The organism is bacterium Scap17, from assembly GCA_013376735.1.
Lineage (GTDB): Bacteria > Pseudomonadota > Gammaproteobacteria > Pseudomonadales > Halomonadaceae > Cobetia.
The window spans coordinates 113,631-344,316 of record VINJ01000001.1; the positions used below are offsets into that span (position 1 = coordinate 113,631).

Here is a 230,686-nt window from a genome sequence, read left to right on the forward strand (position 1 = left end):
GCACACGGTGGGGACTCAAGGCGCTTTTCGAATGTTCGGTCGTCAGCTCGACAGCTCGACAGGAGCTCAGGTCGACAGGAGCTCAGGTCGCCAGCCACAGGGGCAGGGTCAGCATCGCCAGCAGCGTCTGGGCGGTGATCAAGGCCGCCATCAGCTCGGCATTGCCGCCCAGCTGGCGGGCCAGAATATAGGCGGAGGTCGCGGTGGGCAGCGCCGCGAACAGAATCGCCACATCGCGCGCCACCCCCTCGAGGCCGAACCATCGGCAGAGCACGACCACCAGTGCCGGCATCGCCAGCAGCTTCAGCAGGCTTGCCAGCCACGCCACGCTGCCACTGCTGACCAGCACACGCGGGCGCAGCGCCACGCCCACCGCGACCAGGCCGAGCGGCAAGGCGGCGCGCCCCAGCAGGCTGATGGCGTCGCCACTCCAGCCCGGCAAGCCGATGCCGCTCAGGTTGAGGGCCGTGCCGGCCAGACACGCCAGTACCAGCGGGTTGCGGGTCAGCGCCTTGAGCGAGCGCAGCAGGCCGCCTTCGCCCAGGGTGCCAGCCCCGATGAAGGCCATCACGCACAGCAGGTTGGCGGCAGGCACCATCATCGCCAGCGCCACGGCCGCGACGGTCGCCCCGGCGCTGTCATGCAGCGCTGCTGCCCCGGCCACACCGACGTAGCTGTTGAAGCGGATGCTGCCCTGGAAGAGCGAGGTAAAGGAGGCGGCGTCGCCCATATGGCGGCTCAGCCAGTCTGGCGCGTGACGCCAGCTCAGCCATAGCGCGGCGGCGAACAGCAGCATCGCGCCCAGCATCACGCTGGCCAGCGCCACGACCGGCACGCTGGCCATGTCGGCACGTGCCAACGTGGACACCAGCATGGCAGGGAACAGCACGTAATAGATCAGGCGTTCCAGTTCGCTCCAGAAGCCTTCGCCGGGGAAGCGCTTCCACCCGAGCAGCGCCCCGGCGAGGATCAACAGGAAGAGGGGGCCGAGCGCCTGCTGTACACTTGCCATGCTGACTCCTTGTCGGGGCTGAGTGCGAATGCCTTGAGAGCGACGTGGTGTGCGCGTGACATGATGTCTCGCCTACTGCCGCGGTGAGGCGGGCTGGTAAGCTTGTCATGACTCGCTCAGCGCTGCACTTGGACTCAGGTCTTGTTCGCCGGCCACGCGTTGCCGTCATGCCGTGTCTGAGCGCAGACCATTCCCATCACGTCACTTTCTTTCCCATTCGGGGCGCCTTGCCTGTCGATGCGCTGCCGGACCGTTGCCGGAACTGCCATGTATCGCGTAGAAGAAGACAATGCCCGCCCGCGGCTGCTCAATCTGCTGATCATCGTCACGCTGATCACCATCGTGGTCTCGCTGTATTACCTGCTCGACTATTACCTGGTACGCGATGGCAGCAACGGCAAGGTGACCTGGTTTGCGCCCAATCAGTCCTGCGAGCTCAATCATGCCCCCTGTACTGCCGAACTGGGCCGCTTCGGGCGTATTACCCTGGCGCTGGACGGTGATATCAGTCCGCTGACACCGCTGGGCATTCGCGTGATGACGGAGGGCGTCTCACCGGAGGGGGTCGAGGTGGATTTCATCGGCCGCCATATGGACATGGGCGTGAAGCGCAGCGTGCTGAGCACCACCGATGCCCAGAGCCTCGAACGCCAGCATTGGCAGGGGGAAGGGCAGCTGGGGTTCTGCAGCAGCGCGACCATGGCGTGGCGTGCGCAGGTGATCGTGACCACCGAGCTTGGCCGACTGGGCAGCTGGTTCGATTTCGATAGCCATCCCCGGGCCACCACGGCGGAGCAGCTAGAAAGCTCGGTCGATCAATTGTTTCGCCGTGATACCCGCCCGACGCATCAGGGCAGCTAGCCGTTGGCGTTGAGCCCGGCCGGCAGGGACGTCGTTTCAGGCATGAAGGCACCGGGAGGCAGGGATGGGCGCAGAGCGAAAGTCACAGGACGGGCAGGCAGGCACTCGCCGACAAGAGAGCCATCAGCTCGACAAGGGCGTCGCCAGACGCTGGTGGCTGCTGGGCGCCATCGGCCTGGCGGCCGTGATCGGAGCCGGTGTCGCCTGGCAGCAGGCGCAGCAGGACCTGGCGCCGGTCGCGGGGATGCAGGCCTGGGCCAGTCTGGGCGGTCCCATCCAGCTCGAATCGCAGCAGGGTGACTTCACACTCGCGGAGGTCACGATGGGCGAGGCCGCAGATGCGCAGGCCACGCCGGTCGTCGCACTCTACTTCGGCTATACCCAGTGCCCGGATGTCTGCCCGATGACGCTGGCGGCGCTGCGTCAGGTGATGTCTGAACTGCCACCCCAGGCGGCGGCGCGCGTGGTGCCGGTGATGGTGTCGCTGGACCCCGAGCGCGACACGCCTGCCCGGCTGGCCGAGTACACCGGGCACTTCGGGCCACGCTTTCAGGGCATCACCGGCAGTCAGGCGGCACTCGCCGATGTGGCGCGGCGTTATGGCGTCAGCTATCGACGTGTCGAGGCACAGGACTCCGCGCTGGGTTACACCATCGATCATGGTGCCGCGCTCTATCTCGTCTCTGCCCAGGGGCGCATCTACGATCGTATTCCGTTCACGCCGGGGCCGGCCGGTGTTCGCGCTGGCGTGACGCGCGTCCTGAGCGCGACCGCTGATTGAGCCCTGCGTGGCACCCGCTGAATGCGCCGCGTCTTGAGGCCTTTCTCAGAGGTGAAATACACATTGTCCACAAGTTGGCAAGCGCTCGAGGAAAATTTTGTGGATAATCATGACGCCTCGAACATGCAACGCAGTGTCGTCAAGTGCTGATTTATAAAGGCTATTAAAAACAAACTGTTACGTGATATCGACTAAAAATATCAAGTCAGTGGTTGCTTTGCGTTCAACCAGCATCACTGCCGCGACAGGCACCGGAAAGGCCGGTTGTCAACCTGTGGTCAATAGCTTCCCCACAGATTTATCCACAGGCTGGCGGCGTCCGTACAGGGATTTCTGGAGTGGAGAACCAGCGGACATCCGCCATTGCCAGAAACGCAAAGAGCCGCCCGATGGGCGGCTCTTTCGTTGCTACCGGCAGCAGTGCTTGCCGGTTACCAGCAGGGGGAGGCTTACGCCGCCATTACTGCTTTGCGTCGGCCTTGGTCACGTCGAGCAGCTCGACCTTGAAGGTCAGCGTCTCGTTCGGGCCGATCGGGCCGCCGGTGCCAGCCTTGCCGTAGGCAAGCTCGGCCGGGACATAGAGCATCCAGGTATCGCCGACGCTCATTTCCTGCAGTGCTTCCTGCCAACCCTTGATGACCTGGTTGACCTTGAAGCTGACCGGCTCGCCACGCTGGTAGGAGCTGTCGAAGACGGTGCCGTCCAGCAGCTTGCCTTCATAGTTCACCTTGACGGTATCTTCAGCGGACGGGGTCGCGCCGTCTCCGGATTCCAGCACCTTGTACTGCAGGCCGGAATCCAGGGTCTTCACGCCGTCCTTCTTGGCGTTGTCGGCGAGGAACTTGTCACCCTCTGCCTTGTTGTCGGTCGCTTCCTGCTCGACCATCTTCTTCTGCTCTTCCATCTTCTTCTGCTGGAAGCGGGAAAGCGAATCCGCGATTTCCTGGTCGCTCATCTTCATGTCGCCTTTGGCGTAGACATCACGCACGGCTTGAGTGAAGGCGTCGAGATCCAGATCGGTGATGTCCTGGGAGAGGCTCTTGCCCAGAGTTGCGCCGATGCCATAGCTGAGCTGTGCCTGCTCGTCTGCGAGGCTGTCATCGGCGGCAAAGCTGAACGGGGTGACCAGGAGGGCGCCGAGCGCGACGGCACTGACCAGCTGTTTCATGAAAACTCCTTCAGGATGGAATGGGCCTGAGACGGGCCCGAAACACGCAATTGACACCGAGGCGGCATGGCCTGCCTCGGGCACTAGTGTTACTCCGACTCTACCAGCCGCGTACAAGTTCCGCATCTCGCTGGCGTTGTCAGGCGCTGACGGGCACGCGGGCCAGTGCCAGTCTGCGCAGGGCGCGTGCCGTCGGGTGATCCCCCACGGCGAGCGTCGTCTTGCCGCTCAACAGAGCCAGTGATTGTTGAAAGGCCTGCAGCGGGTCCGCGACATGCGCGAAGGGCGCCCGCAGGCCGGTCGCACCTTCGGCTGACGACAGTGCAGGACTCAGCTCTTCCAGCTGGGCGAGGGTCTCCTGCTCGGCGGACAGCTCGCAGGCCTTGAGCTGCTGATAGAGGCGTTCCAGGCGTTGCACCGCGGCCGGGTCCTGGGTCGCGGGCAGTGTCGTCAGCTCCTGTTTCAGCTGGCGGCGGCGCTCGCGCAGCATGGCGGTCATCCAGCCCTGCCAGTCGCGCACGTCTTCCAGCAGGCGAGTGGGCGAGGCGGCCAGGGCGATGCCGTGGGCGGACAGCCAGTGAATCCACAGCAGCTCGCAGACATCGAGTCCCGCCTCGTTCTGCAGCAGCAGGCAGGTACTCATCATGTCCGGCGTCGGCTGAGAGTTGCCCGCAGAGCCGACCTCGCCGGGCAGGGCATACAGAGACAGCGCGTAGTCCCACAATCCGATAGAATATGCGCCCATCAAGTCGGCCTCTTCGTGTGTCACGGATGATGTCTCTTCATGTGTCACGGATGATGTCTCTTCACGTGCCACCGATGATGTCTCTTCACGAGTCGCGCCCAGCAGCTTGCTGAGTCGTAGCGCTCGTGTCGGTGGCGGTGAACGGGAGCCCGACGTCCCCCGTATTTTCTGATCGAGGTTGTCATGATTGCACTGCGCCAGCTCGCCCTGCAACGCGGCGGAGCACCGCTGATCGACGAAGCGGACCTGACGCTGCATGCCGGTCACAAGGCCGGTATCGTCGGCCCCAACGGCGCCGGCAAGTCGAGCCTGTTCGGCCTGATCCTCGGCGAGCTGACGCCCGACAGCGGCACGGTATCGCTGGCCGGTGGCGTGCGTGTCGCGCACATGGCGCAGGAAATCGATGCACTGGAGCGTCCGATCGTCGACTACGTCATGGACGGGGACCACGCGCTGCGCGAGACCGAGCGCGCCCTGGCGGCCGCCGAAGAGAGCGGCGAGCACCAGCGTCAGGCCGAGCTGCACGCCCATTTCGACACCCTCGATGGCTATACCGCACGGGCACGTGCCGAGCAGCTGCTGGTCGGCCTTGGCTTCAGCCAGGCGCAGCTCAGTCAGCCGCTGGCGGCCTTCTCGGGTGGCTGGCGCATGCGGGCCAATCTGGCGCGTACCCTGTTCACGCCATCCGACCTGCTGCTGCTGGATGAGCCGACCAACCACCTGGATCTCGATGCGTTGCTGTGGCTGGAGCAATGGCTGGCGCGTTATCCCGGCGCGCTGCTGCTGATCTCCCACGACCGCGACTTCCTCGATGCGGTGTGTGATCACATCATCCACTTCGATCGTCGCAAGCTGGTGGTCTACAAGGGCAATTACAGCCGCTTCGAGCGCACGCGTTCCGAGCGTCTGGTGCGTGAGCAGGTCGAGCACGAGAAGACCATGGCGCGGCGTGCCGAGATCGAGGATTTCGTGCGTCGCTTCAAGGCCAAGGCCACCAAGGCACGTCAGGCCCAGAGCCGCATGAAGATGCTGGAGCGCATGGAGGAAACGGCGGCCGTGAAGGCCGATTCCCCGTTCCACTTCACCATCCCGTGCTCCGACAAGATCTCGCATCCGCTGCTGGGGCTGGACCGAGCGGTGATCGGCTATCCCGGTCAGCCGCCGCAGCTCTCCGGGGTACGCTTCTCACTGCTGCCGGGACAGCGCATCGGTCTGCTCGGCCCCAACGGCGCCGGCAAGTCGACGCTGATCAAGGCGCTCACCGGCGAGCTTGCGCTGGTCGAGGGCCAGCGGACCGCCGGCGAGCATCTGGCCATCGGCTACTTCGCCCAGCACCAGGTGGACGGGCTCGACCTGTCCTCGACGCCCTTCAATCATGTGCTGCGCCTGTCACCGTCGGCGGGTGAGCTGGAGATCCGCACCTTCCTCGGCAGCTTCGGCTTCCACGGTGATGAGGTCTACGCCACGGTGGAATCGTTCTCCGGTGGCGAGAAGGCGCGTCTGGCGCTGTCGCTGATCGCCTGGCAGAAGCCCAATCTGCTGTTGCTGGATGAGCCGACCAACCACCTGGACCTCGACATGCGCGAGGCGCTCACCGATGCACTGGCGACCTTCGAGGGCACCGTGATTCTGGTCTCCCACGACCGCCACCTGCTGCGTGCCTGCGTCGATGAATTCTGGTGCATCGCCGATGGTCGCGTGACGCCCTTCGATGGTGACCTGGATGATTACCGTGCCTGGCTCAAGGCGCGGGTCGAGGGCGAGCGGCGGGAAGCGCGAGCCCAGAAGGATGCCGATGCTGGGACTGACAGTACACGCACGCCGGACCGCAAGGAGGCGCGCCGTCAGGCGGCTGAACTGCGCGAGAAGCTGCGTCCGCTCAAGAAGGTCAGCGACAAGGCCGAGCAGAAGATGAGCAAGGCGCAGGGCGAGCTGGACAAGATCGAGGAAGCGCTGGGCGATGCCACGCTCTACGAAGCGGACCGCAAGGCGGAGCTGACCAAGCTGCTGGCCAGCCAGGGCGAGATCAAGAGTCGCCTCGATGAGGCCGAAGCCGAATGGTTCGAGGCTCAGGAAGCGCTGGAAGAGATGGAAGCCCAGCTCAAGGCGGCGGACTAGGCCATGCGGCTGGACCGCTGGCTGACACGTCAGCCACAGCTCAACCGTCGTCATGCGCTCTCGGCGCTGGCGGCGGGGCGTGTGCGGGTCAACGGCGCGACGATCAGCGACCCGCTGCATGAGGTCGGCCCCTTCGATGACATCCACCTGTCAGCGCCTGACGCGACCGTCTGCCTGCAGGTAGCGCGGCGTCCGCGTCATATCCTGCTCAACAAGCCCGCCGGGGTCGTGACGGCCTGTCATGACCCCGAACATCCCACCGTGATCGATGTGCTGCGTGACACGCTGAATGCACGCGGCGAGGACAGCGGCTGGCTGGCCGAGATCCACCATGTCGGCCGCCTCGACCGTGCGACGACCGGCGCCCTGCTGCTGACCAACGACGGCGATGTCTCGGCGCGCATCAGCGATGCCGGGCTCGAGGGGCCCGCCAAGCGCTATCGCATGGGGCTGGAGCGGCCTCTGACGGAGGCCGAACAGGAAAGCGCCATCGCACAGGTTCGCCAGGGGGTGCTGCTCGAACATGATCCGCGCCCGACACTGCCGGCCCAGCTTGCGTTTCTCACCGCGGACCAGGCACGCCTGACGCTGCACGAGGGCCGCCATCACCACGTCAAGCGACTGTGGCGTAGCCTGGGCAATCGCGTGGTGTGGCTGCACCGTGAGTCGGTGGCGGGCTTGAGTCTCGAGGGGCTGGCGCCGGGGGAGTGGCGCGAGCTTACCCGCGAGGAGTGTTCACGGCTGGGGGCCGCGCAGCCTCGCGGGTGAGGCCACCCGGCGGGTGGCGTCTTGCCGACACCGGGTTATCCACACCCACCTGGTGCGCCGCCAGCGCGTGACGGCTGCGATGGGGTGTGGATAGATCGTTCTGAATCGTCGTCAGCGCTGCTCAGCTGCCGGTCGCCTGGCTGGGCAGGTCCTCTGCCGTGATGCTCGCCTCGTCATCGTCGCTGGAGCTTGCCTCCGGCGTCGACAGGCTGACCAGCTCGCCCTCGGCGTTGCGCGTGAAGTTGCGCACGATGACCCCGATATCCTCCGGCAGCGGCGCAAACTGGCTGCAGCGGCTCAGCACTTCCTGCATGTCCTGATAGCCACTGTCGCGACGCGAGTCGATGGTCGCGCGCGAGAAGTCGATATCCTTCAGTGAGGTCTCGCCCGGGCGCGCCGAGGCCAGCAGACGCACCACGTTGATCGAGGGCTGCTGGGTCATGGCGAGGATGCGCTGGATCTTCGGCGACTGGCGCAGCTCCTCCGGCAGATGGTCGGCGAGATTCTCGATCCCCATGCGCAGCGCCTGATTCTCCTCCAGCAGATTGAGGTGCTCGCCGGCACGGCTGGAATACTGGATGTCCTTCTCGCGCAGCTGCGCCTCCTGCAGGGTCTCCGGCACCTTGCCATCGGCACTCCACAGGTCGATCACGTAGCAGTTGACCACTGTCTCGCCATGCGGACGCTCCGACAGCACCCAGCTGACGGGCGTATTGGAGTACAGGCCACCATCCCAATAGGCTTCGCCATCGACCCACACCGGCGGGAAGGCCGGTGGCAGGGCGCCGCTGGCCAGAATATGGCGGTGATCCAGCGCTTCATGCGAGGAGTCGAAGTAGCGCAGCGCGCCGCTGCCGATATTCACCGCCCCCACCGACAGGCGAACGTTCTCCGGGTGGCGGGCATCCAGGCGCTCGAAGTCCACCAGCCGATTGAGCGTGTCGCCCAGCGGCTCGGTGTCGTAGAGGCTGGGCGGCTCGCCGAAGAAGCTCTGCCAGATCGGTACCGTCCACAGCGGGCGCGGGCGGAAGAAGCCCGGAATGCCCCACAGCATGGCGGAGGTACGCGCGACACTGCGCTCCCACGGATGAAAGGCGGGGCCCATGCTGGCAGCGGGTTGGGCGATGCCATACCAGAATGACTCGAGGGCCTTGAGGCGCTCGCCCTCCGGATTGCCGGCGATCAGGGCACCATTGATGGCGCCGACCGAGGTGCCGACCACCCAGTCGGGCTGGATACCGGCTTCGGCCAGCGCCTCGAAGATGCCGACCTGGTAGGCGCCGAGCGCACCACCGCCTTGCAGCACCAGAATATTGAGCGCATCGGCGCAGAAGTCGCAGGATGTATCACGCATGAAACCTTCTCCTCTCTAGCAGTGCAGCACTCCGCCGGGGAATGCCCGAGGTCAGGGGGACCGTCGCGAGCGAGACGCCATGTGATGGGGGGGGGCGTGGGCTCGTGGAGGCGGCGAAAGGGTGACGAGGTGCATATCAAGGGCAGCGGAGCACCTGATCAAGGCAATGAGGCACTGGTGAAAAGCAATCGAAGTGCTTTTATTGTGCAGTGCAGCATGGCGCTTGTCAGCATAGCACGCATCCTCGCCTTGCGTGTCTGCGATCTCATTCAAGCGACTGACTGAGGTGGCAGAGACAAAGACGAGGGTGAGGTCAGGAACAGGAACAGGAGCAGGAGCAGGAGCAGGAGCAGGAGCAGGAGCAGGAGCAGGAGCCGTGCGGCGGTCATTGGCACCAGGGCGTCAGCCACAGGTCGGCTGCCAGCAGCAGCAATGCATAGCGTCCGCCCTTGGCGATCACGATCAGGACGATGCTTTTCCACCACGCCAGCCGGAAGACGCCCGCCAGCACCGTCAGCGGGTCGCCGATCAGCGGGGCCCAGCTCAGCAGCAGGCTCCAGGCGCCGAAGCGGCGATACCACAGGGTGCCGCGCGCCAATGCGCGTCGCGAGACCGGAAACCAGCGCCGTGTGCGCAGACGGCGGGCGCCACGCCCCAGGGCGACGTTGATCAGGCTGCCGAGCGTGTTGCCCAGCGTCGCCGCGACCCACAGCGCCCAGGGCGCGTGCCCCTGGCACCACAGCCCCGCGAAGGCCGCCTCCGATCCGCCGGGCAGCAGGGTGGCGCTGGCCAGCGAGATCACGGCGAGCGAGGTCAATGCCGGCAATGACAGTAGGGCCACTTCATTCATATCACTTTCTTCTGTTTTTCACGGTGGCAGGGCGCTGGGGGTGGCTTTCTTCCCTCCTCAGCTCGGGTATGCTGTTGGCACGTCAAAGCCATATTTCGGGAGCTTCCTGCATGCATATTCCGTGCGTCCTGACGATAGCGGGCTCAGACCCCTCCGGGGGAGCCGGCATTCAGGCGGACCTCAAGACATTCTCTGCGCTGGGCGCCTACGGGGCCAGCGTGATCACGGCGCTGACGGCGCAGAATACCTGCGGTGTGCGCAGCGTGGAGGCGGTCTCGCGGGAATTCATCGCCGCACAGCTGGACGCCGTGCTGGATGATCTCGATATCCGCGCCGCCAAGATCGGCATGGTGGCCGATCCGCTGGTGGTGGAAATGCTTGCCGACCGCCTTCAGCAGCGTCGCCCGCGCTGGGTCGTGCTCGACCCGGTGCTGGTCGCCAAGAGTGGCGATGCGCTGGTCAATGATGCTGCCATCCAATCGGTGGCCGAGCACCTGGTGCCGCTGGCCGACATCATCACGCCCAACCTGCATGAAGCCGCGGTGCTGCTGGGTGAGCGGCGCCTGATCGGGCGCTCCGACATGCCTGAGGTCGCCCGCGAGCTGCGTGCCAGAGGCGCGAAGGCGGTGTTGATCAAGGGTGGGGCGCTCGAGGGGCAGGCCTGCGATGACCTGCTGGTCAGTGATGCCGGCGGGCAATGGCTGTGCGCGCCACGTATCGAGACCGACAACCTGCACGGCACCGGCTGCTCGATGTCTTCTGCCATCGCGGCGCGACTGGCGAACGGTCTGCCGTTGTCGCAGGCGGTGGTCGAGGCACGCGAATGGCTGTTGGGCGCGCTGCGTGCCTCCGATCAGCTCAATGTCGGCAAGGGTCGGGGGCCGGTGCACCATTTCCACGCCCTGTGGTAAGTCAGCCAGAGCCAGGCCCATGAGAGCAAGCCACTGATAGCCGATTCCACAAGGGCGGTGACCCTGCAGGAGCGATGACCTGCAGGAGAAAGGCCCCGTGAGTTCCCCTGGATCCCTGCCAGCCAACGAGTAGATGCCATGCCTATATCGCTGTACCGCTTGCCCGTATCAGCTATCCGCGGCGCCGTTTGCTGCCTGAACGCCGCCTGGCGTGTCGTCAGTCCGCCGGTGGCGAGTATGCCGCGCTGGCTGGCCGCGGGCGTGATGGGGGCGCTGATTGCCACCACCAGCCCGGCTGCGCTCGCCGTCGAGATCAAGGGGGTGACCTTCGCGGATCAGGTGACCACGCAGTCCGGCCAGCCGCTGACGCTGATCGGCAGTGGGCTCTTCACCTACCTGCTGTGGGACGCCTATGTCGGCGCCTATTATCAGGATGCGCGTCGCCCGCGCCCGGCGCCGCTCAAGGATGTCTCGCGTCGCCTGGTGCTGGAGTACTTCCATGCCATCGATGCCGAGGACTTCGCCAATGCGACCACCAAGGGCGTGCGCAAGAACCTCTCAGCAGCGGATTTTGCGGCGATCGAGCCTGAATTGACGCGCTTCAATCGTGCCTATCAGGACGTCGTGCCGGGGGATCGCTATGCGCTGCAATGGCTGTCCGCCGGTGGCGGCAGAGGCACGCTGTCGCTGGTGCTGAACGGGCAGGTCATCTTCGAAAGCGATTCGCTGGCGCTGGCCAATGGCCTGTTCGCGATCTGGCTGGGGGATTCGCCGGCTCAGGAGGATTTCCGCACCGATTTGCTGGGTCAGTAACCCCCGATCCGCAAAAAGCCCCTGCCGGTTTCCCGGCAGGGGCTTTTTCATGCCTTGGTGATGCTCGAAGTTGACTGACAGCCCTGGCGTGAGGCCAGAGCTGTCAGCGCTCAGGAGATCACTTGCCTTCGGCAGCCTTGATGTCGGCCTGCAGGGTGTCGAGGATCTTGCTGCCACGCTCACCGGATTGCTCACGATAGACTTCCCAGCCCTTCTCGCCGACCGGGCGGAAGGCTTCGCGCTGCTCATCGGTCAGCGTGATGATCTTGATGTCGCTGTCTTCCTTGATCTTCTCCAGACGGTCGGCGTTGTACTCCTCCTGCTTCTCGAAGATGTACGGGCGCATCTCGTTGGTAACCTTGTCGAGCATCTGCTGCTGCTCGTCATCCAGACCGGAATAGAAGTCACTGGAGGCCACCAGCGTGGTGATGAACTGCGCCTGCTTGGCCTGGATCATGTAGTCCTGAACTTCGTAGAAGCTCATTTCCTGGATGGCGAACACCGGGTTCACCTGGCCGTCGATCTGGCCCAGCTGCAGGCCGGAGTAGACCTCGGAATAGGGCATCGGCGTCGGGTTGGCACCGTAGCCGCGATAGCTCTCGACCAGAATCGGCGAGGTCATGGTGCGGATCTTGAAGCCTTCCATGTCCTCGGGTGTCTTGATGTCACGGTTGCCGGTCCACACCATCCAGCCTTCCGGAATCACGCCCAGCAGCTGGAGATTCTGCTCGGTGTAGGCCTCGGACAGCATGTCGATGGCCTGGGAGTTGCCGAGTACCTCTTCATTGACGGCATTGTCGTCGGAGAACAGGAAGTGCAGCGTGAAGACGCCCGACTCCGGAATCACCGAGGCCAGGTGACCCGGTGAGGCAAAGGTCAGCTGGATGGCATCGCTCTGCACCAGTTCGGTGAGCTGTGAGGAGGTGCCCAGTGCGCCGTAGGGGTAGATCTCGACATCGATGTCACCGCCGGAGGCCTCTTCGATGCGCTTCTTGAATTCCTGGGCGTAGGCATCCTGCACACTGCCGGAGACTTCCTCCAGCGCGAAGCGCCAGGTGTCCGCCTGCACACCCGCAGAGGCCAGCGCCGCCATGCCCAGGCCGGCCGTCAGGGCGCCTCCCTTGAGGAACGCGGCAAGACGAGAAAGGGGAACAGGAGTCCTGGACGTCTCGCGATTCTGCTCGGGTGACGGGTTCCATTGCATCGTCATCTTGTTCTCCTTGTGTGATTTCCATCAGCGTCGGGCGGCTCTGGGCATACCCGGCGTGCAACTTGCATCATCCAGATAATATTGCCATTCTTAATATAATAAAAAAAACACCAAATTGGATAGTGTGATTAGAATTTATTATGAATAAGCTGAGCTTGTGCGCATGAGTCTCTGGTACTCGAGGCTCTGCTCATTGCTCACCAGGCTTCACAATCGGCCCCCGGCGCCAGAGCGACATGCCGTGCGTCGGCTGCATACTGATTTCAAGCGCCGCTAATAAAGCTAGAACAAGAGTAACCAAAGTGAAAATCACGACGGCGCCGAGGAAAATTTCAATGGATCGTCCTGACAAATGCTGGCCGTCTGGTGCAAACCACTGCGCGCATGACGTCTGGTAGAAAGCCTATCTGGCAGGATGCCGCATCAACAGGAAACCGCTTCATGAACTCGCCCCCCTCCAAGTCTCCCTCCGCTGATGAGACCCGCCCCAGCCCGGCCGAGACGAATGGCGGTCAGGACCCCCTCGCACATCTGCCTGCGCCGCTGCGCCGTCTGGCCGCCTGGTTCGAACGTGGTGACCAGGGACTGGCGCACGTCGAGCGCTGGTTGATCGCCCTGTGCGTGCTGGGCATGGCAACGGCCAGCATCGCCAACGTCATCGGGCGCAACGTCTTCAACTACAGCCTGCCGTTTACTGAAGAGCTGATGCAGATCCTGCAGCTGTGGCTGACCTTCCTCGGTATCAGTTACGGCGCGCGCGCCGGGCGCCATATCCGCGTGACGGCGCTGCTGGACTTCATGCCGCCGTGGTTGCGCAAGGTGATGCTGATCGCCGGACAGGTCATCACCTGTGCCTTGTTGGCCTACCTCGCCTGGCTGGCGGTGGATTATCTGCAGAGCCTGGCCAAGTCCGGGCGTGTCACGCCGTCGCTGCGCTGGTCGCTGGCGGCGCTCTATGCCGTGGTCCCGCTGGGACTGGCGCTCGGGGCGCTCCAGTACCTGATGGCGATTCTGCGCAATCTGCTGGCGCAGGGCGCCTGGTTGTCATGGCGTACGGCGGAGATGGATGAAAACGAGGAAGTCGACGGCAGCGGCGCGCTCTAGTCACTGCGTCGGGAATGTCTTCTCGATGTCTCGATAGACGATTGATCACACTTCATTGACCCAGGGACGGAAGCTGCGATGTGGATTCTGCTCGTGATGGTGGGGCTGCTGTTGCTTGGGGTACCCATGATGGTGCCATTGAGCGTCGGCACCTTTTTCTTGTTGTTCAGCGATTTTCCCTTCCTCAAGCCGGAGCTGGTGATCCAGCAGATGATCGGTGGCCTGCAGCCGGTGGTGCTGACGGCGGTGCCGATGTTCATTCTGGCGGCCGATATCATGCTCAAGGGCTCCACTGCCCAGCGCCTGCTGGATCTGGTCGAGCGCTTCGTCGGCCACTGGCGCGGCGGCCTGCCGGTGACCACCGCGCTGGGCTGCACTCTGTTCGGCGCGGTGTCCGGCTCCACCCAGGCCACGGTGGTGGCGATGGGGCGCCCGCTGCGCCCGCGGCTGCTGGAAGCCGGTTACAGTGACAAGTTCACCATCGCATTGATCATCAATGCCTCCGATATCGCGCTGCTGATTCCGCCCTCCATCGGCATGATCATCTACGGCGTCGCGACCGGTACCTCGGTGGGTGACCTGTTCATCGCCGGTATCGGCCCGGGGCTGATGATCCTGGTGCTGTTCTCGCTCTACTGCATGTGGAAGTCGTGGAAGCTGGGCATCGCTCCACAGCCCAAGGCGGACTGGCCCGCACGCCTCAAGGCCTTGAAGCGCGCCAGCCTGCCGGCGGGCTTCCCGGTGATCATCATCGGCGGCATCTACTCGGGCATGTTCTCGCCGACGGAGGCCGCCACGGTCTCGGTGATCTATGCGCTGATTCTCGAGATGCTGATCTATCGCGGCGTGACCCTGAAGGACCTGCCCGGTGTGGCCTTTTCCACGGGGCTGATCACCGCGGTGGTGTTCATCCTGGTGGCAGCGGGCGCGGGCTTCTCGTGGATGATCTCCTTCGCCAAGATTCCGGATGCCATCCTCGGCGGCTACATCCCCTACCTGTCGGAGCATGCGCTGGCGCTCTTGGCGGTGATCGCGGCGGCCTACTTCGTCGGCTGCATGTTCGTGGACCCCATCGTGGTGATCCTGATTCTGGCGCCGGTGTTTGCGCCGGCAGTCGATGCCGCCGGGCTGGACCCGGTGCTGGTCGGCACCCTGGTCACCCTGCAGGCGGCGATAGGTTCGGCGACTCCGCCCTTTGGCTGCGACATCTTCACTGCGGTGGCGGTATTTAGAAAACCGTACATGGAGGTCATCCGAGGGACGCCGCCCTTCATTGCCCTGCTGTTGCTGGCGACGGTGCTGTTGATGCTGTTCCCGCAGATCGCGCTGTTCCTGCCCAGCCTCGCCAACTAGCAGCGCCTCCCATCCTCTCAAGTAACACCTGTCGCGCCCCGCAGGCTCAGTCTGCGGGGCGTTCGCGTCTGGTATGCTCCGAGCACGAAATGTCATGAATCAACATCCATCTCTTGAAGGAGCAAGCGGCATGCGAGCATTGATCCAGCGCGTCACACGGGCAGAAGTCGTGGTCGAGGGCGAGAGCGTCGGCGCCATCGAAGGCGGTCTGCTGGTACTGGTAGGCGTCGAGAAGGGCGATGACGAGGCGCGTGCCGACAAGTTGCTGCACAAGCTGCTGCATTATCGGGTCTTCGGTGACGAGAACGACAAGATGAACCTCAACGTCCAGCAGGCGGGCGGCAGTCTGCTGCTGGTCTCGCAGTTCACGCTGGCGGCGGACACCGGCAGCGGCATGCGTCCCAGCTTCTCCTCGGCGGCGCCACCGGCGGAGGGCGAGCGGCTGTTCACCTATCTGGTCGACAAGGCGCGTGAGCGCGGGAGAGAGCTCGGGGTGGGAATCGAGACCGGACGCTTCGGCGCCAACATGCAGGTCTCGTTACTCAATGACGGGCCGGTGACCTTCCTGCTCGAAAGCTGATCGCGCAGACCCAAAAAAGCCGCCCCCGAGGGGGCGGCTGCAAGCATTGGATGACGGGACTGCGCCGCCTCGCGGGAGCGCGGCGCAGGTAACGCGGTCTTACTGCACGCCTTCCGGATTACGTGCGTTCAGGTAGGCCTGTTCAGAGACCTCATGCCACTTCTCGACCTTGCCTTCGAAGGTGGTATAGGACTCGTAGATGCGGCCGGCCAGATCGTTGGACTCGCCGAGTTTCTTGACCACGTCGCCGGACAGTTCACGTGCCTTGTCGAGCACGTCCTGCGGGTAACGGCGCAGCTCGACCTTGTGCTCGTTGAGCAGTGTCTCGAGGGCGTCGTTGTTGCGCGCGGTGTACTCGTCGAGCATGTCCTGGTTCACGTCACGTACCGCGGAACGCAGGATGGCCTGCAGGTCCTTGGGGAGCTCGGCCATGGCGTCGTCGTTGACGATGGCCTCGAAGGTGACGGTCGGCTCGTGCCAGCCCGGATAGTAGTAGTACTTGGCGGCCTGATAGAGACCGAAGGCCAGGTCGTTGTACGGGCCGATCCACTCGGTGGCATCGATGGCACCGGACTGCAGCGAGGTGAAGATCTCGCCGCCCGGCATGCTGACCGTCGCCACGCCCATCTGCTGCATGACATCGCCACCCAGACCCGGGATACGCATCTTCAGGCCATCGAGGTCGGCGACCGAGTTGATCTCCTTGTTGAACCAGCCGCCCATCTGCACGCCCGAGGCGCCACCGGCCATGACTTCGACGCCGAACTTGTCGTAGACCTCGTTCCACAGCTCCAGGCCGCCGCCGTAATGCAGCCAGGCGTTCATTTCCTGCGCGGTCATGCCGAAGGGGACGGCGGCGAAGAACTGGGCTTCCGGCGCCTTGCCTTTCCAGTAGTAGGAAGCCGAGTGACCGATCTGCGCGGTACCGGAAGAGACGGTATCGAGTACCTCGAAGCCCGGCACCAGCTGGCCTGCGCCATAGACCTTGATCTTGAGGCGGCCGTCGGACATTTCGTCGACCAGACGTGCGAGGCGTTCCGGCCCCTGGCCCACCCCCGGGAAGTTCTTCGGCCACGAGGTGACCATCTTCCAGGTGAAGGTATCGGCGGCGTTGGCAACGGCCGGCAGGGTGCCCATGGCGGTCATGGTGCCGACGGCGATACCGAAGGCGAGTTTGTTGAGTTGCATGGCATGCTCCTTGAAGTGCCCGATTGTTGTTGTGCACCGGTCAGTGACCGGTGCTGGGCAAGAGGTGGGCCGCGAACGGCTCCCGTGCATCTGCATGAGCCGACTGGCGGCTCTCCCATCAGCTGACGGGGCAGGCCCCGCCAATTCAGTTGCTGCTCTGTCCTTGTACTGTCTCGTCAGTCGTGGCTTAGAACTGGGCCGGCAGCCAGGTGGCCAGGCCCGGGAAGGCGGCCAGCGCACCCAGCATGCACAGCTGGATCAGGATGAACGGAATGACACCCTTGTAGATCTGCTTGGTGCTGACTTCCTTGGGGGCCACGCCGCGCAGGTAGAACAGCGCGAACCCGAAGGGGGGCGTGAGGAAGGAGGTCTGCAGGTTGATGGCGATCATGATGCCCAGCCAGATCGGGTCGAGGCCCATGGCCAGCAGCACCGGACCGACGATCGGTACCACCACGAAGGTGATCTCGATGAAGTCGAGGATGAAGCCGAGGAGGAAGATCACCAGCATCACCACCAGGGTGGCACCGATGACGCCGCCGGGCATGTTCTCGAAGATCTCGGTGACGACCTCTTCGCCGCCGAAGCCGCGGAATACCAGCGAGAACAGCGCGGCACCGATCAGGATCAGGAACACCATCGAGGTGACGTTGGTGGTGGAGCGCACCACTTCCGTCAGGGTCTTCAGGCTCAGCTTGCGGTTGGCGAGGGCCAGCATCAGTGCACCGAAGGCGCCCACGGCAGAGGCTTCTGTCGGGGTCGCGAGACCGCCGAGAATCGAGCCGAGCACACAGACGATCAACACGATCGGCGGCACCAGCCCCTTCATCATCAGCCAGAAGATGCTGCCGGTATGCCCCAGCTCTTCCATCAGCGAATCACGGTCGACGGCCGGCGCCTTTTCCGGTTTCAGCCAGGCGACCATGGCGATGTAGACGATATAGGCGAGCACCAGGATCAGGCCCGGAATCAGCGCGCCGATGAACAGGTCACCCACCGAGACGGTCTTCGGACTCCAGATGCCCATCGACAGCTGGGCCTGCTGATAGGCGGAAGACAGCACATCGCCCAAAAGGACCAGCGCGATGGACGGCGGGATGATCTGCCCCAGGGTGCCGGTGGCACAGATGGCGCCGGTGGCCAGTGACGGGTCATAACCGCGCTTGAGCATGGTCGGCAGTGACAGCAGGCCCATGGTGACGACGGTCGCGCCGACGATACCGGTGGAGGCGGCCAGCAGCATGCCGACGATGGTCACGGAAATCCCCAGTCCGCCACGCAGCGAGCCGAACATCAGCGCCATGGCGTCGAGCAGCGTTTCGGCGACCTTGGACTTCTCCAGCAGCACGCCCATCAACACGAACAATGGCACGGCCAGCAGGGTCTGGTTGGTCATGGTGCCGTAGAGGCGATTGGGCATCGCGGACAGGAAGCTGGCATCGAATACGCCCTGGGTAATGCCGAGGGCGTCCAGCCCCATGCCGAGTCCGGCGAAGGCAAGCGCGGTACCGGCCAGTGACAGCGCCACCGGATAGCCCAGCATCAGGACGATACAGATACACACGAACAGCAGCAGTGGCATGATCTCGAGCATTACACCAGCTCCTCATCGTGGTCAGGGGTGTCATCGCTCGCATGCGGGGAGGGCAGGCGGCCCATCAGGAACAGCAGGTGTCGGCCGGCTTCCGCCACGCCTTGCAGCATCATCAGGATGGCGATGGCTGGAATCAGGGTCTTGAGCAGGTAGACGCCCGGAAGGCCGCCGGATTCGGGGGAGGCTTCCTTGATGTCCCAGGAATCGCCCACGTAACCGAGGCTGGAGAGCAGGATGAATGTCATCACCGGGAACAGCAGGAACAGGGTGCCGCCGAGATCGACCCACGACTTTCCGCGGTGCGACATGCGCTGATAGAAGATATCCACCCGCACATGGCCGTCGTGCTTGAGCGTGTAGCTGGCGGCGAGCAGGAAGACGGCCGCGTGCATGTACATCACGGATTCCTGCATGGGGATGCTGTTGATATTGAAGACGTAGCGCAGCATCACGATGATGAATTCGACCAGCATCATGATGACGACCAGCCAGGATACGCAGCGTCCCAGCCCCTCGGTCATGCGGTCGAGCCCTGTGAGCCAGCCGGGGGTAGAGGCATTGGCAGACATGGAGTCCCCTTGGCCTGCGGGTAGCAGGTGATGATTGTTGGTGTTGTTGTTGCTTTGCCGACAGCGTTTGCTGTGTCTTTGCCAAGCGCTTGTGTTGCAAGCGATTGCTGGCAAGGTCGCCAATTCAGATGTTGCTCATGTTGTGGTCAGTCGCGGTGTGCAGCAAGCCGTGATGGCATTGCTTTGAACAACGCTATTCCACGCTTCATCCCTGTAAGTGACGTCGCTCGGATGCGGCATGTCATCAGTCATCGCTAAGTCAACGATTAATCCACGTCATTGGCAGACAAAGAGTAGCGAGCGGCGCCACAACAACAAATGGATCATTGGTCTGACAGGCGGCTTTTGCCTTTGCTTGCAGTGAGATAGGCGAGGCAATGCCGGCAGTGATGCATGGGAGCGCTCGAGGAAGGACGCGGGTGGGTCGCGTTATGCGTATCAAACCGAAGCCGGCGGGAGCTTGAGTCGTGAAAGCTAGACGGGTGAGCCACGCGGTAAAAGGGATGACATTCGGGGAGCGGTATCAGAGTGTCAGGCGTCAGAGATGCATGGCTGAGAGAGGCGCCGGAAAGTCAGGCGAGCCCGATTGCCTTGCGGCATGCGGCTGGCAGATGGACTTCTACCGCAAGCGGCAGATGGTCGGAGAACAGGTGTGACAGCGTGGTCGGGTGGCTCAAGCGCAGCGTCGAGGAGACCAGGATATGGTCGAGTCCACGGCGTGGTTGCCAGGCCGGGTAGCTGTTGATGGCCTTGCTGGGGCGGGAATCGAGTGCCTCGTTGAACGCCTTGTGCTGACGAAGCTGGGCCAGCGTGCAATTGAGGTCGCCCATCACGATGACATGCTTGAGGGGCGCGATCAGCTCGCCAAGGTACTGCAGTTGACGATGCTGGATACGGGCACCGAGTGCCAGGTGAGTCACGAAGACATGCAGAGCGTGTTCGCCCTCCCCGAAGCGGGCATGGATGGCCCCGCGTCCCGGTAGGGTGCCGGGCAGGCTGTGCTCTTCGAGATGGCTGATCGGCAGGCGCGACAGCAGGCCGTTGCTGTGCTGAGCCAGGCGGCCCAGATTGCGGTTGAGCTGCTGATAGCGATGCGGGAATTCGGCCGTCTCGGCTAGTGAATCGACCTGATTGACGTTGCCGGAGCGGAAACTGCCCCCATCCACCTCCTGCAGTCCGACGATGTCGTAGGGCGTGATGGCGGCGGCGATCAGCTCCAGACGCTTGCGGCGCATCGGGTGGGGCAGCACATGCTGCCAACCGCGGGTGACATAGTGATGCCACGCCGCGGTATGGATACCGACCTGCATGTTGAAGGTCAGCAGACGCAGGGGAGGTGCCGTCTCGTCGAGTCCGGCACCTTCCGTGGCGCTGGCGGCCACTGAGTCAGCAGCCGCTGCCATCAAGCGGCGTCCTTGCTGCCGGCTTTCTCTTCACGCACCTGCTCGACCAGCTCGTCGGTGATCTTGAGCATGTTCTGCAGTGAACCAGCCGTGCTCGGCGAGATGACATAGCGGCCATCGACGATCAGTGCCGGTACGCCCATGATCTTGTAGGCACGCATCTGGGCGTGGGCCTGATTGACCTGGCTCTTCACGCCGAAGGAGGTCAGCGACTTCTTGGCGTTTTCTTCGCTGACGCCGTAGTCGCTGTAGAACTTGGCGATATCATCCGGATCGGTCAGGCGCTGGTGGTCCTGATGGATGGCATCGAAGAAGGCCTTGTGGGTCTCGTCGAGGATGCCCAGGTCCTTGGCGGCATAGAAGGCATAGGCGTGCTTGACCCAGTCCTGCCCCATGGTGGCCGGCAGGCGGTTGAAGGTCACGTCGCTCGGCAACTCATCGACCCACGGCTCGAGGCTGGATTCCAGCGCGTAGCAATGCGGGCAGCCATACCAGAATGCCTCGACCACTTCGACGTTGCCTGCCGGCGCATCGGTCTTCACCGGCTCGTCGAGCACCTGGTAGTCCTTGCCAGCTTCAGCGGCGAAAACGCTTGCTGACAGGCCAAGGCCCGCCACCAGAGTCAGTAGGGGTTTCCACTTCATGGAACATCTCCATCGGATTGAGGCATGCCCGGTGATGATACCCGGCAACATTAGTGATGCATCGAGTATGCGTGTCAGCCACCACCGCTGTCGAGACTGCCGGGCGGGACACGGCGGATCACTGTCGGGCCAGCCTAGCGCGACAAGGTTGACCGCTGGATGAACGCCGTTCGAGCAAGCCCCGTACAAGGCGTCGCTTGACCACGCCCCTTGAAAGGCGTGCTGGTGCTGGTCGTCATCAAGTCAGTCATACGCGACACCCGGCTGAACGGATGCCTCAGCGCAGGCCGTGGAGATATTCGGCCACCTGCTGCATATCGCTGTCACTCATGCGCGCGGCGATGCTGCTCATGATGGCGTTCGGGTCGTTGTCGCGGCTGCCGTCGCGGAAGGCCTTGAGTGCTGAGACGGTATAGGCGGGGAATTGCCCGGCCAGCGCCGGATAACCTGCCGAGTCGATGCCTTCACCGCGCGGACCATGACAGGCTGTGCAGGCCGCGATGCCACGCTCGAGCGAGCCGGCCCGATACAGCACCTCGCCTGCACGGGCCGCCTCTGGCTCGGCCTGACCACGATTGGCGGGCTGCGCGGCGTAATGGGCCGCGATATCGGCGATGTCCTGATCGCTCAGGTTGTCGGCGATACCGGCCATCTGCGGCACCGAGCGGCGACCATCCCGGATGTCGGCCGTCTGCTTGCGCAGGTAGTGGGCCTGCTGGCCAGCAAGATGGGGGAAGGCCGGCGTCGGCGAGATGCCCTGGGCGCCATGACAGGCAGCACAGACGGCAGCCTTGGCCTTGCCTGCCGCGGCATCGCCGACCAGCGACTCGGCGGCGGCCCCCGTCGGCAAGGTGGCGGCCAATGTCGTGGCAGCAAGTGCCAGCAGCAGGCGCAAGGGGCGCTCGGGGATCTGCCTTGGTCTCATCAGCTCATCCATTTCACTGGTCCCTGTTTCACGAAGAGGCCCGTTCGGGGCTTGTATCATCCGGCGTGGATGGTGGCCTCTGTCATTTCCCCGGTGCCCGCGCCGTGCTGCGCGCGGTGAGAAGTGCCCCCCGCTCTCGCAGCCCGTGAGAGCAGGGTGGTACACTAGGCCTCATGATCGCCATGCTGACCTTGCAGGCAGTATAGCGAATCCCCTCAGGGCGCGTGAGCGTGCCTGTCGTCAGTCGTGTCATCGCAGTTATCCAGTGCATCTTCCCGCTGTCGTCGGCAAGTTGCAGCGCCGATGGCAGGGCAGGCGGCACTCTTTTCGTTACACCGGTCGTTTCTTCTGCTCTCTCGTGATGTCGCGCGGGCGAGACGTCCGCCTTCAACAGGTATTCAGAACTCCCATGGCCGAATCAGCTCCTTCGACCCCCAAGCTCCATTATCGTCAGGCGCGCTTCCTGATCAGTGCCGCGACTCTGGCCCAGTGCCCGACGGACGTGGGTGCCGAAGTGGCCTTCGCGGGTCGCTCCAATGCCGGCAAGTCCAGCGCCATCAATGCGCTGACCTCGCAGAAGGCGTTGGCCCGTACCTCCAAGACTCCCGGCCGCACCCAGCTGATCAACTATTTCACCATCGGTGAAACGGGCCGCCATCTGGTCGACCTGCCCGGCTATGGCTATGCCAAGGTGCCGGACAAGGTGAAGCGCGAGTGGCAGTCACATCTGTCCAACTACCTGCGCAACCGCCAGTCGCTGCGGGGCCTGGTGCTGCTGATGGATGTACGCCATCCGCTGTCCGAATTCGACCAGATGATGCTGGGCTGGGCCGATGAGGCCAGGATGCCGGTGCATATCCTGCTGACCAAGGCGGACAAGCTGAAGCGCGGGCCGGCGGCGGCAAGCCTGCAGAAGGTGCGTCACGCGCTCAAGGAATGGGAAGACCTGGTCACCGTGCAGCTGTTCTCGTCGCTGAAGTATTCCGGTGTGGAGCAGGTGCATGCCAAGCTTGACGAGTGGCTGGCGGACCCGTCGGTGGTGGACGGCGTGGAAGAGGTGGCGGGCGACGAGGCACCGCAGGACCCCTTCGACGACTGAAGGTGCAAGACGATCTGGGGCGAAGCCTCGAACTACGCCACCTTGCATGACGAAACGGCCACCCCTCGGGGTGGCCGTTTGCGTTACGACAGGCACGCTGTCACTCACCTCTGCACTTTTGCGCTTCCCCCGGGGCCCATTACATGAACAGGCTGCGCGGTGCGCTGGGAATGGGGTCAAGGCGGGTCAGAGAGCTCGTCTCCCTGGGCGCCGAGAGAATATGCGGGGCCTTCACCACAGGCTCGACGACTTCCGGCATCGTCACGGCCTCGCTGGGGGCGAGCAGGCTGCGCATGGCCTCCTGTGGTGAGGCTGCCGGCACCTCTTGCGTGCTGGATTGCAACGTCGCGAGGCTGACACGTCCACTGTAGACCGCCACGATGACCAGCAATGCGGATACCAGTACGATGGCCACCCCTTTCAGCAGGTGCGGCTTCTGGGGAGAGAAAGGTGACACGCGGTAGCGCGGAAGTGAGTGATTGCTCATGCTGGCCTCTCCTGTTGACGTCGAGGTGGCAGGCATCTCCCAGCGCAGTCTCAGGAATCTCAGACAGGATTCAACATCGACGACGCCGGGAAACTTGTACATGAAATATGGTTGAAGCGTCATTTTTGTACAAGTTTTAATTCACTCAGTCATTCCGCTACTTGCTCTGCCACTCAGTCATTCCCTCACTCAGTCATTCAGGCGCGCAATCAGCGCCGGCAGTTCGCGAACGTGCGAGATGACATGTACACCTGTCGGGACGGGGCCCGGGGCACCCTGACCCTTGACGTCGATCCAGGCAGCCTGCATACCCAGGCGCGCGGCAGGCAATGCATCCTCTTTCCATGAGTCACCGACATGCAGGGTGGTGGAGGGGCGGCTGCCCAGGCGTGCCATGGCGGCGAGGAAGGGGCGTGCATCCGGCTTGGGCGCCAGCCATTCGCCGGCGGCGATGCTGAACTCGAAGTGATGGTCCAGCGCGAGGCGAGCCAGGTCGACATTGCCATTGGTGATGGCACCAAGGCGGTAATCGCGGGCGAGTGAGTCGAGCAGCTCGCTGGCTTCCGGGAAGGGCGTCAATTCGTGGCGCAGCGCCAGGAAGCGCTCGATGGCGGCGCGTGACCAGTGGCCCGCCTGCTCATCATCATGCCCGGCATCGCGCAGCATGGCGTGCATGGCCTCGCGGCGCAGCCAGGTGAAATCACCGCGGCGTAGCGGGTGCTCCAGACCCAGCGCCATGCGGCGGCGGGTGTATTCCTCGAGGGGGAAGTCGTTGGCATGTCCGATTTCGCCATCCAGCCAGGCGTAATGCTCGGCCTCGGCGCGCTCCATCACCGCGCGATTTGCCCAAAGGGTGTCATCGAGATCGAAGGTCAAGGCCGTCAGGCGAGGTGCGTTGGCAGGCGTCACAGGGTGTCATCCTTGAGCGGGGCATCAATTGGGGAGGTGGCGTCGGTGTCTGATGTTGCCGTCGCTGATCCGCGCTGGCGGCGGGCGCGAGGGTGGGCCTGATCATAGGCGCTGGCCAGTTGCTGCCAGTCGAGGCGCGTGTAGACCTGGGTGGTCGAGAGGTGGACGTGTCCCAGCAGTTCCTGCACGGCGCGCAGGTCGCCGCTGGATTCGAGCAGATGGCTGGCGAAGGAGTGGCGCAGGCGATGCGGGTGCAGATGCTCGGGCAGGCCGCGTTCTTTGGCCTGCGCCACCAGCCGGAGCTGAACCCCACGCTGACCGAGGCGGCTCCCCTGCTGGCCGACGAACACTGCCGGCTCGTCCTGGGCGGCGAGCTGGCCGCGCACCATCAGCCAGGCATCCAGCGCCTGGCGGGCGCGTGAGCCGATCGGCAGCTGGCGGGGCTTGTCGCCCTTGCCGCGCACGCGCAGGCGGCGGGTTTCCAGCATGTCGAGGTCGAGGCTGACCAGCTCCGAGAGACGCAAGCCCGCGCCGTAGAGCAGTTCCAGCATTGCCTGATCGCGGATCGCCAGCGGCGTGCCGTCATGCGGGCAGTCGAGAAAGCGCGCGAGGCTGTCGATATCCACCGGGCGTGGCAGGTGGTCCGGCAGGCGCGGGGTCTGCACCAGCCCCGCCGGGTTGTGTGGCAGCACATCCTGCTCGACCAGCCAGCCACAGAAGCGGCTAATCGCTGCGCGCCGCCGCGCCAATGAGCGTGGCGCGAGGCCACGACTGCGCTCGGCCCCCAGAAAACGCCTGAGTGTCGGGACGTCCAGCGCCTGCCAATCCTGCGGCAGGGGCGCCGCGTCCTTTTCACCAGCGGCGCTGCTGTCCGCTGCGGGGCGCAGCATGAAGGCGGTCAACGCCTGCAGATCACGCGCGTAGGCGCTGACGGTCGCGTGGCTGCTGTCGAGGGCAAGCTCTGCCAGAAATTCCCGACAGGTAGCGGACAGCGTCTGCTCGGCGGCAAGGGGATCGGCGTTGCTCGCTGAGGCGCCTTCGGTGGAGGTATCGGCGGCTGAGGCGCCGTGGACCGAGTCGAGGCGGCTCATCGGCTGGCCTGGTCGTCACGGCTCGAGGTGCGCAGAGGCGGCTGGCCCGGGGCATCGCGGCCCAGGCAGCGGGCCAGCACGTCGCCGAGGTACTCGGGAAACAGGGTGTCGAGACCGGCACGGAACTGCTCGGCGTCGGCACTCGCCACCACCAGATAGCCCAGACACTCACCACGGGTCAGGCGCACGATGACGGCGGAGCCGCGCGTGGCATCGGTCTGGCTTGCATCGACGAGGTCTGCACAGTCGGCGCCGAGTGGCCACTGATGATCGGGCAGCAGGGCCTCCCAGCGCGTGCGTGGCATGGCCAGGCAGCGGCTGGCACGACCCTCGAGCAGCCGCTCGAACTGCTCGCCGCGCGCATCCTCAAGCGCCCGACGCGGCGGCTGTGCCGAAGCATCGGCATCGCGCTGCCACAGGCAGACGGCTGCGATGTCGAACAGCTCGCTGAGGCGTGTAGACAGCGTTTCGGCCAGCGCATCATCGGACTCGGCATCGAGCAGATCCAGCACCAGCTGACGCAGGCGCTGATAGCGACTCTCGTTGTCGCGCGCGGCGGTCAACAGCTCCTCGAGGCGCTCTTCTGCCTGATCGGTCCGCCCGCGCAGGTCATGTACCAGCCGCTCCAGCAACGAGATGCTGCCGCCGCGCGCTTCCGGGTGTGGCACCCGCATGCGTTGCAGCAACCCTTCACGCCCCTCGAAGAAGTCGGGGTGCGTGGCCAGCCATTCGGCGACTCGATCCGGGTCCAGCGTGCGCGGGCGACGTGACACGGGTGACTCGGCCATGTGGGGCTCCTTGCGGACGGTTTGGTAGCGAGACGCTGTCGGTCATGTTTCCGGCAGCGTCCCTCGGCTGGGGCAGGCGATCTACAGAATGATGCGGCCTTCGAAGACGGTCTCGGCGGGACCGGTCATGAATACCGGCTGGCCGTCACCAGCCCATTCGATGCTCAGGGTGCCGCCGGGCAGCGTGACGTTGACCGGGCTTGCCAGCAGGCCACGGCGAATGCCGGAGGCGACCGCCGCACAGGCGCCGGTGCCACAGGCCAGCGTCTCGCCGACGCCGCGCTCGAAGACACGCAGGCGCGCCTCATGCGGCGTGACGACCTCGAGGAAACCGGCATTGACGCGCTTGGCGAAGCGCGGATGCGCCTCGATCCGCGGACCCAGCGTCAGTACCGGGGCCTGTTCGACACTGTCGACCAGCAGCACCGCGTGGGGGTTGCCCATCGAAACGACGCCGATTTCCAGCGTCTCACCGTCGACCTCCAGGGTGTGCACCGGCAGGTCGGCCTCGACCTCGAAGGGCAGCGCGGCGGGGGCGAAGCGCGGCGCGCCCATGTCGACGCGCACACGACCATCCTCGGCCACGACCAGGGTCAGCGGGCCGCCGGCCGTCTCGACGCGAATCTCGCGCTTGGTGGTCAGGCGCTGTTCACGCACGAAGCGCGCGAAGCAGCGCGCCCCGTTGCCGCAGTTCTCGACTTCACTGCCATCGGCATTGTAGATGCGATAGCGGAAGTCCATGTCCGGGTCGCGGGGCGGCTCGACCACCAGCAGCTGGTCGAAGCCGATGCCGAAGTTGCGATCCGCCAGACGGCGGATATCGGCATCGCGCAGGCGACTGCGCTGCGAGATCAGGTCAATGACCATGAAGTCATTGCCCAGTCCGTGCATCTTGGTGAAGTTCACCAGCATCAGGCATCACCTTCCGGCAGCAATTGCTCGCCGGTCCACAGTTCTTCGAGGCGCTCACGACGACGCACCAGGTGCATCTCGGGGCCATCGACCATCACCTCGGCAGGGCGACAGCGGCTGTTGTAGTTCGAGGCCATCACGAAGGCGTAGGCACCGGAAGAGCGCACGGCGAGCAGGTCGCCCGGCGCGATGGCCAGTTCGCGGTCCTTGCCGAGGAAGTCACCGGTCTCGCAGACCGGGCCGACCACATCGTAGATGGCGGTCTTGCGCGCCTCGCGCGTGTCGACGGTGACGATGTTCTGCCACGCCTGATATAGCGACGGGCGGATCAGGTCATTCATGCCGGCATCGATGATGGCGAAGTTCTTTTCTTCTCCGGGCTTGAGGTACTCGACGCGGGTCAGCAGCACGCCGGCGTTGGCGGCGATGGAGCGACCCGGTTCGAACAGCAGGGTCATCTCGCTGCCATGCTCATAGCGGGCCAGACGCTCCAGCAGGGCGCTGGCGTAGGCGAAGGGCTCCGGCGGGGTCTCGCTCTGGTAGGGCACGCCGAGGCCGCCGCCGAGGTCGAGGTGCTCGATGACGATGCCACGCTCGCGCAGGCGATCCAGCAGAACCAGCAGGCGTTCGAGGGAATCGAGGAAGGGCGCCAGCTCGGTCAACTGGGAGCCGATATGGCAGTCGGCACCGACTACCTGCACGTGCTCCATGGCGTTGGCGATCTCATAGACCTCCAGCGCCTGCTCGACCGGAATGCCGAACTTGTTGGCCTTGAGGCCAGTGGAGATGTACGGGTGGGTGCCGGCATCGACGTCGGGATTGATGCGCAGTGATACAGGCGCGACGCGTCCGAGACGGCCCGCGACGGCGTTGAGGCGCTCAAGCTCCGGCAGCGATTCGACATTGAAGCACTTGATGTTCAGCTCCAGCGCACGCTCCATCTCGCCTGCCTGCTTGGCAACGCCGGAGAACACCACCTTGGCGGGGTCGCCGCCGGCCTTGATGACGCGCTCCAGCTCTCCGGCGGAGACGATGTCGAAGCCGGCGCCCAGACGTGCCAGCACATTGAGCACCGCCAGGTTGGAATTGGCCTTCACGGCATAGCAGATGAGATGCGGGTGGTCGCCCAGCGCATCCTGATAGGCCTTGAAGTGGCGCTCGAGCGTGGCACGGCTGTAGACGTAGCACGGCGTGCCGAACTGCTCGGCCAGCGTGGCGAGCGAGACGTCTTCGGCGTGCAGCACGCCATCCTGATAAACGAAGTGATTCATGATCCGGCCTGCAAGATGTCGCGCCGGCGGGCATCACCCGCCGGAGGTGAATGAGGGGCTCAGGCGTCGCTGCCGGAAGTCCCGGCGGCTGCGGTGCTCTCTGTCTCGGAGGCGTCAGGTGCCGTGGCGGGGGCCTCGGCACGCTGGCCGCCGGCATCGGCGTCCGCCGGCAGGTAGAGCGGGCCTTTCTGGCCGCAGCCGGCCAGCAGGCCGGCACCCAGCAGCAGTGCCGCGAGGGTGCGAAGGGTATGACGGGCGGACTGGCTCATCAGATGACGCATCGGGCGGCCTCCTGGCAGCAAGCGATAGAGCGATGCGGACCCGGTCACCAGCGGTGGCGACCAGGCCCGAAAGAGGATGATCAGGCGCGCGAGGCCAGGGCGTCACGCGCACGCTGCACGGCAGCGCGGACCTGGTTCGGCGCGGTGCCACCGATGTGGTTGCGCGCCGCGACGGAGCCTTCCAGCGTCAGCACGTCGAAGACGTCCTGCTCGATGGTGTCGGAGAACTGCTGGAGCTCTGCCAGGGTCATCTGGGACAGGTCGCGCTGCTGTTCGATGCCAAAGGCGACGGACTTGCCGACGATCTCGTGGGCATCACGGAAGGCGACGCCCTTGCGCACCAGATAGTCCGCCAGGTCGGTCGCGGTGGCGAAGCCCTTGCTGGCCGAGGCGTACATGTTCTCGGACTTGGCGCGGATCGCCGGGATCATGTCGGCGAAGGCACGCAAGCTGCCGCGCACGGTATCGATGGTATCGAACAGCGGCTCCTTGTCTTCCTGATTGTCCTTGTTGTACGCCAGCGGCTGGGACTTCATCAGGGTCAGCAGGCTCATCAGGTGGCCATAGACACGGCCGGTCTTGCCGCGTACCAGCTCCGGCACGTCCGGGTTCTTCTTCTGCGGCATGATGGAGGAGCCGGTACAGAAGCGGTCCGGCAGGTCGATGAAGTCGAACTGGGCGCTTGTCCACAGCACCAGCTCTTCGCTCATGCGTGACAGGTGCATCATCAGCAGACTGGCGAAGCTGGTGAACTCGATGGCGAAGTCACGGTCGCTGACCGAATCGAGGCTGTTCTCGGTCGGTCGGTCGAAGCCGAGCAGCTCGCTGGTGACGTGACGGTCGATGGGGAAGGTGGTGCCGGCCAGCGCCGCAGCGCCCAGCGGCAGCACGTTCATGCGTGTGCGGCAGTCACGCAGGCGGTCCTGGTCGCGGGCGACCATTTCCTGCCAGGCCAGCAGGTGGTGACCGAAGGTGACCGGCTGGGCGCTCTGCAGGTGCGTGAAGCCCGGCATGATGGTGTCGGCTTCCCGCTCGGCCAGCCCCAGCATGCCTTCGCGCAGGCGAGTCAGCTCGGCGTCGATGGCGTCGATCTCGTCACGCAGATAGAGGCGGATGTCGGTGGCGACCTGGTCGTTGCGGGAGCGGCCGGTGTGCAGCTTCTTGCCGGTGATGCCGATCTTGGCGGTCAGGCGTGCCTCGATGTTCATGTGCACGTCTTCCAGTGCCACGGACCACTCGAATCCGCCGCGTGCGATCTCCTCGCTGATTTCCTTCAATCCCGCGATGATGGCGTCGCGTTCTTCTTCGCTCAGCACGCCGACACCCGCCAGCATGGTGGCGTGGGCGATGGAACCCTGGATGTCTTGCTGCGCCATGCGCTGATCAAAATCGACGGAGGCGGTGAAACGTGCCACGAAGGCATCGGTCGGCTCGCTGAAGCGGCCGCCCCAGGACTGATTGGTAGATTCGCTCATCGGGATCTCGAATTGTGGTGACGTGTCCAGAGTTCGGCGTCCGGTGCACGGTCGCGCAGCCGGTATCGTTGACCTTGGAGTGTACCAGACTCCTGCGCGTGGGCGAGGGGCCGCGGCCAGTCCGGCGGATCGCAGGAAAGCGTGCCACGGATTTTCCCCCTGAGGTGACTGGCTTTATGATAAGTGTCATCAGAGGGCGTCGCTGTCCGTCAGTCAGGTTCGCTCAACCACTTCGCATCAGATGGCGTGGATTTCGCGCCAGCAAGGAGAACGCCGTGCCCCGCCGTGAGATTCTGCGTATCGCGACCCGCAAGAGCCTGCTCGCCCTGTGGCAGGCCGAACACGTCAAGGCGCGACTCGAGGCCCTGCATCCTGGCTTGAGCGTCGAGCTGGTGCCGATGTCGACGCGTGGTGACAAGATTCTCGATACCCCGCTGGCCAAGATCGGCGGCAAGGGGCTGTTCGTGAAGGAGCTGGAAGAGGCGATGCTCGACGGTCGCGCCGATATCGCCGTGCACTCCATGAAGGACGTGCCGATGCACTTCCCGGAGTCGCTGGGACTGGCGGTGATTCTCGAGCGTCACGCCCCGACCGACGCCTTCGTGTCCAACACCTGTGCCAACTTCGATGCCCTGCCGCAGGGCGCGCGCCTGGGCACCTCCAGCCTGCGTCGTGGTCTGCAGGCCAAGGCGGCACGCCCGGACCTGGAAGTATTGAGCCTGCGCGGCAATGTCCAGACGCGTCTCGGCAAGCTGGATGCCGGCGAGTTCGACGCCATCATCCTGGCCACTTCCGGCCTGCAGCGCCTCGAGCTGGAGGCGCGCATCACCGCCGAGATGGACGCCGAGACCTGCCTGCCGGCCTGTGGTCAGGGCGCGCTCGGCATCGAGTGCAACCTGCAGGACGAGGAGATTCTTGCGCTGCTCGAGCCGCTGGCCCATGAAGGCTCCAGCCGTTGCGTGCTGGCCGAGCGCGCCATGAACACGCATCTGGAAGGTGGCTGTCAGGTGCCGATCGGCGGCTATGCCGTGCTCGAGGAAGGTGGCAGTCAGCTGTGGCTGCGTGCGCTGGTCGGCAACCCCGACGGAACGGTCATCCTGCGCGCTGAAGCGCGTGGTCCGTCCGACGCGCCTGAAGCGCTGGGCGTCGCCGTCGCCGAAGACCTGCTCTCCCAGGGCGCCGGCGAGATTCTGGCGGCGGTCTACGGCGACGCTCGTGGCTGAGGTGCCAGCGATGGCGAAGGCGTCGCGTCTTGAGGTGTTGACGACGCGGCCGGGCTCGCGCGGAGCGGTTCTCGATGCGATGCTGAGCGAGGCCGGCTGCGAGGTGGAGTGCCTCAAGCTGATGGCGCTCGAGGCCTTGCCACTGGAACCCGCCGCGCGCCAGGCGATCATCGATGTCGATCTGTATCGCGGCGTGATCGTGATCTCGCCCCAGGCCGCCGGTTATCTGGCCGATTGGCTGGAGGAGTGGTGGCCGCAGCTGCCCGAAGGCATCAGCTTCTATGCCGTCGGTGCGGCCACGGCCGAAGTGCTGCATTCGCGGCTGGGCGTGCCGGTGCGTGTTCCGCCGCGCGCCACGCGCGGTGAGCATGCCGAGCGCGATGCGCCGGTCGGTACCACCAGCGAAGCCTTGCTGTCGCTGCCGTCGCTCAGGACGCTTGCGGGGCAGCGCTGGTTGCTGGTGGCCGGTGAAGGCGGGCGTCCGCTGCTGGAAGAGACGCTGGTGGCACGGGGCGCTCAGGTCACGCGTCTGGCACTTTATCGACGCCTTCCGTTGGCTTTGTCGCCGCAACAGGCTGGCCGTCTGGCGGCGGGCGCGTATGATGCAATGGTGGTGACCAGCAATGAACTGCTCGAGACGGTGATGGCGTCGGTGACGCCGCAGGCCTTGCACCAACCGCTAATCGTGTCGAGCCACCGTTTGGCTACACTGGCACACGCTCATGGTTTCGAGCGCGTGACGGTCGCCGAGGACGCTTCACCCGGGGCCCTGACGCAGGCAGTACTTCGCGCCTGCGCCCCCATCAGCAAGACTCGCCATGCAGTGACCGGCGCCACTGCGCCTGGTCCGCGTGAGGCCATCGATTCCCAAGAATCCGGAAAAGGGCAAGCGTAGATGAGCAACCGAGAACACGATCAGGAAGATAACGGCTCTGCCGGCATGACGCCCGGCAAGTCGGGCGACAAGGATGCTGCCGCTCGCGCATCAGATGCTTCTTCCGCTTCCGGCGTTTCCGCCGATGACACTGCCTCTGGCCGCCCTGGCGCCGAGGCCTCCCGTTCGTCCTCTTCCTCGTCATCCGACACGGCTGATGCCCCGCGCGAGCGTCGCTCGCGAGGTGGGCGCAATCGTCGTGGGCGTGGCAAGGGACAGGGCAGCTCCTCCTCTTCAACCTCATCCTCCACTGCCAGTGAGTCCACGCCCGTGAGCCAGACTTCAGACGACAACGCACCGACGCCTTCCGGCGCAAAATCGCCGCTTCCGGAGCGTAGCGAACCCGCCAAGGAGGCGTCTGCCGCCAAGCCGAGTGCTGGCAAGGCCTCTTCCAGCAAGGCCTCTTCCAGCAAGGCGTCTCCCGGCAAGCCCTCCACACCGGCTGGCAAGACGGCCAGCGCCGGTGGTGCAGGCCTGGGTGGCACGGCGGCGCCCGGCGCGGCGGCGCCCGGCGAGCCGCAGGGCAAGAAGAGCAAGGCCGGCAGCATCGCGCTGGTTCTCGTCATCCTGCTGGCCATCGTGGTCGCGGTGCTGGCGTGGTTCGGCTGGCAGCGTCTGAATGCGCTGCCGGATGCCCAGGGCCTCGACAAGCAGGTCAGCGAGAGCGTGACCCAGCAGGTCGGCCAGGTCTCCAGCAAGGTCGAGGGGCTGTCGAGCACGCTCGAGAAGAACGAATCCCGCGTCAGCGAGCTCGACAAGCGTCTGTCCAGCGAAAGCCAGGACACCGAGCAGGCTCTCAACAAGGTGCTCGAGGAGCTCAGCAAGTCCCAGCAGACCGACGCGCGTGACTGGCACTATGCGGAAGCCGAGTACCTGCTGCGCCTCGCCAACCAGCGTTTGCAGCTGGAGCGTGACGTGAACGGTGCCGATGCGCTGCTCGAGAACGCCGATGCGCGCATCGCGGCGGCCAACAATCCGGCGCTGCTGCCGGTGCGCAAGGCCATCCAGTCCGAACTGGCCAGCCTGGACAGCGTGCCGCGCGTTGATCGCAGTGGTATCTATCTGGCGCTGCTCGCCGAGCAGGAACAGCTGGCGCGTCTGCCGCTCAAGCAGGACGTGGCCGAGATCGCCGCCAAGGTCGAGAATGACGCAGCGCCGACAGGCGGTTGGCAGCAGCAGCTGGCCCGCTTCGGCAACGAACTGAAGGACCTGGTCACGGTGCGTCGTCATGACGAGGCACTGGAAGCCCTGATCACGCCGGAGCAGGAATCCTACCTGCGTCAGAACGTGCGTCTGGTGCTGGAGCAGGCGCAGCTGGCGCTGCTCAAGGAAGAGCCGCAGCTCTATCAGGCCGCCATCGACAAGGCCATCACGCTGGTCGATGGCTACTACGACACCAAGACCGATGGCGTGCAGAATGCCGTCGCCAAGCTGGAAGAGCTCAAGAGCAAGACCATCCGTCCGGAGCTGCCTGACATCTCCGCCTCTCTGAGCAAGCTGCGTGAGCTGATTGAGCGTCGCGCCCAGCAAGGGGGTGGCAACGCATGAGAGTCCTGATACTGCTGATCATCATCGGGCTGGCCATCGGTGCACTGTTCGGGCAACTGATGCAGGCCTTCCCGGGCTACTGGCTGATTCGCGTCGGCGATACCTCGGTCCAGACCTCCTTCTGGTTCGGCTTGATCCTGCTGTTCGCGGGCTTCGTGGTGCTGCACTTCGGTCTGCGCCTGCTGTCGCGCTTCGCGCATCCGTTCTCCCGTCTCAAGGTGTGGAACAGCCGTACCCGTCACCGCAATGCCACGCGCAAGACCGTACGGGGGCTGGTGGCGCTGGCCGAAGGCCGCTGGAAGCGGGCCGAGAAGTCACTGACCCACTCGGCGGAAGATTCCAGTACGCCGCTGGTCAACTACCTCTCCGCTGCCCTGGCCGCGCACTATCAGGGACGTTTCGAGCAGGCGGATACACTGCTCAAGCGGGCGCATGAGTCCACCCAGGGCTCCGAGAGTGCCGTGGGTCTGGTGCAGGCACAGCTGATGCTGGACCGCCAGCAGCATGAACAGGCGCTGGCGACCCTTACGCGTCTCGACAAGCAGCTGGGCGAGCACCCGCAGGTGCTCAAGCTGCTCAAGCAGGCCTATCTGGCGGTCAATGACTGGGATGGTCTGCGTCGCCTGATGCCGCGTCTCGACAAGCAGGACCTCATCTCCCCCGAGGAGAAGAAGGAGCTGGAACAGCGTGCCTATGTGGCGCTGATCCAGCAGGCCGCGCGCAATCCGGAGGACATCGAGCGCGTGCGCAACCTGTGGGCCGACATGCCGGACCACCTGCGCACCGACGTGAATCTGGTCGCGCTCTACGCCGAGGCGCTGATCGCCGGTGGTCAGGAAGGTCTGGCCGAGCGTCTGCTGCGTCACTCCCTCAAGGAGTGCTGGGATTCGCGTCTGGTGCTGCGTTACGGCCTGCTGGACGTGGATGCACCGCGTCAGCTGGTGTATGCCGAGAAGTGGCTGCAGGAGCGTCCGAATGATCCGGATCTGCTGCTGTCGCTGGGCCGACTGGCCCTGCGCAACGCCAGCTGGGGCAAGGCTCAGGAGTACTTCGAGGCTAGCCAGCGCCAGCGTCCGAGCGGTACGGTGTGTGCTGAACTCGCGCGTCTGTTCGCCAACCTGGGCGAGCACAACAAGAGTCAGCTCTACTACCGTCAGAGCGTCGAGCTGCTGGATCGCTCACTGCCGGCCCTGCCGCAGCCGAGCAAGGACAACGTCTGAAGAGCGGCCGCCTGGTGCCAACCAAGACATGACAGGCGTCATGCAGGCTGGCGGCCAAGACACTCGGCGGCTTGCACGATGTTTCCTTGTTTGATGAAAGCTATTGCCCAATTGCACCGGCCGCGCTGTCGGCCGGTGATGCAGGTTTCTCTCCGGGGTATCCACGTTCACACGCTGTGTGACGGGATGCCCTTCTTTTTGCCCGCATGATGGGCGCTGTGGGCATTCTCGCCCAGGCTTTCGTCCTGTCAGCGCGTCGCCGTGAGGTGTCGGCGGGTGCATGTTCGCGTGGGCATAGTCGGTGCCGGATTTCTCGTTGCTGATCCGGCAACGATGTGTCCGGGCCTGCACGGCCAGAGCGTGAACGTGTGGCGCTGGCTGGAAGCGATTCCGCCGTGCGATGATTCTGCGTGTCGGATGCGCCCATGCACGTGGCGCATCTACGGGCCGGGTCCGGTCCGTTTCCCCAAGCGATGATGGAGTCTGCATGTTGCATAAGTCCCTGGCCCTGATGGGCGCCTCTGTACTGGCCGTGTCACTGGCCGGTTGTGCCGCTACCGGTAACAGCTCTTCCAGCAACACCGCCAGCTCTTCCAGCTCCTCGAGCTCCATGATGAGCCTCGCCAGCAGCATGCTGAGCAGCCAGACCGGCCAATCCCTGCCGGCGGCCGACCTGATGTCCAGCCTGACCTCCCAGCTGGGTGTGTCCTCCACTCAGGCGCTGGGTGGCTCTGCTGCCATGCTGGCTCTGGCCCAGTCCCAGCTTGGTACCAGCGCGACCTCCGAGCTGTCCACTGAGGTGCCGCAGCTGTCCAGCTTGACCAGCAGCAGCTCGCTGTCCACGCTCTCCAGCCTGGCGAGCCTGAGCGGCAACGACAATGCCACGGCATTGGCCAGCACCGTCGGCAATGTCGATGACAGCGCGTCTCTGGACAGCGCCTTCTCCGCGCTGGGCATGGATAGCAGCATGGTCTCCCAGTTCGCGCCGGTGCTGCTCAGCTACATGGGCGGCGAAGGCGTCAGCTCGACGCTGCTGAGCTCGCTGTCCAGCATGTGGGGCACCGGCTCCTGAGCCAGCCTCGCGCATGAGGTGTGAGGCAGCGTTTTATGTCCGCACATGAAAACGCCCCCGAGCCACTGGCTCGGGGGCGTTTTCGTTTCAGGACGGCTGCCTTCACAGGCAGCCGTGTCGGAATACCGCTTATGCTTGATCAGTCGCCGTCGGCATCCGGTTGGGTGGTCTGACGGATGCGCTGTTCCTCGGCATCCACGACTTCGCCGTCTTCGGTGGCATGACGCGTCAGCGGATTCTCCTCGCGACGCTTGGCAACCTTGGCGGCTGCCTCGCGCTGCTCGGGGGGCTTGGGCTGGCCGGCGGCCGAGCCATCGATCACGAATGGCGCCTGCATGGTGCGCACGTTGGCCGGCGGCGCACCACCGTCCTTGTCCTGACCGAAGTACATGGTCATGTGCGGGAACGGGATCTCGATGCCAGCGGCATCGAAGTGCTGCTTCACGAGCTTGTTGTACTCGCGGCCGATGGCCCACTGGTTGCCCGGGCTGGTCTTGATCATCACGCGGATGTTGACCGAGCTGTCGGCGAGGGCCGAGACACCCGCGATGGTGACCGGCTCGAGGATCTCCGGACCATAGCTGCTTGCCTCTAGCTCATCGAAGGCCGCACGCAGGTGCACGATGGCGTGGTCGACATTCTCGCGATAGGAGATGCCGTATTCGCCGACATGGTAGGCGAAGTCACGCATGTAGTTGGAGACGGTATCCACCGACGAGAACGGCACGATATGGAAGGTGCCGGACAGGTCGCGGATGCCCACCGAGCGGATGGTCAGGCGTTCCGCGGTGCCGGTCACGCCACCGGCGGTGACCACGTCACCGGTATTGATGGCATTCTCGAGCTGGATGAAGACCCCGGTGATGATGTCCTGCACCATCTTCTGGGCGCCGAAGCCGATCGCCAGACCCAGTACCCCGGCACCGGCCAGCAGCGGCGCGATGTCGATGCCGATCTCGGACAGCACGATCATCGCGGTGAAGACGATCATCGCGATGGCGATGGCATTGCGGAACAGCGCCAGCAGGGTCTCCACCCGCGAGGACGGCTTGCCCTTGCCGGTGTCCGGATTGAGCTTGTGCTCGATCAGGCTGGCGATGCCGACCCAGAGGGCGATAGCGAAGACAAGGATGAACAGTACATGGAAGATGCGTGACAGCAACAGGGCGCCGGCATCCGTCGCCAGCCACTCGCCCAGCGCCACGATGTGCCAGGCATTCAGCACCATGCCGACCACCACGATCAGGATGATGGCACGCATGATGCGCAACGCCGTCGGGATGTAGGAGTTGAGGCGCTTCTCGAGCAGCGGCAGCTGACCACGCAGCTTGTCGGAGACCTGGATGCGCTTGCCGATCAGCTGGGTGAGCACCTGGGACAGCAGATAGCCGCCACCGATGGCGCACAGGGTCTTGAGGGTCGCTCCCATCATGAAGGGCAGCGCGGTTTCCGGCGTGGTCTGCGAGATCACGAACAGCGTGATGAAGTAGGCCAGTGCGAAGAGGTGCCAGGTGCTGGCCAGGATGCGCAGCGCTATCGCGACCAGGCTGTTGCGGGTTTCCTTGGCCTGATTCAGCAGACGGTCACGCAGGATGATGCGATTGCGCGTGATGACGACGATGGCCCAGACAAGGGAGACGCCCATGATGAGCAGACCGACGAAGCTGCCCACCGCCGGTGCCAGATTGTTGTTGACCATCGGCACCACGACGAGAATGCCATAGCCGATGAAGCCGGCCAGCATGGCCAGCGAGCGATTCCAGTAACGGGCGACCTCATCGCGCATCGGGAACAGGCGCAGGCCCTTGAAGCCTGAAGAGAACAGCATGCGCATCAAGGCCTTGAACAGCTCGATCACCAGATAGGCATTGAGGAACATCGATTCGCGCTGGCCGATCACGCCCTGTTCACCGTAGGCGAAGATGGCCAGAAGATAGCCGCCGAGGAAGGCGAGACCGATCACGGCAACGTCGACGACCGCCGCGATGATCACCGCCATCATGGTACGCAGCAGCGGACTGCGATGCTGGCCGTCCAGTGACCATTGGCTGACGCGGCCGAACAGCGGGCGAGCCAGGCGGCGCAGGATCAGGAACAGGCCGATGGTCGAGATGACCACCAGTCCCAGACTGACGGCTTCGGACGTGAAGTGCTCCCAGTCAATCTTGCTGGCATCCTCGTTGCCGATGCCGTTGAGCGTGCCCAGCACCCTGTCCAGCGTGGTGGAAAGGTCCGCGACCAGATCCTGGCTGACCTCGGCAAGCTGGCGGGACAGCGATGGCGAATCCTCGCTCAGGGTGACGTCTTCACCCGCGACCTCGACGGCCTTCTCGCTTGCCTGGCTGTCCAGCTGGCGCAGGCCTTCGATCAATGCCTCGCGCTGACTGGGGTCTTCCAGCAGCGTGGCCAGGCTCTCATAGGAGGATGTCGCGCCATCGCCGCTGCCGTCTTCGGATGGGGCGGCAAGGGACAGGCTGCTGAATCCGAGGCTCAGCACCATCAACAGCATCATCAGGCCGTACATCAGCCAGGCAGGTCGCCATGAGTCCGGTTGGCGCGAGGCAGCAAGGGCGGGAGGGGAGTGCGGGGGTGTCGGAATCGCCACAGATGGCTTCTCCATGTCGGTGAGTGTGTGAGGCATCGGGGCAAGAGTGAGAGCAGGCTCCGGAGGTGCATCAGAGGCTCGCAAGCATCCCATCGATAACGCGAGGATCTGTCAGATAGATGTTGAAGGGGCGTTTCGCACGTCCTGCGCGCACGCCGAGCGAGAGTCCACCCCTCAGTTATCGGGGCACTTGGTGCTATCCCAACCCCTGTGGGGACTCCGCCAGAGACATTCTTGCGCACAGCCTGCGGCAGGCGCCGCCATCCTTCAAGGTCTTCAGGCACTCCTCGGAGGAGAGGCGTGACCTGCTGCCATGCAGGATGTTGCAATGTCGCGTTGCATGAACTGGTGTGGTGAGTCGCAGGGCGAGCCGGTATTTTTGCGATTGATTATTATTCGTTGTTCAGGTGTGATCGTCATGCGCACAGAGGGCCTTGCGGTATCGTCCTGCGCAGGATCGCGCCTGCCTTCGCTTGAGTGCGAGATCATTTCCTTCATTTCGGAGTACTGCATGACCGTCTCGTCGACTGCTTTTACTGCTCGTGGCATGACCCGGCCTGCATGGTTCAAACAGGGCCTGATGGCGACCTTGGCGGTAGCGCTGATGGGGGCTTCCCTGTCTGCCGAGGCACGCAGTGTCGAGACGGCCTACGGTGAGCTGGATATCGTGGGCGCGCCGCAGCGTGTCGTCACCCTGTACGAAGGCGCGCTGGATGTGGCCGTCGCCAGTCAGGTGACGCCGCTGGGCGCCGTGACCACGCGCGGCGGTGATGGCGTGGCGAGCTATATCCAGCCGCAGGTGCCGGACATCAAGATCGTCGGCACGCCGCGTGAATTCAATCTCGAGGCGATCGTGGCGCTCAAGCCGGACCTGATCCTGGCACCGCCGGGCCTCGACAAGACCCAGTACCAGCTGATGTCGCGTCTGGCGCCGACCATCGTGCCGAGCGCTTCGGCGCTGAGCCAGCAGGGCTGGAAGGAGCAGAGTCGCGTCTATGCCGAGGCGCTGGGCGAGACGGCCGAAGCGGAACTCGAGACACGTCTGGCCGCCATCGACGCGCACACCGCGCGTCTGAAGGCCGAGATGACCACCCCGGAAACCGCCAGTCTGGTGCGTCGCATGCCGGGTGGCCTGATGGCGATGTCCGATCAGCTGTTCGCGACCGGCCTGATGGCGGCCAGCGGCTATGAGCTGGTCGGCGGTGATCTGGTCAAGCCGGGTCGTCCGCATTCCGATCCGCTCAGTGACGAGAACATGGCACGCATCGATGCGCAGACCATCTTCCTCGCCACCCTGGACGACTCCTCTGATGCCGCGGTCGACGCCCTGGCGGCACAACCGGCCTTCCAGCGCCTCGAGACAGCGGACCGCGACAGCCTGGTCGGCGTGAATGGCCAGCTGTGGACCAGCGCCAGCGGCCCGTTGGCCGCGGAAGCGTTGCTGAAGGATATCGACCGGGCGCGCGATGATGGCTAGTCGCAGTCATGTCGGTGCACGACGTTTGACCCCTGCGCAGGCAGGGGACCACCCGCAATCGCGACGCGGGAGGGGGTATGCAGGCTGAAGAGACCTCTCCACAGGCCCGTAGGCCACGCGCACATGCCGCCCGGATGACCCACAAGGTCTCCGGGCGTCTTGCGTTGCGTCAGGTGATGCCGCTGGCCTGCCTGAGTGCCCTGCTGACCTGTCTGGCCAGCCTGCTGTGGGGGGCTGGCGATATCGGCCCCTGGCAGGCGCTGCAGGTGCTGGCCGGACAGGGCAGTGATCAGGCGCGCTTCGTGGTGCTCGAACTGCGCGCGCCGCGTACCCTGATCGGCATGGTGGTCGGCATGATGCTCGCCTGTGGCGGCGCCCTGATGCAGGTGGTAGCACGCAACCCGCTGGCGGAGCCGGGCTTGCTGGGCGTGAGTGCCGGGGCCTCCTTTGCCGTGGCCGTGGCGTTGCTGCTGGGGATGGAAGCGGCCGGCATGCACGTGATGGTGGCGCAGAGTGGTGCGCTGATGGGGTGTCTGTTCGTGATGAGCACCGTGAGAATGAGCGGCGCACGTCAGGACCCGGTACGACTGGTGCTGGCCGGCGCGGCGTTGTCGAGCCTGCTGGTGGCGCTGACGTCTCTGGCCTTGCTGATCGATCAGCGCGCGGCCGATGAGATCCGCTTCTGGGTGATCGGCAGTCTGGCCGGACGCTCGCTGGAGGCGCTTTACAGCAGCCTGCCCAGTATCCTGATCGCGCTGCTGTTGACGCTGTGGCTGGCGCGGCCGCTCTCCGCTATGGTGCTGGGTGAGCAGGTCGCCAGTGGCCTGGGCCATCATCCCAAGCGCGTGCGCAAGGTCGCGATCCTGGTGGTGGCGCTGCTGGTCGGTGCCGCGACGGCACTGGCCGGGCCGGTAGCCTTCGTCGGCCTCGCCGTGCCCTATGTGGCGCGTGCGCTGTGCGGCGCCGATGTCCGGCGTACGCTGTGGCTGTGCCTGCCGCTGGGCGTGACCATGCTGCTGAGCGCCGATGTGGTCTCGCGACTGGTCGTGCCGCCTTCGGAACTGCCGCTGGGGGTACTGACGACCCTGATGGGCGCCCCCGTGCTGATCGCCGTGGTGCGTGCCCGTCGTCTACCCACCCTGTAGCGACGGGTGCCTCTGGCGCTTGCGGCGTGAACGATGATGGAGGCCAGGCTGGCGCGCATGCCGGCACCATCGCCTCATTGCTTGAATCGACCGGCCCTGTCAGGTGTTGCCCTGGCAGGGCCTTGTTTGGAATCGATGATGTCTAGACCTTCACCGCTTGACTCCCTCCGCTCGGCCCCCACCGGCACGCTCTGGTGGCGCCATGGCAGGCTGTCCCTGCTGCTGTTGCGTGCGCCGTTGCTGGCGGCCGGAATGCTGCTGTTGGCGCTGCTGATGGCCAGTGTTGCCTCGCTGATGCTGGGCAGTGCCGGCCTTGGGCCGTGGGATGCCTTCAAGGCGGCCTTCGGGCACGGCGAGTTCGCTACCGTCTTCGTGGTGCAGGAACTGCGTCTGCCGCGCCTGCTGGCCGGTATCGCCACGGGTGCGGCCTTCTCACTGGCGGGCTGTCTGATGCAGACCCTGGCCGGCAATCGTCTGGCGACGCCGGGCATCATCGGCATCGACAATGGCGCGACCGCCTTCGCGGTGGCCTCCGTGGTAGGGATGGGCATCTCGCTGGCGCCGCCGGTGATGGCGCTGAGCGGTGCCGTGATCGCCACTGCGCTGGCCTTCGGGCTCTCCGGCGGCATCGGCACGCGCGGTTATCGCTTCCTGGTCGCCGGTATCGGGGTCGGGGCGCTGTTCGGTGCCGGCACGCAGCTGATGCTGGCAAGAGTCTCCATCGATGTCGCCAACAACGCCTACCCGTGGACGGTCGGCAGCCTCAATGCACGTGACGCCGATTCGCTCACCTGGCTGGGACTGGCCCTGCTGATCGGCGTGCCGATCGCGCTCTGGCTGGGGCGCGGGCTGAATACGCTGCGCTTCACCGACCGCGTGGCGATCGGGCTGGGACAGCCGGTGTCGCGTGTTCGCCTGATCACGCTGTGGCTGTCGGTCGTGCTGACGGCGGCGGCCGTCGCGGTGGCCGGGCCGGTAGGCATGGTGGCGCTGGTGGGCCCCGAGATCGCACGCTACCTGTCGCGTCACAAGGGCGTGCCGCTGCTGGCCTCGGCGCTGGCCGGCGCGCTGGTGATGGTGCTGGCAGACCTCGCCGGTCGTACCCTGCTGTCGCCACTGGAAATCCCGGTCGGTATCGTGATGGCCGTGGTCGGCAGCCCTTATCTGCTGTGGATACTGCTGCGCAGCCCGCGCTAGCCGTTGCCCCTATTTTTCTGCTGAGCGGCCCAGGGCCAGCCCTTGTCGCTCAGCGTCGCACGACATGTTTCAGCGGCTGATGATGTTACAGCGGCCGATGATGTTTCAGGAGAGTGCGCCATGAGCGCTGAGACGATGCTTGATCCGCGAGCGATGAATTCCCCGGCCGATGGCCACGCCGCGGCTACCACCGACACCCTGCGAGCGAACGAGCTGTCGCTGGGCTACGGCGCGCGCCAGCGCCATGTCACCGTGATCGATGCGCTGACCCTGGGGCTGCCCGACGGCAAGGTGACGGCGATCGTCGGGCCCAATGGCTGTGGCAAGTCAACACTGCTGGCAGGGCTGGCTCGCCTTCAGTTGCCTGAATCAGGCGCGGTGCTGCTGGAAGGTAAGGACATTCACGCCTACAAGCGGCGCGAAGTGGCCCAGCGCATCGCGCTGCTGCCCCAGGAGACGCATTCGCCCGAGGGGGTGACGGTGCATGAGCTGGTGCGTTTCGGTCGCCAGCCCTATCAGGGTGCGCTGAGTCAGTGGTCAGAGGAGGATCAGCGTCTGGTGGCCGAGGCAATGGCTGCCGCCGATATCGAAAACCTGGCGGACCGTGAGCTGGCCTCGATGTCCGGTGGGCAGCGTCAGCGCGCCTGGATCGCCATGGCACTAGCGCAGCAGACACCCTTGCTGCTGCTGGATGAGCCGACCTCGGCGCTGGATCTCGGTCACCAGATCGAAGTCTTCGAGCTGATCCAGCGTCTGGCCCATGAAGAGGGCAAGACCATCGTGATGGTGGTGCATGATCTGGCCAGCGCCTGCCGTTACGCCGACCACATCGTGGCCATGCACGCAGGCCGCGTGATCGCTGAGGGCGCGCCCGCCGAGGTGGTGACGCCGGAGCTGGTGCGCAAGCTCTATGGGGTCGAGTGTCGCCTGATCCCCGATCCCGACACCGGCACGCCGCTGCTGATTGGCGTACGCCGCACCAGCGAGCGCCTGAGCGGCAGCGCGACCTGAGGTCGGGGCAATGGCCATGACGGGCGCTGTGGCGCCTGTGTAGCCGCTGCCGGGCCTTGCGCAGGCCTGAAAGAGGGGCTTGGGAAAGTCTGGGAGGGTGACTTGAGAGGGGGGCTTGATAGGGCGACTTGAGAGAGCGGTCTGCCTCTGACAGGAAAGCCCCAGCCAGAACTGATCGCCCACAAACAGAAAGGCCTCCCCGAAGGGAGGCCTTTCTGTCACGGATATGGTGGAGGCGACGGGAGTCGAACCCGTGTCCGCCGGCACTCCGCCTTCGGCTCTACATGCTTAGTTTCATTTTTTGATTTAACACCACTGCCGCCAATGAACAGGCTACAGCGATGCGATTCTCTGAGTTTTAATCTCGACCTTAGAGACGTCGGCCAAGACGATCCTGTTTATACGGGCTCGTTCTCCATCCACCTTGAACAGGCGCAACGGTTTCAGGAGCAGCTTATGCAGCTAGAGCGTAGTTGTCGTCGTTTGCGACTATATATTTGCAACGTTTTATTTACGAGATACGTTACGATCTCGGCATGCACCTCAGGGTTTGCCACCAGCGTCGAATGCCAGAACGCCCCCATAACAGTGTTACTACTTTGCTGCGTTGCTACGTCTTCATCATAACAGGTGGGGACTGTGCTACGCCAGTTCAAGCGTTCAGGAAAATTTCTGGCCTGACAGTAGCTTGCTGGCGTGAGCTCCCTCACGCTGCCCTCAGCGGTCGCGCAGGATACGGGCTTTCTGACGGTTCCAGTCGCGGTCCTTCTCGGTGGCGCGCTTGTCGTGCAGCTTCTTGCCTTCCACCAGCGCGATCTCGCACTTCACGATCGCATTCTTCCAGTACAGCTTGATCGGCACACAGGTGTGGCCCTTGTCCTGGGTGCGCGAGAAGATGCGTGCAATCTGCTTCTTGTGCAATAGCAGCTTGCGCGTGCGCTGCGGGTCCGCCACCGCGTGGGTATTGGCGGTTTCCAGCGGATGGATGTGGCAGCCCAGCAGCCAGGCTTCGGCATTCTTGATCACGATATAGGTATCGGTCAGCTGGCCCTTGCCTGCGCGCAGCGCCTTCACTTCCCAGCCTGCCAGTACCAGACCCGCTTCGAAGGTTTCCTCGATGTGGTACTCGTGGCGTGCCTTCTTGTTCTGGGCGATCAGATTGCCGCCTTGTTCGGGTTTCTTTTTCTTGCCCATGTTGCCTCATTTGTCGTGTGCGCCTGCCGTCATCCAGTGTGGATATGGCACATCCTTCTGGATGGGGGGAGGCGTGTTACCATTCAAGGCCAGACGGCACTTCGTGCGCCGGCCCATTGTTCATGATACGCATGCTGCGTATCCAAGTCAGCGGAGAGCTAGATGCCTACGGTCAACCGGTCTGCCCTGGTGCGGCATTCGGCCCGGGCAATGTTCGATCTGGTCAATGATTTCGAGCGTTATCCCGAATTCCTGTCCGGCTGCAGCAACGCGGAATTGCTGGAACGTGATGAGGACCATCTCAAGGGCAGGCTCACCCTGTCCAAGGCAGGCATGCAGCAGAGCTTCGTCACGCGCAATGACCTGTATGCCCCCGAGCGGATAGAGCTGAATCTGGTCGATGGCCCCTTCAAGCGTCTGCAGGGGACCTGGCTGTTCACGCCACTGGGCGAAGATGCCTGCAAGGTCTCGCTCGAGATGGACTTCGAGTTCAGCAATCGCCTGCTGGGCATGGCGTTCGGCAAGCTGTTCAGCCAGGTCGCCGCTCAGATGGTCGAGGCCTTCACGCGCCGCGCTGACCAGATCTATACCCAGCGCTGACACATGGCCGTTGGCCAGGGTGGAACGCCGCGCAGGTGATATATCGCACAGGTGGTATATAGAAGGTGGCGAGAGCAAAGGAGCAGACATGACAGACAGAATCACGGTCGAGGTGGCCTATGCGCTGCCCGACAAGCAGAAGATCGTCTCGCTGGCGGTCGCCCCCGGTACCACGGCGCGCGAGGCCGTGCGCATGGCACGTCTGGAGCAGCACTTTCCGACGATTGCCGCCGAGGTGTTTCTCGAGGCGGACCTGGGCATCTTCGGCAAGGCGCTGCGCAAGCCCGATGAGCATGTGCTGGACGCCGGGGATCGGGTCGAGGTCTATCGTGCCTTGATCACCGACCCCAAGCTTGCGCGCAAACGGCGCGCCGACAAGGCCGCTCGCGCCGGCCAGTAAGACGAGCTGCCAGCGAGAATCAAAAACAGCGGGGCACCTTGAGAGGTGCCCCGCTGTTTTTTCGGCTTGTCACTGAGTGAAGAGGACAGTGATCAGCGCTCTTCAGGCAGGTCGGCTGCGCCTGCCTTGGATTCAGCACGGTTAGGCTGTGCCGCGCGAGGGTCGATGTCCAGGTCCGGCACGATGACGGTTTCCTGGTCGATGTCGCCACTCTTGTCGATGTTGGAGAGTGAATCGCCTGCGAAGGTCAACGTCACACGCTTGTTGATGATTTCGCCATCCGCTTTCTTGAGGCGATAGACGTAGTCCCAGCTATCCTCACTGAAGGGGGCGGTCAGCAGCGGTGAGCCCATCACGTAGATGACCTGTTCGCGGCTCATGCCCGGCTTCAATTGCTCGACCATTTCCGGCTTGATCAGGTTGCCCTGAGGAAGGTCGCGCTTGTAGACGCTTAAGTAGCTGCACCCGGTGAGCAGCGACAGGGCGCTGCAAAAGGCGACTGTTTTGATCAAGTTTTGCATTTGCCCTGAAGATTCCCTATCGTTTTGCCTTGGCCGATCATACCTGATACATCAAGCGACTGCGAAGAGTACCCCAGCATGGCCGATCAGAACCATGAACTGCGCAAGGCGGGACTCAAGGTAACCCTACCGCGAGTCAAGATCCTGCAGATCCTCGAGAAATCGACGGATCGACACCTGAGTGCCGAGGACGTGTACAAGGCGTTGCTTGAGGCTGGCGAAGATGTCGGTCTGGCGACGGTTTATCGTGTTCTCACCCAGTTTGAAACAGCGGGACTGGTGATGCGTCACAACTTCGATGGCGGTCACGCTGTCTTCGAACTGTCCCAGGAAGAACACCATGACCACATGGTATGTCTGGACAGCGGCGAGATCATAGAGTTCTGTGATCCCGAGATCGAGCGCCGTCAGCGCGAGATCGTCGAGGAGCATGGCTATGAGCTGGTCGAGCATGCGCTAGTGCTCTACGTGCGCCCCAAGGGTGACAAGAGCGATAGCTGACGCGGGTTGCGTCAGGGATGACCTGGTCGGAGAGCCTTCTCCGGCCAGATACACGAACGGCCGCCCCTGAGGGCGGCCGTTCGTGTATCTGGCGTTCATGTTTCCTGAGTCCCTGGCTCTGGCGTTCGTCTTGTTGAGGAGTGTCATTGGACGAATGGACGTCGACGACAGCGCATGAACGGCGACGGCGGCTTTGACGACAGTACTCAGTGGCGGCTGTCGGCAGCGCCCAGCATCTCGCGGGCATGGGCGAGGGTCTGTTCGGAGAGATGAATGCCGCCCAGCATGCGTGCCAGCTCGCGCACGCGGCCGCTGTCATCCAGCAGCGCCATATGCGTGCGGGTCGTGTCCTTCTCGGCCTGCTTCTCTATATGCAGGTGCTGATGCGCCTGTGCGGCGACCTGCGGCAGGTGAGTGACGGTCAGCACCTGGCCCTTGTCGCCCAGTCGACGCAGCAGCTGACCGACGATCTCGGCGGTAGCGCCGGAGATGCCGACATCGACTTCATCGAAGACCAGGCTGGGAATGGTCGAGCGACTGGCGGCCACGACCTGGATCGCCAGCGATACACGCGAGAGCTCGCCGCCTGAGGCGACCTTGGCCAGCGCGCGTGGCGGCTGGCCCGGGTTGGCGCTGATGCGGAAGTGGATACGCTCCATGCCTTCGGGCTGCGGGCGCTCCCGCGCCTCGATGGCGACCTCGAAGGTGGCCTTGCCCATGCCGAGGAAGGCCAGCTGGTCCTGGATGTCGCTGGCCAGCTGTGGGGCGGCGGTGGCGCGTCTGGCGCTCACCTCACTCGCCAGCCCCTTCCAGGCCTCACGACGCTGAGCCACTTCTTCGCGCAAGGCTTCGATGGCCTCCTCATCGCCACCAAGGCCGTCGAGTTCTTCGCGCAGGCGCTGATGAAGGCCATGCAGCTCGTCCGGCATCACATGATGCTTGCGCGCGATCTGATGGATGCGGCTCAGGCGCTCATCGACGAAAGCCAGACGCTCGGGATCGAGTTCGGTGACTTCCACGAAGCGGTGCAGCTCACGCGCGGCTTCCTCTATCTGGATGCGCGCTTCCTCGAGCATGCCCAGCGCACTGGCCAGTGAGCCGTGCTCGTTGCCCGGCAGATGCGCCAGGCGCGCCAGGGCCTGGTTGAGGCGAGACAGCGCACCTTCTTCGTCGTGATCACAGCACTCGGCGGCGGACTGCGCCTCGGCCAGAATCTGCTCGGCATTGGCCAGCGTTTCCTGCTCCTGCTCCAGGGCTTCCAGTTCCCCTTCGCACAGCGCCAGTTCATCGAGCTCCTCGACCTGGTAGCGCAGCAGCTGGCGGCGCGCTCGTACCTCATCGCCATCATTGCTCATGCGCTTGAGACGACGATGCGCCTCCTGCCAGTGGCGGAAGTCCTCGCGCAGCTGGGCGGCCTGCGATTCCAGGCCCGCGTATTCATCGAGCTGACGCAGATGCGTCTCTTCCTTGAGCAGGGAGTGATGGGCGTGCTGGGAGTGGATGTCGATCAGGTGCTCGCCCAGCTCGCGAAGGTCGGCGATGGTGCAGGGCGTGCCGTTGATCCAGGCCTTTGAGCGGCCGCTGGCGGTGATGACGCGACGCAGCAGGCAGTCGTCGCTGCCCAGTTCGCGTTCATCCAGCCACTGACGGGCGTCGTCAAGCTCACTGATATCGAAACGCGCGATGAGGTCGGCGCGGTCGGCGCCATGGCGCACGCTGCCGGCATCGGCACGCTCGCCCAGACACAGGCCGAGGGCGCCGAGCAGGATGGACTTGCCGGCACCGGTCTCGCCGGTGATGGCAGTCATGCCGCGGCGGAAATCGAGTTCCAGCGTTTCGACGATGGCAAAATCTTGGATGGCGAGTTGCAGCAGCATGACTACCTCCGAGGGGGCTTTGACGTACGCCGTGCTGGGAAACATCAGCGGACCCGGACTCGATGGGCGGGCTACGGTGTCGCCATACAGTATGTTTATACAGTGAGCATGGCTTTTTATACAGCACGTTCGGGTGGCCTTCAATCCATGCCGGGCTCAGTGGGGAGAAAAGCCTGCGGCAAGGCTTGAGAAGCGATGTGCTGTCCCCATATAGAGGCACTGACACTTTCAGTCGGCAGCAATGGCCTGGCCTTGCTGCCTCTCAAGGCAACTCATGGCCTGTCTGTCAGCCAGTGCGTGTGATGCTTCGCGACACGCTCAGCAGGCCACGAATAAGGGCAATGGCGCATAGACGCCGCCCCGCAGGAGATCAGCATGGCTCAGGACCCGCAGACCCCGATGGATGAAGAGCTTCAGCGTGCCGCTCGCGATGCCGAGCCGCAGCCGGAAACGCCGGAAGGTGAAGTGATCGACAACGTGCTGGATGCCGACGATACCGGCGCCGAAGGCACTCTGGTGGACAACCCGGAGGCTGAGATGCTGGCCGCCCAGGTCGAAGAGCTTGAGCAGGCCGTCAAGGAAGCCAAGGACCAGGCGCTGCGTGCGGCTGCCGATGCGCAGAACGCGCGCCGTCGTGCCGAGCAGGACGCCGAGAAGGCGCGCAAGTTCGCGCTGGAGAAGTTCGTCAAGGAAATGCTGCCGGTGGTGGATTCCCTCGAGAAGGCGCTGGAATCCATGTCGGGTGACGAAGCGGCCAAGACCCACGTCGAGGGCATCGAGATGACCTTGAAAATGCAGCTGGATGCCCTGAACAAGTCAGGCGTCGAGCAGCTGGATCCGCACGGCGAGCCCTTCGATCCGGAATACCATCAGGCTGTCGCCATGGTGCCGTCCCCGGACGCGGAGCCGAACAGCGTCATCGACGTGATGCAGAAGGGTTACACCCTCAATGGCCGCCTGGTGCGTCCGGCGATGGTGGCAGTCAGCAAGGCCTCCTGAGGCCTGCGCGCTCCCAGCGCCCAGTCGGCGTTGGATCGCGCCCTGTGGGGGCTCAGGGCGATCCGGCCCGGGAAAATTTGCCCGGCCGGGTCTTGAAACCCTGACACGCGACCCCATCTAGAGAAACAAGTTCAGGCACCGACACAAGGTGCCGACATCCAGACTTATCTTTCAGGCTAGCAATAGATTCGAGGTATACGATTATGGGACGCATCATCGGTATTGACTTGGGTACTACCAACTCCTGTGTGGCAGTGCTCGACGGCGAGAAAACCAAGGTCATCGAAAACGCTGAAGGCGGTCGCACCACACCGTCCATCATCGCTTACACCGACGACAGCGAGATTCTGGTCGGCCAGTCGGCCAAGCGTCAGGCAGTGACCAACCCGGAGAACACTCTCTTCGCGGTCAAGCGCCTGATCGGTCGCAAGTTCAAGGATGATGTGGTTCAGAAAGACATCAAGATGGTGCCGTACAAGATTGTCGAAGCCGACAACGGCGACGCCTGGGTGCAGGTGAAAGACAAGAAGATGGCGCCGCCGCAGATCAGTGCGGAAATCCTCAAGAAGATGAAGAAGACCGCGGAAGACTACCTCGGTGAAGAAGTCACCGAAGCCGTCATCACCGTGCCGGCCTACTTCAACGATTCCCAGCGTCAGGCGACCAAGGACGCCGGCCGCATCGCGGGTCTCGACGTCAAGCGCATCATCAACGAGCCGACTGCCGCAGCTCTCGCCTACGGCATGGACAAGTCCCGTGGTGACAAGACCATCGCGGTCTACGACCTGGGCGGCGGTACCTTCGATATCTCTATCATCGAAGTCGCCGACGTCGACGGTGAGACCCAGTTCGAAGTGCTCGCCACCAACGGCGACACCTTCCTGGGCGGTGAAGATTTCGATATGCACCTGATCAACTACCTGGTTGACCAGTTCAAGGCTGACAGTGGTATCGACCTGTCCGGCGACAACCTCGCCATGCAGCGTCTGAAGGAAGCCGCCGAGAAGGCCAAGATCGAACTGTCCAGCGCTCAGCAGACCGACGTGAACCTGCCGTACATCACGGCTGACAACACCGGTCCGAAGCACCTGAACGTCAAGGTGACTCGTTCCAAGCTCGAGTCTCTGGTCGACGACCTGGTCGCACGCTCCCTGAAGCCGTGCCAGACCGCGCTGTCCGACGCTGGCCTGTCCGCCTCCGAGATCGATGATGTCATCCTGGTCGGTGGTCAGACCCGCATGCCGCTGGTGCAGTCCAAGGTAGCCGAGTTCTTCGGCAAGGAAGCACGCAAGGACGTCAACCCGGATGAAGCGGTCGCTGTCGGTGCCGGTATCCAGGGCGGCGTGCTGGGCGGCGACGTCAAGGACGTGCTGCTGCTGGACGTGACGCCGCTGACCCTCGGTATCGAGACCATGGGTGGCGTGCTGACGCCGCTGATCGAGAAGAACACCACCATCCCGACCAAGAAGTCTCAGGTGTTCTCCACTGCTGAAGACAACCAAGGCGCGGTGACCATCCACGTCCTGCAGGGTGAGCGCAAGCAGGCCGCGCAGAACAAGTCTCTGGGTCGCTTCGACCTGGCCGACATTCCGCCGGCACCGCGTGGTGTGCCGCAGATCGAAGTTTCCTTCGACCTGGATGCCAACGGTATCCTGAACGTGTCCGCCAAGGACAAGGCGACCGGCAAGGAACAGTCCATCGTCATCAAGTCTTCCGGCGGCCTGTCCGACGACGAGATCGAGCAGATGGTGCGCGACGCGGAAGCCAACGCCGACGAAGACAAGAAGTTCGAGGAAATGGTCCAGCTGCGCAATCAGGCCGACGGCATGATTCACGCGACCAAGAAGACCCTGACCGAAGCCGGTGACAAGGCTGAAGCCAGCGAGAAGGAAGCCATCGAGACGGCGATCTCCGAGCTGGAAGAAGCCCTGAAAGGCGACGACAAGGATGCGATCCAGGCCAAGCTGGATGCACTGACCGAAGCGTCCGGCAACCTGGCGCAGAAGCTCTACGCCGAGCAGGGTGCCCAGGGTGAGCAGGCTGCCGACGGTCAGGCTGGCAAGAAGCAGGACGACGACGTGGTTGACGCCGAGTACGAGGAAGTCAACGACGACAAGAAGTCCTGAGGGATTTCTTGAACGACGTCTGATGACAGCGCGGGAGCCTCGTGAAGGCGTCCCGCGTTGTCGTTTGCATCGGTGGCGCCCTGCGCTAGCCGCGAGCCACCGGTGACAACCGGCATTCCAGAACAGACCGGCAGCCTCAGGCTGCCAGCAATCCAGGCGGACCTGATCCATGTCCAAGCGTGATTATTACGAAGTGCTTGGTGTCGAGCGTGGCGCCGACACCAAGGACATCAAGAAGGCGTACCGACGCCTGGCCCAGAAGCATCACCCGGACCGCAACCCGGATGATGAAACCTCGGCCGAGAAGTTCCGGGAAGTCTCTGAAGCCTACGAAGTGCTGTCCGATGCTGACAAGCGCGCCGCCTATGACCAGTTCGGTCATGCCGGTGTCGATGGTCAGGGCGGCGGCGGCTTCGGTGGCGGCGGCTTTGGCGGTGGTGGTGCCGGCGGCTTCGGCGATGTGTTCGGCGATGTCTTCGGTGACATCTTCGGTGGCGGCGGTGGTCGTCGCAACCCGAACGCTCCGCAGCGCGGCAGCGACCTGCGTTACAACCTGGATCTCGATCTGGAATCGGCGGTTGCCGGTACCACGGTCGACATCCGCGTGCCGCGTCTGGCGGCCTGTGACCACTGCGATGGCGATGGTGCCGAGCCGGGTTCCAGCAAGGAAACCTGCCCGACCTGCAACGGCATGGGCAAGGTGCGCATGCAGCAGGGCTTCTTCGCGGTCGAGCAGGCGTGTCCGACCTGCCACGGTCGTGGCGAGAAGATCAGCGTGCCGTGCCGCAAGTGTCACGGCGAAGGCCGCGTCCAGGAATCCAAGACCCTCTCGGTCAAGATTCCGCCGGGCGTCGACACCGGCGACCGCATCCGCCTGAACGGCGAAGGCGAAGGCGGTGTCAACGGCGGGCCGTCCGGCGATCTATATGTGCAGGTCAACCTGCGCGAGCACGAGATCTTCAAGCGCGATGGTCGTCACCTGCAGTGTGAAGTGCCGATCAGCTTCGTCGATGCGGCGCTGGGTGGTGAGCTTAACGTGCCGACCCTCGACGGACGTGTCGTGCTGAAGATTCCGGCCGAGACCCAGACCGGCAAGCTGTTCCGTCTGCGCGGCAAGGGCGTCAAGCCGGTGCGCGGCGGCCCCGCGGGGGACCTGCTGTGCAAGGTGGTCATCGAGACCCCGGTCAGCCTGAATGAAGAGCAGAAGGAGCTGCTGCGTCAGTTCCAGCAGAGCCTTGGTGATACCGGCAAGAGCCATTCGCCGAAGGAGAACAGCTTCTTCGATGGCGTGAAGAAGTTCTTCGAAGACATGAAGCCCTAGGCATTCGCCTTGCCGTCCGCGGGCCAGCTCCATGGATGGCCTTCATGCCAGAGAGCCCCGCACTCGACTTGTCGAGTGCGGGGCTCTCGCGTTTCAGGCTCGGTGGCTCAGCCAGGCAATTCAGCCCAGTAACACAGCCCGGGGCATGGCTATTGCGGCGCTGATTCAGCCGTGAAGGCTTCTGGTTCGATGACCGCAAAGCAGCTCAGCAGCGTGGTCTGGAAGCTGCTGAAGTTGTCATCCGAGATCATCAGGAAGCGATTGCCTTCCAGATGCGTCAGCCCTTCGAAGTTGTCCAGCGACCAGCCATCGCCGCTCGACAGGCGTGCCAGGGTACGCACCTCGACCTGGGTGCCGGGCTCGCCGAGATGCGCGCGGCGCAGACTGATCACCAGCGGGAAGGGCGGTGAGAAGGCGCGCTCCAGCATCAGCATGTCACCGTCGGGCAGCATCTCCATCGCGGTCAGGCTCGAACCGGTATCGCTGGCCAGCGGGTAGCTCCACTCGTGCTTGTCGTCGAGGCTGAAGATGCGCGTCATGCCCTCGCTCATGCCCTCGGGCGTGGCTTCCAGCCCGGCGAGCATGCCGTATTGCGGGTGCAGGGTCAGGGCCTCCATGCCGTTGTTGGGCGCCGCGCCACGCGCGCCCATCGGAGTGAAGGGCTCGCTGACGGCCAGGCCGCTGGGCAGGAAGTGTTCGACACGTGGCTGCTGCTCGAAGCTGATCACCAGGCGGGAATCGCCGCGGCGGTCATTGTTCGCGCGCAGCAGCTGCAGGCCCTCGGCATCACTGAGGGCGCCGCGCAGCGAGACATCGGTCTCGTCGCGGAGGGTATAGGTATTGAGCGCCTTGGCCCCGACCAGCTCGCCATGGCGGAAGGCGAGCCGCAGGCGATGCAGCCAGCCGCGGTCCGACACGGCATACAGCAGTGACTCGTCCTGGTCCCAGCCGATGTCCGACAGGCCACCGACGGGAGTGTCATCCAGCCATTTGCCCGGCAGTCTGAGCGTGCCGCACCACTGGATTTCCGGAAACTCGCTCTTCTGTTCTGGCGATGCCAGCGTGTAGGGGCGCGGGTGAACGCCGCAGGCGCTCAACAGGCCGGCGAGCGCCGCGGTGACAGTGAGGGTCTGGAGCAGGCGCCAGCGGCGCGAGGCGAAGAATTGGCGTGCAGGCATGCTGACTCCGGAGACTGAGCGGTGATAAGAAAAATGACGATCAACAGGAGACAACCCGGTACGAGGCTACTCTAGCGCGTAACCGGCACAAATACATGACGTCAGCCAACGCTGCAGGCGGCTGATATACTCGTGGGCACAGCATAGGTGACACGCTCGGGGCATTCTCGTGGTCTGTCACCCTCAAGACCCACAACAGGTAGGAGTCAGCATGACCCGTATCGCAATCATGGGCGTCGCCGGACGCATGGGACGCACGTTGGTCGAGGCCGTCGGTGCAGTGGAAGGTCTGACGCTGGCGGCGGGCATCGTCGAATCCGGCAGCTCCCTGGCGGGCGTCGACATCGGTGAGCTGGCCGGTCAGGGTCGTCTGGGCGTGGTCGCCAGCGACAGTCTGGCTGCCGTGGTGGATGACTTCGATGTGGTGATCGATTTCACCGCACCGCAGGTGACGTTGGCCAACCTGACGCTGTGCGCCGAGCACGGCAAGCGCATGGTGATCGGCACGACCGGTTTCACGCCGGAGCAGCTCGAGCAGCTGGATGGCTACCGTGACAGCGTGCCCTTCGTGTTCGCGGCCAACATGAGTTCCGGCGTCAACCTGACCCTCAAGCTGCTGGAGACCGCCGCGCGTGCCCTGGGCGATGCCGGCTATGACATCGAGATCATCGAGGCGCACCACCGTCACAAGGTCGACGCCCCGTCCGGCACGGCGCTGGCGATGGGCGAGGCCGTGGCACATTCCATCGGGCGTGATCTCGCCACCCATGGTGTCTTCGTGCGTGAAGGCCAGTGTGGCCCGCGTACCGACAAGGAAATCGGCTTCGCTACCGTGCGTGCCGGTGACATCGTCGGCGAGCACACCGTGATGTTCGCCACCGAAGGCGAGCGCATCGAGATCACCCACAAGGCGTCGAGCCGCATGACCTTCGCCAAGGGTGCGGCACGCGCGGCCGAATGGCTGTCAGGGCGTGAAGTCGGCCGCTATGACATGCAGGATGTGCTGGGGCTCAAGTGAGCGAAGTGGGGAGCAAAGGGGTAAGCGGAATGCAGAGCGAAGCGCTGAGATGACAGTCTGGCGACATTCAGGAGCATTTCTTGAAAGCTGTCTCGATGGGCAGGATGCGGCGCAAGTGTGAGCCATTGGGGCCGCCTTGTGCCGCTGGACTGCCTCGCTTTGCAAGTGGTGTGCAGTGTCCTGGCTCGGCCAAGGGTTTCGTCAAGCTGACCGCAGCGACGAAACGGCCGTATCGTGGGCCTTGTCGCCTGCTGGCGGGGCATGCGCGGGGTGGTCAGCACCCGAGGATTCCGGTAATCTCTACCCAATTTGGCCACGTTCTTGGCCGCCCTATTGGTTGCCGTCTTGGCAGCGCTCGGGCCAGCAGCATTCCGAAGAATGATAACAAGCGGGATGAAACCTGATTTTTCGGTTTCGTCCCGCTTTTTTGCAACCTGAATTTGCCGCTTCTGGCGCGCGTCTGTCCAGTGACAGGCGCCTGGCAGAAGTCGGCAGCGGGACACAGGCTTGGCGAATGCCGAGCACGATAATCAAGCAGCATGTCCGGTGTTCGACCGCGGATTCCGGGCAGGAAAGTGGACACTATGGGGAGGACGTTGCGTTGATCAAACCCGCGATACTGGCCTTGGAAGACGGCAGTGTATTTCACGGCAGCGCCATCGGCGCTGATGGGCAGACCAGCGGCGAGGTGGTGTTCAACACTGCCATGACCGGCTACCAGGAAATCCTGACCGATCCCTCCTACACCCGACAGATCGTCACTCTGACGTATCCGCACATCGGCAATACCGGCATCAACGACGAGGACACCGAGTCCGACAGCGTCGCAGCCGCCGGCCTGGTCATCCGCGACCTCCCGCTGCTGGCCAGCAACTTCCGCTCCACTCGCTCCCTCGATCAGTACCTGCGCGACGAGAATGTCGTCGGCATCGCTGATATCGACACGCGTCGCCTGACACGCATCCTGCGCGAGAAGGGCTCCCTGAACGGTGCCATCCTCTCCGGTGAAGATGCCCGGGGTGATGATGCCGTCGAACGCGCGCTGGAAGCGGCACGCGCCTTCCCGGGTCTGAAGGGCATGGACCTGGCCAAGGAAGCCTCCTGCAGCGAGCAGTTCGAGTGGCACGAAGGCGAATGGACACTGGGCGAAGGCTACGCCGATACCCGTGAGTCCGAACGCCCCTTCCACGTGGTCGCCTACGACTACGGCGTCAAGCACAACATCCTGCGCATGCTGGCCTCCCGCGGCTGCCGCCTGACCGTCGTGCCGGCGCAGACGCCTGCCGCTGAGGTGCTGGCGCTCAATCCGGATGGCATCTTCCTGTCCAACGGCCCGGGTGACCCCGAGCCCTGCGACTACGCCATCACGGCGATTCGTGAAGTGCTCGAGACCGACACGCCGGTCTTCGGCATCTGTCTGGGCCACCAGCTGCTGGCACTGGCCTCCGGCGCGACTACGGTCAAGATGGGCCACGGTCACCACGGTGCGAACCACCCGGTGCAGGACCTCGACAGCGGTGTGGTGATGATCACCAGCCAGAACCATGGCTTCGCAGTGGATGAAGCGGGCATGCCCAGCAACCTGCGCGCGACCCACAAGTCGCTGTTTGACGGTAGCCTGCAGGGCATCGAGCGCACCGACCGCCCGGCCTTCAGCTTCCAGGGGCACCCGGAAGCCAGTCCTGGCCCGCAGGACGTCGCCCCGCTGTTCGATCGTTTCATCGAGATGATGCGCGCGCGACGCTGAGCCGAGCGCAGGCCCGAGGGCCTGATCCATCGTTGAGTTCAGTCACCAGATCATTGCGGGAAGAGACATGCCTAAACGTACAGACCTGAAAAGCATCCTGATCATCGGCGCCGGCCCCATCGTCATCGGCCAGGCGTGCGAGTTCGACTATTCCGGCGCACAGGCCTGCAAGGCCCTGCGTGAAGAGGGTTACCGGGTCATCCTGGTCAACTCCAACCCGGCAACCATCATGACCGACCCGGTGATGGCCGATGCGACCTACATCGAGCCGATCACCTGGGAAGCCGTGGCGCGCATCATCGAGAAGGAACGCCCGGATGCTGTCCTGCCGACCATGGGTGGCCAGACCGCGCTGAACTGTGCACTGGCACTGGAGCGCGAAGGCGTGCTCGAGCAGTACGGCGTCGAGATGATCGGTGCCAACGCCGACACCATCGACAAGGCCGAAGACCGTGATCGCTTCGACAAGGCGATGAAGAAGATCGGTCTGGCGTGCCCGAAGGCCAAGGTCGCGCACTCCATGGAAGAAGCCTGGGAAATCCAGGCCGAGCTGGGCTTCCCGTCCATCATCCGCCCCAGCTTCACCATGGGCGGCTCCGGCGGCGGCGTGGCGTACAACCGTGAAGAATTCGAAGAGATCTGCCATCGCGGCTTCGAGCTGTCGCCGACCCACGAGCTGTTGATCGACGAGTCGCTGCTGGGCTGGAAGGAGTACGAGATGGAGGTCGTTCGTGACAAGAACGACAACTGCATCATCGTCTGCGCCATCGAGAACTTCGACCCGATGGGTGTGCACACAGGTGACTCCATCACCGTCGCCCCGGCCCAGACTCTGACCGACAAGGAATACCAGCTGATGCGTGATGCGTCGCTGGCCGTTCTGCGCGAGATCGGCGTCGAGACCGGCGGCTCCAACGTCCAGTTCGGCATCTGCCCGGACACTGGCCGCATGGTCGTGATCGAGATGAACCCGCGCGTGTCGCGTTCCTCGGCACTGGCTTCCAAGGCGACCGGCTTCCCGATCGCCAAGATCGCCGCCAAGCTGGCCGTCGGCTACACCCTGGATGAGCTGCAGAACGACATCACCGGTGGCAAGACACCGGCGTCATTCGAGCCGTCCATCGATTACGTCGTCACCAAGATTCCGCGCTTCACCTTCGAGAAATTCCCGCAGGCCAATGACCGCCTGACCACGCAGATGAAGTCGGTCGGCGAAGTCATGGCTATCGGCCGTACCTTCCAGGAATCCCTGCAGAAGGCGCTGCGTGGCATGGAGACCGGCGTTGACGGTCTCGATCCGATCGTCGAGAACTTCAGCGACGAGAACATGGCGCGCATCAAGGGCGAGCTGCAGGCCGCCGGTGCCGAGCGTATCTTCTACATCGCCGATGCCATGCGTGCCGGCCTCGATATTGAAGAGATCTTCCGTCTCACCAACATCGACCGCTGGTACCTGGTGCAGCTGGCCGACCTGATCGCTCAGGAAGGCGCAGTGGCCGCAAGCTCGCTGGGCGAGATGGACGCCGATCGTCTGTTCCGCCTCAAGCGCAAGGGCTTCAGCGATGCGCGCCTGGCGCGTCTGATGGGCGTGTCCGAGAAGGCCTTCCGCAAGCACCGTCAGAAGCAGGGCATCCGTCCGGTCTACAAGCGTGTCGACACCTGTGCCGCCGAATTCGCGTCCGACACCGCCTACATGTACTCCACCTATGAGGAAGAGTGCGAGGCGGAAGTCAGCGACAAGAAGAAGATCATGGTGCTGGGTGGCGGTCCGAACCGTATCGGTCAGGGTATCGAGTTCGACTACTGCTGTGTCCACGCCTCCCTCGCCATGCGTGCGGACGGCTACGAGACCATCATGGTCAACTGCAATCCGGAAACGGTTTCGACCGACTACGACACTTCCGATCGCCTCTACTTCGAGCCGGTCACTCTGGAAGACGTGCTGGAGATCGCCGACAAGGAGCAGCCGGTCGGTGTCATCGTCCAGTTCGGTGGTCAGACGCCGCTGAAGCTGGCGCGCGAGCTCGAAGCCGCCGGTGTGCCGATCATCGGTACCACGCCGGACGCCATCGACCGCGCCGAAGACCGCGAGCGTTTCCAGCAGATGATCGAGAAGCTCGATCTGATCCAGCCGGAAAACGCCACCGCGCGCAGCTTCGAGGAAGCCTTCGTCAAGGCCGAGGTCATCGGTTACCCGCTGGTGGTGCGTCCGAGCTACGTGCTGGGCGGTCGCGCGATGGAAATCGTCTACTCCGCCGCCGAGCTCGAGAACTACATGACCCACGCGGTCAAGGTCTCCAATGACTCGCCGGTGCTGCTGGACCACTTCCTGAACGCGGCCATCGAGGTCGACATCGATGCGGTGTCCGACGGCAAGCAGGTCGTGATCGGCGCCATCATGCAGCACATCGAGCAGGCCGGTATCCACTCCGGTGATTCCGCGTGCGCCCTGCCGCCGTACTCGCTGCCGGCAGACGTCCAGGAAGAGATGCGCGAGCAGGTCAAGCGCATGGCGCTGGAACTCAACGTCGTCGGCCTGATGAACGTGCAGCTGGCCTGGCAGGATGGCGTGATCTACGTCATCGAGGTCAATCCGCGCGCTTCACGTACCGTGCCGTTCGTTTCCAAGTGCATCGGCCAGTCGCTGGCGCAGATCGCCGCACGCTGCATGGCCGGCCAGACCCTGGAAGAGATCGGTTTCACCCAGGAAATCGTGCCGACCTTCTACAGTGTGAAGGAAGCGGTGCTGCCGTTCGCCAAGTTCCCGGGGGTCGACCCGATCCTGTCGCCGGAAATGAAGTCCACCGGCGAAGTGATGGGCTCTGGCGATACCTTCGCGGAAGCCTTCTACAAGGCGCAGCTGGGTGCCGGTGAAGCCATCCCGACCCTGACTGGTGATCGCAAGGCCTTCCTGTCCGTGCGTGAGTTCGACAAGGCGGGCGTTATCGAGGTGGCCCGCTCTCTGGTAGCATTAGGCTTTACGCTTTGTGCTACCCGTGGCACGGCAGAGGTGATCGCCGCTGCCGGCCTCGAGGTTGAACCCGTCAACAAGGTGTTCGAAGGGCGGCCGCATATCGCCGACATGATCAAGAACGGCGAGATCGCCTATATCGTCAACACCACAGAGGGACGTCAGGCCATCAATGACTCGTCCGTGATCCGTCGCACGGCGCTGGCGCACAAGGTGCCCTACGCCACGACGCTGGCGGGTGCCAATGCCGTGTGCATGGCGCTTGCCTACGGCAACGACGTCAAGGTCCGTCGTCTCCAGGATCTGCATGCAGGAGTCATGATATGAGTAGAAGTCCGATGACCGTCGAAGGCGAAGACCGCCTTCGCAAGGAGCTCGAGCACCTAAAGGGCACTGAGCGTCCCCGGGTCATCGCTGACATCGCGGAAGCTCGTGAGCACGGCGATCTCAAGGAGAATGCCGAGTACCACGCCGCGCGTGAACAGCAGGGTTTCATCGAGGGGCGTATCCAGGAGATCGAGTCCAAGCTCTCCATGTCCCAGGTGATCGACGTCACCAAGTTGCCGAAGACCGGCAAGGTGATCTTCGGCACCACGGTCGACCTGATGAACCTCGATGACGATAGCGAAGTGCGCTACCGCATCGTTGGCGAAGATGAAGCCAGCATCAAGGACGGCAAGATTTCCGTCACCTCTCCGATCGCGCGTGCGCTGATCGGCAAGGAAGAAGGGGATGTCGTGGTCGTGCGTACCCCGGGTGGCGATGTGGAGTATGAAATCTCCGAGGTGCATCACATCTGACGCCCTGCGCATCTGAGCTATCAGATGCCGAGGCCCTGATGGCCCTGCCGGTGATGCCGGCAGGGCCATTCTCGTTCTGCAGCTTCTTCTGCAAATCAGGTCGCGTTGGACAAGGCGGGAAACGACAACGCCGCCCTCGATGAGGGCGGCGTTGTCGTGTCGAGACGAGCGCAGAGGCTCGCCTCGTCAGGCCGGGCGGCAGATCACTGCTCGCTGAAGCGCTGTACGTTGGAGAGCTTCGGTTTGGCCTGGGGGTTGCGGCGGTAGAGCAAGGCGATCTTGCCGATGCTCTGGATCAGGGTCGCGCCGGTTTCGCTGCACAGGTGGCGAGCCACTTCGCCGCGCGCTTCGCGATCGTTGATCGCCAGCTTCAGCTTGATCAGTTCGTGATCGTGCAGTGCGCGCTCCAGTTCCGTCACGACGCCTTCGGAAAGGCCGTTTTCCGAGACGGTGACGATCGGGTCAAGATGGTGCCCGATGCTGCGAAATGCTTTCTTTTGTGACTGTGACAAGCTCATGGTATCGTAAAGTTTCCCTGTTGGCGTCCGATGGGAGCGGGGAGCGTAGCGAAAGACAGGGTCGACTCCAGGGCTTGAAATCCAGGGGTGTGAACCCGTCTGTTGCGCAGGCAATGTCTGTGCCCGCGGGCAGAACCGCGCGCAGGACCCGCCATTCTACTCCATGACGACGCTCATGACACGACCCGTGCAGCAAGCTTGCCACGCCTTTCGTGTCGTCGTTATCCCCCGCGCTATCTTCCGCCAGTATTCGATTTTCCCCGACATTCCAGGTGACAACGTGGCTCACCCCAGCAAGAGCAGTGCTGGCTGGATGAAGGAACACTTTGATGACGCCTATGTCCAGCGCAGCTGGGCAGACGGTTATCGTTCCCGTGCCAGCTACAAACTGATTGAAATCGATGACAAGGACCGCCTGCTCAAGCCGGGCGCCACCGTCATCGACCTCGGCGCAGCCCCCGGCGGCTGGAGCCAGATCGCCGCGGACCGCGTCGGCATGGAAGGCGTGGTCATCGCCTCCGACATTCTCGAGATGGACGCCCTGGCCGGTGTCGACTTCATTCAGGGCGACTTCACCGAAGAGGCCGTGCTGAACCAGATTCTGGCCACCCTGGGTGACCGTCCGGTGGACCTCGTGATCTCCGACATGGCGCCCAACATGAGCGGCATGAGCGCGATCGATCAGCCTGCCGGCATGTATCTGGTCGAGCTGGCGCTGGATCTGGCGCGCCAGACCCTCAAGCCGGGCGGCAATTTTCTGGTCAAGGTCTTCCAGGGCGAGGGCTTCGATGCCTATCTGAAGGATATGCGCGGCAGCTTCAAGAAGGTCGTGACCCGCAAGCCGGAAGCATCACGTGCACGCTCACGCGAAGTCTATCTGCTGGGGCAGGGCTTCAAGGGTTGACGGTAAGTGTCCTTGCCCGGCGCTGCATGCGGCAGGTATCGGCTCGCGGTGGCGAGTTTTCCACGTTGCTGGTCGCATGCTTCATCGCGGGTTAAGGCGAGCCATGCGATGCTCGTCCAGACTGGTTTCAATGTGTCCGGACGAATCGCAGGCGCTGGCTGATGCAGGCTGTCTATCGGCGCAATAGTCCATCGTCGGGCTTTAAGCAATGGTTGCCAGCCCCCATCTGGTGTAGTGTCGATATCATTGGGTCTTGAGTACGATGGGCCAGTGACAGCTCGGTGGGTTTCAATGCATTACCGATGCTGGCAGGCAAGTAGCACAATGCACGGCAAGCTTTGAGTGACTCGGTAGGCGAAGTGGCGCGTTGCGCTGACTTGATACCCCGCAGGCACGATCAGATAGCATGGCAGGCCACCACAAGACGGCAGTCGGAGTATTCACGGCATGCCAAGACAGATTCATGCAATGAGGGTGTCCCCTTGAACGACATGGCGAAGAACCTGATTCTCTGGTTGATCATCGCAGCAGTGCTGCTGACGGTGTTCAACAACTTCAGCGTCGATACCTCGCCGCAGGCGATGAACTATTCACAGTTCGTCCAGCAGGTGCAGAACGACCGGATCAAGAGTGTGACCATCGATGGTTACACCATTGAGGGGGAGCGGACCGATGGCTCCAGCTTCACCACCATCCGGCCGGCGGCGTCCGATCCCAAGCTGATGGATGACCTGCTTGCCAACAAGGTGGAGGTCATCGGCAAGAAGCCTGAGCAGCAGTCGCTGTGGACACGCCTGTTGATTGCCAGCTTCCCGATTCTGATCATTCTGGCCATCTTCATGTTCTTCATGCGCCAGATGCAGGGGGGCGGTGCCGGCAAGGGTGGTCCGATGAGCTTCGGCAAGTCCAAGGCCAAGCTGCTGAGCCAGGATCAGATCAAGACCACCTTCACTGACGTGGCGGGCTGTGACGAGGCCAAGGAAGAAGTCGAGGAGCTCGTCGACTTCCTCAAGGACCCCAGCAAGTTCCAGCGTCTTGGTGGTCAGATTCCACGTGGCGTCCTGATGGTAGGCCCGCCGGGTACCGGCAAGACTCTGCTCGCCAAGGCGATCGCCGGTGAAGCCAAGGTGCCGTTCTTCAGCATATCCGGTTCTGACTTCGTCGAGATGTTCGTCGGTGTCGGTGCCTCCCGTGTGCGTGATATGTTCGAGCAGGCCAAGAAGCAGGCGCCGTGCATCATCTTCATCGATGAGATTGACGCCGTCGGCCGTCACCGTGGTTCCGGCATGGGCGGTGGTCACGATGAGCGTGAGCAGACGCTGAACCAGCTGCTGGTCGAGATGGATGGCTTCGAGGCGAACGACGGCATCATCGTCATCGCCGCGACCAACCGTCCTGACGTGCTTGACCCCGCGTTGCTGCGCCCGGGCCGCTTCGACCGGCAGGTAACCGTCGCGTTGCCGGACATCCGTGGCCGCGAGCACATCCTCGGTGTTCACCTGCGCAAGGTGCCGATGGGCGATGATGTCGTGCCGGGCAACATTGCACGCGGTACCCCGGGCTTCTCCGGTGCGGATTTGGCCAATCTGGTCAATGAAGCCGCCCTGTTCGCCGCGCGTCGCAACAAGCGTCTGGTCGGCATGGAAGAGCTGGAGCTGGCCAAGGACAAGATCATGATGGGCGCTGAGCGCAAATCGATGGTCATGTCCGAGAAGGAGAAGCGCAACACGGCCTATCACGAGTCTGGCCACGCCATCATCGGCCTGGTGATGCCCGAGCATGATCCGGTCTACAAGGTGTCAATCATCCCGCGCGGCCGTGCGCTGGGTGTGACGATGTTCCTGCCGGAAGAGGATCGCTACAGCTACTCGCGTCAGCAGATCATCAGTCAGATCTGCTCGCTGTTCGGCGGTCGTATCGCCGAAGAGATGACGCTGGGCCCGAACGGTGTCACCACCGGCGCGTCCAATGACATCAAGCGTGCTACCGAGCTTGCCCACAACATGGTCGCCAAGTGGGGGCTCTCCAGCGAGATGGGGCCGATCATGTACGACGAGGACGAGTCCCATCAGTTCCTCGGTGGCCCGGGGCAGGGTGGTGGCAAGCTGAAGTCTGGCGACACCACCTCGCGTCTCGACAAGGAAGTGCGTCGTATCATCGACGAGTGCTACGCCAAGGCGCAGCAGATCCTGGAAGAGAATCGCGACAAGCTGGATGCGATGACCGAAGCGCTGATGACCTACGAGACCATCGATGCCGAGCAGCTGGCGGATATCATGGCCGGCCGCACGCCGCGTCCGCCGAAGGACTGGGGTGGCCCGGCGAGCGGCGGTGATGGTGGCCTGGTGGCCCCGGTCGCCGACACTCCGAAGGCGGAAGCGCCGGAAGCTCCCAAGGCGGATGATGACACTGATGGCGGTGAAGATGACGACAGCAATCGCCGTCACCCGTCTGATCCGCTGGGGGGGCCGAGCGGTCATTGATCTAGGTATAAGGGGCTCCCGATATCGCATGTGATGTTTGAGCCTTTGAAAGAAAAAACGCCCGACTGGCTTGCCAGTCGGGCGTTTTCTTGTCTGCAGCAGTGGTGGTCTGTGCCGCTGCAGCAATGACGCTGGTGAAGTTAAGGTGCTGCTGATGAGTGGCCTACGCCGTTGCGTGATGACGCCGACTCATGTCTCTGCACGGGCATTGTCAGCGCCATGTTGAGCGCGGGATGAAAGGTCTGGGCCAATGGCGTTGCCATCTTCTGACGCCCCGTGTGGCGGCCGTTCCACGCCTTGCGCGCCATGGGCTAGCTCTTTAAAGTGGTGCGCAATCATTTCTGACTGGGCTGCGAAGCCCCCTTCGCGCCTCTCTCGCCTGCATGGAATGCCATGACGAATTCTGCCTTGAGTGCGCCTCTCGAACCTCGAGTGGGCCATCTGATGTCACTGGAGTGCGCTGGACACCTTCTCGATCTCTCGCGTCCGCGGGTGATGGGGATTCTCAACGTGACGCCGGACTCCTTCTCGGATGGCGGTCGCAGCACGACCCTGGATGCCGCGCTGCGCAATGCCGAGCAGATGCTGGCCGATGGTGCCGCGATGATCGATGTCGGCGGTGAGTCGACGCGACCCGGAGCGACGCCGGTCAGCACCGAGGAAGAGCTTGAGCGGGTCTGCCCGGTGGTGGAGCGGCTGGTGAGCGAGCTGGGCGCCTTGGTGAGCATCGATACCAGCAACCCGCAAGTCATGCGCGAAACCGCACGGCTGGGGGCCGGCATGATCAATGACGTGCGTGCGCTGAATCGAGACGGCGCGCTGGAGGCCGCCGCTGACAGCGGGCTGCCCGTCTGTCTGATGCACATGCGCGGCGAGCCGGACACCATGCAGCAGGATACGCATTATGCTCAGTCCATCGAGCAGGAAGTCCGGACGTTCCTGGCGGCGCGTATCGCGGCCTGTGAGGCGGCGGGCATCACGCGTGAGCGACTGCTGCTGGACCCCGGCTTCGGCTTCGGCAAGTCACTGCAAGACAATCTGCGCCTGTATCACCGCATGGCGCAGTTGCATGAATTCAACCTCCCGCTGCTGATCGGCACATCACGCAAGAGCATGATCGGCAATGCCCTCGGGCGCGCGGTAGAGGATCGCTTGGCTGGTAACCTGGCACTGACGGCATTGGCCGTTCGTGACGGGGCCAGACTGTTTCGCGTTCACGACGTGGCCCCGACTGTCGACGCTGTCGACATGGCATGGGCCGTGCTACAGGAAGGCACGATACGATGAGTCGACGTTATTTTGGTACGGATGGTATTCGCGGCACGGTCGGGGAATTCCCCATCACGCCAGACTTCATGCTCAAGCTGGGCTGGGCGGCAGGCCGCGTATTCGCCCGTCACGGCCGTGGCAAGGTATTGATCGGCAAGGACACGCGCATCTCGGGCTACATGTTCGAATCCGCGCTCGAGTCCGGCCTTTCGGCAGCGGGTGTCGATGTGTCCCTGCTCGGCCCGATGCCGACGCCGGGGATCGCCTATCTGACGCGTACCTTCCGCGCCGATGCCGGCATCGTCATCTCGGCCTCCCACAACGCCTATCCGGACAACGGCATCAAGTTCTTCTCCGCGGCCGGCACCAAGCTGGACGATGCGCTGGAAGCCGAGATCGAAGCCGAGCTGGACCGCGACATCGTGATCGTCGGCCCGGATAGCCTGGGCAAGGCGTCACGCATCCAGGATGCGGCCGGCCGCTATATCGAATTCTGCAAATCCACGCTGCCGGGCCGTCTGGGCCTGCACGGCATGAAGGTGGTGCTGGATTGCGCGCATGGTGCGACCTATCACATCGCGCCAAATGTCTTCCGTGAGCTGGGTGCCAAGGTCAGCGTCATCGGCGGTGAGCCGGATGGCCTCAACATCAATCAGGGTGTCGGCTCCACGCAACCGCAGGCGCTGCGTGCGGCCGTCATCGAGCAGGGCGCCGATCTGGGCGTGGCCTTCGATGGAGATGGTGACCGCCTGATCCTGGTCGATGCCGATGGCCGTGTCATCGATGGTGACGACATCCTCTACATGATCGCGCGTGACCGTCACGAGCGCGGTGTGCTGGGCGGTGGTGTCGTCGGCACCCTGATGTCCAACTTCGGTCTGGCGGCTGCGTTGGAAGGCCTGGGAATTCCCTTCGAGCGCGCCAAGGTCGGTGACCGCTACGTCATCGAGCGTCTGGAAGCCAATGGCTGGCAGCTGGGCGGCGAATCCTCCGGTCACATCGTCTGTAGCCATATCCAGAGCACCGGCGATGGCATCGTCTCGGCGCTGCAGGTGCTGGCGATCATGGCGCGTGAAGAGTGCTCGCTCAGCGAATTGCTGGTCGGCTTCGAAAAGGCTCCCCAGGCGCTGATCAATGTGCGTCTGGCGCCGGGTTGCGACAACAAGGCGCTGATGGCGGCGGATGCCGTGCAGGCCGCCGTGGTCGAAGTGGAGCAGACGCTGGGCAACGAAGGGCGCGTGTTGCTGCGCCCCAGCGGCACGGAACCGCTGATTCGTGTCATGGTCGAAGGGCGTCCACACTTCGATGTCGATGCGCTGGCGGGTCAGATCGCCGCGACGGTCGAATCCAGCATGTCGGCGTGATGCGCTGACAGGACAGCTCGCCGGGGTGACGGTTCACGTCGCTGAGTGGTCGGGTTGCACAGGACGACAACAGGCGCCGAGTGCGCCTGTTGTCGTTTCTGGCAGTTGCCCCGAGCCTGATCGTGCCGGATCACGGGGCTTGACAGGGGTCGCGAAGGTTGTCAGTCAAGGGCGGCTCCATTACCATCCTCGCACTGCTCACAAGGGAGAAGCACATGCGTACACCGCTGATTGCCGGAAACTGGAAGATGAATGGTGATCTTGCCCTGGTCGATGAGTTTGCCCGGGGTCTGCAGGCGGCTGAGCTGCCGCAGGGCATTCAGGTGGCGCTGGCAGTGCCTTTCCCTTTTCTGAGCGCCGCTCGCGCGAGCATGCCTGTGAGCGTGGCGCTGGCGGGGCAGACGCTGAATCCGGCGAGCGAGGGTGCCTTTACCGGCGAAGTAGCGGGTCAGATGCTCAAGGATGTCGGTGCCGCGATGGTGCTGGTCGGGCACTCGGAGCGTCGAAGCCTGTATGCTGAAGACGATGCGGCGGTACTGGCGCGTGTCGAGGCGGCGCTTGCCGCTGGGCTCATACCGGTGCTGTGTGTCGGTGAGACGCTCGAGGAGCGTGAAGCCGGTGACACGGAGCGTGTCGTGCTGGGGCAGCTGGAGGCGGTGTTCTCCGCGCTCTCCGCCGATGCGCGCACGCGTCTGGTCGTCGCCTATGAGCCCGTCTGGGCCATCGGTACCGGGCGCACCGCCTCGCCCCAGCAGGCGCAGGAGGTCCATGCGGCCATTCGCGCGCGCCTGGCCGAGTGGTCTGCCTCGCTCGCCGAGGCAATGCAATTGTTGTACGGCGGCAGCATGAAGGCTGCCAATGCCGCCGAGCTGCTTGCGCAGCCGGATATCGACGGCGGTCTCGTGGGCGGTGCCTCGCTCCAGATCGACGAATTCCTAGCCATTTGCCAGTCTGCAGGTTGAATCTCATGCAAGTAGCCGTTCTGATGGTCCATGTGGTACTCGCGGTCGCGCTGATCGTGCTCGTCCTTCTCCAGCAGGGCAAGGGTGCCGAAGCTGGCGCTGCCTTTGGTGGCGGTGGTGCTTCCCAGACCGTTTTCGGGTCCAGCGGTAGCGGCAACTTCCTCGCGCGCTTCACGGGTGTTCTGGCCGCGGGCTTCTTCGCGACCTCTCTGACACTGGCCTGGTTCGCATCCAATGCCAACCAGCCGTCAGTCGAAGCGGGTATTCCGAATGCCAGCGTGATCGAGCAGCAGAAAAATTCACTGCCATCACTTGACGACTCCGAGGAAAGTGTGGAGAATACGTCGCCAGTGCTTGAGGAAAGCGGCAACGCAGACCAGCCAGCACTCTAAGGAATTCAAGGCGTTGACTTTGAATTCTTCCGGGTAACGTCTCAGGCGATACCCGCCCCCGTGCCGAAGTGGTGGAATTGGTAGACACGCTATCTTGAGGGGGTAGTGACCTTACGGTCGTGGGGGTTCAAGTCCCCCCTTCGGCACCATCTTGTTAGATCGATTGGCAGTCTGGACGCAACTCTGCCACCTTGGAAAGACGTCATTCCTTGACCTCCTTTTTCGGTGACATTACCATCGTCCGACTATTGTTGCGGGGTGGAGCAGTCTGGTAGCTCGTCGGGCTCATAACCCGAAGGTCATCGGTTCAAATCCGGTCCCCGCTACCAAGTTTCTTGAAAGGCCCCTTCCTATGAAGGGGCTTTTTGTTAGCACCAGTGCCAATCAGCCACCTAGCTCTCTTCTCTACTCCCGGTCAGGTGCCTGATGCAACTGCTGTAGGAGCCTCGTCTGTGTCAACCAAGGACGCTGCGCTTAACGCGCTTATCGATCCAGTCGTCTCTGCTCTGGGCTTCGAGCTCTGGGGTATCGACTATCTCTCCCAAGGCAAGCAGTCCCGTCTGGTGATCTATATCGACCATCCCGATGGCATTACCGTGGACAACTGCGCAAGCGTCAGTCGTCAGGTGGGTGCCGTACTGGATGTCGAAGACCCTATTACCGGTCAGTTCCAGCTTGAAGTCTCGTCTCCAGGCATGGATCGTCCGTTGTTCACGCTTGACCAGTACGAGCGCTACATCGGTCACGTGGTGGCACTGCGACTTCGCCAGGCCTTCGATGGCCAGCGCAAGTTCCAGGGGCTGGTGACTGGCACCGAAGACGGTGATGTCGTGATCCGGGTCGATGAAGAAGAATACTGCTTTCCCATTGAAAGCATCGACCAGGCACGCATTGTGCCGCAGTTCAAATAACTGACGTTGTCGGCACACCGCTCGCGTTGCGAGCCCGGGTCGATGCGCAAGGACAGGTTTCTGGCGAGGCAAAGTCATGAGCAAAGAGATTCTGCTGGTCGTTGACGCCATCTCCAACGAGAAAGGCGTGCCGCGGGATGTGATTTTCGAAGCCGTCGAAGCGGCATTGGCTTCGGCGTCACGCAAGCGTTTCGATCAGGAAGAGGCGGATATCCGCGTCAAGATCGATCGTGTCACCGGTGATTACGCGACCTACCGTCGCTGGACCGTCGTCGAAGACGACGAGTTCGAGACGCCGGACTACGAGATCAAGGCCAGCATCGCCGAACAGCGCGAAGAGCCGCTGGCGCTGGGTGCCGTGGTCGAGAAGCAGATCGAATCCGAAGCGTTCGGTCGCATCGCTGCACAGACCGCCAAGCAGGTCATCGTGCAGAAGGTGCGCGAGGCAGAGCGTGCGGAAGTGGTGCGCCTTTACGCCGAGCGTGAAGGTGAGCTGGTCGCGGGTATCGTCAAGAAGACGACACGTGATGGCCTCATCATCGATCTGGGCGACAACGCCGAAGGCTTCCTGCCGCGCGGTGAGATGATTCACGGCGAGCGCTACCGCTTGAACGAGCGGGTTCGTGCCCTGCTGTGGAAAGTCGACGCGGATGCTCGTGGTTCTCAGCTGATCCTGTCGCGTACGCGTCCTGAGCTGATCATCGAGCTGTTCAAGATCGAAGTCCCGGAAATCGCCGAGCAGCTGATCGAGATCAAGGGGGCTGCCCGTGACCCGGGTTCGCGCGCCAAGATCGCGGTCAAGAGCAACGACAAGCGCATCGATCCGATCGGTGCCTGTGTCGGCATGCGTGGTTCACGCGTGCAGGCCGTGTCCAATGAACTGCGTAACGAACGCGTGGATATCATCCTGTGGGATGACAATCCTGCCCAGCTCGTCATCAACGCCATGGCACCGGCAGATGTCGGTTCCATTCTGGTCGACGAAGACACCCATTCCATGGATGTCGCTGTCGCTGCGGACAACCTGGCCCAGGCCATCGGTCGCAGCGGTCAGAACGTTCGTCTGGCCAGTGAGCTGACCGGTTGGCAGCTCAATGTCATGACCGAGGCGGAAGCCGAGGGCAAGCGCGAGCAGGAAATCGACAGTTTCGTCGAATATTTCATCACTCATCTCGAGATTGAAGAGGATCTAGCCCGTGTCCTGGTGGACGAGGGCTTCACCTCACTCGAGGAAATCGCCTATGTCCCGCTCGAGGAAATGCTCGAGGTCGAGGGCTTTGACCAGGATCTGGTCGAGGAGCTGCGCGCTCGGGCCAAGGATGAACTGCTGAATCTCGCCATCGCCACTGAAGAGCAACTGGACGGCGCACAGCCGGCCGAAGACCTGCTCAACATGGAAGGCATGGAGAGTCATCTGGCATACATCCTGGCCAGCAAGGGTATCGTCACCATGGAAGACCTTGCTGAGCAGGCCATCGATGATCTGAAAGACATCGAAGGCGTCGACGAAGAGCGAGCAGCGGCGTTGATCATGACCGCCCGCGCGCCCTGGTTCGCAAGCGAACAGTAACTAGGTCACGGGCTCAGGAGGGTCGTACATGTCAGAAATGACAGTCAAAGAATTCGCCAAGAAGGTGGGCCGCGAGTCAGCCCGCCTACTGGAACAGATGCACGAAGCGGGTCTGAAGCACAAGTCAGAGAACGACGCCGTCTCTGAGGTCGACAAGCAGAAGCTGCTGGATCACCTCACCAAGAGCCACGGTGGTGGCGCCGCTCCGGCAGCGCCCAAGAATCGCATTACCCTGACCCGCAAGACCAAGTCTCGTATCAACACGGGCGGCGGTCGCGGCAAGTCCATCGAGGTGCAGGTGCGCAAGAAGCGTACCTACGTCAAAGAGGACGAAGAGCAGGCTGCAGAAGCCCCGGCTGCTGCACCGGCTGCCGCTGCTGAAAAGCCGGCGGCTGCGCCGCAGCGTGAAGAGCGTCGTGGCAATGACAACCGCCGCGAAGAGCGTCCACGTCAGAGTGCACCGGCTGCTGTCGCTGCACCGGTCGCCGACGCTGCGCCGGAAGTCAATGCGCCGCCGAAGGAGCCGCGTGGTGATGCACCGCGTCGCGCCAAGACTGCGCCGCGTGATGACTCACGCGATCGTCGCGAAGCCCGTGAAGATCGTAGCGAACGCAAGCGTGGCGGGGCCAAGAAGGTCAAGCGCGCCGAGCGTCGCGGTGGTCGTCGTGGTGGCCGTGATGCCAACCGTCAGCCGCCGAAGCCGGTTCAGACCTTCGTCCGTGAAGTCTCCATTCCTGAGTCTATCTCAGTGGCAGACCTCGCCGACAAGATGGCCGTCAAGGCGTCTGAAGTGATCAAGACCATGTTCAACATGGGCGCTGCGGTCACCATCAACCAGACGATCGATCAGGAAACCGCGACCATCGTGGTCGAGGAAATGGGCCACACGCCCAAGCTGATCAAGGATGACGCACTCGAGACAGCCGTTCTCGAAGGCATCTCCTACGAAGGTGAGCAGATCACCCGCGCGCCGGTCGTTACCGTCATGGGTCACGTCGACCACGGTAAGACCTCGCTGCTGGATTACATCCGTCGCACCAAGGTCGCCACAGGTGAGGCAGGTGGTATCACCCAGCACATCGGTGCCTACCACGTCGAACACGACAACGGCGACATCACCTTCCTGGATACTCCGGGCCACGCGGCGTTCACCGCCATGCGTGCTCGTGGTGCCAAGGCGACCGACGTCGTCATCTTGGTGGTGGCTGCCGATGATGGCGTGATGCCGCAGACCATCGAGGCTGTCGAGCACTCCAAGGCCGCGGGTGTCCCGATGGTCGTGGCGGTGAACAAGATCGACAAGCCGGGTGCTGATCCGGACCGCGTCAAGAACGAGTTGTCCCAGCACGGTGTCATCTCCGAGGAATGGGGTGGTGATACCCAGTTCGTCCACGTTTCCGCCAAGACCGGCGAGAACATCGACGCGCTGCTCGAAGGTGTCCTGCTGGTCTCCGAAGTTCTCGAACTTCAGGCCGTGCCGTCCGCGCCGGGTAAAGGCGTCGTGGTCGAGTCCCGTCTCGACAAGGGCCGTGGCCCGGTCGCGACCGTGCTGGTCCAGAACGGTACGCTGAAGAAGGGTGATATCGTCCTCGCCGGCCTGCATTACGGCCGTGTGCGTGCGCTGGTCAATGAGCTCGGCAAGCAGGTCGATTCCGCGGGCCCGGCCATGCCGGTCGAGATCCAGGGGCTGGGTGGCACGCCGGACGCCGGTGAAGAGTTCACCGTGGTTCCGGACGAGAAGAAGGCGCGTGAAGTCGCCAACTTCCGTCAGGGCAAGTACCGCGAAGTGCGTCTGGCACGTCAGCAGAAAGCCAAGCTGGAGAACATGTTCTCCCAGATGGGCCAGGACGAAGTCGCCAAGGTCAACGTCGTCCTCAAGGCCGACGTGCAGGGGTCTCTGGAAGCCATCCGTGGCGCGCTGGAAGAACTCTCCACCGAAGAAGTCAAGGTGGCCGTGGTCTCTTCCGGTGTCGGTGGTATTACCGGTACCGATGCCAACCTGGCACTCGCTTCCGAAGCGATCCTGGTCGGCTTCAACGTCCGTGCTGACGCCTCCGCGCGTGAGATCGTCGAGCGTGAGGGTCTGGATCTGCGCTACTACAGCGTCATCTACCAGCTGATCGACGAAGTCAAGCTGGCCATGTCCGGCATGCTGGCTCCGGAATTCCGCGAGCAGATCGTCGGTGTCGCCGAAGTGCGCGATGTCTTCAAGGCTCCGAAGATCGGTGCGATCGCCGGTTGTATGGTCGTCGAAGGCACCATGTACCGCTCCAAGCGCATCCGCGTGCTGCGTGACAATGTGGTCATCTATGAAGGCGAGCTGGAGTCCCTGCGTCGCTTCAAGGATGACGTCAACGAAGTCCGCAACGGCATGGAATGTGGTATCGGCGTCAAGAACTACAACGACGTGCAGGTTGGCGACAAGATCGAGGTGTTCGACCAGATCCAGGTCGAGCGCACGCTCTGATAGCGCCCCTGCAAGGAGAGATCACGGATGCGTGAATACAGCCGTACTGACCGCGTGGCGGACCAGATCCAGCAAGAGCTCGCGCTGTTGATTCAGCGCGAGGTCAAGGACCCGCGCCTTGGCATGCTGACGGTCAGCGCCGCCAAGGTCAGCCGCGACCTGTCCTACTCCGATGTCTACGTGACCCTGCTGGGTGACGACAGCCCGGAACGCATCAAGGAGAACCTCGCCGTGCTCAAGCGCGCGGCAGGTTTCCTGCGCTCCCAGCTGGCGCGCACCATTCAGCTGCGTCATGTACCGGAACTGCGCTTCCATTACGATGAGAGCGTCGTTCGTGGCCATCACCTGTCCTCGCTGATCAACGATGCGGTCGCCGACGATCGCAGGCGCAGTGCAGAACGTGGTGATGACGACAGCGAAGACGGTGCCCCGGGCACCACGCCGGACGCCTGATGGGCCGTCGTCGTCGCGGCTTGCCGATCGATGGCGTACTGTTGCTGGACAAGCCCAAGGGCATGTCCAGCAACTATGCGCTTCAGAAGGCTCGTCGCCTCTACCAGGCGCAGAAGGCCGGTCATACCGGCACGCTCGACCCGATGGCGACCGGCTTGTTGCCGGTCTGCTTCGGGGAAGCGACCAAGTTCTCCTCGCATCTTCTTGAGGCAGACAAGGTCTATCGGGCACGGATCAAGTTTGGCCAGGTCACCGATACCGGTGATGCGGAAGGCACGGTGATTCGCGAGCGGGAGATTCCCGAGATTGCGCAGGCCGAGCTGGACGCGGTGCTGGACAGGTTCCGTGGCGAGATAGATCAGGTACCGCCGATGTACTCCGCGCTCAAGCACCAGGGACGTCCGCTCTACGAGCTGGCACGCCAGGGGGTTGAAATCGAGCGTGCAGTTCGTCGCGTTACCATCTACAATATGTCGCTTCTTGCGCGGCACTCCGATGGCATCGAGATCGAAGTGGCGGTCAGCAAGGGTACCTACATACGCAGTCTGGCCGAGGATATCGGCGAGGCGCTGGGCTGTGGAGCCCACCTCACGGCACTGCGTCGTCTCAAGACGGGCCCGTTCACGGGTGATGCCATGCTGGATTTCGAGCGCCTCGAGGCGCTGGCTGATCAGCAGGCACGTGAAGGCGTTCTGTTACCTGTCGACATCCTGCTCGATCATCTCCCGCGTCTCGACATCACTGCCGAGATGGCGCGGATGATCTTGCGTGGTCAGCAGGCCGAAACGACGACAGGGTCGCTGGAAGTGGATTCCCTGGCTCGTGTGTATCAGGACCAGCAGTTGCTCGGGCTGGTCCGGATTGCGGCGGAGGGCGTCATCGCTCCTCGCCGACTGCTCAGTTCTGCCGTTGAGGCGGCGGCTGGGTGAGCTGATTGCGGCCTCGCCGCAAGCCGCATGAAGACTGCAAATATGCGTGGTCTTCGACATTTCCAATCTATCAAGCATATTGCTTACTGGAGAGACAGATGGCACTTACCGCTGAGAAGAAGGCTGAGATCGTTTCCGAATTCGGCCGTGGCGAGAACGACACCGGTTCCCCGGAAGTTCAGGTTGCTCTGCTGAGCGCCAACATTGATGGCCTGCAGGGTCACTTCAAGGCCAACAAGCAGGATCACCACTCCCGTCGTGGTCTGATCCGCATGGTCAACCAGCGTCGCAAGCTGCTTGACTACCTCAAGCGCAAGGACTTCGAGCGTTACACCGCTCTGATCCAGCGTCTGGGTCTGCGTCGCTAATCAGCGATGTTGCCGCCATGTACTTCGGTGCATGGCGGGCCCCCGGTGGGCACAGGAAAACCGACACTGCCTGCGGGCGGTGTCGGTTTTTTTGTGCCTGATACCGAGGTGATCCGAGCTTCAGGACTGAGGTTCGACCCTCGCCGCAGCCCGCTTGTCGCGTGGGATCCACTCGCTTTTCATTGCCTGTGACGCGCTTTACCATGAGCGCTTGGCATCGATGACTATCAGATTAAAGGACATGCGCCGTGAACCCGGTAACGCACAGCTTCCAGTACGGTAATGACACCATCACCCTCGAGACCGGCCGCATCGCGCGTCAGGCGACCGGTAGCGTGATGGTGACCATGGGCAATACCTCGGTGTTGTGCACCGTGGTGGCCAAGGCGTCGCCGAAACCCGGCCAGTCCTTCTTTCCGTTGTCGGTCCACTATCAGGAGAAGGCCTACGCGGCGGGGCGTATCCCCGGCGGCTTCCTCAAGCGCGAAGGGCGTCCCACCGAGAAGGAAACCCTGACCTCACGCTTGATCGACCGTCCGATGCGCCCGCTGTTTCCCGAAGGCTTCATGAATGAGGTGCAGGTGGTCTGCACGGTGATGTCGGCGGAGCGCAATGTCGACCCGGACATCGCGGCACTGCTTGGCACCTCAGCAGCGCTTTGTATCTCCGGAGTACCCTTCGCTGGCCCCGTGGGCGCGGCGCGCGTCGGCTTCAGCGAGCAGCGCGGCTACTTCCTGAATCCCGGCTACAGCGAACTGGCGCATTCCGAGCTGGATATGGTGGTAGCGGGTACCGAGAAGGCCGTGCTGATGGTCGAGTCCGAGGCCCAGGAGCTGCTGGAAGACGAGATGCTCGGCGCCGTGCTCTATGGTCATCACGAGATGCAGAAAGCCATCACGGGGATCGAGACGTTCGCCGCCAAGGTCAATTGTCCCAAGTGGGCGTGGGTGCCGCAGAATCTCGACCGCGTGCTGGTCGAGGCGCTGGAGCAGAGCTTTGCCACCCAGATCGGTGATGCCTATCGCCTGAGTGACAAGATGGCGCGTCAGGACAGCCTGTCGGCGCTCAAGGCGCAGGCTATCGACCTGCTGGGCGCCGAGGATGATGCGCGCTTCAGTGTCGAGGCCGTCGCCACGGCCTTCGCGGCACTCGAGAAGCGTATCGTGCGTCAGCGCGTGATCGCGGGCGAGCCGCGTATCGATGGTCGTGATACGCGCACCGTGCGCCCGCTGGACCTGGCGGTGGGTGTGTTGCCCAAGGCGCATGGCTCGGCGCTGTTCACCCGTGGCGAGACCCAGGCGATCGCCACTGCCACCCTGGGGACCACGCGCGACTCACAGCTGATCGAAGGGCTGTCCGGCGAGAAGCAGGATCGCTTCATGCTGCACTACAACTTCCCGCCCTACTGCGTCGGCGAGACGGGCTTCATCGGTGCGCCCAAGCGGCGTGAGATCGGTCATGGGCGTCTGGCGCGTCGAGGCATCGAATCCATGCTGCCGTCGCTGCAGGCTTTCCCCTACGCTATCCGTGTCGTCTCCGAGATCACCGAATCCAATGGTTCGAGCTCGATGGCATCCGTATGTGGCGCCTCTCTTGCGCTGATGGACGCCGGTGTGCCGCTCAAGGCACCGGTCGCGGGTATCGCCATGGGGTTGGTCAAGGACGCCAATGGCGTCGCGATACTGACCGATATCCTCGGCGATGAGGACCACCTCGGCGACATGGACTTCAAGGTCGCGGGGACCGCGGAAGGCGTGACCGCGCTGCAGATGGACATCAAGATCGAAGGAATCGACGAGGAGATTCTTGAGCAGGCGCTGGAACAGGCCCTCGAGGCACGCCTGACCATCCTCGCGCAGATGAATGAGGTACTGGCCGCCAGTCGCCAGGAAGTCTCGGACAATGCCCCGGCGATGCTGTCGCTGAAGATCGCTCCCAACAAGGTGCGTGACGTGATCGGCAAGGGCGGCTCCACCATCCGCAAGATCTGTGAAGAGACCGGCGCCAATGTCGATCTCGACGACGATGGCAGCGTGCGCATCTATGCCGAGCACAAGGCGCAGGCACAGGCGGCTGCCAAATATGTCGAGGGCATCATTGCCGAGGCCGAGATCGGCAAGCTCTATGCCGGCAAGGTGGCGCGCATCGCCGACTTCGGTGCCTTCATCACCTTCATGCCGGGCACCGATGGCCTGCTGCACATCTCGCAGATCGTCGAGGAGCGCGTCAATGACGTACGTGACTATCTCAACGAAGGCGATGAGGTGGTGGTCAAGGTGCTCGACATCGACAACCGCAATCGCGTCAAGCTGTCGCTGAAAGAGATCAGCGAAGAAGAGAAGGCGGCCTTTGCCGCTGCTCAGGCTGAAGAGGCCGCCGCTCAGGACTGACAGATCGTCGCGGATCGTCCCCGCCCCGGTCTTGCCTGCTCTGCTTGAGAGGCGCACCTTCCCTTCCGGGCAAGAGAAAGCCCCCGCCGGGTCACTGGCGGGGGCTTTTGCATATCTCCCTGCTCGAGATTGCGCGAGCGGCGGGAGCTCAGGCGGTCGGCAGGTGTGAGCGATCAGCTGCGCTCGATGGCCAGCGCGACACCCTGACCGCCACCGATGCACAGGGTCGCCAGACCCTTCTTGGCATCACGCTCGATCATCTCGTGCACCAGCGAGACCAGCACACGGCAGCCGGAGGCACCGATCGGGTGGCCGAGGGCAATGGCGCCGCCATTGACGTTGACCTTGTCGACATCCCAGCCCAGCTCCTTATTGACCGACAGGGCCTGGGCGGCGAAGGCTTCGTTGGCTTCGATCAGGTCGAGGTCTTCCAGGCTCCAGCCGGCCTTCTTGAGGCACAGGCGAGTCGCCGGTGCCGGGCCGATGCCCATGATCTTCGGATCAACACCCGCGTTGGAGTAGGCCTTGATGGTCGCCAGCGGCGTCAGACCCAGCTCGCGTGCCTTGTCGGCGGAGCACAGCATGACCACGGCAGCGCCGTCGTTGAGCGCCGAGGCATTGCCGGCGGTGACGGTGCCGTCCTTCTTGAAGGCCGGGCGCATGCCAGCGAGTTTCTCGGCCGTGGTGCCGGCGCGCGGGTTCTCGTCGGTATCGAACACGATCGGGTCGCCCTTGCGCTGCGGAATCTCGACCGGGACGATCTGGCCCTTGAAGCGGCCAGCTTCGATGGCTGCGCAGGCTTTCTGCTGAGAGGCGGCCGCGAAGGCGTCCTGGGCTTCACGGGTGATCTCGTATTTCTCGGCCAGATTCTCGGCGGTGATGCCCATGTGGATGTCATTGAAGGCATCCCACAGACCGTCGTGAACCATGGAATCGATCGCCTTCCAGTCGCCCATGCGCTTGCCGTTACGCGAGTTGGGCAACACGTGCGGAGACAGGGACATGTTTTCCTGACCGCCCGCCAGAATCAGCTCGGCATCGCCGCAACGGATGGCCTGGGTGGCCAGGTGCAGCGCCTTGAGGCCAGACCCGCAGACCTTGTTGATGGTCATGGCGGGCACGCCTTCCGGCAAGCCTGCCTTGATGACCGCCTGACGTGCCGGGTTCTGACCGCATCCTGCTGTCAGCACCTGGCCCAGAAGCACTTCATCGACCTGATCGCCACTGACGCCCGTGCTGGCGAGGATATCCTTGATGACATGTGCGCCGAGATCCGCGGCGGAAATGCCAGCCAGGCTGCCACCGAAGGCGCCTACGGCGGTACGACGGGCTGCTACGATCACCACATCCTGCATCTGAACGCTCCTGTTCTCTTGCGAGACTGTCTGAGTCAATTGGCTGCGACTATGGCCATGCCATCAAGCGGGCGAGGCGCAGTCCTGCTGAGGTGAGATTCCAGCATAAGGCAGTTTTGTGCGGTGCGGCAATCGCCAAAGGGCATCTCCAGTGTCAGCCTTTAGCCATACGTATTGGTTGCCCAGACGGCACGACGCCAGCGCTGCGGACAAGCAGGGCTGGCGTCGTGTTGGAGCGCTCGCGGCAGGCTCGAGGCCTGAATCATCAGCCCTCCGGGCGTAGAGCAGCAGGCAGCAAGGCGTGCTCAGGCCATCTGGACCGGGATGGCATTGGCTGTATGGCTGACCTCGTTGCCTTCCATCAGGTAGACCATGGAGGGCTTGTGCGCGTCCAGTTCGCTCTCGGCATAGTTGGCGAAGGCGCAGATGATCACGCGGTCGCCGACGTCGGCCTGGTGGGCTGCGGCGCCGTTCACCGAAATGATTTTCGAGCCTTCTTCGCCGCGAATGGCGTAGGTGGTGAAGCGCTTGCCGTTGTCCACGTTATAGATCTGGATCTGTTCGTACTCACGAATGCCTGCCATGTCGAGCAGGTCGCCATCGATGGCGCAGGAGCCCTCGTAGTTGAGGACGGCGTGAGTCACGCGGGCCATGTGCAGCTTGGCCTTGAGCATGATGGCTTGCATCAGGATGTCTCCAGTTGAGCGCCGCCGGGCGCAGATCTAGGCCCTGGGGTCAGGGCCATGGCGCGCATGGCGTGGCGGACAGTGCCACGCCAGGGTGCAAGGCGGCGCAGTCTAATCAGGCATCAGGCCACCGGCAAGGCGACCTTCAGGTTATCGAGCAGGCGTGTACGGCCCAGGTGTGCGGCGACCAGAATCACCGCCTCGCGCGTGTCATCCTCGACTGGCCCCAGGTCAACCGCGCGGCGCAGTTCGAGGTAGTCCGGCTTGAAGCCGCTCTCGCTGATGACGGCCAGGGCCTCGCGTAGCGCCACATCGCGTGCCACGCCCTGCTCAAGACGAGCTTTCAGGGCATCGAGGCACTGCTTGAGACGCGGCGCGATGGCGCGCTCCTGCTCACTCAGGTAGCCGTTGCGTGATGACAGCGCCAGACCATCCTCTGCACGCACGATGGGCACACCGATGATCTCGATGCCGAAATGCAGGTCGCGGTTGAGTTTGCGGATCACTGCCAGCTGCTGGAAGTCCTTCTCGCCGAAACAGGCGACTTCAGGGCGTACCAGATTGAACAGGATGCTGACGACGGTGGCGACGCCATCGAAGTGCCCCGGACGGTTGCCGCCGCACAGGCCTTCGGAAACGCCCGGCACCTGCACGTTGCACAGTCCGTCGCGACCCGTGGGGTAGAGTTCCGCCGTCGAGGGGGCAAACAGCAGGTCACATCCTTCGGCGGCCAGCGCATTCTTGTCGGCCTCGAGAGTGCGCGGATAACTGTCGAGGTCTTCGCCGGGGCCGAACTGCAGCGGGTTGACGAAGATGCTCGCGACGACCATGTCGGCGTGGCGGCGCGCTTCACGGACCAGCGACAGGTGGCCGGCATGCAGATTGCCCATGGTCGGCACCAGGGCGATACGCAGGCCATCGCGGCGTGCCTGGGCGAGTTGCTCGCGCAGGGCGTTGATCTGGGAGACGGTTTTCATCAGAAGCCGTGCTCCGGCGCCGGGAAGCTGCGCGTCTTGACCGCCTGGTGGTAGGCGGCGAAGGCCTCCTGCACGCTGCCGGCATCGCTCATGAAATTCTTGACGAAGCGCGGCTTGCGCCCGGGCGTCAGGTCGAGCATGTCGTGCATGACCAGGATCTGGCCATCGACGTCCACGCCGGCACCGATGCCGATCACCGGCACCTCGACGGCATCACGAATGCGCGCGGCCAGCTCGGACGGCACGCATTCGAGCAGGATGATGGCAGCACCTGCGGCTTCCAGCGTGCGGGCATCGGCGATGATCTGCTCGGCGCGGGCCTCGTCGCGACCCTGTACCTTGTAGCCGCCGAAGGCATGCACGTGCTGTGGCGTCAGGCCCATGTGCACGCAGACCGGTACACCACGCTGGACGAGCGCGGTGACGGCATCGGCCAGCCAGGCTTCGCCTTCGACCTTGACCATCTCGGCACCGGCACGCATCAGACGCGCCGCATGATCGAGCAGGATGTCGGTGCTGGCATTGCTCATGAAGGGCAGGTCGGCCATCAGCAGGCTGCCTTGCTTGCCACGTGCCACGGCGGCGGTGTGGTAGCAGATGTCATCGATGGTGACGGGCAGGGTGCTGGTATGGCCCTGCAGGACCATGCCGAGAGAGTCGCCGACCAGCAGCACTTCAATGCCGGCATCGCTGGCAAGATGAGCAAAGGTGGCATCGTAGGCGGTGAGGCAACTGAACGTCTCACCATCGGCCTTGAGGCGGCGCAGGGTGCTCAGGGTGACGTTTTTCATCGGGACGCTTACTCGTTGCGGCGCGTATGACGCGGCTGCCCGTGGCGTCGAGCAGCCGCGATCGCGGGAAGGCCGCCGAGGGCGGACTGCGAGCGACACGGGCCGGTGTTACCAGAAAGTGTTACCGCACAGGCCAAAGTGGGCACGACGGTAACAAGATGGCGAAACTCTACTCCTGAGGTCCGAGGGGGAGCAAGTCATCGCCCTCAACTCGAGACGCCAGTGTTTCAAGATTCTCCTCGCCCAGCACGCTGAGGCGCTGCGGGCCCAGCAGGTCAGCCAACGGACGCATCACGAAACCACGTTTGAGCATTTCGCGATGGGGCACGACGAGACGCGGCGTCGAGATCCTGCTGTCATTGTAGAGCAGCAGGTCAAGATCCAGTGTGCGGGGGCCCCAGTGACGCAACCGCACGCGACGATGCTGCTGTTCAAGAGCTTGCAGTTGATCTAGCAGGGCGAGGGGGGACAGGCGGGTCGTTAGCTCGGCAACGGCGTTGACGAAGTCGGGCTGGTCCTGCGGGCCGACCGGCTTGCTGGCATACAGGCGAGAATGTCGCGTGCAGCGGGTCAGCGGCAGCCGGTCGAGAGCCTCAAGCGCGCGCTCCAGTTGAGCGCGCGGATCGTCAAGATTGGCACCGAGGCCAATCAAGGCTGTCGAAATCATGCACAGTTCCTGCGTGGAGACGGCAGTGGCTCAGGCGAGCCACTGCTCAGCCCTGGCCGCGACCATTGCGCCGACGTTTGCCGCGACGCTTGGTGCCGGCCGGCTTGCTGCCGGCGGGGCCTTCATCGGAGACACCTTCGATCATCGTGACCTGGGTGCGAGCATCGACTTCCTGGAAGTCGGTCCACCACTTGCCCAGCCCCGGCTTCACTTCGCCGGCGAATTCGCGCAGCAGCAGGAAGTCGTAGGCGGCGCGGAAGCGAGGATGCTCGCGGGTCTGGAAGGCGCGTTTGCCACGGCGACGCGGCAACTTGGCCTGCATATCCCAGATCTCGCGCATCGGAATGCTGAAGCGCTTCGGGATCGAGGTGTGGTTGAGCTGGCGAGCGATCGCCTGCTGGGCCGCCTGGTGGGCTGCCGGAATGTCGGGCATGCCACTGGCGATCAGCTGATCGGTACGCGCCTTGACGCCCGGCCACAGCAGGGCGGCATACAGGAAGGCCGGCGTGACCGGCTTGTCTTCGCGGATGCGGTCGTCCGTGCTGGCCAGTGCCTTCTCGATCAGCGGCATGGACCAGTGATAATGCGCGAAACTCTCTTCCGTCTCGGGGAACAGCATCTGGAACAGCCCAAACTCACGCAGGAGATGGAAGGTTTCCAGTGCATAGCCGGACATGAACAGCTTGAGCACTTCCTCGAACATGCGCGCCGGCGGAATCTGCAGCAGCAGCGGGGCCAGTTCGTACATCGGTTCGGCCGTGGCCTCCTCGATGTCGAAGTCCAGTTTGCCGGCGAAGCGGACGGCACGCAGCATGCGCACCGGGTCTTCGCGATAGCGTGTTTCCGGATCTCCGATCAGGCGAATCATGCGCGCTTCGATATCGCGTACGCCATTGGCCCAGTCGTGGATCGTGAAATCGGACACGTCGTAATAGAGGGCATTGATCGTGAAGTCGCGGCGCAGCGCGTCCTCCTCGATGGAGCCAAAGACGTTGTCGCGCAACAACATGCCGTCTTCCGACTGCTGGGTATGCTGGCTGGGCGTGCTATCGGCCGGCTTGCCGCGGAAGGTGGTGACCTCGATCACCTCACGACCGAAGCGCACGTGCACGATACGGAAACGACGGCCGATGATGCGGGCATTGCGGAACAGCTCGCGGACCTGTTCCGGCGTGGCATTGGTGGCCACGTCGAAGTCCTTGGGGCGTTGTCCGAGCAGGGCATCACGGATACAGCCACCGACCAGATAGGCCTGATATCCACCGCTTTGCAGACGATAGAGTACCTTCAGCGCATTCTCGCTGAGCTGGCGGCGGGACACGGGATGCTCATCCCGCGGTATCACACGCAGGCTGGGCAATGGAGCCGCGGGCGCGTCAGTTGCATTGAAAAGCGTCTTCAAGCGGTCACCGGGGCGTTGTAGAAAGCGGGTAAATCCTTTGAGCATGCAGCGATTCGACTCGTGCGTGGCAGGCCGCCCAGTGTAGCCGAGGGCAGATACCTTGGCAAAGCGCCGGTCTGCCATCCAGGGGCCGACTCTGCACTTCAAGGCGTCTGACGAGGCAAGAATCACCTCTCAGACAAGGAAAAAGGGAGACCGATCACTCGGTCTCCCTTGCAGGTAGGGTACACGCATCCTTGAGCGGATGTTCTTTTTCGTGATGGCGCATCGCCCTGAATACGCACCACAGTCACAAATCAATGCAGACAGATCCTTCGTGTTGCAGATCATGTTGTTGTTGTCTGGCTGTCTGTTCGGTGACCATCTCGTATTCAAAACAATCTTCCATTCACCGACGGCTGAATAGCCTCCCCCCGCGAGTTGTTGTTGTTTCGGGGGTGATCCGGGGTCGAGCCTGTTGTTCTTGTTGGTGCTCGAGGCCGGATTCGTCGCGTCCTGGTCAGTAGATTCCGGACTGCCGATATCTTGTTGTTATTGGATCGGCGGATGATGAACTGCGGCCTTTTGTTCTTGTTTTGGCTCTTGCCTGCCACCACTCATGCAGTGAGGCATGCGGTTCATCATCAATGTCACGCGCTCGACGGGTATTGTTCTTGTTGATGTCGAGGGTTTTCGAAGCATTGCGCGTTCTTGTTGTTGTTGGGCGCGCTTCGTATTTCCGGTTGTTCTTTTTCTTGACCGTGATGTTGCATCGGATGTGCCACAGCTTAAAAAAAACCAGTAATTCAGTCATTTAGACATAGGTCGCTGAGACGTGAGGTGTAGAGAAGCGCGAGGTGTTACCTGACGTGGCCATTGGTGCGCTGGATGGGGTCATGATTTGGGGTCGATGGTAACAATTGGTGCGAAGGTCTAACGAAGTGCCTTGCAAGCTAATGATTGAGCTGGGTTTTTTTCGAGTCTTTCGACACTAAAGTCTAGCGCTGCCATCGATGATGCGGGGGTCTATGGCAGGCAAGGTGGCGCCGCAGGCGGGTTGCTCGCCCGGGAAGGCACCTGCATGGTGCAGTGACTTCAGCGCAGTGACTTCTGTGCGCCAGCGTCAGTGCTCCAGTGCCGCTCAAGCTTCATCACGCCAATGTCAGTTTGCGGGAGAGCTGCGGCGGCCCTTGCGGCGTGGAATGCCCAGGCGCTGACGCCGCTCCCAGAGGTTCTTGCGACTGATGCCGAGGCGGCGCGCGAGCTCGGTCTCGCTCATGTGGTCCTGATGCTCGAGCACGAAGTGCTGGAAGTAGTCCTCCAGCGAGAGGTCTTCCTCCTCACCGGCATCGCCGATCACCGAGAGGCCGCTGCGCGGGGTGTCCGCAGGCGGTGGCAGGCCCGTGCCCTGCTGGCCGGCCGCGGGCTGACCTGTGACAGGCGCGGAAGTCGTTTCGGGGCTTGAGCCACTGGCGGCGCCTTTCACTGCGCCTTTCGCCGCTCCTTTGCTCGCTGTCTTGGGCACCTGAACACTGGAGGGCGCCGAGTCGGCTGTTGCGGCGGCGGGCGCTGCTTGAAGCGGCTGCCCTGAGGGCGTGCGCAGGCCGAGGTCCTCAGGGGCGATGATGCGACGCTCCGCCAGAATGACGCCCCGCTCGAGGGCGTTTTCCAGCTCACGGACATTGCCGGGCCAGGCGTAGTGATGGATTTCCTGGCGCGCCCGCTGGGAGAGTCGCATGCCATCGCGTCCATGCTTGCGGGCGATGCCGGCCAGCAGATGCTCGGCCAGTTCCAGCACGTCATCTCCACGCTCACGCAGGGGCGGCAGGTCGATCTCCATCACGTTCAAGCGGTAATAGAGGTCGAGGCGGAACTCGCCGCTGGCCGAGAGCTGATGCAGGTTGCGGTGGGTCGCAGCGATGAGGCGAATGTCGACGTAGCGGGTCTCGATGGCCCCCACGCGGCGAATCTCGCCCTCCTGCAGCACCCGCAGCAGGCGTGCCTGGGCATCCAGCGGCAGTTCACCGATCTCATCCAGAAACAGTGTGCCGCCATCGGCGGCTTCGATCAGGCCTGTGCGCGAGCTGGTGGCGCCGGTGAAGGCACCTTTTTCATGGCCGAACAACTCGGACTCGATCAACGTCTCGGGAATGGCGGCGCAGTTGACGCAGATCAGCGGCGCCTGATGGCGTTCGCTCTGGCGGTGAATGGCGCGCGCGACCAGCTCCTTGCCGGTGCCGGACTCACCCAGCACCAGCACGGTGACATCGGCGGGCGCTACCTTGCGAATGCGGGTATAGACCTGTTGCATGGCGCGACAATGGCCAATCATCTCCACCGGCTTGTTGGTCGTGCCAGCATGCGCCTGGGGCGGAGGCGGCGCAGCACTCGGCGCCCCCAGGCGTGGCAGAGACAGCGCATCTCGCACGCTGCGCGCGAAGGCCTGCTGGTCAAACGGCTTGGGAAGATAGTCGGCTGCCCCCGCCTTCAGGCAGCCGATGGCGGCATGCAGGCTGGGGTCGTCGGCCAGCAGCAGCACGGGTGTTGGCCGGCTGGCACGCAGGATCGGGTCGGCATGGTCTCCGGCCAGTTCGCTGTCGCAGATCACCAGCGCGAAGTCGGCCGGGTGCTGCAGACGGGCATCCTCCAGGCCGCTGGCCTGCACCACGTCGTGACCCTCGCGCTCCAGCAGATGCTGCAGCGTGTTGCGCGAAGCACCTTCCTTTTCGACGATCAGAATCCGGGCCATGGGGTGATGTCGCTCGCCTGAGGGTGTGCATGAGGGGATGGCTGTCGCTCGAGTCTGTCCTGTTCCCACAGGGGTGGCAATCCGACAATCGTGGCTGTTGTCAGGCGTTCCGACTGTATGGCGTATCTGGTCTCGGCCGCCCTCAGCTGCCTTCATCAGTCCTTGTCATTGGAACAGTGGCTGCACTGAGTGACGGCGCGGTGCCGACCGCCGCAAGTGACCAGCGAGGAGTGGCGTGGGCGAGTTGCTCAGCGGGGCTGGCGGTCGCCAGTTCGGGCGGCGGCGCCTGACCGAGCAGTGTCAGGGTATGGTGCAGCAGCGTTCGAATCGCGCTGGCGTCTTCCGGCAGGGCCGGCGCCAGGTTCTGCTTGGAGAGCTTCTGGCCATTGTCGGCCCTGATCAGCGGCAGGTGCGTCAGGCGTGGCATCGGCAGGTCGAGCGCGGACTGCAGCAGACGTTGCCAGGGGCTGTTGTCGAGCAGATCGAGCCCGCGTACGACATCGGTGATGCCCTGCTCGGCATCATCCACCACCACGGCCAGCTGATAGGCCCACAGGCCATCGCGTCGCTTGAGCACCACGTCGCCTAGCGTGACAAGATCCAGCTGGACCGCGCCCTGCAGGCGGTCCTGCCAGCCAGCGATGGCCCGGGAGCCGCCGAAGCGCTCTGCCGCGCGCACGTCCAGCCGCCAGGCATGCTCGCCCTCGGGCGGTTCGGTCCGCTCACGGCACCAACCGGGGTAGATGGCGTGCTCGCGCCACTGCTTGCGCGAGCAGTCACACGGGTAGGCGATGCCACTGGCCTTCAGTTGTTCCAGTGCATCGGCGTAGGCGGCGTGACGCTGGCTCTGATAGCGGAGCTCACCATCCCGCTGAAGACCGAAGGCATCCAGCTGGCGCAGGATGGTATCGGCGCTCCCGGCGGGGCAGCGCGGTGGGTCGATATCCTCGATACGCACCAGCCACTCGCCGCCGTGATGGCGGGCATCGAGATAGCTGGCGACGGCAGCCAGAAGTGAGCCCGCGTGCAGCGGACCGGAAGGGGTGGGGGCAAAGCGGCCACGGTAGGCGGTAGGCATGTGGGCTCCGTCATCCTTCGTGGTAGGGGATTCGCAGGCAGCAGGGCCTGAACGCATACGGGCACCGCTCCGAGGAGGGTGCCCGTATGGGGGATGAGGGCGACGGCCTGACGTCGCTTCATCGACAGCAGGGCTTAGCGGCCCAGCTGCTTTTCCTTCAGCTCGGCCAGTGTCTTGCAGTCGACACACTGGGTAGCGGTCGGACGTGCTTCCAGACGGCGAATACCGATCTCGATGCCACAGGACTCGCAGAAGCCGTAGTCGTCCTCATCGATGTTCTCGATGGTCTCGTTGATCTTCTTCAGCAGCTTGCGTTCGCGATCACGTGTTCTCAGCTCGAGGCTGAAGCCTTCTTCCTGAGTGGCACGGTCTGCAGGGTCCGCGTAATTGTTGGCATCTTCCTGCAGGTGACGCACGGTGCGATCGACCTCTTCCATCAGCTCCTGTTTCCACTCCATCAGGATCTGGCGGAAGTGCGCTAGCTGCTTCTCGTTCATGTACTCTTCACCCGCTGCCGGCTCATACGGGGTGAATTTCTTAAGCGCTTCCGGCTTGGTTTCAGCTAATGGCATGGGACCGCCTCATTCCGCAAGTGACTTGGGCCGTCGACAGTCTGTTGCACTGCCTCCTTGGCCACGGCGAGGGGGCTGTCCTGACTGCTGCCCTCGCGAGAAGATCAGCTTATTTAGCGTAAAAGTGACAAGTTTGCAACCGATCTCCGACGATAGTTTGTAGCGGGCAATGGTCAAGTGCGTGCCGGCAAACACCGATTTGCCTGCACGAAGGGGCTGGGAATGGGCCTTGGCAGGCGCCTAGAATGAAGCTCCCACCCTGAGGAGTGTTGTCATGCAGTTTGCCCGTCGTCTTGAATCCGTTGCCGCCTTTCGTGTGATGACGTTGCTGGAAGCCGCCCAGGCGCGCGAGGCCGCGGGCCATGACGTCATCCATCTGGAAGTGGGCGAGCCCGACTTCCCGACCCCCGCGCCGGTGATCACCGCCGGGCAGGCAGCATTGGCGGCCGGTCAGACGCGCTACACCCCTGCCTGTGGCCTGCCGGCTCTGCGCGAGGCCATCGCGGCTGACTATCAGCGTCGTCACGGCGTCACGGTCTCTCCCTCCCGTATCATCATCACGCCCGGCGCCTCCGGTGCCCTGCTGCTGGCCACGCTGTTGTGCGCCGAGCGTGGCGACAGCGTATTGATGGCTGACCCGACCTACCCCTGCAATCGTCACTTCATGGGCCTGGTGGATGCCCAGCTGGACGTGGTGCCCGTCAGTGCCGCGAGTGGCTGGCAGCTGACCGCCGAGCTTGCTGATGATTTCTGGCGCGAGAACACGCGGGCCGTGATGGTGGCATCGCCCTCCAACCCCACCGGACACGTGCTGTCGCCCGAGGAATTGAAGGCGCTGGGCGAGCTGTGCCAGTCGCGAGATGCCCACCTGCTGGTGGATGAGATCTATCAGGGGCTTACCTATGGCGTGCCTGCGCACACCGCACTGGCGGAGTGCCCGGACGCCTTCGTCATCAACAGCTTCTCCAAATACTTCGGCATGACGGGCTGGCGGCTAGGCTGGTTGGTGGCACCGGAAGCCGCGGTCGAGCCACTGTCACGCCTGGCGCAGAATGTCTTCCTGGCCGCGTCGACTCCTGCACAGCATGCGGCGCTGGCGGCCTTCACCCCGGAATGCGAAACAGAGCTCGAGCGTCGTCGGCAGGTACTCGAAGCCCGTCGTGGCGTGCTGCTGGACGGGCTAGAGCGCCTGGGGCTGGCGCCGTCGGTGCCGCCGCAGGGTGCCTTCTACGTCTGGCTGGATATCTCGCATCTGAGTGATGACAGCGAGGCCTTCTGCCGCGCACTGCTGGAAGAAGAGAATGTCGCCATCACGCCGGGTACGGACTTCGCGCTGGCCGAAGGGCGTCGCCATGTGCGTATCGCCTTTACCGCCGATAAGGCGCGTCTGCGTGAAGCCCTGGCCCGCATGGAGCGCTTTCTTGAGCGACGTGCCACCCGGGCGGGAGTGTCGGCTTGATGGTGCTTGAGGGGCTGCATCGTGGTCGCCTGATCCGTCGCTACAAGCGCTTCTTCGCCGAGGTGGAGCTGCTTGAGGGTGAGCGGGCGGGTGAGGTGGTGACGGCGCATTGCCCGAATACCGGCTCAATGCGCGCGGTGTGCGTCGAAGGTTGTGAGGTATGGCTGTCACCGTCCGACAATCCCAGGCGCAAGCTCGCCTGGACCTGGGAGCTGATTCGCCTGCCGCTGGATCCGCCCGGCGCTGACGGTCGGCGTGAGGCCTTGGTGGCGGTGCACACCGGACGTGCCAATGCCCATGTCGAGGCGGCGCTGCAGCAGGCCAGCGTCAGCGCGCTGCACGACATGAGGCTCGCCGACTTTGCGCGCCTCAAGCGCGAGTCACGTGTCGAGGTCCTGCTGCCGGGAAATGACACGCCGGAGCGCTCGCGGCTCGATTTCCAGATGTGGCCAAAGGAGGAGGGCGCGGCCTCGATCTATCTGGAGGTCAAGCAACTGACACTGCGCGAAGCTGACGGTCACGGCTATTTCCCGGACTCGGTGAGTACGCGTGCCCAGCGTCATCTGGCCAGCCTCGCGGCGCTGGTCGCAGCAGGTCACCGTTGCGTGCTGGTGTTCTGCGTCGCCCATGACGGGATCGAGGATGTCGCACCGGCGGCGCATCTCGACCCGGCCTATGCGCAGGCCTTTGCCCGGGCGCAGGCCGCCGGTGTCGAGGTAGTGGCGCTGGGCATGCAGATCACCCTCGAAGAGTATTTCTCGGATGCGAGCCAGCCACTGTGGCGAGCAAGACTAGGCCTTGCGCGCGCGCTGCCACTGCATGACGTGCGCTTTGCTGGCTGATCAGGTCGCTGGCGCTCAGCCTGTCAGTCAGCGCTCATGTCTCTTTCCTTCATTTCCCCCTCGTGTCTCCACCGCTGCCTGCGGCCTCCCACAGCAGCAACAGGGCTGGCGAGGCGTCGTTGTGCACCAGCTCAACGTCTAGCGCCGTCAATCGTTGGCCGAGGCAGGGGCCGCTGATGCAAGTGCCGTGATGCGGTTCGAAACAGGCCTGATGGCGGTGGCAGAGTATCAAGCCGCCGGTCGCGTCCATGTAGGGATCGTCAGTCTCGTCCTCGGTCAGCATTCGGCTGCCCTGGTGTGGGCAGTAGTCGAGGAAGGCGCGCGGGCCATCGGGCTGCATCACCAGCAGGGCCGAGCGGCCATCATCGAGTGTCAATGGCATGCTGCGGCCGACGGACAGTGATGGCAGCGGCAGTCTCAAGCACAGCCTGGATGAAGGCCCTTGGGGGAGTGTTGGTGGCCTTTCGGACATGAGGGGGCTCGCATCAGGTATCATGGCAGCGTTGGCACGCTCTCTTGTGGTCTTTTACCGTGTCTTGCCGCTTCCTTCCATGCCGAGTCATCTTCATGTCGCTATTTCGCCGCTCGATCACTTCCAGCTTCCGCTCCAGCAACGAATCCGGGACACCTGAACACACGGCCGGGGTGAGCCGTCGCCAGTTGCTGGCCGGCATGGCCGTTTCGGCGGGCGGGCTTAGCGTGCTGGGCTCGGCACTGGGCAGCCCGCTCGTACAGGCCGCTCTGCCGGCCAGCGGGCCGTTGCCCCCGCTGCCGGCCTGGCATGATCCCGAGGCGTCCCACCCGTTGCTGGGCAGCATTCTGGTCGCGGAGGGCAATCGTCGTCTATCGCCAGCGGCGCTGGTCGATTGGAGCCAGGCGCACTCGATGGTGCTGCTGGGCGAGCATCACGACAATCCGGATCATCACCAGCTGGAACGCTGGTTGATCGATGCGCTGGCCGTGCGGCGACAGTTGGGTGGTGTGGCGCTGGAGATGCTGGACACGACCCAGGATGCCGCCTTGTCGCTGGCCAATCGCACCTCGCTTGCTGTCGCGGGATTGCCGGATGATGAGCTCCAGCAGTTGCTGGCCTGGAATGCGCGCTGGCCCTTCACCGACTACGCCCCCCTGCTGCGCGGAGCGCTGGACAGTGGTGCGCCACTGGCGTCTGCTAGCCTGTCGGCGGCACAGCTGGAGGCCAGCATGGCACCGGGGCAGTCGCCGTTGGCACTGCCGGAAGCGGTCCTGCGCCTGCAGCGTGAGGCACTGGATGAAGGCCATTGCGGCCTGCTGGGTGCAGAGCGCCTGGACGCGATGCTGCGTGCGCAGTTGGCGCGGGATCAGCAGATGGCAGAACGCCTTGAGGGCCTGTCGGCCGACGGTGCCACCAGCTTGCTGGTGTGTGGCTCCGGCCATGCCCGTCGCGATATCGGCGTGCCGCGCTGGCTGGATGGCAGCACGCTGTCCGTAGCGCTGATGCCGGTCGCCTGGGATGACGCGGGCCAGCCGCTGACGCATCTCACCGATTATCTGCCGGAAAGCGCCGGTGCGGCGCCGGCCTATGATCTGGTGTGGTTCACGCCGGCGACGGCGCCCGTCGTCGACGCCTGTGAAGGACTGAGCGAAACGCTGCAGGCGACCGTCAGCTAGAGGCCAGCCAGGTCTCGGGCCTCTGCAATCCATGAGCCGTCTGAATCCTCGGCATGAAAAAAGGCACCTCTTGGAGGTGCCTTTTTCGTTGGTGCGACGTGGGTGACGCGACCTGAAGAGCGACGCGATCAGGCGTTCTTGAGATCCGGTACGCTGTCAGCACGACGGCGCGCTGCCTTCTGCGGCGTCTCGTCATGCTGGGCGTCGCCACGTGCGTTCTCACCACTGTCATTGCTGCCGGCCTGCTCACGGAAGCGGTCTTCGATATAGGTGATGCGCGTGCGGCCGTGGGGCACCGGCTTGAAGTCGGCATCGACGCTGACCAGCACGATGCGGTCGATGGTCAGGATGCGCTCGCGGGTGATCTTGTTGCGGATCTCGACGCACAGCGAGATCGAGGTACGACCGAAGGCGCTGGCGGTGATGCCCAATTCGATGATGTCGCCCTGACGCGCGCTGGAGACGAAGTTGATCTCCGACATGAACTTGGTGACCACGCGCGAGGTGCCCAGCTGGACGATGGCGTAGATGGCCGCTTCCTCATCGATCCAGGCCAGCAGACGTCCACCGAACAGGGTGCCGTTGGGGTTGAGGTCTTCGGGCTTGACCCACTTGCGGGTATGGAAGTTCATGCACTCTCTCCTCGGGATGCCGGCGCACCTCACCGGAAGTGCGTGCCGTGATCCTCAGCTGCGTTTACCCCGAAAGTATATAGACTTTAGTTGCGACTGTCTGTGCATGGCTCGGATAGCGCAGCGCTATCGTGGCGCGGAAGAATTGCTGGCGTCATGACGCGAAACGGCCAACAGGAGTGTCCTGTCGGCCGTTTCCTTGCGGGGCCTGGCGCTTGGTCCAAGGAGATTGCTGTAGGGCGCCTGAACTCAGCGCTGGTCGGGCGGGCAGTTGTCGCGGCAGACGCGGAAGATGGCCACTTCCCCGAACAGATTCGGCCACCAGGTCGCCGCCGGGTGCGGCTCGTGATCACCATTGCCGACCGCGCGGTCGATGATCTTGAGGCCCTGGGCGCGACACAGGCGCTCGAAGTCCGCGAAGGTCGACAGGTGGATGTTCGGCGTGTCGTACCAGGCGTGAGGCAGCGACTTGGAGACCGGCATGCGGCCCTTCATGCCCAGGTGCAGGCGGTGACGCCAGTAGGCGAAGTTGGGGAAGGTGATGATGGCCTCACGCGAGACGCGCATCATCTCCTCCAGCGCACGGTCCGGGCGACGCAGTACCTGCAATGCCTGGGACATCACCACGCGATCGAAGGTGTCATCGGCGAAGTTGGCCAGGCCGTCATCGACATTCTGCTCGATGACGTTCACGCCACGGGCGACACAGGCGCTGATGTTGTCGGGGTCGATCTCCAGGCCATAGCCGAAGACCTGCTTGGTCTCCTTGAGGGAGGCCAGCAGGGTGCCGTCACCGCAGGCGAGGTCCAGCACGCGCGCGCCTTCGGGAATCCAGTCATGAATCTGGGCGAGGTCGTTACGCATGGCTGGTCTCCCTGGTGCTCGGCTTTTGCGTGGCTTTGGCGCCACAGGCGTGGTCGTAAGCGCGAGTCAGGAAGTTGCCCAGCACCGTCTGGTAGCGTTCGCCCGGCAGCAGGAAGGCATCATGTCCGTGCGGCGAGTCGATGTTGGCGTAGCTGACCGACTTGCCGGCATGGATCATGGCGTTGACCAGCTCGCGCGAGCGTGACGGCGCGAAGCGCCAGTCGGTGGTGAAGCTGACCACCAGTACCGGGCAGCTGATCGGCGCCATGGCCGCGGACAGGTCATCGCCTGCCGTGGCGGCAGGGTCGAAGTAGTCGAGCGCCTTGGTCATCAGCAGGTAGGTATTGGCATCGAAGGCGGTGGAGAAGGTATCGCCCTGGTGGCGCAGATAGCTCTCGACCTGGAAGTCGACGTCGTAACCGAAGTTGAGGCGGTCCTGACGCAGGTCACGCCCGAACTTGGTACCCATCGAATGCTCGGAAAGATAGGTGATATGACCGACCATGCGCGCCAGCTTGAGGCCGCGCTTGGGCACGGCATCGATACGCGAGTACCAGCCGTCATGGAATTCCGGGTCAGAGCGAATCGCCTGACGCGCGACTTCATTGAAGGCGATGTTCTGTGCCGAGAGTTTCGGCGTACAAGCGATGATGGCGACGTGACCGACGCGATCAGGGTGGTCCATCACCCACTGCAGCGCCTGCATGCCACCCAGCGAGCCACCGACCACCGCCGCGAAGCGGGTGATGCCGAGAGACTCGGCGAGGCGCTTCTGGCTCTCGACCCAGTCCGGCACGGTCACCAATGGGAAGTCAGGCCCCCATTGCTCGCCCGTTTCCGGGTTGATCGAGGTCGGGCCGGTACTGCCGTGGCAGCCGCCGATGTTGTTCAGCGCGATCACGAAGAAGCTCGAGGTATCAATGGGCTTGCCGGGGCCGATGTAGTCGTCCCACCAGCCAGGCTTGCGGTCGCTCATGGCGTGATAGCCAGCCGCATGATGGTGGCCGGTGAGGGCGTGACAGATCAGGATGGCGTTGCTGGCGTCCGCGTTCAGCTCGCCGTAGGTCTCGTAGACCAGCGAGTACTGCTCGAGGCGTCTGCCGCAGGCCAGCTCCAGCGGGGTATCGAAGTGGGCAGTCTGAGGCGTGACGAGACCGACCGAATCCGGGGGCAGGGAATCAGGCATCGTGGTGAAGGTTTCCAGCATCATGTCCAGCAGAGTGTTCGGGGCAGGGCCCGTGTCCGGGGCGCGAAGCCGCGGTGATGCGCCTTGTGGGCGTCTCGTGCACCGTGGTTGTGGCTTCGGCCGAGGGCTCACTCTAGCACAGCGTGCGCACGCGTGATCCAGTGGCACGCGATGCAAGAGCGCCCGCCACGGGAGTCCGTGGCGGGCGCTGATCTCGTCGGCATGTGCCTTGGGCACATGCGAGCCATCCTTGCTGGCGGAGTGCCGGCTTAACTGAAGGCGCTGGGCAGCATGCCCAGTGACGGCAGGGTCTGGTTGATCAGGCTGCCGACCAGGTTGAGCGCGATGAACACGAAGATCGGCGACAGGTCGAGCATGCCGATTGACGGGATCACCTTGCGTACCGGCTTCATGATCGGATCGACCAGCTGATGGACCAGGATGGCGCCCGGGTGGTTGGCCTGCGGAGCGACCCACGACAGGATGATCATCGCGATCAGGGCGAAGAAATAGATGTTGATGATGCTGTCGAGAATGGTGCCCAGTGCCGTCAGCGCGATGAAGCCGACCGGCAGCATGCCGCCACCGAACAGGGCGCCGATCGCGACCAGCACCAGGCTGACGACGATGAAGGCGGCGGCCAGGGTGGCGATGTCGAAGCGACCCAGCGGGCGCAGAATGCCCTGCAACGGGGCCACCAGCGGGTTGGTCGCCTTGACCACTGACTGGGTGACCGGGTTGTAGAAGTCCGCTCGGGATAGCTGCAGCAGGAAGCGCAGCATCAGGATGTAGACAAATAGTTGCAGCAGGATGGTGACCAGCTGAAGTCCGATATTACCCATAGCACCCATGGGGCTTTCCTTAAGACGGTGAGAAGTGGGCGCGCGATAGTGCACGCGTCATGCCGCTAGCATGCCAACAACGGATGAACAGCGCATGATGGCCTGTTGTGGCCCGGGCTGCCAGCGGCCTGCAGGAGTTGTCAGTGGAGCAGAGGCTGTCAGCGATCCAGCTCGCGGGCAAGCTCGGCGGCGCGCACGCTGGAGGCCTTGGCGGCGCGCTCGACGATATCGCGCAGCCCATCCTCCTCGAAGCTGTTGATGGCGCGCTCCGTGGTGCCATTCGGCGAACACACGCGGCGGCGCAGCTCGGCGGGCTCATGCTCCCTGGAGAAGGCCATCTCGGCGGCACCGCGGGCGGTCTGGATCGCCAGGCGGCGCGCGGTCTCGGCATTCAGCCCCAGCTCGATGCCTGCCGCTTCGAGCGACTCGATGAACAGGAAGAAATAGGCCGGGCCGGAGCCGGAAATGCCGGTGACGGCTTCCAGCAGACCTTCTTCCTCGACCCACTCGACGATACCGACTGCGGTCAGCATTTCATCCATCAAGCCGCGTTGCTCCTCCGTCACCTGGGCGGTGGCATAGAGCCCGCTGGCGCCGACACCGACCAGCGACGGCGTGTTGGGCATGCAGCGGATGATGGCGAGGTCGCCACCCAGCCAGCGCTCGAGGCTGTCGCAGGTGATGCCAGCCGCGACCGAGACGATCAGCGGCTTGCGGTTCTGCACCGCAGGGGTCAGCGCCTGGCAGACGTCATGCATCATCTGCGGCTTGACGCCCAGCACCACCACATCGGCTTGCGAGACGGCGTAGGCGTTGTCCTGGGTCGTGCTTACGCCGTAGCGCTGCTCGAGGGCATCGAGTGTCTCGCGCGAGCGAGCCGTGGCGATGATACGGTCTGCGGGATAGCCGGAATCGACCATGCCGCCGAAGATGGCGCTGGCCATGTTGCCGGCGCCGATGAACGCGATAGTGCGCGGTGTAGCGGTGCTCTGGTGCGTCATGCGGTGCTCCTGATCATTCAGTGGGAGGGCTGGCGGCAAGCTCGAGAGCCTTGCGTGAGTGTTGGATTTTCCTCAGCGAGCGTTGGGCTCAATGGACCTGGGAATAGTCACGTGCGCCAAAGATGGCAGTGCCGAGGCGTACCAGTGTCGCGCCTTCGGCGACGGCGGCCTCAAGGTCCGCGCTCATGCCCATCGAGAGAGTATCGAGCCGGGCCTGCGGGTAGCTGGCGGCGGGGAAGCGCGTCTGCAGTCGCTCCAGCAGTTCGCGCAGCTGGCGGAAGGGCGCGCGGCGCTCAGCCTCACTGGCACCGGCGGCGCAGGGGGCCGGAATCGCCATCAGGCCGCGCAGGCGCAGCCCGGGCAGTGCGATCACCGTCTCGGCCAGCGCCAGCAGTTCCTGGGGTGCCACGCCAGCCTTGGAGGCTTCGCCGGAGATGTTGACCTGCAGGCAGATATCGAGCGCGCCAAGCTCACGGGGGCGCTGCTCGCTCAGGCGGCGTGCGATCTTCTCGCGTTCCACGGTATGCACCCAGGCGAAGTGCTCGGCGATGGCGCGCGTCTTGTTGGACTGGATGGGACCGATGAAATGCCATTCGATATCGGTGAGGTCCGACAGCGCCTGCTGCTTGTCCAGCGCTTCCTGCAGATAGTTCTCGCCGAAGGCGCGCTGGCCGGATTGCCAGGCTGCGCGTATCAGCGTGGCGGGTTTGGTCTTGCTGACGGCCAGCACTTGCGCCGAATCAGCGTTGCGTTTACTTGCCTGCAATGCCTTTTCCAGCCGCGCACGGGCCTCTAGGATACACTGGGTAACACAAGCTTCGTCGTCGGGGACTGCGGTCATGCGGCTCGGCTCCAGAATTTGCGGAACAACCTGGCGATGGCTGGCACGGTGTCAGGCATGTCATCAATGGCATGAGCGTGACAGGCCTGGTGACATGGTGCCCATCGCACTATCTACTGAAGAGCCACTTCACACTTTCACCAGAGTACACAAGACTCGTTGGTACAAGAGCTTCGGTCTTCGCGAGGGAACTGCATGGATATTACCGAACTGCTGGCTTTTTCGGCAAAACAGAACGCGTCGGATCTTCACCTGTCCGCAGGTTTGCCACCGATGATTCGTGTCGACGGTGATGTGCGGCGCATCAATGTGCCATCGATGGATGACAAGCAGGTGCGCGCGCTGATCTACGAGATCATGAACGACAAGCAGCGCCGTGACTTCGAGGAATTCCTCGAGACCGATTTCTCCTTCGAGGTGCCGGGGGTCTCGCGCTTTCGTGTCAACGCCTTCCATCAGGGGCGCGGCGCGGGGGCCGTCTTCCGTACCATCCCCTCGGAAGTGCTGACGATGGAGGATCTGGGGCTCGGTGAAGCCTTCCGCAAGATGTGCATGCTGCCGCGCGGCCTGATTCTTGTCACCGGGCCGACCGGTTCCGGTAAATCCACCACGCTGGCGGCGATGATCGATTACATCAATGAGAACAAGTACGACCACATTCTCACCATCGAGGACCCGGTGGAATTCGTGCACCAGTCCAAGCGGTGTCTGGTCAACCAGCGTGAAGTGCATCGTGATACCCACGGCTTCGCGCCCGCGCTGCGTTCGGCACTGCGTGAAGACCCGGATGTCATTCTGGTCGGGGAGCTGCGAGATCTCGAGACCATCCGTCTGGCACTGACCGCGGCCGAGACGGGTCACCTGGTATTCGGCACCCTGCACACTACCTCTGCGACCAAGACTGTCGACCGTATCATTGACGTCTTCCCCGGCGAGGAAAAGGCAATGGTGCGCTCGATGCTGTCCGAGTCCCTGCAGGGCGTCATCGCCCAGACACTGCTCAAGAAGATTGGCGGTGGCCGGGTGGCGGCTCACGAGATCATGATCGCGACGCCCGCCATTCGTAACCTGATCCGCGAGGACAAGGTGGCGCAGATGTACTCCTCCATCCAGACCGGTGGTGCCCTGGGCATGCAGACATTGGATGCAGCGCTGACGCGTCTGTTGGCGGAAGGGCTGGTGACCAATGAAGATGCTCAGGCGAAAGCCAAGGGCTTGTTGAGCTGAATTCGCCAGGAGGGCCGACAATCACGTTGCAGGTAGGTGGGGCAGGGGCCGGAACACGTCAACTTTTCAGGTTCATGGGACGGCATTTCAGCGCGAGGCCTTGGGCGCGACTCTCAAGGCGCATATCGGGATACAACTCATGACTCCTCATGAATGGCTGCATGAACTTCTGCAGTTGATGGTCAGCAAGGGCAGCTCGGATCTGTTCATCTCCACCGGCACACCGCCGCAGATGAAGGTCAATGGCCGCATGGTGGCGCTGGGTGACAGGAAGCTGAGTGTCGATCAGGTGAGAGAGCTGGTGCTCGCACCGATGAGTGACATGCAGCGCGAGCGCTTCGAGGAAGAGCGCGAGGCCAACTTCGCGCATAGTCTGCCGGGAGTCGGGCGCTTCAGGATCAGCGCCTTCTACCAGCGTAGCCAGATGGGCATGGTGATTCGCCGAATCCAGCTGTCGATTCCCAGCCTGGAAGAGTTGCGGCTGCCGGAGATCATCAAGGGGCTTTCCGAGACCAAGCGTGGTCTGGTGATCTTCGTCGGCGGTACCGGCGCCGGCAAGTCGACCTCGCTGGCAGCGATGATCCAGCACCGCAACCAGACCTCGAGTGGGCATATCATCTGTATCGAAGACCCGATCGAATATATCCATCCTCACCAGCGCTCCATCGTGACGCAGCGTGAAGTGGGAATCGATACCGAGTCTTTCGAGGTGGCACTGCGCAATACGCTGCGTCAGGCGCCGGACGTGATCATGATCGGCGAGATCCGCTCGCGTGAGACCATGGAGCATGCGCTGACCTTCGCCGAGACAGGCCACCTGTGTCTTGCGACGTTGCATGCCAACAATGCCAACCAGGCCCTGGACCGCATCATCCACTTCTTCCCGGAGGAGCGTCATGAGCAGGTGTGGATGGATCTGTCGCTGAACCTCAAGGGCATCGTGGCCCAGCAGCTGTTGCCTCACAGGAGTGGCAATACCACCCAGCGCGTGCCGGCCATTGAGGTGATGCTGCGTTCGCCGCTGATCGTCGACCTGATCCGCAAGGGCGCGGTGGTCGAGATCAAGGACGTCATGAAGCGCTCGCAGCAGCAGGGCATGATGACCTTCGACCAATCGCTTTACGCCTTGCATCAGCAGGGCTTGATCACCGAGGAAGTGGCATTGGCGCATGCCGATTCCGCCAATGACCTGCGCCTGATGATCAAGTTCGGTGATTCCGATAGTGCCCAGGAAGCCCAGCAGGATGTCATGAGTGCCGCCAGTCGCTTCTCGCTGCAAGGGGATGACGACTGAGGCGTGTCGGTCATGCCAGCTGTCGGTGATGTCAGCATGGTGATTGTCCCAATCAAAAGTCGCCCTCTTCATCACGAGAAGGGCGGCTTTTTCGTATCCGATGAGGGTCAGCGAGCGTAGAGGCCGCCCAGCACTCTCGGGCCGCTCGCGCCGGTCACGCTGGGCAGGTTGCCGGGGCGCTCCAGGACTCTGCGTGCCGCGAGCCAGGCGAATGCGCTGGCTTCGAGCAGGTCTGCGTTCCAGCCCATGTCAGCGCAGGACACAAGGGACGTCGCTTGCTCGCCTTGCGCCAGGCGCTGCTCCAGCTGAGTGAGCAGGGCGCCATTGCGTGCCCCGCCACCGCAGGGAGTCAGCGCGGCCAGTGATACGCCGGTCTGCTCCAATGCCCGCACGATGCTTTCGACGGTCAGACTCAGGAGCGTGGCCTGCACGTCAGCCGGTGACTCGTCGCCGGTCAGGTGCTGAGCCAGCCAGTCGAGATGGAAATCTTCGCGGCCGGTGCTCTTGGGAAGTGGTCGGCGGAAGTAGTCGGCCGACAGCAATCTCTCGAGCAAGTCAGGAATCACCTTGCCGCTGGCGGCCCACTGACCGTCCTGATCCACTGTGGTACCACGATGACGTGCATGCCAGGCATCCAGCAGGCAGTTGGCGGGGCCGGTGTCGAAGCCGATGACGTCAGCCGTGGAGCCCTGAGGGGGAAGTAGTGTCAGATTGGCGATGCCGCCCAGGTTGAGCAGCCCATGCCATTGGTCTGGCTGACTGAATAGCGCAGCGTGGAAGGCGGGCGCCAGCGGGGCCGCCTGACCGCCGGCGGCCAGATCGCGGCGCCGGAAGTCAGCAACGACAGGGATGCCGCACAGCTCGGCCAGCAGGCTGGGGTTGTCGAGCTGCAGGGTGTAGGGCGTGTGGCATGGCTGATCGCTGAAGCCGTAGGGGCGATGCTCGATGGTCTGGCCATGGCTGCCAATCGCCGCGACATCCTCTGCACTCAGCTGCTGGCGGGTCAGCAAGCGCGTCACCGCGCTGGCGGCCAGTTCAGCCAACGCCTTCTCGGCGGCGGCGAGATCCGCGAAGCATGCCTCATCGCAATGCATCAGCTGCCAGAGGCGAGTCCGCAGTGTCTCGGGCAGCGGCAGGTCGAGCCCATCAATGAAGCGAATCCGTTCGTGGTCTGGCGAGGAGGGTGCGATATCGAGCAAGGCGATATCGAGTCCGTCCAGGCTGGTGCCGGTCATCAGGCCGAGGTAAAGCGCCATTGGGATCTCCCGATCATTGGGGGCGTGCAACAGGGGGGGGGGGAAGCTCGTGAGCACGCCGCTCTGCGGCAGGGGGTGCATGCCATGCTCGTCATGCTAACATTCTCGGCCAACATGCCCCGTTACGAGGGGAGCAGCAACGGTCAGAGAGGGCAGGATGAGCGACAAGTCAGTAGTGGAAGCGCTGGAGATCATCAAGCGCGGTACCGATGAGGTGCTGGTCGAGGAAGAGCTGATCAAGAAGCTCGAGTCCGGGCGCAAGCTCAAGATCAAGGCAGGCTTTGATCCGACGGCGCCGGACCTGCACCTCGGTCATACGGTGCTGATCAACAAGCTGCGCCAGCTGCAGGACCTCGGTCACGAGATCATCTTCCTGATCGGTGATTTCACCGGCCGCATCGGCGATCCCACCGGCAAGAGCGTGACGCGCAAGCCGCTGACCGAAGAGGATGTGAAGGCCAACGCCCTGACGTATCAGGAGCAGGTCTTCAAGATTCTCGACAAGGAGAAGACGCGCATCGCCTTCAACTCCGAATGGATCAGCAAGCTCTCCGCGGCTGACATGATCGAGCTGGCGGCCTCCAGCACGGTCGCTCGCATGCTCGAGCGTGACGATTTCGACAAGCGCTATAGCGGCAATCAGCCGATCTCCATCCACGAGTTCCTCTACCCGCTGATCCAGGGGTATGACTCCGTGGCGCTGGAAGCGGATATCGAGCTTGGCGGCACCGATCAGAAGTTCAATCTGCTGATGGGACGTGAGCTTCAGCGCCAGCGTGGCCAGGAGCCGCAGGTGGTGATCACCATGCCGATCCTCGAGGGCCTGGATGGCGTGCAGAAGATGTCCAAGTCGCTGGGCAACTACATCGGCATCAACGACCGACCCGGCGAGATGTTCAACAAGATCGTCTCCATGCCGGATTCGCTGATGTGGCGTTACTTCGAGCTGCTGTCGCTGCGTCCCCTCGATGAAGTGAAGGCGCTGATGGCCAGCATCGACGACGGTGCCAACCCGCGTGATATCAAGATGGAGCTGGCGCGCGAGCTGGTGGCACGTTTCCACGATGAAGAAGCGGCGGTGACGGCGCACCTTTCCAGCGGCAATCAGCTGGCCGACGGCGAGTTGCCGGCGGACATGCCGGATGTCACCGTCAGCCTGGAGGGCGCCGAGGTGGCGCCGATCGCGGCGGTCATCAATCGTGCGGGTCTGGCCAACAACAGTGCCCAGGCCAAGGACATGCTCAAGAATGGCCGCGTGAAAGTGGATGGCGAAGTGGTCGAGCCTTCCTATATGGCACCTTTCGATACTGCCATCGTCATCCAGGCGGGCAAGAAGCGCTACGCACGAGTGACCGTGACGCGCTGAGGTACTCAGATGTACTGATACTGAGAAGTCGCTGTCGTAAGTCACCTCCCGCTCGGCCTCACCAGACATGGTGGGGCCGAGCGCGTTCTGAACTCCTGGCATCATCGTGGCGAGATTCTTTCAAGAAAGCCCTTGCCCTCACGGCGGTTCGTGCGTAAAGTACGCATCCGCTGCCGGGGACGCATGGCGTTGCCAGCGGTGAAAGAGGTTTGCAGGTGATTGTTTTACTTGATGTTTTTGAAGCTCGCTTCGAATTCATCGATTGACAATCGCGGGCGATTCGCTAGAATGCGCCGCACTCCTTACGGAACAGGTGATCGAGCAACGCTCCTCACCGCTTGATGATGCTTAGAGGCAGTCGACTGACTCATCATCAAGTGCTTGACTTATCAAGCGTTCCGGGTAGAATATGCCTCCTCGCTTCACAGCGACGCTCTTTAAAAATTTGATCAGGTAATTCGTGTGAGCGCTTGCCGATGAGTGGTGACAAGGTCACCAAATATCGGAGCAAGCCTCTCACGAGAAGTTTGACTCTGAACCAAGTTTGGTCTGCTTAACAGACTATCAAGCTTTCAACTGAAGAGTTTGATCATGGCTCAGATTGAACGCTGGCGGCAGGCTTAACACATGCAAGTCGAGCGGAAACGATCCTAGCTTGCTAGGAGGCGTCGAGCGGCGGACGGGTGAGTAATGCATGGGAATCTGCCCGATAGTGGGGGACAACCTGGGGAAACTCAGGCTAATACCGCATACGTCCTACGGGAGAAAGCAGGGGATCTTCGGACCTTGCGCTATCGGATGAGCCCATGTCGGATTAGCTTGTTGGTGAGGTAACGGCTCACCAAGGCGACGATCCGTAGCTGGTCTGAGAGGATGATCAGCCACACTGGGACTGAGACACGGCCCAGACTCCTACGGGAGGCAGCAGTGGGGAATATTGGACAATGGGCGAAAGCCTGATCCAGCCATGCCGCGTGTGTGAAGAAGGCCTTCGGGTTGTAAAGCACTTTCAGCGAGGAAGAACGCTTGTGGGTTAATACCCCGCAAGAAAGACATCACTCGCAGAAGAAGCACCGGCTAACTCCGTGCCAGCAGCCGCGGTAATACGGAGGGTGCAAGCGTTAATCGGAATTACTGGGCGTAAAGCGCGCGTAGGTGGCTAAGTCAGCCAGGTGTGAAAGCCCCGGGCTCAACCTGGGAACGGCATCTGGAACTGCTTGGCTAGAGTGCAGGAGAGGAAGGTAGAATTCCCGGTGTAGCGGTGAAATGCGTAGAGATCGGGAGGAATACCAGTGGCGAAGGCGGCCTTCTGGACTGACACTGACACTGAGGTGCGAAAGCGTGGGTAGCAAACAGGATTAGATACCCTGGTAGTCCACGCCGTAAACGATGTCAACTAGCCGTTGGGTCCCTTGAGGACTTAGTGGCGCAGCTAACGCAATAAGTTGACCGCCTGGGGAGTACGGCCGCAAGGTTAAAACTCAAATGAATTGACGGGGGCCCGCACAAGCGGTGGAGCATGTGGTTTAATTCGATGCAACGCGAAGAACCTTACCTACCCTTGACATCCAGAGGACTTTCCAGAGATGGATTGGTGCCTTCGGGAACTCTGAGACAGGTGCTGCATGGCTGTCGTCAGCTCGTGTTGTGAAATGTTGGGTTAAGTCCCGTAACGAGCGCAACCCCTATCCTTATTTGCCAGCGAGTCATGTCGGGAACTCTAAGGAGACTGCCGGTGACAAACCGGAGGAAGGTGGGGACGACGTCAAGTCATCATGGCCCTTACGGGTAGGGCTACACACGTGCTACAATGGCAAGTACAAAGGGTTGCAATACGGCGACGTGGAGCCAATCCCATAAAGCTTGCCTCAGTCCGGATTGGAGTCTGCAACTCGACTCCATGAAGTCGGAATCGCTAGTAATCGTGGATCAGAATGCCACGGTGAATACGTTCCCGGGCCTTGTACACACCGCCCGTCACACCATGGGAGTGGACTGCACCAGAAGTGGTTAGCCTAACCTTCGGGAGGGCGATCACCACGGTGTGGTTCATGACTGGGGTGAAGTCGTAACAAGGTAGCCCTAGGGGAACCTGGGGCTGGATCACCTCCTTATCGACACTGTCTACTGCTCGCGGCAAGTGCTCACAACGAATTACCTGATCTTATTGCTGGCTTAGCCGGCAGTGGCAAGCGTGCTCATCAGAGCGCGCTTCTCACTGTTCTCTGAACAGCCGCTCTTTAACAATGTGAATCATGCTGACGATAGATGTGTGCGCCAAGCGCATGTCTATCAAACGATATGTCGGAGAGGTCCGACAGAGTCGTAATCCTTGACAGACCCCTTGGGGTTATATGGTCAAGCGATTAAGCGCATACGGTGGATGCCTTGGCAGCCAGAGGCGATGAAGGACGTGATAGCCTGCGATAAGCGTTGGCGAGGTGGCAAATACCCTGCGACCCAACGATTTCCGAATGGGGAAACCCACTCACCATCAGGTGAGTATCTATAGGCCAATACATAACCTATAGAGGCAAACCCGGGGAACTGAAACATCTAAGTACCCGGAGGAAAAGAAATCAACCGAGATTCCCCAAGTAGCGGCGAGCGAACGGGGACCAGCCCTTAAGCGTGACAACCGACAGGCGAACAAGCTGGGAAGCTTGACGATACAGGGTGATAGTCCCGTAGTCGAAGTCCGAGTCACGTGAAATCGAGTAGGTCGGGGCACGAGAAACCCTGACTGAACATGGGGGGACCATCCTCCAAGGCTAAATACTCCTGGCTGACCGATAGTGAACCAGTACCGTGAGGGAAAGGCGAAAAGAACCCCGGCGAGGGGAGTGAAATAGATCCTGAAACCGTATGCGTACAAGCAGTGGGAGCACCTTCGTGGTGTGACCGCGTACCTTTTGTATAATGGGTCAGCGACTTATATTCTGTGGCGAGCTTAACCGTATAGGGGAGGCGTAGGGAAACCGAGTCTTAACTGGGCGACCAGTCGCAGGGTATAGACCCGAAACCGGGCGATCTATCCATGGCCAGGGTGAAGATTGAGTAACATCAATTGGAGGCCCGAACCCAAGTATGTTGAAAAATGCTGGGATGAGCTGTGGATCGGAGTGAAAGGCTAATCAAGCCCGGAGATAGCTGGTTCTCCTCGAAAGCTATTTAGGTAGCGCCTCACGTATCACCGCTGGGGGTAGAGCACTGTTTCGGCTAGGGGGTCATCCCGACTTACCAACCCGAGGCAAACTCCGAATACCAGTGAGTGCAGCGTGGGAGACACACAGCGGGTGCTAACGTCCGTTGTGAAAAGGGAAACAACCCAGACCGTCAGCTAAGGTCCCAAAATCCTGATTAAGTGGGAAACGATGTGGGAAGGCTCAGACAGCTAGGAGGTTGGCTTAGAAGCAGCCACCCTTTAAAGAAAGCGTAATAGCTCACTAGTCGAGTCGGCCTGCGCGGAAGATATAACGGGGCTAAATCAGGTACCGAAGCTACGGGTTCATCCTCTGGATGAGCGGTAGAGGAGCGTCGTGTAAGCCAATGAAGGTGGATTGAGAAGTCTGCTGGAGGTATCACGAGTGCGAATGCTGACATGAGTAACGATAAGGGGAGTGAAAAACTCCCCCGCCGGAAGACCAAGGTTTTCTGTTCTACGTTAATCGGAGCAGAGTGAGTCGGCCCCTAAGGCGAGGCGGAAACGCGTAGTCGATGGGAAACGGGTTAATATTCCCGTACCGGATGTGGTTGCGATGGGGGGACGAAGAAGGCTAGGTGAGCCAGGCGTTGGTTGTCCTGGTGAAAGCATGTAGGCCGAGGAATCAGGCAAATCCGGTTCCTCTGAGGTCGAGATGCGAGACGAACTGACCACGGTCAGGAAGTCATCGATGCCACGCTTCCAGGAAAAGCCTCTAAGCTTCAGATCACATGCGACCGTACCCCAAACCGACACAGGTGGTCAGGTAGAGAATACCAAGGCGCTTGAGAGAACTCGGGTGAAGGAACTAGGCAAAATGGCACCGTAACTTCGGGAGAAGGTGCACCGGTTAGAGTGAAGGACTTGCTCCGTAAGCTCCTACCGGTCGAAGATACCAGGTGGCTGCAACTGTTTATTAAAAACACAGCACTCTGCAAACGCGCAAGCGGACGTATAGGGTGTGACGCCTGCCCGGTGCCGGAAGGTTAATTGATGGGGTTAGGATTCGTCCGAAGCTCTTGATCGAAGCCCCGGTAAACGGCGGCCGTAACTATAACGGTCCTAAGGTAGCGAAATTCCTTGTCGGGTAAGTTCCGACCTGCACGAATGGCGTAATGATGGCCACGCTGTCTCCACCCGAGACTCAGTGAAATTGAAATCGCAGTGAAGATGCTGTGTACCCGCGGCTAGACGGAAAGACCCCGTGAACCTTTACTATAGCTTTACACTGGATGCTGATGTTGTCTGTGTAGGATAGCTGGGAGGCTTTGAAACCACATCGCCAGATGCGGTGGAGCCAACCTTGAAATACCAGCCTGACATCATTGGCGTTCTAACTCAGGTCCGTCATCCGGATCGAGGACAGTGTATGGTGGGTAGTTTGACTGGGGCGGTCTCCTCCCAAAGAGTAACGGAGGAGCACGAAGGTACCCTCAGCACGGTTGGAAATCGTGCATTGAGTGCAAGAGCATAAGGGTGCTTGACTGCGAGACAGACACGTCGAGCAGGTACGAAAGTAGGTTCTAGTGATCCGGTGGTTCTGTATGGAAGGGCCATCGCTCAACGGATAAAAGGTACTCCGGGGATAACAGGCTGATACCGCCCAAGAGTTCACATCGACGGCGGTGTTTGGCACCTCGATGTCGGCTCATCACATCCTGGGGCTGAAGTCGGTCCCAAGGGTATGGCTGTTCGCCATTTAAAGTGGTACGCGAGCTGGGTTTAGAACGTCGTGAGACAGTTCGGTCCCTATCTGCCGTGGGCGTCGGAAGTTTGAGAAGAGCTGCTCCTAGTACGAGAGGACCGGAGTGGACGAACCTCTGGTGTTCGGGTTGTCATGCCAATGGCATTGCCCGGTAGCTACGTTCGGACGGGATAACCGCTGAAGGCATCTAAGCGGGAAGCCCCCTTCAAGATGAGACTTCCCTGAGGCCTTGCGCCTCCTGAAGGGCCCTTGAAGACGACAAGGTTGATAGGCTGGGTGTGGAAGCACAGCAATGTGTTGAGCTAACCAGTACTAATTGCCCGTGAGGCTTGACCATATAACACCCAAGGGGTTTGCCCAGGCAAACCGCCGGGATTGCGACAGGATCGACGACATATCGGTCAGCATGATTCATATTGCGAGTCACGAGGCCAAAAGCCTCGAGACTCAGGCATCGCAAGATGCCACCGTTTCGCCTGACGACCATAGCGAGCGTGAACCACCCGATCCCATGCCGAACTCGGAAGTGAAACCGCTTAGCGCCGATGGTAGTGTGGAGTTTCTCCATGTGAGAGTAGGTCATCGTCAGGCACTTATCCCGAACCGCCCCTGTAGCCTTGCTGCAGGGGCGGTTCTCTTTGTACATGGAAAAAATGTGCGCAGGAAAAGTTGTGCAGAGAGTCCTGCATGCGAATTAGCTGTGGGCGAGAGAAAAGCGTAAGCGACCGGTGATCCCATCTACCGCAGAGTCCTGAATTCCGTCACGTTAGATGTCCACCTATCAATAAGTGGACACTTATCATGACGGAATCAAGCGTGTTGGAAGTTCCTCGCAAGCGTCGCCGCTTCACTGCCGCCTTCAAGGCCAGGATCGTCGAAGCGTGTCAGCAACCCGGTGCCTCCGTTGCCGGAGTGGCGTTGGAGCACAGCCTGAATGCTAACCTGGTCCACAATTGGATCCGTACCACCCGTCAGCAAACGGCTGTGCCAGAAATACCGGCATTTGTACCGGTGCCCATGACTCGCGAGTTGTCACCGGCCACTCCCCAGCATCAGGTGGCGGACCCTATTCGCCTCACGATCCCGCACCCCAACGGCCCGATGGTCATCGAGTGGCCTGCCTCGGAGGCCGACGCCTGCCGATCTCTGATCCGAGAGCTGCTCGCATGATCCGCATCGACGAAATCTGGCTGGCCACCGAGCCGCTGGATATGCGGGCCGGTCCGGATACGGCCCTAGCCCGGGTGGTGAAGGTGTTCGGCGCGGCTCGCCCGCACTGTGCCTATCTCTTTGCCAACCGGCGCGGCAACCGTATGAAGGTGCTGGTCCACGATGGCCTGGGTGTCTGGCTGTGCGCCCGGCGCCTGAACCAGGGCAAGTTCCACTGGGCCGGTCACTGGCAGGGCGATCGTATCGAGCTTTGCCCCGAGCAGGTCACGGCACTGGTGCAAGGACTGCCCTGGCAGCGTCTCGGCGCCGACGGGGTGATCTCGGTCGTGTGATGAGCGGCACAGACTTGGCGGCCCCGCTATTCGCGGATGCGCTAATCCCGTTCTCGTCGGCGGGCTGGCATACTGGCGGAATGACGACGCCCCCTGACCTGACTCAACTCTCTCCCGATCAGCTCCGCCACTTGGCGGCAACGCTGATGACGCAGGTGGAGGAAAAGGAGAAAGCGCTACGCCACAGCGAGCAGGTCAATCAAAAGCTGACCTATGAAATGGCATTGCTCAAGCGCCACGCCTTCGGCAAGCGCAGCGAGCAGCTCAATGTCCTGCAGATCAGCCTGCTGGAGGAAGGGGTGGACGCCGACATTGCTGCCATCGAGACCGAGCTGGAAGAGCTCCACCTCACTGCTGCCACGCCAGTGGCAAGGAAGACGCCCAAGCGCACGCCCTTACCTCCCGAGCTACCGCGCACCGAGATTCATCATGATCCGGAGAATGATCACTGCCGGTGTGGTTGTCAGCTGAGGCGGATCGGCGAGGAAATCAGTGAGAAGTTGGATTACACGCCGGGCGTGTTCCACGTCGAGCGGCATATCCGTGGCAAGTGGGTCTGCGACCAATGCGAGACACTGACCCAGGCACCGATGCCGACGCAGATCATTGACAAGGGCATCCCCACCGCCGGCTTGCTGGCCCAGGTGCTGATCGCCAAATATGCTGATCACCTGCCACTCTATCGCCAGGAGCAGATCTTCGCCCGCGCCGGCGTAGCGATTCCGCGCTCCACCCTGGCCGAGTGGGTCGGCACCTGCGGGGTGCGACTTCAGCCGCTGATCGATGCACTGCGTGAAGTGTTGCTCAACGAGCCGGTGCTGCATGCCGACGAAACGCCGGTACCGATGCTGGCCCCTGGCAAGAAGAAGACGCACCGCGCCTATCTCTGGGCCTACGCCACCACCCCGTATGCCGGGTTGAAGGCCGTAATCTACGACTTCAGCGAGGGACGTGGCGGTCAACATGCCCGCGACTTCCTCGGGAAGTGGCGGGGCAAGCTGGTCTGTGACGACTACAGCGGCTACAAGCAGAGCTTCGCCAACGGTGTTACCGAGATCGGTTGCATGGCCCATGCCCGCCGTAAATTTGTCGATCTGCACGTCGCTGGCAAGAGCCAGATCGCCGGGCAGGCTATCGAACTGATCGGTCAGCTATACCAGGTGGAGCGTGAGGTACAGTCATTCAGTGCGGAAGAGCGTCAACGGCTGCGGGAGACGAAAGCAAAGCCCATCGCCGATGCGCTACATCGCTGGATGCTGGCGCATCGCGAGAAGGTTCCGAATGGTTCGGCGACGGCGAAAGCGTTGGATTACAGCCTGAAGCGCTGGGCGGCGTTGACGCGCTACCTGGATGACGGCGCGTTGCCGATCGATAACAACCGGGCGGAGAATCTGATTCGCCCCTGGGCGCTGGGGCGTTCAAACTGGCTGTTCGCCGGATCTCTGCGCAGTGGCCAGCGTGCTGCCACCATCATGAGCCTCATTCAGTGTGCCAAGCTGAACGGCCATGAGCCCTATACCTACCTGAAAAATGTGTTGGAAAGGCTGCCGACCCAAAAGGCTAGCCAAGTGCACGAACTTCTGCCCCATCATTGGCAGCATACTGCGTGATCACTCGCAAGCGGTGATGCCCGAACGCTTACAGAAAAGCTTTGCCCAAGCAACGTGCACATGACACAAGAAGGCCCCTGTCGATATCTCGACAGGGGCCTTTTGTCTTCAGGGCCAGTGAAGCTTCAGTGCGCCATCACATCAGGGCGAGATTTCGTAGAGCTCGAGGGGCGTACCGTCAGGGTCTGACAGGAAGGTGAAGCGGGCGCCGGTGTATTCATCGACACGTATCGGCTCTGGCGTGGCGCCACGGGCGATCAGCAGCTCGACACAGGTATCGATGTCTTCTGTCGCCAGCGCCAGGTGACGAAGGCCACAGGCTTCCGGATAGCTGGGGCGCTCAGGCGGAGAGGGGAAGGAGAACAGCTCCAGCTGGATACCGCCCGGCAGGAGCAGGTCGAGCTTGTAGCTGTCGCGGGCCTCACGATAGGCTTCGTTGATCACCTGCGCATCCATGACCTCGAGATAGAAGCGCTTGGCGCGTGGGTAATCAGCGGTGATGAGCGCCACGTGATGCACTCGCGTCAGAGGCAGGCGGGGTGTCGAGGGTGAGTCCGAAGCCATGGCGAGACTGTCCTTTGTCATGTTGCTGCTCCTGCAGTGTGTTCGGTGCGATGAACGGTACGACGAGGTCTGTAATGAGCTGTGTGATGGGCCGTGCGGTGAACTCGTGAGTAACGTCCTGATCAGAGAAGGCGCCCTGTGGGCGCCTTCTCTGATTGGAGCAATCACTGGCCAGGCCGTGTGCTATCTCAGCGACACAGGGTTTCCAGGGCTTCGATCAGGCTATCCATCTCGGCATCGGTACCGATGCTGATACGCAGATAGTCACGTAGTGTGTCGGTGTTGAAGTGGCGCACCAGGATGCCCTGTTCGCGCAGGCCGATGAACAGCTTGCCGGCATCGTGGGTCGGGTGAGTCGCCAGTACGAAGTTGGTCTGCGAGGGCAAAATCTTGAATCCCAGCGCGGCCATGCGATCGCGCGTCTGCTCGCGGGTGGTGATGACTCGCGTGCGGCACTCATCGAAATAAGCGGGATCACTGAGCGCGGCGACACCGACCTGTTCGGCCAGGCGATCGATGGGGTAGGAGTTGAAGGAGTCTTTCACGCGCTCCAAACCCTCGATCAGCTCACGCGAGGCCACGGCATAGCCAAGACGAATGCCCGCCAAGCTGCGCGATTTCGAGAAAGTGCCCGACACGACCAGGTTCGGATACTGATGAATCAGCGGGATGGCGCTTTCGCCGCCGAAGTCCACGTAGGCCTCGTCGACCAGTACCACGCTCTGCGGATTGCGCTCCAGCAGCGCGGCAATCGCCTTGCGGCCATGGCCATGCCCTGTCGGGGCGTTGGGGTTGGCGAAGATGATGCCACCATTGTCGTTGCCGAAGGCTTCCAGGTCGACTTCCCAGTTGTCGGCCAGCGCGATGCTGCGCGACTCGATGCCATACATGCGGCAGTAGACCGGGTAGAAGCTGTAGCTGATGGACGGCAGCAGCAGCGGCTTGTCCTGACGGAAGAATGCCTGGAAGGCCAGCGCCAGCACCTCATCGGAGCCATTGCCGACGAAGACTTCCTCGGCGGCCACATGGAAGGTATCGGCCAGGGCGGTGCGCAGTGAGCTGGAGCTCGGGTCCGGGTAGCGGCGCAGATCAGAGGCATTGAACTCGCGCAGCGTCTGCTCCACGGCGGGCGCCGGCGGGTAGGGGTTCTCGTTGGTGTTCAGCTTGATCAGCTGCTCACGCGGTTGTTCGCCGGGGACGTAGGGGGTCAGGTCGTGGACCTGGGGGCTCCAGTACTTGCTCATGATTTCTCGCCGCTGGTGACAGTGCATGACCCGTGTCATGGATGCTTTTCATGTTGCCCGCTGGATCGTCGCGGTACAAGCTCCGGCAGGCTCTCGGCCTGAGCCTGAAGCGTGCCGACTGGTGCAGCTTTCCACATTGTTGCCATGCCAGCATTATTCTCGTGCGATGCGCGTGCTTGAAGCAGCGCGTGGTGTACCGCATGTCATAGGTATGCTTGCCCAGCTTGCGCGACTTAGTGCGATGAGGACGCTGGGCGAAGACCTGCAATTCAAGGAGCCCCGATGACTGCCAACACCAATGCCCCGTACGCCGATACCCTGCTCGATCCGGTCAAGCTCGGTGATCTGACCCTCCCCAACCGCATCCTGATGGCGCCGCTGACACGTGCTCGTACCCCCGACAGCGTGCCTGGTGAGCTGCAGCAGGCCTATTACGGTCAGCGTGCCGGTGCCGGCTTGATCATCAGCGAGGCGACCAACATCTCGCCCACCGCACGTGGCTATGTCTACACGCCGGGTATCTGGACCGATGAGCAGGAGGCGGGCTGGAAGGGCGTCGTCCAAGCGGTGCACGCCAAGGGCGGCCGCATGGCGCTGCAACTGTGGCACGTCGGACGTGTCTCGCATGAGATGGTGCAGCCGGACGGCCAGCAGCCGGTCGCGCCGAGCGCCCTGCGGGGTGAAGGCGCCCAGTGCTTCGTCGAGTTCGAGGACGGCACCAGTGGGCGTCATCCCACCAGTACGCCGCGCGCCCTGGAGACGGACGAGATTCCCCAGCTGATCGAGGACTATCGCCAGGCCGCCGTGCGTGCCAAGCGCGCCGGTTTCGACATGATCGAGGTGCATGCCGCCAATGCCTATCTGCTCAACCAGTTCATGGCCACCGGCACCAATCAGCGTACTGACCAGTACGGTGGCTCGGTCGAGAACCGTGCGCGCCTGACGCTGGAAGTCGTCGATGCCGTCGCCGAAGTCTTCGGCCCTGAGCGTACCGGCATCCGCCTGACGCCTTTCATCGAGATCTTCGGTCTGACCGATGACGAGCCGGAAGAGATGGCCTTCTACATGGCCGAGCAGCTCTCCAGACGTGGCATCGCCTATGTGCACGTCAACGAGCCGGACTGGGCCGGTGGCGACATCAAGTTCAGCGATGACTTCCGTCGTGCCCTGCGCGAGCGCGTCACGGGCGCGCTGATCTTCTGCGGCCATTACGACGGTGAGAGCGCGGCACGCATCATCGATGAGGGCATCGCGGATGCCGTCGCCATCGGGCGCCCGTATATCGCCAACCCGGACTTGGTCGAGCGCATTCGCCTCGGCGCTGAGCTCAACGAGCAGGACCCGGATACCTTCTACGGTGGTGGTGCCAAGGGTTATACCGACTATCCGTTTCTCGACAATGGCCATGATCGCCGCGGCTGAGGCCGACACGATTTAGCGAATGGTGTTCGATAAACGCCATCGGGGGTGGCCTCCCGGGGCGGATACCCGCTATTCTTGAGCGTGGAAGCTTGTGAGCGGTCTGCCTGCCAAAGCGGGCAGACCGCTCGCCGTCGATAGCGCTGACGCTGCTATCGAGTCATCGCCTTAAGGAGGATTCAATGCAGATCAGGACTCTGATGGTGGGAGCCGCGCTGATGGTCGGTCTCGCCGGGTGCGCATCAACGGCCCAGACCAATGACGGTGCCGCTGACGACAGCGCTACCGAGACAGCCAGCGAGCAGGTTGCCGTCTACAAGGGCACCCTGCCGTGTCGTCGTTGCACGGGCATTGACCTCGATGTACGCCTCAAGGGTGCCGAAGAGGCAGCCCAGGATGAGCGTACCTTCAGTCTCGATGCCACCTATCGTGATCATCCGCAGCAGCCGGACCCGGAGCATTACGAAGGCCAGTGGGACGTGCTGTCCGGCACCGTGACGGACCCGAACGCGACCGTCTATGAGCTGACGCCGGACGGCGAAGGCCAGACCTACTACTTCCTGCGTCTGGATGCCCAGACCCTGGAACTGGTCGACCCGCAGAAGCGTCGCTTCCAGAACGGTGAGACACTGCGCCTCAAGCGCCAGTAAGCGTGCCGTGCGCCACAAGGCGATCGTGAGCACAAGGAAGGCGGCGCAAGCCGCCTTCCTTGTGTCTGGCCGTTGGAAATCCGCGGCTGACGACACTTCATCATGACGCCGAGAATCACTTCTTCCCGACAGGATTGTCTGATGGCGAAAGCAAAGAGCGCCTTCGTATGTACCGAATGCGGTAGCGAATTCTCGAAGTGGCAGGGCCAGTGCAGCGGCTGCCGCGAGTGGAACACCCTGCAGGAAATCCGCGTCGGCGCCACGGTATTGCCCGGCGCCGCCCCCGCTGCGGGGGCCGTCGCCGGTGGTGCCGCGCGTAGCGCCAGCAATGGGCGGGGCGGCTACGCCGGCACGCTCAGCGACAATGTGACCGATCTTTCCAATGTCTCGCTGGCCGAAGTGCCGCGCTTCTCCTCGACCTTCGGCGAGTTCGACCGCGTGCTGGGCGGCGGGCTGGTGCCGGGTTCCGCCGTGCTGCTCGGTGGCCACCCGGGGGCCGGCAAGTCGACGCTGCTGCTGCAGACCGCCTGCAAGCTCGCCCAGCAGAAGCGCTCACTCTACGTCACCGGTGAGGAATCGCTGTCGCAGGTGGCGATGCGCGCCCATCGTCTGCAGCTGCCGACCCAGGGTCTCAAGATGCTGGCCGAGACCAGCGTCGAGACGATTCTGGCCACCGCCGAGCGCGAGAAGCCCGAGGTGCTGATCATCGACTCCATTCAGACCATGCATCTGGAGGATCTGTCATCCGCGCCGGGCGGTGTCTCGCAGGTGCGTGAGTCCGCCGCCGCGCTGACCCGCTTCGCCAAGCGAACCAATACCGTGCTGCTGCTGGTCGGCCACGTGACCAAGGACGGCTCGCTGGCCGGGCCCAAGGTGCTGGAGCACATGATCGACGCCTCCCTGCTGCTGGAGGGCGATGGCGATTCGCGCTTCCGCACGCTGCGTGGCCAGAAGAACCGCTTCGGTGCGGTCAACGAGCTGGGCGTGTTCGCCATGGTCGAGCTGGGCCTGAAGGAGGTGAAGAACCCCAGCGCGATCTTCCTGTCGCGCAGCGAGGAGCAGTCCTCCGGCAGTCTGGTGATGGTGGTGTGGGAGGGCACGCGACCGATCCTGATCGAAGTGCAGGCCTTGCTGGATGACTCGCCGCTGGGCAATCCCCGCCGTGTCGCCGTCGGTCTGGACGGCAATCGTCTGTCGATGCTGCTGGCAGTGCTCAACAAGCATGGTGGCCTGTTCACCGGCGATCAGGATGTCTTCCTGAACGTGGTCGGCGGGGTCAAGGTGCTCGAGACCAGCGCCGACCTCGCGGTGCTGTGTGCGGTGGTCTCCAGCCTGCAGAACCGCCCGCTGCCGCGTGAGCTGGTGGTGTTCGGCGAGGTGGGGCTGTCCGGCGAGATCCGTCCGGTGCCGAGTGGCCAGGAGCGCATTGTCGAGGCCGCCAAACACGGCTTTACGCGCGCCATCGTGCCCAAGGGCAATGCCCCCAGGAATCCGCCCAAGGGCATGACCATCGTGGCGGTCGACAAGCTGTCCCAAGCACTGGAAGCCCTGTGACATCTGCGCCTGGCGCGTGAGTCTGCTGCACGGGGACATCGTGGTGTGATGCTGCATACAACGAACAAGGCCAGCCTCTCGGCTGGCCTTGTTCGTATGGGGTTTTCTCCGAGCACGAAGCTCAGTCCTGTTTGTCAGCCTGGCGGGCGGCGTGAGCACAGGCCTTGAGGCGTGAGACCAGAAGCTCGACACCGCGCTCGCGCATCAGTGCCTCATTGCGGCCCGGCACCTCTTCGACATCGCCTGCGTAGGCATTGATGGCGGCTTCGACCGAGCTTTCGCGCAGCAGGTGCAGCATCGGGTAGGGCGAGCGGTTGGTGTAGTTGGCCTCGTCGTCTTCCTCGGTGTCCTCGAACACGTATTCCGGGTGGAAGCTGGCCAGCTGATAGATGCCCTCGTAGCCCTGCATCTCGAGCAGCGCCTCGGCATAGTCGAGCAGCTCGAGGTAGGTATCGAAGTCGCGGAAGCCGTCCTTGAAGATCACCAGCGTCGTCTCGGCATCGCGATTGGCGTCCAGGTTCAGCAGCTCGTCGCCGAGTGCCTGTAGGCTGCGCTCGAGTCCTGCACCGGGCACCACGGCATACTGGATGCTGTTGCGTGCCATCTCACGGGCGGCGAACGGGCACAGATTGTCGGCGATGATGTGCGTCTCGACCCACTGGCGCGTGGCGTCGATGGCCTCGGCTTCGCTGGCATCCAGCGGCGGGGTATAGCCACCCGCCGTCTCGGGAGTCGTGGTATCGGTCGGCGTAGCGTCGGTGGTCATGGCGTCAGGGTCCGCAGCGGTGTCAGGAGCGGGTATTGTCACTGCTCGGGCGCGGCATGGCCAGCGCCGTGTCTTCTCGCCTCTCTTCGTTTCTCGTTATCGGGCTTCTTCAACCTGAAGTTGTCGCAGGGCCGCAGGTGGTCGCCGAGCATGTGGCGGCCCTGTTTCATCAGTGATTTCAGCGATAGACTTATCACCGCTGGTTTCAAGCCCGCCCCGAGAACGCTCAGGGACATTGCGGCTACCGGCTGACGACTTCTTTCCTGCCTCGCCACGGAGATACTTCTTGTCCGCTGATACTCCGCCTCCTTCCTCGCCGCCCTCCGAATCTCCCGAATCTACCGAGAGAGCAGAGGGGCCCGAGCACACCAGTGCCGCGGCCTATCGTCTGTCGCGACTGTTGCCCTTTCTCGGCTGGATGCGTCAGCTGTCGCCCGGGGATGCGCGTTCTGATCTGATCGCGGGCCTGAGTGGCGCGGTGCTGGTGCTGCCCCAGGGAGTGGCCTATGCGTTGATCGCCGGCCTGCCACCGGCGCATGGGCTGTATGCCGCCATCGTGGTGGCGATCATCGCCGGCCTGTTCGGCAGTTCGCGGCATATGGTCAGTGGCCCGGCCGCGGCGATCTCGATGGTGGTGTTCGGCACCGTCTCGACCCTGGCCGCGCCGGGCAGTCCCGAATACCTGCCGCTGGTGCTGGCGCTGACCTGCATGGTCGGCATCATCCAGCTGTCGTTGGGGCTGATGCGCATGGGGGCGCTGGTCAATCTCATCTCGCATACGGTGGTGATCGGCTTCACCGCCGGCGCCGGGGTCTTGATCGCCACCAGTCAGCTCAAGCATCTGTTCGGTATCGCGCTTGGCGATGCCTCGAGCTTTCTCGGCACCTGGTGGGCGCTGCTCGGGCATCTGGACGATACCTCGTGGGCAACACTGATTACGGGACTCAGTACCTTGCTTGCGGCCGTGCTGGTCCGGCGGCTGAATCGCAAGCTGCCATGGATGCTGGTGGCGATGGCCGTCGGCTGCGGTGTCGCGGCATTGCTCGGCGGCAGTGCGGCAGGTATCCCGATGGTTGGCGCCCTGTCCGGTAGCCTGCCGCCGTTTTCCCTGCCGCCGCTGGGCTTTGATACCCTGCGCTCGCTGGGTGGGGCGGCCTTCGCGCTGGCGGTGCTCGGCTTGATCGAGGCGGTCTCCATCGCGCGCGCCATCGGCGTGCGCTCGCATCAGCGTATCGATGGCAACCAGGAGTTCATCGGCCAGGGTCTGTCGAATCTGGCAGGCAGTTTCTTCTCGTGCTTTGCCGGTTCCGGGTCCTTCACGCGTTCCGGCGCCAACTATGATGCCGGTGCCCGCACGCCGCTGTCGGTGGTGGTGGCGGCGCTGATCGTGCTGGCGGTGCTGTTGCTGGTGCCTGACGTGACCGCCTGGCTGCCGTTGCCTGCGATGGCGGGCCTGATCATGGTGATTGCCGCCAACCTGATCGAAGTCGGTCATATCCGCCAGATTCTGGCCGTCAGTCGCGAAGAGGCGGTGGTGCTGGTGATCACCTTCCTCGCCACTCTGCTGTTGCCGCTGGAGTTCGCCATCTTCGCCGGGGTGCTGGTCTCGCTGGTGCTGTATCTGAACCGCACCTCACGGCCACGGCTGGTCGAGATGGCGCCAGACCCGGATCATCCGGAGCTTGGGGTGCGCAATGCCGAGCGTTATCAGCTGGCTCAATGCCGAGAGGTGGTGATTCTGCGCGTGGATGGCTCGCTGTTCTTCGGGGCGGTCGACCACGTCCAGCGCAAGCTGGCGCGCTATACCGGCAAGCACGTCATCCTGCTGGGCACCGGCTGCAACTTCATCGATATCGCGGGTGCCGAGATGCTCGAGATCGAGCAGCGTCGCCTGCGCGATGCTGGCGGCAGTCTCAGCATGTGCGGCTTTCGCATGTACGCGCTGGAAGTGATGGAGCGCGGTGGCTTCCTCGAGCGCATGGGGCGTGAGAACTACTTCCATACCGCCGAGGCGGCGATCGCCTCGCTGCGCGACTCGGTCGCCGAAGCGCATCGCGCCCACGGTGATCAACCCGCTGCCTGCCCCGACTGTCAGTTGTTCGGCCCGGCCGGGATCGGGCCGGGGCAGGGGATGCGCCTGACGCCACCGTTGGCGTGAAAGTACAAGGCTGGGGGCGGCTGCACGCTTGCGATAGAATATGGCCCCTTGATGGTGCGGCCAGCCAGCTAGTCGCCGCCCATTGCCTCAATCCTGTTCTGTCTGCCGAGAGATGCCCATGAGTTTGCCCACCGTGGCGGCCAGCTGCGACCTGATTCGCGACGGCCGTCCGTTGATCGATGTGCGCGCGCCGGTCGAGTTCGCCGCTGGTGCCTTGCCGGGTGCCGTCAATCTGCCACTGATGGATGATGAGGAGCGTCATCGCGTCGGGCTGCAGTACAAGCAGGTCGGCCCGGAATCGGCGGTACATCTTGGCCATCAACTGGTCAGCGGCGGGATCAAGCGTGCGCGTATCCGCGCCTGGGTCGAGCACATCGAGCGGCACCCTGACGCGATTCTCTACTGCTTCCGCGGCGGCATGCGCTCCCAGCTCAGTCAGCAGTGGTTGCAGGAAGCAGGGATCGAGCGCCCACGCATCGAGGGCGGTTGGAAGGCCATGCGTCAGCAGCTCTGTCAGCATATCGATGAGCGTGCCGAGCAGGCCCCGATGCTGTTGATCGGCGGGCTGACCGGCTGTGCCAAGACTGAGCTGATCCATGCGCTGGACAATGGCATCGACCTGGAAGGCTGTGCGCGCCACAAGGGTTCGGCCTTCGGCCGTCACCCCTTCCCGGCGCCGAGCCAGATCGACTTCGAGCACCGCATTGCCGCCGAGATGCTCACGCTTGAGGATGAAGCGCCGACCATCATGGAAGACGAGTCGCGCTTCATCGGCAGCGTCAACATTCCGCTCGCCACCTGGCGCGCGATGGAGCAGGCGCCGCTGATCCGCGTCGAGATGCCGCTGGATTGGCGAATCGTGCAGATTCAGAAGGACTATATCGAGGGGCTATGGTCCACCTACAGTCGTCACTATGGTGACTTCCTCGGCTGGACCCTGATGCAGCGCCAGCTGCGTCAGGCACTGCTGCGTCTTCGCAAGCGCCTGGGCAGTGCGCGCCTTGCTCGTCTGGTGCGCATGCAGGACATCGCCTTCCAGGAGCACAAGCGCGGCAATCCCATTGCCCATGAAGGCTGGCTGGCACCGCTGCTCAGCGAGTATTACGACCCGATGTACCGCTATCAGCTCGAGAAGCACGAGCGCACCTTCCTGCACGTCGGCGACTGGGACAACAGCCTCGCCTTCGCGCGTGAGTGGAGCGCCAATCACCGCTGGCAGCGCTGACCTCCCTCATGGGCGCGGTCAGTACTCACGCATCCAGCCAGTCCACCAGCAGGCGGTCCAGCAGGGCCGCCTGACGATCAAAGCGCTTCGGATCCTCCAGCAACGCCTCGCGTGATTGCACGCCAATGCCCTCCATGGGCGCGGGATGGTGGGCCAGGCGGTCCTGCGTGGCCAGGGCTCCCATGTGCGGATGGAAGTTGAGCGCCACCACGCGGCCCTGATCCCAGCTGAAGCCGGCCACTGGCGTGTGCTCGCCGCTGGCCAGCAGCTCGCAGTCTTCCGGCAGGCCGCAGATCTCCTCATGCCACATCAAGGCCGCGAACTCGGCGGGTAGTCCCAGCGGGCACTCGTTGCTGCGCGTCAGCGTGGCCCAGCGACGCTGCGGCACCACGGCGGACGAGACGATCGCCCCCATCTGCTCGGCGATCAGTCGCGCCCCCAGGCCAATCCCCAACAGCGGGCGATTGCTGTTCAGCGTGCGCCGAATCAACTTGCGCTGCAGGCGCAGCGACTGCTGTTCGGCGGGCGAGGCTGTCTTTGCGGCGCTCGACAGGCGTTGCGGACCATCCAGCACCACCAGCGCATGAAAGTCATCGATGCCCGGCAAGGCTTCGCCTGCCAGCGGGAAGCTGGTGTTGAAGCTGTGCCCCATGCCGGAAAGCCAGTCCTTGAGACGTAGCGGACTCTGCCAGTCATGCGCTAGCGTTGCGGTATCGGCGGCTGAATCTGGTTCAGTGTCAGGGAGTTGCCCCTGATGTATGAAGTAAAGATGCATGGCTTCATCATGCGTGAGTGCCATGTCAGCGTAAAGGCCCCAGTGCCGGCATCCCAGTACCTGCATCTCAGCACCTGCATCTCAGCACCTGCACCGGGTGAATCAGCCGCGACACGACAAGGAGAGAACCGCATGCGGGCCGAACTGCTCGAACAGATCTACACCGTGGTGGCGCAGATTCCTGAAGGCCGCATCACCACCTACGGGCGTATCGCCAAGATGACCGATGGCGCCACTGCCCGCATGGTCGGTTCGGCGATGCGACATCTGCCGGATGGCCATCAGCTACCTTGGCATCGCGTGATCAATGCCTCGCTCAAGGTCACCGAGCACGGCGGAGCGGTGCGCCAGCGGGAAAAGTTGCGCAGCGAAGGCATCCTGTTCGATGGTGCCGGTCGCGTGCCGACAGAGTGCCTGTGGCCCTGAGGTATGCAACAGCATGGCAGCGCTCGAGCAGGGTCGCGTTCATCCGGCCACGCGCGGGCGCTACACTTTCGCCTATCCTATCGCATACCCTATACCCCTCTACGGTGACATCGTGGCTGGCACAGGCAAGACGCCAGCGCGGACGCCGCATATTGAATAGTGAAGTGAGAATAGAGCCGTCATGACTCAGCCTGTATCCGGTTTCCGTGCGCGCCTTGATGCGCTGGCCCCCGTGCGCCGTACTGCCTTCATGGCGGCGCTGACCGAGCGACTCCTGCCCAATGCCGGCTTCTACGCCGAAGCCAACGGCACGGCCAGCGCGCTGGACACCACGCGTGAGCTGCGCAAGCTGCTGGACCTCGTCTGGGAGCAGCTGCGCGTGCGCGATGCCAAGATCGATTTCTCGCTGCAGGCCGAGAAGGTCACCGCCTTCGAGCCCGCCGAGGAAGATGACAGCTTCGGCGCGCGCCGCGCGCTGGAAGCGGTGATGGCGCTGACCGCCTGCATCGATGTGCTGATCAGCGAAGAGCCGGAAGCTGCGCTCAAGATCAGCCGTCTGTCCGCCGATGGCGTGCGCGCGTTGATCGATCTGCAGGCCGGTGAGGGAATCGAGCAGGAAGCGCTGGAGGCCATGATTCGCGAACATCCGTTGATGATCGATGAGCGTGACTTCCAGGACGCCGTGCTCGAGAGCGTCGAAGCCCCGCAGCTGTCCCGCGATGACTGGCGCGCGCTCAAGCAATTGGGCCGCAATGAAGATGTCAGCAATCTCGGACTATCCTTGCAGGACTGAGCGGCCCGATTCGGGTCATCCTGGTGCCAGTGATGACTGGCCAGCCGTTGTTGGAGAGACAGATGAGCGACACCCGTCAGCAGGATTCTTCTCCGATGAACGCAGCGCTGAATGGCGTGATTCAGGCGCGTCTGGACGCCATGCGTGAGCGTCTCGCGCAGCCGACGCTGAGAGCGGCGGATGTGCACGCGCTACGTGTCGACTGCAAGCAGCTGCGCGGCTGGTGGCAACTGCGGCGTGAGTCACTGGGCAAGTCGGCGGTGAGTGAGCATCAGGCGCGTCCGCGCGCCGTCGCCAAGGCATTGGCCGGGCCGCGCGAGGCGCACATGCTGCGCAAGACCCATGGTCGCGCCTACGCCTGGGTGGATGAGCGCAGTCAGCGTCTGCTGGATGCGCTGCGTCCGGGGCTGACCAGTGCCGCGCTCAGCGAGCCCGAAGGCGAGCTGGATCACGCGCCGCTCGAGACGCTGCTGGGCGAAGAGCGGGCGGCCTGGCAGGCGGCACCGCTGACGGTGGAGGAGCTCAACACCGGGCTGGAGTTCAGTCGTCATCGCATCAGCAAGCTTGCGGCGCAGGTGGCCAGCAAGCGTGAGATCGAGGCGTCTCACCGGCTGCGCAAGTGGGTCAAGTACCGCATGTTCCAGCTGGCACTGGCGCGCGAGGCGCTGGGCGAGGCAGCCGCGCGGGAGCTCGAGTCACCGAGTCACGGACGGCGCCGCGAGCCGGAACTGCTCGACAAGGCGGCCGCGCGGCTGGGCAATCAGCATGACCTGGCGGAGCTGGCGCTGTGGGTCGGGGAGCGCGTGATGCTGCCCGCCGCCGAGAAGCACCTGGTCGCGGACATCATGACGCTTGCCGACCAGCGACTCGCGCAGGCGCTCAAGCCGCTGAAGAAGCTGGGCTACGTCTGAGCGCTGTTCTCGCCTGAGCCGAAGTTGCGTCTCTGCAGACACGAACGCCGCCATTCCCTGAGGAAATGGCGGCGTTCGCGTTTCTGCCTGAACTACCCTGCGGCTGCGCTTACAGGCGCATCTCGATACCACGTTCGGCCATGTAGGCCTTGGCTTCGGGGATGGTGTACTCGGCGAAGTGGAAGATGCTTGCGGCCAGCACCGCATCCGCACCGCCTTCGAGCACGCCATCCACCAGATGGTCGAGGGTGCCGACACCGCCGGAGGCGATCACCGGCACGCTGACGGCGTCGGAGATGGCGCGTGTCACACCGAGATCGAAACCGGCCTTAGTGCCATCGCGGTCCATGCTGGTCAGCAGCAGTTCACCGGCGCCCAGCTCGACCATCTTCTTCGCCCACTCGACGGCGTCGAGTCCGGTCGGCTTGCGGCCACCGTGGGTGAAGATCTCCCAGCGCGGTGTCTCGCCGTCCTGGCTGACGCGCTTGGCGTCGATGGCGACCACGATGCACTGGCTGCCGAAGCGTTCCGCGGCTTCGCGCACGAAGTCCGGATTGAACACGGCCGCGGTGTTGATCGAGACCTTGTCCGCGCCGGCATTCAGCATGGTGCGAATGTCTTCACAGGTGCGGATGCCGCCACCCACCGTCAGCGGGATGAATACCTCACCGGCGATGCGCGACACCATGTCGACCGTGGTGCCACGGTTGTCGACGCTGGCGGTGATGTCGAGGAAGGTGATCTCGTCGGCGCCTTGCTCGTTGTAGCGCTTGGCGACCTCGACCGGGTCACCGGCATCGCGGATACCGACGAAGTTGACGCCCTTCACGACACGACCGGCGTCGACGTCCAGACACGGGATGATGCGTTTGGCGAGTGCCATGATCGCTCCCCTCAGGCCTTGCGGCCGTTGATGGCGTCGGACAGCGCCTGCGCTTCGGCGATGTCCAGGCTGCCTTCATAGATGGCGCGGCCGGTGATGGCACCGAGGATGCCCTGATCGGCCACTTCGGCCAGGCCACGGATGTCATCCAGGTTGGTTACGCCGCCGGACGCGATCACCGGGATACCGCCTTCGCGGGCCAGTGCCACGGTGGCTTCGATGTTGACGCCCTGCATCATGCCGTCGCGGGCGATGTCGGTATAGACGATGGAGGACACGCCGTCGTTAGCGAAGCGCTTGGCCAGTTCGGTGGCCTTGATGGTGGAGACTTCAGCCCAGCCATCGGTGGCCACGAAGCCGTCACGCGCATCGAGACCGACGATGATGCGGCCCGGGAAGGCGCGGCACATCTCGGCGACGAAGGCCGGTTCCTTCACGGCCTTGGTGCCGATGATGACCTGACCGACACCGGCTTCCAGGTAGTGCTCGATGGTCGCGGCATCACGGATGCCACCACCGATCTGGATCGGCAGCTCCGGGTAGGCGCGGGCGATGCGTGTCACGGCGTCGCCATTGACCGGCTTGCCTTCGAAGGCACCGTTGAGATCGACCAGATGCAGACGGCGGCCACCGGCCTCGACCCAGCGCGCGGCCATGGCCAGCGGGTCATCGCCGTAGTTGGTGGAGTCTTCCATGCGGCCTTGCTTCAGGCGTACGCACTGACCGTCCTTGAGATCGATCGCGGGGATTACCAGCATGTCGGGTGTCCTCTCGGCGTGTCTTGTCACGCCTGTATTGTCGTCGGTATATCGAAGGCGGATGTATCGGCGTCCGTCACGCGAGACAGACGCCGAGGGTCACGCGGGCGAGCCTTCAGGGCTGCCAGCGGACGAAGTTCTCGAGCAGCTTGAGGCCGGCGGCCGCGCTCTTCTCCGGGTGGAACTGCACCGCGAACAGGCTGCCCTCACCGATGGCGACGTGCGCCTCGGCACCGGCATAGTGCGTTGCGCCGTAGACCTTGGAGCGCTCGCTGGCCGATACATAGAAGCTGTGCACGAAGTAGAAGCGCGAGTTGTCCTCGATACCTTCCCACAGCGCGTGGCCCTGGGTGTGCGCGACATGGTTCCAGCCCATGTGCGGCACCTTGAGGCGCTGGCCATGTTCGTCCAGCTGCTGGTCATCGAAGCGTTTCACGTCGCCCTTGAAGTAGGCGAGGCAATCGATGCCACCGTTCTCTTCGCTGCGCTCCATCAGCATCTGCTGACCGACGCATACGCCCAGCAGCGGCTTGCTGTGGTTGCTCAACAGCTCGCCGACCAGACCGCGCAGCTCGGCGCGTTCAAGCTCGCCCATGCAGTCACGGATGGCGCCCTGGCCGGGCAGCACCACGCGGGTGGCACCGCGGATGGCGCGCGGGTCGCTGGTGATCACGACATTCTCGTCGGCCACGTGCTCAAGCGCCTTGGCGACGGAGTGCAGGTTGCCCATGCCATAGTCGATGACGGCAATCGTCATGTCTTTCTCCCGAAGGCCGGAGGCAGGCTCCGGCGCTGGATGTCAGGCGTCTGGCGCCCGGATCATTCGTTTACAGCGAGCCCTGTTTACAATGAGCCCTTGGTGGAGGCGATACGGCCCCCCATGCGCTCGTCCTCTTCCACCGCCATGCGCACGGCACGACCGAAGGCCTTGAAGATGGTCTCGGCCTGGTGGTGGGCATTGAAACCCTTGAGGTTATCGATATGCAGGGTGGCGCCAGCGTGATTGACGAAGCCCTGGAAGAATTCCCAGAACAGCTGGGTATCGAAGCGACCGATGTTGCCGCGGGTGAACTCGCACTGCATGAACAGCCCCGGACGACCGGAGAAATCGATCACCACGCGCGACAGGGCTTCATCCAGCGGTACGTAGGCATGGCCGTAGCGGCGGATGCCGGCCTTGTTGCCCAGTGCCTGCGCGAAGGCCTGTCCCAGGGTGATGCCGATGTCCTCGACGGTGTGGTGGTCATCGATATGCAGGTCGCCATCGCAGTCGACCTCGATGTCGATCACGCCGTGACGGGCGATCTGGTCCATCATGTGTTCGAGGAAGGGCACGCCAGTGTTGGCGCTCAGCTTGCCTTCACCGTCCAGATTGATGCGGACCCGGATCTTGGTTTCCGAGGTGTTGCGATGAACTTCGGCGATACGCTCTACCATGATGTCTCTCCAGCGGTCGGTGACGCCATCAGCGGCTTCGAGGCCGATGGGGTCTGGGCGCAGTCTGGGGCCTTTGGTATGAGAGGCGTGTGTCCAGTCCGGCCGGGAAGTGCGCATCATGTGGTTATTGTCATGTGATGTCGCAATCGAAATCGTGATCAGGGCATTGACGACGGCAGAGAGCCGTCGGCGGGGCGCCTGATCGGCGGCAGGCGCGGCGTCTGCGTGCCTGCCCGACCCGTCATTATAGAGAAAGGACAATGGCATCCGCTACAATGGCGGGCATTCATGTCGCGGGCGAGGAATTCACCATGCCGGTCACTCTTCAGATGATCGACCACGCGCGCTGGCAGACCGATGAGCAAGTCCGCATCGACCTGTCGCGTATCTATCACGAAGCTCCCGGTGAGCGTCTTCCGCTTGCCCCGGACGACTTCATTCAAGCCAATCTCGCCGCGGGACATCGCTTCTGCAGCGCCTTCTTCAACGATCGTCATATCGGCGCGCTGCTCTGCGAGGATGAAGGCGATGCCTGGAAGATCAGCCATTGCTGCGTGCGCAAGAGCACGCGTCGACGCGGTGTCGGTACGCGTCTGATGGCCCTGCTGTCGCTGGAAGCGGCCAGTGCCCAGCGTCTGCTGGTCGTGCCGAGTCAGGGATTGACCCTGGCCGACGAGCTGCTGGTATCACGTCTCGGCTATGTGCGAGACCCCGCCCGCGACGGCTTCGTGCTGGCGCAGGAGTGAACCCGGTCGTTGCTGGATGCGGAACTGACGTCAACGCGACCTGTCCACCGCCTGTGTCATCATCGAGGTCGCATTGAGGCTTTTTGCCGAGCAAGAGGACGATGCACGGCATGCGTGCTCGATGATGAGCGGCAGAAAGGGCATCACCTGATGCCGCAAGCCCCCAGCGCCATCTCAAATGCTGCCCTCTGGAATGAGGCGCCGCAGCAATTCTCATCGTGTCAAAGGGAGGACGCAGATGAAAGCACTGTTCAGAGCCTTGCTGGCCATCGTCGGAGTACTGGCGTTGGTGGTCGTGGCGGGGGTGATCTATGTCACCACCTTCCTCGATCCGAATGATCTCAAGCCGCGACTGGTCAAGGCGGTCAAGGACCAGGCGGGGCTGGAACTGGCCCTGAACGGCCCGCTGGACTGGTCCTTCTATCCGCGTCTCGGCGTCAGTGTCGAGGATGCCGAAGCCTGGCTGCCGGAGCAGGAGCGTGATCAGTCACCGTTTGCCTCCTTTGCCCGCGCGGAAGTCGGCGTGTCCTTCACGCCACTGCTGAGCGGTGAGGTCGAAGTCGAAGGCGTCTTCCTCGACGGCCTCAAGCTGGCGCTCGAGCGTGATGCACAGGGGCGTGGCAACTGGGAAAGCCTGCTCGAGCATGCGGCGACGGCCGCCGACAGTGGCGCGGCGGATGAAGCGCTGCCGCCGGCCAAGAGCGCCGGCGTGGCGCTGGCGGATGACACGACGCCGTCGGTGCAGAATGGCGCCGGCAGCATGGCGGTCAATCTCGATATCGCCTCGGTGCAGGTCACCAATGGTCAGATCGCCTATCAGGACGCGGCCAGCGGGCTCGACATGACGCTCAACGACGTGGCGTTGACCTCCTCCAACGTCAGCCCCGACAAGTCCTTCCCGGTAGAGCTGTCGTTCGTGGCCGATGGGCGTGAGCCGGAACTTCAAGGCACCGTCAGCCTCGATGGCAAGGTGGCGCTGGACCTGCAGGGCGGCCGTCATGTGCTGACCGGCGTGAGCCTGGATACCACCACGCGCATGCCGTCGCTGGGTGACAAGGACCAGAGCGTGGCGCTGGATATCGACACCTTGACGCTGGATACCGACAAGCAGCTGTATCTGGCCGATGGCGCCGAGCTGGACGCGACGCTCCATCAGGCCGCGCTGGGTGACAAGGCCCTGCCGCTGAAAGCCACCTTCGGTGCCGAAGCCGACCTGGCGGCGGGCACGGCAAATCTCGAGAACCTGCTGCTGACCTCCGGCAGTGACCTGCGCCTCAGCGGGGCGCTCAAGGCCAAGGACATCACCGGCGATGCGCTTAGCTATAGCGGCCAGTTCAAGCTGGCACCGCTGTCGCCCAAGGCGTGGATGACGCGTGTCGGCATGGACGCGCCGCAGACCGCCAAGAGCAGCGCGCTGACCTCGCTGGCCTTCTCCAGCCCGTTCAAGGGCGACATGTCGCAGGTGCAGCTGACCAATCTGGTGATGGCGCTGGATGACACCACCATCAATGGGCGCCTCGGCTCGTCCTTCGATGCCTCGCAGATCACCTTCGATCTGGATGTCGACGCGCTCAATCTCGATGACTACCTGGCACCGGCAGGCGCAGACGAGAAGACGGCAAGCCTGGGGAAAGCGCTCACGGCGGGCGTGATCGCGCCGGTCTATGCGGCCGATGGTGACGCGGAGCTGCTGCCGGTGGCATTGCTCAAGACGCTGGGCCTTCAGGGCCAGCTGGATATCGGCACGCTGATCGCCTCGGGTCTCGAGATGAACAAGGTGAGCGCCAAGCTGTCCGGTCAGCCGGGTGTACAGCAGCTCGATAGCCTGACGGCCAGCCTCTACGGCGGCTCGCTGGCGGCCAATGCGCGCATCGACAGCCGCAAGACACCGCTGAGCATGAGTTTCGGCGAGAAGCTGACCAATCTGGATATCGCGCCATTCCTCAAGGCGCTGGCGCCGGAGCAGAAGGACATCCTGCGTGGTCGCCTGACGCTCAATGGTGACTACACCACCAGCACCAATCAGATCGACAGCATCAAACGCAATCTGAACGGCAAGGGCAACTTCGAGATTCGCAATGGCGAGGTGCTCGACGTCAATATCTCCAGGGAGATGTGCACTGCCGTGGCGACGCTGAGTGGCAAGACCTCCTCACGTGAATGGAAGGCCAATACGCCGCTGGAGCGCGCGCAGGGCAGCTTCACGGTCACCAATGGCGTGATCAGCAATCAGGATCTCGCCCTGGCGATTCCGGGCATCGCGCTGGACGGCAAGGGCCAGCTCAACCTGCCGACCGAGGCCTTCGACTACAACGTGGCGGCGCGCTTCATCGAGGGCGCGGATGACGCGGCCTGTGCGGTCAATCCTCGTCTGATCAAGCTGCGCTTCCCGGTGCAGTGCCAAGGCAACCTGAGCGGTGAGCCGGGCGAGTGGTGTGGCTTCGATCAGAAAGGCTTCCAGAGTGCCGCAGCGGAACTGGCCAAGGAAGAAGCCAAGCGCAAGGCGGGCGAGAAGGTCAGCGAGAAGCTGGATGAGAAGCTCGACGAAGATACCCGCAAGAAGATCGACGACAAGCTGGGCGAAGGCGCCAGCGACAAGCTGAAGGGCGCGATTCAGGGGCTGTTCAACTGATCACGCGCTCCCTTCGCAGCAAGACCGGCACGCCAGCTCCTCGGGGCTGGCGTGCTGCCGTTTGAGCCCAGGCCATGGCGTCGACCATGGCACGAGCAGAGGAAGTTTTGATGGCGCGATCTGACACTGCTGCCACGCCAGACGTGACAGCTCCCGAGAGCCACGCCACGCCCGGCTTCGAAGATATCGCTCTGAGTCCCGAGGCGTTTCAGGCGCGCGTGTTCGACTGGTTCGATGAGCATGGCCGCAAGCACCTGCCCTGGCAGGAGAACACCACGCCGTATCGCGTCTGGGTCTCGGAGATCATGCTCCAGCAGACCCAGGTCGCGACGGTGCTGCCGTACTACGCTCGCTTCATGGAGCGCTTCCCGGATGTCGCGGCGCTGGCGGCGGCGGATATCGATGACGTGCTGCACCTGTGGACGGGCCTTGGTTACTACGCGCGGGCGCGCAATCTGCACAAGGCCGCGCAGCAGGTCGTAAATGAGTACGACGGCGCCTTCCCGGTCGAGAGTGTCGAGGCATTGTCGGCCTTGCCGGGCATCGGCCGTTCGACCGCCGGGGCGATCATCAGCATCAGCACCGGACAGCGGGCGCCGATTCTCGATGGCAACGTCAAGCGCGTGCTGGCACGCCTGCATGCCGTGGAAGGCTGGCCGGGCCGTCCGGCGGTGGAGCGCAAGCTGTGGACGCTTGCGGAGCGCTACACGCCGCAGGTGCGGCTGGCGGACTGGACCCAGGCGATGATGGATCTCGGGGCCACCCTGTGCACGCGCGGCAGCAAGCCCGATTGCGCGCGTTGCCCCTTCGAGGAAGTCTGCGTGGCGCATGCGCGTGGCGAAGAGAAGCGCTTCCCCGAGAGCAAGCCCAAGAAGACCATACCGACGCGTCAGACACTGATGTTGCTGGTCAGTGACGAGGCGGGGAAGATCCTGCTGGAACGCCGTCCGCCGACGGGCATCTGGGGCGGCCTATGGGCGCCGCCACTGGTCGAGGACCGTGAGGCCGCGCGGGAATGGATCGCCCGCGAAGCCCGCGGCGCCCATCTGGAGGCGCCACTGGCAAGTTTCGAGCATGTCTTCAGTCACTTCCGACTGACCATCACGCCACAGCCGGTGCAGCTGGGGGAGGCAGGGCTTGCGCCAGCTCAAGCGGCCGAGAGCGTCAGCGAGTCGGCCGCCGACCGTCGCTTCGTCGACCCTGCCGCGCCGGACGCCGTGGGCCTGCCGGCGCCGGTCAAGGCGCTGCTGGCGCGCTGCACGGATGATCTGTTCGGGCTGTGAGGCCCTGTTGGCGTCGGTACCGGCCGTACGTCTGGGGCAAAGCGGCCCAGGCGTGCGAGAATGAGGAACAGTTAAGGCGTCTGGCGAAGGCTCGGCGCTCATCCGCACTGACATCCAGTCCTCTTACGGAGTTACCCATGCGCACCGTACATTGCCGCAAGTATGACCAGGACCTGCCGGGTCTCGATTTTCCGCCGCTGCCGGGCGAGAAGGGCCAGGACATCTGGTCCAACGTCTCCAGGCAGGCATGGGAAGAGTGGCAGGCGCTGCAGACGCGTCTGATCAACGAGAAGCACCTCAACATGATGGATGCCGACAGCCGTCGCTATCTGATGGAGCAGATGGATCGCTTCTTCAACAACCAGGAGACGGACCAGGCCGAAGGTTTCGTGCCGACGGACGCCGCCGCCAAGGGCGAATCGCAGGGCGGACAGGGCTACGAAGTCTGAGTGGCCGGCGAGGACGGCGGAAGGCGAATTACGACGCCAAATTCTTGATAAGCAAGGGTTGACGTCGGGAAAGGTTTTCTATTTAATACGTCCTCGTTGGCAAGGGCCAGATAGCTCAGTTGGTAGAGCAGGGGATTGAAAATCCCCGTGTCGGCGGTTCGATTCCGTCTCTGGCCACCAAGTGTTGGGGTATAGCCAAGTGGTAAGGCACCGGTTTTTGGTATCGGCATTCCCAGGTTCGAGTCCTGGTACCCCAGCCAGCTGACATGCAGTAACGTAGTAAGAAGACTCATATCATGAGTTCTTTGTGCCGGCTTAGCTCAGTTGGTAGAGCAACTGACTTGTAATCAGTAGGTCGAGGGTTCGACTCCTTTAGCCGGCACCATCTTCAGGCTTCTGTCGATGAGCGAAGAACACACGATATAGAGGTCGCCTTGGCGGCTTTTTTTGTGTCTTCAGGTTGGCCAGATAGCTCAGTTGGTAGAGCAGGGGATTGAAAATCCCCGTGTCGGCGGTTCGATTCCGTCTCTGGCCACCAAATTGGGGTATAGCCAAGTGGTAAGGCACCGGTTTTTGGTATCGGCATTCCCAGGTTCGAGTCCTGGTACCCCAGCCAATTCTGGCTAGCTGATGCAGTCGCAGGATGAATTCGGCAGCCAACAGAAAAGCCACCCTTCGGGGTGGCTTTTCTGCGTCTGGAGCAAAGGTCTGGAAGGCGACAGGGCATGCCGTGGTCCGGCGCTCACCTCAGTGCGAGGTGGGCTCTTCCGGGTGCATTGCCAGCCAGCTCAGGCGCTTGCGATAGATGGTGGAGGGCGCGATCTCCAGTATCGCCGCAGCGCGGGGGATGCTGCCATCACAGGCGCTGATGGCGCTCTCGATCGCCTCGCGTTCGACCATCCATAGCGGGCGCAATGTGGTCTCGTTGCCCTCAGACACATTGTGGCTGACCGGCGTGCGATGCGCCGTGCTGGAGGGCAAATCCAGCATGTCGGCCGTCAACACCTCACCATCATTGAGGATGATGGCGCGCCGCAGCGTGTTTTCCAGCTCCCGCACGTTGCCGGGCCAGTCATGGGCCAGCAGCTGACGCTCGGCACATACACTGAGTCGTGTGAAGCGCTTGCCCTCGTGGCCTGCCATGCGCCCCAGCAGCCCGGTGGCGATCTCCAGGATATCCTGACCGCGCTCGCGCAGTGGCGGCACCTTGAGTGGAATGACGTGCAGACGATAGAAGAGGTCTTCCCGGAAGCGGTGAGTATCGACCAGTACCCGCGGGTTCTGATGCGTGGCGCACACGATGCGGCAATTGACCTCTACCGTGCGCGTGGCGCCCACCGGCATTACCTGCCCCGTCTGCAGGAAGCGCAGCAGCTTGCTCTGCAAGGGCAGCGGCAGCTCCGCGATCTCATCGAGAAACAGCGTCCCCCCATCTGCCGCCACGGCGAGTCCCTGCTGGGTGCTCACGGCCCCCGTGAAAGCCCCGCGCACATGTCCGAACAATTGCGACTCCAGCAGCTCTGCCGGAATGGCGGCACAATTGACGGCGATGAATGGGCCGTCACGTACCGGGCTATGGCGGTGAATGGCAGTGGCACACAATTCCTTGCCGCTGCCGCTTTCGCCGGTGATGAAGATGGGAGCGTCCGAGTGGGCGACCTGGATGAGAGTGCGATAGAGCGTCTGCATGGCCGATGAGTCTCCGATAAACTCCCCAAAACCGCGAGGTCGCTTTACCGGTAGTTCCCTTACCCGCGAGGTAGTGGAGATATCGTCAGCCAGATTCAATGCGGTAGCCGATGATGCAGCCTGATGAGCTTTCAGTGCGGTCATGAGTGTTGTTCCCTTGCTGCTGGTCTTTCTGCATTGCCTGCGCTTTGTGTGAGCGGGCTGCGAAAGAATCATTGTCGGGCTGCTTCTGGTGACAGCCTCACCGGAGAGTCTGGATTCTCCAGCGTTGAGTGTTCGTCTTGGGGGTTTATCGAGTACCCATATAGAGGTTAATGACTTGTGCGAGATGATCATGGCGGCTTTTAGTGCGTTTTTTCCGCTCCCCCTGAGTGGCAGACTTCTCAGTCTCGACGCTCGCCTGGCTGACCAACTCTCTACTCACGCTGAAAGGGTGAGCCCTGGTATCTGATGGTCTGTCTTGCCGCTGATGACTGTCCCGGGCAGTGCATCACTGGGCGTCTTCCTCTTCATCTCCGTTGTTGTGGGTAATGGTGAAGTCAGTCGATGATGTCTGAGAGCTACCATCCGCGGATTGATCCGCAGTGCCATCGATGGTGCCGGTGGAACCATCACTCAGCGTCTGTTCGATCTGTTGCCAGTTGCCGATCGAGGTGCTGCTGCCGGTATTGAGAGTGTATTCCCCGATATTGGTATCGGACCCTTCCCCCAGGCTGCCGGCCTTCTTGCTCTCGTAGAGGATCAGGGCGGATTCTGCGCTACGAGCCGGAAAGTCGTAAGGGAAGGGCCCCATCAGCGAGTTGGCGCTGGCAGTCGTGGCCAGCAGGCATCCCGCGCTGATGACCCCCAGGCTGATACGTGTAAAGGCATTCATGTCTTGCTCCTTTCGCTCTGTGAAAGATGCAGTGTCTGATGCGTGAGACTTCTGATGTCGGCAGGTACTGAAACACACGCGGGTCGCCCCGCGTGTGTTGGTTGCCTGTTGAGGATTTACGGAGTAACGGGGCCGACGCTGATGGACATGTTGTTGCCCACAGAGGTGGCCGCGTTGTTGATGACCGGGCCCTCGAAGCTGCCTGCCGGCGGCAGATCCAGTGTGATGTTGCTGACCTTGGCAGTCGAGCTGATGTTGGCGAAGCTCATCTGGGTATTGTCGGCAATCAGGGCGCTATCGATATCTGTGCTATCCAGAGTGACCGACATATTGTTGCCCACGGAGGTCGCGGCATTGTCCACGCTCAGGTTGAGAATGTTGTCGACCTTGGCCAAGGACTCGACTTCAGCAGTGCCCGGGTAGAAGAAATAGCCACCAGAACCCGCCAAGAACTGCTCATTGTGCAGGTTGACCATGGCATCACTATCCACCGAGACATTGTTGCCCACCGAAGTGGCGGCATTCTCCAGGGACTCGAGCTTGGTGATGTCAGGATTGGGGGTCGAACCCTCATAGGTCACGTAGACATCGACGCTGGCCTCTGCCGCTGCTGCTGCCGCGGCGGAAGCGCTGGAGCCATGCTTGCTTGAGTGGGCACCTGAAATCGCGAAGGAGCTGGAGCTCGTACTGTCGAGCAGGTCGATGCTCGGCGTTCCTGCTTCTGCAGCGCCGTAGCTGACATCACTGACGATGGCTTCGGAGCTGACATCACCGATCTGCTTCTGCAGACTTTCGACCATCACCAGGCCACCTGGATCTTTGATTTGCGGGTCAATATAGACGTCAATGTCGACATCGGTATTCACCTGTCCATCCCAATCCCAGTCCACGTTATCGAAGGCCTGCGCCTGACTTGCCATCATCACACCACTTACGAGACCGATGGCGACTGCGAGCTTGTTATAGGTAGTCATTGTCATGTTCCTCATGAATGTTGACTTATTGTGCTGCGCTGGATGCTGCCGGTACTGCTGATGCGGGTGCTGCTTGCAACGGTGTTGCGACTGCTTCATTGCCACTTGCTGCATTGCTGCTGGTATTGGCTGCGGCCACTTGCTGCGTGTTGCTATCGTCGTCTGCAACATGCTGTCCCGGGTGAAGCTCGCATTCCTGTCCCGCAGGTACAGGAAGCCCCAGGCCTTCAGTCAGAAGCTGGTACGCGCCCATCTCCACGACTGATCTCACGCCCAGCTGCAGTGGTTCATTGCGCACTGCGCCGGAGTCAAACTCGACCAACTGATTGCCGAAGAAGCGGTAGATACCGGCTTCGACTTCGTAACCCACCACCTGCTTCTGCAGGCTGGTGACATAGACGGTGCGGAAGGTGCGGATATCGACCATGCGCAGGTCCAAGCCGACATTGATGACTGCAGTGCGCAGTCCGGCCCCGATTCCGCTGACAAACAGGCGGGCACCGCCGCTTGAAATGTTGTAATTGAGCTCTGTAAGAGCACCGAGAACCACGAAATGCGAAGGGAGAACTGCAAGTTTGCGCGGCGAGTAGGCCATTGCCTTGTTCTCGAAAAGCTGCTGCTCTGCCAGCGGGACTCGCACATCGAGGCGTTCGGTAAGATGCACCTTGCGAGTCTTGTAGAGGGCACTTATCAGCATCTCGGATACGCCCTGGGTCACGGCAGCACTCTCTGTCACGGTGGAGTAACTACGTTGACCGGTCTTGTCCGTCACCTGACCCACTGCAATCACAGGCAGGTTGGTGGCTCCCTGAATTCGACTGAGTGATACGAGGCATTCGCTATATGGCGTATTGTTGGAGGTGACTGGTGGCCCTACGACCGGTTCGACATTGTCGAATTTCGGTTCCACAGCGGCGCAGCCCCCCAGCACTGTGGCCATGCAAGCGGCCATGCATATCCGTGGCTTAAACATGCTGGAAGTTCCCCTGGTGTGACGCATGATCCTGCGCCGTTATTTTTCTCTGATATGTCTCTATCAGTTGTTCTGCCGTGCTTTCCTAGGGGCACGAAGCGTGCCAAATAATTTCACAATATTTCACAGATACTTACGCATTAATGCGCGATGTTGCGCGCGATGCGTTTTGCAAATGGCGAAGCGAAGTGAGGGGAAATACCACGGGCATGGTGCCAGTGGTGAGCCGCTGATTAAGCCGGTTATCTCACGGAAGATGAGATTCAGTGCCAACAGGATGAGCCAGAACTGGCGAGAGGGGATGACTGAAGGATTTTGTCATTCGCGAGGCACAGACGGCCTCATGTTTTCTTGAGAAGGGTGATGGCGGGAGTGGTGTGAGATTGGATGGTCTTTTAACGATCTTGCGGATCAGACCTCTATGCTTTTTTCATGAATCTTGGGGTTGAAGTCTGTTGTATGGCCCATAGGTGGCACAGTGCGGCAGGGCCGCATGCAAGAACGCCAGATTCCACTTTCCTCAATGCAAGACACTGATGCCTTAAGGAGAGCACGATGACAGCTTCACGCCATATGACTTCGTACAACGCCACTTCCGCTCTCTCGTCCAAGCAACGTCAACACGAGCAGACCGATGGTGGCAACGGCAGCGCCGCTGCAGAAACCTCCAAGCAGCAGCTGGACGCCCGGCAGACCAATGCCGACCGTGATCAGGCGCCGGAAGCCTATCTCGACAAGTCGGGTAGCGACCGTGGCTCCGATCACTCACGAGATGCCTATCCGACGCGTCTGAGCCAGCCGCCGCAGCACCTGTGGCAGGAGCGCCGCGAGCCCGTCGTGAACTCGCGTGCCGATGAGGGGCCGCTGGGCGCCGAGCAGCTCAAGCGCTTCGAGCGCGATGGCTTCCTGTTTGAGCCGGAATTTCTGGCGCCGGAGGAAGTCGAGACGCTGAAGGCCGAGCTGGCAGCGCTGCTCGACAACGAAGAGTGGCAGGGACGTGATTTCACCATCACCGAGCCCAAGAGCCGCCAGATTCGCTCCATCTTCGCCGTGCATTTCCTGTCCGAGCGTTTCCGTCAGCTCGCCGAGGACCCGCGCCTGGTCGATCGCGCGCGTCAGATCCTGGGGGGCGATGTCTATGTCCACCAGTCGCGCATCAACTACAAGCCGGGCTTCGAGGGCAAGGGCTTCAACTGGCACTCGGACTTCGAGACCTGGCACGCCGAGGATGGCATGCCGGAGATGCGCGCGGTCAGCGCCTCGATCATCCTGACCGACAATCATCACTTCAATGGTCCGCTGATGCTGATTCCCGGCTCGCATGAAGTCTTCGTGCATTGCCTGGGCGAGACACCGGAAGACAATCACAAGTCGTCCCTGCAGGCGCAGGAAGTCGGGGTTCCCTCGCGCGAAGCGCTGAGCGAGCTGATAGCCGAACGTGGTATCGAAGCACCGACCGGTGCCGCTGGTGGTCTGTTGATGTTCGACTGCAATACGCTGCATGGCTCCAATGCCAACATGTCGCCGGACCCGCGCAGCAACGCCTTCTTCGTCTACAACCGCGTCGACAACGCGATGCAGGCGCCTTTTGCCGCTGCGCGACCTCGCCCGGAGTTTCTCGCGCACCGTCTCGATGGTGGCTGGGATGAACTGGAGAAATGAGCCGCGCGTGACAGATCGCTGGTGGGAGCGAGCGAAAGACCCAAAGACCGCAGGATTGAGCAGGTCAGTGGACTGAACTGCACAACGCCAGGTTGCGCTCAGGCGGCGAAATCTCGGACGTTGGTGTGGTAGTGGCAGGCTGTCGGGGCGACGTATCATTGCGATATCTCTCATTGATCGTCTTTCATTGATCCTCCATCACGCCCCGACAGGAGTTCTGCATGCCGCTTGCTCAGCGTTTCACCCCGCGTTTCAGCGATGGTCGCGTCTTCGCTCATGACCTCGGCAAGGTGGTCTGTGTCGGCCGCAATTACGCAGCCCATGCCGCGGAGCTCGGCAATGAAGTGCCCAGCGAGCCGCTGTTGTTCATCAAGCCCGCCACCAGCGTGACGCCGATGGACAAGCCATTGGCGATCTCTCGGCGGCGCGGTCAGTACCACTACGAGGCGGAGCTGGCGCTGCTGATCGGCAAGCCGCTGTGTGAAGCCAGCGAAGCAGAGGCGCTGGAAGCACTGGCCGGCATGGGGCTGGCGCTGGACCTGACCCTGCGTGAGCGCCAAAGCAAGCTCAAGGCCAAGGGCCAGCCGTGGGAGTTGGCCAAGGCTTTTGATGGCAGCTGTCCGTTGTCTTCCTTCGTGGCGCTGGAAGGGCCGCGTTGGCGCGATGCCGATGGCGAGCTGCACAGCGTGGATTTCCAGGCGCTGCACTATCGCTTTGCCATCGACGGCGAGCAGCGCCAGCAGGCGGATACCAGCCTGATGCTGTTCCCCGTTGCGCGCTTGCTCAGTGAAATCAGCCACAGCTTCACCCTGCTGCCCGGCGATGTGGTGCTGACCGGCACGCCGGAAGGCGTCGGCGAGCTGAATCCGGATCAGGCACTGGCACTGGCGCTGGATGCCCCGGATGGCAGCGGCGAGCTGCTGCGTGTCGAGACACGCACTCGCGGCGTGGCATGACGTCTAGGGCTAAGACAGCCTTCAGCGTGTTGACAGCAGCCCTGAGCGAGTAAGTAGTAGCCCTGAGGGAGTTGAAAGCAGCCCCGAGCGGGTTAAAAAAGAAAAGCCCCTGCCGGGTCACCGGCAGGGGCTTTTGCTGTCTGGGCTTTTGTCTCAGCTCTCCAGGTAGGTGTAGCCGTCGAGACCGGCCTTCAGGTCTTCGAGCAGATCGGCCTGCTCCAGCGCATTCAGGTTGGATGACTTGAACTGACGCGCGAGGCGTGCGGCCAGCTGCTCCGGGTCGAAGTTCACGTAGCGCAGCACCTGCGCCACGCTATCACCTTGAATGGCATGGGAAAGCTGCCACTGACCATCGTCGTCGAGGCTGGCATCCACGGAATCGGTATCGCCGAACAGGTTGTGCAGGTCGCCGAGGATTTCCTGATAGGCGCCGACCATGAAGAAGCCGAGCAGCTTCTCTTCATCGGCATGCCATTCCGGCAGCGGCAGGGTGGCGTCCAGCCCCTGGTCATCCACATAGGTGTCGATGCGGCCATCGCTGTCACAGGTGATGTCCTGAATCACGCCACGTCGTGTCGGCGCGCGGTCGAGGCCGGTCAGCGGCAGGATCGGGAAGATCTGCTCGATGCCCCAGATGTCCGGCAGCGACTGGAACAGCGAGAAGTTGACGAACAGCTTGTCGGCCAGCTTCTCGTTGAGCTCATCGAGCACCGCGCGGTGCGAACGCTGACGCGCATCGAGACGCCCGGCCAGGCTGCGACACACGTTGGTGTAGATGGCCTCGGCCTCGGCGCGGATGGCGATGCTCGCCAGCCCCATCACGAAGCGTTCCTGCACCTGATGCTGGGCGTGCACCACGGCGTGGTAGATCTCCACCAGCTCACGCGGCTCCAGCTGACCCTCCAGTCGTGCAGCCTGGGCCCACAGCGCGGCGATCTGGGCATCGTCCTCGCGGCGTGCGGGCAGCGGCAGGTTCACGCGCTCCTCGCCGATCACGTCCGTGACCAGCACCGCGTGATGGGCGGTCAGGGCGCGGCCGGATTCGGAAATGATGTGCGGATGCGGCAGGTCATGGGCATCACAGACGGCGTGGAAGGCACCGACCACATAGTCGGCATATTCGCGCATCGAGTAGTTGAGCGAGCAGGCGCTTTCCGAGCGCGTGCCTTCATAGTCCACGCCCAGGCCGCCACCGACATCGACGATCTCCACGCCGGCGCCAGCTTCGTGCAGGCCCTGATAGAAGCGCGCGCACTCGGCCAGACCGCGCTGGATATCGCTGATGTCCGCGATCTGGGAGCCAAGATGGAAGTGGACCAGCTTGAGGCAATCCAGCGCATCCACTTCGCGCAGACGTTCGACCAGCGCGACGATCTGGCTGGCGGTCAGGCCGAACTTGGACTTCTCGCCGCCGGTGTTCTGCCAGTTGCCCTTGCCGATGGTGGCCAGGCGCGCGCGCAGGCCGATGCGCGGACGCACGTCCAGGCGCCTGGCCTCTTCCAGCACCAGCTCCAGCTCGCTGGCCTTCTCGACCACCAGATGCACGCGGTGGCCGAGCTTCTCGCCCATCAGCGCCAGACGCACGTATTCGCGGTCCTTGTAGCCATTGCAGACGATCACCGACGGGCCGTTGTCCGACAGCGCCAGCACCGCGAGCAGTTCCGGCTTGCTGCCGGCTTCCAGTCCGACACGCCCGCGTGAGCGCTCGCTGGTCGCCAGCAGTTCCTCGACCACGCGACGCTGCTGGTTGACCTTGATCGGATAGACGGCGGTATAGCTGGCGCCATAGCCGCGTGAGCTGATGGCGGCATCGAAGGCGCCACACAGCTGCTCGACGCGGTCATGCAGGATATCGGCGAAGCGAACCAGCAACGGCAGGCGCAGGCCCTGGGCGCGGGCCTTGTCGATCAGCGAGATCAGCGGCAGCGCAGGCGTGCCCGGCTCGCCATGCGGGCGTACCAGGGTCAGGCCATCCTGGCCCACGTCGAAATAGCCGCTGCCCCACTGGTCGATGTTGTAGGTGCGGCGGGCTTCGGCGGCAAAGGAAGTCATCGCGGTCTCCGGAGGTGGACGGCGTGAAGACAAGTCCGGTGGCGCGCCGCGAGCCGGGCAGCACCGGAGAAGACAATGACGCCCGCACGGATGCGGGCGTTCAGAGGGCGCATTATGCCTGCTGGAGGCCAGCAGGCAATTGCTTTGACGACGCATTCGCCATCGAAGTGCTCGATCAGGCCGGCTGTGCGGCGTCGGGCAGCGGCAGGGCGCCTTCCTCGATGCGACGACCCAGCAGCTGGCGGTATTGCGCCGGGTCCTTCGGCGTCAGGCTGTGGGCGGGCGGGTCCACGTAGACCACCAGCAGGCGTGACAGCCAATAGCGCAGCGCGGTCATGCGCAACATGCTCGGCCACAGACGGCGTTCGTCGGCGTTCATCGGGCGCTCGGCCAGATAGGCGCTGAGCAGGGCGTCATAACGCGCCGGGTCCAGGCGGCCATCGTCATTGGAGCACCAGTCATTGACCAGAATCGACAGATCGAAGATCAGGTCGCCCGTGCAGCCGTTGTAGAAGTCGATGATGCCGCCGAGACGGTCGCCGTCGAACAGGGTGTTGTCGCGGAACAGGTCACCGTGCAGCGCGCCCTGTGGCAGCTCGACACCGCTGAAGACGTCTTCGCAGACATCGATCTCGTCGGCCATCAGCGCCTGGTCTTCGGGGCTCAGATACGCCAGCACCTTGTGGTGCATCGGCTTGATCCAATGCAGGTCACGGGTGTTGGGGCGGTGGCCAGTGAAGTGCTGCGAGACGGCATGCATGCGCCCCAGCGCCGCGCCGATCTCGCGGCACTGGGCCACGTTGGGCGAGACCGGCCAGCTGCCCGGCATACGCGGGAACAGCAGCGCCGGCTTGCCTGCCAGCACCTTGAGCGCCTGGCCGTCGCGGTCGTGCAGCGGGCCCGGCACCGGCAGCTTGTGGCTGGCGAGGAAGTCGAGCAGCTCGACGAAGAAGGGCAGTTCCGCATGCTCGCCCTGCTCGAACAGGGTCAGCACCATCTCGCGGCGATCGGTGGTGACGAAGAAGGTCGAGTTCTCGGTGCCGTGCGCGACATCCTCAAGCGATGTCAGCGTGCCTGCGTCGTACTCTGCCAGAAATTCTGCGACCTGAGCGTCGCTCAGGGGGGTAAAGACTGCCATGGGTGACTCTTCTCGCCGAAATGTGTCCGCCCCATCAGTGGCGCGCCGCCGGAGCGAAGCGGCGGCAATGCGCTGACAGGAGTTGTTGTAGGTATGCAGGAAGGATGCCGTCACGCCCGGGGGCAAGCGATATGCCGCGGGCGTGATGCCTGTCGCTGCTGGCTCAGCTCTCGCGTGAACCAGATGCCGAGCTTATCACTTTTTCAGTGCCCAGCCGGGTACCTTGAGCTGGCTGGCACTGGTGACGCTGGACTTGATGAAGTTGCCGTTGCCGTCACTGTCGAGCAGGAAGAAGGGCGCGCCGCCCTTGGGGATGATCTCGATGGCATACAGATGGCCATTGACGCGGTATTCGCGCAGCTGGCGGTCATCCTGCTGACGGCTGGTGATCTGCGGCTTCGGGGCCTCGCTCTCGGCGACGGCCAGCGGCGCACTCAGGGCGGTGACGGCCAGCAGCAGCCCGGTGGCCAGCAGCGTGGGCAGGCGCAGCAGGGAATGCGGAGCAATGGAAGCAGTCGAGCGCATGAGAAATCTCCTGGACGCAAGGTACGGTGCGCGGAAGTCCTGAAGGCGGGCGATGCGGCGCGACCCCCGATGCCTGCCTGATGGGCGCAGTTTACGACTCTTGCCGGCGGCATGCACGATTTCGCTGAGCGGGCACGCAGTGCACAAGCCATGTCGCGACTGTGCCTCGCCGCAGCCCTTGCGTATCATGACAGCCATAGCTGCCGAAGGTTTTCGGCCCCGACTCTGCTTGCTCCAAGCTCACCCTTCAGCCTACGGATGCGACTGCTCATGGCCGCCACGCCGATCGTTCTCGTCGATGGATCTTCCTATCTCTATCGTGCCTTTCATGCTCTGCCGCCGCTGACCACCTCCAAGGGCCTGCCCACCGGCGCGGTGAAGGGCGTGATCAACATGCTCAAGAGCCTGATTCGCCAGTACCCGGACAGCCCCATGGCGGTGGTCTTCGATGCCAAGGGCAAGACCTTCCGCGACGACATGTACCCCGAGTACAAGGCCCAGCGTCCGCCGATGCCGGATGACCTGCGCCTGCAGGTCGAGCCGCTGCATGCCTGCGTGCGCGCCCTCGGCCTGCCACTGCTGTGCGTGGAAGGTGTCGAGGCCGATGACGTCATCGGCACCCTGGCGCGCATGGCGACCGAAGCCGGGCGTGATGCCGTCATCTCTACCGGCGACAAGGACATGGCCCAGCTGGTGAACGAGCACATCACCCTGGTGAACACCATGAAGAACGAGACGCTGGACGTGGACGGCGTCACCGAGAAGTTCGGCATTCCGCCGAACCTGATCATCGACTTCCTCGCGCTGATGGGCGACAAGGTCGACAACATCCCCGGCGTACCGGGCGTGGGCGAGAAGACCGCGCTGGGCCTGCTGCAGGGCATGGAAGGCGGCCTCGACACCATCTACGGTGATCTCGATCGCATCAAGACGCTCAGCTTCCGTGGCGCCAAGACCCTGGCCAAGAAGATGGAAGCGCATCGTGAAGATGCCTATCTCTCCTATCGTCTCGCCACCATCAAGCTGGACTGCGAGCTGGAATATGGCCTGGATGACCTCGCGATCGCCGCGCCGGACACCGCCGCGCTGGTCGAGCTCTACCGCGAGATGGAGTTCAAGGCCTGGCTGAAGGAGCTGCTGGAAGGCGGCGACATGGCGGCCACGCCGCATGCCGATGAGAAGGGCAGCGCTGCCGCCGGCAATGACCTGCTCGGCGACAGCATCGCCCCGGTCGCGGACAAGGCCGCCGGCAAGGGCAAGACCGCCGCTGCACCGACGCCTGAGCTGGATGCGGCGGATGAGGAAGACGAGATGCCCGAGGCGCTGCCGCCGCGTGAGGAGCGCAACTACCGCGCCATCACCGAGCAGGCCGAGCTGGATGCGTGGCTCGAGCGCGTGCGCGACGCCACCTCGCTGTGCTTCGACCTCGAGACCACCAGCCTCAACTACATGGAAGCCGAGATCGTCGGCATCGGCATGGCGCTGGAAGTCGGCGAGGCCGTCTACATTCCCGTCGCCCACAGCTATCTGGATGCCCCCGCGCAACTGGATCGCCAGGCCGTGCTGGAGGCGCTGACGCCGATTCTCGCCGACACCGCCATCACCAAGATCGGCCAGAACCTCAAGTACGACATCGAGGTGCTGGCGCGCTATGACATCGCGGTGGCCGGCCCGCTGGCCGACACCATGCTGATGTCCTACGTGCTCAATTCCACCGCGACCCGTCACGACATGGACTCGCTGGCGCTCAAGTATCTGGGCGAGAGCACCATCAGCTTCACCGACATCGCCGGCAAGGGTGCCAAGCAGCTGACGTTTGACCAGATCGCGCTGGAAGAGGCGATGCCGTATGCCTGTGAGGATGTCGACATCACCCTGCGCCTCGCCGCGCTGCTGATGCCGCGCATCGAGAAGCTCGGGCGTCTGGGTGAGGTACTGCGTGATTACGAATACCCGCTGATTCCGGTGCTGGCGCGTATCGAGCGCAACGGCGTCGCCATCGACCCCGAGCGCCTGCACGCTCAGACGCGTGAGCTGACCGAGCAGATCCACGACATCGAGAAGCAGGCCTTCGAGCTTGCGGGCCGCGAGTTCAATCTCTCTTCTCCCAAGCAGCTGGGCGAGATCCTCTTCGAGGAGCAGAAGCTGCCGGTCAAGAAGAAGACGCCCAAGGGCGCGCCGTCCACCGCCGAAGCGGTGCTCGAGGAGCTGGCGCTGGACTACCCGCTGCCCAAGCTGATCATGCGCCATCGTGGCATGACCAAGCTCAAGAGCACCTACACCGACAAGCTGCCGCAGCTGGTCAACCCGACCACGCGTCGCCTGCACACCAGCTACCATCAGGCCGTCACCGCTACCGGGCGTCTGTCGTCGTCAGACCCGAACCTGCAGAACATTCCGGTGCGCAGTGACGAGGGCCGTCGCATCCGTCAGGCCTTCATCGCGCGCCCCGGCTATCGCATCGTCGCGGCGGATTACTCGCAGATCGAGCTACGCATCATGGCGCACCTCTCCGGTGACAAGGGCCTGCTCTCGGCCTTCGCCGAGAATCGCGATGTGCACGCTGCCACCGCCGCGGAAGTCTTCGGCACCGAGGAAGCGAAGGTCAGCAGTGATCAGCGTCGCAGCGCCAAGGCCATCAACTTCGGACTGATCTACGGCATGTCCGCCTGGGGCCTCTCGCGTCAGCTGGATATCGAACCCGGCCAGGCCAAGACCTACATCGAGCGCTACTTCGAGCGTTATCCGGGCGTCGCCACCTACATGGAAGACACGCGCCACCTCGCCGCCGAGCAGGGCTACGTCGAGACCATCTTCGGCCGTCGTCTCTACCTGCCGGAAATCGGCTCGCGCAATCATGCGCGTCGTGCTGCCGCCGAGCGCACCGCCATCAACGCCCCGATGCAAGGCAGCGCCGCCGACATCATCAAGCGTGCCATGATCGACGTGGACGCCTGGCTGGCGGGCAATGACGGTGACAAGGCCTATGACGCCATGATGGTCATGCAGGTACACGATGAACTCGTCTTCGAAGTCGCCGAAGCGCAGGTCGAAGACTTCATGAAAGACGTCGCCCAGCGCATGCAGAACGCCGCCTCCCTCGACGTCCCGCTGCTCGTCGAAGTCGAGCAAGGCGACAACTGGGAAGAAGCGCACTGAGACTAGTGTGAGTGCTCAGATAAATAGAAAATAGCTCGTCGAGGAAATATAGTAGCTTTGTTTTGAAGGGCTTATTTGTTGGCTGGCACCCCGGATGGTTTGTAGGGTGCCAGTTATGCTTCATACTTCCTTGTTGTTTATTTTTTATTATGTCAATAGGGAGAATAGTTTTTCGCATGTTTTCTATATGATATTTTCTGCACTTGCATGCGATAAGAAGGCAAGAGTTGTATTGTTGGCTGCTGGTTTAAAGCTTGAGCGATAAGAAGCTTTCAGTTTTATCAGAGATCCAATGCCACCAACAACTGCACCTACCGGCATTGTGAAAGCATTAGTGAAGAAATCGAAGGCCGCACCGCTAGCGACAGCACTCACAAAACGCCCGCCATCAAGATTGAATTCTGCTGAAAAATCAAATTTAGATGTTCTTCGCCAACGCTCATTTGCTACTTCATCAAGATTACTAATGCTGGTTTTTAGTTCACGAATAGCCCCCGCATATCCCAAGTTGGAATCTGGATTTTTAAGAGCTTCTACATAAGCAAGTTCAATTGCAGCATGTAAGGCATTTAGCTCTGTAGCTCTCCGCTCTTTGAAGTCTAGTATTTCTTCAATAGGAGTGTCGCCACTTGGTACAGGTAGTAGGTTAACAAGTTCAAAGCGTAAAGAGTGCTTTTGCTCAACGTATTCATTCGGTATATTTAGATTGTTTCCAATTTGATGTAGGACCCAGTCAATCGATTTTTCTTTCTCGATAAGTTCTTTTGCTACGACAGATTGAGCTTTTGCAAAGGAATGGCCGACCTCAGCTCCCATGAAAGAGCCTTGAAATGTAACTCGAGGTCTTTCAATGACACCGCTATCAATTAATATTTTTTCATCAGGCAGTCCAACGTAGATTAGATTGTTTCCGGGTATGACAATTCTGTCCCAATATAAAGAATAATAACGAATTTCTTGCTCTGAAAGCCCGCGTTCCATTACAAATCCATTGCCTTGGACGTTGATTATCGCAGGTGCTGCAATTACTCCACGGCTCATATTGATTCCCTTGCGTAATTTTCGATAATTGTTAAATATTTTTAGCTGTGTGGGTGTAGCACAAGTGGTAAGTAGCGATTTCTGAATTGATTGATATTTACGGTAGTTTAGCTCGAGTGCAAGTTGTTTTCGCGATTATTTTTAGTAACTGGCTTAGTAAAATGTCTAACGTGAAGCTCTACGACCACTGGCTACGTTGATCCTTGGCGGCGGTAGGCCGATGCTGTGGGTGGTGTCCGGTTTTCCGGACGCTGGTTGCGTGATGGCGCAGCTCATAACAATCAGACCCGGCGGGTGCTGGTGGCGGCATGACGGCTGCCCACGATGACCGGACACGCCAAGGGAGAGCGGTGATGGCTCAGCAGATGCCTGTGTCAGGCGCGGTGGGCGAGGAGAAGATGGCTGCCCCGCTGCGCGATGATCTACCTGCCACCTCGATTCATCTGGAGCGGGGGCGCCGCGAGTTGCTGCGTGCCGCGATGGATGCGGTGGAGGAGTGGGTCGTGGTGGTGGATGCCCAGGGCGGTATCCAGTTTCTGAACGCGCCTTACGCCGAGTTTCTCGGCGTCGAGGCCAGCGAGGTGCTGGGACGCGATGTCAGCGAGGTGATCGAGAACACCCGCATGCACGAGGTGCTGGAGAGCGGACGCGCGGAGCTGGCCCAACTGCAGTTGATTCGTGGCCACCACATGATTGCCCACCGTTACCCCATCTTCCGCGACGGCGAGCTGATCGGCGCCATCGGCTCGGTGCTCTATCACGACACCTGGGAATGGCGGCAGGTGAATGCTCAGGTTCAGGCGCTGGAAGCGGAGGTGGACTATTACCGTCAGGCGCTGGAAACCCCCACCGGCGCGCGCTGGCAGCTGAGTGACATCATCGGCGATTCGCCCGCGATGCGGGAGTTGGCCTGCAAGGTGCGCAAGATCGCCCCCGGCGGCGCCTCGGTGTTGATCCGTGGCGAGTCCGGCACCGGCAAGGAGTTGTATGCCCATGCGCTGCACCGCAGCTCGGCGCGTGCCAAGGGCCCCTTCATCAAGCTCAACTGCGCGGCGATACCCGAAGCGCTGCTGGAAGCGGAGCTGTTCGGCTATGAAGAAGGCGCCTTCACCGGCGCCAAGCGTGGCGGCAAGCCCGGCAAGTTCCAGCTCGCGGATGGCGGCACGCTGTTTCTCGATGAGGTCGGTGACATGCCGCTGGCGATGCAGGCCAAGCTGCTGCGCGTGCTGCAGGACCGCGAGGTCGAGGCGGTCGGCGCGACCCGTCTGGTCAGCGTCGATGTGCGTGTCATCGCCGCGACTCATCGTCCGCTGGAAGCGTTGGTCGAGAGTGGCGAATTCCGCGAAGACCTTTTCTATCGCATCAATGTGGTGCCCTTGCAGGTACCGCCACTGCGCGAGCGCCGCGACGACCTGCCGACCCTGGCCACGCACCTTCTGTCACGCCTGGCGCGACGCAGTGGCCGCCGCCCGCCGATGCTCTCCGACGCCGCCCTCGAACGCCTGTGCGCCCACCACTGGCCCGGAAATGTGCGCGAGCTGGAAAACGTGCTCGAAGCCGCTTTCTATCTGGGCGGCAGCCATATCCAACCGACCGATCTGCCGGATGCCATCGGTGCCCGGCATGGCGATGCCCGATATAGCGCAACTCGAGATGGAAATGCCCGGCATGGCGATGCCCGGCATGGCGTTACCCATCAAAGCGACTTGTCCACACCCGCTTCAGCGCCCGAGTCGTCCACAACCGCCCGGGAGCCACACACCACACCGGCCACGTTGCGTGAGGCGATGGCCCAGGCGGAGCGCCAGCTGATCGTGGATGCGCTGCGCGCTGCCGAGGGCAATCGCACCCGTGCCGCCCGTCAGCTCGGCATCGCCAAGTCCTCGCTCTACGAGAAGCTCAACCGGCATGGGCTATTGGCCGAAGCGCCTTGATCGACAGACATTCCACCTTTCCGCCACCAATGAGTGGCCAGAGCGTCCGGGAATTCGGTCGGTGACCGGAATTCCGGACGCTTTGCGTTTCCCGCCACCTCATGGCCTGCACACCCGCGTGGGGTCTGCATTCCTCTATCGGCATATTCGACTGGAGTCGTAGACAGAATGCATGACAGCGCGCGACCTTGGTCGCAGCCTTGGCGGCCGGAGGGTCCGGCTTTCCGGACGCTGTCATGGGCCGATACTGCCGCGCAGGGCGCGATGAGTCGGCTCGTGCGGGCGTTGTTCTCGTAGCTCTCTGAAATCATTGACGTTGTTGTGGCGTGGTCAGCCGCTTGCGTTGTCTTCGGGTAAGTTGACGTAAGCGTCATCTTGCAACGTGGTTCATGTCCAGCAAGCCACAAGCCGTACGACCAGCGAGCACAACAACAAATCAGGGAGCCGCACCATGTCGCAACACGCCACGCCACATACTTCAGCGCCACACCTGTCGACGCCGACCCGCCGCCTGCGCCTCGCAGCTGCCATTGCGGCGGCCGTGGCCACCACCACACTGATGGCCGCGATGCCGGCCCAGGCGGAAGGGCCGAAACAGCTCGACGTCGCCAGTACCTTCTCGACCAAGAACTTCCTCGGCGCCGGTGCCGTGCGCCTGTCAGAGGAACTCAAGAGCGCGACCGGCGGCGAGGTCGGCCTGCGCGTGCACGAACCGGGCGATCTCGTTCCGGCCTTCGAAGTCTTCAACTCCGTCTCCTCCGGTGCGGTACAGGCCGGTTGGGACTGGATGGGCTACTGGGCCGGCACGGTGCCGATCACCAACCTCTACGGCGCACTGCCGTTCGGCCCGAGCCCGGAAGCCTTCATGTCCTGGATGTGGGCCGGTGAGGGTACCGAGCTTGTGCAGGCCGCCTACGACCCCTACGGCGTGAAGGTGCTGCCGTGCTTCATCTCGCCGCAGGAAACCGGCGGCTGGTACAACAAGGAAATCAACTCGCCGGAGGACTTCAAGGGCCTGTCGATGCGCATCTCCGGCCTTGGCGCCAAGGTGCTCAACAAGCTGGGCGCTTCCACCCAGCTGGTGCCGGGCAGCGAGATCTACCTCGCGCTGGAGCGTGGCCGTGTCGATGCCACCGAGTTCTCGGTGCCGCAGGTCGATCAGGCGATGGGCTTCAATGAAGTCGCCAAGTATTACTACTTCCCGGGCTGGCACCAGAGCGCCAGCTGGTTCTCGCTGCTGATCAACCAGCAGGTATGGGACAGCTACAGCGATGAGCGCAAGGCGCAGTTCCAGACTGCCTGCCGCGCGACCCTGCAGTGGGCGATGGCCGAAGCGCCGCCGGCTCAGGTACGTGCGATCCACGAGCTCGAGGAGAAGGGTGTCGAGGTCAAGCGCTTCCCGGAACCGGTAATGACCGCGCTGCAGGAAGCCTGGGGTGAAGTGCTGGCCGAAGAGAAGCAGACCAATCCTGACTTCGCCAAGGCCTACGACTCGCTGATGAAGCACGCCGCTCTGATCGACGAATGGTACGAGCTGCAGGCCATGCCGCAGCCGATGGCCATGAAGCAGGCAGACAACGCTGACGAGGGTAGCGCCCAATGACCGACCCCCGCCTTGCACCCTGGCGGGCACAGGGCGGGGCGGTGTGTGACGCCCTGGGCCGACCGCTGGTCGGCCTGGGGCTTTGGGTGGGTCGCCTGACCAGCTGGTTGGGTCTGGCGATCATCCTGGCCGTGCTCACCACCGTCACGCTCAACGCCCTGGGCATCAATGAAATCGCCAACTGGGGGTCGCCCGACGTGCTGCTGTTCGGTACCGCGATCACCATCAATTCCGTCACCGAGTTGCAGTGGCACCTGTTTGGTATCCTCACGCTCTTCGGTGGCACCTATGCCCTGCACAGCGACACCCATGTGCGGGTCGATCTGCTCTATCAGCGTCTCTCGCCACGCGGACGCGCCGTGGTCGATATCCTCGGCCACCTCATCATGCTGATTCCCTTCTGCCTGCTGATCGCCTGGCTGTCCAAGCACTTCGTCACCATGTCCTATATGTCCGGCGAGAAGTCCAACTATGGCGGCCTGGTGGACCGTTACCTGATCAAGGCGATGCTGCCGACGGGGCTGGTGTTCCTCGCCCTCGGTGCGCTGGGGCAGATCTTCGAGAATCTGGCCTGCCTGTTCGACCCGGCGCGCACCCCTGAGCGCCTGAAAGACCACGAGATTGCCAGTCTGGCCGGCCTTGCGGATCAGCAGAATGCTGCGCAAGCGACCACCGACGCCACGGCACCCCAGAATCATGCAGACGGGAGCCATGACAATGCTCGCTGAATACGCCTTGCCCATCGCCATGGTGGTGGCACTTCTGATCGGTATCTTCTCCGGCTACCCGGTGGCCTTTCTGCTCGGCGGGCTGGGCATCCTGTTCGCCTTCATCGGCGACATCCCGCTGCCGTTTCTCGGCACCGTCGGTTCGCGCATCTTCGGTGGTGTGATCGAGAACTGGCTGCTGATCGCGATTCCGCTGTTCGTGTTCATGGGGCTGATGCTGGAAAGCTCCGGCGTGGCGCGCAATCTGTTGATGACGCTGCAGCGGCTGTTCGGCCGCGTGCATGGCGGCCTGGCCGTCTCGGTGGCACTGCTGGGCGTGGTGATGGCCGCCAGTACCGGCATCATCGGTGCCTCGGTGGTCATGCTGGGCCTACTGGCGCTGCCGGTGATGCTGGGGCAGGGCTACAAGGCCGAGATGGCCTGTGGCGTGATCGCGGCCTCCGGCACCCTGGGCATCCTGATTCCGCCCTCGATCATGCTGGTGCTGATGGGCTCCATCCTGCAGATCTCGGTGGGGGCGCTGTTCAAGGCGGCGCTGATTCCGGGGCTGATGCTCGGCGCGCTCTATATCGCCTATCTGCTGATCACCGCCAAGCTGCGCCCGGACTGGGCACCGCTACCGGACCAGTCGCTGCTCGGCACCGACAAGACACCGCTGCCGCTGGCGCTGCTGCGTGACCTGCTCGGCCCGATGGTGCTGATCGTCGCGGTGCTGGGGTCGATCATGACCGGTATCGCCACGCCCACCGAGGCCGCGGCCATCGGCGCGGGTGGCAGTCTGCTGCTGGCACTGGTGATGGGCGGGCTGTCCTTCGACACCCTGCGCAACACGCTCAGGGATACCTCGCGGACCAGCGCGATGATCCTGTTCGTCGTCATCGGCGCGACCTGCTTCTCGGTGGTCTTCAAGCGCCTGGGCGGTGACTACCTGATCGAGGATGTCATCACCGGCACCGGCCTTGGCCCCTACGGCCTGCTGCTGTTGTTGATGGGGCTGATCTTCGTGCTCGGCTTCTTCCTGGAGTGGATCGAGATCAGCTTCGTGGTGCTGCCGCTGGTGGCGCCGGTGGTCGAGGCGCTGGACTTCGGGCTCGGGCTTTCCGGCCAGGGGCTGCTGGTGTGGTTCGCGATTCTGGTCGCCATCAATCTGCAGACGAGTTTCCTGACGCCACCCTTCGGCTATGCGCTGTTCTACCTCAAGGGCATCACCGCCGGGCAGGTGTCCATCGGCACCATCTATCGCTCGATTCTGCCCTTCGTCGGCCTGCAGCTGGCGGGGCTGGTGCTGTGCATGCTGTTCCCGGCACTGGTGCTGTGGTTGCCGGGGTTGATGCCATGAGGGCTGATGCCATGAGGGTTGATGCCATGAGCGCCGGCTTGCCACCACAGGGAGGTGGTGGTGCGGCGAGTGCGTGATCGCTGGAGCGAGCTATCAGGGAGAACGAGATGCTGCCACGACGCAGGGTATTGATCGCGGGGCAGGGGGAGTGGCTGGAGGCCATGGCGCGCACCTTCCTGGAAGATGGTGCCATCATCGCCCTGATGGGAATCGCCCAGGCGGACCTCGAACGCGTGCTGGATGCATTGGGCGGCGAGCAGTCGGACCGCTTCGGTCAGGTGGTCGGCGACGGCTGCTTCGAGGCGCTGGTCGCGCGCCTCGGACGCCTCGACGTGCTGGTCTGCATGCCGCCGCAGGCCGTGGCCGGGCAGTCGCTGGAGGCGTGTCTGGTTGCGCAGGTCGCCGGCCCCGGCGCCTTGCTCAAGGCGGCCTGTGCGCGCATGTTGCGCCACGGCGGACGCCTGCTGGCCGTGGCACCACCGCTGCCCTCGCAGCCGTCCTCGTCGCCGTCCTCGCAGCTGTCCTCTCGGGACCATCACGGCACTGCCATGGCACAGGCGGCGCTGAGTGAGCTGATCCAGCGGCTGGCATCACGCGCGCCGGACAGGGTGCGCGCCAATCTGCTGTGCCCCGAGGGCAGCCGACCGGACGCCGTGGCGGAATGCGCGCGCTTTCTGGCCGGGGGCGCCGGGCGCTCCCTCAATGGTCAGGTGCTGCACCTGACGGATTGAGCGCTGCTGATCTCAGCTGTTCTTGCAATATCCGCTGCCTCCGCAGTTTCTGTTGACCCCAGGACGCCCGGTGCCTTGCACGGGCGTCTTGCCTGTCGGAGGTGCTGCCGGACGTGTAGCTCGCTCGTCTATATCGGGTATTCAGATCGGGAAACGCCAGACAGAGCGACTTTGTTGAGGGGCGAGCTTGTTGAGGAGCGAGCGGCATGGGCATGATGACAGGACAACAATCATGACGTTCGAGCAATGGAAGGAAGCCCCGATGAATGAGCAGGATCTGGCGACGCTGACCGCGTTCCGTCATGAGTTGCACCGTCACCCAGAGCTTTCGTGTCAGGAGCAGCAGACCGCCCGGCGGGTGGCCGCCATGCTGCGCGAGGTCGGAGTGGATGAATTGCATGAGGGGATCGGCGGGCATGGTCTGGTCGCCATCATCTACGGCGAGGAGCCCGGCATCGGCGTGGCGCTGCGTGCCGACATGGATGCCTTGCCGCTTCAGGAAAACGCCGGTAATACGCATGGCTCGCAGCATGCCAATGTCATGCATGCCTGTGGTCATGATGGCCATGCCGCGATGCTGGTCGGGGCAGCGATGGAGCTGGTGCAGCAGCGTCCGCCCAGGGGCCATGTGGTGCTGGTGGTGCAGCCGGCGGAAGAGGCGGGCACCGGCGCGCCCGACATGTTGGCCGACGGCCTGTTCGAGCGCTTTCCCGTCAAGGCCATCTTCGGCATGCACAACTGGCCGGGGGTCAAGACGGGCCATTTCGTGGTGCATGACGTACCGCACATGGCGGCCAGCGACGAATTCAGCGTGACGTTTCATTCCCGAGGCGGGCACGGCGCCATGCCGCATCTCACTCGCGATCCGATTCTGGCCACGGGACTGTTCATCACCGGCGTCCACCAGATCGTCGGCCGCAACATCAGCCCTAGTGATACCGCCGTCATCAGCGTCGGCAGTGTGCATGGCGGGGATGCCAGCAACATCATTCCAGCAACTTCCAGGGTGAAGGGCGATGTGCGCAGCTTCACGCCGCAGGTACGCGAGCTGCTGGAGCAGCGGATTCGCGAGGTGGCCCAGGGAGCCGCACTCACGGCGGGCTGCGAGGTCACGCTCGAATACACCCCTTCCACGCCGGCGGTGGCCAATGACCTGGCTTGCGCGGCGCTGTGCCGTGAGGTCATCACGGCAGAGTGGGGCAGTGAGCGTCTCGTCGAGCACCCCATAAGCCTGAGCTCGGAAGACATGGGCGTCTTCCTGGAGGCGGTGCCGGGAGCGTACTGCTGGATCGGCAACGGTGATCAGCCCGGCAGTCCCAATCTCCACCAGCCTGACTACGACTTCAATGATGCGTCGCTGGCGCCGGGCAGCCACTTTCTGGCGTGCGTGGCTCGCAGGTTCCTCATGACTGACTCGTGAGATCCAGTGGCCCTGTTCAGCTTCCCGTCGGATCAATTGTCAGTGTGATCAATAGCCAATGTGATCATGGCCAGCGTAATGATGGCCAATTTGATCAATTATGCGTCCAATTTCATCAATCTGCTCTGGCTGAAGTGATTAAGGTAAAGGGAGATTCAGCGTCGCACCAGCATCCGCGAGCAGGCACCTGCCCGGTAAGACAACAGTGCCGCTCCCTCAGCCGTGGAGATCATCGAGTGCCCAGCAGCCCGCATTCCGTCAGCCTGAAAGACCCTGGACAACAACTGCATCTGAGCCACGCCGAGGGCGATCTGACCCTCGAGGCGCTCTGGTTGCGAGAGCGGAGTCCCGATGAAACGACGCTCGATTCCCTCACAGGTCAACGCCTGATCGAGGCGGCGGACCTGCCGCTGGACCTGAGCCTGACCCGGGCGCAGCTGGATGGCGATACGCTGTCGCTGGCTTTCAGTGACGGCCATGCGGCGAGCTTCTCGCTGGCGACCCTGCTGGCGGAGTGTCAGCCGCCCGATCCCTATCAGGGCATGACCTTCTGGCAGGGGGATCTGGCCCGGCTGCCCGAGGCCGACTTCGCCGCGGCGCTGGAGGATGACGCGGCCTTGCTGGACATGCTCGAGCACTTGCAGCGCTTCGGTTTCGTGCGGGTCAGTGGCGTGCCGGACACGGAGGACGGCATGCAGGGGCTGATTCACCGTATCGGGCCGCTGCGACGCACCAACTGGGGCGGTATCGCCGATGTGAAATCCGTCGCCAATGCCTATGACCTCACGATGACCCAGCGCGGGCTGGAACCCCACACCGACAATCCCTACCGCGACCCGATTCCGGGTTATATCTGGCTGCACTGCCTGCGTAACGCGGCCCAGGGCGGCGACAGCATGCTGGTGGATGGCTTCAGCGCGGCGGAGCACCTGCGTCGCGTCGACCCCGAGGCCTTCACCTGCCTGACCGAGGTCACCCCCGACTTTCGCTATCACGATGCCACCACGCGGCTGGAAAGTGCCGGCCCGCTGATCGAGCTGGACAGCCGTGGCCAGGTTGCCCGAGTACGTTTCTCCAACCGCACCGAGCGGGTACCGGCGCTGCCCGGCGCGACCCTGCGTCGCTACTATGCTGCCCGCCAGGCGTTCTATCGCCTGATCTCCGGTGACGACTTCACGCTGCATCTCAAGCTGGCCCCGGGCCAGATGCTGATCATGGACAACTATCGACTGTTTCACGGGCGCAGCGCCTTCCAGCTGGAGGGCGGCATCCGCCACATGCGTCAGGGCTACGTGGACCGTGACTCCACCGCCAGCCGCCGTCTGCTGCTGGCGGACCAGCTCGCCAAGCCGTTGAACACCACGCAGGAGGCCACCGCATGAGTCAGCAGGATAGTGCCCCGATGACCCAGGCACGCTTTCGCCGCTTCGAGGAAAGCACCCATGCCGAGTGGGCACTGATCGATGATCATTTCCGCAAGTATCAGTCCGATGCCAGCCGCCGCGTGATCGAGCATCTGGGGCGTCTCAAGGGCGATCACCACGGCTATCCGGTCGATCGCTACGAACACTGCCTGCAGACCGCCACCCGCGCGCTGCGCGCCGGTGCCGATGAGGAGATGGTGGTCTGCGCGCTGCTGCATGACATCGGCGACGACCTGGCACCGGCCAATCATGCCGAGATCGCCGCCGGTATCCTCGAGTCGTTCATCGACCCGCTGAATACCTGGATGATTCGTCATCACGAGCTGTTCCAGGGCTATCACTACCGCGAATTCTTCGGTCAGGACCGCCACGCCCGCGAGGCACATGCCGGGCATCCCGCCTATGAGCGCACCGTGCGCTTCTGTGACGAGTGGGACCAGACCAGCTTCGACCCCGAATACGACACCCTGCCGCTGGAGCATTTCATCCCGATGCTGGAGCGCGTGATGGGGCGGGCGCCCTTCGGCGGCTTGCCGGATCTGGTGCCGGAGCCAGAAATTGAGGCAGAAATGGAGCCAGAGCTTGAGAAGGGCATGGACAGGCAGGCCAGTGCTCGCTGAAGACGCACTCCTCTGGAGGGTAAAGCTCCAACGAATCAATTGCTTGCGGCGAATTCAGCGACGCGGCAGGGCGGAGAAGACACAAGCGCCGACAACGACAGCGCCGTGAACGACGGACACGCACGACGACCGCCATATACGAAGCCTTTCAGCCCCGACAACAACAAGGCCCGGCGCGACCGGAACCGACAAGGAAAGACACGATGACCACCACCCCGTACCCCCTGACACCTACGACGAAGCACGGCGCCCGCCGTGGTCTGCTTGCCCTCGCGACGCTGCTGCTCGGCACGGCTAGCCTGGCAGCCTCGGCCCAGGACAAGGATGACGAGTTGACGCTGATCGTGCCGCCGTGGCCCGGCGTCACCGTCAAGAGCGAGATCGTCGCCCGGATTCTCGCCCCGCTGGGCTACGACGTGGAGCGACAGGAAGTCAGCTCCACCGTCGGCTACAACACCCTGACCACCGGCGACAGCGACGCCTTCCTCGCTGGCTGGCTGCCTGCCCAGAAAGACAGTTATGACGCGGCCATGGCCGCCGGTGCGATCACCGATCTCGGCAACAACGTCACCGGCGCCCGCATGGGCTTCGCGGTGCCGGGCTATGTCTACGAGGCTGGCATCCACAGCGCCGCGGACCTTGCCGCCCACGCCGACCAATTCGACGAGACCGTCTACTCCATCGAAAGCGGCTCCACCGTCAGCGACATGCTCAATGGCGCCATCGACAATGATGTCTATGGCCTGGGCGACTGGGATGCGATGGAGTCCTCGACGCCCGGCATGCTCAGCGAGGTACGTGCCGCCCAGCGCGAGCAACGCTGGATCGCCTTCTACGGCTGGACACCGCACTGGATGGTGCCGGAATTCGACACCCATATCCTGGCAGACCCGGAGTCGGTGTTCGGCCCCGACAATGGCGCCAGTGACGTCAAGACCGTCGTGCGCACCGCCTACGCCGAAGCCAATCCCAACCTCGCCCGCTTCCTCGATCAGCTGGTCTTCAGCTCCGAAGAGCAGAGCGGCTTCATCCTCGACTACAGCCTCAAGGAGCGTGACCTCGATGAGGTGGCGCACGACTGGCTGGCCGCCAATCCGGACCGGCTGGCGGAATTTCTCGCCGACGTGACCACGCGCGATGGCGAGGATGCCCTGGCCGCCGTGAAGGCCAGCCTGTGAGGCTGGCCTAACCTTGCTGCCGCCTTGACGGCGTGGGCGGGCGCCGAGGGATGGCTCCCGCCCAGGCCTCGTATTGCCCAAGCCCCGCAGCGCCCAGGCCACGTCGCGTCCAGGACGCACAATCCGTGAACCACGACCCTGCTTGCCATGCCTCTGGCGTGGAAAGTCGCAATGTGGAACGCCTCTTGCTATACAAACGTATCAATAGTCGTTCGCTCGATTGCAGCTCGATCGCCGATTGCGCAGCCCGCAGCGGCAAGACAGGCGTCATCCGCGCATCGTCCGTCAGGCCCGGCAGCATCACGCCGCACCAGCAGGGTGCGTCACGCCGCTAGCGGCTGCACGATCGCCCATTTCACGCCAGCCACAGCCACCCACTTGTGAGTCGCTCATGACTATCTCGCCCTCGAACGTATCTCCCATGACCCGCTCGAAGAATGCAGACAGTGACGGCATCTCCCAGCCTCCGCAGGCGCGCCCGGACGCCCAGGCAAGGCCCGCGCGCGCTGCCTCGAATCGGGTCGTCGTCGAAGCCAGCAACATCGTCAAGCACTACGGTGATCTGGCGGTGCTGCACGACGTGTCATTGCGCGTGAAGGAAGGCACCGTCACCACCATCATCGGCGCCAGTGGCTCCGGCAAGAGCACCTTGCTGCGCTGCATGAACCTGCTCGAGCGCCCCGACCGGGGCGAGCTGTCGATCGCCGATGAGCATGTGCGCTTCGACCGCGACAGCCGTGGCGGCCTCATCGGGCTGGATCGTCGTCAGATCCAGCGCCTGCGCTCCAAGGTCACCATGGTCTTCCAGCAGTTCAATCTGTGGCCGCACCTGACCGTGCTCGGCAATGTCACCGAGGCGCCGATGCGCGTGAAGGGCATGTCACGCCGTGAGGCGACGCGTATCGCGGAGCACTATCTGGAACGTGTCGGCATGCTGGAGCGCGCCGACAGCTATCCGGCCTTTCTCTCCGGCGGCCAGCAGCAGCGGGTCGCGATCGCGCGTGCGCTGGCGATGGAGCCGCGCGTGCTGCTCTTCGATGAGCCGACTTCGGCGCTGGACCCGGAGCGGGTCAGTGAAGTGCTCGGCGTCATCCGCAGCCTCGCCGATGAGGGCCGCACCATGCTGATGGTGACCCACGAGATGGCCTTCGCCAGAGAAGTCTCCGATCAGATCGTGTTCCTCGATGAGGGCAGGGTAGGCGTGGCCGGAAGCCCCGAGGAGGTCTTCGAGCAGACCGAGCATGAGCGCTGCCGCCGCTTCATCGCACCGGCCGCCTGAGCCCTGCTTGCATCACCCCGGCATGGACCTCCCCGCCATGACGTAGATGGACCCACAACAACAGCCAGGAGATGGCCTGATGACCTTGATGAACGACGCTGGATTCGCTGCCAAGACACCTTCACTGACCACACGCGGAACGCGTTCTGCCTCTGCTTCCACCTCTGCTCCCATCTCTGCGCTGCGCAAGCTGGCCGGCGCCCTGATGATGGGGGGACTGACGCTGGGTGGACTGACGCTGGGCGCCGCTCAGGTGCATGCCGCCGACACCCTCAAGATCGGTATCTCCGCGGAACCTTACCCGCCCTTCACCTACACCTCCGCCAGCGGCGAGTGGACCGGTTTTGAAGTGGAGCTGGCGGAGGCGATCTGTGACGCCATGCAGCGTGAGTGCGAAATCACCCCGACCGGCTGGAGCGGCATCATCCCCTCGCTGAAGGCCGGTCGCATCGACATGATCATGAATTCGATGACCATCACCAAGGCCCGCGAGAAGGTCATCGACTTCAGCATCCCCTACTACAACTCGCCGGGTGCCTACGTGGCCGCCAAGGATCTAGAGCTCGAGATACCGGACGGCCTCGACGGCAAGATTCTCGGCACCCAGGCGGCGACCACCCACGCCAACTTCGCGCGTCGAGCGCTGCGCAGCACTGGCGTCGATGTGCGCCTGTATGACCAGCAGGAGCAGGTCAACAGTGACCTGCTGTCCGGGCGCGTGGACGTGATTCTGGCCGACGAGATCGCCATGAGCGCACTGGTCAAGCGTGACGAGGCCGAAAACTTCGAGATCAAGGCGACCACACCACAGCACGAGGCCTACGGCATCGGTGCCGGTGTCGGGGTACGCAAGGAAGATGGCGCGCTGAAAGAGGCGCTTGATGGGGCCATCCATCAGGTCTATGTGGACGGCACCTGCACGGCGCTCTCGAACAAGTACTTCGATACCGACGTCTGCCTGGGCTGAGCCTGCGCGTGCTGGCCGGCCGGCTGAGGTCGTCTGGTCAGCACGCCTCGCGTATCGCATCCGCCATTTCCTACTGATACGAGAAGGACGCTGATCATGTCCCAGTTCGCCCAGGAAGGGCTCGCCGATTGGGCAGCCCCGATACTCGCCGGTGCCGTCACCACCCTGCAGATCGCCTTCGCCGCCTATGCCATCGGCTTGCTGCTCGGACTGGTGGGGGCGGCGTCACGACTCAGCCCCTGGGCGCCGCTGCGCGCGCTGGCCACCAGCTATTCGACGGCCGTGCGCGCGGTGCCGGAACTGCTGCTGATCATCCTGCTGTACTACGGCGGCTCCCAGGCGCTCACCGCCTTGATGAACGCGCTGGGTGTCGCGGGCAAGGTCGAGATCAGCGGCTTCGTCACCGCCGTCGGCGTGCTGGCCTTCGTGCAGGGCGCCTACATGACCGAAGTCTTTCGCGGCGCCATCCTGGCCATCCCCAAGGGCCAGCTGGAAGCGGCCGATGCCTACGGCTTCTCGCCCATGGCGCGCTTTCGCTACATCACGCTGCCGGGCATGTTGCCCAACGCACTGCCGGGCATGTCCAACCTGTGGCTGATCCTGATCAAGGACACCGCCCTGATCAGCGTCATCGGCTTCAGCGAGCTGTTCTTCACCGTGCAACAGGCGGCCGCCAGCTCGCGCGCGTACTTCCTGTTCTACAGCGTGGCGGGGCTGCTCTATCTGCTGATGACCTTGACCTCGAGCGCCGCGTTCAGTCGTCTGGAGCGCTACGTGCGCCGCGGCGAACCCGATATTTCAGCCCAGGAGGCGTGACATGGATTTCAGCTGGTTATCGGACCCCTATTATCAGGAATCGCTGTGGACAGGGCTGATCAATACCCTGGTGCTGCTGCTGGTGTCGGCCGTGCTCGGCTTCACGCTGGCGGTCGGCATGGCGATGGCGCGCATCAAGGGCCCCAGGCCGCTCGCCTGGCTGGCCAGTGGCGTCTCCATCGTGATGCGTGGCACGCCCCTGCTGGTGCAGCTGTTCTTCTTCTATTACGGCATCGGTCGCCTGCTGGAGGGCATTCCCGGCATTCGCGAGAGCATGTTCTGGGGCATCCTGCGTGATCCGTTCTTCTACGCCACCCTGACCTTCACCCTCTCGGTGGGCGCCTACTCCGGTGAAGTCCTGCGCGGGGCGCTGCTCAGCGTGCCGCCGGGCGAGCGGGAAGCCGGGCGTGCCTTCGGCATGGGGCCGTTTCAGGTCTTCAGTCGCCTGTGGCTGCCGCGCGCCATCCAGCTGTGCCTGCCGACCCTGACCGGCGAGATGATCCTGCTGCTCAAGTCGGTGCCGCTGGTCTCGACGATCGCCATGATGGACCTGCTGCAGGTCGCCAACATCATCCGCGACGAGAACTTCCTCACCTACGAGCCGCTGCTGTTCATCGGCGCCATCTACCTCGTGCTGACCATCCTGCTGACCCTGTGCCTGCGTCAGGTCGAACTCAACTTCCCCGGAGTACGCGCCCAGGCACGCAGCGGCGGGTGGCTGTCGCGCCTGCGCCAGCCAAGGCCCGCCTGAGGCCACTCGCCTGGCGGGCATTGCTGATTTCCCGCAGATAATCTCTCTTGCACACGAATAAGCCGAGTCAGTCGACTCGGCGTCTTCGTGTGCTTTCTGCGGGGTGCGCTTCTGGTCATCCGCATACTTTTCGGTATAGGCAATCCACGCCGACTGCACAGCATGATAGGTATCGCCCTCTTGATTCCAAAGGGAATCAAATTGGCGCTGATTTGATGTGATATGGAATCACCTCTAGACCATCGGCGTAGCGACCTTGGGAGGGGGCTGAGAATAATACTAGCAATATCAGCAGGTTGTAAGACGAATGGAGCTGGCATAGCGCTTGCTATCCACAGTGACAAGAGACGCGGTCAGCGGATTCATCTCGTCACTCACCAAAGGATATCGCCATGAGTATCGCCAGCTTCAAATCTGCCAATCGTCTGATCACCGGGCAACAAGCCTCGACTCGCCTTGCCGAGGAGGTCGTGCGACTGGGCATGCATTCGCCGATGTTGGTCACCGACCCTGGTGTATTGGGGTCCGGAACACTGGAGCCGATCAAGGCTCAGTTGGATGACCTCAAGGCCAGAGGACACCTGACGGACTATCGCATCTTCAGTGATGTCAGCGCCGAGCCTGAAGTGCATATCGTCGAGGACTGCATGAGCAGCTACCGCGAGGGAGGCTGCGATGGCCTGATCGCGGTAGGGGGTGGCAGTGCGATGGATATCGCCAAGTGCGTGGCGGTGTATGCGACCCATGATGGTGACCTCGAGAGCCTGTTTGGCGAGAACAAGGCACGTGTCCGCGGTGCACCACTTGTCGCCATGCCGACGACATCAGGCACCGGGTCCGAGGTGACCAACATCGGAATTCTGTCTGATACCGAAGCGAGGATGAAGAAAGGCATCGTCAATGATTACTTGCTGCCGGATGTCGCCATCGTGGCCCCGGAGCTGACGGTGAGCTGCCCCCGTCATGTCACTGCCGCCAGCGGTGTCGATGCGCTCGTCCACGCCATCGAAGCCTATCTTTCCAATTTCGCCACGCCGATCACTGATGCACTGGCCATCAAGGCCATGCGTCTGATCATCAAGGCCTTGCCCAAGGCCTATGCCAATCCTGCCAACCTCAAGGCGCGTGAAGACATGGCGACTGGCAGTCTGCTGGCCGGGATGGCATTCGGAAATGCCGGTGTCGGGGCGGTGCACGCCCTGGCCTATCCGTTGGGAGGGCGCTACCACCTGCCACATGGGGTAACCAACGCACTGCTGTTGCCCCACGTGATGCGCTGGAATGCACTGGCTTGTGTCGAGCGCTTCCGGGACATTGCGGAGGCCCTCGATACCCCACATCGCAAGCTCAAGGATGAAGCGACTGCCGAACTGGTCGTCGAGCGACTGCATGCGCTATGTCGTGATGTGGACATCCCCGGCGGCCTGCGCCATTTCGACATCCCCGAAGAGGACATTCCCTCTCTTGCGGCAGATGCTTTCAAGGTCGAACGCCTGCTGCGCAACAATCCACGTCAGCTCAGCCAGGCCGATATCGAGAGTATCTATCGCGCGGCCTACTGAAGCGCTGAATCTTCTTTCTGAACACCATCTCCACCAAGGGTGCAGATGCATAACGATAACAACAGGAACGCCATCATGAGCCACTGGAAAACCCGCCAGCCCGGTGAGGAAAGCCCCTACTTCGCGCTGGGGCTCTTCAAGATCCGTCTTCCCTTCCTGCACTACCGTTTCGAACTGCCCGACTACCTGCAAGGGTTGTTGATGTGCGCGGTGGATCTCGCCGCCATCCCGTTGATGACGGAGCTCCTGGGCATGCCGTTCGAGGCCGCACTGGCCATCGTGATGCTCAATGGTCTGCTGTATCTGGTTCACCACCTGCTGGGCGACCCGGTCATTCCCGGCTGGATCACGCCGGCCATTCCACTGTTGATGGCCTATGTGGCGACCTTCCCGGAGGGGGAGGCGCGGGTGCATGCCTTGATTGCCTTCCAGCTGATGCTCGGGATACTGGCTATCGTGCTCGGGCGAACGGGGCTGGCCAGCAAGGTGGTCAACATGATCCCCTCGGCGATCAAGGCTGGCATCATCATGGGCGCGGGGTTGGCCGCAATCAGCGTGGTCTTCAAAGAAGGCGGGCGTTTCGATACTTATCCCATCACCATCAGCATCGCGGTAGGTCTGGCTTTCTACATCATCTTCTCGCGTCATTTCGCCAAGCTGAAGACCACGAATCCGTTCTGGGGCAATCTCGGCAAGCTGGGAATCTTCCCGATCATCCTGCTGGCGATCGTCGTCGCTCCGCTGGTGGGTGAGGCCGCATGGCCGGATGTGCAGTGGGGCTTCAGCCAACCTGATTTCGTGACCATGTTCAGCCAGTACACTGTCTTCGGTGTCGGCTTGCCGCCGCTGGCGATGTTCCTGACGGCGCTGCCGACCGTGCTGGCTGCCTATATCGTGCTGTTCGGCGATGTTCTGCAGTCCAAGGCACTGGTCGAGGAAGCTGATGAATCGCGCCCCGACGAGAAGATCGACTACGACGCCAACCGTGCGCACATGATCTTCGGCGGGCGCAATACCCTGATGAGTCTCTTCGGCCCGGACGTCACCATGTGTGGCCCGCTGTGGGCTGCCATGCAGGTGGTGGTGGTCGAACGCTACAAGGAAGGCAAGCAGGCGATGCATTCGCTGTTCGGTGGCTCGGGCTCATTCCGCTGGGGTACCAATACCGGGCTACTGCTGTTGCCCATCGTCAGTCTGGTCCAGCCCATCCTAGGGATAGCATTGGCGCTGACGCTGTTGATCCAGGGCTATGTCAGCGTGCGCTTGGGCATTCTGGAAGCGCGTAGCCAGCGCGACCTGGGCATTGCCGGGGTGATCGCCGCCGTACTGGTCATCAAGGGGGCTGCCTGGGCCTTCGGGATCGGCATTGCGCTGTGTCTGCTGATCTACGGCAAGCGCTTCTTCTCCGGCGAGATCGATGAGACCTTCAGTCGTGATATCGGCAAGTCGGATATCGCGCCGGCCGACAGCAAGACGGCAAGCCTGTCCTCGACAGGTGCCGCCTCGACAGACTCCCCGACGTCCTCGCATTGACGTATCGTGACCCCATGTCCCCCCGCTGCCTGAGCGCGCGGGGGGTTCTGCCGGGGGAGTCGTCAATGCAGAACGTGGAGCAGGATCTCAGGCTGGAAGCAGCGTTGGCGTTGCTGGAGCGCCAATCATTGGAGGCCGTCAAGGTCATCGACACACGTGGTGAGGTGATCGGTGTCTTGACGCGTCAGGAGGTGGAGTCCACCGCGGAACTCAAGGAACGCCTCGCGCTCTCCAGGCAGCGGGGCAGCGCCACCGGGAGGAATGCCACGGAAGTTGGCGCCGATCCGGCGTCTGATCTGCTGGCTCAGGTGCCGACCCAGCGTCTGCTGGATGCCCTGCATGACGGTGTCTACATCACCGATGGGCGAGGCGTGACCGTCGCCATCAATCAGGCCTATGAGCGTATTACCGGGCTCAAGCGCAGTGACGTGCTGGGGCATCACATGCAGGAGCTGGTGCGCCGGGGGTATATCTCCAAGTCGGTGTCATTGGAGGTCATCCGTGACGGCAAGCCCGTCACCCTCGTGCAGAGCCTGCGCGATGGCCGCAAGATCCTGGTCAGCGGCCTGCCGATGCTGGCCCACGACGGCTCCCTGAGCCACGTGGTCACCAGCGTGCGCGATATCACCGAGCTGCTGCGCGCCAAGCATGCGCAGGAGCAGCTGCGTCAACTGCACTCCCTGCATGACACCTACAGCGTCAGCTCCGGGACGGATGAACAGTCGCTGGAACTGGTGACCAGTGACGCCACTGCCGACTGTTTCGCGTTGGCGGAACGCGTGGCTGCCACTGATGTGAAGGTGCTGATCCAGGGCGAGACGGGCACGGGCAAGACACTGCTGGCCCGCTATCTTCACGAGCACAGCACGCGTGCGGAGGGGGTATTCCTTGAGCTCAACTGTGCTGCATTACCGGAAGGGCTGCTGGAAGCCGAGCTGTTCGGCTATGCGCCCGGCGCCTTCACCGGGGCAAACGCACGTGGCAAGCAGGGTCTTCTGGACGTCGCCAATGGTGGCACGCTCTTCCTGGATGAGATCGGTGATCTGCCGCTGTCATTGCAGGCCAAGTTGTTGAAGGTCGTCGAGGAGCAGCGTTTCATGCCTGTCGGCGGGACAGAGCTTCGGCGCACCAACGTCCGTCTGCTGACTGCCTCGCATCATGATCTGGCTGCTCGGGTGAAGGAGGGGCGCTTCCGGGAAGACCTCTACTATCGCCTGAGTGTCGTGCCCATCACGCTGCCACCATTGCGTGAGCGGCGCAGCGAAGTGATTCCGCTGCTGCAGCATTATCTCCGCCATTTCTGTCAGCGTCATGCTCTGGTCCGGCGCCTTGATCCTGAAGTGCTCGAGCTACTGGGCGGCCATGCATGGCCCGGTAATATCCGTGAGTTGATCAATCTGGTGGAGCGCCTCGTGGTGACCACCATCAGCGAAGTGATCACATCCGATGTCCTGCCGGCAGAGTATCTTGCGGCGCATGCCAGTTCAGGGTGGGAGGATTCGATGATACCCGACGTGATGACCGCCTCGGGGGATGGCACACCGGAGCGCACGCTGAAGGAACATACCGAAGCTCTGGAGCGGCGCTTGATCGAGCAGGCCCTGGAGAAGCACCGCACCACTCGCGCTGCGGCGGCATCACTGGGGATCAACCAGTCGACGCTGGTCAAGAAGATGCAGAAGTTCACCCACACGCCCTGAAGCCGGCAGTGCTGCCCGGGCCTTTGCTCATCCTCGCCCCTCTCTTTACGCCTCTTCAATACTCCCTCGAAGAGCGTGTCGCCGTTTTCTTTCACGGCTTGTCCCTCAGGCCCCGAAACCGGCCAGCCTGCTGACTGGCACCGAAACCTGCCAGCTCTTCAACTTGCTCCGAAGCCAGCAAGCTCTTCAACTGGCTCCGAACCCGGCCAGCCTGCTGACTGGCTCCGAAGCCAGCAAGCTCTTCAACTGGTCCCGAAACCGGCCAGCTTTCTAACTGGCACCGAAACCTGCCAGAAAGACGCGCACGCAGCGTCTGACATGTGGGCGGAGTTGTTCGGGGCTTGCGGTGTCGGGTGGGCAGCCGAGCAGGGCGTCGACATGTAGCGGGTTGAGCAGCATGCCGGTGAGCAGGTTGGCGGCGGCCAGCGGTTCCTGGCCGAGGCCGGTGGGCGGCAGGTGGCCCTGGGCGACCTGACGCGACAGGTAGCCTGCCAGGCGTTGTCGGGTCAGCTTGGGGCCGTTGTCGAGGAACAGCTTGCCGAGCTGCGGATTGCGGCCGCTCTCGAAGGCGAGGCCACGGAACAGGCGGATCAGCTCGGGCGCGAGGGCCAGCGCCAGCATCGCCATGCCGAAGTCTTCCAGTGCTTCCTCGACACTGCGTGTCTCGTTGGCTTCGTGGTCCATCACCGACCACACCGTCTGCGCCTCCTGCTGCATCACGGCCAGAAACAGGCCGTCCTTGTTGCCGAAATTACGATACAGCGTTGCCAGTGATCCGCCGGCCTGCCGGGCGATCTCATTGATGCTGGTCGCGGCGAAGCCGTGTTCGAGGAAATGTTCGCGCGCGACTTCCAGCTGGCGTTTGCGGCGTGCTTCCCCGCGCGGTGAGGCGCGAGTCGTGGTGCTTCCCGAGTCAGGGCCGGTCTCTGATGAGGGCGAATCAGTCATGTGAGTGTCCTGTCTGTGATCCGGAAACCGCCTGAAACAGGCAAGGTTGCGATATTGCGAACGAGAGACGCTGTCTGTCGAAACTGTCGGGGCTGCCTCAAGTAAGTGTAGTATTTATTACACTTTGTGGCGATGCAAGATGACTGCCGTGGCCTGGGCGCTCGCAAGCGCCGTGGCGGCCTCATCCGCAGCGTCGGACAGATTACACGCCTGTCCCCGACAGGCAGCAAGAGAGAGTCACCGAATGAACAAGGCTGGCAAGGGTGTCGTGGCACTCATCGTGGTGGCGGGCGTGATCGCTGGCGGAGTGATGGGGGTCGAATGGTGGCAGGTCAGGCGCTTCATGCAGGAGACCGACAACGCCTATGTGCGCACCGACAGCGTCGCGGTGCGCTCCGAGATCACCGCGCGGGTGACGCGCATGCTGGTGCATGACAACCAGCCGGTGAAGAAGGGGCAGCTGCTGGTGCAGCTGGATGACGAAGATGCCAGGGCCAATCTGGACCAGGCCAGTGCCGCGCTGGACAACGCCCGCACCGGGGAAGTCCAGGCCGAGCGTCAGCTGGACCTGCAGGGCGCGAAGATCGACGAGGCCAAGGCTGCGCTGGCCTCGGCCAAGGCCGAACGCGATCAGGCTGCGTTGCATCTCAAGCGCTCAAGAAGCTTGGAGAGCCGCAGCTACGCCTCGCGTCAGACCTATGAGGATGATCAGGTCACCCTGCGCACCGCCGAGGCCAAGGTGGCGCAGCAGAACGCTGCACTGGCGTCCGCGCGTCAGCAGCTGGAGGTCTACAAGGCGCAGCTGGAGTCGGCGCGTGCCAAGGTGGTGTCGGCGGCGGCGGATCTCGCCTACGCGCGCCACCAGCTGGAGAAGACCTCGATCTACGCGCCGCAGGATGGCGTGGTCGGCAATCGCAGTGTCGAGGTGGGCACCATGGCCAGCGCCTCGCTGACCCTGATGCAGCTGGTGCCGGTGAAGAGCGCCTATGTGGTGGCCAACTACAAGGAAACCCAGACCGAGCGCATGCGCGTCGGTCAGCCGGTCAGTCTCGAGGTGGATGCCTACCCGGATATCGAGTTTGAGGGCGTGGTGGATAGCCTGGCGCCGGCGACCGGCACCGAGTTCAGTCTGCTGCCGACCGACAACGCCACCGGCAACTTCAACAAGATCGTCCAGCGCGTACCGGTGCGCATTCGCCTGACCGGCCCTGTGGATGCGCTGCCGCGTCTGCGTGCTGGCCTGTCGGTCATCCCCAGTGTCGATACGCGTGAACTGCCGGACACCGGCAACTATGCCGTCGATAGCCTCTCCAGGGACGTCATCGCGCCCGATGCCGCGCAGGTCGCCAGCGCTGATCGCGGAGCGCAGTAAGCATGACCGAGACGACCCAGTCCTCGGCCCAGCCCCCGGTGGGCACCGTTAGTGACATGCCGACGCGCCGCCAGCAGATCGGCTTCGTGGCCGCGGTGTTCGGCATGTTCATGGCGATTCTGGATATCCAGATCGTGTCCAGCTCGCTCAACGAGCTGCAGGCGGGCCTGGCCGCCAGTCAGGATCAGATCTCCTGGGTGCAGACCAGCTATCTGATCGCCGAGATCGTGATGATTCCGCTCTCCGGCATGCTGGCCCGCATCTTCTCGACGCGGCTGGTGCTGACCGTCTCGGCGCTGGGTTTCACGCTGGCGAGTCTGGGCTGTGCGCTCTCGACCTCGCTGGAAGCCCTGATCGTGCTGCGCGCGGTCCAGGGCTTCATGGGCGGGGCGATGATTCCACTGACCCAGGCGGCCAGTTTCTCGATCTTCCCGCGCCGCATGATGGGCAGCATCCAGGCGGTGATCGGCCTGGTGGCGACCATGGCGCCCTCCATCGGGCCGTCCGTCGGCGGCTACATCACCGAATACATGAGCTGGCATTGGCTGTTTCTGGTCAATCTGGTGCCGGGCGTCATCGTGGCGGCGCTGGTGTGGCGCAATCTGGAAATCGACAGCGGTGATCGCAGCCTGCTCAGCCGTCTGGATACGCTGGGGCTGGCGCTGATGGCGGTCTTTCTCGGCAGCCTCGAATTCGTGCTCGAGGAGGGGCCCGGCGATGACTGGTTCGCCAGTTCACTGATCCTGTTCTGGAGTGTGGTGTGCGCGGTGGCGGCGGTCGGCTTCTTCTGGCGCGTGCTGACGACCCGCAATCCCATCGTCGACCTGCGGGTGTTCAGGGACCGCAACTTCGCGCTGGGCGCGATCATCGGCTTCTGGATCGGCGTGGTGCTCTATGGGCTGGTCTATATGGTGCCGCTGTTTCTCGGCTCGATTTCCGGCTTCTCCAGCGTGCAGATCGGGCAGGTGATGTTCGTCAGCGGCGTGGTGATGTTCCTGATGGCGCCGGTGGCGGGCAAGCTTTCCGACCGCATCGACTTGCGCCTGATGCTGTGCATCGGCCTGGTGCTGACCGGCCTCGGCACCGGCATGAACGTGCACCTGACTTCGGACTCGGGCTTCGATGACTTCTTCTGGCCGCAGGTGATCCGCGGCGCGGGCCAGATCATGGTGCTGCTGTCGGTCTCCCGGCTGGCGATGGGGCGTCTGGCGCCCCACGAGATAGGCAACGGCAGTGGCCTGTTCAACGTGATGCGCAACCTGGGCGGCGCGGTGGGGCTGGCGCTGATCGATACCCTCCGCGAGCTGCGTGAGGACTATCACTGGAACCAGATGATCGGGGCCATCGACCAGAGCCGCCAGGTGGTGATCGACCAGCTGGCAAGCTATCAGTCGACCTTCACGGGGCTGGCTGATCCGTGGCAGGCCGGTGTGCAGATGATCGCCCAGCGCATCAGCCTCCAGGCCGAGGTGCTGGCCTTCGACAATATCTTCCTGTGGCTGGGCGCGGTCTATGTAGTCGGCAGCGTGGCGGCCTTCCTGTTCCGTCGTCCGGAAAACCCTGCCAGCAAGGCGGATGCCAGCGAAAGTGGCGAACAGAGCCCAGCGCACTGATGGCGCCTTGATCGTAGTTTGAGAAAACGCCGCAAGTCGCTGAAAGACCAAGACCCGCCAATCGGCGGGTCAAAGACCCGCCAATCGGCGGGTCTTGGTCTTTCAAGCCTTGGTCTTTCAAGCCTTGGTCTTTCAAGCCTTGGTGTGTCAGGCCATGAGCCTCTGTCAGTCAGCCAGCATTCAGCCAGCAGGGCGTCACCAGCCCCAGAACATCAGATACCAGATGCCCAGCGCGGGCAGGCAGGCCAGCGCGACACTCGCGGTGCCGATCAGCCGTGCAGCGTTGCCTGCGAGCAGGCCGCCGTTGCGCTGTTCACCATTGCGCTGCTCACCGGTAATGCGCCAGGCCAGCCGCAGGCCCCACAGGCAGGCCAGTGCCAGCAGGGTGGCGCGCAGATCATTGGCCCAGCTGAGGTTGATGCCGTCGCCGCGCAGCAGCGTCATGGTGGTGGCGGAGAGGCCGAGAAACACGCCCAGCCCGCCCAGCGGAATCAGGCTCAGCGAGAGATGCCACAGGCGTGACAGCGTCGCCTTGCCACCCATCAGCCAGTTGCCCAGCAGCAGCGGCAGGCTGGTGAGCGCGCCCAGCAGTCCGCCACCAACCACGATCCACAGCGTGATCAGGCTGCCATCGAGCAGGTTGAAGACATCGTTGTGCTCGGGGTAGTTGGTCAGAATCCAGGTGGGCAGGGTGGTGGTCAGCGGCCACATCAGATCGTGCTCGATCAGCCAGACCGCCAGTTGCTGCTTGAGGGCGACGAACCACGGGCTGGCGCTCCAGCTGAAGGCACCGATGGCGATGCCGAGCAGGCCGAACACCAGCACCGAGTAGTGGGTGAAGCGCACCGGCTGCGGCGGCTCGACCAGCTCTACCCCCGGCGCACGCCACTCCAGCTGCATCGCGTCCTTGTAGCCGCTGCAGCGTCCGCAGACATGGCAGTCACCGGCACTGTCGAGCTGCTTGAGCGGAATCAGCGGCGCGCAGTCAGGGGCGTACATGCGCACGGCGTTGCCCTGACGGACAGCCTGATTGTGAGCGTTCCAGCGCGCCTGGTCGGTGCGGAAGTGGGTCGGCGAGAGGCGCGCCAGCAGATTGAAGACGCCATTCACCGGACACAGCTGCCGACACCAGACGCGGGTGCCCTTGCCGTAGATCAGCCCGACGGTGATCGCGGCCACCGTCGAGCCGCCCAGCACCACCAGTGCGCCCAGCGGGTACTGATAGACGCTGGCCAGCTGGCCATACAGCGTGGTGCCGAGGAAGGCCACGAAGGGCCAGCCGCCCCAGCGCATCCAGCCGGGAATCGGGCGACCGAGGCCGATGCGGCTGGCGGCTTCGGTCAGGGTGCCTTCGGGGCAGAAGACACCGCACCACACGCGGCCCATCAGCACCATGCTGATCAGCACGAAGGGCCACCACAGCCCCCAGAACACGAACTCGGCGAACACCGTCAGGTTGGTGAGGATATGCGCCTGGTAATCCGGCAGTGGCAACAGGGCCGGCACCACCAGCAGAAAGGCATAGATGCCGACCACCAGCCATTGCACCAGCTGGATCAGACCACGTCGCTGCTGCATCGCCTGTCCGAAGCGCGCGATGCGCGTGGCCTGACGGCCCGGCGAGGAGCCGCCATCACTGGCGATGAGGTTGCTGATGTCGCCGTGGGGGCTGGAGCCGCAATTGGCCATGACTATCGTTTCTCCTGACTGGCAGATCGCGTGAACAGGACTCAGCTGCGCGCGCGGGCAGTGAGCTGGCGGCGCTGGTCGACGCGCTCCCTCTTGCGCTGACGCTTCATGAGGCCTATGACGATGACCCAGTAGCCGAGATAGCCGACCACCATCGTCGTGGCAGGCCAGGCGCGATAGCCGGCGAAGGTCGCCAGCAGTCCGCCGAGGCCGCTGCCATCATCGAGCAGCCAGCTGGAATCCCACAGCGGGTCGAGGCCTGCCGGCAGATAGCCGAGGCCGATCAATTGCTCGAGGCCCGACATCAGCAGTGACGCCGCCAGCAGCAACAGCAGGACTTCGGTCACGCGGAAGAACAGCTTCCACGAGAACAGGCGTGAACCGAGCTGCAGCGCCATGAAGGTCGCCACCGCGAGGGCGAAGCCAAGGCCTGCGGCGAGCGCGAAGCTGGCGATGCTGCCGGACTGCAGGCTGGCGGCGCCCATGCCGTAGAGGAAGACGACGGTTTCCGCGCCTTCACGTGCCACGGCGATGGCGACCAGCGTCGCCACGCCCCAGTAGCTGCCGGAGGAGACGGCGCTGGCCAGGCCGCTCTCGAGTTCTGCCTTGAGCGTGCGCCCCTTGGTGCGCATCCACAGCACCATCTGGGTGATCAACAGGCAGGCGGTCAATACCAGTACGGCCTGGAAGACCTCCTGCGCGGTGCCGGTCAACCAGGTGTCGGCACCCATCAGCGCCGCTCCCATCAGGCCGGCTAGCACCAGACCGGCGACGACCCCGCCCCACAGGTAGCGCAGGCCCGCACGGGTGCCGGACTGCACCAGCCAGGCGTGCATGATGCCGATGACGAGAATGGCTTCGACGCTTTCACGCCAGACGATAAACAGGATCTGATCAAACATGCGGACTCTCTTCTACTGACGTTCGGTGCGCGCCATCGATGACGAAAAAGGCGTCATTGGCACAGGGTGGCCGAGCTTATTCGGCGACGACCTTGCCACGCGCGTCCGGCAGGTGGAAATCATCGAAGAAGTCATAGCTGCCCGCGCGCAGCGGATGGATGACGACGAACGACTTCACGCCCGGTGCCAGCACCTTCTCCTTGCGCAGTGAGTTGCTCTCGAATTCGGCCGGCGTATTGCCCGCGTTGTGCAGCTGGATGACGAATTTCTCGCCCGCCTTGACCTCAAGGACCTCAGGGATGAGCTTGCCGTTGTCGAGGGTCAGGTCGTAGGACGGCATGTCGCTGGCGGCCGCCGGCCGAGGCAACAGGGCTGCGACCAGCAGGGCCACGAGCAGCAGGACAGCTACTAGCAACAGGGCGAGCGCGGGCAGCTGGGCGCTTGCTCGACGGGGCAGGCGAGATGGCAAGTGAGAGGGCAGGCGAGAGGGCAAGAAAGCGGTCAGGCGCATGGGACACTCCGGACGATGAGGAAAAGCGCACACTGACACCAGCACAAGGCGCTGGTGGTAGAGCGACCAATGGCCGCGAGTGCAGGTCAGCACAGGCGGCCATCGAAGGCGCAAGCGGCAAAGGCCGCCTCACGGAATGCAGACATTCAGGGGCATGCAGAAAGGGCAGAGCGGCGCTCAGTAGCCGCCTTTCTTGCCGACGCCGGCATAGACGAAGTCATAGTCGGTGGTGATGGTCTGCGGCCACTCGGCGACGCCGGTTTCCTTGTCGATATGACGCGGCATGTCCGGATGCTGGATCTCGAAGGTCAGGTGGTACTTGCCCGGGCCATCCAGCTTGACGTTCTTGCCGTAGTGGGTGCCGTCATTGGCGATCATCGGCACCAGCTCGCCTTCGATCGGCGCCTCGCCACCCTGCCTGGTCAGGGTGTAGTGAATGCCGAGGTAGGGAATCCAGTCGCCCGGCGCGAAGCCATTGTCGTTTTCCATCAGCGCGTGGATATCGGCTTCCAGGTGGATATCGGCCTGATTGGCCGGCAGCTTGCCGGCCGGGGCCATCACCACCGGCTGCAGGTAGACGGCAGCGATTTCCATGCCGCCTTCCTTGACCGGCGTGCCGATCGGGTATTCCAGTGCCGAGGCCTGACCCGCCACGAACGTTGCCGCCAGGCTCAGGGCGAGCAGGCAAGGCTTGAGCGCGCGGGGCAGAGCAGTGGTAAGGGAGTGACGCTGTGGCATCGGGGGGGACTCGCAATGATGGGAAGTGGAGCTTCATTATCCCGATAAGCCTAAATATAACTATTCTCATCCCTGCGCCGCTTGCGTTGCTCATCTTGCAACGGGACGTTGTGTAAATATGAGCTTGTTCTCAAGTAACAGGGGCGAGACAGACCGGGCGGCAGCGCCGGGCAGATCGCGGCTTTCTTGCAACAGCCTCACGATTGCCACACGGCTGCCTCGCGAGTTTCTCGCACCATCTGGTCTGCCCATCTGGTCTGGCGCGCTGCCATGCGGCATGCTGCGCGACATGACGATTCCTCCTTCAGATTCTCCTGCTTGCATTGAACTGCCCGCCCTCGAGGCGTGGTGCCGAGCGCTGCATCAACATCTGCTCGCGCGGCGCCAGCGTGCCTGCCTGTGGATCAGTGGCGATGACCCCTCCGGCGCCGCGCAGGCAATCTGCGAGCTATGGCCAGTGCGTGAGACTGCCCCGTTGTGGCTGGGCACAGGTGAAGCCTTGTCGACAGCGGGCGCACCGCCGGTGCGTGCGCTGGCGATGGCCAAGGCTGCCACCCAGCTGGGCGGTGAGCAGTCACTGGTCATCTTCGATGCGGCGCAGCCGGCGACGGGCTTCAACCCCGATGCCTTCGGTGCCGTTACCGGCACCCTGAAGGCGGGTGGCCTGCTGGTACTGATGACGCCTGCTGCCTGGGCCGCGGCAGACCCTGCGCCAGTGCCGGATGGCGATCATGCGCGTCTGGCCCACTGGCCCTTCGCGCGGGAGCAGCTGACGGCGCGCTATCTGGCGAGATTGGCACGCCGCCTCTCAACGCACGCCAGTGTGCTGCACTGGCCACAGGGCGGACACCTGCCTGCGCCATCGCTGGATAACGGCAATCAGGCAGCGCGATCAGATTCCATCGCCGACAGCGACTGCCTGACGCAGGGCCAGGCCGCCAGCGTGGCTGCGCTGGAGGCATTGGCGCCTGCGCGACCCGTGGTGATCAGTGCCGATCGCGGGCGTGGCAAGAGTGGCGCGCTGGGCATCGCAGCGGCGCGCTGTCTGGCAGCGGGACAGGATGTCTGGCTGACGGCGCCGCGCCCTGCGGCGGTCAGCGCGATCTTCGAACGCCTGGCGGCCCTGCTGCCCCGGGGGCAGCGCGAGGGCAATGTCTTTCGCTTGCCGGCTGGACAGGCGGAGGACGACACGGCTTCCGGCGGTGTGCTGCGCTTTCTGGCGCCGGATGCCATCGAGGCGGCTCGCCTTGCCTGTCACGATGAGCTGCTGCCGCGGCTGTTCGTCGATGAAGCCGCCGCCATCCCCACGCCACTGCTGAAAGGCTATCTGGCGCATTTTCCGCGCATCGCCTTCGCCACCACCGTGCATGGCTATGAAGGCACCGGGCGCGGCTTCCAGCTGCGGTTTCGCCATCATCTCGAGCGTCAGTGCTCCGGCTGGCAGGCGCTGGAGATGACGACGCCCGTGCGCTGGGCGCCCGGCGACCCGCTGGAAGCATTGACCGATGACCTGCTGCTGCTCTCGGCGCAGCCGCCTGAGCTGCCTGAGCTGCCTGAGCCGTGCGCGAAGAATGCTCAGCAGTGGCTGGAGGGCTGCGACATTGTCGTACTGGAGCGTGATGCATTGGCACGTGATGAGGCGGCGCTGCGGCAGCTGTTCGGCCTGCTGGTGCAGGCGCATTACCGCACGACACCGGCGGACCTGCGCCAGCTGCTCGACACGCCGGGGCTCACGCTGATGGCGATTCGTCAGCGCGATGACACGACTGGGCGTGATGCCTGGCTGGGGGTGGTGGCCGCCGTCGAGGAGGGCGGCTTCCCGACGCCCTTGGCGCATGACATCTGGTGCGGCAAGCGGCGTCCGCGTGGGCACCTGCTGGCACAGTCGCTGGCGGCGCATGCAGGCCATCAGGGCGCCGCCGAAGCCCGCTGGTGGCGGGTGCTGCGTATCGCGGTGCATCCCGCGCTGTGGCGGCGTGGTCAGGGCGCGCGCCTGCTCCAGGCGCTGGAACAGCAGGCACTGGCGGCAGGTGTCACGCGACTCGGCACCAGCTTCGGGGCCGAGGCCGATCTGGTCGCCTTCTGGCAGGCGCAGGGTTTCGTGCCGCTGCGCATGGGCCTCAAGCGCGATGCCGCCAGTGGCGAGCACGCGGTGATGATGGGCAAGGCCATCGGCGAAAGCGGGAGTGGAAAATCTGCACCGCGCGGGCAGTTGGCGCAGGATGCCTTGCTGGGCGCGCTGCAGCAGGACTTCCAGCGCCTGCTGCCCAGCCTGCTGAAGCATGAGCTGCACGGCTTGCCGCCCGCCTTGGCCGACAGACTGTGGCAGCGAGGAAGTGAGAATGACCTGGCCACGCTGACGCCAGCCGCATGCGCGCAGCGACTGGACTGGTATCGGCGTGGTGGCGGGGGGCTGGCGCTGGTGCGGCCGTGGCTCGAGACAGCGCTCGAGGCCTGTGAGCCTTCACGACTCGATGAGGCGTCACGTCACGGCCTGGTGCTGGCGCTGGGCGGACAGGATGCACCTGCCTTCATCAGCTGGGCCCAGGGGCTGGGCATCGTGGGCCGCAAGGCGCGGGATCGCTGGTGCCGAGCGGCCGCCGGGCGCCTGATCGAAAAGCGCGAATGACAGGGCCGTCTGACAAGCTCATCTGACATGAGCATCGGTAAGCCTGTCTGACAAGAGCAAAACGGCCGGGCGTGGCTCAGAGGCCCGGAATGCCGATCGGGCCGGGCATGTCAGGAATCGGCGAGCAGCCACTCAGCATCAGCAGGCCGGCAGTGGCGGAGATGGCGGTCAGCAGCAGTAGTCGACGAGGCATAGAGGCTCCGATGAAGGTGGGGAATGGCATGCAGCTGTCAGCAGGATCGTGATTGTCATCCTTGCATATTCGAAGTCACTGATCGACAGGTGTCGACAACCCCTAGCCACGCCCGTCCGCTGTTCCGTATGCTCATTGATGACAAGAACAGGAATCTTCGCCATGAATGAGCATATCGATACGTTGGACCCCGCCATCCTCTGGCGTCATTTCCGCACTCTGTGCAATATCCCGCGCCCGTCCGGGCATGAAGCCGCGCTGGTGGCCTATCTGATCGACTGGGCCGAAGCGCATGGTCTCGCCCATGATCGCGATGCTTTCGGCAACCTGCGTCTGCGCAAGCCCGCCACGCCCGGTCACGAGAGCGCAGCGGGCATCGTGCTGCAGGGCCATCTCGACATGGTCGCCCAGGCGGCCAGCGACAGTGATCACGACTTCACTCGTGATTCCCTCGATACCTATCTGGAAGACGGCTGGCTCAAGGCGCGCGGCACCACTCTGGGGGCCGACAACGGTCTCGGCGTCGCGGCGGCGCTGGCCGTTCTCGAAGATGACAGCCTCATGCACGGTCCGCTGGAAGCGCTGTTCACCCTTGAGGAGGAAACCTCGATGGGCGGCGCGCTGAATCTGGCCGAGAACTGGCTGGAAGGGCGCTACCTGCTCAACCTGGATTCGGAGGACCGCGGCCAGGTCTATATCGGCTGTGCCGGTGGCGCGGACATCAATGTTGATCACGAGTTTGCCACCTCGTCTCTCAAGGATTCCGAAGCGGAGCTGGAGCTGACCATCGGTGGCCTGGTCGGCGGCCATTCCGGGCTCGATATCCATCGTGGGCGCGGCAATGCCAATCGCCTGATGTCACGCGCGCTGGTCGCGCTGGCCGAGTTCAAGCCGCGTCTGGTCAGCTGGTCTGGCGGTACGCTGCGCAACGCCTTGCCGCGTGAGGCCACGGTCGGCGTGGTGATCTATGACGAGCGCGTCGCCGCCGCGCGCCAGCGCCTCGCGGACTTCGAGGCCCAGATTCGCGACGAGCTGCGCGAGACGGACCCGGATGTCGCGCTCAGCGTGACCCGTGGCAACGCCGAGAATGCTCTGTCCGTCGAGGACACCCAGCGGCTGGTCGCGGCGCTGGATGCCGCGCCCTACGGGGTCGAGCGCATGAGCGCGGCGGTGGAAGGCGTGGTGGAAACCTCCAACAACCTCGGCGTGGTGCAGCTGCGCGAGGGGCGCTTCCATCTCTGTGCGCTGGTGCGCTCGCTGCGCGATGATGCCGTGACCATGATGGAGCAACGCATTCGTGGGCTTTTTGCGCTGATCGGCGCGACCACCGTGGCCGAGAATGCCTATCCGGGCTGGCAGCCGGCGCCGGATGCGCAGCTGCTGGCGCGCTTCTGCAGCCTGCACGAGAGCGTCACTGGCCGCGCGCCGGAGATCAAGGTCATCCATGCCGGGCTCGAGTGCGGCATCCTCGGGGCCAAGTATCCCCAGCTCGAGATGATCTCCTTCGGGCCGCTGATCCGCGGCGCTCACTCGCCCAGCGAGCGTGTCGAGGTCGAGTCGGTCGGTGAATTCTGGCAGGTGCTCAAGGGACTGATCACGGAACTTGCCGAGCCTGCCAGGGCCGCTTGATCAACTCTCAGGCAAGACGCGTCACGTAGACGAACGACGCCCCCGCAGGTCAGCCTGCGGGGGCGTCGTCATCTCTGGGCGTCGTCATGTCTGGACATCAGGCGCTGGCCTGGCCTGATGAGAGTGCGCGGCTTCAGTTGATATTGATGCGGATCGCCGGAATGCCGATGCTCACGCCGTTATGGTAGCGGCGGATAGCATGCCGACCGGAGTCATGGTTCCGGTAGTAGTACGGGCGGTAGCGGTCGTGTTCAAGACGCCCATGCTGATAGTAGCGGCGCTTGGGGACATGGCGGCGGATGTCATGATGGGAATGCTGGCGCGAGTGATGGCGCTCCACGCGCGGCTCGTTGAACATCCTGAGGTGGCGGCGCTTGATCGCCTCGTGGCGACTCTGCGGCGTGCTGTGGCGCTCGCCGTGCTGGCCCTGTGCGCGATGGCGATCATCCGCGGCGACCAGCGTCGGCGTGGCGAGCATCAGCGTCAGTCCCAGCAGCAGGGAGGGCAGCAGAGAGGCAAGGGCTGTGGTCAAGGTCGAGATATGCATGGGGCGGTCTCCCGTATGGTCGGTCAGTCACCCAAGAGGATCCTTGTCGTCAGAATATCGTGTCGCAGCGTCTTTTACGAAAGGCGTTCGCTAATGTCTCCGTGCGTCGCTCGGTGTGTAGTCGTGGTGCTGAGTTGTCCAGATTGCGTTGCCTGTAGCGTAAGTGGTTGCTCGCAATAGGGTTCTGAGATGAATGGCTACAGAGTGGCCAACGAACCTCGGAGGTGAGTGGTTCAGCCAGTGCTGCGAGGACACTTCACTTCTGCCACCAAGGCACCGGATTGCGTCCTTGAGACAACGAAAACGCCCCTGCCGAAGTGGCAGGGGCGTCTGTCTGTTCAAGCCTAAGAGCATGCGGCTCTCTAGCTTGCGGATCTCTATCTTGCAGATCTCTGGCTTGCGACCTCAGGCGTGCTGATGCTGGTGCTTGCCTTCGGCCAGTTCCTCGAGCAGCTTGGCGTTGAACGCATCGAGATCTGCTGGCTTGCGGCTGGTGACCAGCGCGCTGTCACACACCACTTCGCTGTCCTGCCACTCGGCACCGGCGTTTTTCAGGTCCTGTGCGACGGAGGGGAAGGAGGTCATCTGACGGCCTTCGACGACACCGGCATCGATCAGGATCCACGGCGCGTGACAGATGGCGGCGACCGGCTTGTGGGCCTGGAAGAAGCTGCGCACGAAGCTCAGTGCGCTCTCGTCCTGACGCAGAGTATCTGGATTGAACAGGCCACCCGGCAGCACCAGGCCGTGATAGTCGTGTTCGCTGGCATCGCTGAGCAGGGTGTCGACCTGATATTTCTCGCCCCAGTCGGTTTCGGCCCAGGCGCGAATGCCGTCTTTCTCCGGCGAGACGATGTCTACCTCGACGCCCGCCTCCTGCAGTGCGGCGCGCGGCACCGCGAGCTCGGATTCCTCGAAGCCATGGGTCGCGAGAATGGCCACGCGCTTACCTTGCAGTCGTTGACGTGTCTGCTGATCGGTCTGCTGTGTCATGCGAATCTCCTTTCCGTGCTTCGGCTCTTGCGAGCATGCTGGGCAGAGAAGGGGAGAATTCTGCTCTCGGCGTGCGCCACTCACCGCAGTGAGCGCCGCTCGATGATGGCAGGCAATCCCCGTCCTTTCGTGCCCTGACACTCAAGACATGGATGCGCGATACTGACTTTCAAGGGGGGTGACCCCGCTGCGTTTTCACAGGCCATGGAGTGCCCGATGTCGCTGCTTTCTGAATCTTCCGCCGTGATGTGGTTGCTGGTCGGCGTGCTGTTGATGTTGTCGTTGATCCTTGGGCTGGGCTGGCGGCGAACCCGCGAGCAGCTCCGTGTGCTGCAGGAAAGCAGTGAGGAAGAGCAGCAATCGATGCAGCAGATGTGGCAGGCCTCGCTGGACGAGTCGCGTGAGCGTCAGCAACAGGCCGAGCAGCAGGCGGCCCTGGTCGAGCAACGTGCCGCGCTGGATGGGCAGCAGGCGGAGCAGCAGCAACGCTATCTGAGCCAGTCGCTGGAGGAGGCGCGCCAGGCACGCGATGCCCTGACGGAGCAACTCGCCACGCTGCGCGAATCGCTGCAGGGGCGCCTGGATGAACAGTCACGCGCCTTGAGTGAGCAGCAGACGCTGGCACGCAGCCTGACCCGCCAGCAGGAAGTGCTGGAGGCGCAGCTGCTGGAGCGCGAGGAGCGTCTCGAGACACTGACCGAGCGCTACGCCGAGCTGCGCGAGACCCATGCCTCGCTGGTGACGCGTCAGCGTCAGGAGGCCAGCCATCACGAGCAGCAGTTGGCGTTGCTCAACGAGTCGCGCGAGCGCCTGAGTCAGGAGTTCGAGCAGCTGGCGGGCAAGGTGTTCGAGGAGCGCCAGCAGCGCTTCACCGCCGCCAGTGGCGCCCAGCTCGAGCAGTTGCTCAAGCCGTTTCGTGAGCAGGTCGGCGACTTCCGTCAGCGCCTCGAGCAGCTGCATGGCGAGGAGGTGCGCGAGCGCACCAGCCTCAAGAGTCAGCTCGACCAGCTGGCGGGGCTCAACCGCCAGATCACCGAGGAAGCGGCCAACCTGTCGCGGGCGCTCAAGGGCGACAGCAAGATGCAGGGCAACTGGGGCGAGATGATTCTTGAGACCGTGCTGGAGCGCTCCGGTCTGCGTGATGGCATCGAGTTCAAGCGCGAGGTGTCATTCACCGGCGAGGGCGGTCGCCAGCGTCCGGATGCCATCGTCTACCTGCCGGACAACAAGCATCTCATCATCGATGCCAAGGTCTCCTTGACCGCCTATACCGAGTACGTCAACGCCGAGGATGACGTGACGCGAGCACGCGCACTGCGCGCGCATCTGACCTCGGTGCGCGGCCATGTCACCGGGCTTGCGCGGCGCAACTATCCCGCCATCGAGGGGCTGGGCTCGCCGGACTTCGTGTTCCTGTTCCTGCCGATGGAGCCGGCCTTCGCGTTGGCCTTCGAACACGATGACAGCCTGTTCCAGGACGCCTTCACCCAGGGGGTGGTGATGGTGACGCCGACCACCTTGCTGGCCAGCCTGCGCACCGTGGCGAGTCTGTGGAGTCTGGAGCGCCAGAACGACAATGCGCGTGTGATCGGCGAGCGCGCCGGAGCACTGCTCGACAAGTTCCGTGGCCTCGCCGAATCCCTCGAGGAACTCGGCACACAGCTGGGGCGCACGCGTGAGGCGCATGATACCGCCATGAAGCGGCTGGCCAGCGGGCGCGGCAACCTGATCAACCGTGCAGAGGAGCTGCTGGAACTCGGTGCGCGCATGAAGAAGCCGCTGCCGGAGTCGCTGGTGCGCCAGTCGCGTGACACCCTGCATCAACCCGAGCAGTCACTGGATCAGCCATCGACATCCGCGCCGCCGGCGCTAGATCGCCAGCCCGCGCCCGAGCCGCTTGCCAGCGAAGAAGCGGCAGCCAGTGAAGGCCGGGGTGTCACCGGAACGCCGGACGCCGGAGCGCCGGACGCAGGGTCGCCGGGTCGCCGGGCGCCGAAGCCTCGGGTGCCGAAGCACTGGATGCCGAGGCAGGCCAGGCGCCTGCGTCGCTCTCGCGCTGGGAGCTCATGGAGCGCAAGTGGCAGGGCGATAGCTGATCGCCTTCATCGGCGACAGCTCGGCAGACAGCCGTTATGTCAGCCCCTCAGACAGCAGATGACAGTCAACGCCAGCGGCCCCTGCATGGGGCCGCTGGCGTTTTTGCATGGCGAGGTCAACGCAAGCGCGGGGTATCGTCTCCACATGCGGTGAGGGGAGTGCGGTCAGCGCGATATTGTCGAGTCGCGGCAATAATTTCGATCTTTTCTGCATCCATCTTCTCAAGCCCCCCGTAAGTTGAATTGAGCCCGCAGCGCAGGGGCGAAAGTGATAGATAAATAACGTTTGGCTCATTAAAGAGCATTTTCTCAGGAGATGTGCCCATGTCTACCAAGACAAACAAGTCCGCCAAGACCGCTTTTGCCCTGGCTTCCGCGCTCGGAACCGCTGTCGCTCTGTCTACCGCTGTCGTTTCCCTCCCGGCCCACGCGGCGGGCATGGAAAAGTGCTACGGCGTGTCGCTGGCCGGTGAGAATGACTGCGCCGCAGGCCCGGGCACTTCGTGTGCCGGGACCTCGACCGTCGATTATCAGGGCAATGCCTGGAAGCTGGTGCCGGAAGGCACCTGCACCTCCATCGAGACGCCCAACGGCACCGGCAGCCTGGAAGAGATCAAGTAAGCATCACGCGTCGGGGTTGGCTCGGGCTTTCCCGAGCATCCCCCGAACTTGACGTCCGGTGGCCTGGCGCCACGCCGCCACCGGACGTCCGCCGCCTCGAGAGGTCTTCATGCACCAGCCACCCCCTTCCTCCGGCAGTTCGGATTTCGGTACGGCCTATCCGTCCCTCGACGAGATGGCCGTCGGTATCAGCCTCAAGGCGCAGCATGTGCGTGAGCTGATGTCGTCGCGTCCGGCGCTGGGGTTTCTCGAGATTCATGCCGAGAACTACATGGGCGCCGGCGGGGCACCTCATGCCCGGCTGGATGCGCTGCAGGAGTATCCGCTCTCGATTCATGGTGTCGGCCTGTCGCTGGCATCGGAGCGCCCGCTGGATGCCACGCATCTGGCGCGCCTCAGAACGCTCTGCGAGCGTCACCCGCCCACCAGCGTGTCAGAACACCTGGCCTGGGCCGGCCATAGCGGCCACTTCTACAACGACCTGCTGCCGGTACCGCTGACGGACGCGATGCTGGCACGGGTCAGCGATAACCTGATGCAGTTGCAGGACACCCTGGGCCGTCAGGTATTGATCGAGAATCCCGCCCATTATCTGCGTTTCGATGCGCGCGAGCTGGGATCGGAACTGATTCCCGAGACGCATTTCCTCACTCGCCTGGTCGAGCGCAGTGGCTGCGGTCTGTTGATTGACGTCAACAATGTCTTCGTCTCGGCGCACAACATCGGTATCGATCCCGCGGCCTGGCTGGAGTCCATTCCGGCCCGCGCCGTCGGGGAGATCCATCTGGCGGGGCATGGCGAAGATACGCGTGAGGGTCTGCTGATCGACAATCATGGTGCACCGGTCTGTGATGAGGTCTGGGAGCTATATGCCGACTTCATCAATCGCATCGGGCCGCGTTCGACGCTGATTGAATGGGATACCCAGGTACCGGCGCTGGAGGTCTTGCTGGGGCAGACCACGCGCGCTCAGGCGTTACTGCACAGCACACGGGCGCAGCAGCTGACGCGCTCCGGCATGGAGGGCGACCGATGACCTCTCGCGAGCGGCATGCCAGCGCTGGTCACCAGCCCGACTGGCAGCGCGCCTTCATCGAGGCTCTCACCCAGCCCGATGCTGCGCTTCTGGGTATCGAGGCAGGCCATCAGCAGCGCCTCGATGTCTATCGCAACAATGTCTGGGCCAGCCTGATCAGTGCGCTGGAAGAGGCCTATCCGGTGACCCGGCAGGTGGTGGGCGAGCGCTTCTTTGCGGCCCTGGCCCATGATCATTCCCGCCAGCATCTGCCACGCTCACCGCTAATGATGGAGTACGGCGCCGGGCTTGCCGAAACCCTGCACGCGACCTTGACCACATTGGTCGAGGCGCGTCAGGTGTCAGCTGCTCATCTGCCGTTCTATGCGGTGGACCTGGCACGCTTCGAGGCCGCTCGCCTGGTGGCCTATCACGCGGCGGACGCCGAGGCCCTGGTGCCGACACAGCTGGCGGAATTACCGCCTGAGGCAGTGATGGAACTCAGATTCTCGGCGCACCCCGCGGCATGCCTGCTGCGCCTGGAACATGCGGTGCTCGAGATCTGGCAGCGCCATCAGCATGCCGGCGCGACGCTTGAAGGGCTGGATATCGCACGACCGGAGCAGGTGTTGATCACGCGCCCGGCGCTGGAGGTACAGGTCACGGTGCTGTGTGAGGCCGCTGCCTTGCTGCTCGAACTGCTGCTGGCGGGGCAGACGCTGGCGGATTCGGCAGCGCGGCTCGCGGACGCGCACCCCGAGCAGGAGCTGGGGCCGCTGCTGGCCCCCCTACTGGCAAGTGGTGCCTTTCGTGCGCCGACCTGATCCTGCTCGGTAGCTTCCTGCTCTGTTCCATCCTGCACGGTTCTTTTCCGCTCGACCCTTCGCGCCCTGGCGCACTCTTGAGGAGTTCTCATCATGAGCCTTGAATCATCAACGACGCCTGCGGTTCGCACCGGTGTGGCGGGGCAGGTCCTGAAAGTGTTCGTCTGGCTGGAAAACCTGCGCATGGATGCGGTACTGATCCTGATGCGTATCGTGGTCGGTGCCGTGTTCTTCATGTCGGCGCAGACCAAGGTCGACGGCTTCTCGATCAAGGACAGCACCTTCTTCCTGTTCGAGCATGAATACGCCTTGCCGCTGGTCTCGCCGATACTGGCCGCCTGGCTTGCGACCATCGCCGAGCACCTCTTCCCGCTGATGCTGTGGCTGGGGCTGGGGACGCGCTTCGCGGCGCTGGGGCTGGCCCTCATGACGCTGACCATCCAGCTGTTCGTCTATCCCCATGCCTGGGTGACCCACGGGCTGTGGCTCTCCAGCCTGCTGGTGCTGGTGCTGCAAGGCCCGGGACGCCTGTCGCTCGATCGGCTGATTCGCTCACGTATCGCCTGAGGCCGTCCTTCGGCAGAGTCGTTCGGTGAGGCTCATATCAGTCGCGCACAACGCAAGACGGAGACCCTGAGGTCTCCGTCTTGCGTTGTAGAACCGCGATAGTACCGCGATAGTGCCGCTATCTATCCGCTGACTAGCGAGGCGCTCAGGCCGGCTCGTCGGCAAGTTGGTGCTCGATCTCGGCACGTACCATCTCGACGCTGGCGGCATCGATGTAGCCGTTGGCATGCGCATGGTGCGCCATGTCGAGGCTATCGGTGCTCAGCAGCATCACGCAGCCGAGAGCGGCCAGCTCCTCACCGAGTTGGTCCAGCTCGGCCTTGCGCGAGTCCGAATCGCCTATCTGGCGAATGTAGATGGCGCAGATGCGACCGGGATAGCGGCGCACGACCTCAGCGTAGACCTCCGGGTCATGCTGGCCGCTGTCGCCGATGAGGAGGAACTGCATCTCGTCATACAGGCCGAGCATCTTCTCGATCAACGCCTGCTTGTGGTCTTCGGAGCGTCTGGGCAGCGGGCGTTGCAGGGTCAGCCCCCACTCGCGCAGGAACAGGATCGGGCCGACCGGGATGCGATTGTGCTGGAAGAAGACTTCCAGCATCTCGTAGATGCTCCACGGACCACGCGACACATAGAGCAGCGGGCGCTGCTGCTGGCCGTCATCACCCTCATGGAGCGCCTGGTAGAGCGCGGCCACACCGGGAAAGGCGGTACGCCGCTCGGCGGACTCGATGAACAGGCGGTAAAGCATCTTGAGCTTGTTGGCGACACCGGTGTACATCACGGTGTCGTCGATATCGCTGATTACCCCGAGGCGTGTGCTGATGGGCGGCAGATAGACCTGCGCCTCGCCTTTCACCGGAGGCTGCTTCGGCGGACACGCGGTGATGTGGGCAGTATGCCACTGGCCCTGGTGTTCCAGTGGCGCATCGAGCGGCAGATGCACACTGAAGTAGCCATCGCGGTCGGTGATGGCGGTGGTTCGGTTGTCCCCCAGCGCGACCTCTACTTCGACGCCGCTCTTGCCCCAGCGCAGCATGCGGCGACCGACATCCATCAGGTCGCGCCCGGCACCGGGGGCCAGCTGGCTGCGTGAGCCTGGCTGGCGGAAGATGCGCCCCATCAGAAAGGCTTCGCTGTGCGAGCCATAGCCGCGGTAGGCGTGAATGACGTAGCCATCCTTGCCCTGGGCGTGGCGCATGGGCTTGGCAGCCACATGCAGCAGCTTGCGTAGCAGATGTGTCAGCGGCAGTGACATGCAACCCTCCTGGTCGGTATCTGGCGGGCCTTCATGGCCACATGACAACGCCGCCTTCCGAGTCCCGCGTGAGCAGGGTCGAAAGGCGGCGTTCACACTGCGCGAATGCCTCGCGGCCCAGTGTCAGTCAAGTACAGCGTCAGTCAAGTACAGCGTCAGGCAGGAGCCGCATCAGAGATCCGCGCTGTCATGTCCTGGCGCTGCATCGACTGGAGCACTTACTCGCCCAGGTAGGCGGACAGCATCCACACGGTCTTTTCCTGCTCGCGGATGTAGTCGCCGACCAGTGAAGCGGTGCCTTCATCATCGGCGTCAGACGCGACGGACATGATCTCGCGCTGCAGTTCGATCAGGGACTTGTAACCGGTCAGCAGGCCCTTGATGCAAGCCGTGCCGTCGCTGACATGGGTGTCTTCCTTGATGGTGGCGACACGTGCGTAGTCACTGTAGGCGTGCAGCGGCTCGTGACCCAGGGTCAGGATACGCTCGGCGATCTCGTCGACCTTGGTCAGCAGGTCGGTGTAGGTTTCCTCGAACTTCACGTGCAGCTCGAAGAACTGGTTGCCCTTCACGTTCCAGTGGTAGCCACGGGCATTCATGTAGAAGGTCTGGTAGTTGGCCAGCAGGATGTTGAGGTGCTCGGCCAGCTGAGTGGCGCTGGCAGTGTGCAGGCCGATGGCATTGGTATCGTTGGACATGAAGACTCTCCTGAAAAATGTGAAGTGAGCGGCATTGTGGGGAAAGTGGAGATGCAGGTGGCGAGCCGTGCTGCCAGTATGCCACCAGTGTAGAGGCTGGTCGGGATGCAGGGTAACGAATTCACTGTATCGCCCTCATCGGCCACCCCTATCGCGCGCCGGCGCGCCACCCTCAAGCCGTAGATGAATGCTTGGAAAGACATGTGGTGCGCGCACGCGGTTTTCAAGGTCGCACACGGATATTGCAGTCAATGCCGTCGGCCAGGACATTCTGATTTCGGCCTCATACGCAAAGGCCCCGCACGGGGCGGGGCCTTTGCGACAGCCATGTCATCAGCTGTCATCACCTCTGCAACGCTCAGGCGTCAGTTGCGCGCCATGTGCAGGAAGTGCATGTGCTTCTCGTACTGGTCCAGCACATCGCCGATCACCTGCTCCTTGGTGTAACCCATGACGTCATAGGTCTGGCCACCTTCACGCAGGAAGACTTCGGCGCGGTATTGGCGTTCCACGTCGCTGGTGCCCTTGCGCTTGACGTTGCGCAGCGCGAAGGCCGGTGCTGCGTATTCACGCACCCGCACACCGTAGACGAAGTCGACTTCCTCGCCGTGGCTGACCTGCAGATAGCTGCGGTCTTCCTCGTCATTGACGCGGGTATCCAGGCCCTGGGCCTCGAATTCCTTGGCGACATCCGCCAGCGCCGGTGTCACCACATCCACGACGAACTGTTCCACATTCTTCTGGCGCGGCGTCTCGACCAGGGTCTGGACGCGCTTCTGCCAGCTACGTGCACCGGCGGCGGTGTGGCCCGGTGTGTTGCTCAGATGCTGCATGGAGCGCTGCTTGACGCCCTCCAGACGCAGCGCCTTGAGCAGGCCATAGCAGACGAACATCAGGATGATCGCGAAGGGCAGGGCAGAGGCCAGTGAGGCGGTCTGCAGAGCCCCCAGGCCACCGGCCATCAGCAGAGCTACTGCGACGAAGCCTTCGGAGAAGGCCCAGAACACACGCTGCCAGACCGGTGATTCGTCACCTTCCTTGGAGGTCAGCATGTCGATGACCAGCGAGCCGGAGTCCGAGGAGGTGACGAAGAAGGTCACCACCAGCAGGGTGGCCAGCAAGGAAGTCACGCTACCGAACGGGAACAGCTCCAGGAACTTGAACAGCGCCACTGAGGCATCGGCGGAGACCGCTTCCGCCAGGTTGCCTGCGGTATCGGTCAGCAGCATGTGCAGGGCGCTGTCGCCGAAGAAGGTCAGCCACAGGAAGGTGAAGCCCATCGGCACGAACAACACGCCGTAGACGAACTCGCGGATGGTGCGGCCACGCGAGACACGCGCGATGAACATGCCCACGAACGGGGACCACGCGATCCACCAGCCCCAGTAGAACAGGGTCCAGCCACCCAGCCACTTGGACGGACCCTCTTCCGGGATATAGGCGAACATGTTGAAGGTCTTGTCGACCACTTCACTGAGATAGCCACCGATGTTCTGGATCAGCGTCTGCAGCAGGAAGATGGTCGGGCCCACGCACAGCACGAACAGCATCAGCGCCAGCGCTAGGCCAAGGTTCAGTTCGGAGAGACGACGGATGCCGCCGTCCAGACCCATGACCACGGAGATGGTCGCCAGGCCGGTGATGATGGCGATCAGAATGATCTGGGTCGTCAGGCTGTTGTCGATGTCGAACAGATAATGCAGACCGGAGCTGACCTGCAGCACGCCCAGACCCAGCGAGGTCGCGACCCCGAACATGGTGCCGAAGACGGCGAAGATATCGACGGCATGACCGATCGAGCCATGGATGCGCTTGCCGATCAGCGGATACAGCGCCGAGCTGATGCGCAGCGGCAGGTTGTGGCGGAAGCTGAAGTAGGCCAGCGCCAGCGCCACCACGGCGTAGACGCCCCAGGCATGGATGCCCCAGTGGAAGAAGGTGGTCTTCATGGCCTCACGAGCGGCTTCCACGGTGCCGGCGTCGCCCACGGGCGGTGAAGTGAAGTGGAAGACCGGCTCGGCGACGCCATAGAACATCAGGCCGATGCCCATGCCCGCCGAGAACAGCATCGCGAACCAGGAGCTGTAGCTGAAATCAGGCTCGGAATGGTCCGGCCCCAGTTTGATGTCGCCATAGCGTGAGAAGGCGAGCCCCAGCGTGAAGATCACGAACACGCCCATGGCCAGCAGGTAGAACCAGCCGACGGTGTCGATGATCCAGGACTGGACGTGACCGAAGATGGTCTGGGCGGTCTCCGGCATGGCCACCGTGAAGATCACGAAGGCCAGAATCACCCCGGCGGAGCCGAAGAAGACTGGCGGATTGATCTTCGCGACCGTGGGCTGGTCGGCATTTTCTGACATAAATTTAACTCCCTGATTGCCTGTTCGTCGATAATGGTAACTTATTGAACCTGTAGCGTCGTGAATTGTCCGCGCGATATCGTTTCCATATGTAACCGGTGTTGCACAGGCTGATGGGCGATTCGCGCACCGGGTGAGCCGCCCTGAAAGGACAGACGACTCGCGAGTCTCGGGCAAGTTGGCAATGGCGGTGCGGCCTCATCGCGCCTTGTCGGGTGCTGGATACGGTAGGCGCTGGCATGGCTGGGCGCTAAGATGAGGCTTCCTGCATCCAGGGTATTCAGGTGTCTCGATACCATTATTGTGCAGAAATCCTACAAGACCTATGTGTCAGTCTAGTGCCTGTGGCGCGATTCATGGTGTGAAAATCATGATGATGTGTTCGCTCATGTGGCTGACCGGAGACGTTCGCATGCTCCATCGACTTCCCGATTATCCCGCACGCCCAAGCGTGGCTGACACATCAGCGCGCTCGCGACTGCCGCGCATGACATTGCTCGCAGTGGGGCTGATGCTGCTGAGCGGCTGCTCGGCCCTGTCCGGCAAGGACCCGCTGGCCGCGAATGACAGCGCTGGCCTGCCAGAGGCCTGCATCTTCCCGCGTGAGGGCGATGCCAATCAGTGGTTGCGTGCCGCGGCGCAGGTCGTCGAGGCTCGTGGCTACAAGATTCGCGAGAGCGAGCAGTCGCTGGGCTTGGTGACAGGTGAGCGCAAGGTGGACCAGCCGGGGCTGGGCGCGATCGATGGGCCCTTCGGCTCGCGCATCGGCTTCTCGGTGGGCTATGGCGTCGCGGCAGGCAATGATTTCGGCGTGGGCGTCGGCAATGACACCTTTCGCGATGACCCGATCAGCTTCGAGCGCATCTCGCTGGTCGCGCCGGACGAGCGCGTGCGCGTGATTCGCGATGAGCAGGTCATCAATCAGGGCGGCTACGTCATCGATGCCCGCCCTCACAATGACAGCGACAGCTGCCGCCAGATCGAGCGTCAGCTGCAGGCCGCCCTGGCGGGTCGTGATCCACGGGAGGTTCGCTGATGGTCATGTGCAAGGTATCTCCACGCTCACTGTGGCAACGTCTGGGGCTTGCGACGCTGCTCGCCGGCCTGCTGGTGCTGGGTGGCTGCATGAATCAGCCGACCCATGCACCTGACTCGCGCACCGCGGTGATCGCCCCCAACAGCGGCACCCTGAGCTCCCGGCAGGTCTTCGTCACTTTGCTGACGACGCTGGCGGAGCGTGGCTTCATCATCGAGCGCGCCGACCCGGACCTCGAGCGCCTCGATGCCAGCTACGCTGCCCGGCCGCCGCTGGCGCTGGAAGCCTGGGTGAGCGAGGTCAACGGCCAGATTCGTCTCAGCGTGAGCGGTGACAGCAATGGTGCCGATATCGCGCCGGGCCGCCTCGACAACCTGCTGGTGGAGGTCGCCGTGGCCCTGGATGCGCGCACCGTGCCGGTGATCGGCGCACCGTGACCGCCCCGCGCATGGCAACCCCACGCATGGTAACCCCACGAGGCGGCCCTCGGCGCCGCCTCTCTGGCCTTGTCCACCACTTTGCCGGCGGGCAGTGCCGGAGCCCGGGCGAGCCGGCGCTCGCGCGGTGTGATGGCCCATGACGCTGAGTGCGCTGCGCCGTCGGCGTCTGGCCTGGCTGGCCCTCACGGCCAGTCTGCTGGCCGGGCTGATGGCCTTGTTTGCTCTCTGGCACTGGGAGCTGGCGCGCGGCGAGCGTGATGCCCGCCAGCACGCCGCGACTCGCCTGAATTTCTATGCCAGCACACTGAATGCCGAACTGTCGCGCTTCCAATGGCTGCCGGAATTGCTGGCGCGCCAGGCCCGTGTGCGCATCGCCCTCGGCGAGCCGGGCGCCTCGCCCGCGGCAACTGCGCCTGTTACCCCCTCATATCAGCCCGATGCCGCCAGTGCCGCCGCTCCCCTCGGTTCGAGCAGTGACCTCAATCAGCACCTGCGCCGAGTCGCGCGCGCCTCCGGTGCGGCGGCCATCTTCCTGACTGATCGCGACGGCATGACCGTGGCCGCGAGCAACTTTGATGAGCCAGACAGCTTCGTCGGCTATCGCTACGACTACCGGCCTTATTTCATCGATGCCCTGGCGCGCGGGCGCGGCGAGTTCTTCGCCGTCGGCAATACCACCGGGCGGCCCGGCTATTTCGTCTCGGCGCCGGTACTGGGGGACGAGGGCCAGCCGTTGGGCGTCATGGTGGTCAAGGTCTCGCTGGAAGCGCTGGAGGATACCTGGCGCCAGGCGGGGGAGACGGTGCTGCTCGCCGATGCCAATCGCATCGTGCTGCTGGCCTCGCGGCGTAACTGGAAATATCGCGCGCTGGAGGCGATCGAGCCGCAGGCGCTGGACAGCATTCGGGCGCAGCAGCAGTTTCGCGGTGCGCCGCTGACACCGCTGTCGCGGGAGTTGGAGGACGGCAGCCTGGTGCTGGGTGACAATCACGAGCTGGCGGCGTCGAAGATCGTGCCGCTGCCGACGGCGGCGATGGGCCAACGCTATCTGGATGAGTCACTGGCCAGCGGGCCGCTGGGCTGGCAGCTGCACTTTCTGATGCCGCTGCGGCCACTCTATATCCAGGCGCGCAATGTGGTGCTGGTCGGGCTCGCCGTGATTCTGGGACTGGCGATGATGGCGCTGTGGATGCGCGAGCGTCAGGCGCGCCTGGGGCTGATTCGGCGTGAAGCGGTGATGATGCGCGAGATCAACGAGCGCCTCGAGGAGCGGGTTGCCCAGCGTTCGCGCGAACTCGAGGCAACACGTGACGAGCTGGTGCAGGCCGGCAAGCTGGCCGCGCTGGGCACCATGGCGGCCGGTATCGCCCATGAGCTCAATCAGCCGCTGGTCGGCATTCGCACCTACGCCGCCAGCGGCGGAAAGCTGCTGGCGCGGGGCATCGCTTCCGCCGCAACGCGCCCCGAATTGACTGCACGTGCCGCCGAATCCGCCGCCAGCAACTTCACGCGCATCAGTGAGCTGTCCGAGCGCCTGGCGGACATGATTCGCCAGTTGCGGGTCTTCGTGCGTCCAGCCAGTCAGCAGGCGCCCGTTGCCCTGGCGCTGGCGCCGCGCATCGACTTCGCACTGGAACTGCTCGCCGAGCGAGTCACCGCCCTCGATCTGACCGTGGAGCGGGAGGCGCTGCCCCGGGACGTCATCGTGATGGGCGAACAGGTGCGTCTCGAGCAGTTGCTGACCAATCTGATCCGCAATGCGCTCGATGCGCTGGAAGGCCAGGTGCACGCGCAGCAGGCCCGAGGGAGTGATGAACTCCTCGGCGAGTCGCGCGATGGACCTGCGCGCCTGCGCCTCAGCTGGCAGGCGTGGCCGACAGTGGCCAGTCTTGAGGGGCAGCCGGGCGGATGTCTGCGTATCGAGGACAATGGCCCCGGCATCGACCCTGCGCTGCGTGCCACGCTGTTCGATCCCTTCACCACCACACGTGAGGTCGGTGAAGGCATGGGGATGGGGCTGTTTCTGAGTTATGGCATGGCGCGCGACCTCGGTGGCCAGCTGCGTCTGGCCGATGGTTCTGCGCTGGGCGGCGCCTGCTTCGAATTGTGGCTACGCACGCCGGCGTCGGAGGCAACGCATGCAGCCGACGGCACCGAACAACAAGGCAGCGGGCAGCAATCCGTGACATGACGGGGTATTCGCACGAATGACAGGCTATACGCACGACAGCGCTGGCTTCGAGGGCGCAGAGGAGTTTGCCGCCACGGGCCTGGACCCGGCAGAGCTGCGCCTGCAGCAGGACAGCGATCTGACCCGTGAGGCCCCGGTATGGCTGGTGGATGACGACCCGGCAGTGCGCGAATCTCTTGCCCAGTGGCTGGAGCTTGCCGAGATTCACCTGCGCTGCTTCTCGCGCGCCGAGGCGCTGCTGGAAGCCCTGGCCGCCGCCGAGCCGGTCAGCGTGGTGATCAGCGATATCCGCATGCCGGGCATGGATGGCCTGACGCTGTTGGCGCGGCTTGCGCTGCAGGCACCGGAGCTGCCGGTACTGATGATGACCGGCCACGGCGATGTCGCCACGGCCGTTGCCGCGATGCAGGGCGGTGCGCGCGACTTCATCGAGAAACCGTTTGACCCCGAAGCGCTGGAGCTGAAGCTGCGTCAGGCGCTGGCGGGACGGCGTCTGAGTGATGAAAACCAACGTCTGCGCCGCCGCTTGAGCGTGCGCGGCCTCAGTGGTCTGCTGCGTGGCGAGAGCCGTCAGATTCGCCAGTTGCGTGAGCGATTGCTTGAATTGCGCGGGCACCCGGCGCGTGTCTGGATCAGCGGCGAGGCGGGCAGCGGGCGCAGCACTCTGGCGCTGGCGCTGGCCGAGCATGCGCCGCCTGCTGAGGCGTCGCCCTCATCTAACGCCATGCCGACGGCGGCGACGGCCTTGCTGGCGCGAGTGGAATGCGCCCCCCTGTCGCAAGCGAGGGCAGAGGGCGCGGAGGCACTGGCGAGCGCGATCGAGGATGCACTCGCGGCATGTCCTGCAGCCAATACCTTGCTGCTGCATGAGGTGGACCACCTGAGTGGCGCGCAATGGCAGTGGCTGGACGGCTGGATCGCCACGCGTGAGAACGGCGCCCGTCAAGCGCCGCGGCTGGTGTGCAGCGCGCTGTGCAGCGTGGGTGACGTGATGGCAAGCGGGCCTCTGACTCGCACCCTGGGGCATGCGCTGGCCGAGATCGAACTGACGACACCCGCCCTGCGCGAGCGGCGCGAGGACATCCCGTTGCTGATGGCGCACTTCAGCCGTCAGGCCGCCGAGGTGCACGAGGTGGAGGCGCAACCCTTCGGCCGCGGTGAGCTGGCTGCATTGATGGCGGCAGACTGGCCGGGCAATCTCTGGCAGCTGCGCCAGGCCGCCAGTCGCCGTGTGGTGCTGGGGGAATTGTTCACGACGCGACAGCCATCCGCGCCGGGCAATGCCTCAGCAAAGGAGAATGCAGACGAGGCCGGCAACGGGGCGAGCGACGAGGCGCTGGCGAGCAGTGAGGACCAGGGGTTGGCGGCACAGGTGGCGATGTTCGAGTCGACCTTGATTCGCGCCGCCCTGACTCGCGCACGCGGCAACATCGCTCAGGTGCTGGAGGAGCTGGCACTGCCGCGGCGTACTCTCAATCTCAAGATGCACAAGTACGGACTGCGCCGAGAAGACTTTCGTCATGGTCATGATGATTCGGTGAACTGACCGCCATCAAAGCCTGTCGAAAATGTCCTCGGACTGCGTCGGGATGTCGCCAATTTTGTTATGAAGTAACATCCTGCCAAACCTTTCCTGTCGTCCCCGTGACGTTCTGCCGGAGTTTCTCGATGTCTGTTGCTGTTCATCGCCTGGTGGCGGCGCTGTCGTCCGCGCTGGCGCGTTTCCCGTCTCGTCATGGCCTGCGCCCCGCAGCCTGGCTGACGCCGTTGCTGATGCTGGGCACCCTGGTGGCCAGTCAGCCTGCCGCCGCCCACCCGCACGGCTGGGTCGACCTGCGGGTGACGCTGCGCCTCGATGACCAGGGGCGGGCCGTCGCGATGCGTCAGTATTGGCTGCTCGACCCCTTCTACAGCTTGACGCTGCGTCAGGAACTGGCCGCGCTCGAGGACGATACCAGCATGGAGCAGCGCCTCGATGTGCTGGGCAGCGAGATTCTGGCCAATCTGTCGCAGTTCGATTACTACACCCATGTCACCCTGGACGGCGAGCCCGTGGCGCTTGGCAAGGCGACGCGCCAGACCACCTGGCTCAAGGGCGAGCGTGTCGCCTTCCAGATGGAGCTGCCGCTGGCCGAGCCGGTCGCGATGGCTGGCCACACCCTCAGTTATCGCATCTACGACCCCACCTATTACATCGAGATACTGCATGACCCGGACGCCATCGCCGTGCAGCAAGGGCTGGTGGTGAGCGGACTGGAAGGGCAGGACTCGGCGCTCGACTGCACGCCGGGCATCACGCCGGCCGATCCGGACCCATCCAAGGTCGCCGAGGCCTCGATGCTGGATATCAACGCCACCGCACCGATGGATCTCGGCCAGTACTTCGCCGAAGTCGGCAGTGTCAGTTGTGGGGTGACTGATGAGCAGTGAGCCGAAGGACACCAGTGGACTTGGCGATATCAAGAGCCTCAAGGGCATGCGTGATGGCCTGCTGAAGCCGGCCTCGTCGCGGGGGCGGCGCCTGGCCGGTTGGCTGGCGGTCGGCTGCGGGCTGCTCGTGCTGGGCATGGCGTTCTGGCCAGGCCTGGTGCAGGGCTGGGGCGAGGCGCTGGGGTGGGTCTTCGCCGAGCAATCGCGTTTCCAGCGCTCGCTGGGGCGCGCCATGAATGAGCTTGCCGCGCACCCCGGCACGCCCTGGGCGCTGATCGGGCTGTCCTTCGCCTATGGCGTGCTGCATGCCGCGGGTCCCGGCCATGGCAAGGTCGTCATCAGTACGCTGCTGGTCAGTCAGCCCATCGTTCGGCGCCGTGCGCTGTGGTTGTCACTGCTGGCGGCCTTGCTGCAGGGCGTCAGTGCGCTGGTGCTGGTCGGTCTCGGGGCGGGGCTGCTCGACTGGGCGGGGCGCGATGTGCTCGGGCAGGTCGAGAAGGTCACCCTGCTCAGTCATCTCGGGGTGCTGGTGCTGGGGGTGCTGTTGCTGTGGCGCGCCGCGCGTTCCTTGTGGCGCGCGCTCAGCGCCCGGGCTGTCTCAAGCCCGGTTTCAGGCACGACCAAGCCAGAGGCGCCAGCGATGCAGGGGCTGGCGTTCGAGCCGTCGCCTGGCCACGACCACGTACACTCTCATAGCCACGCTCATTCACATGGGTACGTTCATTCACATGGGCATGACTGTGGTTGCGGCCATGCGCATGGCGTGACGGCGGAGCAGGCCAGTGGCAACTGGCGCACCATGGGCATGGCGGTGCTGGCGATCGGCCTGCGGCCGTGCTCCGGCGCGATTCTGGTCTTGCTGGCCGCGCTGGCGCTGAACATGGTCGGCAGCGGGGTACTGGCGGTGCTGGCAATGTCATTGGGCACCGCGCTGACGGTGGGTAGCGTGGCGATGGCCACCCTGATCATGAGGGCCAGCGGACGTCTGGCAGCGGCCGGCGCGCGTCTGGGTGGGCCGCACTCGGACGGTCGCGCGCGTCGTCAGTGGCCGTGGGCGGCACTGGTCGGGCTGCTCGGCGGCATCATCATCACTGTCTTTGGCGCCTTGCTGGTCGCCAGCAGCTTCAAGGCGCTGGACTCTCCCTCCGGTCGCGGTGCTTCGCCGTTCGATCGCTCGGCATCGGGCACCTCCCTGCAGAGCCCTCTGGGCCCGAGATCCTCAGGGCAGACCTCAGGCGGCGAGTGAGATCAGCGCCGCCAAGGCAGGCGTGCCGCTTGCTACCTGCAAGTTACGAAAACGGGGCCCATCGGGCCCCGTTTTCGTAGATGTGAGAGCGTGGATGACAGTGTCTGCAAGAACGTAGGTGTCAGTGAAAACGCAGGTGATGGCGTCAGTAGGAATAGCTCGGCAGCTCGGCGATCTTCATGCGCAGAGTGTCGATCAGCACCGTCAGCGTCTCGCTGTCGTGGGGCTCGGCCGTGCCGACGCCCCACACCGGCCCCGGCCAGGCTTCATCATCGCTGCGGCGGGCAATCACGTGCATGTGCAGCTGCGGCACCATGTTGCCCAGTGCGCCGATATTGAGCTTCTCGCCGCCGCTCACCGTCATCAGCAGCTCGCCCAGTTGGGTGGTTTCCTGCCACAGCTGCTGCTGGGCGCTGCTGTCCAGCTCGTAGATCTCGCGGATGGCATCGCGGCGCGGAATCAGTATCAGCCACGGATAGCGCGCATCGTTCATCAGGCGCACGGTGCACAGCGGCAGATCGGCCACGAAGTGAGTGTCGGCATCCAGCTGCGGGTGAAGGCTGAAGGGGGTCATCGTCTCTCCTTGATCGGATGGAGCAGGGCGGGCGTGTGTCGAGGGCAAAGGGTAACCCGAATCGTGGCGGATGCCCTGGCTTGAACGCCCGCGAATGCCTTCAGTGTGACCAGATCGGCAAAATCCTGCCACTTTGCGGATTGCCCGTGCGCGCTCTGGAGGCTGCGCAATGCCCCCATCGCCAAATACCGCGCCGCGCGGACAGTTGCTAACCTTCTTCCTACGCTGAAGCAGAGGCTCGCAACGAACGCCCCACGCAAAAGAGGGCTACCTTGCGCATTGTCGGTCGCGACATGGCCAGTACCGTCCAGGGCCAGAGCCTGCTCAGCCGCTATGTCCGTCTGCCTAACCACATTACAAGAATGCTCAACCTGCGCCCTGCAGGTTCGCCAAGGAGTCACTCCATGCAAAAGCGCCAGTTCCTCAAGGCCGGTCTCGGTCTCGCCATCGCAGCCTCTCTTGGTCTCAGTGCCGTGGCTCAGGCGGACAGCAAGTACATCATGGGTACCGCCACCACCGGTGGCACCTTCTACCCGGTCGGCGTGGCACTCTCCACGCTGATCAAGGTCAAGCTCGAGCCGACCGCCGGCATCTCCGTGTCCGCGATCTCCTCTGCCGGCTCCGGCGAGAACCTCAAGCTGATGGAAGAGGACCAGGCCCAGTTCGGCATCATCCAGGGCCTCTACGGCGCCTGGGCATGGAATGGCACTCCGCCGGTCAACAAGGCGCACAAGAACCTGCGCAGCGTCTCGATGCTGTGGCAGAACGTCGAGCACTTCGTGGCCCGCAACGATGAGGTCAAGTCCGGCACCATCGAGGACATGACCAACTTCTACGGCAAGAGCTTCTCCATCGGCAAGAAGAATTCCGGTACCGAAGGTTCGGGTCGCTTCATCCTCGAGCAGCTGGGCATCGATGCCGACAAGATGGATCTGGCCTACATGGGCTATGGCCCGAGCGCCGACGCGATGCAGAACGGCAACATCGATGGCATGAACATCCCGGCCGGCGCACCGGCCTCCGCCGTGACCCGCGCCTACGCCAACCTGGGCGGTGAGATCACCACGCTGGACTTCACCGAAGAGCAGCTGGCCAAGGTCAACTCCCAGTTCGAGCTGTGGACCCCGTATGAAATCGCCGCTGGCACCTACCCGGGCCAGGACAAGGCGATCAACACCATCGCCCAGCCGAACATCCTGGTGGTGCGTGACGATGTCTCCGAAGAAGACGTCTATCAGATCACCAAGACCATGTACGAGAACCTGCCGTTCCTGAACAACATCCACCCGGCCACCAAGGCCATGGCCCTCGACAAGGCCATCGCGGGCCTGCCGCTGCCGCTGCACCCGGGAGCCGCACGTTACTTCAAGGAGCAGGGCATCGAGATTCCGGCACGCCTGATCGCCGAGTGATCCACGCCTGATGTTCCCGCTGCCCTCATCGCTCGCCTCTGGCGGCGGTGAGGGCAGCGCAGTTTCCCAGACCAATAAACCACTGCCGGTCCGGCGTCATGTCACTGCCCCGCGCGGGCAAGGTGAGGCGCAGGACCAGAGCAGTGCCCACGAATGATTGTTGTAGAAGCCCGTCTTCTCCTCGCAAGCCCGGGCGCATGGTGACGCAAGTCGCCGCTGCGCCATCGCTGTCTGATCCCGTCTTGAGGCAACGCCATGCATGATTCCCGCTCGCCAGAGCCCTCTCGTCCCACTGATAGCGAAGTGCAGGAGCCGGATCTCTCCGGTGTGCGCGACGAATCCGCCGAAGCTGCGCCGTGGCGCATGGAGCTGCCCTGGTTGGGGCGTGCCGTCTTCGTGATTTCCATCGTCATCTGTCTGGCGCACCTGTACTTCAACACCGTCTCGACCCTGTCGGAGTTGTGGGTGAGCGCCTTGCACTACGGCCTGTTCGGTTTGCTGTGCGCGCTGACCATTCCGATGCTGACGCCAGCCAGTGATGGCGCCAAGCGCTGGGTGCTGGGCGTGGATGTCCTGCTGGGGCTGGCGGCACTGGGTTGCGGCCTCTATCTGATCGGCTTCGAGGATGCGCTCTATGACCGCGGCGTGGTGTTCTCCACCGCGGACTGGGTGGTCTCCATCGTCGCGGTCGGCCTGATCCTCGAGTTCGCGCGTCGCACCACCGGCTGGTTCATCCCGGTGCTGTGTCTGATCGCGCTGACCTACGTGGCCTGGTGGGGCAAGTATGTGGGCGGCGTGTTCAACTTCCCGGGCCTGACCTGGGAGACGGTGCTGTTCAGAAGCTTCATCGGCGGCGAGGGGATGCTGGGCTCCATCGCGCGCATCTCCTGGTCCTACGTGTTCATGTTCATCCTGTTCGGGGCCTTCCTGGTCAAGTCCGGCGCGGGCGACTTCATCATCGATCTGGCGCGCTGCGCGGCGGGTCGCTTCAAGGGCGGTCCGGGCTTCGTGGCCGTGTTTGCCTCCGGCCTGATGGGCTCGGTGTCCGGCTCGAGTGTCGCCAACACCGTCTCCACCGGCGTGATCACGATTCCGCTGATGCGACGGGCCGGCTTCCCGGCGCGCTTCGCGGCCGGTGTCGAGGCCGCGGCCTCGACCGGTGGCCAGCTGATGCCGCCGGTGATGGGCGCGGGTGCCTTCATCATGGCGTCCTACACCCAGGTACCGTACCTGACCATCGTCGGCGTGGCCGCCTTGCCGGCGCTGCTTTACTTCCTGTCCGTCGCCATGTTCGTGCGCATCGAGGCCAAGCGCTCCGACGCCACCGCGCTGGATGACCCGGAAGGTCCGCGTCTCAAGGATGTGCTCAAGGATGGCTGGCATTATCTGGCACCGCTGTTCGTGCTGGTTGGTGCCCTGATCTACGGCTTCACGCCCACCTATGCCGCCGGCATCGCGATCCTGTCCGTCATCGCGGCCTCATGGCTGTCGAAGAACCCGATGAAGCTCGGTGACATCCTCGAGGCGATGCTGGCCGGGGTGCGCAACATGACCACCACGGCGATCCTGCTGATCACCGTCGGCCTGATCGTCAACGTCGTCTCCACCACCGGTATCGGCAACACCTTCTCGCTGATGATCACCGACTGGGCGGGCGGCAGCCTGCTGATCACCATCATCCTGGTCGCGCTGGCCTCGTTGATTCTGGGCATGGGCCTGCCGGTGACGGCGTCCTATATCGTGCTAGGCACGCTGTCCGCTCCAGCGCTCTACAACCTGATCGCCCATTCCCAGCTGGTGGACCTGCTGGCGGCGGGAAACCTGCCGGAGCAGGCCAAGGCCATCTTCATGCTGGCCGCCCCGGACAAGCTGGACCTGCTGGGCGCGCCGATGAGCATGGACGCCGCGCGCGAACTGCTGGCGCTGGTGCCGGATACCTTCCAGAGCCAGCTGTATGAGCAGGCGCTGTCGCCGCACGTGCTGACCATGGCACTGGTAAGTGCCCACATGATCATCTTCTGGCTGTCCCAGGATTCCAACGTCACGCCGCCGGTCTGCCTGACCGCCTTCGCGGCAGCCGCGATCGCCCGCACACCGCCGATGAAGACCGGCCTGATGGCCTGGAAGGTCGCCAAGGGTCTCTACATCGTGCCCCTGCTGTTCGCCTGGAGCCCGCTGATCTCCGGTGACATCGGCGAGATGCTGACGGTGTTCGTGTTCGCGCTGTTCGGGATCTACGCCATCGTCGCGGGCCTGGAAGGCTATCTGGAGCACGAGCTGCCCTGGTGGCTGCGTCTGGCGATGTTCCCGCTGGGGGCGCTGATGCTGTGGCCGCATGGTCAGCTGACCTACGACCTCGCGGGTCTGGTCATCTTCCTGGGCGTGCTGGCCTACAGCGTGCGCCAGAGTGGCCGCCAGCAAGCGCTGGCGCACTGAGCCAGGCGTGTCGGATGATCGCCAGGCCCGTCAGCCGATGTGGCTGAAGCAGGCGTGACGCGACGCGATATGCTATGAACGATGCCCGGCATCACTCCCCCCGCTCAGTCGCGAGGGTGGTGTGTCGGGCATCGCGCGCTCTGGGGCATGTCTGCCGCGGGCGTCTTCACTCAACGGGATAGTAGGACAAGGAATGTCGGCATGATGTCGGATGTTGCAGGGCTGACCAGCGGCCTTGATCTGATCAGCGTAGTGGCGCTGATCGCACTGGGTGGCGTGGCCGGTTTCATCAATGTGCTGTCGGCGGGTGGCTCGATGCTGACGCTGCCACTGCTGATGTTTCTCGGTCTGCCGGCGGCCCAGGCCAATGCCACCAACCGCGTGGCGATCGCGCTGCAGAGTGCGACCGCGACCAGCACCTTCCTCAAGGCGGGCGCGCACAACATGGGGGTGGCCTGGCGGCTGGCCGTACCCGCCGTGGCAGGCGCCATGCTGGGGGCCTGGCTGGCGACCCGTATCAGTGCCGAGGCCTTCGAGAGCGTTCTGATCGTGGTGATGGTGGTGTGTTCGATCATGATGCTGCTGCCGACGCCACGCATCGACACCCGTGAACTGACGCCGGAGCGCATCACGCCCGTGGTGGTGATGGCGATGTTCGGCATCGGCATTTATGGTGGCTTCATCCAGGTCGGTGTCGGCGTGCTGTTCATCGTGGTGCTCTACCGGCTGCTCAAGATCGACCTGACCCAGGTCAACGTCTTCAAGGTCTTCATCGTGTTGATGTATACCCTGCCGGCGCTGGCGGTGTTCGTGTTCGATGGTCAGGTGCGCTGGGCCTATGGTCTGGTGCTGGCGGTCGGCAACATGAGCGGCGCCTTTCTCGGCGCGCGGGTCAACATGAGTCCCGCGGGTGCGCGGTGGGTCAAGTGGCTGACGGTCGCGGTCATCTTCATCATCGTGCTCAAGCTGGCACTGACCTGATGCTGGCCTGATGCTGGCCTTATGCTGACCTTATGTTAGACACGGAGTAAGCTCGAGGTAGTCTTAACGGAACGCCGGCCTGTCCTGTCGACACACCGGTATACCGCTCACCTCTTATTCATGATGGCGCCGAGCCCGGCTATGGCGTCTCTTCCTTCATCGTTCAGGAGTCTTTCCTCATGCAAGCCATGGTCATCGAGCAGTATGGCGGTCCCGAAGTGTTCGTCGAGCGCGAACTGGAGACCCCGACACCGGCGCGGGGGCAGGTGCGTATCAAGGTGACGGCTTCCAGCATCAACCCCATCGAGACCAAGCTGCGCAGCGGGCTGGTCAAGTCGCACCCGGAATTCCCGGCCATTCTCAATGGCGATGTCTCCGGGGTGATCGATGCCGTCGGGGAAGGCGTGACGGAGTTTTCCGTCGGGGATGAAGTGCTGGGCTGTGCCGGTGGCGTCAAGGGCTGGCAGGGCGCTCTGGCGGACTACATGATCGCCGACACCCGGGTGATCGTGAAGCGCCCGAGCCTGGCGGCGCTGACGCTGGAAGAGTGCGCGGCCTTGCCGCTGGTATTCCTGACGGCCTGGACGGCGCTGGTCTCGCGCGGTCAGATCAAGGAAGGCGAGCACGTGCTGATCCACGCCGGCACCGGCGGCGTCGGCCATGTCGCGGTACAGATCGCCAAGTATCTCGGCGCGCATGTCACCACCACCGTGTCCAGCGAAGCCAAGGCAGACCTGGCACGCCAGCTGGGGGCGGACGAGATCATCAACTACCGCGAGGAAGCGGTCGCGGACTACGTGGCGCGCCTGACCTCCGGACGCGGCTTCGATCTGGTCTTCGACACCGTCGGTGGCGACAATCTGGATCGCTCCATCGAGGCCACCGCGACCTCCGGTCGTCTGTGCTCCATCAATACCCGCTCGACCCACGACCTGACCCAGCTGCACTCCAAGAACCTGTCACTGCACGTCATCTTCCGCTCGGTACCGCTGCTGACAGGTATTGGTATGGACGACCAGCCGGAGCTGCTCAACGCCCTGAGCGAGATGCTGGAGGCCGGCGCGGTACGTCCGCTGCTCGACGAGCACCAGTTCAGCTTCCGTGACGTCGCCAAGGCGCATGAGTTGCTGGAATCCGGCGAGGCGCTGGGCAAGATTCTGCTGGTAAATCGTTGAGTATTGGCACCTTCGGCCAGTGAGGGTGTCTTACCTTCGTTGGCCGTTGATCAGGAAGAGAAGTGATGAGAATGACGCGTTTGATGGTGGCTGCCCTGTTGGTGGCCAGTGTGAGTCTGGCCGGCTGCAATACCGTGGCCGGTTTCGGCAAGGACCTGGAGCATCTGGGCGGTTCGATCGACAACGCCGCCAGCTGATTGCCCGAGAGAGGAATGCTCATGCGACGATTCATGATGATGACTGGCACCGCGCTGCTGTTCGGCCTGCTGTTGGGTGGCTGCAATACCGTGGAAGGTTTCGGGGAAGATCTCGAGCACCTTGGGGGTTCCATCGAGGAATCGGCCAGTTGATGGCACTGTCCATGACATGGGCGGCGAGTGAACAAAACATGAATCTCACCCCTTGAAAGCCCATGAGGCGGCCCAAGGTATGAGGGTAGAGGCGCAGGAACTGGCGTCTTCATGAGGTTTCTCGATATTCACTACCGCAAGGAGCATGACCATGTCCCGCACCATTGCACTCATCTTCGCCTCTTTCTTCACTCTGGCAGCACTTTCCGGCTGCAACACCGTTGACGGTGCCGGCCAGGATGTCGAGCATGCTGGCGAAGCTGTCCAGGACGCCGCGCAATAAGCGACGCTCCGGATAGTGGTGATATCCAACGCCCGGCCATCGCGCCGGGCGTTTTCGTGTCTGACCCGCTGGCCATTGCCTGTCATCATGCCAGCCTTCCTTCAGCGAGAATCAAGGCCCCGACATGGATCATCGACAGTTGAGTTTTCTGGTCGCGCTGGCCAGTGAGCGCCATTTCGGTCGTGCGGCGCGAGTCTGTCATGTCACCCAGCCGACGCTGTCGGCGCGCCTCAAGCAGCTCGAGGAGGAGTTGGGCACGGCGCTGATATTGCGCGGCCACCGCTTCGAGGGCTTCACGCCGGAAGGGGAGCGCGTGCTGACCCACGCACGGCGCATTCTCGCCGAGCTGGATGAGCTGAAGGGAGACCTGTCACCGGACGCGGTGCTGACCGGGCGCCTGTCGCTGGGGGTGGTGCCATCGGCGCTGGCAGCGGTCGGCGAGTTCCTGCCGCGACTGCGCGAAGCCTTTCCGCAGCTCTCGCTGCGCCTGCGTGAACTGTCGACCTCATCGTTGGCCCAGGGCCTCGAGGATGGGGAGCTGGATCTCGCGGTCGGCTATCCGGCGGCCCCGGCCATGAGCGGCTTCGCCTGTCGGCCGCTCTATCAGGAGCATTCGGCGCTGATCGCCAGTCAGGTACATTTCCGCCTGCCCGACGCGCCGCAGTGGGAGTGCCTGCGTGACTATCCGCTGGTGTTGCTGACGCCGGAGATGCAGCAGCGGCGACGCCTCAATCAGCAGTTCGAGCTGCTGGGGCTGCAGCCTTCGCCCTTGCTGGAGGCCAATTCGATTTCCGGCCTCGGCGCGATGCTGGAGGCTGGCCTGGGGGTCAGCGTGCTGGCGGAGAACCTGGCCGATTCGCGGCTTGGTGAAAAGCTGATCGCGCGCCGACTGCCCGGGGAGGGCGAGACGGTCGGGTTGTTGTGGCGCAGTGGACAGCAACGTAGCCGACGGCTGGACGCCGTGCTTGAGCTGCTGCGTTCGCTGCCTCACTCGGCGGGTGTGGCCGATTGAGGCAGCCTGCAATGCAGAACACCCCGTCGAGACGGGGTGTTCGGGTAGCGAAAGCGGCGCTGGCTGCTATCAGCGCTTCTTGCTGGGCTTCTCGCTGGCCTTCAGCGCGGCACGGCGGGCGGCTTCACGCTGCTGCTGCTTGGCATCGCGCCGTGCCTGCATCTGGGCGACGGCGTCCATGCCCAGATGGGCTTCGCCACGTTCTCTGGCGAGGCGAATCTGGTTCTCGCGTTCGGCGAAGCGCGCCTTCTGGGCGTCGCTCAGCTTGTCGTAGCAACGTGGGCAGCTGACGCCTTTCTGGTAGCGCTCGCTCTGCTTGTCTTCCTCGGTGATCGGCAGGCGGCAGGCATGGCACTGGTCGTACTGGCCGGGGCGCAGCTGGTGGTCGACGGTGACGCGCTCATCGAACACGAAGCACTCACCCTGCCACAGCGTCTCTTCCTCGGGTACCTCTTCCAGATACTTCAGGATGCCGCCCTTGAGGTGATAGACCTCATCGAAACCCTGCTCCTTGAGATAGGCCGTGGATTTCTCGCAGCGGATGCCGCCGGTGCAGAACATCGCCACCTTGCGGTGCTGTGTCGGGTCCAGCTCACGCGAGACGTAGTCCGGGAAATCACGGAAGGCAGTGGTGTTCGGGTTGACGGCACCGGCGAAGGTCCCCACTTCCACTTCGTAGTCATTGCGGGTGTCGATCAGCAGCACCTCGGGATCGGAGATCAGCGCGTTCCAGTCCTTCGGCTCCACATAGGTGCCGACGGTATGACGCGGGTCGATGCCCTCGACGCCCATGGTGACGATCTCGCGCTTGAGCTTGACCTTGGCGCGCAGGAAGGGCGCCTGTTCGGCCAGCGACTGCTTGGTGTCGAGCTCGGCCAGGCGCGGGTCCGATGTCAGCCAGGCGAGCAGCGCATCGATGCCGGCGCGTGAGCCGGACACGGTGCCGTTGATGCCTTCGCGGGCCAGCAGCAGGGTGCCGCGGATGGCGTGCTCGTTCATCACTGCCAGCAGCGGGTCGCGCAACGCCTCGAAGTCCTCGAGGGTGACGAACTTGTAGAGTGCGCATACCACATGCTGCGGCGCCAACGGGCTGGGGCGGGTGGAGGCAGGCGTGGCGTTGCTGGTCAGATCGGCGGCGGTCAGGTCGGGCGTGTCGGTCATGCGAGGGTCCTCGTGCGGGCCGGAACGTAAATCCGGAGCAGGATGAGCGAGAGATGAGAGCGGCCGGCGGATAGCGCGACAGCAGGCGCACCCTCAAGGGGCGGCGACGCATTTTACGCGACTCGCGCGCGAATTTCTCGCCCGCCGCGATGGCCCGCCTGCCCGGCATCGACCGGACGCCATCTTCATTGTCGGTGTCTATCAATTGGCGGCTCGGCTCAATTGGTCGCCCTCCTGGCATGGCGGTAGGATATTCCCATATTGCGCAGAGGTCGGGTGAGGGTTGCGCGCACCGTTCTCGCCACGCATCTGCGCCACGGAGAGCCGTAATGAAAGATTCGCTCTATCAACAAGCGCCAGGCGCTGCAGGCTATGCGGATGCCCGCGAGGTGCCGCTGCGCGAGCTGGATGGCCCATCGGAGCTGCCGGTGAGCCTGGCGCTCAATGACACTGCGATGGGCACCTTGCTGGCCAGCCCAGAGGCCCTTGAGCCGCTGGCGCTGGGGCATGCCTTCACCGCGGGCTGGATCACGCGGCTTGACGAGGTCTCGGCGATCCATCTCTCGCGGCTGCGCCATGGGCTGGCGGTGCGTCTCGAGGTCAGTGACTCGCTGGTGCGCAAGGCCGAGCGTCATCAGCGGCGTGAGAGCAGTGTCTCGAGCTGCGGCGCCTGTGGCGTGCAGGACGAAGCGGAGCTGATGGCGGGACTCATGCGTCTGCCGCCACGGACAGCGCTGGCGCCCGATGCGCTGATGCGCGGGCTGGAACGCCTGGAGCGCGCCACGCGCCGCGGCATGCATCTGGCGCTGGGGCTGGACAGCGAAGGCGGTCTGATCTCGCAGGGCGCCGACATCGGTCGCCACAATGCGCTGGACCGCGTGATCGGCATGAGCCTCGACAGTGGTGTGTGGCCCGAGGCGTTGCTGGTGTCGAGCCGCTGCAGCCTGGAGCTGGTGCAGAAGACCATCCGTGCGCGCATTCCGACCCTGATCACCCTGGCGGTGCCCTCGCGACTCGCCGTCGAGACCGCGCGTGCCTGCGACCTCAATCTGATCTGTGCCCACCGCGGGCGTCGACTCGAACTGCTCAGCGGTCACGCTGAGCGCCCCCGTTTATCCTAGCTCCTGTTCCTCCTGTTCCTCCTGTTCCTCCTGTTCCTCCTGGCCACTGGATCCTGACATGACCGACATTGCTGCCCCCGAGATCGAGACGCCTGCGTCTGCCAATCTGCCCCGCGAGGATGCGCAACAGACGCGTCATCCGCGCATTGCCGCCTATTCCGGGCCGGCGGGTGGCTGGGGCGCACTCAAGAGCGTCGGTCAGCATGTCAGTCACTCCAGGGCGCCGTGGAAGAGCGTGCGCTCCCTGCTCAAGGCCAATCAGGACAAGGGCTTCGACTGCCCGGGTTGTGCCTGGGGGGACCCGGAACACGGCTCCTCCTTCGAATTCTGCGAGAACGGTGCCAAGGCGGTGGCCTGGGAAGTGACCGCCAAGCGTGTCACACCGCGCTTCTTCGCTCAGCACACCGTCACGGAGCTGCTGGGCTGGGACGACTTCATGCTCGAGGATCAGGGCCGCCTGACCGAACCGATGCGCTACGACGCGGCCAGCGATCGCTATATGCCGATCAGCTGGGACGCGGCCTTCGCGCTTGTCGCCGAGCACCTCAGCGCGCTGACGTCGCCGGATGAGGCGCTGTTCTACACCTCGGGGCGTGCCAGCAACGAGGCGGCCTATCTCTATCAGCTGTTCGTGCGTCTGTTCGGCACCAACAACTTCCCCGACTGCTCCAACATGTGCCACGAGGCCAGCGGTGTCGGCATGAAGACGAGCCTCGGCGTCGGCAAGGGCACGGTGCTGCTGGAGGACTTCGAGCATGCCGATGCCATCTTCGTGTTCGGTCAGAACCCCGGCACCAATCACCCGCGCATGCTGGGCGATCTGCGGCGTGCCTCACGGCGTGGCGCGCGCATCGTCAGCTTCAACCCGCTGCGTGAGCGGGGGCTGGAGCGCTTTGCCGACCCGCAGTCGCCGCTGGAGATGATGACCCTCTCCAGCCAGCCCATCAGCCATCGCTATTACCAGCCGCGCATGGGCGGCGACATGGCGGCGGTGCGTGGCATGGCCAAGGCGCTGTTCGCGATGGAGGCGCGGGGCGAATTCACGCGCGCCGCCAGCTTCATCGAGGCGCATACCCATGGCGTCGAGGCCTGGCAGGCCCTGGTCGAGGCGACCGAGTGGGCAACCCTCGAGGACCAGTCCGGCCTGACGCGCGCTCAGCTCGAGGAGGCGGCCGCCATCTTCGCGGGTGCCGACAACGTCATCTGCACCTGGGCAATGGGCATCACCCAGCATCTGCATGCCGTCCAGAGTGTGCGTGAGATCGTCAACCTGCTGTTACTCGGGGGGCACTTCGGTCGCCCCGGTGCCGGGGCCTGTCCGGTGCGTGGCCATTCCAACGTCCAGGGCGATCGCACCATGGGCATCGACGAGAAGGCGCCCACTTGGCTGATCGATGCGCTGGAAGCGCGCTACGGCGTCAGCATGCCGCGTACGCCGGGCTACAACACCGTGGAGAGCCTGGCGGCGCTGGAGCAGGGCAAGGCGAAGACCTTCATCGCGCTGGGCGGCAACTTCACGCGTGCCACGCCGGACAGCGAGCGAACCGAGGCCGCGATGCGCAACCTCGAGCTCAACGTCCAGATCAGCACCAAGCTCAACCGCAGTCATCTGGTGATGGGCAAGCAGACCGATGCGCTGATTCTGCCGTGTCTCGGTCGCAGCGAGATCGATCGCTCCTCACAGGTGGCTTCCCAGCACATCAGCGTCGAGGACTCGATGTCGATGGTGCATTCCAGCGCCGGTATCAAGGCGCCGGCCAGCCCTGAATTGCGCTCCGAGCCCGGCATCATCGCGGCGATCGCGGGTGCCACCCTGGCGCGCGTGCTGCCGGCGCGAGGTGTCAGTGATCCGGTCGATTGGCAGGCCTTGAGCGAGAACTATGATCTGATCCGTGACGAGGTCGCGGCGGTCATTCCCGGCTTCGCGGACTTCAATGCACGGCTGGCACACAAGCGCGGCTTCTACCTCACCAATCCGGTACGCGAGCTTGCCTTCCAGACCTCCAGCGGCCTGGCCGAGTTCTCGCACATGCCGCTGCCGGAGTCGGTGATGCACCAACAGCTGGCGCGGCGTGACGGCTGGCTGACGCTGCAGACCATGCGCAGTCACGATCAGTACAACACCACCGTCTACGGCTACAACGACCGCTATCGTGGCGTGTCGGGTCAGCGGCGGGTGATCTTCATCAATGGTGAAGACCTGGCGCGGCTGGGGCTGGCCGACGGTGATTGGGTCGACATGCTCGGCGAGCCGCGTCCGGACGGCAGCGAACGGCGTGCGCCGCAGTTCCGTCTGGTCGAGTACGACATCCCGGCCGGTTGCATCGGGGCCTACTATCCGGAAACCAACGTGCTGGTCGCGTTGGAAAGTCACGGCGCTGATACCGGCACGCCATCCTCCAAGGCGGTGCCCGTACGCCTGGAGCGCAGTTCACGCATCGCCTGATGGCGCGAGACGCCAGCCGCAGGGTGCATGCATCGCCACACTGCCGTGCCGCGAGGAGACTCGTCGCGCGGCAGTCGCGTGTCTAGAATATCCCGTGCGCCGAGCCAGCTACGCTCGGCCACGCCTTTTCCATCCTCAGTGCTGCCTCAGCCACCGTTCAAGAGAGTGATCCATGCAATATCTGCACACCATGCTGCGTATCCGTGATGTCGACGCTTCACTGCATTTCTTCCGTGACCTGCTCGGCATGGTCGAGATCTCGCGCAAGGATTCCGAGAAGGGTCGCTTCACGCTGATCTTCCTGGCAGCCCCGCAGGATGCCGAACGCGCCCGTGAGATGAAGGCGCCGATGCTGGAGCTGACCCATAACTGGGACCCGGAGGAATATGAGGGTGGGCGCAACTTCGGCCATCTGGCCTATCGCGTCGAGGATATCTACGCTACCTGTCAGCATCTGATGGACAACGGCGTGACCATCAACCGCCCGCCGCGTGACGGCCACATGGCGTTCGTGAAAAGCCCGGATGGGATTTCGCTGGAGCTGCTGCAGGCCGGTGACGCCCTTGAGCCGCAGGAACCCTGGGCCTCCATGAGCAATACTGGCAGCTGGTAAGCAAGGTCGCATACTGACGTGCGCGTAAGCGTCGCATCCAGGCAACGCAATAGCCGAATTACGACTGGTGCATCGCCCAGCAGGGCTTATGATGTAATGAAGCTCATAAGCCCCGTAGCATGATGCGTGACATATCGTGCTCGGTCTTAGCGGAGTGTCACCGCGGCAGGCAGGTATACCTTCTTCCTTATTTCTTGCTGCCCGCCTGCCGCGATGTTGCACCTTCTGCCCTCGCGTGAGGGACTGTCACGCGGACACTGCCTAGCTGGCAAGGACTGCCTGATGCCGAGAGTCATAAGTGCCTGGCTACGACATGAACCACGATTGCTCGCCGTGGAGCATCGTCGTTTCTACCATGCCTATCTTTGGGTCTATCTGATGCTGATGGGCCTCTTCGTGATGTGGGTTCCCTTCTTCACTCTCTTCAACGAGCCGCGGCTGGCATTCGTCAGCGGCATCATGGCGCTCGTGTCCGTGCTGGGCGTGATGATGCATCGGGCGCATCAGCTGACGCTGGGCCTGGCCCTGATGATGAGCGCCTTGACGCTGATGGCCTGGCTCTCGGTTTTCTGCTTCGGGCTCTCGGCGGGCTATGAGTACTATTTCTTCATCGTGATGGCCGGGATTCATCTGGCACCGCTGGCGCCGCGCATTCGTGTGGTGACGACACTGATGCTGTTCATGGCAGCTGTCTCGGCATTGATGGTCTCGCCAGTCCTGTATGAGGGAGACCTCTTGCCGACCTGGATGCTGCAGTCTGCCAACCTGTTCGCGGTCTTCCTGATGATGGTCACCTTCCTGTGGCGCATGCTGGCGCTTACCGAACACTTCGAGCGCCAGTATCTGAAGGATGCCAGTCGTGATGAGTTGACCGAATTGCTCAATCGCCGCCAGATATTCCGCCACGCCGAGGACTGGTGGGGTGACGGAGTGCCCTGTGCGGTCTTGATGCTGGATGCCGACAACTTCAAGCGCGTCAATGACCTGCATGGTCATGCCGTCGGTGATGAAGTGCTGCGCCATCTAGGCCGTCTGCTGACGGCCACATTGCGTCAGGGCGATCGCGCCGGACGCGTCGGGGGGGAGGAGTTCCTGGTGTTGCTGCCGCGCATCGGGCGTAGCGAGGCCATCTCCGTGGCGGGACGCATGCGCTCCCTGCTGGCCAAGTCTCCTCCGGTCTTCGCTGGCACGCCGGTACCGATCACGGTTTCCATCGGCGTTGCCATCAGTCATGAGGTCGATTCGCTGGATGAGCTGATGCAGCTGGCCGACAGGCGGCTGTATCACGCCAAGCACAATGGGCGTGATCAGGTGGTGGCCGGTGGGGAACATGAGATGACAGGCTTTGCCACGGCCGATGTCAGCCCTCCACCTCCCGGCAATGACGGCGGCGGACTTGGCAAGGCAGAGGCCATGGAGGAGGGCACTCGCGACAAGGAGGATGACCGCCAGGAAAAGCGACACCACAAGGGCTCCGACCCTTTCTTGCGGACACCCCTCGTCGGCTGACCTGAGTGCAGGTTCACGAATGCTGCTTCAGGAGCGCTGCTTCAATCGGGTCAGCGCGTTTTCCATGCCACGGGCAACGGTGGCCGCCAGTGGTGTGCACAGCATCCAGGGCAACGCGATCAGTGCAATGCTGAGCGAGCCCAGATAGACATCGCTGAACCAGTGAGCGCCGACCATGATCCGCGGAGCGCTCAGCAGTACCACGAACGCCAGACTGAACAGCGCGATGCGGCGCGGTGCGAAGGCCAGCATGAAACTCGCGAATACCATCAGCATCAGGCCGTGATCCCCCGGGAAGCTGTTCGACGCCGAATCCTTGGTCTTGAAGGACACCAGCTCGGAGAGATGTTGTGCGTGGCTGAAGACGCGCGTCGGGCTGGCATGGCCATAGCTGATGGCGCGCAGCACGAACAGCGAGAGCAGGCCCGCCGTCAGCAGCATGGTGATGCCGATGCTGGTCCAGCGGCGGTAGCGGGCAGGCTGTTGATCATTGAGCATCGCCCAGCAGAACAATACTCCCATCATGGCGAAGGCCACGGCGTCGAAGGCGCGCGTGTTCAGAATGCCGAGCAGCGTGTCCCAGCGTGGATTGAGCGGTGTGATGAACTGGTTGAAGTCCCAGAAGACATCGCTGTCGAGGGTGGGCCAAAAATCCAGCGCCGGTATCCACCAGCATGCCAGCAGCGCCACTCCCAGCGCATTCAGGAGCACCAGTCGTCGCGGGTTGAATCCTGTCGGCGCCCTGCGCGGGCGAGGCGGGGGCGAGGGTTGCACGTACGGGGCCTGCTGCGAACCACTGGTTCGCTGTGAAGACGCAGTATCAACGGCGTGCATGGAAGGACTGTCGGGGGCGGCGGGAGTCATGTCGTGTCAGCTCTGCAGGGCTCATGTCGGGACAGGCGCACTCAGGCCGGTAGCTCGCTGGCTTGGTGGCCAGATGGCTCGAGACAGGCGACGTTGAGTGGCGATCTGGTCGAAATTCTAGAGCAGGCTCCGCTTTGGAAACACTGTTTTCAAATTTTGCGAGGTGGACAGATGGTTGCGTCCATCGCGCTGGTGGCAAGCTGGCGGCAGCCTGACAGGTGCCACTCAGACGTATGGCGTGAGGGCTTGTCGTTCATGACAGCCGTGCGCATGATCGCTACCCTTGCTGTCATGTCCGTCCCTTACTCACCGTTCTTTCCGCCTGCCGGGTGACTGCCGTTGCCGGCAATGCCACTGGCGGGCGCCACAGGAGTCATCCATGTCCGTTACCGTGCGTCGTCTCTCGCGTTGTACCTCCGTGGGGTTCGCTATTTCCTTGCTGGCTGGCTGCGCGGCCATGACGCAGCCTCCGCAGGGCAGTGCCTCCTCGGGTGCCGCTGTTCCTGCCCTGGTGGGCACCCAATGGAGTTTCTCTGCCACGGATGCCAGCGAAGAGGCCCCCAATTTCCTGTTGCAGGCCCCGACCCCCGAGCAGCTGGCAGAAGAGGAGGATGACCGCCTGCGCCTGGTGGGCAGCAATGGTTGCAACCGCCTGATGGGGCCGGTGGTGCTGGATGAGTCTCGTCAGACGCTGGATATCGGTCCGCTGGCCTCGACCATGAAGATGTGTCCCAATCCCGAGCAGTCCAATGCTTTCAACCGCATGCTGGAAGAGGTGGCCAGCTATCAGGTCGTCGGCAGTGGCGAGACTGCTCGGCTGCGCGTGATGGATGACACCGGCTATCTGCTGGCCACCTTCCTGCCGTTGGAAGACGTCGCCGAGTAACGCGTTCGATGTGCTGGTAGAGGTGATCCGCTAGCGGACTGCCAGAAACGAGAAAGCCCCCTGCACCGTTCGGTGCAGGGGGCTTTTGCTTGCGTACAGAGCGAGCGCGACTTACAGCGCTTCGATCTTGACGCGCTGGCTTGCCAGCAGCGCAAGTTCCGCCTGGGCATCGGCCAGCTTGGCGCGCTCCTTCTCGACCACATCGGCCGGTGCACGACCGACGAACTTCTCGTTGCCGAGCTTGTTCTCGAGGCCGGTGATGACCTTCTGCTGCTTCTCGTGCTCCTTGTCGATGCGCTTGAGCTCGGCTTCCTTGTCGATCAGGCCTGCCATCGGCACCAGCACTTCCAGCTCACCGACGCGCTGGATGGCGGACATCGGGGCTTCGTCGCCTGCCGCCAGGAAGGTGATGCTTTCCAGACGTGCCAGCTTGGAGAGGAACAGGCGGTTGGCTTCCAGGCGCTCGGTATCGCCAGCTGCGCCGTTCTGCAGGAAGACTTCCAGCGGCTTGGCCGGTGACAGGTTGAGCTCGCCGCGCACGTTGCGGATGGCGATGATGATGCCTTTCAGCCACTCGATATCGCGGATGGCCTGCTCATCGATCCGGTCGGCTTCGGCCTGCGGCCACGCCTGGCTCATGATGCTTTCGCCTTCCACCGGCTTGCCGGCGTGCGGTGCGATACGCTGCCAGATCTCCTCGGAGATGAACGGCATCATCGGGTGGATCAGGCGCAGGATGGTCTCGAGAGCGCGCACCAGGGTGCGACGTGTGCCGCGCTTGGCTTCGATGCTGGCGTTGTCGTCCCACAGCACCGGCTTGGACAGCTCCAGATACCAGTCGCAGTACTCGTTCCAGATGAACTCGTAGAGCGCCTGGGAGGCGTGGTCGAAGCGGAACTCTTCCAGCGCGCGGGTGACCTGCTGCTCGGTCTGCTGCAGGCGCGCGATGATCCAGCGATCGGCGAGCGACAGCTCGACGGCTTCGCCGTTGACGCCGCAATCCTGGTCCTCGGCATTCATCAGCACGTAGCGCGCCGCATTCCACAGCTTGTTGCAGAAGTTGCGATAGCCATCGAGACGGCCCATGTCGAACTTCACGTCACGCCCGGTGGAGGCGAGTGACAGCAGAGTGTAGCGCAGCGCATCGGTGCCGTGAGGCTCGATGCCTTCCGGGAATTCGTTGCGGGTGGCCTTGGCGATCGCCTTGGCCTTCTTGGGCTGCATCATGTTGCCGGTACGCTTCTCGACCAGCTCCTCGATGCCGATGCCGTCGATCAGGTCGATGGGGTCGAGCACGTTGCCCTTGGACTTGGACATCTTCTGACCGAGGCTGTCGCGCACCAGACCATGCACGTAGACCTTGCGGAACGGCACTTCACCCTTGAACTTCAGGGTGAACATGATCATCCGCGCCACCCAGAAGAAGATGATGTCGAAGCCGGTGACCAGCACGTCGGTGGAGTGGAAGGTCTTGAGCTCTTCCGTGTCCGCCGGCCAGCCGAGGGTGCCGAAGGTCCACAGCGCGGAGCTGAACCAGGTGTCGAGAACGTCTTCGTCCTGACGCAGTTCGACGTCGGCACCCAGGTGGTTCTCGGCGCGGACTTCCTCTTCATTGCGGCCGACATAGACGTTGCCGTCGTTGTCATACCAGGCCGGAATGCGGTGGCCCCACCACAGCTGGCGCGAGATGCACCAGTCCTGCAGGTCACGCATCCACGCGAAGTACATGTTCTCGTAGTTCTTGGGCACGAACTCGATGTCGCCGTTCTCGACCGCTTCGATGGCCGGGCGTGCCAGCTCCTCGACGGCCACGAACCACTGGTCCGTCAGCAGCGGCTCGATGACATCGCCGGAGCGGTCACCGTGCGGCAGGGTGTTGTTGACAACCTCGACCTGCTCCAGCAGGCCCAGCGCGTCCATGTCGGCGACCAGCTTCTCGCGCGCGACGAAGCGATCCAGACCGGCGTAGGCGGCTGGCAGGCTGGCGTCTTCCTGGGGCTGCGGACGGCCCTGGAGGTCATAGATCTCGGCGCGCTCCAGGATGGTGGCATCCTGACTCATCACGTTGATCAGCAGATGGCCCTGACGCTTGCCGACTTCGTAGTCATTGAAGTCGTGGGCCGGGGTGATCTTGACGCAACCGGAGCCCTTTTCCATGTCGGCGTGTTCATCGGCGACGATGGGGATGCGGCGACCGACCAGCGGCAGTTCGATGAACTTGCCGACCAGGCTCGCGTAGCGCTCATCCTTGGGATTGACGGCCACGCCGGTGTCACCCAGCAGGGTTTCCGGGCGTGTGGTGGCGACGATGACGTAGTCCTTGCCATCGGCGGTCTTGACGCCATCGGCCAGCGGGTAGCGGAAGTGCCAGAAGCTGCCTTGCTGCTCGCGGTTCTCGACCTCGAGATCGGAAATCGCGGTGTGCAGGGTCGGGTCCCAGTTGACCAGACGCTTGCCACGGTAGATCAGGTCTTCCTTGTGCAGACGCACGAAGACTTCTTGCACCGCCTTGTAGAAGCCGTCATCCATGGTGAAGCGTTCGCGGCTCCAGTCGATGCTGGTGCCCATGCGACGCAGCTGGCGGGTGATGTTGCCGCCGGACTCTTCCTTCCACTCCCAGATCTTGTCGGTGAAGGCTTCGCGGCCGAGATCATGTCGGGTCTTGCCTTCTTCGGCGGCGACCTTGCGCTCGACCAGCATCTGGGTGGCGATACCGGCGTGGTCGGTGCCTACCTGCCACAGGGTGTTGCGACCCTGCATGCGGCGCCAGCGGACCAGGGTGTCCATGATGGAATCCTGGAAGGCGTGGCCCATGTGCAGGGAGCCGGTAACGTTGGGCGGCGGGATGACCAATGAGAAGCTCTCGCCCTGGCCTGATGGCGCAAAGCGGTTGTCGGATTCCCAGCGCTCGTACCAGCGCGTCTCGATGGCGTTCGGTTGGTAGGTCTTGTCCATGGGTCTGCATTGATCCGGTTGGGCGGGGCGTCCCGCGCCGGCTCAAGGAGCGGTCAGCGCAGGCAGAAAATGGGCTCGATTATAGCGCCGCTGATGTCGGGCGTCATTCGGTCTTGGCGGGCAGGCTCTCGTGGCGTCCGGCAGACGCAGTTTTCATAAAGCAGGCAACATCCACGCACTGATGCCGTATCCTGTTGCGATCTCATCAGGCCGAGGCTTGCCGCCTCGCACACTTCCCATTTTCTCACGCTCGCGGAGCCGCAATGCCCAAGCCTCGCCCCACGGACGGTGCCCCTCGTCCGACTCGTCGTTGGGTCTGGCATGAACTGCTGCGTCATGCGCTGGTGCCATTGCTGGTGCTCGAGGTGGCGCTGCTGGGCTGCTATCTGGTGCTGCACTGGCTGGTCTCCGGGCAGCAGGACTCCACGCGCAGTGAGCGGGTGAATACCCAGCTCGAGCAGCTGACCCATTACGAGGCAGAGCATATCAGCCTGCTGGCGGATGACTGGCGCAGCGATGTCCGCCAGCTGGCGCGCAGTGCTCTGCGTCACATGGATACCCCCGTGACGGCCCGCCAGCGCGAGCAGGAGCTGAAGCGCCACATGAGCGCGGGCGACGGCACCCTGTACGTCGCCGAGAATGATGGTGGCGCCGGCTCCTACTACTCCTCGCTGGTGCCCAGCTATCTGCAGGACCACGACAAGGTGGTGCGCCTCTCGGCAATGGACGCTCAGGTGTCGGACATGCTCGCCACGCAACCCGAGCTGCGCCAGATCTGGTTCTCCGGCTACGATGGCTATTTCCGCATGTTGCCGTGGACCGATACCCGCAACATCTTCACGCCCGGCGTCGACCTCACCAGCTACGGCTTCTACTACCTGGCGGATGACCGCAACAACCCGAGTCGTGGCGCCGTCATCACGCCGCCTTACCAGGACCCGGTCGGCAGCGGGTGGCTGGTCTCGACGCTGATGCCGGTCCATCGCGGCGACTTCCTCGAAGGCGTGGTCGGGATCGATGTCACCCTCGATTCTCTGGTCGAGCGGCTCGAGAATGCCGAGCTGCCCTGGGGCGCCTATCTGATTCTGGTGAGTGGCGATGTCGTCATGGCCATGCCGCGTGTCGGCGAGCAGGATTTCGGCCCCCAGCCCGATCCCGAAGTGGTGCCGATGCCGCTGCTGCACGATCGCTTCCTCGATACGGCGCATGATGTCGAGAACTCCCCGGCCATGGCGCATCTGCTGCGGAGTATCTCGGATGAGGCGCAGGGCGTGCGCAGCGTTTCCTTGCTCGCCGGTGAGCGGCTGGTCGGCTGGCAATCGGTGCCGGGCACCGACTGGCGGTTGCTGGCGGTGGTGGATGCGCAGCAGGTCAACAGCGGCATCGATATCTGGAATGAGCGTTTCAACCAGCTGGGCTACGTGATGCTGGTGGGACTGATTCTGTTCTTCTTCGCCCTGCTGGTGGTGATGCGCTGGCGGGCCGAGACCATGGCGGCCACCCTGTCCGAATCACTGGCACGCCTCAGCGACATGGCACTGCGCATCGGTCGCGGCCAGCCCGTAGTCCGCGAGCGCTTCCAGCTGCAGGAGCTGGACCAGGCCGGCGAGGCATTGCGCGAAGCGGCCCAGCGGCGCGATCAGATCGAGCTTGAGCGCGCCGAAGGGGCGCGGCACGTCGAGATGGTGATGGCGGCCTCCGGCGATGCCACCTGGCGCTACGACTTCGAACAGGACGATCTCTACCTGCACGAGAATTTCTTCCTGATGCTGGGGCTGCCGGTCCGCGCCAGCATGCACCTGGCGGACCTTGACGCCATGACGCACCCGGAAGACCTCGTCGGTCTGCTCGAGGCGCGCTGGCGAGTCATGCACGGTGAGAGTTGGGCCGAGGCACGTGACGTGCGCTATCGGCATGCGCGTGGTCATTGGGTCTGGGTGCAGATTCGCGGCCAGATCACCCGGCGTGATCATGAGGGCCGGCCACAGCGCGCGACCGGGCTTGCGCTGGACATCCAGCGTCACAAGCAGTCGCTCAAGCTGCTGGAGGCGGCCCGCGACAGTGCCACCGAGGCCAGTCAGTCCAAGTCGCGTTTCTTCTCGAGTTTCAGTCACGAGATTCGCACCCCGCTCAATGCCATCATGGGCTTCACGGACCTGCTCTGTGAGGAAGCCGACCTGACCCGCGAGCAGCGCCGCTACGTGGATGAGGCCAGTCATGCGGCGGCACAGCTGTCGGCGCTGATCGAGGACGTGCTGCAGATGTCGAGTCTGGAGGCTGGTGATCTGCCGCTGGATTGCCAACCCCTCTCGGTGGGCCAGAAGCTGATACGGCTGGCGGGGCAATATCAGCCGCGCCTGGAGAGTGCCAATCTGACGCTATCGCTGGCACTGGAAGGCGAGTCATTGTGGCTGAATGCCGACCAGCGTCGCCTGGATCAGATTCTCGGTAACCTGATGGGCAACGCCATCAAGTACAACCGCGAGGGGGGCTGGATCCGTCTGGCTATCGGCCAGGAGCGCAATGCCAGCGGGGTGGAGATGGGCTGGGTGGAAATCACCGATGGCGGCTTTGGCTTTGATTCCGCGCAGGCGGTCCAGCTGTTTCAGCCGTTCTCGCGTCTGGGGCGTGAAGACTCAGGGATCGAGGGTACCGGGCTCGGGCTGGCGCTGTCGCGGGAGCTTGCCCGCCGCATGGGCGGTGACATCACGGCACGGGGCGAGCTGGGCGAGGGCGCCAGCTTCCGGGTCTGGTTGCCGCTGGCGGATGTCAGTGCCCATGAGCGCGTCGTCCAGGCGGCGTGGTCGGCGGAGAAGGGATTGCCGGTACCCTGTCGCTGGCTGGTGATCAGCACGCGGGCGCAGGACCGTCTGCGCCTCGAGGTGATCGGCAGTCACGTCGCCAATCTGGAGATCATCATCGCCAGCAGTGCGGCCCAGGCGTTGCGCCTGGTGCGAGATGTCTGCCCGTGTCTGGTCATCTTCGGCGATGTGCCGGACATGAACGTGGCGGCGCTGTTCGCCGAGATCCAGCGTATGCCGCGTGAGCTGCCGTTGTGGGCTGTGCGAATCGGGGAGCGTGACGCCAGCGAGGCTGCAGGCGGTCTGCCCGAGGCCTTCTTCGACAGCGGTGAAAGTCCGCCCGACATGGACGATATCGAGCGCTGGATGACACATCTGATGGTCAGCTTCCAGCGTGCCTGCGATACGGACCGCTGACGCATGGCGTGTCGTTCAGCTGACGCCCTTGAGCTGATGTGAGCGCACGGCATAACCGCGTGACTTGTAGGTGCGCCAGCATTCGCGCTTGGTTACCAGCACATCCTGATGCTGATTGATGATCTCGGCGACGCGCTCGAAGCGTGAGAACCATTCGGGGATCTTGGGGTGCAGGTTGAGCAGCGCCTCGATACCCGGCGCCGGGGCGTCCTGCCAGCCGATGGTGACCGGCGGGCGCGGCACGTCATCGGCGTGTTCGGCCTCGCGGGCGGCCATGTCGAGATCGATATCCAGCGCATGGGGCACGAAGCTTTCCGGGCGGAATTGCCACAGATGTTCATCGAACTGACGTGCCATCGCCTCGTCCTCGACATGCACATGCAGGCGAAAGCCCTTGGCGTGGATGGTCTCGGCCAGCCGGCAGGCGAATTCCAGCCGGGCTTCCAGCGTGGTGTCGGGCAGGATGTAGAAGTCGATCTGGGTCATGGGCACCGCTCGGGCAAGGAATTCTCGAGCGCTCAGGATACCGCACTCGCCGCGTGGCTTCGATGCAGCCTGCCTCCCGTGACATCTTTCCGCAGTCAGATATCCGCGCCCCAGAAACTCCAAGGCCCGCCTCTATGCGAGGCGGGCCTTGGAGTTTCGGTTATCCTTCAAGCCACATGGGCAGGCTCGAGGGCGTGTTTCAGAGCACTTGTGTCAGAGCGCTTATGTCCAAGCACTTATGTAAAAACTCATGTCAGTGCACTTATGCCAGACGCGTCATCCAGCCACGCGTGTCTTCGGCGCGACCGTATTGCAGGTCCAGCAGCTGGCTGCGCAGACGCATGGCGACATCGCCGGCATTGGCGGTCAGGTCGAGGCGACCGTCTTCGCTGACCAGCTCGCCCACCGGGGTGATGACCGCCGCGGTGCCACAGGCGAACACCTCGGTGATCTCGCCGGAGGCGATACCTTCACGCCACTCGTCGATGCTGATCGGGCGCTCTTCCGGCGTCAGACCCAGATCGGTCGCCATGGTCAGGATGGAGTCACGGGTGACACCTTCCAGAATGGTGCCGGTCAGGCGCGGCGTGACCAGACGGCCGTCCTTGAAGACGAAGAACAGGTTCATGCCGCCCAGTTCCTCGACCCACTTGTTCTCGGCGGCGTCCAGGAACACGACCTGGTCACAGCCATTGGCGGAGGCTTCGCTCTGCGCGGCCAGTGAACCCGCGTAGTTGCCGCCGCACTTGGCGAAACCGGTACCGCCGGCGGCCGCACGGTTGTAGTGCGAGGACAGCCAGATGGAGACCGGCTTGATGCCGCCCTTGAAGTAGGCCGCCACCGGTGAGGCGATCACGTAGTAATCGACCTCACGCGACGGACGCACGCCGAGGAAGGCTTCGCTGGCGATCATGAACGGACGCAGATAGAGGCTGCATTCGTCACTGACGCTGGCCGGAGTCGGTACCCAGGCGCTGTCCTGCGCGAGCAGGGCCTTGAGTGAGCCGACGAAGCCCTCGTCGGACAGCTCCGGCAGTGCCAGACGGCGGGCGGAGTTGCGGAAACGTGCGGCGTTCTTCTCGGGGCGGAAGGTCCACACCGAGCCGTCTTCATGACGGTAGGCCTTGATGCCTTCGAAGATTTCCTGGGCGTAGTGCAGTACCGAGGCGGCCGGGTCGAGGCTCAGCGGGCCGTAGGGGCGGACTTCATGGCCGTGCCAGCCGCCGTCGGCGGTCCAGCGTACATGGGCCATGTGATCACTGAAGTGACGGCCGAAGCCGGGATTGGCCAGAATGGTGTCGCGAACGGCAGCATCCGCCGGTTGCGTGGACGCGCGGACGTCGAAGCCTTTGGTCACGTGGGTGTCTCCGTAGCAGCGAGACCCCCGGCGTGGAACGCCGGGGGTCGAATCATTTTTATAGGACCTCTCGGGTCAGCGATGCCGGGTGGCGAGCCGACTCGCGTGTCTCAACGCTAGCACGCCATCGAGAGCATGCGAAGCCTCAGGCGGTCTCTTCCAGCGGGGCGCTGAGTTCCGCTTCGCGATCCAGCAGGTATTGGGTCAGCAGGCCCACCGGGCGGCCGCTGGCGCCTTTCTGCTTGCCGGACATCCAGGCGGTGCCGGCGATGTCCAGATGCGCCCACGGGAAGGTGTCCGCGAAGCGGGACAGGAAGCAACCTGCGGTGATCATGCCGGCTTCGCGACCGCCGATGTTGGCGATGTCGGCGAAGTTGGAATCCAGCTGCGTCTGATACTCGTCCCACAGCGGCATGTGCCAGGCACGGTCCCAGGCTTCTTCGCCGGCGTCGAGCAGGTCGAGCGCCAGATCATCATCGTTGGAGATCAGACCGGTGGCATGATTGCCCAGCGCGATGACGCAGGCGCCGGTCAGGGTGGCGATGTCGATGACGCTGGCCGGCTCGAAGCGCTCGGCGTAGGTCAGCGCATCGCACAGCACCAGACGGCCTTCGGCGTCGGTGTTGAGGACTTCGACGGTCAGACCCTTCAGGGTCTTGATGATGTCGCCCGGCTTGGTGGCGCGGCCGTCCGGCATGTTCTCGGCGCTGGCCACGATGGCCACCACGTTGAGCTTCGGCTTGAGTTCCAGCACGGTGCGCATGGTGCCGAACACGCTGGCCGCGCCGCCCATGTCGTACTTCATCTCGTCCATGCCGGCGCCCGGCTTGAGCGAGATACCGCCGGTATCGAAGGTGATACCCTTGCCGACCAGCACGTGCGGGGCTTCATTCTCGTCTTCCGCGCCGCGGTATTCCATCACGATCAGGCGGCTCGGCTCTTCACTGCCGCGGCCGACCGACAGCAGGGACAGGGCGCCCAGCTCCTCGAGCTCTTCCTCGCCGAGCACGGTCACTTTCAGGGCGCCATCCGAGGCGGCGCCCAGTTGCTCGGCACGCTCGCCCAGGTAGCGCGGCGTGCAGATGTTGCCCGGCAGGTTGCCCAGCGTGCGCGCTTCATTGACGCCCATGCCGATGGCGGCACCGACACGCAGGCCGGCTTCCAGTTCGGCCTGACGCTGCTTGTCGGCACTCACCACGCTCAGGCGGGTCAGAGAGACTGGCTCGCCCGGCTTGCTCTTCATCTCGGTGAAGCGATAGGCAGTACGCAGTGCGCTCTCGGCGATCATGCGCGCCATCCAGTCAGCCTCACGCAGCTCGAGATTCAGCTCGAGGCCAGCGAAGGCCGCGTCTTCGACGGGCAGCTTGAGCAGGGCAGTCATGGCGGCATCGAGGCCACGCTTGTAACGGCTTTCGTCGAGCTTTTCCTCGCTGCCGAAACCGGCCAGAAGCAGGCGCTGAGCGCCGAGGCCCGGAGCGAAGGGCACCAGCAGGGTATTGCCGAGCTCGGGCTTGAAGTCGCCGCGCTCGATCAGCTGGGAAATCAGCTTCTCGCTGGCATCGTCGAGTCGTGCCGCAGCACCGGTGAGGTCGCCCTCGATGACAGGTACCACGATGCAGGCGGTTTCAAGCTGGGCCGGATTGGCAGTGACTACAGGAAATTCCATGGCAACTCCACGCGCGCGAGTGAGGGTACGAAGATGAACAATACAAGGATGAAGGATGTCGTCAGGCCAGGCGTGCCCGGCTCGCGGCGACATCGGGGGCATGATCTGGATGGGGGCGCAGACCTCTCATGACAAGCTGAGCTGGCATGCACGAGTGAGGGCAGTCCATCATGTCAGGCTGTCCACGTGCAATGCCTGGAGCCGCGACAAGGCAGCATCCTTTCTGGATAATGCTGCTGCATGAGGGGGAGCCGCTCCCGTCCAGTCTTCAGACCCGTGCCGCCAGTGTACGCAAAGGCTGCGCACCATGCATGAGGGGGATGATGCCTTCATGTGATCACGACCATTCCTCCACCGGCTATCATCGATCTGGTCAACACGCTCGCTTGCGAGCGGGAAACAGGAGTTCCACTTGATCATCTTCCGCTACCTGACACGCGAGATACTCACCACCATGGCCGCCGTGGCCGGGGTGCTGATGCTTGTCATCATGGGCAGCCGATTCATCCGCTATTTCAGTGATGCGGCGGAGGGGGATTTCCCGGCGTCGATTCTCGGCAGCCTGATGCTCTATCACCTGCCGGGGTTCTTCGAGCTGCTGCTGCCGCTGTCCTTCTTCCTTGCCGTGTTGCTGGCCTTCGGTCAGCTGTACATGAACAGCGAGATCACCGTGCTGGTCGCCTGTGGCGTCGGCCCGGAGCGCCTGCTGCGTGTCACCCTGCTGCCGGCGCTGTTGATCACGGCGCTGGTCGCGGCCTGCAGCCTCTATCTGACGCCTGCCGGCGCGCTCAAGAATGAGCTGTTGCTCGAGCAGCAGAAGCAGAAGACCGACTTCTCGATACTCGGCGCGGGACGCTTCCAGGAGATCGGCAATCGCACCGTCTATGCCGAGAGCATGAGCGATGACAACAGCGAGCTGGAAAACGTCTTCATCGCCGAGGCAGGTGACAGCAATGCCGCCAGCACGCCCGACAGCGAACCGAGCCAATCGGTGGTGCGCGCCGAGCGTGCCTTCCAGGAAGTCAGCCCCGAGACTGGCAGCCGCTATCTGGTATTGAGCGACGGCACGCGCTACGGGGTGGAGCCGGGCAAGGCGATCGCCCAGCGACTGGGCTTCGATCGCTATGGCGTGCGCATCACCGAGGGCCAGGACGCCGCAGCCCTCAAGGATGACATCGAGCTTGCCAGCACGGCACAGCTCTGGACATCCGATTCGGCAGAGGCCACTGCGCAGCTGCAGTGGCGCATCTCGCTGCCGTTGATGGTGCCGATCCTGATGCTGATCGGCCTGCCGCTGGCTCGCGTCAATCCGCGTCAGGGGCGTTTCGCGCGCCTGCTGCCGGCCATCTTCGTGCACATCACCTATCTCAGTCTGTTGATCGCGGCGCAGAGTGCCGTCGCGTCCGAGAAGTACCCGGCCGTCATCGGCCTGTGGCCCATTCACGGCGTCTATCTGGCGCTCGGCATCTGGCTGAGCTGGCGCGACAACCGCGGAGGTGGCCGCTGATGCTGCTTGATCGTCTCGACCGTTACATCGCCCGCAATGTGCTGGTGGCCATGCTGGTGGTGCAGGTACTGATTCTCGGGCTCGACCTGATGATCACCTACATCAATGATCTGGGGGACGTGAAAGGCGACTACGGCGCCTTCGAAGTGCTCCTCTATCTGCTGATGCGTCTGCCGTCGCGCTTCTATGAATTCGTGCCGGTCGGCGTACTGCTGGGCGCCCTGATCGGGCTGGGCAGCATGGCCTCGAGCAATGAGCTGACCATCATGCGCGCCGCCGGTCGTTCACTGACGCGCATTCTGTGGGGCGTGATGAAGCCGCTGGGGCTGGTCATCGCCATCACCATGGCGGTAGGTGAATACGTCGCCCCCGTCACCGAACTGCAGGCCGACGCCTGGCGCGCCGAGAAGCAGCAGGGCGCAGGCGCCGTCTATGCCGAGGGTGGCGGCTGGCAGCGCGAGGGCAACGACTACTACCGATTCGGCTCGATTCGCAGCGATGATGTGGTGCTCAACGTGACCCGCTATCGCTTCGATGACGAGCGCCATCTGACCCAGGCGCTCTACGCCAGGCGCGCCGTCTGGCAGGACGATGGCTGGACGCTGGAGGCAGTGCAGACCACCACCTTCGAGTCCCAGGATGGCGAGCCGAGCGCCACCACGGTGGCTCAGCAGGAGACCCGCGAGTGGGACACCCAGTTGACGCCGGACCTGCTCAAGCTGGTCATCAGCGACCCCAAGCAGCAGTCAGCCTCCGACCTGTGGCGCTACTCCCGCTACCTGCAGGAACAGGGGCTGTCGGCCAACCAGCCGCTGCTCTACTTCTGGCAGAAGATTCTGCAGCCGCTGACACTGGCGGCTCTGGTGCTGGTGGCCGCCTCCTTCGTGTTCGGGCCATTGCGCACGGTGGCGGCGGGCACACGGGTCTTCTACGGCATCGTGGTCGGCCTGCTGTTCAAGTATCTGCAGGACCTGCTCGCCCCGGCCTCGGTGGTGTTCGGCTTCGCGCCCATCTGGGCGGTACTGGCGCCGATGCTGGTCTGTTACGTGATCGGCCTGCTGCTGATCCGACGCAGTGGCTAGGGGCGCCCCGCACTCTCGCCGCCGTCTCGACCCGCAGGGAGTGCGCCCTGCGGGCCTGATGCGGCGTCTGGGCGGCGTGGTCTATGACGCCTTCCTCGTGATGGCGTTGTTGATCGTGCTGGGCTTCATCGGTGTCGCCGTCAATGGCGGTGAGGCCAATCAGTCGCCGCTGTTCCGCAGTCTGTTGCTGGTGGCGATGTTCGCCTTCTTCGGCGGCTGCTGGAGCCGTAGCGGCATGACGCTGGGCATGCAGGCCTGGCGACTGCGCATCGAGACGCCGCAGGGCCATGTCCCGACGCTGCCGCAGTGCCTGATACGCTTCGTGGTTGCCGGGCTGTCATTGGGCGCCTGCGGGCTGGGGTACGTCTGGCAGCTGTGGGACCCTGAGCAGCGCAGCTGGCAGGACATCGCCTCCGGTACTCGCGTGGTGGTGCTGCCCAAGCCGCGGCGCGAGTGAAGCGCCTCTGGCGCGTGCGCCGTGCAGGAAAGCAGTGAGCTCATCCAGAAGTTATCTCAGCCAGACGTGAGCTCAGCCAGACAAGAAAACGCCCCGCCAGTCATCGACTGGCGGGGCGTTGTGTTTTCCGCGAGTGCAGGGCGTGATCAGACGCCCAGCAGGCCATCCAGTCGCGTGATGATGCGCTCCACGCTGGCGCGTGACACCACCAGGCTGTCTTCCTGCGTCGTCGTCTCGGGCAGCTCGCGCGGCAGGTCGATCACCGCGGTGCCCATGCCCTCCAGGCGTACGCCTTCACGGTAGCGCACGAAGGACAGCTGTCCGATCGGACGCTGGCCACCGTGGTCGAGGCGCGCCAGACGCGTGAAGGCGCTGACGGTATCGAGCACCGGCGCGCTGGTCAGCGGCAGGTGTGTCAGGCGCCATGCCAACCAGCCGTCGATGTCGACGGCTTCGTCGCGCAGGGTGGCAAACCAATGGCGTGCCTGATCCAGGCGGTAGCGAGCACGGCCCTGCTTGTCGAGCCACAGCACGTCGGCGCTGGCCTGGCGCGGGCTTTCCAGCTCGCCCGGCAGGTACAGCCAGGATTCGGTCAGGCGCTGCAGGGCACCCGGCAGCGGCTCATCCAGGGTGCGCTCGCTCAGAGAGTCCAGCGCCGCGCTCAGGTCGCCCTGTTCCGCGCTCTCGCCGGTGTTGGAGTAACCGACGTTGTAGCGCCAGACACGGTCGGATATTTCCTGGGTGACCACGTGGTCATGGGGCAGAGCGATATGGCTCATCAGCTCACGCGCGTTGCAATGCTCATCCACCAGGCCTTCACGGCGGGCTTCACGATAGAGATTGCGCAGCAGCGGGGTCAGCGGCAGGCGGTGGTGGTCACCGAAGCAGCTGCCGGCGTCGCGGACGGCGTCCAGGTCAAGTGGTAGGTGGGACGTGGCGTGATGATCGGCGGTGGCGAGTTGTACTGACATGACATCGGGCTCCTTGCGAATTGGCGTTCGGAAATCGGCAGATAGGGCAACAGCAGACGGATTCAGGCCGGTCACGGCTTCAGCATGGCGCCCATCATCGGCATGCCGATGCGGCTCATGGCCATGAGGAGGTGAAGCGACGGAATCTCTTGCAGTGTCCTGTTCATGTTCTTTCCTGATTGCCTGGCGGGGCGTGGCAGTCATTTGCCTTCCTCGTGACGCGGCGCTTTCCGTGAGCGAGGAGCTGGGCTGCGTTCGAGTGACCCGCTTGAGTGATCGACTAGCGATGACTCATTATGTTTTGGTGCGATTGTTTTTCGAATTGCATAAAAAAACGTTATACATACTAGCGGCCTCGTGTGAAATCGCAACCCTACCTTTCTGTCAGCCACGAGCCATCATTCTTTATACGGCGCTGACTTTGCCCACGGCAATCGCTTTGTGAGGCTGATGTGGCCTGCTTATGACATCGTGTGTTCCGCAACCGTAAACCGGCCAGAAATCGCCTCGCTAAGTATTTGATATAACTTGTGAATGAGAATTTTTTGCAGTCAGGTGTTGCGCATGTTTCTGCGAATCATTTACATTTGTCTCACTTGAAGTGAGCGAGGTGAGCCATGTACGTCTGTCTGTGCAAAGGTGTGTCAGACCACAAGATCCGCGAAGTCGTGGAACAGGGAGCGCGCAGCTTCCGCGAAGTCCGTGAGCAGACCGGATGCGCGACCCAGTGCGGCAAATGTGCCTGCATGGCCAAGACCATCACTCGCGAAGCGGTCGCGCGTGAAATGATGCCGACAGAGGATCTCGCCTACGCGGTGTGACGCAGGCTTGAGCCGAGGCTCGCTTGCCGGCGACTGACACCTCAGTCACCACGCTGGCCACTACTGCGTGATCCGTTCTCGTCGAGTCCCGGCAAGGACTCGCGTCCCTGACGCCCGCCATCTGGTCTCAAGACCGGATGGCGGGCGTTTTCGCATGGGCGCTAGGCAAGCCGGTATCGGCCGCCACATGACAACGCGGATACCAATCTTTCCCATTTGCGCCTAAAAGTCGATAACTTGTTGCCATGTCTCGAAAAAATCATGTTTTTGCGCCATACTTGCTGCACCTGACCGAGAGGGCGCGCCTGATGTGCCCGCGCTGCGGCTGATGCATGCCGTCATCAGGCGCAGTAGAGAACCTGACGCAGCAGCAACCCTGACAAGAGAGGAATGGCGACATGAAAGGCGATCCCAAGATCATCGAGCATCTCAACACCATACTGGCCAACGAACTGGTCGCCATCAATCAGTACTTCCTGCATGCACGCATGTACAAGGACTGGGGCCTCAAGCGCCTGGCCAAGTGGGAATACGACGAGTCCATCGAAGAGATGCGTCACGCCGATACCCTGATCGAGCGCATCCTGTTCCTGGAAGGTCTGCCCAACCTGCAGGACCTCGGCAAGCTGCGCATCGGCGAGAACACCAAGGAAATGCTCGAGTGCGATCTGGCGCTGGAGCACCAGGCACATGGCGATCTGAAGGAAGCGATCGCCTACGCCGAACAGATTCGCGATTACACCTCGCGTGATCTGTTCCGCAAGATCCTCGACGACGAGGAAGAGCATATCGATCATCTGGAGACCGAGCTGGGTCTGATCGAGAAGGTCGGCATCGAGCTCTACCTGCAGAAGCAGATCCACCACGAGATCGACTGATCCCGTGGCGGCGCGCTGAGTCGTGGCGAAACGAAAACGCCCCCGCTGCCGATGGCAGCGGGGGCGTCTTGTTTGGGTTGTGCAGATCTTCAGTGGCGCAGAACCGGCTTACTTGCCCAGTTCATTGACCAGCAGCGCTTCGACAGCCGCGAGGCGTGCGTCGAGGCTCTCCTTGTCGCCAGCCAGCACCGTGATGTGGCCGATCTTGCGTCCCGCGCGCGGTGCCTTGCCGTAGTCGTGCAGGCGCGCGCCGGGGATGGCGAGCACGGCGTCACGTTCCGGCATGCGGCCGATGATGTTGAGCATCGCGCAGGGCGTGAGCAGTGCGGTCTCGCCCAGCGGCATGCCGGCGACGGCACGCAGGTGATTCTCGAACTGGCTGGTGACGGCGCCTTCGATGCTCCAGTGACCCGAGTTGTGCACACGCGGGGCGATCTCGTTGGCCAGCAGGCGCTCGCTGCCATCGGCGTTCTTGACGACGAAGAATTCGAAGGCCATCACGCCGACATAGTCGAGCTCGTGCATCACCTTGAAAGCCGCCGCCTCGGCTTCGGCCTGCAGGCCGTGGGAGTCGAGCGGGGTGGAGCAGTGCAGGATGCCGCTGCGATGTTCATTGCGCGACAGCGGCCAGGCGCGTGTCTCGCCATCGGGACCGCGTACCGCGATCACCGAGACTTCGTGATCGAAGGCGATGAAGCCTTCCAGGATCAGCGGCACGCTACCGAGTTCGGCGAAGGTGTCGGCGACGTCTGCCATCTCGCGCAGCACCTTCTGGCCCTTGCCGTCATAGCCCAGCGTGCGTGTCTTGAGCACGGCGGGCAGACCGATGGTCGCGACGCCCGCTTCAAGATCCGCCTGGCTGTCGACCAGCGCCAGCGGCGGCACCTCGATGCCAAGACGCATGAACAGCGACTTCTCGCTCCAGCGGTCACGTGCGGTATCCAGGGCACCAGCCGGCGGGAAGGTCGGGCGCTCGGCCGCCAGACGCGCGACGGCGTCCGCCGGCACGTTCTCGAACTCGAAGGTGACGGCGTCAGACGCCGCTACCAGCTGCGTCAGGGCCACATCATCCTGCCAATCGGCGCAGAGGTGATGGCCGTGGACGCGACCGCAGGGCGAATCCGAAGGATCAAGGAAGGTGAAGCGGGCATTCAGGGCGGCGCCGGCCTGAGCCAACATGCGGCCCAGCTGACCGCCGCCGACGATACCGAAGCGGAACGGCTGGCTCATGGCTTACTCGCCTCCGTGGGACAGGCTGGGCGCGTCGGGGCGCGGGTCCGGATTGTCGAGCACACGGTCGGTCTGCTCGGCACGGAAGTTGATCAGCGCGGTGCGGATGGCCGGGTACTTGTTGGCCAGCTGGCTGGCGGCCAGCAGCGCGGCATTCACGGCACCGGCGCGGCCGATGGCCAGCGTGCCGGTGGGGATGCCGGCGGGCATCTGCACGATGGAGAGCAGGGAATCGACACCTGACAGCATGCTGGACTGCACCGGCACGCCCAGCACCGGCAGCCAGGTCTTGGCGGCACACATGCCCGGCAGGTGCGCCGCGCCGCCGGCACCGGCGATGATGACCTCAAGGCCACGCTCGGCAGCGGTATCGGCATAGTCGAACAACAGGTCGGGCGTGCGATGGGCAGAGACGACCTTGACTTCGTGTTCGATCCCCAGCGCTTCCAGGGTTTCGACCGTATGGCACATGGTCGCCCAATCCGATTTTGATCCCATGATGACACCAACCAGTGCGCTCATGCTTCCTCCGCTCTTGACGTGGTATGAACCAGCTCACAGTGCCTGCCAGACGTGCCGGGCAATGCGCTGTGTGGGCGTGGCCGAGCCGCGCGGGCAGATCATGCCCGCAAGCGGCTCAATGCGTATGTCTGGAAAAACAAGCGGCGCAGTATAGCACCGCGACCGACAGGCGGCATGTACCTGTCTGGACGGTCAGGAT

The 230,686-nt window shown here is 63.4% G+C and carries 194 protein-coding genes, 7 tRNA genes, 3 rRNA genes, 1 other RNA gene and 4 pseudogenes; 127 read left to right on the top strand and 82 right to left on the bottom strand.

Features of this window, described 5'->3' with window-relative positions:
- Positions 1–82 precede the first annotated feature (82 nt).
- The gene (locus FLM52_00525) at positions 83–1,012 is read right to left on the bottom strand and encodes an AEC family transporter (protein NVN54307.1); all 930 of its coding nucleotides are present in this window, start codon (positions 1,010–1,012) and stop codon (positions 83–85) included.
- Between the two features lie 267 nt (positions 1,013–1,279).
- On the opposite strand from FLM52_00525, the pseudogene FLM52_00530 reads away from it, so the two are divergent.
- Together FLM52_00530 and FLM52_00535 are read left to right on the top strand one after the other, a co-directional pair.
- Positions 1,280–1,780, top strand: a pseudogene (locus FLM52_00530) (hypothetical protein).
- 157 nt (positions 1,781–1,937) lie between these two features.
- On the top strand, positions 1,938–2,654 hold the full coding sequence (locus FLM52_00535; protein ID NVN54308.1) for an SCO family protein: 717 nt from the start codon (positions 1,938–1,940) through the stop codon (positions 2,652–2,654).
- A gap of 460 nt (positions 2,655–3,114) precedes the next feature.
- On the opposite strand, the gene FLM52_00540 is transcribed toward FLM52_00535, so the two are convergent.
- Positions 3,115–3,822 (bottom strand): FKBP-type peptidyl-prolyl cis-trans isomerase, encoded by a 708-nt coding sequence (locus FLM52_00540; GenBank protein NVN54309.1) that lies wholly within the window; start codon positions 3,820–3,822, stop codon positions 3,115–3,117.
- 139 nt (positions 3,823–3,961) lie between these two features.
- A complete protein-coding gene (locus FLM52_00545; GenBank protein NVN54310.1) occupies positions 3,962–4,825 on the bottom strand; it encodes a TIGR02444 family protein in 864 nt (287 codons plus the stop codon).
- On the opposite strand from FLM52_00545, the gene FLM52_00550 reads away from it, so the two are divergent.
- Complete coding sequence (locus FLM52_00550) at positions 4,751–6,685, top strand: ATP-binding cassette domain-containing protein (GenBank protein ID NVN54311.1); 1,935 nt, start codon at positions 4,751–4,753, stop codon at positions 6,683–6,685. The two genes, FLM52_00545 and FLM52_00550, sit on opposite strands and share 75 nt — an antisense overlap.
- 3 nt (positions 6,686–6,688) lie before the next feature.
- Positions 6,689–7,453 (top strand): rRNA pseudouridine synthase, encoded by a 765-nt coding sequence (locus FLM52_00555; GenBank protein NVN54312.1) that lies wholly within the window; start codon positions 6,689–6,691, stop codon positions 7,451–7,453.
- Positions 7,454–7,574: 121 nt separating this feature from the next.
- On the opposite strand, the gene FLM52_00560 is transcribed toward FLM52_00555, so the two are convergent.
- Together FLM52_00560 and FLM52_00565 are read right to left on the bottom strand one after the other, a co-directional pair.
- Positions 7,575–8,807 carry a patatin-like phospholipase family protein gene (locus tag FLM52_00560; protein NVN54313.1) on the bottom strand — a complete coding sequence of 411 codons (1,233 nt, stop codon included), beginning with the start codon at positions 8,805–8,807 and terminating at the stop codon, positions 7,575–7,577.
- Positions 8,808–9,192: 385 nt separating this feature from the next.
- Positions 9,193–9,624 (bottom strand): DedA family protein, encoded by a 432-nt coding sequence (locus tag FLM52_00565; protein ID NVN54314.1) that lies wholly within the window; start codon positions 9,622–9,624, stop codon positions 9,193–9,195.
- 143 nt (positions 9,625–9,767) lie between these two features.
- Between FLM52_00565 and thiD the strand changes: the two genes are divergently transcribed.
- Together thiD and FLM52_00575 are read left to right on the top strand one after the other, a co-directional pair.
- Positions 9,768–10,568, top strand: coding sequence for a bifunctional hydroxymethylpyrimidine kinase/phosphomethylpyrimidine kinase (gene thiD, locus FLM52_00570; protein NVN54315.1), 801 nt, complete (start codon positions 9,768–9,770; stop codon positions 10,566–10,568).
- A 138-nt stretch (positions 10,569–10,706) separates the two neighbouring features.
- A complete protein-coding gene (locus FLM52_00575; GenBank protein NVN54316.1) occupies positions 10,707–11,381 on the top strand; it encodes a hypothetical protein in 675 nt (224 codons plus the stop codon).
- A gap of 118 nt (positions 11,382–11,499) precedes the next feature.
- Here FLM52_00575 and FLM52_00580 read toward each other — a convergent pair whose 3' ends face one another.
- Positions 11,500–12,474, bottom strand: coding sequence for a C4-dicarboxylate ABC transporter (locus FLM52_00580; GenBank protein ID NVN54317.1), 975 nt, complete (start codon positions 12,472–12,474; stop codon positions 11,500–11,502).
- Between the two features lie 501 nt (positions 12,475–12,975).
- Here FLM52_00580 and FLM52_00585 point away from each other — a divergent pair.
- The 3 genes from FLM52_00585 (at position 12,976) to FLM52_00595 (ending at position 15,628) form a co-directional block, all read left to right on the top strand.
- On the top strand, positions 12,976–13,695 hold the full coding sequence (locus FLM52_00585; GenBank protein ID NVN54318.1) for a TRAP transporter small permease: 720 nt from the start codon (positions 12,976–12,978) through the stop codon (positions 13,693–13,695).
- Positions 13,696–13,773: 78 nt separating this feature from the next.
- Entirely contained in the window at positions 13,774–15,048 is a 1,275-nt protein-coding gene (locus FLM52_00590; protein ID NVN54319.1) for a TRAP transporter large permease, read from the top strand.
- A gap of 130 nt (positions 15,049–15,178) precedes the next feature.
- A complete protein-coding gene (locus FLM52_00595) occupies positions 15,179–15,628 on the top strand; it encodes a D-tyrosyl-tRNA(Tyr) deacylase (GenBank protein ID NVN54320.1) in 450 nt (149 codons plus the stop codon).
- A gap of 99 nt (positions 15,629–15,727) precedes the next feature.
- Here the strand turns inward: FLM52_00595 and FLM52_00600 are convergent, their stop codons facing one another.
- The 6 genes from FLM52_00600 to FLM52_00625 all read right to left on the bottom strand — a co-directional run bounded on the left by FLM52_00600 (position 15,728) and on the right by FLM52_00625 (position 21,921).
- On the bottom strand, positions 15,728–16,816 hold the full coding sequence (locus FLM52_00600; protein NVN54321.1) for a TRAP transporter substrate-binding protein: 1,089 nt from the start codon (positions 16,814–16,816) through the stop codon (positions 15,728–15,730).
- 187 nt (positions 16,817–17,003) lie between these two features.
- Positions 17,004–18,410: a TRAP transporter large permease subunit gene (locus tag FLM52_00605; protein NVN54322.1), complete on the bottom strand. Its 1,407-nt coding sequence runs from the start codon at positions 18,408–18,410 to the stop codon at positions 17,004–17,006.
- Complete coding sequence (locus tag FLM52_00610; GenBank protein ID NVN54323.1) at positions 18,410–18,979, bottom strand: TRAP transporter small permease subunit; 570 nt, start codon at positions 18,977–18,979, stop codon at positions 18,410–18,412. Before FLM52_00610 ends, FLM52_00605 begins: the two co-directional genes overlap by 1 nt.
- 572 nt (positions 18,980–19,551) lie before the next feature.
- Positions 19,552–20,382 carry an EEP domain-containing protein gene (locus FLM52_00615; protein ID NVN54324.1) on the bottom strand — a complete coding sequence of 277 codons (831 nt, stop codon included), beginning with the start codon at positions 20,380–20,382 and terminating at the stop codon, positions 19,552–19,554.
- Positions 20,382–21,026: a thiol:disulfide interchange protein DsbA/DsbL gene (locus FLM52_00620; GenBank protein ID NVN54325.1), complete on the bottom strand. Its 645-nt coding sequence runs from the start codon at positions 21,024–21,026 to the stop codon at positions 20,382–20,384. The genes FLM52_00615 and FLM52_00620 overlap by 1 nt, the downstream gene beginning before the upstream one ends.
- Positions 21,027–21,303: 277 nt before the next feature.
- Positions 21,304–21,921 carry a cytochrome c4 gene (locus FLM52_00625; GenBank protein ID NVN54326.1) on the bottom strand — a complete coding sequence of 206 codons (618 nt, stop codon included), beginning with the start codon at positions 21,919–21,921 and terminating at the stop codon, positions 21,304–21,306.
- A 439-nt stretch (positions 21,922–22,360) separates the two neighbouring features.
- Between FLM52_00625 and FLM52_00630 the strand changes: the two genes are divergently transcribed.
- Positions 22,361–23,050: a YihA family ribosome biogenesis GTP-binding protein gene (locus tag FLM52_00630; GenBank protein NVN54327.1), complete on the top strand. Its 690-nt coding sequence runs from the start codon at positions 22,361–22,363 to the stop codon at positions 23,048–23,050.
- A gap of 139 nt (positions 23,051–23,189) precedes the next feature.
- Here FLM52_00630 and FLM52_00635 read toward each other — a convergent pair whose 3' ends face one another.
- The 8 genes from FLM52_00635 to argH all read right to left on the bottom strand — a co-directional run bounded on the left by FLM52_00635 (position 23,190) and on the right by argH (position 30,264).
- Complete coding sequence (locus FLM52_00635) at positions 23,190–23,537, bottom strand: hypothetical protein (GenBank protein ID NVN54328.1); 348 nt, start codon at positions 23,535–23,537, stop codon at positions 23,190–23,192.
- Positions 23,538–23,726: 189 nt separating this feature from the next.
- Positions 23,727–24,422: an HAD family hydrolase gene (locus FLM52_00640; protein ID NVN54329.1), complete on the bottom strand. Its 696-nt coding sequence runs from the start codon at positions 24,420–24,422 to the stop codon at positions 23,727–23,729.
- 20 nt (positions 24,423–24,442) lie between these two features.
- Positions 24,443–25,537, bottom strand: coding sequence for a tyrosine recombinase XerC (locus FLM52_00645; protein NVN54330.1), 1,095 nt, complete (start codon positions 25,535–25,537; stop codon positions 24,443–24,445).
- Positions 25,534–26,325 (bottom strand): DUF484 family protein, encoded by a 792-nt coding sequence (locus FLM52_00650; GenBank protein ID NVN54331.1) that lies wholly within the window; start codon positions 26,323–26,325, stop codon positions 25,534–25,536. The genes FLM52_00645 and FLM52_00650 overlap by 4 nt, the downstream gene beginning before the upstream one ends.
- An 81-nt stretch (positions 26,326–26,406) precedes the next feature.
- Positions 26,407–27,237, bottom strand: a complete 831-nt coding sequence (dapF, locus tag FLM52_00655; GenBank protein ID NVN54332.1) for a diaminopimelate epimerase — start codon at positions 27,235–27,237, stop codon at positions 26,407–26,409.
- Positions 27,237–28,508: a diaminopimelate decarboxylase gene (gene lysA, locus FLM52_00660; protein ID NVN54333.1), complete on the bottom strand. Its 1,272-nt coding sequence runs from the start codon at positions 28,506–28,508 to the stop codon at positions 27,237–27,239. Before lysA ends, dapF begins: the two co-directional genes overlap by 1 nt.
- Before the next feature lie 59 nt (positions 28,509–28,567).
- Positions 28,568–28,777 carry a lipoprotein gene (locus tag FLM52_00665; GenBank protein NVN54334.1) on the bottom strand — a complete coding sequence of 70 codons (210 nt, stop codon included), beginning with the start codon at positions 28,775–28,777 and terminating at the stop codon, positions 28,568–28,570.
- Between the two features lie 92 nt (positions 28,778–28,869).
- Positions 28,870–30,264 (bottom strand): argininosuccinate lyase, encoded by a 1,395-nt coding sequence (gene argH, locus FLM52_00670; GenBank protein NVN54335.1) that lies wholly within the window; start codon positions 30,262–30,264, stop codon positions 28,870–28,872.
- A gap of 176 nt (positions 30,265–30,440) precedes the next feature.
- Between argH and hemC the strand changes: the two genes are divergently transcribed.
- The 5 genes from hemC (at position 30,441) to FLM52_00695 (ending at position 36,261) form a co-directional block, all read left to right on the top strand.
- A complete protein-coding gene (gene hemC / locus FLM52_00675; protein NVN54336.1) occupies positions 30,441–31,487 on the top strand; it encodes a hydroxymethylbilane synthase in 1,047 nt (348 codons plus the stop codon).
- A 10-nt stretch (positions 31,488–31,497) separates the two neighbouring features.
- On the top strand, positions 31,498–32,382 hold the full coding sequence (locus tag FLM52_00680) for a uroporphyrinogen-III synthase (protein NVN54337.1): 885 nt from the start codon (positions 31,498–31,500) through the stop codon (positions 32,380–32,382).
- 45 nt (positions 32,383–32,427) lie between these two features.
- Positions 32,428–33,969 (top strand): hypothetical protein, encoded by a 1,542-nt coding sequence (locus FLM52_00685; GenBank protein ID NVN54338.1) that lies wholly within the window; start codon positions 32,428–32,430, stop codon positions 33,967–33,969.
- Positions 33,966–35,189, top strand: coding sequence for a heme biosynthesis protein HemY (locus FLM52_00690; protein NVN54339.1), 1,224 nt, complete (start codon positions 33,966–33,968; stop codon positions 35,187–35,189). The genes FLM52_00685 and FLM52_00690 overlap by 4 nt, the downstream gene beginning before the upstream one ends.
- Positions 35,190–35,589: 400 nt before the next feature.
- Complete coding sequence (locus FLM52_00695; protein NVN54340.1) at positions 35,590–36,261, top strand: DUF2780 domain-containing protein; 672 nt, start codon at positions 35,590–35,592, stop codon at positions 36,259–36,261.
- A gap of 139 nt (positions 36,262–36,400) precedes the next feature.
- Here FLM52_00695 and ybiO read toward each other — a convergent pair whose 3' ends face one another.
- On the bottom strand, positions 36,401–38,959 hold the full coding sequence (gene ybiO, locus FLM52_00700) for a mechanosensitive channel protein (protein ID NVN54341.1): 2,559 nt from the start codon (positions 38,957–38,959) through the stop codon (positions 36,401–36,403).
- A 454-nt stretch (positions 38,960–39,413) separates the two neighbouring features.
- On the opposite strand from ybiO, the gene FLM52_00705 reads away from it, so the two are divergent.
- From FLM52_00705 to FLM52_00720, 4 genes are all read left to right on the top strand, one after another.
- Positions 39,414–40,343 carry an ABC transporter substrate-binding protein gene (locus FLM52_00705; protein ID NVN54342.1) on the top strand — a complete coding sequence of 310 codons (930 nt, stop codon included), beginning with the start codon at positions 39,414–39,416 and terminating at the stop codon, positions 40,341–40,343.
- 134 nt (positions 40,344–40,477) lie between these two features.
- Positions 40,478–41,488, top strand: a complete 1,011-nt coding sequence (locus FLM52_00710; GenBank protein NVN54343.1) for an iron ABC transporter permease — start codon at positions 40,478–40,480, stop codon at positions 41,486–41,488.
- Positions 41,489–41,626: 138 nt separating this feature from the next.
- Positions 41,627–42,685, top strand: a complete 1,059-nt coding sequence (locus tag FLM52_00715) for an iron ABC transporter permease (protein ID NVN54344.1) — start codon at positions 41,627–41,629, stop codon at positions 42,683–42,685.
- 153 nt (positions 42,686–42,838) lie between these two features.
- Entirely contained in the window at positions 42,839–43,696 is an 858-nt protein-coding gene (locus FLM52_00720; protein NVN54345.1) for an ABC transporter ATP-binding protein, read from the top strand.
- Between the two features lie 227 nt (positions 43,697–43,923).
- On the opposite strand, the gene ssrA is transcribed toward FLM52_00720, so the two are convergent.
- Positions 43,924–44,278: a transfer-messenger RNA gene (ssrA, locus tag FLM52_00725) on the bottom strand.
- A 135-nt stretch (positions 44,279–44,413) separates the two neighbouring features.
- Positions 44,414–44,890: an SsrA-binding protein SmpB gene (smpB, locus tag FLM52_00730; GenBank protein ID NVN54346.1), complete on the bottom strand. Its 477-nt coding sequence runs from the start codon at positions 44,888–44,890 to the stop codon at positions 44,414–44,416.
- Positions 44,891–45,052: 162 nt separating this feature from the next.
- Between smpB and FLM52_00735 the strand changes: the two genes are divergently transcribed.
- On the top strand, positions 45,053–45,490 hold the full coding sequence (locus FLM52_00735) for a type II toxin-antitoxin system RatA family toxin (protein NVN54347.1): 438 nt from the start codon (positions 45,053–45,055) through the stop codon (positions 45,488–45,490).
- Between the two features lie 88 nt (positions 45,491–45,578).
- A complete protein-coding gene (locus FLM52_00740) occupies positions 45,579–45,890 on the top strand; it encodes an RnfH family protein (GenBank protein NVN54348.1) in 312 nt (103 codons plus the stop codon).
- 92 nt (positions 45,891–45,982) lie between these two features.
- Here the strand turns inward: FLM52_00740 and FLM52_00745 are convergent, their stop codons facing one another.
- Positions 45,983–46,411, bottom strand: coding sequence for an outer membrane protein assembly factor BamE (locus FLM52_00745; GenBank protein NVN54349.1), 429 nt, complete (start codon positions 46,409–46,411; stop codon positions 45,983–45,985).
- Between the two features lie 78 nt (positions 46,412–46,489).
- Here FLM52_00745 and fur point away from each other — a divergent pair, with 78 nt between their 5' ends.
- Entirely contained in the window at positions 46,490–46,912 is a 423-nt protein-coding gene (fur, locus tag FLM52_00750) for a ferric iron uptake transcriptional regulator (GenBank protein ID NVN54350.1), read from the top strand.
- Between the two features lie 206 nt (positions 46,913–47,118).
- On the opposite strand, the gene recN is transcribed toward fur, so the two are convergent.
- On the bottom strand, positions 47,119–48,789 hold the full coding sequence (gene recN / locus FLM52_00755; GenBank protein ID NVN54351.1) for a DNA repair protein RecN: 1,671 nt from the start codon (positions 48,787–48,789) through the stop codon (positions 47,119–47,121).
- Positions 48,790–49,164: 375 nt separating this feature from the next.
- Here recN and grpE point away from each other — a divergent pair, with 375 nt between their 5' ends.
- From grpE to dnaJ, 3 genes are all read left to right on the top strand, one after another.
- On the top strand, positions 49,165–49,788 hold the full coding sequence (gene grpE / locus FLM52_00760; protein ID NVN54352.1) for a nucleotide exchange factor GrpE: 624 nt from the start codon (positions 49,165–49,167) through the stop codon (positions 49,786–49,788).
- A 203-nt stretch (positions 49,789–49,991) separates the two neighbouring features.
- A complete protein-coding gene (dnaK, locus tag FLM52_00765) occupies positions 49,992–51,914 on the top strand; it encodes a molecular chaperone DnaK (protein NVN54353.1) in 1,923 nt (640 codons plus the stop codon).
- A gap of 169 nt (positions 51,915–52,083) precedes the next feature.
- The gene (dnaJ, locus tag FLM52_00770) at positions 52,084–53,235 is read left to right on the top strand and encodes a molecular chaperone DnaJ (GenBank protein ID NVN54354.1); all 1,152 of its coding nucleotides are present in this window, start codon (positions 52,084–52,086) and stop codon (positions 53,233–53,235) included.
- A 149-nt stretch (positions 53,236–53,384) separates the two neighbouring features.
- Here the strand turns inward: dnaJ and FLM52_00775 are convergent, their stop codons facing one another.
- A complete protein-coding gene (locus FLM52_00775; protein ID NVN54355.1) occupies positions 53,385–54,413 on the bottom strand; it encodes an esterase-like activity of phytase family protein in 1,029 nt (342 codons plus the stop codon).
- A 211-nt stretch (positions 54,414–54,624) separates the two neighbouring features.
- Between FLM52_00775 and dapB the strand changes: the two genes are divergently transcribed.
- The 4 genes from dapB to greA all read left to right on the top strand — a co-directional run bounded on the left by dapB (position 54,625) and on the right by greA (position 60,949).
- Entirely contained in the window at positions 54,625–55,431 is an 807-nt protein-coding gene (gene dapB / locus FLM52_00780) for a 4-hydroxy-tetrahydrodipicolinate reductase (protein NVN54356.1), read from the top strand.
- Positions 55,432–55,945: 514 nt separating this feature from the next.
- On the top strand, positions 55,946–57,178 hold the full coding sequence (gene carA, locus FLM52_00785) for a glutamine-hydrolyzing carbamoyl-phosphate synthase small subunit (GenBank protein ID NVN54357.1): 1,233 nt from the start codon (positions 55,946–55,948) through the stop codon (positions 57,176–57,178).
- 67 nt (positions 57,179–57,245) lie between these two features.
- Positions 57,246–60,476: a carbamoyl-phosphate synthase large subunit gene (gene carB, locus FLM52_00790; GenBank protein NVN54358.1), complete on the top strand. Its 3,231-nt coding sequence runs from the start codon at positions 57,246–57,248 to the stop codon at positions 60,474–60,476.
- On the top strand, positions 60,473–60,949 hold the full coding sequence (gene greA / locus FLM52_00795) for a transcription elongation factor GreA (protein NVN54359.1): 477 nt from the start codon (positions 60,473–60,475) through the stop codon (positions 60,947–60,949). Before carB ends, greA begins: the two co-directional genes overlap by 4 nt.
- A 203-nt stretch (positions 60,950–61,152) precedes the next feature.
- Here the strand turns inward: greA and yhbY are convergent, their stop codons facing one another.
- Positions 61,153–61,467 (bottom strand): ribosome assembly RNA-binding protein YhbY, encoded by a 315-nt coding sequence (yhbY, locus tag FLM52_00800; protein ID NVN54360.1) that lies wholly within the window; start codon positions 61,465–61,467, stop codon positions 61,153–61,155.
- 175 nt (positions 61,468–61,642) lie between these two features.
- Between yhbY and rlmE the strand changes: the two genes are divergently transcribed.
- The 15 genes from rlmE (at position 61,643) to pnp (ending at position 77,929) form a co-directional block, all read left to right on the top strand.
- The gene (gene rlmE, locus FLM52_00805; protein ID NVN54361.1) at positions 61,643–62,371 is read left to right on the top strand and encodes a 23S rRNA (uridine(2552)-2'-O)-methyltransferase RlmE; all 729 of its coding nucleotides are present in this window, start codon (positions 61,643–61,645) and stop codon (positions 62,369–62,371) included.
- Between the two features lie 482 nt (positions 62,372–62,853).
- A complete protein-coding gene (hflB, locus tag FLM52_00810) occupies positions 62,854–64,854 on the top strand; it encodes an ATP-dependent zinc metalloprotease FtsH (GenBank protein NVN54362.1) in 2,001 nt (666 codons plus the stop codon).
- A 495-nt stretch (positions 64,855–65,349) separates the two neighbouring features.
- Positions 65,350–66,141, top strand: a complete 792-nt coding sequence (folP, locus tag FLM52_00815; protein NVN54363.1) for a dihydropteroate synthase — start codon at positions 65,350–65,352, stop codon at positions 66,139–66,141.
- Complete coding sequence (gene glmM, locus FLM52_00820; GenBank protein ID NVN54364.1) at positions 66,138–67,487, top strand: phosphoglucosamine mutase; 1,350 nt, start codon at positions 66,138–66,140, stop codon at positions 67,485–67,487. The genes folP and glmM overlap by 4 nt, the downstream gene beginning before the upstream one ends.
- 215 nt (positions 67,488–67,702) lie before the next feature.
- Positions 67,703–68,449: a triose-phosphate isomerase gene (locus tag FLM52_00825; GenBank protein NVN54365.1), complete on the top strand. Its 747-nt coding sequence runs from the start codon at positions 67,703–67,705 to the stop codon at positions 68,447–68,449.
- Between the two features lie 5 nt (positions 68,450–68,454).
- Entirely contained in the window at positions 68,455–68,841 is a 387-nt protein-coding gene (gene secG / locus FLM52_00830) for a preprotein translocase subunit SecG (protein ID NVN54366.1), read from the top strand.
- Positions 68,842–68,903: 62 nt separating this feature from the next.
- Positions 68,904–68,990, top strand: a tRNA-Leu gene (locus FLM52_00835).
- A gap of 103 nt (positions 68,991–69,093) precedes the next feature.
- Positions 69,094–69,170 (top strand) — tRNA-Met (locus FLM52_00840).
- Between the two features lie 123 nt (positions 69,171–69,293).
- Entirely contained in the window at positions 69,294–69,752 is a 459-nt protein-coding gene (gene rimP / locus FLM52_00845) for a ribosome maturation factor RimP (protein NVN54367.1), read from the top strand.
- A 76-nt stretch (positions 69,753–69,828) separates the two neighbouring features.
- Positions 69,829–71,322, top strand: a complete 1,494-nt coding sequence (gene nusA, locus FLM52_00850; GenBank protein ID NVN54368.1) for a transcription termination/antitermination protein NusA — start codon at positions 69,829–69,831, stop codon at positions 71,320–71,322.
- Between the two features lie 28 nt (positions 71,323–71,350).
- Positions 71,351–73,789: a translation initiation factor IF-2 gene (infB, locus tag FLM52_00855; protein NVN54369.1), complete on the top strand. Its 2,439-nt coding sequence runs from the start codon at positions 71,351–71,353 to the stop codon at positions 73,787–73,789.
- 27 nt (positions 73,790–73,816) lie between these two features.
- Entirely contained in the window at positions 73,817–74,242 is a 426-nt protein-coding gene (gene rbfA / locus FLM52_00860; protein ID NVN54370.1) for a 30S ribosome-binding factor RbfA, read from the top strand.
- A complete protein-coding gene (gene truB / locus FLM52_00865; GenBank protein ID NVN54371.1) occupies positions 74,242–75,171 on the top strand; it encodes a tRNA pseudouridine(55) synthase TruB in 930 nt (309 codons plus the stop codon). Before rbfA ends, truB begins: the two co-directional genes overlap by 1 nt.
- 98 nt (positions 75,172–75,269) lie before the next feature.
- Complete coding sequence (gene rpsO, locus FLM52_00870) at positions 75,270–75,539, top strand: 30S ribosomal protein S15 (protein NVN54372.1); 270 nt, start codon at positions 75,270–75,272, stop codon at positions 75,537–75,539.
- Between the two features lie 248 nt (positions 75,540–75,787).
- Positions 75,788–77,929, top strand: a complete 2,142-nt coding sequence (pnp, locus tag FLM52_00875) for a polyribonucleotide nucleotidyltransferase (protein NVN54373.1) — start codon at positions 75,788–75,790, stop codon at positions 77,927–77,929.
- 173 nt (positions 77,930–78,102) lie between these two features.
- On the opposite strand, the gene FLM52_00880 is transcribed toward pnp, so the two are convergent.
- From FLM52_00880 to dksA, 11 genes and pseudogenes are all read right to left on the bottom strand, one after another.
- On the bottom strand, positions 78,103–79,284 hold the full coding sequence (locus tag FLM52_00880) for an acetyl-CoA C-acetyltransferase (GenBank protein NVN54374.1): 1,182 nt from the start codon (positions 79,282–79,284) through the stop codon (positions 78,103–78,105).
- Positions 79,285–79,589: 305 nt separating this feature from the next.
- Positions 79,590–79,970 carry an aspartate 1-decarboxylase gene (locus tag FLM52_00885; GenBank protein ID NVN54375.1) on the bottom strand — a complete coding sequence of 127 codons (381 nt, stop codon included), beginning with the start codon at positions 79,968–79,970 and terminating at the stop codon, positions 79,590–79,592.
- Between the two features lie 122 nt (positions 79,971–80,092).
- On the bottom strand, positions 80,093–80,947 hold the full coding sequence (locus FLM52_00890) for a pantoate--beta-alanine ligase (GenBank protein ID NVN54376.1): 855 nt from the start codon (positions 80,945–80,947) through the stop codon (positions 80,093–80,095).
- Positions 80,947–81,738, bottom strand: coding sequence for a 3-methyl-2-oxobutanoate hydroxymethyltransferase (panB, locus tag FLM52_00895; GenBank protein ID NVN54377.1), 792 nt, complete (start codon positions 81,736–81,738; stop codon positions 80,947–80,949). The genes FLM52_00890 and panB overlap by 1 nt, the downstream gene beginning before the upstream one ends.
- Before the next feature lie 169 nt (positions 81,739–81,907).
- A complete protein-coding gene (gene folK, locus FLM52_00900; protein NVN54378.1) occupies positions 81,908–82,405 on the bottom strand; it encodes a 2-amino-4-hydroxy-6-hydroxymethyldihydropteridine diphosphokinase in 498 nt (165 codons plus the stop codon).
- A gap of 46 nt (positions 82,406–82,451) precedes the next feature.
- The gene (gene pcnB, locus FLM52_00905) at positions 82,452–83,852 is read right to left on the bottom strand and encodes a polynucleotide adenylyltransferase PcnB (GenBank protein ID NVN54379.1); all 1,401 of its coding nucleotides are present in this window, start codon (positions 83,850–83,852) and stop codon (positions 82,452–82,454) included.
- 454 nt (positions 83,853–84,306) lie between these two features.
- The gene (locus FLM52_00910; GenBank protein NVN54380.1) at positions 84,307–84,600 is read right to left on the bottom strand and encodes a hypothetical protein; all 294 of its coding nucleotides are present in this window, start codon (positions 84,598–84,600) and stop codon (positions 84,307–84,309) included.
- Positions 84,601–84,948: 348 nt separating this feature from the next.
- Positions 84,949–85,122, bottom strand: a pseudogene (locus tag FLM52_00915) (sigma-54-dependent Fis family transcriptional regulator).
- 261 nt (positions 85,123–85,383) lie between these two features.
- Positions 85,384–86,535 (bottom strand): annotated as a pseudogene (locus FLM52_00920) (sigma-54-dependent Fis family transcriptional regulator).
- Between the two features lie 142 nt (positions 86,536–86,677).
- The gene (locus FLM52_00925; protein NVN54381.1) at positions 86,678–87,613 is read right to left on the bottom strand and encodes a tRNA glutamyl-Q(34) synthetase GluQRS; all 936 of its coding nucleotides are present in this window, start codon (positions 87,611–87,613) and stop codon (positions 86,678–86,680) included.
- A gap of 134 nt (positions 87,614–87,747) precedes the next feature.
- On the bottom strand, positions 87,748–88,185 hold the full coding sequence (dksA, locus tag FLM52_00930) for an RNA polymerase-binding protein DksA (protein NVN54382.1): 438 nt from the start codon (positions 88,183–88,185) through the stop codon (positions 87,748–87,750).
- 274 nt (positions 88,186–88,459) lie between these two features.
- On the opposite strand from dksA, the gene FLM52_00935 reads away from it, so the two are divergent.
- Entirely contained in the window at positions 88,460–89,644 is a 1,185-nt protein-coding gene (locus FLM52_00935) for an aminotransferase class I/II-fold pyridoxal phosphate-dependent enzyme (GenBank protein NVN54383.1), read from the top strand.
- A complete protein-coding gene (gene sfsA / locus FLM52_00940) occupies positions 89,644–90,486 on the top strand; it encodes a DNA/RNA nuclease SfsA (GenBank protein NVN54384.1) in 843 nt (280 codons plus the stop codon). The genes FLM52_00935 and sfsA overlap by 1 nt, the downstream gene beginning before the upstream one ends.
- A 49-nt stretch (positions 90,487–90,535) precedes the next feature.
- On the opposite strand, the gene FLM52_00945 is transcribed toward sfsA, so the two are convergent.
- On the bottom strand, positions 90,536–90,982 hold the full coding sequence (locus tag FLM52_00945) for a Rieske 2Fe-2S domain-containing protein (protein ID NVN54385.1): 447 nt from the start codon (positions 90,980–90,982) through the stop codon (positions 90,536–90,538).
- A gap of 71 nt (positions 90,983–91,053) precedes the next feature.
- Here FLM52_00945 and FLM52_00950 point away from each other — a divergent pair, with 71 nt between their 5' ends.
- Complete coding sequence (locus FLM52_00950) at positions 91,054–92,136, top strand: ChaN family lipoprotein (protein NVN54386.1); 1,083 nt, start codon at positions 91,054–91,056, stop codon at positions 92,134–92,136.
- A 128-nt stretch (positions 92,137–92,264) separates the two neighbouring features.
- On the opposite strand, the gene FLM52_00955 is transcribed toward FLM52_00950, so the two are convergent.
- The 6 genes from FLM52_00955 to FLM52_00980 form a co-directional block, all read right to left on the bottom strand.
- Entirely contained in the window at positions 92,265–92,768 is a 504-nt protein-coding gene (locus tag FLM52_00955; protein ID NVN54387.1) for an acyl-CoA thioesterase, read from the bottom strand.
- A gap of 249 nt (positions 92,769–93,017) precedes the next feature.
- Complete coding sequence (gene metW, locus FLM52_00960) at positions 93,018–93,632, bottom strand: methionine biosynthesis protein MetW (protein NVN54388.1); 615 nt, start codon at positions 93,630–93,632, stop codon at positions 93,018–93,020.
- A complete protein-coding gene (locus FLM52_00965) occupies positions 93,625–94,818 on the bottom strand; it encodes a homoserine O-acetyltransferase (protein NVN54389.1) in 1,194 nt (397 codons plus the stop codon). The genes metW and FLM52_00965 overlap by 8 nt, the downstream gene beginning before the upstream one ends.
- Positions 94,819–95,087: 269 nt before the next feature.
- A complete protein-coding gene (locus FLM52_00970) occupies positions 95,088–95,669 on the bottom strand; it encodes a YggT family protein (GenBank protein NVN54390.1) in 582 nt (193 codons plus the stop codon).
- A gap of 149 nt (positions 95,670–95,818) precedes the next feature.
- Positions 95,819–96,661: a pyrroline-5-carboxylate reductase gene (locus tag FLM52_00975; GenBank protein NVN54391.1), complete on the bottom strand. Its 843-nt coding sequence runs from the start codon at positions 96,659–96,661 to the stop codon at positions 95,819–95,821.
- Between the two features lie 88 nt (positions 96,662–96,749).
- Complete coding sequence (locus FLM52_00980) at positions 96,750–97,502, bottom strand: YggS family pyridoxal phosphate-dependent enzyme (GenBank protein ID NVN54392.1); 753 nt, start codon at positions 97,500–97,502, stop codon at positions 96,750–96,752.
- Positions 97,503–97,697: 195 nt separating this feature from the next.
- On the opposite strand from FLM52_00980, the gene FLM52_00985 reads away from it, so the two are divergent.
- Positions 97,698–98,729 carry a type IV pilus twitching motility protein PilT gene (locus tag FLM52_00985; protein NVN54393.1) on the top strand — a complete coding sequence of 344 codons (1,032 nt, stop codon included), beginning with the start codon at positions 97,698–97,700 and terminating at the stop codon, positions 98,727–98,729.
- Positions 98,730–98,868: 139 nt separating this feature from the next.
- Positions 98,869–100,023, top strand: a complete 1,155-nt coding sequence (locus FLM52_00990; protein ID NVN54394.1) for a PilT/PilU family type 4a pilus ATPase — start codon at positions 98,869–98,871, stop codon at positions 100,021–100,023.
- A 107-nt stretch (positions 100,024–100,130) separates the two neighbouring features.
- Here FLM52_00990 and FLM52_00995 read toward each other — a convergent pair whose 3' ends face one another.
- Entirely contained in the window at positions 100,131–101,279 is a 1,149-nt protein-coding gene (locus tag FLM52_00995) for an anhydro-N-acetylmuramic acid kinase (GenBank protein NVN54395.1), read from the bottom strand.
- A gap of 157 nt (positions 101,280–101,436) precedes the next feature.
- On the opposite strand from FLM52_00995, the gene FLM52_01000 reads away from it, so the two are divergent.
- The 7 genes from FLM52_01000 to FLM52_01030 all read left to right on the top strand — a co-directional run bounded on the left by FLM52_01000 (position 101,437) and on the right by FLM52_01030 (position 110,664).
- Complete coding sequence (locus FLM52_01000; GenBank protein NVN54396.1) at positions 101,437–102,645, top strand: tyrosine--tRNA ligase; 1,209 nt, start codon at positions 101,437–101,439, stop codon at positions 102,643–102,645.
- A 573-nt stretch (positions 102,646–103,218) separates the two neighbouring features.
- A 16S ribosomal RNA gene (locus FLM52_01005) occupies positions 103,219–104,764 on the top strand.
- Between the two features lie 230 nt (positions 104,765–104,994).
- Positions 104,995–107,907 (top strand): 23S ribosomal RNA (locus tag FLM52_01010).
- 120 nt (positions 107,908–108,027) lie between these two features.
- Positions 108,028–108,143, top strand: a 5S ribosomal RNA gene (rrf, locus tag FLM52_01015).
- The 16S, 23S and 5S rRNA genes sit together here, the layout of an rRNA operon.
- 210 nt (positions 108,144–108,353) lie before the next feature.
- A complete protein-coding gene (locus FLM52_01020) occupies positions 108,354–108,722 on the top strand; it encodes a transposase (protein ID NVN54397.1) in 369 nt (122 codons plus the stop codon).
- A complete protein-coding gene (tnpB, locus tag FLM52_01025) occupies positions 108,719–109,054 on the top strand; it encodes an IS66 family insertion sequence element accessory protein TnpB (GenBank protein ID NVN54398.1) in 336 nt (111 codons plus the stop codon). The genes FLM52_01020 and tnpB overlap by 4 nt, the downstream gene beginning before the upstream one ends.
- Before the next feature lie 80 nt (positions 109,055–109,134).
- The gene (locus tag FLM52_01030; GenBank protein NVN54399.1) at positions 109,135–110,664 is read left to right on the top strand and encodes an IS66 family transposase; all 1,530 of its coding nucleotides are present in this window, start codon (positions 109,135–109,137) and stop codon (positions 110,662–110,664) included.
- A gap of 141 nt (positions 110,665–110,805) precedes the next feature.
- Here FLM52_01030 and FLM52_01035 read toward each other — a convergent pair whose 3' ends face one another.
- On the bottom strand, positions 110,806–111,228 hold the full coding sequence (locus tag FLM52_01035; protein NVN54400.1) for a VOC family protein: 423 nt from the start codon (positions 111,226–111,228) through the stop codon (positions 110,806–110,808).
- Positions 111,229–111,416: 188 nt separating this feature from the next.
- A complete protein-coding gene (locus FLM52_01040; GenBank protein ID NVN54401.1) occupies positions 111,417–112,472 on the bottom strand; it encodes a histidinol-phosphate transaminase in 1,056 nt (351 codons plus the stop codon).
- A 282-nt stretch (positions 112,473–112,754) separates the two neighbouring features.
- Here FLM52_01040 and FLM52_01045 point away from each other — a divergent pair, with 282 nt between their 5' ends.
- From FLM52_01045 to radA, 3 genes are all read left to right on the top strand, one after another.
- Positions 112,755–113,894, top strand: a complete 1,140-nt coding sequence (locus FLM52_01045; protein ID NVN54402.1) for an alkene reductase — start codon at positions 112,755–112,757, stop codon at positions 113,892–113,894.
- A 179-nt stretch (positions 113,895–114,073) separates the two neighbouring features.
- Positions 114,074–114,541, top strand: coding sequence for a copper resistance protein NlpE (locus FLM52_01050; GenBank protein NVN54403.1), 468 nt, complete (start codon positions 114,074–114,076; stop codon positions 114,539–114,541).
- 141 nt (positions 114,542–114,682) lie between these two features.
- Complete coding sequence (radA, locus tag FLM52_01055) at positions 114,683–116,095, top strand: DNA repair protein RadA (GenBank protein NVN54404.1); 1,413 nt, start codon at positions 114,683–114,685, stop codon at positions 116,093–116,095.
- 121 nt (positions 116,096–116,216) lie between these two features.
- Here radA and FLM52_01060 read toward each other — a convergent pair whose 3' ends face one another.
- Entirely contained in the window at positions 116,217–116,861 is a 645-nt protein-coding gene (locus tag FLM52_01060; GenBank protein ID NVN54405.1) for a DUF1415 domain-containing protein, read from the bottom strand.
- Positions 116,862–117,147: 286 nt separating this feature from the next.
- On the opposite strand from FLM52_01060, the gene FLM52_01065 reads away from it, so the two are divergent.
- The gene (locus FLM52_01065; GenBank protein ID NVN54406.1) at positions 117,148–119,019 is read left to right on the top strand and encodes a SulP family inorganic anion transporter; all 1,872 of its coding nucleotides are present in this window, start codon (positions 117,148–117,150) and stop codon (positions 119,017–119,019) included.
- Positions 119,020–119,137: 118 nt separating this feature from the next.
- Positions 119,138–120,244 carry a tRNA 2-selenouridine(34) synthase MnmH gene (mnmH, locus tag FLM52_01070; GenBank protein NVN54407.1) on the top strand — a complete coding sequence of 369 codons (1,107 nt, stop codon included), beginning with the start codon at positions 119,138–119,140 and terminating at the stop codon, positions 120,242–120,244.
- Positions 120,245–120,269: 25 nt separating this feature from the next.
- On the opposite strand, the gene FLM52_01075 is transcribed toward mnmH, so the two are convergent.
- Positions 120,270–121,019, bottom strand: coding sequence for a type 1 glutamine amidotransferase (locus FLM52_01075; protein ID NVN54408.1), 750 nt, complete (start codon positions 121,017–121,019; stop codon positions 120,270–120,272).
- A gap of 132 nt (positions 121,020–121,151) precedes the next feature.
- Here FLM52_01075 and FLM52_01080 point away from each other — a divergent pair, with 132 nt between their 5' ends.
- From FLM52_01080 to FLM52_01090, 3 genes are all read left to right on the top strand, one after another.
- Positions 121,152–121,445: a cysteine methyltransferase gene (locus FLM52_01080; protein NVN54409.1), complete on the top strand. Its 294-nt coding sequence runs from the start codon at positions 121,152–121,154 to the stop codon at positions 121,443–121,445.
- A 181-nt stretch (positions 121,446–121,626) separates the two neighbouring features.
- Entirely contained in the window at positions 121,627–122,238 is a 612-nt protein-coding gene (locus tag FLM52_01085; protein ID NVN54410.1) for a DUF416 family protein, read from the top strand.
- Positions 122,239–122,261: 23 nt separating this feature from the next.
- Positions 122,262–123,149, top strand: coding sequence for a CHAD domain-containing protein (locus tag FLM52_01090; GenBank protein ID NVN54411.1), 888 nt, complete (start codon positions 122,262–122,264; stop codon positions 123,147–123,149).
- Between the two features lie 109 nt (positions 123,150–123,258).
- Here the strand turns inward: FLM52_01090 and hisF are convergent, their stop codons facing one another.
- From hisF to hisB, 4 genes are all read right to left on the bottom strand, one after another.
- Complete coding sequence (gene hisF / locus FLM52_01095; GenBank protein NVN54412.1) at positions 123,259–124,032, bottom strand: imidazole glycerol phosphate synthase subunit HisF; 774 nt, start codon at positions 124,030–124,032, stop codon at positions 123,259–123,261.
- Positions 124,033–124,043: 11 nt separating this feature from the next.
- Entirely contained in the window at positions 124,044–124,790 is a 747-nt protein-coding gene (gene hisA, locus FLM52_01100) for a 1-(5-phosphoribosyl)-5-[(5-phosphoribosylamino)methylideneamino]imidazole-4-carboxamide isomerase (protein ID NVN54413.1), read from the bottom strand.
- Positions 124,791–124,905: 115 nt separating this feature from the next.
- Complete coding sequence (gene hisH / locus FLM52_01105) at positions 124,906–125,547, bottom strand: imidazole glycerol phosphate synthase subunit HisH (GenBank protein NVN54414.1); 642 nt, start codon at positions 125,545–125,547, stop codon at positions 124,906–124,908.
- Positions 125,548–125,633: 86 nt separating this feature from the next.
- Positions 125,634–126,227: an imidazoleglycerol-phosphate dehydratase HisB gene (gene hisB / locus FLM52_01110; protein ID NVN54415.1), complete on the bottom strand. Its 594-nt coding sequence runs from the start codon at positions 126,225–126,227 to the stop codon at positions 125,634–125,636.
- Positions 126,228–126,538: 311 nt separating this feature from the next.
- Here hisB and FLM52_01115 point away from each other — a divergent pair, with 311 nt between their 5' ends.
- The 9 genes from FLM52_01115 to FLM52_01155 all read left to right on the top strand — a co-directional run bounded on the left by FLM52_01115 (position 126,539) and on the right by FLM52_01155 (position 131,953).
- Complete coding sequence (locus FLM52_01115) at positions 126,539–126,973, top strand: PanM family protein (GenBank protein NVN54416.1); 435 nt, start codon at positions 126,539–126,541, stop codon at positions 126,971–126,973.
- Between the two features lie 178 nt (positions 126,974–127,151).
- Positions 127,152–129,605 carry an AsmA family protein gene (locus FLM52_01120; protein NVN54417.1) on the top strand — a complete coding sequence of 818 codons (2,454 nt, stop codon included), beginning with the start codon at positions 127,152–127,154 and terminating at the stop codon, positions 129,603–129,605.
- Between the two features lie 110 nt (positions 129,606–129,715).
- Positions 129,716–130,888, top strand: coding sequence for an A/G-specific adenine glycosylase (gene mutY, locus FLM52_01125; protein ID NVN54418.1), 1,173 nt, complete (start codon positions 129,716–129,718; stop codon positions 130,886–130,888).
- A 137-nt stretch (positions 130,889–131,025) separates the two neighbouring features.
- Positions 131,026–131,337 carry an oxidative damage protection protein gene (locus tag FLM52_01130; protein NVN54419.1) on the top strand — a complete coding sequence of 104 codons (312 nt, stop codon included), beginning with the start codon at positions 131,026–131,028 and terminating at the stop codon, positions 131,335–131,337.
- 104 nt (positions 131,338–131,441) lie between these two features.
- Positions 131,442–131,517: transfer RNA gene (locus tag FLM52_01135), tRNA-Phe, on the top strand.
- Positions 131,518–131,522: 5 nt separating this feature from the next.
- Positions 131,523–131,597: transfer RNA gene (locus FLM52_01140), tRNA-Gln, on the top strand.
- Between the two features lie 49 nt (positions 131,598–131,646).
- Positions 131,647–131,722: transfer RNA gene (locus tag FLM52_01145), tRNA-Thr, on the top strand.
- A 77-nt stretch (positions 131,723–131,799) separates the two neighbouring features.
- Positions 131,800–131,875, top strand: a tRNA-Phe gene (locus tag FLM52_01150).
- A 3-nt stretch (positions 131,876–131,878) separates the two neighbouring features.
- Positions 131,879–131,953 (top strand) — tRNA-Gln (locus FLM52_01155).
- A 131-nt stretch (positions 131,954–132,084) separates the two neighbouring features.
- Here the strand turns inward: FLM52_01155 and FLM52_01160 are convergent.
- The 4 genes from FLM52_01160 to FLM52_01175 form a co-directional block, all read right to left on the bottom strand.
- Positions 132,085–133,362: a sigma-54-dependent Fis family transcriptional regulator gene (locus FLM52_01160; GenBank protein NVN54420.1), complete on the bottom strand. Its 1,278-nt coding sequence runs from the start codon at positions 133,360–133,362 to the stop codon at positions 132,085–132,087.
- A gap of 154 nt (positions 133,363–133,516) precedes the next feature.
- Entirely contained in the window at positions 133,517–133,900 is a 384-nt protein-coding gene (locus FLM52_01165; protein ID NVN54421.1) for a hypothetical protein, read from the bottom strand.
- A 116-nt stretch (positions 133,901–134,016) separates the two neighbouring features.
- Entirely contained in the window at positions 134,017–134,874 is an 858-nt protein-coding gene (locus FLM52_01170; GenBank protein NVN54422.1) for a hypothetical protein, read from the bottom strand.
- Between the two features lie 25 nt (positions 134,875–134,899).
- Entirely contained in the window at positions 134,900–135,826 is a 927-nt protein-coding gene (locus tag FLM52_01175) for a curli production assembly/transport component CsgG (GenBank protein ID NVN54423.1), read from the bottom strand.
- Positions 135,827–136,420: 594 nt separating this feature from the next.
- Here FLM52_01175 and thpD point away from each other — a divergent pair.
- Both thpD and FLM52_01185 read left to right on the top strand, forming a co-directional pair.
- Positions 136,421–137,509, top strand: coding sequence for an ectoine hydroxylase (gene thpD, locus FLM52_01180; GenBank protein NVN54424.1), 1,089 nt, complete (start codon positions 136,421–136,423; stop codon positions 137,507–137,509).
- A 221-nt stretch (positions 137,510–137,730) separates the two neighbouring features.
- Positions 137,731–138,465 carry a fumarylacetoacetate hydrolase family protein gene (locus FLM52_01185; protein NVN54425.1) on the top strand — a complete coding sequence of 245 codons (735 nt, stop codon included), beginning with the start codon at positions 137,731–137,733 and terminating at the stop codon, positions 138,463–138,465.
- A gap of 153 nt (positions 138,466–138,618) precedes the next feature.
- Here the strand turns inward: FLM52_01185 and speA are convergent, their stop codons facing one another.
- The 3 genes from speA to FLM52_01200 form a co-directional block, all read right to left on the bottom strand.
- Positions 138,619–140,517, bottom strand: a complete 1,899-nt coding sequence (gene speA, locus FLM52_01190; protein ID NVN54426.1) for a biosynthetic arginine decarboxylase — start codon at positions 140,515–140,517, stop codon at positions 138,619–138,621.
- A gap of 175 nt (positions 140,518–140,692) precedes the next feature.
- A complete protein-coding gene (locus FLM52_01195) occupies positions 140,693–141,655 on the bottom strand; it encodes a homoserine kinase (GenBank protein ID NVN54427.1) in 963 nt (320 codons plus the stop codon).
- Between the two features lie 195 nt (positions 141,656–141,850).
- Entirely contained in the window at positions 141,851–142,180 is a 330-nt protein-coding gene (locus FLM52_01200; protein ID NVN54428.1) for a DUF2782 domain-containing protein, read from the bottom strand.
- 270 nt (positions 142,181–142,450) lie between these two features.
- Between FLM52_01200 and polA the strand changes: the two genes are divergently transcribed.
- Positions 142,451–145,339: a DNA polymerase I gene (polA, locus tag FLM52_01205; protein ID NVN54429.1), complete on the top strand. Its 2,889-nt coding sequence runs from the start codon at positions 142,451–142,453 to the stop codon at positions 145,337–145,339.
- Between the two features lie 183 nt (positions 145,340–145,522).
- Here polA and FLM52_01210 read toward each other — a convergent pair whose 3' ends face one another.
- Positions 145,523–146,380, bottom strand: coding sequence for a hypothetical protein (locus FLM52_01210; GenBank protein ID NVN54430.1), 858 nt, complete (start codon positions 146,378–146,380; stop codon positions 145,523–145,525).
- A 398-nt stretch (positions 146,381–146,778) separates the two neighbouring features.
- On the opposite strand from FLM52_01210, the pseudogene FLM52_01215 reads away from it, so the two are divergent.
- From FLM52_01215 to FLM52_01295, 17 genes and pseudogenes are all read left to right on the top strand, one after another.
- Positions 146,779–147,987: pseudogene (locus FLM52_01215) on the top strand (PAS domain-containing protein).
- Positions 147,988–148,167: 180 nt separating this feature from the next.
- The gene (locus FLM52_01220) at positions 148,168–148,314 is read left to right on the top strand and encodes a hypothetical protein (GenBank protein NVN54431.1); all 147 of its coding nucleotides are present in this window, start codon (positions 148,168–148,170) and stop codon (positions 148,312–148,314) included.
- A gap of 559 nt (positions 148,315–148,873) precedes the next feature.
- The gene (locus FLM52_01225) at positions 148,874–149,917 is read left to right on the top strand and encodes a TRAP transporter substrate-binding protein (protein NVN54432.1); all 1,044 of its coding nucleotides are present in this window, start codon (positions 148,874–148,876) and stop codon (positions 149,915–149,917) included.
- Entirely contained in the window at positions 149,914–150,645 is a 732-nt protein-coding gene (locus FLM52_01230; GenBank protein ID NVN54433.1) for a TRAP transporter small permease subunit, read from the top strand. The genes FLM52_01225 and FLM52_01230 overlap by 4 nt, the downstream gene beginning before the upstream one ends.
- Entirely contained in the window at positions 150,635–151,984 is a 1,350-nt protein-coding gene (locus FLM52_01235) for a TRAP transporter large permease subunit (protein ID NVN54434.1), read from the top strand. The genes FLM52_01230 and FLM52_01235 overlap by 11 nt, the downstream gene beginning before the upstream one ends.
- Positions 151,985–152,091: 107 nt before the next feature.
- Positions 152,092–152,715 (top strand): hypothetical protein, encoded by a 624-nt coding sequence (locus FLM52_01240; GenBank protein ID NVN54435.1) that lies wholly within the window; start codon positions 152,092–152,094, stop codon positions 152,713–152,715.
- A 262-nt stretch (positions 152,716–152,977) separates the two neighbouring features.
- The gene (locus tag FLM52_01245; protein ID NVN54436.1) at positions 152,978–154,135 is read left to right on the top strand and encodes an amidohydrolase; all 1,158 of its coding nucleotides are present in this window, start codon (positions 152,978–152,980) and stop codon (positions 154,133–154,135) included.
- 263 nt (positions 154,136–154,398) lie between these two features.
- Complete coding sequence (locus FLM52_01250) at positions 154,399–155,517, top strand: DUF971 domain-containing protein (protein NVN54437.1); 1,119 nt, start codon at positions 154,399–154,401, stop codon at positions 155,515–155,517.
- Between the two features lie 20 nt (positions 155,518–155,537).
- A complete protein-coding gene (locus FLM52_01255; GenBank protein ID NVN54438.1) occupies positions 155,538–156,179 on the top strand; it encodes an HD domain-containing protein in 642 nt (213 codons plus the stop codon).
- A gap of 203 nt (positions 156,180–156,382) precedes the next feature.
- Entirely contained in the window at positions 156,383–157,357 is a 975-nt protein-coding gene (locus FLM52_01260) for an ABC transporter substrate-binding protein (protein ID NVN54439.1), read from the top strand.
- A 421-nt stretch (positions 157,358–157,778) separates the two neighbouring features.
- Positions 157,779–158,636, top strand: coding sequence for an amino acid ABC transporter ATP-binding protein (locus FLM52_01265; GenBank protein ID NVN54440.1), 858 nt, complete (start codon positions 157,779–157,781; stop codon positions 158,634–158,636).
- Positions 158,637–158,844: 208 nt separating this feature from the next.
- Positions 158,845–159,603 (top strand): transporter substrate-binding domain-containing protein, encoded by a 759-nt coding sequence (locus FLM52_01270; protein NVN54441.1) that lies wholly within the window; start codon positions 158,845–158,847, stop codon positions 159,601–159,603.
- A 96-nt stretch (positions 159,604–159,699) separates the two neighbouring features.
- The gene (locus FLM52_01275) at positions 159,700–160,419 is read left to right on the top strand and encodes an ABC transporter permease subunit (protein NVN54442.1); all 720 of its coding nucleotides are present in this window, start codon (positions 159,700–159,702) and stop codon (positions 160,417–160,419) included.
- Position 160,420: 1 nt separating this feature from the next.
- Positions 160,421–161,170, top strand: a complete 750-nt coding sequence (locus tag FLM52_01280) for an ABC transporter permease subunit (protein ID NVN54443.1) — start codon at positions 160,421–160,423, stop codon at positions 161,168–161,170.
- 392 nt (positions 161,171–161,562) lie between these two features.
- Positions 161,563–162,732 (top strand): iron-containing alcohol dehydrogenase, encoded by a 1,170-nt coding sequence (locus tag FLM52_01285; protein ID NVN54444.1) that lies wholly within the window; start codon positions 161,563–161,565, stop codon positions 162,730–162,732.
- Positions 162,733–162,807: 75 nt separating this feature from the next.
- The gene (locus FLM52_01290) at positions 162,808–164,265 is read left to right on the top strand and encodes a hypothetical protein (GenBank protein ID NVN54445.1); all 1,458 of its coding nucleotides are present in this window, start codon (positions 162,808–162,810) and stop codon (positions 164,263–164,265) included.
- 65 nt (positions 164,266–164,330) lie between these two features.
- Positions 164,331–165,965 carry a PAS domain S-box protein gene (locus FLM52_01295; GenBank protein ID NVN54446.1) on the top strand — a complete coding sequence of 545 codons (1,635 nt, stop codon included), beginning with the start codon at positions 164,331–164,333 and terminating at the stop codon, positions 165,963–165,965.
- Between the two features lie 270 nt (positions 165,966–166,235).
- Here the strand turns inward: FLM52_01295 and FLM52_01300 are convergent, their stop codons facing one another.
- A complete protein-coding gene (locus FLM52_01300) occupies positions 166,236–166,913 on the bottom strand; it encodes a TetR/AcrR family transcriptional regulator (protein ID NVN54447.1) in 678 nt (225 codons plus the stop codon).
- Between the two features lie 244 nt (positions 166,914–167,157).
- Here FLM52_01300 and FLM52_01305 point away from each other — a divergent pair, with 244 nt between their 5' ends.
- Together FLM52_01305 and FLM52_01310 are read left to right on the top strand one after the other, a co-directional pair.
- Positions 167,158–168,285: an HlyD family secretion protein gene (locus FLM52_01305; protein ID NVN54448.1), complete on the top strand. Its 1,128-nt coding sequence runs from the start codon at positions 167,158–167,160 to the stop codon at positions 168,283–168,285.
- Between the two features lie 2 nt (positions 168,286–168,287).
- Positions 168,288–169,898, top strand: coding sequence for a DHA2 family efflux MFS transporter permease subunit (locus FLM52_01310; protein ID NVN54449.1), 1,611 nt, complete (start codon positions 168,288–168,290; stop codon positions 169,896–169,898).
- A gap of 195 nt (positions 169,899–170,093) precedes the next feature.
- Here the strand turns inward: FLM52_01310 and FLM52_01315 are convergent, their stop codons facing one another.
- From FLM52_01315 to FLM52_01330, 4 genes are all read right to left on the bottom strand, one after another.
- The gene (locus FLM52_01315; GenBank protein NVN54450.1) at positions 170,094–171,587 is read right to left on the bottom strand and encodes a 4Fe-4S binding protein; all 1,494 of its coding nucleotides are present in this window, start codon (positions 171,585–171,587) and stop codon (positions 170,094–170,096) included.
- A 41-nt stretch (positions 171,588–171,628) separates the two neighbouring features.
- Positions 171,629–172,489, bottom strand: coding sequence for an FTR1 family iron permease (locus tag FLM52_01320; protein NVN54451.1), 861 nt, complete (start codon positions 172,487–172,489; stop codon positions 171,629–171,631).
- Positions 172,490–172,565: 76 nt separating this feature from the next.
- Positions 172,566–173,000, bottom strand: coding sequence for a cupredoxin domain-containing protein (locus tag FLM52_01325; protein ID NVN54452.1), 435 nt, complete (start codon positions 172,998–173,000; stop codon positions 172,566–172,568).
- Between the two features lie 177 nt (positions 173,001–173,177).
- Positions 173,178–173,738, bottom strand: a complete 561-nt coding sequence (locus FLM52_01330) for a hypothetical protein (GenBank protein NVN54453.1) — start codon at positions 173,736–173,738, stop codon at positions 173,178–173,180.
- Positions 173,739–173,856: 118 nt separating this feature from the next.
- Between FLM52_01330 and FLM52_01335 the strand changes: the two genes are divergently transcribed.
- Positions 173,857–176,367: a tRNA(Met) cytidine acetyltransferase gene (locus FLM52_01335; protein ID NVN54454.1), complete on the top strand. Its 2,511-nt coding sequence runs from the start codon at positions 173,857–173,859 to the stop codon at positions 176,365–176,367.
- A gap of 355 nt (positions 176,368–176,722) precedes the next feature.
- Positions 176,723–178,189: an aminoacyl-histidine dipeptidase gene (locus FLM52_01340; GenBank protein NVN54455.1), complete on the top strand. Its 1,467-nt coding sequence runs from the start codon at positions 176,723–176,725 to the stop codon at positions 178,187–178,189.
- 133 nt (positions 178,190–178,322) lie between these two features.
- On the opposite strand, the gene FLM52_01345 is transcribed toward FLM52_01340, so the two are convergent.
- Both FLM52_01345 and FLM52_01350 read right to left on the bottom strand, forming a co-directional pair.
- A complete protein-coding gene (locus FLM52_01345; GenBank protein NVN54456.1) occupies positions 178,323–178,736 on the bottom strand; it encodes a hypothetical protein in 414 nt (137 codons plus the stop codon).
- 405 nt (positions 178,737–179,141) lie between these two features.
- Positions 179,142–179,729: a type 1 glutamine amidotransferase gene (locus FLM52_01350; GenBank protein ID NVN54457.1), complete on the bottom strand. Its 588-nt coding sequence runs from the start codon at positions 179,727–179,729 to the stop codon at positions 179,142–179,144.
- Between the two features lie 372 nt (positions 179,730–180,101).
- Here FLM52_01350 and rmuC point away from each other — a divergent pair, with 372 nt between their 5' ends.
- From rmuC to FLM52_01375, 5 genes are all read left to right on the top strand, one after another.
- A complete protein-coding gene (rmuC, locus tag FLM52_01355; protein NVN54458.1) occupies positions 180,102–181,979 on the top strand; it encodes a DNA recombination protein RmuC in 1,878 nt (625 codons plus the stop codon).
- A gap of 170 nt (positions 181,980–182,149) precedes the next feature.
- On the top strand, positions 182,150–182,446 hold the full coding sequence (locus FLM52_01360) for a DUF2282 domain-containing protein (GenBank protein NVN54459.1): 297 nt from the start codon (positions 182,150–182,152) through the stop codon (positions 182,444–182,446).
- Positions 182,447–182,621: 175 nt separating this feature from the next.
- Positions 182,622–183,482: a DUF692 domain-containing protein gene (locus FLM52_01365; protein NVN54460.1), complete on the top strand. Its 861-nt coding sequence runs from the start codon at positions 182,622–182,624 to the stop codon at positions 183,480–183,482.
- Positions 183,362–184,285 carry a DUF2063 domain-containing protein gene (locus tag FLM52_01370; GenBank protein NVN54461.1) on the top strand — a complete coding sequence of 308 codons (924 nt, stop codon included), beginning with the start codon at positions 183,362–183,364 and terminating at the stop codon, positions 184,283–184,285. Before FLM52_01365 ends, FLM52_01370 begins: the two co-directional genes overlap by 121 nt.
- Positions 184,286–184,378: 93 nt before the next feature.
- Positions 184,379–184,852, top strand: coding sequence for a DoxX family protein (locus FLM52_01375; GenBank protein ID NVN54462.1), 474 nt, complete (start codon positions 184,379–184,381; stop codon positions 184,850–184,852).
- 145 nt (positions 184,853–184,997) lie between these two features.
- Here FLM52_01375 and FLM52_01380 read toward each other — a convergent pair whose 3' ends face one another.
- From FLM52_01380 to FLM52_01390, 3 genes are all read right to left on the bottom strand, one after another.
- Positions 184,998–186,053, bottom strand: coding sequence for a DUF2183 domain-containing protein (locus FLM52_01380; protein NVN54463.1), 1,056 nt, complete (start codon positions 186,051–186,053; stop codon positions 184,998–185,000).
- Between the two features lie 275 nt (positions 186,054–186,328).
- The gene (locus FLM52_01385) at positions 186,329–186,808 is read right to left on the bottom strand and encodes a DNA starvation/stationary phase protection protein (protein NVN54464.1); all 480 of its coding nucleotides are present in this window, start codon (positions 186,806–186,808) and stop codon (positions 186,329–186,331) included.
- 365 nt (positions 186,809–187,173) lie between these two features.
- Positions 187,174–189,171 carry a BCCT family transporter gene (locus FLM52_01390; protein NVN54465.1) on the bottom strand — a complete coding sequence of 666 codons (1,998 nt, stop codon included), beginning with the start codon at positions 189,169–189,171 and terminating at the stop codon, positions 187,174–187,176.
- A gap of 412 nt (positions 189,172–189,583) precedes the next feature.
- On the opposite strand from FLM52_01390, the gene FLM52_01395 reads away from it, so the two are divergent.
- The 6 genes from FLM52_01395 to FLM52_01420 all read left to right on the top strand — a co-directional run bounded on the left by FLM52_01395 (position 189,584) and on the right by FLM52_01420 (position 196,514).
- Positions 189,584–190,207: a hypothetical protein gene (locus FLM52_01395; GenBank protein NVN54466.1), complete on the top strand. Its 624-nt coding sequence runs from the start codon at positions 189,584–189,586 to the stop codon at positions 190,205–190,207.
- Positions 190,207–190,644: a hypothetical protein gene (locus FLM52_01400; protein NVN54467.1), complete on the top strand. Its 438-nt coding sequence runs from the start codon at positions 190,207–190,209 to the stop codon at positions 190,642–190,644. Before FLM52_01395 ends, FLM52_01400 begins: the two co-directional genes overlap by 1 nt.
- 139 nt (positions 190,645–190,783) lie before the next feature.
- On the top strand, positions 190,784–192,838 hold the full coding sequence (locus FLM52_01405; protein ID NVN54468.1) for a sensor histidine kinase: 2,055 nt from the start codon (positions 190,784–190,786) through the stop codon (positions 192,836–192,838).
- Between the two features lie 16 nt (positions 192,839–192,854).
- Positions 192,855–194,384 (top strand): sigma-54-dependent Fis family transcriptional regulator, encoded by a 1,530-nt coding sequence (locus FLM52_01410; GenBank protein NVN54469.1) that lies wholly within the window; start codon positions 192,855–192,857, stop codon positions 194,382–194,384.
- A 122-nt stretch (positions 194,385–194,506) separates the two neighbouring features.
- Positions 194,507–195,268 (top strand): DUF1007 family protein, encoded by a 762-nt coding sequence (locus tag FLM52_01415; GenBank protein ID NVN54470.1) that lies wholly within the window; start codon positions 194,507–194,509, stop codon positions 195,266–195,268.
- Entirely contained in the window at positions 195,258–196,514 is a 1,257-nt protein-coding gene (locus tag FLM52_01420; protein NVN54471.1) for a nickel transporter, read from the top strand. Before FLM52_01415 ends, FLM52_01420 begins: the two co-directional genes overlap by 11 nt.
- A 145-nt stretch (positions 196,515–196,659) precedes the next feature.
- Here FLM52_01420 and FLM52_01425 read toward each other — a convergent pair whose 3' ends face one another.
- A complete protein-coding gene (locus tag FLM52_01425; GenBank protein NVN54472.1) occupies positions 196,660–197,088 on the bottom strand; it encodes an HIT family protein in 429 nt (142 codons plus the stop codon).
- Between the two features lie 404 nt (positions 197,089–197,492).
- Here FLM52_01425 and FLM52_01430 point away from each other — a divergent pair, with 404 nt between their 5' ends.
- From FLM52_01430 to FLM52_01465, 8 genes are all read left to right on the top strand, one after another.
- Positions 197,493–198,500 (top strand): TAXI family TRAP transporter solute-binding subunit, encoded by a 1,008-nt coding sequence (locus FLM52_01430; GenBank protein ID NVN54473.1) that lies wholly within the window; start codon positions 197,493–197,495, stop codon positions 198,498–198,500.
- A gap of 255 nt (positions 198,501–198,755) precedes the next feature.
- Positions 198,756–200,936: a TRAP transporter permease gene (locus tag FLM52_01435; protein ID NVN54474.1), complete on the top strand. Its 2,181-nt coding sequence runs from the start codon at positions 198,756–198,758 to the stop codon at positions 200,934–200,936.
- A 204-nt stretch (positions 200,937–201,140) separates the two neighbouring features.
- Positions 201,141–201,917, top strand: a complete 777-nt coding sequence (locus FLM52_01440) for a sulfite exporter TauE/SafE family protein (GenBank protein NVN54475.1) — start codon at positions 201,141–201,143, stop codon at positions 201,915–201,917.
- Between the two features lie 179 nt (positions 201,918–202,096).
- Complete coding sequence (locus FLM52_01445) at positions 202,097–203,092, top strand: zinc-dependent alcohol dehydrogenase family protein (protein NVN54476.1); 996 nt, start codon at positions 202,097–202,099, stop codon at positions 203,090–203,092.
- Between the two features lie 71 nt (positions 203,093–203,163).
- A complete protein-coding gene (locus FLM52_01450) occupies positions 203,164–203,289 on the top strand; it encodes an entericidin A/B family lipoprotein (protein ID NVN54477.1) in 126 nt (41 codons plus the stop codon).
- A gap of 15 nt (positions 203,290–203,304) precedes the next feature.
- Positions 203,305–203,442: an entericidin A/B family lipoprotein gene (locus FLM52_01455; GenBank protein ID NVN54478.1), complete on the top strand. Its 138-nt coding sequence runs from the start codon at positions 203,305–203,307 to the stop codon at positions 203,440–203,442.
- A 151-nt stretch (positions 203,443–203,593) separates the two neighbouring features.
- Entirely contained in the window at positions 203,594–203,725 is a 132-nt protein-coding gene (locus FLM52_01460) for an entericidin A/B family lipoprotein (GenBank protein NVN54479.1), read from the top strand.
- Positions 203,726–203,849: 124 nt separating this feature from the next.
- Positions 203,850–204,737 (top strand): LysR family transcriptional regulator, encoded by an 888-nt coding sequence (locus tag FLM52_01465; protein NVN54480.1) that lies wholly within the window; start codon positions 203,850–203,852, stop codon positions 204,735–204,737.
- Positions 204,738–204,806: 69 nt separating this feature from the next.
- Here the strand turns inward: FLM52_01465 and FLM52_01470 are convergent, their stop codons facing one another.
- Positions 204,807–205,898 (bottom strand): rhodanese-related sulfurtransferase, encoded by a 1,092-nt coding sequence (locus FLM52_01470; protein NVN54481.1) that lies wholly within the window; start codon positions 205,896–205,898, stop codon positions 204,807–204,809.
- A 239-nt stretch (positions 205,899–206,137) separates the two neighbouring features.
- Between FLM52_01470 and FLM52_01475 the strand changes: the two genes are divergently transcribed.
- The 4 genes from FLM52_01475 to FLM52_01490 all read left to right on the top strand — a co-directional run bounded on the left by FLM52_01475 (position 206,138) and on the right by FLM52_01490 (position 211,587).
- On the top strand, positions 206,138–207,019 hold the full coding sequence (locus tag FLM52_01475; protein NVN54482.1) for a sufurtransferase FdhD: 882 nt from the start codon (positions 206,138–206,140) through the stop codon (positions 207,017–207,019).
- A gap of 58 nt (positions 207,020–207,077) precedes the next feature.
- The gene (locus tag FLM52_01480) at positions 207,078–209,465 is read left to right on the top strand and encodes an FdhF/YdeP family oxidoreductase (GenBank protein ID NVN54483.1); all 2,388 of its coding nucleotides are present in this window, start codon (positions 207,078–207,080) and stop codon (positions 209,463–209,465) included.
- Between the two features lie 172 nt (positions 209,466–209,637).
- Positions 209,638–210,078, top strand: coding sequence for a lactoylglutathione lyase (locus FLM52_01485; GenBank protein NVN54484.1), 441 nt, complete (start codon positions 209,638–209,640; stop codon positions 210,076–210,078).
- A gap of 213 nt (positions 210,079–210,291) precedes the next feature.
- Positions 210,292–211,587, top strand: coding sequence for a GGDEF domain-containing protein (locus FLM52_01490; GenBank protein NVN54485.1), 1,296 nt, complete (start codon positions 210,292–210,294; stop codon positions 211,585–211,587).
- 27 nt (positions 211,588–211,614) lie between these two features.
- Here the strand turns inward: FLM52_01490 and FLM52_01495 are convergent, their stop codons facing one another.
- Positions 211,615–212,421 carry a phosphatase PAP2 family protein gene (locus tag FLM52_01495; GenBank protein ID NVN54486.1) on the bottom strand — a complete coding sequence of 269 codons (807 nt, stop codon included), beginning with the start codon at positions 212,419–212,421 and terminating at the stop codon, positions 211,615–211,617.
- Between the two features lie 409 nt (positions 212,422–212,830).
- Between FLM52_01495 and FLM52_01500 the strand changes: the two genes are divergently transcribed.
- Positions 212,831–213,337, top strand: a complete 507-nt coding sequence (locus FLM52_01500) for an META domain-containing protein (protein ID NVN54487.1) — start codon at positions 212,831–212,833, stop codon at positions 213,335–213,337.
- A gap of 111 nt (positions 213,338–213,448) precedes the next feature.
- Here FLM52_01500 and FLM52_01505 read toward each other — a convergent pair whose 3' ends face one another.
- Positions 213,449–216,292: a valine--tRNA ligase gene (locus tag FLM52_01505; protein NVN54488.1), complete on the bottom strand. Its 2,844-nt coding sequence runs from the start codon at positions 216,290–216,292 to the stop codon at positions 213,449–213,451.
- Between the two features lie 263 nt (positions 216,293–216,555).
- Between FLM52_01505 and FLM52_01510 the strand changes: the two genes are divergently transcribed.
- On the top strand, positions 216,556–219,510 hold the full coding sequence (locus tag FLM52_01510) for a hypothetical protein (protein ID NVN54489.1): 2,955 nt from the start codon (positions 216,556–216,558) through the stop codon (positions 219,508–219,510).
- Positions 219,511–219,525: 15 nt separating this feature from the next.
- On the opposite strand, the gene FLM52_01515 is transcribed toward FLM52_01510, so the two are convergent.
- From FLM52_01515 to FLM52_01525, 3 genes are all read right to left on the bottom strand, one after another.
- Entirely contained in the window at positions 219,526–219,996 is a 471-nt protein-coding gene (locus FLM52_01515) for a DNA polymerase III subunit chi (GenBank protein ID NVN54490.1), read from the bottom strand.
- Between the two features lie 262 nt (positions 219,997–220,258).
- Positions 220,259–221,353 carry a branched-chain amino acid aminotransferase gene (locus FLM52_01520; GenBank protein NVN54491.1) on the bottom strand — a complete coding sequence of 365 codons (1,095 nt, stop codon included), beginning with the start codon at positions 221,351–221,353 and terminating at the stop codon, positions 220,259–220,261.
- A 145-nt stretch (positions 221,354–221,498) separates the two neighbouring features.
- Positions 221,499–223,019: a leucyl aminopeptidase gene (locus FLM52_01525; protein ID NVN54492.1), complete on the bottom strand. Its 1,521-nt coding sequence runs from the start codon at positions 223,017–223,019 to the stop codon at positions 221,499–221,501.
- Between the two features lie 412 nt (positions 223,020–223,431).
- On the opposite strand from FLM52_01525, the gene lptF reads away from it, so the two are divergent.
- Genes lptF through FLM52_01540 form a run of 3 tightly spaced genes read left to right on the top strand, consistent with a single transcriptional unit; the run spans position 223,432 to position 226,065 of the window.
- Positions 223,432–224,526, top strand: coding sequence for an LPS export ABC transporter permease LptF (lptF, locus tag FLM52_01530; GenBank protein ID NVN54493.1), 1,095 nt, complete (start codon positions 223,432–223,434; stop codon positions 224,524–224,526).
- The gene (lptG, locus tag FLM52_01535; protein NVN54494.1) at positions 224,526–225,608 is read left to right on the top strand and encodes an LPS export ABC transporter permease LptG; all 1,083 of its coding nucleotides are present in this window, start codon (positions 224,526–224,528) and stop codon (positions 225,606–225,608) included. The genes lptF and lptG overlap by 1 nt, the downstream gene beginning before the upstream one ends.
- 58 nt (positions 225,609–225,666) lie before the next feature.
- On the top strand, positions 225,667–226,065 hold the full coding sequence (locus tag FLM52_01540) for an RDD family protein (protein ID NVN54495.1): 399 nt from the start codon (positions 225,667–225,669) through the stop codon (positions 226,063–226,065).
- A 146-nt stretch (positions 226,066–226,211) separates the two neighbouring features.
- Here FLM52_01540 and FLM52_01545 read toward each other — a convergent pair whose 3' ends face one another.
- Positions 226,212–227,036 (bottom strand): hypothetical protein, encoded by an 825-nt coding sequence (locus FLM52_01545; protein NVN54496.1) that lies wholly within the window; start codon positions 227,034–227,036, stop codon positions 226,212–226,214.
- A 617-nt stretch (positions 227,037–227,653) separates the two neighbouring features.
- On the opposite strand from FLM52_01545, the gene FLM52_01550 reads away from it, so the two are divergent.
- Positions 227,654–227,857: a (2Fe-2S)-binding protein gene (locus FLM52_01550; protein NVN54497.1), complete on the top strand. Its 204-nt coding sequence runs from the start codon at positions 227,654–227,656 to the stop codon at positions 227,855–227,857.
- Between the two features lie 398 nt (positions 227,858–228,255).
- Complete coding sequence (gene bfr / locus FLM52_01555) at positions 228,256–228,735, top strand: bacterioferritin (protein NVN54498.1); 480 nt, start codon at positions 228,256–228,258, stop codon at positions 228,733–228,735.
- A gap of 108 nt (positions 228,736–228,843) precedes the next feature.
- Here bfr and FLM52_01560 read toward each other — a convergent pair whose 3' ends face one another.
- Together FLM52_01560 and purE are read right to left on the bottom strand one after the other, a co-directional pair.
- A complete protein-coding gene (locus tag FLM52_01560; protein NVN54499.1) occupies positions 228,844–229,965 on the bottom strand; it encodes a 5-(carboxyamino)imidazole ribonucleotide synthase in 1,122 nt (373 codons plus the stop codon).
- A gap of 3 nt (positions 229,966–229,968) precedes the next feature.
- Positions 229,969–230,487 carry a 5-(carboxyamino)imidazole ribonucleotide mutase gene (gene purE / locus FLM52_01565; GenBank protein NVN54500.1) on the bottom strand — a complete coding sequence of 173 codons (519 nt, stop codon included), beginning with the start codon at positions 230,485–230,487 and terminating at the stop codon, positions 229,969–229,971.
- Positions 230,488–230,686 lie beyond the last annotated feature (199 nt).

Excerpts from the sequence above, each read along its gene's own strand:
- FLM52_00525 (NVN54307.1), bottom strand. The coding sequence starts at position 1,012 with ATGGCAAGTGTACAGCAGGCGCTCGGCCCCCTCTTCCTGTTGATCCTC.
- FLM52_00535 (NVN54308.1), top strand. The coding sequence starts at position 1,938 with ATGGGCGCAGAGCGAAAGTCACAGGACGGGCAGGCAGGCACTCGCCGA.
- FLM52_00540 (NVN54309.1), bottom strand. The coding sequence starts at position 3,822 with ATGAAACAGCTGGTCAGTGCCGTCGCGCTCGGCGCCCTCCTGGTCACC.
- FLM52_00550 (NVN54311.1), top strand. The coding sequence starts at position 4,751 with ATGATTGCACTGCGCCAGCTCGCCCTGCAACGCGGCGGAGCACCGCTG.
- FLM52_00545 (NVN54310.1), bottom strand. The coding sequence starts at position 4,825 with ATGCAGCGTCAGGTCCGCTTCGTCGATCAGCGGTGCTCCGCCGCGTTG.
- FLM52_00555 (NVN54312.1), top strand. The coding sequence starts at position 6,689 with ATGCGGCTGGACCGCTGGCTGACACGTCAGCCACAGCTCAACCGTCGT.
- FLM52_00560 (NVN54313.1), bottom strand. The coding sequence starts at position 8,807 with ATGCGTGATACATCCTGCGACTTCTGCGCCGATGCGCTCAATATTCTG.
- thiD (NVN54315.1), top strand. The coding sequence starts at position 9,768 with ATGCATATTCCGTGCGTCCTGACGATAGCGGGCTCAGACCCCTCCGGG.
- FLM52_00575 (NVN54316.1), top strand. The coding sequence starts at position 10,707 with ATGCCTATATCGCTGTACCGCTTGCCCGTATCAGCTATCCGCGGCGCC.
- FLM52_00580 (NVN54317.1), bottom strand. The coding sequence starts at position 12,474 with ATGGCGGCGCTGGCCTCTGCGGGTGTGCAGGCGGACACCTGGCGCTTC.
- FLM52_00585 (NVN54318.1), top strand. The coding sequence starts at position 12,976 with ATGACGTCTGGTAGAAAGCCTATCTGGCAGGATGCCGCATCAACAGGA.
- FLM52_00590 (NVN54319.1), top strand. The coding sequence starts at position 13,774 with ATGTGGATTCTGCTCGTGATGGTGGGGCTGCTGTTGCTTGGGGTACCC.
- FLM52_00595 (NVN54320.1), top strand. The coding sequence starts at position 15,179 with ATGCGAGCATTGATCCAGCGCGTCACACGGGCAGAAGTCGTGGTCGAG.
- FLM52_00600 (NVN54321.1), bottom strand. The coding sequence starts at position 16,816 with ATGCAACTCAACAAACTCGCCTTCGGTATCGCCGTCGGCACCATGACC.
- FLM52_00605 (NVN54322.1), bottom strand. The coding sequence starts at position 18,410 with ATGCTCGAGATCATGCCACTGCTGCTGTTCGTGTGTATCTGTATCGTC.
- FLM52_00610 (NVN54323.1), bottom strand. The coding sequence starts at position 18,979 with ATGTCTGCCAATGCCTCTACCCCCGGCTGGCTCACAGGGCTCGACCGC.
- FLM52_00615 (NVN54324.1), bottom strand. The coding sequence starts at position 20,382 with ATGGCAGCGGCTGCTGACTCAGTGGCCGCCAGCGCCACGGAAGGTGCC.
- FLM52_00620 (NVN54325.1), bottom strand. The coding sequence starts at position 21,026 with ATGAAGTGGAAACCCCTACTGACTCTGGTGGCGGGCCTTGGCCTGTCA.
- FLM52_00630 (NVN54327.1), top strand. The coding sequence starts at position 22,361 with ATGGCCGAATCAGCTCCTTCGACCCCCAAGCTCCATTATCGTCAGGCG.
- FLM52_00635 (NVN54328.1), bottom strand. The coding sequence starts at position 23,537 with ATGAGCAATCACTCACTTCCGCGCTACCGCGTGTCACCTTTCTCTCCC.
- FLM52_00645 (NVN54330.1), bottom strand. The coding sequence starts at position 25,537 with ATGAGCCGCCTCGACTCGGTCCACGGCGCCTCAGCCGCCGATACCTCC.
- FLM52_00650 (NVN54331.1), bottom strand. The coding sequence starts at position 26,325 with ATGGCCGAGTCACCCGTGTCACGTCGCCCGCGCACGCTGGACCCGGAT.
- dapF (NVN54332.1), bottom strand. The coding sequence starts at position 27,237 with ATGCTGGTGAACTTCACCAAGATGCACGGACTGGGCAATGACTTCATG.
- lysA (NVN54333.1), bottom strand. The coding sequence starts at position 28,508 with ATGAATCACTTCGTTTATCAGGATGGCGTGCTGCACGCCGAAGACGTC.
- FLM52_00665 (NVN54334.1), bottom strand. The coding sequence starts at position 28,777 with ATGAGCCAGTCCGCCCGTCATACCCTTCGCACCCTCGCGGCACTGCTG.
- argH (NVN54335.1), bottom strand. The coding sequence starts at position 30,264 with ATGAGCGAATCTACCAATCAGTCCTGGGGCGGCCGCTTCAGCGAGCCG.
- hemC (NVN54336.1), top strand. The coding sequence starts at position 30,441 with ATGATAAGTGTCATCAGAGGGCGTCGCTGTCCGTCAGTCAGGTTCGCT.
- FLM52_00680 (NVN54337.1), top strand. The coding sequence starts at position 31,498 with ATGGCGAAGGCGTCGCGTCTTGAGGTGTTGACGACGCGGCCGGGCTCG.
- FLM52_00685 (NVN54338.1), top strand. The coding sequence starts at position 32,428 with ATGACGCCCGGCAAGTCGGGCGACAAGGATGCTGCCGCTCGCGCATCA.
- FLM52_00690 (NVN54339.1), top strand. The coding sequence starts at position 33,966 with ATGAGAGTCCTGATACTGCTGATCATCATCGGGCTGGCCATCGGTGCA.
- FLM52_00695 (NVN54340.1), top strand. The coding sequence starts at position 35,590 with ATGATTCTGCGTGTCGGATGCGCCCATGCACGTGGCGCATCTACGGGC.
- ybiO (NVN54341.1), bottom strand. The coding sequence starts at position 38,959 with ATGGGATGCTTGCGAGCCTCTGATGCACCTCCGGAGCCTGCTCTCACT.
- FLM52_00705 (NVN54342.1), top strand. The coding sequence starts at position 39,414 with ATGACCCGGCCTGCATGGTTCAAACAGGGCCTGATGGCGACCTTGGCG.
- FLM52_00710 (NVN54343.1), top strand. The coding sequence starts at position 40,478 with ATGACCCACAAGGTCTCCGGGCGTCTTGCGTTGCGTCAGGTGATGCCG.
- FLM52_00715 (NVN54344.1), top strand. The coding sequence starts at position 41,627 with ATGTCTAGACCTTCACCGCTTGACTCCCTCCGCTCGGCCCCCACCGGC.
- FLM52_00720 (NVN54345.1), top strand. The coding sequence starts at position 42,839 with ATGAATTCCCCGGCCGATGGCCACGCCGCGGCTACCACCGACACCCTG.
- smpB (NVN54346.1), bottom strand. The coding sequence starts at position 44,890 with ATGGGCAAGAAAAAGAAACCCGAACAAGGCGGCAATCTGATCGCCCAG.
- FLM52_00735 (NVN54347.1), top strand. The coding sequence starts at position 45,053 with ATGCCTACGGTCAACCGGTCTGCCCTGGTGCGGCATTCGGCCCGGGCA.
- FLM52_00740 (NVN54348.1), top strand. The coding sequence starts at position 45,579 with ATGACAGACAGAATCACGGTCGAGGTGGCCTATGCGCTGCCCGACAAG.
- FLM52_00745 (NVN54349.1), bottom strand. The coding sequence starts at position 46,411 with ATGCAAAACTTGATCAAAACAGTCGCCTTTTGCAGCGCCCTGTCGCTG.
- fur (NVN54350.1), top strand. The coding sequence starts at position 46,490 with ATGGCCGATCAGAACCATGAACTGCGCAAGGCGGGACTCAAGGTAACC.
- recN (NVN54351.1), bottom strand. The coding sequence starts at position 48,789 with ATGCTGCTGCAACTCGCCATCCAAGATTTTGCCATCGTCGAAACGCTG.
- grpE (NVN54352.1), top strand. The coding sequence starts at position 49,165 with ATGGCTCAGGACCCGCAGACCCCGATGGATGAAGAGCTTCAGCGTGCC.
- dnaK (NVN54353.1), top strand. The coding sequence starts at position 49,992 with ATGGGACGCATCATCGGTATTGACTTGGGTACTACCAACTCCTGTGTG.
- dnaJ (NVN54354.1), top strand. The coding sequence starts at position 52,084 with ATGTCCAAGCGTGATTATTACGAAGTGCTTGGTGTCGAGCGTGGCGCC.
- FLM52_00775 (NVN54355.1), bottom strand. The coding sequence starts at position 54,413 with ATGCCTGCACGCCAATTCTTCGCCTCGCGCCGCTGGCGCCTGCTCCAG.
- dapB (NVN54356.1), top strand. The coding sequence starts at position 54,625 with ATGACCCGTATCGCAATCATGGGCGTCGCCGGACGCATGGGACGCACG.
- carA (NVN54357.1), top strand. The coding sequence starts at position 55,946 with ATGCCGAGCACGATAATCAAGCAGCATGTCCGGTGTTCGACCGCGGAT.
- carB (NVN54358.1), top strand. The coding sequence starts at position 57,246 with ATGCCTAAACGTACAGACCTGAAAAGCATCCTGATCATCGGCGCCGGC.
- greA (NVN54359.1), top strand. The coding sequence starts at position 60,473 with ATGAGTAGAAGTCCGATGACCGTCGAAGGCGAAGACCGCCTTCGCAAG.
- yhbY (NVN54360.1), bottom strand. The coding sequence starts at position 61,467 with ATGAGCTTGTCACAGTCACAAAAGAAAGCATTTCGCAGCATCGGGCAC.
- rlmE (NVN54361.1), top strand. The coding sequence starts at position 61,643 with ATGACACGACCCGTGCAGCAAGCTTGCCACGCCTTTCGTGTCGTCGTT.
- folP (NVN54363.1), top strand. The coding sequence starts at position 65,350 with ATGGGGATTCTCAACGTGACGCCGGACTCCTTCTCGGATGGCGGTCGC.
- glmM (NVN54364.1), top strand. The coding sequence starts at position 66,138 with ATGAGTCGACGTTATTTTGGTACGGATGGTATTCGCGGCACGGTCGGG.
- FLM52_00825 (NVN54365.1), top strand. The coding sequence starts at position 67,703 with ATGCGTACACCGCTGATTGCCGGAAACTGGAAGATGAATGGTGATCTT.
- secG (NVN54366.1), top strand. The coding sequence starts at position 68,455 with ATGCAAGTAGCCGTTCTGATGGTCCATGTGGTACTCGCGGTCGCGCTG.
- nusA (NVN54368.1), top strand. The coding sequence starts at position 69,829 with ATGAGCAAAGAGATTCTGCTGGTCGTTGACGCCATCTCCAACGAGAAA.
- infB (NVN54369.1), top strand. The coding sequence starts at position 71,351 with ATGTCAGAAATGACAGTCAAAGAATTCGCCAAGAAGGTGGGCCGCGAG.
- rbfA (NVN54370.1), top strand. The coding sequence starts at position 73,817 with ATGCGTGAATACAGCCGTACTGACCGCGTGGCGGACCAGATCCAGCAA.
- truB (NVN54371.1), top strand. The coding sequence starts at position 74,242 with ATGGGCCGTCGTCGTCGCGGCTTGCCGATCGATGGCGTACTGTTGCTG.
- rpsO (NVN54372.1), top strand. The coding sequence starts at position 75,270 with ATGGCACTTACCGCTGAGAAGAAGGCTGAGATCGTTTCCGAATTCGGC.
- FLM52_00880 (NVN54374.1), bottom strand. The coding sequence starts at position 79,284 with ATGCAGGATGTGGTGATCGTAGCAGCCCGTCGTACCGCCGTAGGCGCC.
- FLM52_00885 (NVN54375.1), bottom strand. The coding sequence starts at position 79,970 with ATGCAAGCCATCATGCTCAAGGCCAAGCTGCACATGGCCCGCGTGACT.
- FLM52_00890 (NVN54376.1), bottom strand. The coding sequence starts at position 80,947 with ATGAAAACCGTCTCCCAGATCAACGCCCTGCGCGAGCAACTCGCCCAG.
- panB (NVN54377.1), bottom strand. The coding sequence starts at position 81,738 with ATGAAAAACGTCACCCTGAGCACCCTGCGCCGCCTCAAGGCCGATGGT.
- folK (NVN54378.1), bottom strand. The coding sequence starts at position 82,405 with ATGATTTCGACAGCCTTGATTGGCCTCGGTGCCAATCTTGACGATCCG.
- pcnB (NVN54379.1), bottom strand. The coding sequence starts at position 83,852 with ATGCTCAAAGGATTTACCCGCTTTCTACAACGCCCCGGTGACCGCTTG.
- FLM52_00910 (NVN54380.1), bottom strand. The coding sequence starts at position 84,600 with ATGACTGAATTACTGGTTTTTTTTAAGCTGTGGCACATCCGATGCAAC.
- FLM52_00925 (NVN54381.1), bottom strand. The coding sequence starts at position 87,613 with ATGCCTACCGCCTACCGTGGCCGCTTTGCCCCCACCCCTTCCGGTCCG.
- dksA (NVN54382.1), bottom strand. The coding sequence starts at position 88,185 with ATGCCATTAGCTGAAACCAAGCCGGAAGCGCTTAAGAAATTCACCCCG.
- FLM52_00935 (NVN54383.1), top strand. The coding sequence starts at position 88,460 with ATGCAGTTTGCCCGTCGTCTTGAATCCGTTGCCGCCTTTCGTGTGATG.
- sfsA (NVN54384.1), top strand. The coding sequence starts at position 89,644 with ATGGTGCTTGAGGGGCTGCATCGTGGTCGCCTGATCCGTCGCTACAAG.
- FLM52_00945 (NVN54385.1), bottom strand. The coding sequence starts at position 90,982 with ATGATACCTGATGCGAGCCCCCTCATGTCCGAAAGGCCACCAACACTC.
- FLM52_00950 (NVN54386.1), top strand. The coding sequence starts at position 91,054 with ATGTCGCTATTTCGCCGCTCGATCACTTCCAGCTTCCGCTCCAGCAAC.
- FLM52_00955 (NVN54387.1), bottom strand. The coding sequence starts at position 92,768 with ATGAACTTCCATACCCGCAAGTGGGTCAAGCCCGAAGACCTCAACCCC.
- metW (NVN54388.1), bottom strand. The coding sequence starts at position 93,632 with ATGCGTAACGACCTCGCCCAGATTCATGACTGGATTCCCGAAGGCGCG.
- FLM52_00965 (NVN54389.1), bottom strand. The coding sequence starts at position 94,818 with ATGCCTGATTCCCTGCCCCCGGATTCGGTCGGTCTCGTCACGCCTCAG.
- FLM52_00970 (NVN54390.1), bottom strand. The coding sequence starts at position 95,669 with ATGGGTGCTATGGGTAATATCGGACTTCAGCTGGTCACCATCCTGCTG.
- FLM52_00975 (NVN54391.1), bottom strand. The coding sequence starts at position 96,661 with ATGACGCACCAGAGCACCGCTACACCGCGCACTATCGCGTTCATCGGC.
- FLM52_00980 (NVN54392.1), bottom strand. The coding sequence starts at position 97,502 with ATGACCGCAGTCCCCGACGACGAAGCTTGTGTTACCCAGTGTATCCTA.
- FLM52_00985 (NVN54393.1), top strand. The coding sequence starts at position 97,698 with ATGGATATTACCGAACTGCTGGCTTTTTCGGCAAAACAGAACGCGTCG.
- FLM52_00990 (NVN54394.1), top strand. The coding sequence starts at position 98,869 with ATGACTCCTCATGAATGGCTGCATGAACTTCTGCAGTTGATGGTCAGC.
- FLM52_00995 (NVN54395.1), bottom strand. The coding sequence starts at position 101,279 with ATGGCGCTTTACCTCGGCCTGATGACCGGCACCAGCCTGGACGGACTC.
- FLM52_01000 (NVN54396.1), top strand. The coding sequence starts at position 101,437 with ATGAGCGACAAGTCAGTAGTGGAAGCGCTGGAGATCATCAAGCGCGGT.
- FLM52_01020 (NVN54397.1), top strand. The coding sequence starts at position 108,354 with ATGACGGAATCAAGCGTGTTGGAAGTTCCTCGCAAGCGTCGCCGCTTC.
- tnpB (NVN54398.1), top strand. The coding sequence starts at position 108,719 with ATGATCCGCATCGACGAAATCTGGCTGGCCACCGAGCCGCTGGATATG.
- FLM52_01030 (NVN54399.1), top strand. The coding sequence starts at position 109,135 with ATGACGACGCCCCCTGACCTGACTCAACTCTCTCCCGATCAGCTCCGC.
- FLM52_01035 (NVN54400.1), bottom strand. The coding sequence starts at position 111,228 with ATGGCTTCGGACTCACCCTCGACACCCCGCCTGCCTCTGACGCGAGTG.
- FLM52_01040 (NVN54401.1), bottom strand. The coding sequence starts at position 112,472 with ATGAGCAAGTACTGGAGCCCCCAGGTCCACGACCTGACCCCCTACGTC.
- FLM52_01045 (NVN54402.1), top strand. The coding sequence starts at position 112,755 with ATGACTGCCAACACCAATGCCCCGTACGCCGATACCCTGCTCGATCCG.
- FLM52_01050 (NVN54403.1), top strand. The coding sequence starts at position 114,074 with ATGCAGATCAGGACTCTGATGGTGGGAGCCGCGCTGATGGTCGGTCTC.
- radA (NVN54404.1), top strand. The coding sequence starts at position 114,683 with ATGGCGAAAGCAAAGAGCGCCTTCGTATGTACCGAATGCGGTAGCGAA.
- FLM52_01060 (NVN54405.1), bottom strand. The coding sequence starts at position 116,861 with ATGACCACCGACGCTACGCCGACCGATACCACGACTCCCGAGACGGCG.
- mnmH (NVN54407.1), top strand. The coding sequence starts at position 119,138 with ATGAGTTTGCCCACCGTGGCGGCCAGCTGCGACCTGATTCGCGACGGC.
- FLM52_01075 (NVN54408.1), bottom strand. The coding sequence starts at position 121,019 with ATGCATCTTTACTTCATACATCAGGGGCAACTCCCTGACACTGAACCA.
- FLM52_01080 (NVN54409.1), top strand. The coding sequence starts at position 121,152 with ATGCGGGCCGAACTGCTCGAACAGATCTACACCGTGGTGGCGCAGATT.
- FLM52_01085 (NVN54410.1), top strand. The coding sequence starts at position 121,627 with ATGACTCAGCCTGTATCCGGTTTCCGTGCGCGCCTTGATGCGCTGGCC.
- hisF (NVN54412.1), bottom strand. The coding sequence starts at position 124,032 with ATGGCACTCGCCAAACGCATCATCCCGTGTCTGGACGTCGACGCCGGT.
- hisA (NVN54413.1), bottom strand. The coding sequence starts at position 124,790 with ATGCTGGTAATCCCCGCGATCGATCTCAAGGACGGTCAGTGCGTACGC.
- hisH (NVN54414.1), bottom strand. The coding sequence starts at position 125,547 with ATGACGATTGCCGTCATCGACTATGGCATGGGCAACCTGCACTCCGTC.
- hisB (NVN54415.1), bottom strand. The coding sequence starts at position 126,227 with ATGGTAGAGCGTATCGCCGAAGTTCATCGCAACACCTCGGAAACCAAG.
- FLM52_01115 (NVN54416.1), top strand. The coding sequence starts at position 126,539 with ATGCCGGTCACTCTTCAGATGATCGACCACGCGCGCTGGCAGACCGAT.
- FLM52_01120 (NVN54417.1), top strand. The coding sequence starts at position 127,152 with ATGCTGCCCTCTGGAATGAGGCGCCGCAGCAATTCTCATCGTGTCAAA.
- mutY (NVN54418.1), top strand. The coding sequence starts at position 129,716 with ATGGCGCGATCTGACACTGCTGCCACGCCAGACGTGACAGCTCCCGAG.
- FLM52_01130 (NVN54419.1), top strand. The coding sequence starts at position 131,026 with ATGCGCACCGTACATTGCCGCAAGTATGACCAGGACCTGCCGGGTCTC.
- FLM52_01160 (NVN54420.1), bottom strand. The coding sequence starts at position 133,362 with ATGATCATCTCGCACAAGTCATTAACCTCTATATGGGTACTCGATAAA.
- FLM52_01165 (NVN54421.1), bottom strand. The coding sequence starts at position 133,900 with ATGAATGCCTTTACACGTATCAGCCTGGGGGTCATCAGCGCGGGATGC.
- FLM52_01170 (NVN54422.1), bottom strand. The coding sequence starts at position 134,874 with ATGACTACCTATAACAAGCTCGCAGTCGCCATCGGTCTCGTAAGTGGT.
- FLM52_01175 (NVN54423.1), bottom strand. The coding sequence starts at position 135,826 with ATGGCCGCTTGCATGGCCACAGTGCTGGGGGGCTGCGCCGCTGTGGAA.
- thpD (NVN54424.1), top strand. The coding sequence starts at position 136,421 with ATGACTTCGTACAACGCCACTTCCGCTCTCTCGTCCAAGCAACGTCAA.
- FLM52_01185 (NVN54425.1), top strand. The coding sequence starts at position 137,731 with ATGCCGCTTGCTCAGCGTTTCACCCCGCGTTTCAGCGATGGTCGCGTC.
- speA (NVN54426.1), bottom strand. The coding sequence starts at position 140,517 with ATGACTTCCTTTGCCGCCGAAGCCCGCCGCACCTACAACATCGACCAG.
- FLM52_01195 (NVN54427.1), bottom strand. The coding sequence starts at position 141,655 with ATGGCAGTCTTTACCCCCCTGAGCGACGCTCAGGTCGCAGAATTTCTG.
- FLM52_01200 (NVN54428.1), bottom strand. The coding sequence starts at position 142,180 with ATGCGCTCGACTGCTTCCATTGCTCCGCATTCCCTGCTGCGCCTGCCC.
- polA (NVN54429.1), top strand. The coding sequence starts at position 142,451 with ATGGCCGCCACGCCGATCGTTCTCGTCGATGGATCTTCCTATCTCTAT.
- FLM52_01210 (NVN54430.1), bottom strand. The coding sequence starts at position 146,380 with ATGAGCCGTGGAGTAATTGCAGCACCTGCGATAATCAACGTCCAAGGC.
- FLM52_01220 (NVN54431.1), top strand. The coding sequence starts at position 148,168 with ATGGCCCAGGCGGAGCGCCAGCTGATCGTGGATGCGCTGCGCGCTGCC.
- FLM52_01225 (NVN54432.1), top strand. The coding sequence starts at position 148,874 with ATGGCCGCGATGCCGGCCCAGGCGGAAGGGCCGAAACAGCTCGACGTC.
- FLM52_01230 (NVN54433.1), top strand. The coding sequence starts at position 149,914 with ATGACCGACCCCCGCCTTGCACCCTGGCGGGCACAGGGCGGGGCGGTG.
- FLM52_01235 (NVN54434.1), top strand. The coding sequence starts at position 150,635 with ATGCTCGCTGAATACGCCTTGCCCATCGCCATGGTGGTGGCACTTCTG.
- FLM52_01240 (NVN54435.1), top strand. The coding sequence starts at position 152,092 with ATGCTGCCACGACGCAGGGTATTGATCGCGGGGCAGGGGGAGTGGCTG.
- FLM52_01245 (NVN54436.1), top strand. The coding sequence starts at position 152,978 with ATGAATGAGCAGGATCTGGCGACGCTGACCGCGTTCCGTCATGAGTTG.
- FLM52_01255 (NVN54438.1), top strand. The coding sequence starts at position 155,538 with ATGACCCAGGCACGCTTTCGCCGCTTCGAGGAAAGCACCCATGCCGAG.
- FLM52_01260 (NVN54439.1), top strand. The coding sequence starts at position 156,383 with ATGACCACCACCCCGTACCCCCTGACACCTACGACGAAGCACGGCGCC.
- FLM52_01265 (NVN54440.1), top strand. The coding sequence starts at position 157,779 with ATGACCCGCTCGAAGAATGCAGACAGTGACGGCATCTCCCAGCCTCCG.
- FLM52_01270 (NVN54441.1), top strand. The coding sequence starts at position 158,845 with ATGGGGGGACTGACGCTGGGTGGACTGACGCTGGGCGCCGCTCAGGTG.
- FLM52_01275 (NVN54442.1), top strand. The coding sequence starts at position 159,700 with ATGTCCCAGTTCGCCCAGGAAGGGCTCGCCGATTGGGCAGCCCCGATA.
- FLM52_01280 (NVN54443.1), top strand. The coding sequence starts at position 160,421 with ATGGATTTCAGCTGGTTATCGGACCCCTATTATCAGGAATCGCTGTGG.
- FLM52_01285 (NVN54444.1), top strand. The coding sequence starts at position 161,563 with ATGAGTATCGCCAGCTTCAAATCTGCCAATCGTCTGATCACCGGGCAA.
- FLM52_01290 (NVN54445.1), top strand. The coding sequence starts at position 162,808 with ATGAGCCACTGGAAAACCCGCCAGCCCGGTGAGGAAAGCCCCTACTTC.
- FLM52_01295 (NVN54446.1), top strand. The coding sequence starts at position 164,331 with ATGCAGAACGTGGAGCAGGATCTCAGGCTGGAAGCAGCGTTGGCGTTG.
- FLM52_01300 (NVN54447.1), bottom strand. The coding sequence starts at position 166,913 with ATGACTGATTCGCCCTCATCAGAGACCGGCCCTGACTCGGGAAGCACC.
- FLM52_01305 (NVN54448.1), top strand. The coding sequence starts at position 167,158 with ATGAACAAGGCTGGCAAGGGTGTCGTGGCACTCATCGTGGTGGCGGGC.
- FLM52_01310 (NVN54449.1), top strand. The coding sequence starts at position 168,288 with ATGACCGAGACGACCCAGTCCTCGGCCCAGCCCCCGGTGGGCACCGTT.
- FLM52_01315 (NVN54450.1), bottom strand. The coding sequence starts at position 171,587 with ATGGCCAATTGCGGCTCCAGCCCCCACGGCGACATCAGCAACCTCATC.
- FLM52_01320 (NVN54451.1), bottom strand. The coding sequence starts at position 172,489 with ATGTTTGATCAGATCCTGTTTATCGTCTGGCGTGAAAGCGTCGAAGCC.
- FLM52_01325 (NVN54452.1), bottom strand. The coding sequence starts at position 173,000 with ATGCGCCTGACCGCTTTCTTGCCCTCTCGCCTGCCCTCTCACTTGCCA.
- FLM52_01330 (NVN54453.1), bottom strand. The coding sequence starts at position 173,738 with ATGCCACAGCGTCACTCCCTTACCACTGCTCTGCCCCGCGCGCTCAAG.
- FLM52_01335 (NVN54454.1), top strand. The coding sequence starts at position 173,857 with ATGAGCTTGTTCTCAAGTAACAGGGGCGAGACAGACCGGGCGGCAGCG.
- FLM52_01340 (NVN54455.1), top strand. The coding sequence starts at position 176,723 with ATGAATGAGCATATCGATACGTTGGACCCCGCCATCCTCTGGCGTCAT.
- FLM52_01345 (NVN54456.1), bottom strand. The coding sequence starts at position 178,736 with ATGCATATCTCGACCTTGACCACAGCCCTTGCCTCTCTGCTGCCCTCC.
- FLM52_01350 (NVN54457.1), bottom strand. The coding sequence starts at position 179,729 with ATGACACAGCAGACCGATCAGCAGACACGTCAACGACTGCAAGGTAAG.
- rmuC (NVN54458.1), top strand. The coding sequence starts at position 180,102 with ATGTGGCAGGCCTCGCTGGACGAGTCGCGTGAGCGTCAGCAACAGGCC.
- FLM52_01360 (NVN54459.1), top strand. The coding sequence starts at position 182,150 with ATGTCTACCAAGACAAACAAGTCCGCCAAGACCGCTTTTGCCCTGGCT.
- FLM52_01365 (NVN54460.1), top strand. The coding sequence starts at position 182,622 with ATGGCCGTCGGTATCAGCCTCAAGGCGCAGCATGTGCGTGAGCTGATG.
- FLM52_01370 (NVN54461.1), top strand. The coding sequence starts at position 183,362 with ATGGGATACCCAGGTACCGGCGCTGGAGGTCTTGCTGGGGCAGACCAC.
- FLM52_01375 (NVN54462.1), top strand. The coding sequence starts at position 184,379 with ATGAGCCTTGAATCATCAACGACGCCTGCGGTTCGCACCGGTGTGGCG.
- FLM52_01380 (NVN54463.1), bottom strand. The coding sequence starts at position 186,053 with ATGCGCCACGCCCAGGGCAAGGATGGCTACGTCATTCACGCCTACCGC.
- FLM52_01385 (NVN54464.1), bottom strand. The coding sequence starts at position 186,808 with ATGTCCAACGATACCAATGCCATCGGCCTGCACACTGCCAGCGCCACT.
- FLM52_01390 (NVN54465.1), bottom strand. The coding sequence starts at position 189,171 with ATGTCAGAAAATGCCGACCAGCCCACGGTCGCGAAGATCAATCCGCCA.
- FLM52_01395 (NVN54466.1), top strand. The coding sequence starts at position 189,584 with ATGCTCCATCGACTTCCCGATTATCCCGCACGCCCAAGCGTGGCTGAC.
- FLM52_01400 (NVN54467.1), top strand. The coding sequence starts at position 190,207 with ATGGTCATGTGCAAGGTATCTCCACGCTCACTGTGGCAACGTCTGGGG.
- FLM52_01405 (NVN54468.1), top strand. The coding sequence starts at position 190,784 with ATGACGCTGAGTGCGCTGCGCCGTCGGCGTCTGGCCTGGCTGGCCCTC.
- FLM52_01410 (NVN54469.1), top strand. The coding sequence starts at position 192,855 with ATGACAGGCTATACGCACGACAGCGCTGGCTTCGAGGGCGCAGAGGAG.
- FLM52_01415 (NVN54470.1), top strand. The coding sequence starts at position 194,507 with ATGTCTGTTGCTGTTCATCGCCTGGTGGCGGCGCTGTCGTCCGCGCTG.
- FLM52_01420 (NVN54471.1), top strand. The coding sequence starts at position 195,258 with ATGAGCAGTGAGCCGAAGGACACCAGTGGACTTGGCGATATCAAGAGC.
- FLM52_01425 (NVN54472.1), bottom strand. The coding sequence starts at position 197,088 with ATGACCCCCTTCAGCCTTCACCCGCAGCTGGATGCCGACACTCACTTC.
- FLM52_01430 (NVN54473.1), top strand. The coding sequence starts at position 197,493 with ATGCAAAAGCGCCAGTTCCTCAAGGCCGGTCTCGGTCTCGCCATCGCA.
- FLM52_01435 (NVN54474.1), top strand. The coding sequence starts at position 198,756 with ATGCATGATTCCCGCTCGCCAGAGCCCTCTCGTCCCACTGATAGCGAA.
- FLM52_01440 (NVN54475.1), top strand. The coding sequence starts at position 201,141 with ATGTCGGATGTTGCAGGGCTGACCAGCGGCCTTGATCTGATCAGCGTA.
- FLM52_01445 (NVN54476.1), top strand. The coding sequence starts at position 202,097 with ATGCAAGCCATGGTCATCGAGCAGTATGGCGGTCCCGAAGTGTTCGTC.
- FLM52_01450 (NVN54477.1), top strand. The coding sequence starts at position 203,164 with ATGACGCGTTTGATGGTGGCTGCCCTGTTGGTGGCCAGTGTGAGTCTG.
- FLM52_01455 (NVN54478.1), top strand. The coding sequence starts at position 203,305 with ATGCTCATGCGACGATTCATGATGATGACTGGCACCGCGCTGCTGTTC.
- FLM52_01460 (NVN54479.1), top strand. The coding sequence starts at position 203,594 with ATGTCCCGCACCATTGCACTCATCTTCGCCTCTTTCTTCACTCTGGCA.
- FLM52_01465 (NVN54480.1), top strand. The coding sequence starts at position 203,850 with ATGGATCATCGACAGTTGAGTTTTCTGGTCGCGCTGGCCAGTGAGCGC.
- FLM52_01470 (NVN54481.1), bottom strand. The coding sequence starts at position 205,898 with ATGACCGACACGCCCGACCTGACCGCCGCCGATCTGACCAGCAACGCC.
- FLM52_01475 (NVN54482.1), top strand. The coding sequence starts at position 206,138 with ATGGCGGTAGGATATTCCCATATTGCGCAGAGGTCGGGTGAGGGTTGC.
- FLM52_01480 (NVN54483.1), top strand. The coding sequence starts at position 207,078 with ATGACCGACATTGCTGCCCCCGAGATCGAGACGCCTGCGTCTGCCAAT.
- FLM52_01485 (NVN54484.1), top strand. The coding sequence starts at position 209,638 with ATGCAATATCTGCACACCATGCTGCGTATCCGTGATGTCGACGCTTCA.
- FLM52_01490 (NVN54485.1), top strand. The coding sequence starts at position 210,292 with ATGTTGCACCTTCTGCCCTCGCGTGAGGGACTGTCACGCGGACACTGC.
- FLM52_01495 (NVN54486.1), bottom strand. The coding sequence starts at position 212,421 with ATGCACGCCGTTGATACTGCGTCTTCACAGCGAACCAGTGGTTCGCAG.
- FLM52_01500 (NVN54487.1), top strand. The coding sequence starts at position 212,831 with ATGTCCGTTACCGTGCGTCGTCTCTCGCGTTGTACCTCCGTGGGGTTC.
- FLM52_01505 (NVN54488.1), bottom strand. The coding sequence starts at position 216,292 with ATGGACAAGACCTACCAACCGAACGCCATCGAGACGCGCTGGTACGAG.
- FLM52_01510 (NVN54489.1), top strand. The coding sequence starts at position 216,556 with ATGCCCAAGCCTCGCCCCACGGACGGTGCCCCTCGTCCGACTCGTCGT.
- FLM52_01515 (NVN54490.1), bottom strand. The coding sequence starts at position 219,996 with ATGACCCAGATCGACTTCTACATCCTGCCCGACACCACGCTGGAAGCC.
- FLM52_01525 (NVN54492.1), bottom strand. The coding sequence starts at position 223,019 with ATGGAATTTCCTGTAGTCACTGCCAATCCGGCCCAGCTTGAAACCGCC.
- lptG (NVN54494.1), top strand. The coding sequence starts at position 224,526 with ATGCTGCTTGATCGTCTCGACCGTTACATCGCCCGCAATGTGCTGGTG.
- FLM52_01540 (NVN54495.1), top strand. The coding sequence starts at position 225,667 with ATGCGGCGTCTGGGCGGCGTGGTCTATGACGCCTTCCTCGTGATGGCG.
- FLM52_01545 (NVN54496.1), bottom strand. The coding sequence starts at position 227,036 with ATGTCAGTACAACTCGCCACCGCCGATCATCACGCCACGTCCCACCTA.
- FLM52_01550 (NVN54497.1), top strand. The coding sequence starts at position 227,654 with ATGTACGTCTGTCTGTGCAAAGGTGTGTCAGACCACAAGATCCGCGAA.
- bfr (NVN54498.1), top strand. The coding sequence starts at position 228,256 with ATGAAAGGCGATCCCAAGATCATCGAGCATCTCAACACCATACTGGCC.
- FLM52_01560 (NVN54499.1), bottom strand. The coding sequence starts at position 229,965 with ATGAGCCAGCCGTTCCGCTTCGGTATCGTCGGCGGCGGTCAGCTGGGC.
- purE (NVN54500.1), bottom strand. The coding sequence starts at position 230,487 with ATGAGCGCACTGGTTGGTGTCATCATGGGATCAAAATCGGATTGGGCG.